The following is a 230,686-nucleotide window of genomic DNA, read 5'->3' as shown; positions in this document are numbered from 1 at the left end:
ATACAGACTCACTGATGAAGAGAACTTCAAAAAGGCCCTTGCCCGACAAGAGATTAAGCTCCAAAACTGCTCTAATTTTTGGGGTAGTACTTGGTGTTTTATCACTTTTGATTTTGTATTTTTTTGTAAATCGAATTACTACACTACTCGCAGGAATTGCTTTAGTACTCTATGTTTGGGTTTATACTCCATTAAAGTATAAATCTCCTATTGCACTATTTATAGGTGCAGTTCCGGGTGCATTTCCTCCACTCTTAGGTTGGACATCTGCAACCGGAAAGGTTAGTGAACCCGGACTTGTCCTATTTCTAATTTTATTTTTATGGCAGATTCCACATTTTCTTGCAATTGCACTTATCAGAAAAGATGAATATCAGTTTGCAGGTATAAAAGCTCTACCGACTATAAAAAAAGAATCTATCATAAAATCTCAAATCTTTATTTATTCTATTATAATGATTCCGGTTAGTCTTCTACTTTTGTATTTTAGAGTATCAGGTCTATTTTATGGGGTAGTGAGCTTCGCTGTCGGGGTATGGTTTAGCAAAGAAGCCTACTCGGGAATGCAAACCAAAGACGGGGACTTTTCCAAAGTGAAAAAAGTGTATTATGGGTCTTTAATTTATCTTCCGGTAATTATTTTTGCTCTAATTCTCGATATTACTCTATTTCATTAGAGCTAATTTAATTTGTCTTTGATTAATATCTCTAAACCCGGTTTTTCGATTTTATAGATAAAGTAGTATTTCCCTTCGAGTCTGCTCGACTCTTTCGTGATTTTTCCTGATTCTTCCACAATGGACTTAATTTCATTTCTACCTTGACTGCTCAAAGGTTGTCTTGTGTTGGATATTAACAAATTGATAGATTTTCTTTTGGCTATGTCCAAGGCTTCTCTTTTTGCTTCTTGAAGGGAATCGCTAAGCGAAAATACCACAACTTGAAAAACCGATTGTGTTACAAATCCTTCCTTAGGGCTAATAAATTCTTCAAGTTCTTCTTTTTTCGTCGTATCCAAATTTTGGTTTGTAGAGTCTGAATTACTTTTTTCTTTCTTAACAGAATCTTCTTTTTTTGGTGTGTTGCAATTTAAGATTAGAATTAGGAATAGCAAGGTTAGTTGTTTCATATTTTTGTTTCACTCTCTTCAATAAATTTATTTGTTTTTTCGATTTTTTCGTATAATCCGTCTTCGATAATCCTATAAACAAAGGTACATTTTTCGGGTTTAGAATAATCTTCTCTATACAAAAACATAGATTCTAAAAATGGATAAAATTCTCCACGTGTAAGCTGGTAGTTTTTAGGGTTATAGAGAGATGTATTGGATTCTTTGGAAATCTCTTCTTCTGCCTGTACTTCATTTTTCTTCTCGGTGGATTCTTCAATATTTTTATCCTTTGTTTTTGCTTTCTCTTTTACAGAAGCAAATGGATTATTCTTAATTTTTTTTAAAATGTAATTCTCTTTTAAATACTCTATTGTTATCTGTTCTTTTTTTCTGTCAGCTTCTTTTTTACAAAACTTCCTAAGCTCATTTATTGGAAGTTCATCCTTAGTCATATCTACACTGACCACAACCTGAAAAAAATTTTTAGAAATAAATCCAGTGTATTCTGTGTTTAGTAACAATTTAAGCCGAAAGCATGGATCGGCAGGTTTGCAATAAAAGATACCAGTCTTCTGAAAATACGAGTAGCATTAGTATCCGATAAGGCAGAAATTTTGTGGAATAAGAGTCAAGCATTTTCATTTAACCCGAAAAGACTAAATTTACTTTAAAAATATAAAATTGCAATCTTTTTTATCTTCTATAATACGATTTTTAAAAAAAATGCTTTCCTACTCTCTATGTATTTATTATACTAAGAATAAACTATTGTAATAAGGAAAAAATATGGCAGATAAAGCAATTTTGAAAATTGGAGATAAGGAATTTGAACTTCCCATAATTGAAGGAACGGAAAAAGAAAGAGCTATTGATATTACAAAACTTAGGGCACAATCGGGGTATGTTACCTTGGATAGCGGATACTTAAATACCGGGGCGTGCACAAGTGCGGTTACATTTCTTGACGGAGAGCTTGGAATATTAAGATACAGAGGAATTCCAATAGAGCAACTTGCCGAGAAGTCAACTTTTACAGAGGTAGCTTATTTACTCATTTACGGTAAATTACCGAATTCAAGCGAGCTAAAAGAATGGAATCATTCTTTATGCAAGCATACACTGATCCACGAAGACTTAAAAAGACTGTTCAACGGTTTTCCAAAAGACGGTCACCCGATGGCTATCATGTCTTGCATGATTGCAAGTCTTTCTACTTACTACCAAGATTCCTATGATCCTGAAAACCCGGCTCATAGAGAAATCTCGATCAGAAGACTACTCGCAAAATTTCCAACAATTGCAGCATTCGCATACAAAAAATCAATCGGTCAACCTGCAGTTCATCCGAATAATTCTTTGGATTACTGCGGTAATTTTTTAAACATGATGTTTAGTGTTCCGGCTGAAGAATATAAAATTGACTCAGAAATTATTAAAGCCTTAAACCTACTGTTGATTTTACACGCCGACCACGAGCAAAATTGTTCCACTTCCACAGTAAGACTTGTAGGATCCAGTCTTGCAAATATCTACGCTGCAATTTCATCGGGGATTTGTGCACTTTGGGGACCAAGACACGGTGGAGCCAACCAAGAAGTATTGGAAATGCTTGAAGATATTAAAAGAAACGGTTGGTCTGTAAAAACCGTAGTTGAAAAAGCAAAAGATAAAAATTCTACTTTTAGACTTAGCGGTTTTGGACACAGGGTTTATAAAAACTTTGACCCAAGAGCAAAGATAATCAAGAAAGCTTGTGATAACGTACTCGCAAAACTTGGAATCAAAGACCCGCTACTTGATATTGCAAAAGAATTGGAAGAGGCTGCACTAAAAGACGAGTACTTCGTTGCAAGAAAGCTCTATCCGAATGTTGACTTCTACAGCGGGATCATTTACCGTGCACTCGGAATTCCTACAGATATGTTTACGGTTATGTTTGGAATGGGAAGACTTCCAGGCTGGATTGCTCAATGGAAAGAAATGATTGAGTCACCGGATTTAAAAATTGGAAGACCAAGACAAATCTATACAGGACCTACAGAAATTTCTTATGACGAGGCAAAGAAAAAAGCATAAGTAGGAAGCTGTCTTTCGAATCTCTCTGCAAACAAAGTAGAGAGATTTTTTTAAGTTGTTGATTTAGGGGTTTGGATATATTGAAAGCGAACGAAACCAGAGTAGATAAATTCTTAGCGACTAACGAAACAACTTTTGCCATTCCTGTTTATCAAAGAAATTACGATTGGACTTTGACACAGTGCAAACAGTTACTTCACGACATTTTAGAAACTGGCAAAAATGAAAAAACCAATGCTCACTTTATTGGTAGTATAGTTTATGTTCACAATGACATTTATACTGCATCAGGCTTAACGGAATTAACCATAATTGACGGACAACAAAGACTTACAACGATTACATTAATCTATATCGCACTTTATAGACTTGCACAGCAATTGGACAACCAAATGTTGGTAAATCGAATTCAGAAAACGTATTTAATTAAAGAATTTGCAACCGAAGAAGAAAAGCTAAAATTAAAACCGACCGAAAATAACAAAGAAGCACTTCGCCATATTCTCAATTCAACGGACGGAGAAGAATTTAAAGGTTACTCTAAAATCATTGAAAACTTTGATTATTTCAGGTCAGTAATAAATAAGGAAAACTTTGAAATTATCCAACGTGGACTTTCAAAACTAATTTTTGTTGATATTGCACTTGACAGACAAAAAGATAATCCACAAAGAATTTTTGAATGTTTGAATTCAACTGGACTTGAATTATCGCAAGCCGACCTTATTAGAAATTATATTTTGATGGGATTATCAAGAACAAATCAAGATAAAATTTACAAAAGCTATTGGGAAGTAATCGAGAAAAACGCAAAGGACGAAACCTTAAATAAAACAAGAGTTTCTGAATTTATTAGAGATTATTTAACACTTAAAAACAAGGAAATTCCAAATAAAGGAGATGTTTATTTAAAATTCAAAGAAAAATATCCTACTTCTACCATTGACGAATTGGAGCTTGTTCTTACAGAATTAAAGTCATTGGTTAAATATTACAACAAACTAACTAATCCTAAAAATGAACCCGACAAACTTATCCGCACGCAACTTGAATACATCAACAGATTAGAAATAAATGTTGCATTTCCATTTTTAATGAAGGTCTATGAAGATTTTTCAAACGATATAATTGATAAAGGAACTTCCATTTCAGTTTTATCAACTGTTCAATCATTTACATTCAGACGTTTCATTTTAGGCTTACCGACAAATGCACTCAATAAAATCTTTATGGGCTTATACGACAAAGTTGAGCCAAACAATTATTTGTTTTCAATTCAAAAATCTTTATTGCAAAGGTCAGGCGCTCAGCGTTTTCCAAGAAATACAGAAACCATAAACGCACTAAAAGAAAAAGACGTTTACAATATCAAACCCAAAAATAGAACCTATTTATTAGAACGACTTGAAAATTTTCAAAATAACGAACCAGTAGTTATTGAAGGAAATTCTGACATAACAATTGAACATATTTTTCCTCAAAATCCTGACCCAAAATGGAAAATTGAATTAGGTGCAGACGAATACAATTTGATAAAAGAAAACTACCTAAACACAATTGGCAATCTTACTTTATCAGGCAACAACGGCAAATTAAGTAACAAGCCTTTCCTTGACAAGAAAGTAATGAACATTGACGGTAAAGAGCAAGGCTATACTTTCAGCAGACTTTGGCTAAACAGAGATTTGAAAGAAAAAACGAAGTGGGATAAGTCTGAAATTGAAAAGAGAGCTAATACAATTTCGGAACGTTTTATTAAAATTTGGGAAATTCCTGAAATTGACATTGAACTCGAAGCAACGAATGACGAAATAAACATTTTTGATGCAGAAGACCCAACATTCAAAAAGTTAGAGTATGCTATATTCTTCAATCAAAAAATTGATGTTACCCAAGTATCAAAACTTTATATTGAAGTATTTAAGCAACTATTTGACTTGCAACCAGAAACCTTTTTTACATCAGAAATTGGGGACCGACTTAGCTTGACAAAAACACCTGAAGCAAGCGGACTTAGACAAGCTGTTCCAATTAGTGATACATATTTTATTGAAACCAACTTTGACAATATGGGCAAATTCGACAGAATAAAACAAGCCTTGACAATTTTTGGATTTGAAGACGAATTATCAATTAAATACTCAGAATAGAGAGTAAGGGAGGCAGGCCTCCCGATGGCAAGCCCCGAAACTTTCGTCCTACAAAGCTCCCTCCCTCAATAGGAAAAACCCCATACTCAATAGTTAGTCAAGCAATATTGAAAAAAAATAAAACATACCAAAAAAATACTTAATTTTGATTGACTAAAATCCGTATAGTAAATATATGATGGTTATGGAGAATGTTTATGCTTAAGAGACTTGTTGTGAAAGACTTTGCTTTAATAGAGAATTTAGATTTGAACTTAACGGATGGACTAACTGCAATAACCGGAGAAACAGGCTCCGGTAAATCGCTTGTTTTAGATTCTTTGGCTTCGGTTCTTGGTGGTAGGTGCAATACAATGAATATACGCACAGGCGCAAAGAAGTACCAAATAGAGGCTATTTTTGATATTTCAAATAAACCGGAAGCGAAAGATTGGTTGAAAGAAAAGGGGTTTGATTCCGAAAATGGTGAAGTAATTTTAAGAAAGGAATTGCACTCAGACGGAAAAGCCAGAATTCAGATTGGTGGAAGTTTGGCTCCACTCCAACATTTAAGAGAATTTGGGCAAATCCTCGCCGAAGTTCACAGGCAAAACGATCAACTGTTTTTATTGGATAAATCAAAACAACTCGGAATTCTTGATAATTTTGCCAATTTGGTAAATTTAAAAAAATGCGTAAAAGAAAATTTTCACACTTACAAAGCAATTAAAAAAAGATTAGATGAGTTGTCCAAAAATGAAGAGGAAGAGAAAAAAAGAATTGATCTTTTGAAATTTCAAATTGAAGAAATTGACAATGCAAAATTAAAAGAAGGTGAAGAAGAAAATCTCCAGAGAGAAGAATCTCTACTCATCTTTGGAGAAAAGGCATCTGAAAATTATAATACAATAACGTATTTATTGGAAGATTCTGAAGAGTCTATTTTTCGTTCTTTTTCCAAAGTCATTTCTTCTGCAGAGAAAATTTCTTCTATTCATCCTGATTTTAATGGAAAGAAGGAAGAGCTAATTGAAATTTTCACAAGACTAAAAGAAATCTATATGGAAATTTCAGACGAGAAAGATGAGGTTTTTTTCTCTGAAGATAGATTAGAATCTATACAAAATCGCCTTTCCGAAATAGGAAAATTAAAAAAGAAATACGGTAAATCAATTCCTGAAATTCTTGAATATAGAAAAAGAATCCTCTCTGATTTAGAAAATTCTCTAACTAGAGAAGAAAGTATTTCATCATTAAATGCAGAGTTGATGAATTCGTGTGGAGTTTTATCTTCACAATCAGTTAAATTATCTCAACTTCGAAGGGAGGCAATCGCAAACTTTGAACATGAATTTCAAAAAGAATTATCAGAAATTGGGATGAAAGATGCCAAACTTCAAATTGTACTAAGGTGGGAACTAAGTCCTGAAGGAGAAATTGCAGAAGGAGGAAAAAGATACATTGTAACTGAAGAAGGATTGGATCAGATCGAATTCTACTTTAGTGCAAATCAAGGAGAAAAGCCGAGACCTCTCAGAAAAATTGCTTCAGGCGGAGAGATGTCAAGAGTCATGCTTTCGCTAAAAGTGATATTAGAAAAAGACAATTCTAATAAACTTCTAATTTTTGACGAGATCGATTCAGGGCTTGGAGGAGAAACGGCTTCAATAGTTGCAGAAAAATTAAAGAAAATTTCGGAGGAAAATCAAGTGGTGCTAATTACACATTTACAACAAATTGCTGCAGTCGGTATAGACCATTGGAAAGTAGAAAAAGAAGTTCAGAATGGAAGAACATTCACTAAGGTGACTGCTTTACCAAATTCTAAGCGAATAGAAGAGCTTGCCAAAATGATCTCAGGCGAAAATATCACTAAAGGTGCTATGGAACACGCAAAAGAGCTATTAAAAAAGAAAGCAGTATGATGGATATGAGAACTGATTTGAGTTCAATTCTTATAAAACATATAAGACTTTGGACTCAAATTATTCTTTTTTTTGCTTGATTAGGTAATAATAAACCGACCTCGAAAAATAAAACATATTTTGAAATCAATTTTTTGTTAAATTTGAATACAGCTTTATTCCCAAAACTTAAAAAAAATCTTGTTTAGAGTTATTGCAACTGTGAAACCAAGTCAAAATTCTTGTAAAATTTATCTGGTTTTGTTTAATCGACTAAAATATGTATTTTTTTCTTTTCTTGTTCTTCTTATTAAGATTTTTTCAATTTTCAGATTCGATTTTTGCAGACTCGACTTTCACAGAAATTGAACCATTTTGGCAAAATGATTATCAAACAGCTATAAATTCAATTCGAGAAAAAAATTATAAGCTCTCTGTTCTAATCCTGAATGAACTTTCTAAAAATCCTGAAACCTCACCCGGAAAAGAGGGAATCTATTATCATCTTGGGATTTCATACTATGGTCTCGGAAAATTTACAGAAGCCATAAATTCATTTGATGTAGTAATTCAAAAAAATTCAGGTTCTACTTTTTTTGCAAGATCTACTTATTGGGTCGGGAAAACCCATAAGGCAAAAAAAGATTACGACCAAGCTCTAAAATATCTAACCGAATTTATAGAAAAATTTCCTAAAGATGAGTATTCTGTAAATGGTTATGAATTGATTGCTGACATTTATTTTGAGAAAGGTCAAGAGGAAGACGAGATTGCTACCTATTTAGAGGCTATCGAAAAAAATCCAAATCACCCAAGGATTCCATTTTTGCATATTCGATACGGGAGGCGACTTTTTGAAAAATCAAAATTCAAATCTTCAATTAAGGTTTTCAAAGACATTATTCTAAATTCAAAAATGAAGTCTTATGAAATTGCAGATTTGACTTCTGATTCAGAAATTTTTATCGGTAGAAATTTACTTGGCCTTGGGGAAATCAAAAATGCAGAAAAACAGTTTACTGGCATTTATCAAAATTACCCCAAAGACAGAGAAAAATCTAGCGCCTTGTATTTCTTGGGAGAAACTTTTTTACTGATAAAAAATGATAAATTGGCTTTTCAGTATTGGGGTGAACTTAGACAAAAATTTCCTAAAACAGAGTGGGCGATAGAATCATACCTAAGTGAAAGCAAGTCTTATAAGAAACAAAACAGAGTGAAAGATGCAATTGTAGTATTAGAGAATTATATTGATAAAAATCCAAGCTCCACTCGGTGGGAAGATTTTCAGATTGAATTAGGTTTTTTATACAAACAAAATGGGAACTTGCAGTCTGCCATCAATAGATTTGAAAATGTATTGCAGTCCAATAACATTAAACAAATCTCCTTTGCGCTTTTTTCTCTTGCCGAACTTGAAGAATCTTCTCTAAATTTTTCAAAATCAATTCAATACTATGAAAAAATTTTAAATAACTACAGTGATTCAGAATACGTGTCTTATGCGTTATACGGAATAGCTAAAATTAAACATAAAAATAAAGACTTTGATGCTTGTATTCAAACGATTGATTCTCTTATGGAGAAATTTCCGGATTTTGTAAATAAAGAATATGCTCTACTCTTAAAAGGAGACTCTCTCTCAGTGACAGGAAAGCACTCGGAAGCACTCATCGTCTATAACAATTTAAAAAATTCAAAAGAAAGAGAAATTCGTTTTCAATCAGAAATGGGAATCGGGTGGGTATATTCTGATAAAAAAATGTATGCAAGAGCAGAAGGAATTTTTCAAAAAATTTTACAAAAAGAAAAAAGCAAAGATAAATATTTTTCTGAGGCAAACCACGCACTCGGGTTGATGCGATTCAATTTAAAACTTTATTCAAAAGCAAAGGAAAATTTTAAGTCCATACTTTACGAGTCCACAACCGATCCAAACGAGTCATTTAAAAAAGATGCACTATATAGATTAGCGTTAATCGAATTTAGAACAGAAAAATTTCCGGAGAGCCTTGCACTTCTCAAAAAAGCATTGATTTCCGGATCAACCAATATGGGTGAAATTTTGTATTACAAGGGATTAACTGAAAAAAGAATGAATATGTTAAGTGACTCTATTTCCAGTTTTTCTGAATCCATAAAAATTACAAAAAATACTCAAAAAAACTTTTACGCAAGCTCTTTATTTCAAAGAGGCATGGCGTATTTATCCCTTGGAAGAAATGAAGAAGGAGTCGCAGACTTAAAAGAATCCGCAGAGCTTCAAGAAGGTGCATCCGATGATTCTCAATTTGAAATTGGTAAGTACTATTTAAAAACTGATTTTAAAAAAGCAAGCTCGGAGTTTGAAATTTTAAAAGAGAAATTTCCGAATAGCCCATTTGTTTTGGAATCTCTTTATCTGATAGCAGATACATACCGGTCTCAAAATAACTACGACGAGGCAGAAAAAATCTATAAAACAATTGAAAGCGATTTCGAAAGTTCAAAAAAATCCGACTCTGCATTACTATTGCTTGCAGACGGATACTTCCGAAAAGAAGAATATAAAAGTTCAAGAGAAGCATGTGTGAAATATCTAAAATCCTATTCGGACTACGATGGGGCAAATGATTGTCTTTTTAGAATTTCGGATATAATAGAAAAAGAGGAATCTGTTGAAAAAAAAATTGAATTTTTAAAGAAGAACAAATCTCAATTTTACGAGAATAGAAAATTTGAATACTTAATTAAATTATCAGAAAGCCTTATTTCTAATAAGAGTATGAAAGAAGCAATTTCTCTATTGAAATTAATTCCGGATAAGGATAAGTTTGCTTACAAAAAACACTTTCTACTTGGGAAAATTTTAGATAAGGAAGAAAATTATAATGGTGCAACTCCACATTTTCAATTCGTAGATAATCACAACGACGGTGAACTTGCGGTGAAAAGTTTATTGCGTTTAGGAAGGTTCGATCTAATTAAAAAAAATTATGAATCCGCAGTCAAAAGGTATTCAAAGGTAATCTATCAATATTCATCTTACAAAGAAGAATACGCTGAAAGTATTTTTTTCCTTATAGTAGCTTACGATAGATTGGGCTTAAAAGACGAGGCAGAAAAATACAAAACTAAGCTAAAACTTGAAACCGAAAAAACTAAATTTTTTGACATGGTTCTTCCTTCTTCAGATGAGCCTATTCCTTATTGGGAATAAATTTCTTGAATAAGGCATTTAGAGTTTTTTATATTTTCTATTTTCTGATTTTCAATTATATAATTAACTCTACAGAAATTTTTCCTATAGAAAATGAAATCAGAGAAAAAGATATTTTATTAGACGACAACCCATTATACAATACTCAAAAAAAGAATTCAGAAGAATCTCTAAAGCTTCAAGAGGAATATGAAGACACTGAATTTTCAATCCCAGAAAGAGAAATTTCTTTAAAAAAACGAAACCTGACTCCTGAAGATACCAACAAAACTATAGAAAGGTTTGAATCTAAAGAGAAGGCATCAATGAAAAAATTTAGAGAGAATTCTTTTTCTATTTATGGAGGCTATGGAAATTTTATTGGAGGAAATATTTTATTCAGCAAAATCTTAAACCATGGATCAAAAGCCGATGATTTCCGATTTAGTTTATTTTCTCTAAAGGCAAAAGACGAATCTTACGACTTCTTTGAAAGTAGAGGAAAATACATTTTAGATTCAAAGAAAACCAAAAATCAATACGAGCTAAAAGGTTTTACCTATTTCTCCGAAAATTTTAAATTATCGTACAACGTCACCCGCCAAAATTCTATACTATATTTGCAAGATAACCCGATATTCCAAAAACAAAAAAAGAATTTGAATCGTGCAGAGTTCTTGATCGATTATATTCAAAGCGATAAACTGATTCATAAAATAAAATCCGATTTGTATGAATTCAAACTGGATGATGATTCCAGATTTATTTCACCATCAAATACCAATACAGATAAAAAGTCTGAATTCAAAAAACGTTCCCTTGGTTACGAAGCCGGATACGATTTGAACAATAATTGGAAAATCTGTACTACACTTTCCTCGTCTGTTTACTCAGGAAAAAACACCCAACTCTATAAAAGTTTTAACAGCTCTGACCTTCCTGAAAAAAAAGAAGGGAGATTCCAAGGTGGGTTTTCCAAAAAAGAAAGCGGGAGCTTACTTCGCGGGTTTATTTTTAAATCATTTTGGAATTTTCATTTTTTACAAAACGATAAAAACTTTTACGGAGGAGAAATAAATCTTGGATATAGATTGAAAGACTATCTTATATCCTTAAACTACGAAAAATCAGGGCAATTAGTAAATTTTTTAGAAACCTATATACAAAACGACCTTTCCGATTTGAATTTACAACTAAGAAGAACGGAAATTCAAAAAGCCTATACATCTCTAAAGTATGAGATTCCTAATCTGCGTTTTCATTTGAAAGCAGGAAATGCTTTTGAATACGGAAAATATTTCTTTTATCAAACCAAAGAATTTTTGTACCGACCGGAACAAAAAGATATCGGCTATGATTTTTTTAGTTTAGAGTTAAATTTACCGATTGGTGAAAATTTTCAAATTGGAGCAGAAGGCAGTTGCAGAAATTATGATAGAGACGATCTGCCTTATTTGCCGAAAATTGTACAAACCGCTTATGTAAGGTTGAATTATTCTAAACTTTCGCTTGAACTAAAAGGGCAATATATGTCGAATATGAACACGAATAAAATTGGAAAAAAAATTTCCGATCAAAGACGTTTAGATTTTCTTTTTTACTATGCGATTTTTGGAAAATTAGATTTTAGGTTAGAAATTAGAAATATTGAGGATAGAGAGCTATTTTTTAGAGAAAATTTCTATTATCCCGGAAGACAAATTTTATTTGGCATGAGAATGAACTTATAAAAACTTACTTTATATTTTGAGGAAATAAAATGGTACCATTAGGAAAAACAAATTCGTTAATATCGGCAATTCCACCTGAAAGTATTCCGATTATAATTATATTAGTTTCGATTGTAGGGTTTACAATTATTATAGAAAGAATGGTGTACTTTTGGAGAATGAAACCAATAACTCAAGAGGACATGAGAAAATTCAAAGACCTTATGCGGGAAATGAAATGGGACGAAGCAAGAGACTACATCGGAAGTGTAAGCAATTCCCCTGCATCTTCCGTCTTGCAAGTTGGATTGGATTTTAAAAGAAGAGGCTCAAAGTATGTAGAAGATGAAATGGAAACTGAAGGGTATAGACAAATTCATCAGATGGAAAAATTTCTCACAGGTCTTGGAACTATTGCAACGATTGGACCTTTGCTTGGAGTCCTCGGAACCGTTGTAGGAATGATACGCTCATTTGGTGAAGGGGCCGGAACAAAAGGAGCAGAGGTTGGAATTAGTGAGGCATTAATTACAACTGCGATGGGATTATTTATTTCAATTCCTGCATATATTTTTTATAACTACCTAGTTCGTAAAAAAGAAGAGAGGTTGAACGAAATAGAAAATCTTTCCAATCAAGCCATTCAAATTTTTCGGGCTGATAAAAAATGAAATTTAGAAGAACCATGAAAACATTCGATAGGGTTGACCTGACTTCTCTAATCGACGTAGTTTCCTTTTTAGTAATTTATTTTTTAATTAATGCAACGATGGAGAAAGGAACTAAAATTAAAATCGAGCTTCCCCGATCCTCTTCGAGTGTTTCGCAAGAGAAAAATCCCGATGAATTGGTGATAACAGTAAATAAAGAAGGAAAAGTTTTTTTAGATAAAGATACTGACCCTGTACCTATTGATAAACTAACCGAAAAAATAACTACATTTTTGGGTCCTGAAAAAAATAGAGACCCAAAGAAAAATAGAGTAATCATCAGAGGAGATTCCGGAGCAAGCTATCAAGTAATCGTAAAAGTAATTGATCAGGTAAACGCTGCCGGTGTAATAAAGTTCAATCTTGCAATGGTAAAGGGAAATTCTTCAGATAAATAAAATTTGGATATAAGACTAAAATTTGCATTTTCTCTAAGTCTATCTTTTCATTTGATCTTAGTTGGCTATTCTCTTTTTTTTGCTAAAGCTATAGATAACGAAACAATCTTTATAGAAATTACAAAAAACAGAGAGATTCATTCAATCACAAATGAACAAACTTTGCAAAACAACGAGCTTAAAAAGACAAAGAATACGAAAGACACTAAAATTTCAAAAAAGCAATCCAAAAAAAATCGAGATACGAATAATTTACTGTCTGGTTTTAAAACATCTTCAACTAAAAATAAAACGGTTGATAGAGAAGAAGAGCTTACAGAGGGTAGAAGCATAAAGTATAAGGAATCAGGAAAAAATCCTAAAAATGAATTTTTATCCAAAAAAATTGAAGTTGAAAAAGAAAGAAAAATCGTATTCGATGAAGAAAAAAAAAATCCTTTATGGAAGCATGGAAAGCCCAAAAGAGAAATCCTTTTCGACCCACCTCTCCACTTTCCTTCATCAGTCAAAAATATTGGAGTGTCGGCTATCGTAAAGATAAGAGCAAAAGTTGATCCAAGCGGAAAAGTTTTTGGTGTTGAATTTATCCAAAGGAGTGGGTTTTCACTATTGGATATTAGTGTATCAAAACAAATTAGATCCATGAGATTTGAAAAAGATGAAAAAAACGAAAATTCCGAGTTTTTTAGAGAATATATTTTTAGATTAAAAGGAAACACTGATTAAAATAGTAGCTTTTCAATTCAGAGTCTATTTGAAAGATTGTTGTAAAAGTTTAAAATAAGGAAACTTAGCTATATATTGTGGGTTTTAGAATAATTTAAGGGTTTTATTTATCAATTTGAAAATTCGTAAATCTTATCAAGCAGTCATATCGAGTATTCTCGTACTATTCATACTCTCTTATTCTACTGTCACTGATCTATTGTCAAAAAGAACAGATTATATAGGGAAACAAATTACGGATATTGTATTTCGTGGTAATAAAAATACTCTACCTGAGGATATTTATGCAAAAATTGAAATGCGTAAAGGAATGCCTCTCACTGAAAAACTTTTAAATAAAGATTTATCTTCTCTATTCTCAACCGGGTATTTCTACAATATAGACATTCAAGGGGAAATTACCTCAAATGGGGTGAAAGTTATATTTGAGCTAAACGAAAGGCCTCGTGTAGAAGAAATTGAATTCATCGGAGCCGATGAAGTATTTCCTTCCGACCTTAGAGATAAAATGCCCTTAAAAGAAAATGAAGTAGTGTCTCCAGAAAAAATCAATACTGCAAAAGAAATGATTTTAAAGAAATATCGTGATGAAGGATTTTTTCACGCTTATGTAAAATTTGAAATCGGAAAGTTAAACCCAAAAACAAATCTCGTCAAAATCAAATTCATCATAGACGAAGGCGATGAAATTCCTGTATCGAAAATAAATATTATGGGTACGAAAAATATTGATTCAGCCGAGTTGCAAGGTATTTTAGAATTAAAAGAAGCCGGCTTTATTGAAAGTGGAAATTTTAAAGAAACTACTTACGAAACAGATAAGCAAAAAATTGTAGCCTACTTAAAATCTAAAGGGTATCTTGATGCAGAACTTATTAATGAAGGAACGAACTGGGAAATCCACTGGGAGAATCCAAGAATAAAAAATAAAAGGGTAATCATTGTAAATTTTAAAATCAATGAAGGAGATTTATACTTTTTTAACGGATATAGCACAGCACACGATTTAAGTGTAGAGCCAAACGGACAACCTATGTTTTTGAATAAAGAAAACAACCCTGCCGGAACTCTTAAAGAAAATTTCAAGCCTGTATTTGAAGTAAAATATTTAGAAGGGTTGTATGAATTTACAAATGATGATGTTGGAGAAATTTTTGATGAAGGAAAGTTCGTTAGAGATAGAGCTATGATAAACGAGCTTTACAGCGGCAAAGGGTATCTATTTGCTCAAGTTGCGCCGAAAAGAAGGTATTTGAATTTATCGGATGAAGACTTGAAGCAATACGAAAACTGCTCTTCTCGAAGAAGTCCTGCTGATGTAAAAGAATGTGAGGAAGACGCAGAAATTTTAAATATAAAAAAATTAAGAAAACTATTAACTGAAGACCCCGAGTCAAAAGGAAAAAAATTCGTACACGTTGATTTTTTAATTCGAGAAAATAATTTAGCTTATGTTGAAAATATTATCATTAAGGGAAACAAAAAGACTCTTGAAAAAGTAATCCGAAGAGAGTTGTTATTTAAAACGGGAGATCTTTTTAATTCACAGTTAGTAAACAGATCTAGAGAAAGAATTTTTAATCTTGGCTATTTCAAAGAAGTCAATTTTAATATGAGACCTGGCTCTGATGAAACTAAAATGAACTTGATTGTAGAAGTTGTAGAGCAACCTACTGGAACTATTTCCATGGGTGGAGGGTATGGAACAATTACCGGTTTTTCAATTTTTACAGAACTAGGAGAAAATAATTTAAACGGAACAGGACAAAAAGTTTCTGGTCGTTTGGAATTTGGGCCTTTACGAAAAATGTTTCAGCTTACATGGACTGAGCCTTGGATTTTTGATAAACCTTGGTCATTGACTATGAGCCTATTTTATACATCTCAGGTTTTAAATGTTGGGGCTGCGGCGATCACAGAAAACAACAATCAATCCATAAAAGAAAGCGCATCCTTTGAGAGATCAAGAGTAGGGGTTTCGGCGGGAATTGGTCACAGGTTTTTTATAAACTGGAGCCATTTTCATAGATACTCTCCCAGTTTTTTTATTTCTTCTAGACCAACTTCCTTGGTATCGGATCAAGTTCTGGCAGAGGTAAGCCACGGATGGCAATTCCGGTCTCAGTTAACCAATGGGATTTCCTTTGACAATCGAGACAATATTTTTAACTCTACATCGGGTACTTCCTTTGTTTTTTCTGTTGACAATGTAGGACAATACTTAGGCGGTCAAAGTCACTTCGATCAAATTCGACCTATGTTTGAGTTTTTTCACACTTGGTTTGATTACACCCTATTCGGATTGATTCGGAGTAATGCTTTACGAAGGTGGAGAGTAGTTCAAGAATTTCGCACATCCAGTGTTTTTACTTATGAAAGAGTACCTGTCTATCACAAGCAAGACAAGCAAACAAACCCATACATTCAAATCATGGATTTGAATTATTTAGGAGGCTATGAATCCTTGCGAGGCTGGAGGTTTGACGATAGATTCTATCCTACAGAATGGAGAAATGGTTCTGCCTCCAGAGTCTTGTTTGGCTCAGAGCTTAGATTCCCAATTGAGCCGAGCCTACTTTGGTTTGTAGTTTTCTTTGATGCAGGAGCTATGTATGAGGAAATCAATCGTTCGGTGGGTGAAAGAGCAAAATCATTTAAAGACTTTGACGGATTAGTGAGACAACAAAGGGCACTTGCAAACCCGCTTATAAATCCAGAAGCTGCAATGAATTTATATTTATACGAGCATTTTGATTCTTCAGGCAAGAAAACTCCGGAAAGCCCTTTTAGAACAGAAGATCCGGGTAGGTTGGTTTTGTCTGTAAATAATATTGCACTCGACAGATTTCGGTTTTCTTGGGGGTTCGGTCTTAGAATTCAAATTCCGGTTCTTCCGTTGCGATTGTATTTTGCTCAAAAACTGCGATACACTGGTGGAGACGGTGGTGGATGGAATGGACACCCATTCACTACTTACGAGGCAGACAAAGGTTTCAAATTTGTATTCGGGATTGGAGATTTCAGATTTTGATATGAACTTGGATTTTAGTCATTTAAATGAAGCCCAAATAAAAGCAGTAAAAAAAATCCATGGTCCACTTTTAATCCTTGCGGGTGCCGGATCGGGCAAGACTAGGGTGATTACCCACAGAATTGCAAATTTGATTACAAATGAAAATATCTCTCCTTACTCGATTTGTGCAATGACTTTCACAAACAAAGCTGCAAATGAGATGAAAGAAAGAGTGATTTCTCTTCTTCCAAAATTTTCCGGAGAAATCATGGTTAGAACATTTCACTCTCTTTGTTTATTTATTCTAAGATCCAATTGGGATAGGCTTGGGTTTAGTTCTAATTTTACTGTTTATGATTCCTCGTTACAAGAGTCTTTGATTACTGAGGTAGTGAAGAGTTTGAAATTAGATAGTAAAGAATTCAAGTCAAATTCTATCTCGACTATCATCAATAGAGCAAAAGACGAAATGTTGACTCCATCGAATTGGTTTAATACGTTAGACGAAAGCTTAATTGGAAGATACTATGAAAATGTATTAAAAATTTTTGAAAGATATGAATCATATAAAGAAAAACAAAACGCACTCGATTTTGGAGATTTGATTTTTAAAACTGTTCAAATATTTGATAACGATAAAGAACTTTTAGCCAGATACAACCTTCGCTGGAAGTATATCATGGTAGATGAATTCCAAGATACCAACCATGCGCAATATCTTTTATCAAAACAGCTTGCGGGAGATTTAAAAAACCTTTGCGTTGTCGGAGATGACGATCAATCCATCTATTCTTGGAGGGGTGCCGATGTAAGAAATATTTTAGAATTTGAAAAAGATTTCCCAGATACATTTATAGTTAAGTTAGAAGAAAATTACAGATCTTCAGGAAATATAATACGTGCGGCATCAAATCTAATCTCATACAATTCCGTCAGAACAGAAAAAACTATTTTCACAAACAACCCGGACGGAGACAAAATCAGTTTAAATGTATTTGAAAGCGAGTTTGATGAAGCCCACGGTATAATTAAAAAAATCAAAGAGCTTTACAAAAATACAAGTTCCTATTCTGATTTTGCAGTTTTTTATAGAACAAATTCTCAAAGTAGATACATTGAAGAGGCACTTAGATCCCATGGTATTCCTTATAAAATATTCGGAGGCTTTCGCTTTTTTGATAGAGCTGAAATAAAAGATGTTATCGCTTACTTAAATGTGATAGTCAACCCTTTGGACTCAACCTCGTTACTTAGAATTATCAATTCTCCACCAAGAGGAATCGGAGATACCTCACTTGAAAAATTAAAGGATGTTTCAAGAATTAAAGGAATCTCTCTTTTTGAAGTATTGAACAAAGAAAATTTGGATTTAAAAAAGGGAACACTTTCCAAAGTAAAAGAATTCTACCTTATGATGCTCGATTTAATAGAAAAAAATAATAAAAAAATCCTTCCTTCTTCTATTCTAAACGATCTGATAATTAGGGCTGGTTTTAAAGAATATTTCCAAAAAGATGACAGCTTAGAATCTTTGAATAGATTAGAAAACTTACAAGAATTCGTAAACTCTCTTTTAGATTACGAAGATGAAAACGAAAATGCAACTTTAGATGAATACCTAAATTCTATTAGCCTACTTACGAGTGAAGAAGAAAAAAGCGATCTTTCAGATTATGTGACATTAATGACCATGCACAATTCAAAAGGCTTAGAATACGAAATTGTTTTTATTGCCGGATTAGAAGAAGGGACTTTTCCTCATTTTATGGTGATAGACGGGAAAGGGGATTTAGAAGAAGAAAGAAGGCTTTGTTATGTTGCAATCACTCGTGCAAGAAAAAAACTTTTTTTAACTCACGTTACAAGAAAAAGAAAATTTGGATCAGGAATGTATGAAACAAGGGAGCCATCCAGATTTTTAAATGAAATCCCTAAAGAATTGATTCAAGAAAACACTGACAACTCTTTTTCCTATAGAAGAACCCCATTGCATCCTCCCCTAAGTTCAGATAGTATCCCTTTAGTGCAGATGGATAAAAGCAAATCCACCATGAATGACAAATCTGACATTTATATCGGTCAAAAAGTAATACATAAAGATTACGGCAAAGGAGATATACTTTCCTTAACTGGCGCAGGAGATAACAGAAAAGCCAAAATTCGATTTGGAAATATTGATAAGAATTTTTTACTTGCCTATACTAAGTTAGATTTTCTTTGATTTAAAAAAATATTAAGATAGACAGTAATATTCGTTTTTGTCATGCCGATAGTATGTATAGGGGGATATATGAAATATATAATTTTCATCTCATTTGCGATTTTTGTTGGATTTCAATTTTCTGTATTGGCAGAAAAAGCACCGGGCACTATGGATGAGTTTACCAAAGTCGAAGAATACTACAGAAATCCCCCTGCCTCAGATGAGCAGAAGAAGAAAACTCTAGAAAAAAATCTTATGTCTGCAATTAAAATTTCTTTAATCAAGAAATACATAGATCATGAATCTATCTTGAAAGATTTAAGCTCATCTACTATCGGATACGAAATGGCTCCGGGCACTTTCAACTGCTACGTAAAATACAAACAATTCTATATATTTTTAATGTATGCTACAGATCCTTCATTATATTTGCAAACTCCGATTGAAGAAAGATTTTACATAAAACCGGAAAATGCAAATTTGAATACGAGTAGTGATCCAAATCACCAAAACGAAACTAAGACAAAAACGGAACAAAAACCAGCAGAGACTGAATCTAAAAAATAATATATTTTCGTGATTCAACTTTCTGAAATTTATCCTATTATTGATATTGTACTTCAAGCAGGAAAAAGAGTTCACGAAATATTTCATTCCAATTTTACTGTCCAGATGAAAAAGGCTGATGACCCTCTTACGAACGCAGACATCGAAGCGAATTCAATTATTGTTCAAGGGATAAATAAATATTTTCCAGACGACGGGATTTTTTCAGAAGAAATATTTGATAACTCAAATAGAATTCAAAACAATAAAGTCTGGATCATTGACCCGATAGATGGAACCAGAGAATTTGTAGCAAAGAGAAATGAGTTCTGTATCAGTGTAGGTCTATCTGTAAACCATATTGCAGAATTTGGAATTATTTTGAATCCAGCCACAAAAGAGCTATTTATGGGTATAGTAGGGCAGGGAGTTTTCTATACAATTGTAGGAGAAGAATTTTCTATTCAAAAATCTTCTATTCGTTTTCAACAAAACTTAAAAAAGTATTCCGATAAAAAAGAATTGGTTGTTTCTCGATCTGAATATGAATCTAAGCTATTTTCTAAAAATGATTTCTGGGAAAAGGATTATACATTAAAACCGATTGGTTCAATAGCTTACAAACTCGCTTTAGTCGCCACTGGCATTTATTCTTTCACGATTTCACTTCGTCCAAAAAATGAATGGGATATTTGCGCGGGTGTTGCTTTAATCGAAGCCAACGGTTTAATTGCAATTGAATTGACTACAAAAGAAAATTTTACATTCAATAGAATGGATTCCAAAAGATACGGAATTTTAGCTGGAGAAAAAAATGAGGTTTTTCATCTGCTAAATTCTCATATAGAAGAGATTCAAGAACATTCTAAAATTCGATGAAGAATAAAAAAAGTAGAGTATATAAAATAGGTGTAGATGCCCGACCTCTATCTACTGGAATTTCCGGTGTTGGAAGGGTGATTGCAGAAACAATTCGATTCTTTCCAGAAAAAGAAAGTTTTGAGTTTTATCTTTTCACTCATAGAACCATCCACCAATCTCATATTTCTTTACTCGAACTTAAAAATGTGAAAGTGATTCAGTCCACCGGAATTTTTGCTTGGAAAGGAGGAATTTATTTTAACCTCTATCTTCCACTATTAGTCAGAAAAATTGGCTTGGATTTATTTTGGGGTTCACAACAAGTTATATGTCCATTTTTACCTAAGGCACTTCCTGTAGTGCTCACCTTTTACGATCTGGTCTCCTATTTTTTTCCGAACACTATGCGAAAAATTGCTGCAATCCAGCAAAGACTGTTTCAAAAACTTTCTGTAAAAAGAGCAAATTTTATAATTTCGATTTCAAAACAAACTAACGACGACATGATTCAATTGTTTCATTTTGACAAGGATAAAACAAGAGTTGCCTATCCGGGGATTGACCCAAACTCAATTAAATATTTTCAATCTTTTCCGGTTTCAAAAAGAATTTTAAATATTCCATCTTCATATTTTCTTACTGTATCCACAATCGAGCCTAGAAAAAATTATCCTTTTTTACTCAAAGTGTATGAAGAATATTCAAAACAATACAAAGGTAAAAATAAATTATCTTGGGTAATTGCAGGAAAAATCGGCTGGGAATCAGAAGATTTCTTAGTTCAGTTTCAAGAAAGATTACAATCTGATTCTTCATTAATATTTATTGAATCACCAGACGACCACGAATTGCAGCACCTGTACCACCGAGCCTCACTTTTTTTGTTTGCTTCCTTGTATGAAGGATTTGGAATTCCATTAGTAGAAGCCTTGCTCCATAAAAAATTTTCTATTGTTTCCGATATTCCAACTTTTAGAGAAATTGGTGGAAAAGAAATTTTGTATTTACCGCTTACCGACCCTTCCCTTTGGGCAAAAAAAATCATCCAATACCAAAATAAACCGAATAGAGTCAAATTTGATCCTAAAAAATTCAGCTGGAAGAGGTCTTCAGAAATTACCAAAGAAGTATTTGACAGAGTTCTAAGCAGATGAGAAAATTGAAAACCCTTATTTTGGGTCTTGGAAGAATTTCCTATTTATTAGAAAAAGATACATATAGAACTCATCCCTGCACTCATTCAGGAGTGTTATACAGTAAATTTGGAAAACAAAGATTTGAACTAACAGGGATATACGATACTCAAACGGAAAAGATAAAAGATTTTTCTAAGTACTGGAAGATTCAAAGTAGAAAAATAATTTCTGATTTAAAAGAAATCCAAAACTCAATGTTCGATCTTTGCATAATTGCAAGCTCGTCAATAAGCCATTATGAAAATGCAATTTTTGCGATACAGAAAAACATTCAACACATACTCATAGAAAAACCGGTATGTTTAAATTTAGACGAATTAAAAAAAATTTATTCTTTGTCAAAAAAGAAAAATATCAATATTTGGGTAAATCACGAAAGAAGACACCACCCTGTTTATTCCAAAGTAAGAAAACTATATCTTGAAAATCAATTAGGGAAAATCAAAACTATCAAAGCAAGCGTTTTAACCAATTCAAACAACGACCCAACGAGTAGTTACATAGGCCATCTCTTGCACGATGGAACCCATGCAGTAGATTATATTCACTGGCTTATAGGAAGCCCTCAAAAAATAGAATCTAAGTATTGGGTGAGAAGTAAAAAATCGAATTACGCCGAAAGAATCATTGCTATGTTTCAATATCTGAATGGTGAGATTGTATTCTTAGAAGTCGGTGGAGGTAGAAAATATTTTCAGTTTGAAATTGATATAGAAACTACTTCCAATAGAATTGTGCTAAGTAACGACGGACATAGATTTTATGAAATAGGAAAGTCCACTCTTTATAAAAATTTTTATAGTTTATTTCCAGCAAAAAATCCAGTAAAGTCTCATTCCAATCCATGGATCATTTTATACGATGAAATTTATAAAAAAGCTACAGGGAAAATTGAAACAATTACAGGCTCTTTAAAAGACAATCTTGAAATTATGGAAATTCTTGAAACTATTCGTAAAAATGGAAAAAGACAAATTATAAATTTTTAGCCAAAAATTTGTATCAGGATTTTTTAAGTATGAATTAGTAGAAAAGATAAAAGTTTACAAAATTCAATCGTATTTTGTAGTGTAATAGACTTTCATATTATTGATATTAAACCATAGATAAAGGAAAACCATGAAATTATCAGAATATTTTGAAAAAAAATTCTTAGAAGTAGTGAAACCTTCTTACATCCTTTTTATACTGGTAGGTGTGATGATTGACCTATCTACGAAGTATTGGGTTATTCAAAATTATTCTGCTGAGGTAGTGTATCCGGTGTTGGGAGATTTTTTTTGGATGGCTCTTACTTTTAATACCGGGTTTGTATTCGGAATGTTTCAAGACAATTCTATTATTTCTTTAATATTCACTGCTATCGCTATTGTATTTTTAATAGGATATAGATGGAAAAATTATGATATAGGAAATCCATGGGGCTGGAATTTGGTTATGACTGGTGCCTTTGGTAACTTTATAGATAAATTTTTTGTAAAAATGCCGCCTGGTGGAGGAGTCAAAATTGGATTTACCGCTAAAAACCCAGGTGAATTTATCGGTGTTGTGGATTTCCTTAGTTTCGATTGGCCGGACTTTTTGCTTTTCAGACGTTGGCCAGCTTTCAATTATGCTGACTCTTGTGTCACAATAGGTCTTGTAATCTTAATATTTACTATGAATTCCACGCAAGATAAGAAGTCCCGTTGAATGAATCTATTATTTTCGGATATTTCTTTGCCGATATTTAAAGCATGGAAATACCTTATTGGAAAGCTATTCTAAAGAAGAAAGAAACTTTCAAGGAAGAAATCACCCGGTTTCTTTCTGATACCGCTTTATTTGAAAACCTGAGCAGACGAATTCTTAAAGAAGTAGCTTCATTAGTTCATATTAGAAATTACAAAGCTGGAGAAGAAATCTTTCGTCAAGGTGAGGTTGGCTCTGGACTCTATCTGATTCAAGAGGGCAGGGTATTGATTGCATCAAAAATGGAAGGTGTCAGTATGAATCTTGCTGATCTACCTAAGGGTGCATTTTTCGGAGAATTGTCACTTTTCACAGATGAAGTAAGAACGGCTACCGCAACTGCAACAGAAGACAGTATTCTAATCGGATTTTTTCAGCCCGATTTAAAAAAATTAATAGAACGCAAACCAAAAGTAGGGATAGAAATTGTAATGAGCATTGCCTCAGTGATAGCCCAAAGGTTGAGCAAAACAAATCAGGTTTTAGAAAAAGCGTATTTTAAAGGGAAAGTAAAACGTGACAGTGTTTAAATCTCTTCCGATTTCTGTAAGACTTGTAAAATATTCTTTCTATTTATTGATATCAGTGACTATTGTAGTCACAATATTTGGAATTCATACCCTTATATTTCCGATTGTATTTTCGGCTTTAGTTTTTTATTTATTTAATGCGTTAGTTGATTATGCAGAAGGAATCGGTATCCCGCGTATTGCGAGTATTTTAATAATATTTTTTATTTTAGGTGGTGGAGTTTCTTTACTGCTTTTTAAAATTCTACCCCCTTTGTATTCCAAGTTCTATCCTTTATTGACTGATTGGACAAATCTTCCAAACGAAAATAAATTTAAGTTTATGAATCTGAACATTGCTATAAAAATTAACGATAAAGATTTCAACTGGGCAGAAATTATTAAACCTGAAGTAATCCTTATTAAGTTAGTCGAGTATATAAAAACTGCACTCAACACTTTTATGAATTTTATTCCTAAACTAATTACCTACTTAATCATCACCCCAATCATTTCTTTTTTTCTTCTTCTGGAAGGAGATAAATTATATAAAAATCTTATTGTTGTTGTGCCCAATAGATTTTTTGAAATGACTTTAATGATTACGCATAAGATCAATGAACAAATCACAAGTTATTTAAAAAGTCTTGTAATACAAGGGGGGATAATGACTGTGATCGTTTCCATTGGATTCTATCTAATAGGAATGGAATACTTTTTAATTTTCGGAATATTTGTGGGCATAACAAATTCAATCCCATACATAGGACCTATTCTCGGAGCTGTCCTCCCTGCGATTTTTTCTATTTTAGATAACAATCCATCTACAGGCGTATCTGGAGTTTTGGGTGTAATTATTTTTGCACAGTTATTTGATAATATAATAGTTCAGCCTACAATAATTGCAAAATCAGTTTCACTTCATCCACTCATTATGATTTTTGGAGTGGTTGCGGGGGGTGAACTTTTTGGGCTGCCGGGGATGCTATTTTCTATTCCAATATTGTCTATTCTAAAAGTCAGTATTACGATACTCTACACTTCATTGAAAAATCATCAAATTATATAGTTAAATTATGTGAGGGATTTATGCACCAAGAACATATCGTTTTCATTCTTTTAATTATTACAATCATCTTGCTTATACTAAAACTTTTTATTCAATCAAAGAAATTACACAAACTTTCTTCCCAATTCGATGAAATCAAAAATCAAACTAAACTAAATGAAAAATCTGTAAAAACAGAAACTTATCTTTCTAGATTTCTTCCCAAAATTGAATACGAAGAAGTGAAAATTTCCTCAGAAGAAAGCCATCCTATAAATAAAAAAACTATTGAGTTAGACGTTGTAGATGACAAAAAGATTCAAGCAAATAACACAAAATCAATTCTTGAAAATTTATTGAATGCGGGTATAGAATGCAAACACGAGTGCGGAGGAAATGCAAGGTGTTCCACGTGTCGTATTATTGTATTAGAAGGAATTGAAAACTGTTTACCTCGAAATTTAGCTGAGACGGAGCTTGCCAAGAAGAAATCTTTCAGTGAAGAAATTCGATTGGCTTGTCAAACATATTCATCCGGAAATCTGAAATTAAGAAGATTAGTTTTAGATAAACAAGATATAGAGACTGCTGTAAATGAAGGAGTGGCGCATAACGCAATTCCCAAACGAGAAGAAAAACTAGCGATTCTTTTTTGTGATATTCGTTCTTTTACGAACTTTTCAGAAAAAAATTATCCTTATGATGTTATTCACATGCTAAACAGATATTTTAACGAGATAGGAAAGGAAATAGATGAGAATTCTGGATATATAGATAAGTATATGGGAGACGGAATCATGGTTTTGTTTGGATTGAATCCCAAAAAAGGAAACCCTTCAGTACATGCAATTCAAGCCGGGCTTGGTATTTTAAATTCTTTAGAAAACATAAATTCCTATCTAAGAAAAAACTTTCATATTGAATTTAAAATTGGAATAGGGATAGATTACGGAAATGTACTCATCGGTGAAATTGGCTATAAATTGAAAATGCAATTTACTGCAATCGGAGACACGGTCAACATGGCTTCAAGAATAGAAGGGATGACAAAAAAAACCCATTCCAACTTTTTAATTTCTGATTCAACTTACCAAAGCGTAAAAGATCTAGGGTTATTTGAATTTGGAAAAAAATTCAGAACAGAGATTAGAGGAAAATCCGGACTATACGTTTTACACGAAGTGCTTCAAAAATCAGGTAACTGAGCTTACAGATAGAGTTTTAATAATCTCTGCTTCATTTTCAAAAGGAGCCACCTTCCAGTTCAAACCGGTTTTGGTTGCAAATAAACTTCTACCGTCTAATCTTTTATCGTTGTGCGATCCTATACCAGAACATTTGACTATCTGTAAGTCATTTTCTTTGGATAATTTTGAATAGAAACTCATATCATCATCGTACCCTGAAAAATTTGAAATTGAATTAATATGAAATGCAATTGGAATTTTCTCATCTTTTAAAATTTTCATCACCTTTAATTGATTGTTTATATTCAAATCCTCTCCGGTAAAAAGAGAAAATCTTAAACCACTCAAAATATAAATCCCATCACTACTTCCTTGACTGAAATCTTTTTCGCTTGGATTATTTTGATCATACCAATCGATTAGATTGATGTTTTGTACAATAGGAGTGGAATAGTAATATTTTCCTTCCAGTTCACGGACTATGCTGCCACCCAAAATCACACCTTTATAGTATTCCGATATTTCCAATATCTTATCTAAGTAAGCATTCTTTCTTTTAGATTTGTCAGCTACTGACTTGTCCTCAGAATGAAAAGAGGGAAACAATTCAGGTAAAAGTAAAAAATCCGATTTTGCAGTTGCTAACTTTTGCTTTTGATCTTTTGTAATCTGGGTATGTATGTTTTTTTGAAAAACAGTAACTTTCAATATTGGCATTTCACTGTCAAACTTACAAAATTTGATAAAAAAACAATAAGAATTTATTTACTGTATGGAATCTAATTCATCGTTACTTCTTGTAGAATCTTCCGTATTCTCGGAAATCGAATCCATCGGAGAATCTAATGAATTTTCAGATTTGGATGGTATCGAGTCCTTTTGTTTGATTCCATAAGACTTTTCCATTTCTTCATCGGAAAGTTCCACAACTCCACCAAATAAATCACCTTCACTAATTCTTTGAAATAGAGCTGCAGAATAACAATAGGCTTCAATGATGCAATTTTTAACTTGTTTTTTATTGAGTCTCTTTTTAGACTCCATCGCATCAAAGGTTAGCGTAGCATCCATATTTCCTACAATTTCTTTCTTTCCCTTCATATCACTGATTAATACAATAAGACTATCCTTTGATTTTTCAAGAAATTCCTTTATTGAGTATCGCACAGAGCGAGATTGCATACTTTTTTTCTGTTCGATTGCAGTCGTTTTTTTAGAAGATTCAATATAATTCGAACCCGGGTTTTGCTTGTGTTTGGTAAGCTCTTTGCATACATCTAAATAGATTTTAAACTGCTCCATACAATTTCTAGTTAATTCGTAAATATCCAGTAATTTTTGCCTGAAATCAACTTTCGCCCCATTAATTTGGGTGGGCTTTAAATCTATTTTTTTAGTAGTCAAAACAAAGGAATATTCGTAATCAAATTCTTTAAAATACAAATAAGATAATAATGCTTTATCGTTATCAACTATTTCAGAATATTCTCCCTTTGGATCATGCTTTTTTCTCAATTGCTCCAGAGTGTACATTGCCATGAGCTTGTTACCGTGCATAAGCTCCTTACTTAGTGTCTGAGGGGCTTCTTCTTTTTTCTCGTCTTGAACAGTGTCCTCAATTTTTTCTTCAACAACTCCTCCCGCACTTTCAGGAATTCCTTCTCCAATTTGACGGACTCCCGGTTTTTCTTCTTGAACAATGCCGAGTAAATCTTCCAAATAAGAAGAATTTAAAGGAATATTTTTATTTTCATTCCTAAGAATCGCTAAGTACAGTTTGTCAAAAATTGGACCAAATAAAGTGTCGATTTCTTGATTCACTTTTTTCTTTTTGGTAGTATAAATAAGTGCAGGCTTCCCTTCAATTTTTTGAAGTGCTTCATAAGCTGCAATGACTGCCTTTCTGTAATTTGACTGAAACGGGTACATATAGTATAATTTTTTAAATATAGAATACAGTGGAGCTGACACTTTGGAAATTGGAATCGAAAGGTCGGTAGCTGCAAGGTAAGACTCAAAGAAATCTGTCAATTCGCTACTGTCATAAAGTTTATGACCTCTGGCGAGTAGCTCTACATAGAGAGGAGTGACCTTATCTAACTCTTTAGTAATTTTATTTCCGGTGTCGGGATTGCCGAAGATATCGTTACCCACCATGTTCAGCTCCATTAGAGCTTTCTTTCCATTCAAATTCATCTCAGACATAAATTGAGGCAGCAAATCCGATGAACCAAAGGAAGTCACCTTACTCATCCAACACTTGAATTTCACAATAAAACGATTTAAGAAATTCTCCATTTCTGCTTCTTGCAATTTTTGGAGTTCTTTTGGAGTTAATTTAATTTCTGCTTTTTCTTTTGACTTGGAATTTTTATCATCCGACTGAGACCTTTGACGATTGGGAGAAGTGCCCTGTCTTTGATTAGAGCTAATTTTAGAATTGTCCTGTTTTTCTGTTTGGGGCTTATCTTTTACAACTTTGCCGCCTGCAGTTTGAAATTTCTTAAACATTTCTGCTTTAGATTTATCATCCATTGAGCCTACGCCGATTGCTTTTTTTGTTCTGTCAAATTCACCCATAACTTATAGCTATTCCCGTTTCATCTCAAAATTCTTAACTACTATTCTATTATAAATTACCAGATGTAAATAATTTTTTTAATTTTCAATTCTTATTTTTATTATAAAAATTTGAGAAATTACTAATTTCAAATGAAAAAACTCATTTTAATTTTATAGAATTGTCATGCAATCATACATCTTCAATTAAGTAAGGTTTTGTGTATTCCCTCACAATGTCCACTACAAATCTTCCCCAGCTTTTCGGGTCTTCTTGGGTTATCGGTACTTGTCTTACTTTTGGAAAAAAACTTTGTGGTTTCAAAACGGAATGCGTAATTTCAATAGTTCTTAAATAATTATCTATCTTTTTCACTCTTACAAAATTGATAATTTCACTTTGAATCCTCTCTTTGGGGATGTACCCGATGATGATCAATTTAGGGAAAAGGGCTTTTTTTAAGTGGTTTATAAAATCTGTAAAACTATCCACCCTGTCAATAAACCCCTCATAAGCTCCGCCTCCGAGATTCATGATTTGAGTTACTAAATCCATGGACAAAGACACACCTTCCATAGATCCCATATCTGAGATAATTACAATTCCCTCGTCAGGTTGGAAAACTTTAAAAGAATGCTCTCCTTTAAAATGTCTTCTCAATAATTTTGCCACAGATATATCTATCTCGGATGCTTTTGGAATTATAACTTTTCCGGGAGCAAATGGATCATAAACATCTTCCCTTGTGATCAAATACCTTTTTTTCGCAGCGTGTTGGTTCATAACACGAAATGCTTTCACTTTTTCTTCAATCTCATCGAGTGTACACTGTCCGATTTTTAAGATATTTTCACGGGTTTTTTTACTTACGTCTGACTCTTCCATAATTCCTTTTTCTTTGAATGAAATCCTATTCTAAATTATGCTAAATTCCAAACAATAAATTTGTTTAAAAAAACTTAAAAAATTCATTGCAATAGTTTAAAATTAGATTATTGTATAAAAACATGAACCATATACTCATTCCCATAGGTTTTGCCGCTATTTCTATTTTTCTAATTAATTGCACTACAATTGAATTCATTCCTGATTCCGATTACGATACTATTTATGAGGGTTATGCAAAGCAAAGTTACAGAGAAACTGAAATTCATACTTCTAAACCTAAAAAACCTTTCAGAATTCTGGGGTCTATAGTAATCCGCAACTTTGAAGGAAATTTAAACCTAGAAAACGATAGAAACCGATTACAAAAAGAAATGTTCAACCTCAAAGTGGATGGCGTATGGCTTACATCTGGAAAAATACAAGAAGTTGACCCGATGATTATACGAACACAAAATAGGGAAGGCTTACCGGTTGCTTACTACGAATCGAATAAGGAAATGGCGAAGATTACAGGTCTTGTCTTTCGGTATAAAAATGGAAACAGGAAAAATTAGGAAATACGATAGCGAAATCACAGTTCGAGAGAACGACGATTGGTATTATAGAGGGGATCAAATTACACAAGAAAAGGTTCTAGATTTTTTTCGTAAAAATTTATTTGAAGACGAGAATGGTATTTTTATTCAAAATACTTATAAAAATCTAAAAGAAAACGGTTATATTACTGCTTTAGGATTTCCACTTCATATTACAAACTTTGTAAAGGATGAGGATGAACTTTTCTTGAGAGGAAATAATTCAGAATGTGTTCCTATAAAAGAATGGATTTTTTATTTTCGTCCAATAGATGAAAGAATTTTTGGAATCAGAAAAAACCAAAAGTTTTTAAAATACGGATTCAGTAGAGACTTTTTAAATTTTATTTCGAGTTATTTAAAGGAAATTGATGGTGAATACTATTTGCATCTGAACTCTACGAAAATACCCATCCTTCGATTTCAGGAAAATTTTTCAGTACAGTCACCTAAGTTTAATTAAATTTTTTCTTCGGATCGCTCTCGTAAAAACTGGCGAAACTCTTCTATCCCATCGGTAAAAAATACAGGTATATCTATTTCAGGATTGGAAGGTATAAACACAAGTGCTTCGTCAAAAAATACGATTTGATCCAGATCTTCCGAATCATAGTAGTAATTAGCGTTGTTTACTTTAAAGATGAACTTTTTTCCTTCTTCGCATAATAGCCCCGGACCGATTCTTTTGAAGTCTGCAAATAGGTTTTCGGGCAATTGCTTTTCCTTCAAATTTTTCCAATCAAAAGGAATCTTCTTGCCTTGATCCTGATAAAGTACACCTTCCAAATGAAATTCTATTTCCACTTTGGAATTTAGTTTCACCGACTCGGGCTTTTCTTCCAATACAACAATCGGAGAAGGCATCGATTTTGAAATATCCTGAAACGATGGAATCTCACTTGATGTTTTCATTTGAACTTCTGGAATGTTTCTCTCTTCCATTACCTTTTTCTCAATCAATGGATTTTTGGAATCCTTGTATTTTACGTTGAATAATCTGTCTTCCAGAACTTTTCCTTGTTTTTTTCTAACTGAGTTTTGAGCTTTTTCTGAAAATTGGTTGGATTTCTCACTGCCAAATGAAGCGTAAATAAAGCACAGCAACCCTAAAACAATCATTGTAATGGCGATTATAAGCATTCTATTTAAAATATCTGAACATTCTTACTTTCTCTATAGTTTTTTTTTAATCCAATTTGTTATTTATGAATAAGAAATGAGTGAACCATGTCGGTTTTACAAGTTTATTACTTTACAGAATACTTGGCAAAAAAACGATATATTTAGATAAATAGAAAGGTGTAAAATTGTGTTTCAAGAAGAGCCAACTACAATAAAAGAAAAGATTTTTAAGACAATCGGAGGGTTATTTTTATTTATTCTTGTGGCTATGCTTGCAATTACTTTTCTTCCGGGCGATGCAGAAAAGACCCTATTTCAAGCCTTATCCGGAGAAGGCTCACTTAACGTCGGGAAGATTGGCGGAGAGTCAATTCCATTTGATTATTTTCAAGCCGCAAGAAGAGAATGCTATTTTCGTTACAAGGAATATCTACCATCCATGGCAAATGACTCTTCTACCTTAGATTCTTGTGCATACCAATCTATTCGATCTATAAAAGTTGCAGGGATGATCGCAGATAGAGTAGGGTATTCAGTTTCTGTAAACGGAATCAAAGAAGAGCTATCCAAGCAAGCCAGAGACATTCACAAACAAAGTAACACCTCTGCCGGATATTCTCCTGATGAAGTAAAAAGCGCTGATGAAATATACAAAAGTCTAATGACGAGCATTCCCTTAAATTACAGACTCGATTCAGTCATCGCTTATAGCCTCTTTCCAAATTTTCTAAATTCAGAAATCAAAAAAACTGAAGATGAAGTTCAAAAAACTGAAGAAGCCATAAGTACGAAGATTAGTTTTCATATTCTTGCATTCAATGACGAAAATTTATTGAATGAAATAGATAAAAAGATTCAAATCCCGGAAGAAGAATTGAAAAAAGAGTACGAGAACGATCTGAAAAATGATAAACTCCCAAAAGACTCAAAAGGTAAGGTAGAAGATTACTCTACAAGAAAAGCTTTTTTAAAAAATAAGTTAAAGGTTGAGTTAAAACAAAAAAAATTAGCTGAGCTGAAATCAAATATTCAAAACATAAAAAATTCTTCTAAACAAAATACACTTACTGAAATTTCATCTATGACAGGATCTAAAATAGAAGAAATCCGAGGACTGCCCATTTCTTCTCTTGCTGGGTTCTCCACACCTTCAGGAAAACCTTTTAAGTTTGGTACAAGTTCTGCTTTTTTAAAAGACCTGACCCTCGGAGAAGGGAAAAAGAATCAAGTCGGTGGACCTTATAACGATTCAGGTCAAACAATTTATGTTGAATTTATAAGTACTGATATGGGTGATAAAAAAGAAAAGAAAGAAACCAAAAGAGACGACAACTCCTATCTTGTTTCTTTTTATTCAGAGATTATCCAAGTGATTAGCAATGCAAATCCAATATATCGAAAAATCGAAAAACAAAAAGATTAAACAAGATTGAGAGCTGAATTTGTAAATCCTTTTCTTGAAGCCGCCACTCTGGTTTACAGAGATGTTTTAGGCACAGAGCTTATCCGTGGAAAACTTAGAATTTTAGAGTCTCCAGCTCCTTCTCATGAATTGGCAATCATCGTTGGAGTGATAGGTCCGGCTAATGGTGAAGTAATTTATAGCTTGAATTTTGACACTGCATTCAAGATGGCAAAAAAATTAGTTCCTTCTTTAAAAGATGGTGAAGTCGAAAATGAGTACAAAGATATAATTGGAGAAATTGCCAATATGGTAACAGGAAATGCAATGAGTATATTCAACGCAACCGGACAATTCATAGACATTACAACTCCCAATATTGTAGAAACAAAGGACAATTCTGTTAAGTTTGGAAAGAAAACAACTCTGTCGGTCAATCTGTATTCAAAACTCGGCTCTTTAGAAGTTAATATTTCTCTTACTTAGGCAGAGCTGAGTCTTTTCAATCCATAGTTTAAAAATTTTTTAAAAAGTATCCTGAATTTTTTCGTTCGCTTCTTTGGAATAATCCGAATTCAGGAAGTTATCTTTTAGTTTCGTATTTATATATGCCGAAAAAAATCTTTTCGACTTTTCTATATCTTTTCCATTCCATGGTTTTTCGTATATTTTTCCACATAGATATAACGCATTTTTATAATATTCCGAATCCTTGTGATTTTTTATAATATCTGATAGAAAGTATAAAGATGTTTGGAAATCGGAAACTCTATAAAGTAAGTGGGATATTGACCAAAGACTTCTTTGTCTTATTTTTTCTGTTTTTGGTGATTCAGTGATAATAGTCATGTAAATCGAAACTGAATCTTCTTTTGAAGTTTCGCTATTATTATCTAAAGATCGCGCCAATTCAAAAAGAGCTTGAAATTTCTCATCAGGATTTTCTAAATTTTGTGCAAGATTTTTTGCTTCTTCAATTTTTTTTTCCAAAGCAAGGATGCGTATCTCCTCCAACTTCGATTTAAAAGAAAATTCTTTTTCTTTAGAAACGGAATCTTTAAATTCCAGCTTCGAGTTTTCTATTTTTCCTCTTTGCAATTGGATCGTTCCTCTCTCGTAAGAAGGCTCAGATTCATCTATTGAATTCTCTGAGCCTTTGGAAGACTTTTTCTTTAACTTTTTTAAGTTTGACTTTTCTTGTGTATTCGGGAGATTGGCACTCTTCTTCTCTTCTGATTTTTGAGGTGAAGGCTCTTTATTTGTATCATTATTTTTAGCTTGATTTATTTTGGCTTTTTCGTTTGCTTCGATTTTTTTTAATTCATTTTGAAAATCATCCGAAAGAATTTCATTTTTTTGGGATTCTTCTTTTTTTACTTCATTCACCAAATCTGGAAATGGAAGGGTAATTTCGTTTTCTTGTGAAAAAATTCTGCTATTTAGAATACAATTCAATAAAAAAGTTATAAAAATTATTTTATTCATTTTTTTCTTTTTATCAATTGCCTGTTCTTAGCTTTAATATCTTTGGGTGATTCATCATCAGGATTTCTTTTTCTTAAATAACCGCTATCTTCAACAGTATCTTCATTCCTTTTCAAATTTGATTTTTTAATTTCAGATTTAGGCATTCCTGTATCTTGCTTTTTTAAAAGTCTCCCTGTGTTTATAGTATTGGAATTTTTTATTAGGTCTTCAGATTGAGAAGGGGCTTCTTTATCTGGAGTTTTTCTACCCGGTATATTGTCTGAAGAATTGCGGATCGTATTCATTTCTTTTTCTTCAAGAATGGGTGGTGAATTGTAATTTCTCTGAATAGATCTTAAACTTTTTTCATTCTCAAGATTTTTATTTTCTTCTTTTAAAATTTCTCTTTTAGAATTATCTGGATTTTTCAAAGAATATTCGTATTGCATCGAGCTTTCATTTCTTGACTCAAGTAAAGCAGGATTCAAGTCGGGCATTCTTACGTCCCTTCTTTTTCGGTTGTATTCTCTTTGAATATCTTCATAAAATAAGGCTCTCGCATCATCCGCCAAAGATTGCCCTTCTTCCGGTGCATTTTCTTTACCAATACTCCATCCGTAGTATGCAGCAGCAATGAGTATAACAGCAAATATAGCGATCACAGCTTTAGTAATAATAGATGCAATATTCTCTGGAACTTTATTTGCTAATTCATCTAAAAATCCCAATATATTGCGAAAATTAATTTTTTTTAAATCCATTATACGATAGAAAAAACTTTATAAGAATATTTGCTATTCTAAAAGTCGGCATTTTTTAGAATTTTAAATAAAAAGAATTGTAAAAGAATCTAAGAATTTTAAAAGTGGAAGAGGGGGATTACTCTCCTGAAAGTTGTTCTTAGTATATAAAACGGGGGAAGAATTCTATGGACTGCAAACATTGCAATACTCTTTCTCTTGGTCTCTATCGTTGTGTAAGTCCAGAGACTTTAGAAAAAATTAATTCCCAGAAGAAGTTCTCATCTTTTAAAAAAGGAGACTATCTATTTACAGCAGGAGAGAGTGCAGATGGAATTTATATTTTACAGAGTGGAATTGTGAGAACTTTTAAGATTTCTGAAGTCGGTAGAGAGCAGACATTTAGCTTAAAAGAAGCAGGCTCATGGGTCGGATTAAGAGATTCTCTCGTAGGTTTAGAATACAACCATTCTGCAGTTTGTTTGGAAGATACATTGGCTTGTTTTTGGAAAAAAGACTTAATCAATGAAACACTAAAATCTGAAAGAGAATTCCAGATGGAGCTTTTGAATTTACTCGCACTGGAATGGAGAGACTCCGAAAATCAGATTTTTTCTCTAGGCACAAAACAAATACACAGCAAACTTGCAGAATTGCTCTTGTCTCTCCACAGCTCTTCAGGAAATTCACCTGAAATAGAATTGAAAATCACTCGTGAAATTATTGCATCTATTATAGGCACAACTACAGAATCAGTAATACGAGCCTTGTCTGACTTTAAGGCAAGAGACTGGATTGGTATTCAAAAGAATAAAATCATATTTAAAGATTATAAGCAATTATCTGAAATTGCTAACAACGAAGTTAAATAACCCGAAAAAGACAGATATTTTTATTATGACAAAAGAAGCCGGAGAAAATCAGATTCACGAATATATTGTATCGAATATTATCAGCTATACAGATATTTTTAAATCCTTGGGTGACGATAGGATCAACCAAATTGTGAAAAAGCCTCCAATTGTAAATTCTATGTTCCACTTTTTTGAGATTTTTATCAATGAAAGAATGAATAGCAGGATGAGACTAATGAATTCTTTTGATAAGCCGATCTTTATACCCGATATCACTAACCCGGATATAGTACCGGAAGGATTTGTACCTTTCAGAGATTATTATATTCTTACAAAAAACAGCAACTTCCTCGACAAATACAAATCCGAGATCTGTGTTCCCATAAAATACAAAAATATTGCTATGATTGGGTATGTCCACGCAATGCACTCTACAAGATTGGATTTTAATTCTTATAATACTTTTCGACTAATTTCTGCTTCCATATCAAAAGATATACACAATTCTGGAGCTTTTGAAGAATCAAGAGGAAATTATTTAATTACTGAACTTAGTACATCTGGAATTCAGTTCCTGCATCCGCCTACAAGACTTGCGAGTAAAATTTTCTCAATGGGGGGGACTATCATCTTTGATATTGTAGCAAAAAGCGGACTGAGAAAATCTGTTAGAGGAGTGATAAAGGGAATAAAACCAACTGATACAGATTATGCAATCAGTTGTGATTTTTCAATTCATACACATGAAGAATCCCAAGCCTTAGAAGATTTTCTTTCAAAATAAAATTTTCAATTAAGCCTTTAAAATTTTCTGAACACGAGGCACTCTGATCCTATACGAATTCGGGAAGCCAGAGCCTACTAACGGTCTTAGATAAAACTTAAAAGCATCCGTAACTCCATTTCCTTCGTAATTAATATATTCATCAGGCATGAGTCTTGTCTTGCCTGCTATATCCTTCAAAGACACTAACTCATAATCCACAGAATAAAAACCAGTTCTTTTTATTGCAACAGATCCATCTACGTTATGCCAGATCGCATACTGCGCGGCTTTTTCTCCAACCTCTCTTGCCTCTTGTTGATCCACATCGGATACAACACCAATAAAAGATCTTTGTAAATACCCAAGTGTGTCTGCTCTGACACGTTTGATTTTTAATTTTTCTCTGATATGCTTTGCAAGTAAATCTCCAAGCAAGCCTGTACCTGATAGCTGAATATTGCCATGGGCATCTTTTTCTATATCGCTGAGTAGTTTTGTAATAATCAACTTACCATTTTCATCACAAATTCCCTCTGAAATAGCAACGACACATCGTCCGTATTTTTCATAAACGTTTTTTACATCTAAGAGAAATTTATCTAAGCTAAATTTTCTTTCTGGAAGATATATCAAATGAGGACCATCGTCCAAATATTTTTGTGCTAATGCTGAAGATGCTGTTAAAAACCCGGACTGTCTTCCCATCACAACACCGATATATACACCCGATAAAGCCATGTTATCTAAATTAGCTCCAATAAAGGCTTGAGCGACAAATCTTGCAGCAGAACCATAACCCGGGGTATGATCATTCAAAACAAGATCGTTATCAATAGTTTTTGGAATATGGATTGCCCGAAATTCATAGTTAGCATTTTTTGCTTCTTCGTTTACAATTCTAAGTGTTTCTGATGAATCATTACCACCAATATAAAAAAAATACCTTACATCATGGGCTTTCATTACATTGAACATTTCTTTGCAATATTTTTCATCGGGCTTTTCTCTGGTAGAAAACAAAGCAGAAGAAGGGGTGGTCGCTACCTGTTCCAAGTTATGGGTGGTTTCTTGAGTTAAATCAACAAAGTCCTCGTTTAAAATTCCTGTAACTCCATTGACAGCTCCATAAACTCTAGTGACTTGCGAAAATTTTCTTGATTCTAACACTGCACCAACTAAAGACTGATTGATTACTGCAGTTGGACCTCCTCCTTGAGCTATTACTACCTTTCCTTCTAATTTCATTTTTAACCCTCTTTTGATTCAATATTTTAAAATTCTTACATTTACACTACGATTGTATTTTTACGGTAATATTTTTATACAGAAAAATACAATTTTCATTAAAAGAAAGAGGCTCTCTCAGAAAAATCTAAAAATTTATTTTTTTCACTATTTCCAAAGTTTACTTTCAGAATATTTCTAAATTCCAAAAGAAATTTATTTAGAAATTGAAAAACCAGTAATACCAAACATTAATGTAGAACTCGCGAAGGATACCCATCTCCCCTAATCCGATGGCGGTTGGATGAAAGCTTTTTTACAGTGTAAGGCCGGGTTGGAGGGAATAATTTGATAATACTTTTCTAAAATATTATAAGGTTGACATTGTCACCCGCATTAATTATAGTCTAATAATTGGAAAAAAGAGTTAATCATTACCCTTTGAATAAAATTAAGAATTTGATTCTTGAAGACTAATATTGTATTGCAAGGTCTGCCATTTAAACAGCGATGAAAGATTTTTCTTTTCTGGAAGCAGATATATTAAGGGAAGTCCTTTCTTTGAGCAACAATAATTTTTACAAGTCGATGACTTCTCATTTGGATCACACTCTTTGGTAAGACGTTTACAAAAAAACAGATAAAAGGGGCAAAGCAAATATAAAAGTTCAGATAACAAACGATAGTTCAGTAGTAATATCTTTTAAAAATGAGGTCGAATTATGAAAGAGAAAAAATGGATTGATTGTCCTTCATGCGGGGCAAAGGGTAGTATGGTTTTTAAATCAAACCTGTCTGAAAATTATTATATAAAGGATTATGGAAATTTAAAGATCATCAGACTTGAAGGTCACTTTTGTAAAACTTGCAAGAATGGAATTTACAATTTCAAGTCACAAAATATGATTAATTCGATGGTCGCTGAGTTTAAGGCGAAAAAAAATGCAAATTCTGTAGTAGCCGCAGACCTAGTAAGTGTAGATCAAATGGCAAAGAAATTGAAAATTACTCGTCAGTCTATTCATAAGATGATGAACAAAGGGAAAATTAAATATGTTTTTGTCGGAGATATTCGCTTGCCTTTAAAAAATCAGGATTTGGTGAGGAGGGAAGAGGTTCATCGAGCTTGATAGGCTACAAGCTGTGGCTTCGGGGAGAATCGAACTCCCGACACAAGGATTTTCAGTCCTCTGCTCTACCAACTGAGCTACAAAGCCTTAGCAATGCCAGATTAAAAATACCTAGTTATAAGTCAATCTTTTAGGTAGAACCATTTCCAATCGTAAAAATGAAAAAATTTTTAGTACAAATTTCCAAAACTTTGCAATAAATGAGAGGTGATTTTTTATAATAAAAAAAATTCATTTCAGTCTAACAAAAAAAACGATATTTATTTGTTTTGGGAAACAATTTGAACTTCCCATAATGTATATTATGTCGCTACGATTTTGCAGTATTTTGTCGCATATCGCAGAACACAAATATAATTATGGGAAGACTTGATTAACCGGCTTTTCTTCCGGCGACTTGCAATTTTGCGTTTCTGTAAAACTCAAGTTTTTCATTCACAGCAGTTCTTACAAATTCTGACAAATTTGGTTTTAACCCAGTGGCATTTTTTACAATCGTGATTATTTCTTCAATTTCATCCTTCTTAAATGCTACGGAGCTTCTAATAGGTGTAGTCGCCTTCATATACGAATATCCTCCAATTTCAGGATTGCAGTCACTATTTTCAATCAAATTATTTTTAGCTACATCAACCAGCATTACCACGATTTTGACCATGCCTTTTTTTGTGTCAAGTAAATAATATGTTTATTATGTTTTTTTTTTTTTGTCTTAAATTATATAAATCAACCGACTCTATTCATACACAAAAAAGTGACTTTCGCCCCCTCCGTTCCCAGCATTTCGTAGCAACAATCACATTATGGGAAGACTTGATTAACCGGCTTTCTTTCCGGCGACACTGTTCTTGTAGTTACTGTTAAAGAAGTTCAATGCAATTTCAACAGCTTCTATTTTGCTTGGGATTTTTTCGTCCACTTTTGAAATTATTACACGAGCTTTTTCAATTAGCTCCCGCGGAATTTCGACTTTATTTGTCGCCTTCATATACGATTTGACCTCCGAAATAGGATTGCGTTCACTCAAATTATTTTTAGCTACATCAACCAGCATTACCACACTTTTGACCATGCCTAATTTTGTGTCAAGTAAATAATTTACTTTTAGTGAATTATTTCATTTCAGCAATGAGAAAACAAAAAAAATTGCCAGGTCACTCAGAATATCAAATGACAATTTTTCTAAATTAATAGAATGCACTCTCTCTGATGATGAGTATTATAAATTACTCGAAGAAAAAAAGTATGAACTGCTAACCAAACGGTATTTTAGGAATTGTAGGAATTTTCTCCAATACCATAGGGATTATTTTCCAGAGAAACATACCGATTGCAGAAAGACCTGCAATGATTGCAATATTTCGAAGGGTCTCATATTTTCCGGCAAGTTCGGCATATTCTTCTATACGTTTTTTGTTTATAGATATTTCCTCATCTTTTTTCTGGAGTTTATTTTCTAAATCTTTCTGGTATTCAGATTTGCCTTTTATATTGGATTCGCATTCATTTAGCTTGTCTTGGATCCAGCCTGACAATGCCCTACCCTGTTGCGATGAATTGAGTTCAGGCGAGCTTTTCACTGCATTCTTAACTGGTTGAATATCAATAGCACTCGTGTTTTTGTGAGGAATCGTAGTGCAAGAAAAAGCCGTAAGCATCACGGCTAAGATGGTCGTTGTTTTTATTTTTAGGAGGATCAATAAAAAATCATTGCTGTATAAATTCTTCAAAATCATTATAAATCTTCCTCGTGAATTGAACTGCGTTTATTTCCTCGAAACGCACTAACGAAATTGGTAGCATACGGAAGAAATTCTTTTAAGGTTGGAAGCAAAGCAAGAAATAGTCCTGCTGAAAAGTACAGAGCATTGGACGTAATTTGCCTACCGTTATTAAAATCATAGACGATGATCGTCTTAACATAGAGACCAGCAACCGAAATCAGTAGTCCGATAAATCGCCAAATATTCGATGGTCTGAAAAAACTTCTTTTGACCGCATTTTCAATTATTTTTTTTGCAATATCAGGTCTTTTCTCGATTATAATCTGTGCAGTTATATCACTAAGTTTCATTTTTTTCTCTTGCATCCATTCTCTTCAATTTCTGAAACTCTATTATTTAAAGATTTTATTTTTCTGGAAAAATCTTCAAATCTTGTTTTAATTATTATGATTTCAGAGTCTAAATTCTTTGATACTGATTCGATTGTTTTTCTGAAATTTCTTAATTCTTCCGTAGTATTTTCTACAAGAATAGATAATTTATCTACTTGCGCTTTTAGCGCAAAAAAAATAGTTACCGCACCGGTAATAATTGAAATGATTGAAATAAAATTACCTACTTCCATTAATAACCTCTTTAATGTTCTTCCACTCAATAATATTCTCTACAAAATATTTAGGGCAATTTTTACCAGTAATATCATAATGTCGAAAAAGATTTTCAGTCGTTAAATTGAATTTGCTTAAAAGTTCTTGAGTCAATAAAACAGCATTTACAAGTGTTGCGTTGTTAATATATCCGTCATCTCTATCGTGACAAAGCTCAATTCCGATTGTGTAATAATTCGGGCTAATGTTTCCGAATGATTTTGCAATTTCAGTATATTTATTTTTCGGAGCTCCTACATGGTAAGCGACCTCGTCCGTTGGTATGATCTCGATAATTTCTTTTTCGTCAATCGCATAGTGTGCAGAAGCATATCTTGATTTATATTCTGTTTGTTTTTTCAAATTATTGAAATAATCTCGAATGTTTTTTGCACTCGCTTTCGGACAAGCTGTATAATGCCAAATAATAGCTTTTACTTTTACGAGTTTTTCCCCTGGACGAGAAAAAGGATTTTTTTCTATATGGTCAACGATAAGATTCATTTTTATTTTCCCTTTATTCTCTTTATTGAAATAGAATCATTGTCTTCTTTTTTTCTCTGGTCTTCGTCTGATTCATAGCGCCTGATTGTTCTTAATAATTCCTCAATCAATAGCTTTACAGATTCAGATGTATCCGAATTTTCTTCTAAAATCTGAATAGATTTTTCATATAAGTAAACAAAGCTCATTTTCTTTCCTTGCATGTACAAACAGGTTTTCTGTCAATGTCCCATCCGAAATTGGAAAATTCCTTTCCTTCATTTTCGCACATTTTATAACAACTGCCGAGTCCAACGTCTATTGTAAACGTAATGCAGGCAAATCCAAATAGTGCGACCACGAAAATCCAACCAAGATTTGTGATTATTCTAATCACAGTTAATGGGCTCCCTGTATCTTTCCGGAACAATTTGGTTTTGCAAAAGCTTAATCACTCTATATTCTTCTTTGGACCTAGTTTCAAGTTTTTGTAACCGCCTATCTCGGTCCCTGATTTTCACTGGTAAATCCTTATGGTCCGAATAGATTATTCCTGCACCGAAGATCAGAATAATCAATACCCCTACAGATGAAAACCATACCCCGATAGTTACACCTATTTTTGTTTTTTCGTTTATCTCGTTTGGCATTTTCCACCCACTTTATATGTATCCTTATTTTTTCGCATTGTTATGGAGTTATACCCGCAATATCTGATATTGAATTTTTTGAATACACGAGAGCCTCTTTTTCATATCGGAAAAGCTTAATAGGTTTCACAAAAGCTCGCATCGCATTCAATAATGACTGTGCCATTGTAGCATCTAAAGAAAATCCTTCACGAAATTTCGTAAGCCATGTAATAGGAAATTCCCCAATCGAAATTGCTTCTTCAAGCATTCTGCGAGTATCACCATCGCATTTGAAAATTTTTCCTTCAAACGTGCAACCAGCAGAAATATCTGCATCGTGCTTTGCGACAATCTCACTGATTTTTTTTGCCCGAACTTCTTCGATTGTGATTTTACCAAGATCAAAAAGCTGGCTGTCTGAAAGCGGAATGAAAACTCCGCTTGAATTAATTTTCAAACTTCCGTTTGCATTTGTCTGATAAGGAAAAAATTCACCTGTGAAAATTTGTAATCCTTCGGCTCGTGCCTGCATTTCATAAATAGAAAATTCGGCTTCATTCGACGTATGAAATTTTAATCCAGTTTCATTAAAACAATAAATCGTTTTCATGGTGTGTATGTTCCCCCTGCGATATAAATATATGTTCCTAATTGATTTGAGCGTACTGATTTCCCGACTTGCGGAGTTCCATGAGCGCCATCATCGACGAAATCAGTTACTATAAACCCAGGGCTTGAATTTGATTGATTTGTTCCGACAAAGTAAGAGAATGGTCCGCCGAGATTATCAGCTGCGCGATCTGCAAGAGAGACATTAAATCCTTGAAATTGAAACGGCAATAGAATTCCAGATTGGTATGCACTCGCAAGAGTCGTTTCCGGTTTTAGTTTTCGAATTTGCGCTGTCGTGCTTGCATTTGCGTCTGATGTCCGTATCCGGTGAGGATAAATTTTGATTGTTCCTGGTGCGCTTGTGTCGCTTGTCGAATCGTAATCTATTGTAATCGTTCGATTGATTGCATCAAAATCTATAATACGATAGTCGCTACCGCTAAACGAACAAACTAAATTCAGACTCGTCCAGTTTGCAGATAAAATCGAATCACCAAAATCAATAGAATCGTGATAGCGAACCATCCAATTCAATAGCTCGATAAGTGGATCGTTTACGTCTGTATTTTTTGAACCTGATGTATCAAGTTGAATGGTCGTCGGATTTCCGGGAGTGAATCCTTAATATTCTATTGCGTCTGACGTACCGAAAAAAAGAGTCTGGCTTCTTAGTTCAGGCACCAGAGATGTCCAGTTTGCTTGAAGCAAATTTACAGTTTTTGAGTCTGCTGGATGAAGACGCGATATACACAGATTCGGGAAATTTACACTTGGAGGGCAGAGTGATGGGTGTTTTGGGTGAGGAAAAAACTCTCCAACCACTTTCCCGATCGGTAAATCTTCAATCAATGCAACCGTTCCTGATTTAGCTTTTGGGAAAAAAATTGTATCCATTGCAGTTTTTGTTACCTCAATGATATTTCCAAATGCCGCGTCTTTTTTAAACCGCAACCATTCAATCCTACCAGCAGTGACCGAAGGATAAGCGGCTGATGTGTCGTATTTTTCGAAAACTTTTACGTTGTAAGACTTTCGTTGAGTTGCGTTTGCCTGGTATTTATTACCTGCGGAAACATCGAAAAATTGTAACGAAGCCGAGTCTGAGTCTATTTGTTCAAGTTCGATTTCTATAATTCCCCAATATCCGGCAGGGGTCGGTGTTATCGCAAGCGGTTCAATGCTATAAATATTATTATTGAGAATTAAAGAAGCTCTTCTCGTATTTATGACAGAACTCGTAAAACTCAAAACAGTACCGCCCAACAATACCTTATCCGTTACAGAAGCGTCAAATAAATCTCGAATTGCCATTACAATTGATTCAGGAAAACTTATAATATCATCCTCTAATCCATAAATGCTTCCAATCGTTTTTGAATTCAATCTCTGATTTGCGTTATATTTTACACGCTTCTGAGTCGAAGCGGAAGTCATTGTTATTGTCTGCGTTCCCTGTGACATTTTACTCTCCTAAGAAATCCTTATCCAAATAATCCAAATCTAAGTATAAATTGTCTGCGAGAGTGGTATCCGTAATTACCCCTGCAAATACTGCAACACCAGCCGCTTTCAGTTCTGCAATTGTTCTCATCAAAATCGGGTTAATATCGTCCGATGAGTTGAAAATAATATAAAGAGCATTCGTCGGATATGTCATTACTGCGCCTGCAATTTTTGTTTTCATAACTGGAACGTCAAAGAAGCAAGCATCCAAAAAACATCCAAGATCGATTGCTTCTTTGACGACCACATTCCCTGATGGCGGAAGTAGTGAACGGATAATCGAAATTGTGCCTATCACGCTAAGAATTTTAGAAAATATTTTTGCTCTGTATTCTGTATCTGGCAATTCGGTATCATTAGGGATCCCAACAAACTCTCCCCAGTCACGGAGTAAAAATCCAGACGCTTTTGTTAGCGGGAATTCATCGACAATTCTCTGAACGAGTCTATTATGCCACTCGACTGAGTTGTGAATTGCGCCTTTATTGATGTCATTGATATTTTTGATTTCTGTTTTTTCGGTTGAGTCTGTATCAAAAACAATTCCTTTGAAATTTTCTCCAAACCGACCGAATAGACTTAGGTAATCGAAGATCATGGTCTTGGAATCCTCGCAATCAGGCTACATGTTATCGTGCCTCCTCCAGTTCCTCCGATTTTTGGGACACTCCCATCAGGAACGGAAATATCGGAAACTAATCCAACAAGCCGGATTCTTAAAAAATCAGGATGAGCGCTGATCCCTGCACTTTTCACTAAATCCAATAAAACGTCTCCGCCATTAGGTTGACGGTTGACATATTTTGTAATTGCAATACTTGCGAGTGCTTCAATTTGCGGATCGGTTAATAATGACGAGTCGAGAACATCAAGTTCGTAGTTGATATTGATTGCCTGGACTGCGATAGTGCTGACATACAATCTTGTCCCGCCAGCCCTATATCCAAGTTCGTCTGTTCCGAGAACACCGGAAATTCTGTCCTCAACTGCCTGGAGAATTGCGGGAGAAACAACAGCTGTACCATCGGAAACGTAAATATTGATCCATCCGGTTTCAGGATCACCTGTATATGGATTGATGTTTTCTGTGACGTAGGAATCTACAACCCCTGCAACTGTTTTTACGCCTGACCGAATCCCAGACATAGTTGAACGAGCCAGATTGTTGATAAAATCTTTCCAACGTGCTTGTCTGGATTGCTCTGATTCAATCTCCGTTCCTCCGGAAATTTCAAACGGATTAAAAATTCTCTCAAATGTTAGCTCTTCTCCGGTTTCAGAAAAAATGTCCCCGTTGCCATTATCAGTATCAATTGCAAGAGCGTCTAAATTGTAATCTGTCCCTACATCGCCTGCAACAACGTCTATATCAACAAACGTATCTCCGGTATTGAGTGTGGTTGCCGCTATTGTGTGATATGTCAGACCGAAAAGTGAAATTGTTAAAATCGGAATTGAGATGTTGGAAATATGACCAGTGTTTTGGTAGCGAATGAATCCGGACGCTTTCAGTCCAGGGAGTAAATCAAAACCGAACGACTCATAGCAATTAAAATTTCTTGCATATTGGTATCCCGCAAAAAATTCAGCAGAACTTCTCGCTAAAGCAAAAGCGATTGCTTCAATTAAAGTGCGAATTCTTGACCCTGGTTTCCAGTTTGTCAGGCGAATTTTGCGACCGACAATAAATCCGACCATTGCTGATAAATAGCCAAGAAAACTTTTTGGTGTATATGGAGAAGCCGCCACGAGTAAAGGACGAAAATCAGACTCAATATATGATTGCAAGGATTTTTTTTGTGCTTGAATAATAAAGCAAATCGTCAATCTGTCCAATACCACTATGGGATCAATGGCAGATGCAGTAACACGGGCAACAGGTGGATATGCCCCTACTGGAATATACTCCTTAGAATTTTTAACTAGGTCGAGCTTCTATTCAATTTCGGTCGGAGAATATTTTTTCCTTCTCGGACTCGAACGAATGGATCAATCCTACAATTACAAAATTTCTGTAAAACCAACCTACGGCGGGACTGCAATTGTAGATAATGGAAATAGTACGTCAGACATCAATTTGTCTGGTCAGTTCTGGGGGCATTATACCGGAGCGCCCGTTAGAAAACCGATGGGCGGCTTACTTGGAATTGCCGGAGCCGCGCTTGGAGAGCTGGAAAAGATAAATCCATTCAAAAAATCAGGATTTTTGGATTTTCTTGACCTCGTGTATCTTATGCAGGAAATCAGAGACGAAGATAAAGTTTTTTCCCGTGTGCCTGGATTTTCATTTTTTTACCCTACTGCTTTTGATATATTTTCTGAATCCATTATGCTTGGAATTTCTTCAGGAGGCTTTAATTTTGAAGATATTCAAATGGTCTTCCACGACTACGACCGTGACGCGCATTGGGAAGTAGTATTCGCTACTAAAGGTGGATTCAAAATATCCCAATCAAAAGATGACCCGTTTACCTATCTTTTTTCTTTGAGTTTAATTGGCGTAAAAGACGTTTCAACAATTGCTCCTTTTCGCAGAGCACCTCTCCCTGACCCAAAATCAATTATCAGAAATGTTCTTACAGTGGTGAATGACTTGTTTTCCGATCTTTCAGAGCCGTTAAAATACCTTTCAAGTGTTGCAGACCTCTACAAAGATATTGCCAGTTTAGCCGAAAGTCTGAAAAAAGATTTACGGGTATTTGAACCGACAAACAAGGAGAATATCAGAGCATTACAGAAAGCAGGCGGTCCAATAAGAAAAAAATGCAATCAGTTTCAGGAGCTTGTTACACAGTTGTTTTTCGCAGGTCAGACTACCCCGTCGTTAGCCGGAATCGATCAGCCGTCCACTCCGCTTACAACGTCGTCGTCCCCAGCAGAAATTGCGGCAGGGGATAAGGGAGTTCCTGAAAGCCTTACCGACAATGTCCTTACAGATCCAACCGGTGCAGGAAATGAAATCGAAACTGATATAGCATTAGACCAGACGATGCAAGATGTTGTCATTTTACAAATGGAAATCGAAAACCTAAACGCCGCGTTAATACTACTCGAAAATAGTAACCTTTCCCAAAATTTCACTTATCAGGAATTAAAACCTGGCATGACGCTGGAAAACATTGCGATAAAATATTATGGTTCCGTTGGCGGAATTACACAGCTAATTCAGGACAATGGAAAATTATTTGTCGGGAAAAAATTAGAGGAGCTTTACGGACAGAAAATTAGAATCCCGTCCAAAAAATCCTATAATATGGTAGATACCGGAGTAATTACAGAGCAACGAATTTTGAATGAATCAGATTCTTTGAAAGTGCAGGAAACTCTTGAATCATGGTATTTCGGGGAGGACTTGGCACTTACAGATGCAACGAGAGATATAGAGGTTAAGAATGGAGATATTGGGACAACGGTAGGATTGGACTGCCTTGTTGATAATACTCTGGATAAAATGCGAATCATGCCAGGGCAGATTCCTGCACATCCAGACATCGGAGCAATGGAAAAGCCAGGGTCAGTTCCTGACAATTTTCTTAATCTTGTCATTCCAAAGAAAATTCTTCAAAATATAGAATCCGACCTTGGCGTACAAACGGCAAGCATTACATCTATTTCGGTTGATGCCGACAAAATAGAATACACTGTACAGATTACTCCAATCGGGGGATTCAAGACGTTTAAACTTCGACGTGTTAGAGGTATTCAGGATTGAATGATGTTTACGCTACAAAAACGAAATTTGAGGTAATTGCGTTTCCGTTTTATCCGGTAAATTTTCAGAATGTAAGCAAAAGATTAAACATGCCTGAAGTTGAGGCAACAACATCAACAATCAAAATTCCTGTTGAATTCATAGATTCTCTTTCCTATTCGGACAATTTGGAAAGCAGTTCATTTTCGGTTAATATCGTAGATGGTGGAATGAAATATATTGATACTTTTTCCGGAAAAATTCGTTTGCGGGAAATTTTAATTGAAGGGACAATTATTTTAATTACTGAAAGAGGACAAAAAAAATTTGCAGGGAGAATAAACTCTGTATCCGATTCCGGAAACGTCGAGGGCGATGAAAATTACAAAATTTCAGGTGGGGGGCTTGAAACTGCAATCAGCGAGCAAACAATTTTTATTGATTTTTCTGATGATACAAAATCAACTCTTGAGAAAACCCCTGCGGTTGCGTCCAATTTTGCAGGTAAAATTAAAGCAGTAATTAAGGAGATCGCAAAGGTAGTTAAGAATGCAAAAGACCCTACTCTTCTTTTGGAAAGTTTATGCGAAGCCGCAATCAATCAATTATTATCTAATGGTAGCTATGGAGGATATCCATTCAAAAATCTATTATCATATTCAAAGACACTTTCTAAAGATGTATATACAAATAATTTTATACATACGTTACAGTTTTTAAATCTTCCTCAATTCGGGAATACAATTTCATTTTGGAACATGATGCACTCTGTAGCAAAACCGCCTCTCTATGAATTATTTGTACATTATGATGAATCATCGTCTATGTATATCAACATCAATAATTCAATCGAAAAAGCACCAGAAAATTTTAGCGAATCCGATAGCAATATCTCTGATCCGATAGGGACACTTGTTTTTAGAAAAACTCCATTAGCTGAAATAAGCAGTGATCTGGAATTGGATGGATTTTCAAATAAAATTCCAGTAAACATAATCAATTCATTTTCATTATCTTCTTCGACTAATGACATTTTCTCCGGCGTTCATGTGGGGCTTGGGATACTTGATAATATGTCCTCGCTAATCATTAATCCGGTAACCTATAATCCGGAACTTCTTGGACGTTTTGGACAGAGGATTTTTCAAATTACCCTCGACGGAGTAGGTTTTCCAAAAGATGCAACAAGTGACGGAGACCAGGCTCCATTGAAAGACAAAATCACGACAATTCAGAATCTAATCTATGATGTTTTCGGGAAAGGAGATAGAATTGTTTCCGGTACATTAAACGCAACATATTGGAGAGGTGTTTGCAAAGGGCAATATATTCAAATCGTGCCGCTTTCCGAATTTGATTCTTTGCCAAAAAGATTAAGGCGATATGACCCGCATTTTTATGTAACTGGGGTTAGCGTTACCTGGTCGCCTGATAGTGGAATGGCTGACATGTTGTTGTCTGTTAAATGGGGCAGGAAATCCGATAGAAGCGAAGAGTCAGGATTGTGACAATTAATACGTGCTTTTTGTCACTGATTTTGTCAGTCAAATTCCAAAGTTGAATACCAGTCTTCAAGTTCTTCGTTTGAGGACTTACTGTTTCTAAACGCATTGTTTGTGAACTCGCAACCACAATAAACATGAACCGGAGCACATAGCCAAAAGTCTTCCGGAGACCTGCCTATATTATTTTTCCCTGCCCAAACTGCAATCTTGACCCCGTTCGGATCATTGATAACAGTGTCCCCTCCTCCATAATATGGAGACTCCTCAAATTCTTTTTCATCTTCAAAAACTCTTATTATTGTCCCCCAATGAGCGGAGCAAAATTCACAGGAAACCCGTTTTTTAGATTTCAAAAATTCGTGAGTGTGAATTTCAGGTTCATCTTTATAGAAATCGAGGAAGCTCAAAAGTGCTTTACCACTTCGGAGAGAATTTTCGAAAGATTATTTTTTGAGGTCGTAAGGTCCGAATTGAGAGACGTGAATGTAGCTGAATTGACAGGAACGCTGGACGGATTTCCTGGGGAAGAGCATGTCACTGTTATTAACTTTATCGCATCGTTCATTGCTTTTAAGGTATCAATCAGTGTTTCCAACTGTGATTTCAGAGTTTGCCCTTGAACGCACTTTTCGAGAGAATTTACGGTTGGAGCATTATTCACATCAATTTGAAATCTTACGGCTTTTGTTTTGTCGATGTGTTTTAAAACTCCCTGATCTGCCCAAATAGTTTTGTGACCCGACTCATGCCCTACTGATATTTCAGCCGGGTCATAATCATTATTCGATTCAAGATTTTTCTTGGTTTTGTTGTTACCCGGGAACGGATAGACTTTTGTGACAATCGGATTGTCTCGTCTGTTTTGCAAAAACTCCACGAGAACAAATTGCCCTACCACAAACCCATGCTTGAAACCGGACTGAAATCCTTTGCTACCATAATAAGGACCCGGAAGCCTTACTTTTTCTAAAATCTGTCCTGTATGGAGTTTCACATCTGCACGGTATTTTATTTTCGGATAGAGTTTCCAAATCTGACCTGGTTCTGCCCCATTCAAAGCCGACGGCATTGAAGGGTTGGAACTACCCCACTGGACTTTTTGCACTGGTCTGAATGATTTGAATAAATCGGACACGAGATTGGACTAAATTAACAGAATTGAATAAATTTCAAGAGTTAATTTTACAAGATTAAAAATAGTATTCCATCGAATTTAAACTTTTTTTGCTTGAAATATTGTGGAAATTTTCTGGAAATAACTTGGAAATGAAATTTTTAAAAAGCGATAAATCCATAATAAAAACGCATATTTTCTGGAAATAACAGGGAAATAAACCTTGACCTTTACTTACGACAAGTCGAATAGTTATATAGATGACAATACAATACAAGGCACTTATCCGTGACTTAAATTATTTGATAAATCTTCGGGCTGTTACGGCAACTAAGTTAACTGACCCTCATGGATATTTGCTTAAAATAAATCTTCAATGGCCGATGGAAATCACTGAGACAGAATTTTTTAAACGAATAAAAAATATCCCAAAAGGAAAAGTGCACGGATTTTTGTCCGCATAATTTTCAGTCCAGATAAAGTCCCAAACTGGTTCGTAAAATACGTTTTAGATTAACTCCCGCAGGAAATAGTATTTGTACTTTTTAAGCCTTTTTTTGAATCTATCAAAGTAAAAGGACTCCGATACTATGAATATGAGAATAAACAGATATACATTAAATCAGATTGAAAAACTTCGTTATAGGTCTGAAACCAAAGTACTTGAACTTGATTTAAAAAACGAGCTCCCGTTTTTCGAGTTTAAAACAAATGCCCCTCCTTCACTTGAAGGCGAAAGACATCCGGTTCATGTACTAAATAATTTCAGGGAAGCACTTCTAAAAGTCCAGCAACTTGAAGACTATAATATAAAGATTGAAATAGACTTTAACGAATCTGATTGATTTACCTCTACTCCAAAAAACAGTTAGATTTCTCATACGGTTAGCTTATCTGCAATCAAAACATTTTTCTTGACAAGATATTCATATTGCTAATATATGTATATTGTATGTATGAAATTCAATTTGAGTGGGATGAAAAGAAAAACCAAGCAAATATAAGAAAACATAGAGTGTCATTTGAGGAAGCTAAAACAATTTTCTATGACGAAAATGCAAGAATTATTGACGATCCGGATCATTCTGTTAAGGAAGAGAGATTTATAATCTTAGGTAGAAGTTACAAATTTCAATTATTAACTGTATGCCATTGCTACAAATTGTCAGATGAAACAATCAGGATAATATCCGCAAGAAAAGCTACAAAGCAAGAGATTAAAGAATATGAGGAGTTATTATGAGAAAAGAATATAGTTTCGTTCATTCAAGAAAAAATCCATACACGAAAAAATTAAAGAAGCCAATAACTATACGATTGGATTTGGAAACTATTGAGTATTTCAAGAACTTGACAAAAGAGACTGGAATCCCATATCAGAACCTAATTAATCTGTATCTATCAGAATGTGCTGTTAAGCACAAGAAACTGGATTTTGTTTGGAAGTGATATATTTCAAAGTCTTTTGGCTCAGTTGTTAAGTAGTTCTTTACAACTGAATTTAGAAAAATTTATTCCTTGTACTTTTTTATATATTTTGCATTGTATTAACATGAATCAACCGTTATATGCAATGTTTGGCAACACATCATCAAGAGAGCCTCGCCATCCTTGGCTCGGCGATATTAAAAGAATTGACGGTATGCAGAGTAGTTAGAAATAATACATAAGCAGTTTTTAGAGGATATTATGAAAAAGGTCAAATTGACTATTCAAAAATTAAAAGAAGAAGCTAAACGTTTTTCTCAGATAGAATCGCAATATGATGAACCATCTTTGTTCGGCGTAACTGATGGAAAAGCCGTAGGTACATACTTAGAACACAAATTTCAAAAGTATTTGCATGAGAATTATGATTACGTTGAAGGATCTTCTGCAAAAGGCATGGATTTTCCTGGTCTTTTTGTTGATATAAAAGTTACGAGTATCAAACAACCCCAATCATCTTGCCCTTTTAAATCTGCGAGACAAAAAATTTATGGCCTTGGTTATTCTTTATTGGTCTTTGTTTATGATAAGCAAGACAATGAAGAAAATCATACAGGAAGATTAAATATACTTCACACAATCTATGTGGATGATTCTAGAACTGGTGATTTTCAAACTACCTCTGGCTTAATTGCTATAATTGAGAATCAGGGAAATATTGATGATATCAAAGCCTTCTTTGAAGAACGTTTATTACCTGTCGATGAAATCCAAGCTCAAGAGCTTGCTGAAGAAGTATTGAAAAATCATCCGCAATTGGGTTATCTTACAATATCAAATGCATTACAATGGAGACTTCAATATTCCAGAGTTATTGATGTTGCTGGCACAATATCAGGAATTCATAGGGTATCATAATGTCAAAAAAAATAGAATTTGGTGACTTTCAAACCCCAGATATTTTTGCTAATGATGTTGTGAATTTGATTGGAAAACTAATTGATAAACCATCATTGGTAATTGAACCTACATCAGGGGTTGGCAGTTTTATCAATGCCGCGTTCAATCTTTGGGGGGATCAAGTCCAGTATCGTGGATATGAGATTAATGATGAATATTATAAGTCAGCATGCTCAAGATTTGAAAAAAATGAATCAATATTAGTCTGTAAAACAGACTTTTTCAATACTGATTGGGAAACAATTATTAAGTCAGAAAAAAATGCTTTAGTTTTAGGTAATCCCCCTTGGGTTACAAACGCAAAGTTAGGAAGTTTGAATAGTAATAATCTACCCAAAAAAAATAATTTTCAAAAACATCGTGGCTTTGATGCAAAAACTGGAAAAGCAAACTTTGACATTGCAGAATGGATGATTATTAAATTAGTTCAGTCGATGAATTATGGCAATTCCCTTGCAATGCTATGCAAAACTTCCACAGCTAGAAAAGCATTAATGCACTTTTGGAAGAATAAAATTGGTGTTCAAAATGCAAAAATTTACACAATCAATTCAAAAGAAATATTTAATGTTAGCGTTGATGCCTGTTTATTGTTTCTGACAAAAAATGAATCTTCAAGTAATACGGCTGAAGTGTATGATGATATTTATCAAAAGGAATATTCATCTAAATTCGGAATTTTGAACAATGAATTGATTTCTAATTTGGATAATTATATAAAATATAAAAACCTAGATGGTTTTTCCAACTGTAAATGGCGGTCTGGAGTAAAACATGATGCTGCTCAAGTAATGGAGTTAAGTATTGTTGATAATAAACTGATTAATGGGTTTGGCGAATTTGTAGATATTGAAGATGATTGCGTTTATCCTTTGTTAAAGTCGTCTGATCTTGGAAATGGCCGCATTATTCCAAGAAAGTTTGTAATTATAACACAGAAAAATGTAGGAGAAGATACAAGCTCAATTAAAGAGTTGTACCCTAAAACATGGAACTATTTAGAAAAGCATTCAAATGTATTAGATAATCGGGGCAGTTCCATATATAATAATCGATATAGATTTTCAATGTTTGGAGTTGGGGACTATAGTTTTTCTGATTATAAAATCGCGATATCTGGATTATATAAGAATATTAATTTTATAGCTATTCCACCATTCAACAATAAACCCGTAATGGTCGATGATACGTGTTATTTTATTCCATGTAGAACTAGTGATGAAGCTGCATTGCTAGAGATGATTTTAAATTCTTATGAGTCTAAAGAATTTCTAAATTCATTAATATTTTTTGATTCTAAAAGACCAATCACTGTAGATATCCTAAAACGTATAAGTTTGAGTGAGTTGTCACGAATAAAAAATAAATACAATAAGCTTCACAGTTTTCTTTCAAATCCATACGAGAACAGCAAAGACGATCAAGCTTTGTTAGTATTTGACAAGAAAAAGAAATATAAAGTTGGTTAGTAGTCTTACCCAAAGTACGTCCTTGTACTTTGGGCTTTCTGTATTTATGCCAAACACTGCATATAACGTAGCTGTTGAATAATAGTAAAATTTACATCAATAAAGGCTGCCTTTAAAGATTTTTACAAATTTTTAGATTTCGATTTCACCTAACGCACTTTTTTAAATCTGATGATTGCTCTTTTACCCTATCATTAGTTTCAAGGTCTCAAAGTAGATTAAATTTCCCTTTAGTCACTATCTTTTCAATGTTGTGAACCATGCACCACAAAAGCCACTGAATATTGACCTTTGCTTTTGTCCGCAAGCTGAAATAATCCAGCCCCTTGTTAAACCGTATATTTCCGAATACCGGCTCGATTATACTCATCCGCTTCGAATAAATTTTCCTGCCCTCTTTTGAATCTATTTTTTCACGCATCTTTTCTGTTTCCGGAACATTTACCCCATCATAAATATTAAGTTCGCGTCTATCCTGATTTTCTGAAATACAATTCGATTTCAATGGACATGCAGAACAGGATGCTTTTTTTGTGCCGTAACGACGTCCGTAGCTGTGACCATTTGTAAATCCTCCCCAACGATTTAGTGACTCTCCATTCGGACAAATGTATTCGTCCTTTTCCGAAACATATGTAAAATCCTTTTCGATATATCTCTTGTATTCTCTCGGATTTTTTTCTTCGCGATGTCTGTCACGGGTTTTAAATTTGGGATCTCTTTTCCTGGCATTCTGATCCGGAATATATGCGTCGATTTTTTTCTCTGCAAGATATTCAAGATTCGACTCCTTGAAATAGCCGTTATCTGCAAGAATTTTTGTATCACTTATTTTTCTGTTCATTTGATTGATTATTTTTTCTGCTCCTTCAATCATTGGCTTTAAGAGATCATATTCCTGACCCTCGCCGAATGCTTCAGCCTCTACGATTATCTGATTTTCAGAATCAGCTACAGCTACTCCATTGTAACCCTGAATAACTCCGTGTGATGTTTTCATTTTAGATGAATCATTGTCCGTTATGTTACTTTGCTTTTCATGATTTCGCTTACCCATTTTCTTTTCATTATTTGCAAGAAAATCTGTGATCTTCTCCATTTTCTTGTCCAATTTATCAATCCGCTTGAAATTATTTTCATCTGGATCAGAGTTTTTGTGTTCTTCCATGATCTCCCTGATTTTTGCTTTTATTTTACTTTTCTTGCTCTCAAGCTCTGAAATTGTTCCGCTCCATTCCTTTGATGCGTTAGACGAAATCTTACATCCGTCAATTGCAAGAGTTCCGGATTTGATTAGTCCAAGCTCAAAACAAATCAGAACTACCTGCTCAAATATGTCTTTGACTTCTTTATCCATCGAGGAAACAAAATTTGCAATTGTAGAATGATCCGGTTTTTCATTTTCTGCCAGTGCCATAAACGTGAGATTTTTGTTACAGGCAATTTCAATTTCTCTAGACGAAGTAATTCCTTTGTAATAAGCAAATAAAATAATTTTTAGTAGAATCTTGGGGTTGTATGCCTTTCTGCCGATCACGTCATTATGGTATTTCAAAATTAATTTACTTAAATCGATTTTATCTTTTTCGAAAAGAACTGAAAGTGTATGTTCAAAACTTCCTTCAATGATCTGATCTTTTAGATTTACTGCAAGGATTAGTCCCTGTGAAGGTTCTGTATTCTTGAATTTTCCCATTTTTTGATACCCCTTTTTTACTTATGAAATAGTATGTGTTAAATGGGTACTATTTTTCGACAGCCAGAACAGCGGCGGTGCGCTGCGCCGGAATACCGGCTTGGCCTTCGGCACATTTTCTTTTCGCGCCTGCTTCGCTTTAATCGGCGCAAAAAGAAAACGTCGCACAGCCGCGGGTCGATAATAGCTATTGAAAACGGAGAAAAAATGGCAGGCTATCCAAGAAGATTTTTGCTTTATAAATTTATCAAAAGTGCATCAGCATCTCCAGACTATCAGTTATCAGATAAAAATATTGAATATTTTTTTAAAGAACTCGTAAGCCGTCCAATCAGAATACCTCACGGACGAAACGATTATATTATTTCTGAAGGTGATTTTTCCATTAGGGAAGATGGGAAAAATCGTTTTGTTTCCGGTAGGATTGGAAAAACAAAAGCAAAAATTACGGAACAAATTTATAATAATACAAGTAAGTCATTCGAAACGGTAGAAGTGACGGTCGATGGCGCAGAAGGAGCCTCATTTACTAATTTCTTATACTATTTTAACGAAAAAATTCTTTTCGTACAAGAGAACATTTCCTTAAATCATCAACAGCTACAAATTTTCTTCAATCACGGGATTGAAAAGGTTATTGGAAAAAACACTCTTGCGATTGAACCGATTTTTGAATCTGACATCGATTCCATAATCGAAAGTAAAAAGATAAAATCAGTCGAAATTAATCTTAGTAAGCCAAACCCAATTGACCCTGAAAACATATCTGCTATAAAAGCTATCTTTGAAAATTCCAAAGCAGAAAGAATAAAATTATCCCTACAGTCCGATGAATATGTGATAGAACCTGAATCTGATGAAACTATCCTGCATTCGATAAACCTTGCAATTGCCGGATACGGTAAATTCTCTATGAATTATATGGATGAATTTAAAAATGAAAGAATTTTCAATACTGAAAAAGATATTTTCATTATAACTTCTGACCCAATGGAAGATGACCTATTGACTGCAAGCAATTGGATCAGTGCAAATATTGAATCGATAAAAAGATCATTACTATAGTATTTTATGTGATTTTGCACTTACAAAAAAATAACAAGCCATTGGGAGGACTTTTAGAGAATTATTTTTCTTTTGGATACATAATTTATTTTCTAAATATTCATATTTCACGTTGACAGTAATTTTCTAAGTATTATTTTTTGGTCATTATGAAGCTAAAAACAATCCTGTTTATCACCATCGTGTCACTATCAAACACAACATATATATTCCCGCAAAATGCAAATCCTGATGAGCTAAATAACAATGCTCAGGAAAAAGCTACGCTCCCCCAGTCGCCTGACACACAACCACAGTCCCATGACACTCCTGCACAGCCCAAGCCAGAACCAGCCAAGCAGGTAAAGCCTGCACTCACGCCTGAAGAGCAAGAAAAAATTGCAGAGCAAAAGAAAGAGGCAGAAGAAAAGGCACGATTCGAGAAAGAACGCAAAGAAGCAATAGCAGTCTGGGAAAGTGACTCAAAGACAATCTCGGATATTATAGGGGAGCTAATTCCAATTTCTTACGAATCAAGAGATGAAACTGAAATTCAGAAAGATGAAAATAAAACAATAATCAAAAATAGACTCTCGAAAATAAATAAAAACAATGAAGGTAAGAATATTAACATCAAACGTGCGATTGTTGAAAACGTAGAAGAAATTAAAAAATTGTCCCAAGAAGGAGAAAAAAAAATTAAGCGATTGATTCGTGATCTTAAAAAAGATAAATCAAAATCTGCATATTTGGTCGGGTTAGATTATAATCAATATTATTATTCAGAACCTCGGTCTGCACTTAGAATGTATTTAGCATTTGCTCTGTGGGGTTGTAAGGATTGTGACGTAGGAACTGGGGAATATAAAGTCACTTTTAAAATTTTTATCCCTTTTGATGAATACAATAAAGGAATAAAATGGGGCGGGAAGATAAAAAAAGATGATCTCTATATCGATAATTATTGTGAAAAAAACCAGATAGGTGGTACATGTGACTTGATATATGCTGATTTAATTTATACAACAAATGATAAGTCAAAAGCAATAAAGTTTAAAAAGAAGTATGTATACGAAATCAATTCCAAAATTCGAAATATTAAGTCCGAGACTGTTATTGGGACACCTGCATTTACGTTCTATTTACAAGATTAAAATTACTCTATTTTTTTCTTTAACTCTTGAAATTCCTTTGATAGATTTTTTGCGAGATGCAATAATCCAATAGCAACATCTTGTTGCAATTGAAATGCTTGTTGAAAAGTTTTATCTGTGGCAGCCATTGTGTCAATCGCATTCTGTGTTGACCTATACGATTGCCCTGTTGTTCCCTCAACCTTATTTACAGCCGCATCAGTTCCAGTAGCTTGGCGATTAATTTGTTCGTTTACCTCCCATAGATTTTTTCCATTTACGACTCGTTCCTGAGCCTCGGTTGCAGTACTGATTCCCCACTGTTTTTCAAGTATCCCGCGAGTTTCCGGGTCAAGACCACCGAGGAGTTCTTTCATAAATCCCATGTTCTGTTTACTGGTAACGCCTTTTTCAGATTCTTTCATCGACTCAAGAATTCCTTTCCCGGAAGACAAATGCCCTGCCATTGCAATTGAATTCATGATATTACCAGACGTTTTAAATCCGGAATCCATAGCTCCATAAACTGAGCTAATACGGTTATCCCGAACACCTGTCATTTTGATACCAGCGAGTGTATTTGACACATCCGCGGCCGTTTGAATTCCCATGCCAGAATTGTAGGATTTTTCAGAAATTCCGGATACTGTTTGGAAGAATTCGGATTGTCGTAGACCCGTAAATCCGGAGTGAATGGCATCTGACATGATTTTTTTCATGTCGTTTTTTGACCCTCCAAATTGACCATATTTTTCGAGTTTTGCGAAAAGTTCAGCTCCGGCAGTTCCTCCAATTCCCTGTGAGAGACCGAATTGGATACCGAGTACATCTTTATTATTTTGTTTCAATTTGTACCTTTGCTTTTCGTCTTCTTTTCGCACGTCAAGATATTCTTTCCCTGTTTTTTCGTCTTTCCATTGATAAAGATCTCCCTTTTTGTAATGTGCCCCAGTGTCCTTCTCATATAAATTTGTTGTGTGGTCTCCACCTGATATTTTAGCTCTTGCAATACCTATTTTGGCCAACTCCGCATTGCTTACCAGACTCCCGCCACCATTTACATATTTTCCATATACATCCAACGTTGAATCTTGTCCTTGCATGGCCTGTTGATGCATACCTGCCATAGAAGATCCAGCAGCTAATGTTGCCCCCATAATAGCACCTATACCACCTAAAAATGAATTTGCTGAGAGAGATAGTTTTGATAATGGATTACCAATATCACTTGCATGTGATCCGGCTGGCGCATTCTGATTCTGATTCCCTCTAAGATTAACCCCTAAATCCATTGACCTTGGGATGTTTTGTAAAGTGCTACCTGATGGGAGGATCATACCAGCTTGGGCGTTCTCTCTTTGTTGTTTTGCCATAATTTTCTGGAATTCTGGTGATTTCCCCCCTATGCCAATTCCAGCAAAACCTCCGGCTCCTCCCCCTCCAAAACCGCCTCCCATCATTTTCTCGATTTTTACGTTTTTAAAAACTGCGCTACCAAAAACTAAATTCTGTCGTTGTTTTTTCGATAATCCTGATAGATCAAAACCCATAACTCCGCCTCCCTGATCGTCCCCTGCGGATTTCTTTTTAGATGTAAACCTGTCTTTTAATTTTTTGGCAGACTCGATCTTGCGATTGATTACGCCTGCAAATTCTCCTGATTTCAGTTCATCGGCATCTGACCTGATCTGGCTTCCCACTTCCTGCCCTTCTCTATTCCCTTCCTGAAATGAAGCCGTCTTTGATTTAGAGGACGACGATGAGCCTCTGGAACCTGAAGAAGATTTTTTCTTTTGATTTAGATTTGGCATGTCGAATGGGTTTTCTGATAATTTTTTTCTTAATTCATCGGATAAAAGTGCCATTACCCTATCTGCCATCATCTCTACGGATTTTTGTTCTGACATATTTCTACCCTCTCTCTGATTTTATTTGGTTTTCAAGTTGCTGGATATAATCAGCTTTTTTTGCATCAGCAATTTTTTTGCGAACATTCTCAAATCCGACAGCATCGCCTTTCCCGATAAATTCCATAGGATCGGCTTTCTTGGCTTTTTCAAGTTTGTGCGTAAGCTCGATGTAACTTTTGATGTCTTTAAAATCTTTAAAAAGAGAGTCTGCCAGAAAAATTCCATATTTCTCCTCCGGCTCGAAGTCACCTAAGTCATTGTATCCTTTCGGCAATATCCTGTACTCTCGCATGAGGTACAGGTTCATTAGAAGGCTTGGACTCTGGAGGAGCTTGTCTATCTCTTCCTCGGTCGTTATTTTTTTTTAGCGACTCTTTGTAAGTCGCATATTTTTTCTCAAACTCAAAATATATTCTCGCCACAAACTCTTCATCTTCAATATTCCAAAAGTTCACGCCTCTAAATTGTTCAGGTCTTTCAGTCATTACATAATTTAGCGTTTCTACTAAATTTGCGTAACCATACATTGAACCCTGAATAGACGCTACCGGAAGACCTTCAAGCCTCCGCGAAATATTTACTGAAATATTCATTTTATCTGACGGTCTTGGAAATTCTCCTGAAAATCTAAGACCGTCAACTACGATTGTGAATGCTCTTTCTAACCCAGGGAATAAAGACATTTCTAATTAAACGCCTCCATGTGTTGGACACGAACGATCTTGAAAGAGCAGTTCCTGCTTGATGGCTGAGTAGAAGATATATTGGTTTTCTGTGTGTTCAGTTTTGCAATTACTCTCATGATTCTTTTGCCGGTAGATTTTTCTCTGAACTCTACAAGATGTCCTTTTGTTGTAAGTATATTTTGCATGTCTGGTAGTTTTACTTTTCCGGGATCTTTTGAATCAGTGATGATCCACAACTTGCAAGAAAATGAACCTTCAAAAAACAGAGCTTTCACGTCTTTCGGATTAAAGTCTCCGATTGCTCGTATATCTGTTTGGTTGTAGTTCTCGTCGATGTCAACATCGTCCATATACGCAACTGCTTTGTCGTCAATATAAACTACTGCATTTGATCCTACAAGAATCGAAGTATCAGGGATTTGCCCAATTGAAATATCTTCCATTTAAGTCTCCTTACGCCTTACCCTGTAACGGTTTCAGGCTCAAAATATAAAAGATGAAATTGATCGGTAGAACCACGTTACCTTGCAGGTCTGTGAACGACCACGTATCGCCGTCTATCTGAATTCCGATTTCTTCCTTGAACGCCTTGATTCCAAGCTCGGCAGAACCCATCATAAACCCTTCTTCTACGAACGTTTGGAGTGAGCGTTCTACATACCCGATAACATCTGATACTTTCACGCCCTGGACAAGAGCCTGATCGTCAACCGGAGCGCGTCCGATGAACCTGCTATTAAAACCTTCCCGTAAACGTCTCACCATTGTAAGCGCAGTACCGACGGATTGTTTTTCATTCAGAACGATGTTGTCTTTGAGTTCGGTTGTAACCGATCTCTCGATTACCCACGCGCGATTACTTGGATTTTGCCTGAGTACCAACCCACCATCTCGGATACACTGGTCTCCTACAAGACCGTGAAGGTTTTCCATAGACCGCAGAATGTTTAACTGCTTCCAAGTCGGTGAATGCCTTGGGGAGTTTGAGGCTGAAATTGCGTTGTCGATTACAGACAGCATGAATCCCGGATAGGTTTTTTTATTTCCATCGAGACCGAAAAATTCAAATTTTTCTACTCCGTAAGTCATCCAGTAAACGCCCAGAGTTCTTGCCTCGGCACGTCTTTCGTCAACCGTTTGGACAAGATCGCCTCCACAGCCGGAAATGGTTTCCATTTGTCCGTCTGGTGAAATGTTGTCATACCCTGCCGTTTTCCATGAAATCTTGTCGGAAAGAGTTGATGTAAGAAGGTTTCTGTAAAGACCGGAAACTTTTTTGCTGAAAGTGATCGCGTCCTTTACATCCGTACCGCTTGGAGTTCCAGTTGCTCCGCCTGACGTTAAGAAGATTGTGTTTGTTGTGCCTGCAAGCGCCTTTCTCGTTGCCCCGACTGTAATTTCTGCAAGCCCGGAATTTTTTAAGAAGATTTCTTCTTCGTAAAGATTCGCATACAAAGTTGCGGCAGTTGTTTTCACTGAAATATTGTCCACAGCCTTGATATGGTCGAGATTCGCACATAAAAATTCCGGAGCGTCTATCAGGTTTGCAACATAGCCAAGTTTTGAATTGATAAAATCAACCGCTTCGCCAACTGAAGGGTAGTCGGCAAACAACACGTCAATGTTGGTAGTCCCGTCAGTAGGAACCGTTCCGGAAAGTGTTATGTTGATTTTTGTTGCGTCGATTGTGATTTTTGCAAACTGTCCGTCACCAGTGTAAGTAACATCGAGAATCTTTCTTTCGAGTTTTGGAGAGGTTTGAGACCCATCGGCATTTCCGATTTCGATTGTCTTTGCGGAAGCATTCTTTTTTATCCGGACTTTCTTTCCATTCGGGCCAGGGATCGGGTATGAAATCTTATGCGTTTCTCCAGTTTCTAAAGAAGGGAAATCAAAAAATGCTTTTGTATTTGGACAAACATTCAGAATTTTGAATAGTTGCGGACCGCCTGCAAAATCGTCCTCTCCTGAAGGAGAGTCGGCTAAATAAACTGCTTCAAGTAGCTCTCCTCCTCCGAGAACTTTTTTAGCGTCATCAAAGTTCGCAAAAACCATATATCTTTCGTCATCGGTAAGATTTGAGTCATTGCAATATACGCCATTTGTAGCTTTCCCGATAATTACAAGTGTGAATTCGTCAATGGAGACCCCTTGACTTACATTTGGAGCTTTGAATTTTCCTCTCGCTCCAGGACTAACATACGAACTACCTTCAAAAGATTTTCCTGTTACGCCCATTTATTTCTCCTTGACTCCGTAAAATTCCTGAAATGCTTTTTCGAAATCGTCTTCGTTTTTGAGTCCTAACCGCGATGTATTTTTTACGCAGAAATTTTTAAACGCCTGAGTCATGGAATATCGTTCGAGTTCAAGCTTCGTTGCGATGAATTTTTCCATCAAAGGGACTTTATCAGTTTGTGGAGTTTGTTCTTTTGGAATTAAAGGCTCGTCTTGAATGTTTTCTGTTTGTGAATTCTTTTTGTCACCGAATGCCATTTTTCACCGTCCGATTTCGATAGGTTTGGACGGAAAACATAAGCCCTAAAAAAAGCAATAAAATTTTTTATCATATTTACAGAAAAACCTTTAACCAACTATCATTGAATTATGATGGAAATAGTATTTGTACTTTTTATATTAAAAAAATAACCTATCTCTGAAACCTATCAGGAGACCGATGCTATGAATATGAAACTCAATAGATACAATTTGAAAGAAATCAAGAAACTTCGCTATACTCTAAAACAAGACGGCAAAATATTAGAATTGAATTTGGATAAACGGTTGGAAGTGCGGGATTTATATGATCCACCGTATCCGCCACCGGAATTTATCGGTCATACTCACCGACTCCTACATGAAATCAAAGCCCTCCAGGAAAGCAACCAGCTTGAAATCGAAATAGAATTTGAAGAAAAGTAATTTGCCTAAAATAATTGAAATTTCTTTATCACTCCTGCTAAAATCATCACAATGCTAAGGCTCATAAGGATGAAGATACTGAAAAGGTAACGCTTTTTACTCTTATACAATTCTTCGATTGATTTCTTAATCTCAAATGGCATGTGTTTACTGACTTTTCTCTCAATTGGGATTATTGAAATAAAAGAAAGCACCATTGTCGCAAATAAACTGATAAGAGTTGCAACATAGAGTGTGGCTGGGAATCCTTCAAGCTTATCGTTTATCGCAATAAGGATTGAAAACATGGCAATTGAAAATGTAAGCAGTTTTCCGAGACTATCATTCAGAATTTGAAGACTTTCTTTCGGAAACTGTAAAGCCCAATCGCAATAAAATTTCATTTCGGGTGTTGGCGGAGTAGATTCGTAGATTTTTTCTTTATTTTTCTTCATTGACCCTCTCTATAATTATTTCCGATCCACATTTCTTGCAAGTGACGGAAAATATTTGTAAATTACTTTCTTTTTTCGATTTCATAAATGGTTCTAATATTTCAAACTCACCATCTTCATATTCCCCGACAATCTCGCAATTCCAGCACTTTGCTTTATTAGATGAACTTAAAATATTCAAATCTTATCTGAATTCACTGAAAAACCCTTCAGCCCTGAAAGATTTGACTTTGACCTGTCCGAAAGAGACACGTCTGCTTTCCGGATCAATAACTCTTCAGAGAGCTTAAATAATCGCCTGATTTGGCGGACTTGCAGTTTGATTTCAAAACCGAAAGCCCCTCTTCCAATCTGAGGAGCTTCGATATTTAACTGTGGAGTTCCAACCATGCCAACAGTGACCTTAAATCTTCTATGCAAATCTGTTTTGATATAGGGAAATACTGCATCGACCGCTTTGTACAATTCCTGTGCTGTTTTTCTGCCGGAAGTACCACTTGGACCAGCCCAGCCAGAAATCATTACATTCGATAGAATATGACCAGTGAACGATTCAACCTGTTTAAATTCTTTTGATTCTAAGGCTTTTTTGAAAATATTGTAGGAAATATTCTCGTATTCGGAGTCTCTTTTGTTTTCCCTTTCCATGTAATATTGAATTTTGCTCTTAATCCTGGAATCAAATCCAAAGTAGTTAGTATTTCCTCCGATGTCGTCTGCCTGTTCGTCGCTTTCCCATTCAACTCCGATCTTCGGAAAAAAATTATCACTTTCAATGCTGACTTCTCCGGGATCTGTTTTTGAATCGTTACTGTGAGCGAAAGTATAAAGTGGATGCCCATAAGTTACAAGATTTTTTGTCTTGATTTTACGTTCTTCAAGTCCGGTCATCGGGATAAATTGATTGAGAGCGTCAATAATCCGAAATTCAGGATCGCATTGCCACATGGATAGAATTATTCCGTTTTTATAATCTAAATTTGAATCAGCCATTTTTTCTTTTCCCTTTTCTTTTATTCACATAATCCATAATATCCGCGTATAATGCCTCAGTTAGATTTTTCATTACATTTCTGTCATTCATTACTGCGTCAGCAACCCGTTGAAGTTTCTCCACAAATTTCTGAGGCTTGACCGCAGGGTAATGATTCCAGTTGGAGTCCGATGTAACTGTGATGAGTGTTTTTGTTTGGGAACTCGAACCGCCACGTTCGTGACTTTGACGGAAAATAACCGTGTTTTTTCCTCCGGTATATTTATCCCTCACCTTTACGGTTGAAGTTGCGTATTTATTTCTTTTAACAAACGTACCGTCTTCTTTTTCTTCCCTGTAAGTTCCAATTATTGAGAGAACCTTTCTTTCTACTTCTTGCGGGGCTGACATACCGCCGGAACTATTTTCTCTTGCAGAAAGCGGAACGATTATATACTTTTTCCCCCTTGCACTAATCCTCACTTTCCTCGACCGCATTAAATTGGCTACCATGTCATACGCAGGTCGTCCATCTTCGATGACCTTTTCATAGTCTCTATTCGATGTGGACTCATAATAAATCCTGAATCCAAACTTGTCTCTTTTTACTACAATCTGACCATTGACGAGGTACTGCTTACCCCACCACCCAAGACCGCCATCTTTGACCCTGACACCAGCTCGTTTCCCTGCCAAGAATTCCCACTGATTCTTAATTTTTATAGCTTCAGATAAAAACAGTGTCCAAAATCTGCGGAAATCATTCGGATTCGACTGGATTCTTGGTAAAATATCTGCAATGTTCATAGTTTATTTTCAAGTATGAAACTAAAATATTGATTGACATAATTTAGTTTTACGCGATAATCTAAATAAGAGGGAGATCGAAACGGTTTCGGACGTATAGTTTCGGGGGGAATGCAACTTCCCATCGTTACGCTTTCTCCTTCGTTAGGGTGAGATAGTGGAGCGTTATTGGACGTATAGTTCGGGGGGTGGTTTATCATCTGAACGTCACTATCCTTACCTTTTCTTTTGTATAATGTTTTTGGAATAAAATTATTATTTTTCTAAGTTCTTCTACATAAAAATATTGATTGACATATTCTGGATTCATATTACTTTCCTGTTAGCTGGGGGGAACGTCTTGGACGACTGAGCGGGGCTGTTCTAAAGAACATCATCGTATTCGCCCCCTGGTCTTATACATTGTTTTTACTGACAGAAGATTTTTCCCTGTCAAAACTTTCTCCACAATAATATATTGATTGTTGATTTTCTTTGTATAAATAAGTGCAGGTAAACCTGTTTTTTTATCAGATTCATCTAAAGTTATTGTATCAGGATGTGCAATGATTTCAGGAATTTTTTTAATATCATCTAATGTAACTGGGACATTCCCTCTTGGAATTTCTGTCTTTGCTCGACCGTGATCGTTTACAATCTTTCTAATTGTGTCATGATCTATTGAATGCCTAAATAATTCAATTTTGTCGTATGGGATTCCTATTCTGAATAAAATTTTAGATTCTTTTTGTGATATACCTTTAAAAATAAATCTTCCAAATCCGGTTTTTGAAGATAAAGCATCCTTTATAAACTGTTTAAAAGAAAATCTTTTATAAAATCTTTCCCATTTGCCATTTATCCATTTACGATATAAATATTTATGACCTGGTTTTTCTTCTCCATATCTTGCTTTCAGAAACTCACGAATAATGACAATTGCGTGCCGGGACTTAAACAATAATTCCGGTGTCATTGAGTCTGCCTGAATTTCCTGAAACTTTCTTTTTAAAGAATCCCTGAAAAGTGAGATTGAATTTAGAACTGCTGAAAGTTTTTCAAGCTCTGTTTCTAATGCAGACTCGCCCTTAGTTGCGATAATCGAAGCCGCGAGTTCTTTTGTTTTTTTCTCGTCAAGGTTTGTTATCGTGTCGCCCAGAAATTTCTGGATTGGATTTTGAATTTTCTTTAACAGGTTTTCGAATCCTGCCGTTGTCGCTTTGGCTACATCTTCGCCTCCGGAAAATTTCATTGCCTCTCTTTCAATTTCCGATCTACCTGACGAGTCCACATTGCCAAAAGAAAAAGTTTGTGATTTCAAGGTAGAAATATACAGACGTACTTGTGATGGAGTGATACCTTTTGATTTATTCTGGTTGTACCATTGAAAAGCTTTTCTCTGAATTGTGCCGTTTGGAGACCCATCTTCGTTCAATCCATTCTTTGCAATTACAATTGCCAATGACTCTGACAAAGAATCTCTTTTCTCCTTTGACCCGTCATTTGTTTCGTCCTTTTTCCGAATGTTATATTTTGCGTCTGACCTGAGTAATTCTTTCAATTCAGGGATAAGGTTGTTTAAAGCAATCGTCCCTTTTACATATTCCTGGGATTCTCCGGTTCTTTCTGATATTTCCTGGACTGTTTTTCCCTGGTCGATAAGCTGGGAATATGCCTTAGCGTCATCGAGACGCTCGACCTCACGTCGATTCTTATTCGACGAAACCTGAGCCAATAAACGATCTGCCTCCGAGTCGTATTTTTCTTCGACAACCGGGATAGGAGTATTTTCAGAAAGGTGCCCTTCTTGAATAAGTTGTTTTACCGCTTCAAATCTATGGTGTCCGTCAACTACACGATATTCTCCACTCTCATCTTTATCGACCTTTAGAGGCTCTGAAACATCGTACCCTTTCGCCAAAATAGATTGCTTTATTCCTGAGATTACTTTTTCGTTAAAATGCTTTTTATCAGTATATTGCTCTATTGTCTTAATTTGATTTGCAGGGATATTTTTTATTTTTTCGGAAAGGTTATTTTGCTTATTGTTTGATTCATTTTTTCCACGCTCTACATATTTGTCATGCGAAGCCTGACTATAAAAATACTTCCACCTGTCATTTGCCCACTCGCGTTTGTAATACTTCGCTCCGGACATTTGCTGTCCTTTGCGACCTTTCAAGAATTCCTGAATTACTTGAGAATGAGTCCATTCCATATAGAGAATGGACGGAAAGGATATTTTACTGTTTTGTCAAGAGTTTAAAATGTGTGAAGCTATTCGATTGGGATCATTTCAATCCCCTCGCGCTTTGATGGATCACAAATTTTTGGCTGGCTTTTTAAATTTTCATATTCTTTCAATTCTTCAGCATAGAATTTCCCGAAGTTTTCCTGTATCCTTCTCGTGATTTCTTCGGAAGTGGTAGCCTGTCTTGTTTTGATTTCTTTCTGAACATTTTCGCTCATATCAACCTTCCTTATTTACTCCATTTTATGTCATTCACATTCGCTTGTCCATCACTTTTCTTGTAAAGAATAGGAGGTATTTCATACGGTTTAATATTTGTAGAAACAACTATCGCTTCATCGCATTCGTGCGATACCGTCTTGAATGAATCCGGTATTTTCGGATATGCGTCTTTCATGTAGTTTTCTGGAATATATCGACCGGTTACCTCACTTCTTTCGATTGCTCTCGGCAGTGCCACTTCCAATGGACAATCAGCCATTACCAAATGTATTCTGTATCCTTGCTTTCTCAATTTGGCAATGTTGTTTAAGTAGGATTCTGGATTACTCCCAACAGCATCTATCACAAGATTTTTTCGGTCTTCCATTGCCTGTTCTCGAATGCTTTTTACAATGTAAGAACTTTCTTCGTGAGCCATTGCGGCGGCTTTCCTAATTCGATTTTTTACGCCTACACGATATTCAGGGAGCCTTTCCTTTATCTCGTCCGCATCCGCGAATACAAATTCCGTGCTATTAATCCCCATATTTTTCATAATCGAACTCTTACCTGAAGCAGGTCCGCCCATCAATAGAAGCGCAAAAGGTTGTTGATTTACGTTCACGGGCTCCACATGATCAAGACTTTTCCCTTTTATAAAATCATGTAACTTTTGTCTTTCCGGTTTAGGTTTCCCTCCTTTTTGTGGATCACCATCAAAATGTAATTCCCATGTCTCATTCGGTAGTCCATTCATAGAGTCTTCCCACATACCTGTCGGATTAGGCTTGAGTTCCGGCATTTTGTCCATTTTTACTTCTGCTTCAGCAATTTTCATCTTTGCTTTCAATTCTTTGGACTGAGATTTTTTTAATTCTCCGATAGCATCAATTACTCCAGTGGCTTGTTTATTAGGCAACTCACCATGTTTTAATGATTTCAAAGAATTGATTGCGTCTATTGCTATTTTCTGACCCGATTTAAAACCAGACGATGTATCTGAAAGCCCTTCTTTTTTTAAACCGCGCCCTTTTCGTAACAATTCTCCAATTTTATTTTGGAACTCTTTGAGCTTCTTATTTTTGTTTACAGAAAATTCTTTCCGCTCTTTATCTTTGCCAACTTTTCGTAAGGATTGAGGTAGAGATTTCTTTTTTAAATTGTATACCTTGGATTTTAATTCTCCAAGTTTTGAATCAAGATTCCATAGCTTATCGTAAGTTTTCTGTGGAAATCCTTTTGGTGTTTTCCCGAAATTTAATGTCCTTAGAGTATCGGCTAATCTTTTGATCTGAGATTCTTTTTTACTTCCATTGCCCGATTTTAGAGATTCGACGGCTTTTATTGCAGGGTTTGGATTTATAATATTCTGATTTGTTTTGACTTCTTTATGTTCTTTCCTCGCCTTGATTGAATCAATTGCCAATACTCGTTTTTTGTATTCTGGGAATTTATCTAGAAGCGATGGATATTCCCGCATGACTTTGACCGGGATTTTAGCATTGTTTTGCATTGCCTTCTCTACCGAAGCTCGATGTTCAGACCTGTCACCCCCTGTTTTTTTCGTATATTCTTCCAGATCGGCTTGGTGTGCGCCCTTTGTGTCGGATTCTCCGACCATTTGCCAAGCGCCCTCACGAACTTTTTTGTATTTATTCCCATCAGCCCAAGTTCTGATTTCTCCAACATTTCCTTTTTTCCCTTTTAAGAAAGGGATAGTCCCATCAGGTGAAATTTTTATCTCACGGTTTGATTTTGCAAATGCCAAATCTGCGGCTAAAAACAAAAATATGCTACCAGACGGTAACATAACTTTTAAATGCCCTTCCACTTTATCCAAAACTTTTGCCAAATGGCCCCGATTTACACGCCCGTCAATCGGTCTTTCAACTCTAACAATATCCCCAGGCTCAGCATTTTTAATGTCGAACATTTGAGCCCGTTTTTCGGGAGGAGTTTTTGCAATTCGTTCCCTGGCTTTCTTTTTTGCTTCTTCTTCAAATTCTTTCCATCGCCCTAATGCCTCTACTGCTTTTTTTTCATAGACGGCCTTTTGATCTATGTTTCCTGATTTCTCATCTTTTTTTTGTGTTGCCTGGGATGATGTATTTGAGCCGGAATTTTTTCCTTCAGATACGAGAACCCAACCAATTGCAGTTTTTCGATGTTTCGATCCATCAGACCATGTGTGAACCTCGCCTATTCCGGCAACCGACGATGATTTATGAAATAGTTCCTTTGCTTTTTTTGTAGTGTCGGATTTATTCAGCCAATCTTTGAATTGAGAAATTGTCATAGGGATTATTTCATCCAGCCCTTGCCATCCGGTATGATAGTTTTCAATGTATGCTTCTTCAGCGTCATTCTCTGAATTGTAGCCGATCATTGCTTTGTGTTCATCGAATCTTTCAGTTTCAGGATTGATTTGATTTACGACATAGACGATTTCGGATTTTGAATTAGGTCCGATAAAGCAATCAACATGGTCTCCATCACGACCAGTTGTACCTTTAATATATCCATAATGAGAGTGAAGTTTGCTTTTCCATTCCTTTCCGGTTTTATCTATTCCTGACCGAAATGATCCTTTAGGATTCTCAATTGTAATGTCTAACCCATGAATTTTTATGTGAGCTTTTTTGTAGTTCCCTGCTTCTTTTTGTCCCTGTGATGGTGTAAGATTTACGTCTAAGTGATTTATTTTTATCTTGGATTTCATCATTCTTGGGAGTTTTTTGAAAAAGTCTTTTAGCCTGATTTCAAGTTTGTTAAATTTCTCAGAGCCCCGTCTTTCCGTTGACATCCCGCCAGGCTTTTGTAATGCCCCTCCATTTGTAACGGTTGCTATATCTGTATTTCCTAAGTTTGCAGTCAGCATGTTCCAATCTCTTTTAGATAAATATAAAAAACCCCGGCTTTTACACCGGGGCATCCTCTATTTTCAGTTAATCTCAAGAAAATTCCTACGACAAGGTTGTCGGAAGGTTTTTGATGAGGTAGAATCTGAGTGGTTGAAGGACAGCAAGCCCGCCATACCATTCTACCATACCAGCAAGTTTTCTCTGATATACAGCGTTCGGAGTAAACTTGGTTTGTAGCATTGGCAATAACCTCAGCATGTGGTATGTCCTTTTTTGGTCAACCGCAGACCGAGAATTGAAATCGCCAACTACAGCTTCAGTGCATCCTGGAACCCATTCATTCAGGTCTTGGTATGCAGTTGTCGGAGTAGCAGATTTCAAAATTCTTTCAGTCAGATAAAACTTTCCGCTTCCAGGATAAGATTCTCTGAAAATTTGGAAATAGGTTGCGGCAGTTCCGGTTCCGGCAGGTGTTATTACAAGATTTATTGCCTTCCCTTTGCTCATAACGCCTGCAGTAATTACAGTTGTAGATTGAGCAGAACGTCCGGATTTATTGCAAGCCACAACGATATAGGACACTACCGCGTCCGCTCCGTTAGTATCTTTACAATCCTTGTCTCTCCATTTTGATCCTGAAATAGTTCCTCCGGTCACAGTCGCAGTAAGCGTTGGGGCATCCGGAGCATTTGGATTTGTCTTACCTGGTTGTTTTACATTATTTGCGTCCATGTAAGATGGGAGTTCCACCATGTGACGATTCATCCAAAGATCAGTTTTAAATTCCAATTTACCGTCTTTGAGAGGAGCCCCAATCAAATTAGGAATATTGTACCCAAGACTTGGGTTTGCCACGTTCATCACAAATTCTTTTGCGCCGATATAGTAGGCATCCAGTACGTTTTTAACGCCGTCATGTAACCATAACTCGTTGGCAAGACCAAATTTTGTCCTGATATTTACAACCAATTCTTTGAGTGAGCTGATTGCAGGAAAAGAACCTCCGGCATCATAAACCTGTCCATTAGAAACAAGTTCAGTTACAAATCCGTCAAATTCAAGTGGATTGATTGATTTGTTCCCATACCATGTCCCATATGCAAGGCTTCTCATAATTCTATTGATCGCGCCTTGAATCTGAATGGCTTCAGGATCATAATTCCCTGTATCAGAAACATTCAAAACTTTAGAAATTGCATAACCTTCCGCAAGAAATGAAACCGATTTTGCAATTCTTTTGATAATTACATCTTTGAATTCAGCATCATCAGATTCACCTACAAAAGAGAAGTCGCCGTTTCCACCCCAATCGAGAATTTGTCCATACACATTAAGAGTGGACTTTGTGTCTTTATTAAACATAGAATTCAAGAAATTGTACTCGTCCGAATCCTGTGCCAATAAGACCATAGTCTCATCCAAATTGTGCATAGAGAGTGCTTGACCGTTTTGTAATGCAGTTAAATCCGTAACTCCGGATGTATTTGCATTGAACGATTTTGCAAATTCTCTAACATCTTCCAAATTGCCGAATGTCGGAGCAATCGCCATAATCATTAGTGAGCCGTTTCCAAGCAGGAGACCTGCAAAAAAAAGCACGGCACTAATGATCCCCAGTGTTGTAAAAATTTTGTTTTTGTACCTCATTTGTTTCCTCCTTGAGACGATACATTTACCAAATACTTTTGTGCGTTTTCTGAAAGAACCCCGGAGCTTTCGTATCGTGTTACATCCGTTAGGTTTAGTTCTCTTGCTCGAACTCCTTGTCCAAGAATCGAAACAATCTCTGACCGACTTTTCTGAAAAGGAGTGATAGGAATATCGTCCGGTGTTTTTGCCGGAGTCTTTACATCGACTGGCTGACCGCTAAGTTTCGTTACCTGAGATTTCAAGAAATCAATCTCTCCTTTCAATGATGTAACTGATTCTCCAAGTTTTTTGTTTTCGATAATCAGAGCGGCAACCGCTTCATTTTGAGAGGCAACATCCTCCTTGTATGCAGTAACTGATTTCATAAATTTAGTCATTTCTTCTAACATCTCATGTTCTCCTTTGCTTTTTTTCATGTCTTCAGTTGGATTATCTTCCGTTTCCGGAGTTGGTGCTGGTTGGGTCTCGTCCTCTACTTTTGCAAGAGCGCTTGAGACAACATCCCAGATTTGAGCGCATTGCTCATCGGTTAAATTCTTGCTTGCACAAAATGCCTTGATCGACTCCTCAGTTACCTGAACTTCGTTTGATTCGAGTTTCTGCATGAGTTCGTCCAAAACAGTATCGTCGATGTCTGTTTGTGGTTTTTCGTCTGAAGGTGGGACCACTGGAGAAGTTTTATCAACCTTGTCCTCTGTCTTACTGTTTTCCGATTTGAAAAAATTTGTCATTTTATCCATTAAACCTTCTTTTTTATCTTTATCCATTGCTTTCGCCTCCATGTTCTATAATCATTTGTGTAGCCAGTCTTTTTGCATAATCCCGACCAAAACCATAATCACGGAAATGGTCATAATAAAATTCATAATCTAACGGTTGGTTTGGAAGAATTTTTTCCAATAGCTTGTTTGTAGCCCAGAGTTTGTATTCTAATGAGTTGATAATGAATTCAAAAATTCTCTGCTCTGCTTTCTCTGAAATATTCTCAATCGCGTTAACCGGAATTATCATAGAATCTGTTACTGGAACATCCGAATAATCTATATCAAATTCGTTTGCAATAGACGATTTCAACATTTTGATTTCAGTTTCATCGTTAATGGCTTCTCCGGCCGGGCAAATGGCAACGTGTGTAATTCTCGCACGGTCATAGGTTTTCTCACCATATTTTGCAACTGTTTCAGGTTTAGGTTTGTAAAAACCTCCGCCAGCGCTTGCCTCTAACCCCTCATAGCCAGCTTTAATCAATGGAACGTATGGAGAAATATAAGGGTTTTTGACATTCCATTTGCTCTCGCAATATAGATTTCCGGATTCTGTAAAGAATTTTCTCCCTGATGGGACTCCAATGATTGCCTCGTTACCGAGTTTTTCATTGTTTGCTTTTTCCTGAATTGATGACGACTTTTGAAATGGTAATAGGCGTGAGTAATGATTCCAATCAATGACTGCTTTTTTACTGGAATAATCCATGTCTGTTTTATTTAGCCATGCCTCTGATAAAACCATGTCGCCCTGCTCATCTCTCTTCGGAGTAGATACAAGCATAATTGTATTCAGGTAATCGCCATTTCGTTCAACCTCAACGATCGCCGAACTTTTGATAAATGGGATAAAATTAGGTTGCACTGATAGTCCTCCCAACTTTAATTTTTTTCGTTCCCTGGACTTTTATTTCAATTTGTGTTGGAGTAAATCCAAGAAGGTTTAACTCCTCTAATTCCATCCAAATTCCTGTGCCATTAAAACGGACCTGAATTTTTGCAGGGTCGCCTGAAGAAATTCCATTTACCGGATCAGCGTCAACATACGAACCTCGTATTAAAACTGCATTGATCCCTGTAAATTGAGATATATCGATTGCTACTGGCGTGACCTGTGTGTCTGAAACAGTATTGTCGATTATGAATCCGTCGTCCAACTCTCCATTTATGAACTGGTAGGAATGGACAGATTCAGGTAGAGGGATTTTTGCCCCGCTATCGAGAATTTTTTCTGTGAGAACTGAAACTCTTAGTTTATCAGACATTTCCCACTTCCATAAAATACCCACTCACCTCTAAAATTCCTGAAAATACTAAAATTTCTGCACTCCAGGGCGGATGAAGCAATGTATTTCCGCTTCCATTTCTGGTATATGATTCCCCTTTTGAATTAGTATAATTACACGACCAAGCACCTGAAGCTCGAACTTCCGTAATTAAGTAGAGCTTGTCTCTGTCATTCAGGACCAAAGCCCCACCAGAACCCTGAAGGGTGAAATTATTTTGAATTTCACCTCTCTCTTGGTCGTTTGGGTGGACAAATTTCATCTATTGAAGTACAGTTACTACTATTGTGTCAGTGGCCGCCCAGTCCGTACCGCCTGTATTATCCAACGTAAGCCGATTTCCGGAAATTGTTATAGTCCCATCCCATGCCTTAGCTACCCCCGGAGTTGCCGTTACAAAAACACGAACTTCTAATAACGTTGGGGTTGAATCAAAAAGAAAGTGCATATTTCCAAGTACTACCTCTTGAGCATTAGGGACACGTGCAATCGAATGTTCTGTTTTCTCGCCAGGATTTTTACCTCCAAAGCTGGTAGCTGAAGCAAAACCATTGTTTACTCCCGCAAGTGTTTCCGAACATGCTTTTGCATAAACGCCTGGAGTTTTCCATACAATTAAAATCTCATTTGCGGAAAGCCTGATTGCAGAAAATCCAAGACTTGTTAGCGAGTTGATTTTATCAACAATCACTGTTGACGCATTTGCAGGGGTATCATCTGCATGACCTGTTACTGCTATGTTTCCAGAAACTACTCCGTTGTTAGCCCTGTCATACTCGAAAACAGTGCCGTCAATGGTAACGGTTTCGGTATCGGCTACGTTTGACGCAAGCCTAAGAACGTTAATATCGCAAACTCCAAAGTCGTTTGTAATAAGCGTCATAGACAAACCATTCCAGAACCAGATTCTTTTTGTGTCTGTTTCATAAATAAAAAACGGGTCTTGCCCTGCTTTTAAACTAAGAGACTTTCTTTGGCTTGAAGTAATTTTTAAAGAATTCTTATCGAAATAACTTTGTGCAAACTGCACTGCGTTTTGTAGTGTTGCAAGAGGTGTATTCATTCACGTCTCCCTATAATCAGAAAAATCAGTTAAGGAAGGACGAACAACATCCTATCTATTTTATTGCAAGTTTTTTTTATTGACATAATATTTTTTTGTGCATTCTATCATAAAGAAGTGGAAATTTCGAATCCGTTACAGATAGAACCAATTGACAGCCATTTCAGCTATAATATTCCGCAAGTTGAATTTGTAATGATTCACGCAACAATAGACCGCTTGATTGAATTGTACCAATCCAATAAGATTATCATTACGCCAACTCAAATACGAACGCTGAGAAACATTAGACGAAAACCGACCTATCTGACAATTTCACACAAATCGTCTTTAGTTTCGATATTAAACGTAATCATATTAAGAAATCGTGGAAAGCGAAAGGGAGACCTATACAATGCGATGGCTTTCAAATCACAGGCAATCATTCCAAAGAGAAAAAAATCTCCAAGATAAAAAGAAATTTCTCAAAGCGTACAAAATGCTGGATACAGATTTCAAAAAAGCCGTAAAAATCTTAAATAAACTTGGCTGGACAGTCGAATGTTTTGATTTCGAAAATCATTAATGTAAATTTTCAATTAGGAGATTCTTTTTATTTCGCAAGCTCTTACTTTATTGATTCTTTTTTTAGTATCAAATTCTTCTTTAGTTGAAAAAGAAACATAAATCCCTTTTCTTATGTTTTTTTGATGGATTGTAGAATCCCGTCCAAAAAAGAAATAATCAGTGTTGTCTTGCTCGCACGTTATAAAGCCGTAACCGCCTTTTCTCCCTTGCTCTGCATTAAAATCATACGGGAAATATCTCTTTATCTTCCCTGTTAGAAAATCTTTACTCACTTTTTTCTCCTTTCATTTATTTTAGTAACTTTATTGGAATACACAAGGGTTTTGCAGGCATCAATTTCTCGTTCACTATTCAAAGCGAATATTGCACCAAGAAGATCATAATTTCTTTTGTAAAAAAACATTGCTACGCCATTGTACCAAGCTCCATATGAATAAACATTGATAATAGGTGGGTGATCCGATACTATATCTATTTTCAGAGAAGCAAATGATTGAATAAACTGAGAAATTGCAAAAAAAGGGGTATAGAAAAAAAATAACATTATTCCATACAAACAATACCCAACCCATTTGTTTTCAAACTCAATGAAATATAAAAAAATAACGAATCCGAAAAAAAGTAAAATCTTTAACAAAAACTGAATTGCAATTTTAGCCCCCATAAGCGTCAAATATGATGAAATTTTATTTCGATACCCACCCAGCCGGAAAAAAATCATCACCAATCTTTCGTGCCACCTACTCATGTTTTCATTGTAAGCGATTCTTATAGCGTTCAGTTTTTCAAAGTGGTTTTTTACAATAACCTCTCTTGCTCTTTTTTTCTGAAAATTTGTTGCCGAATATTTTTTTGTCATTTTTTCTCCTTTTATAGCATTGCCATTCTGATTGGATTGTACCGCGATATATGCTCTGCATACCATTGCTTCAATTTGTTTTCGAGTTCAAGTATTCTTGCTCCATACATGGCACTTGTAGCCGATTGAGTTGTAGAAATTGACTCCGATAATACGCCAACACCAATGGAGAACGATGCAACCCCAGCCGCTCTTCCATCACCGAACACAGACATGACTTTTACAGCAACAATCATCCCTATTACTTGCCTTAAATCAGCAGGCACACGGTCAGCGCAGTCATATCCTGCAATAAAATCTATGTAGTGAGTAGTTGGAAGTTTTGTTGCAGGATACCCACCAAAAACCCGATTCGACCTGATTGCTACATTTTTATTGTAGGAAAATCCAAGCCCTAAAGCTCCGACGTTTCTTAATTCAGATGTATCGTATTTGATTCTTACTCTACTTGTCATATCCATGACAACATTACTTGGCTCGCCGTTCTGATCCTGAGAAACCGGATTCACAAAATCCCAGTTGAGTAGCCTGTGCAATGGTCTGTGCCTGAGTTCAACATAAAAATTATTTCCCAAGTCCTGATTTTCATAATCGTGAGAATCATACCAAACTGCGTGAGGCTCAATATATCTTGGCAAATTCCCTTTTGGTCTGTAACGATAGACTTTCGGATAGATGTCATGTTGCAATTCTTGGGATAGTGCTTCTACTGTTTCATTTACCCATCCACGTAAATTTTCGTCAGTGATATAAGAACCGTCAACTGTGACAAGCCTACCATTCCCGTTCATCCATGAATACCGGATTTCATCAGGTGTTACGATTGATCCCCAACCGATTTCATTACCTGGCATTGGTAGAGACTGATCGCCTGGATTTCTGCCTACATACAGTCTTTCCAGTAGGTCTCGATTTGAAGACCTATCAGGATTATCGAATAGAAAGCCTTTTTTTATTTTAGCCATTTACTACCTGCTTAGATTTCAGAAAATTATAGATTGTAATTCTTGACCTGTTTAAAGAGTTCCATGATTTTTTCATTTCTCTAACTCCAAGCATATCCAGAACTTCGTTTACATGGTTCGTGACTATCTCATCAAGCGAATATTTTACTCTTTGAGCCTCTTTTTCTGCAAGTTCCTTTCTGAATTTTGCAATATACTCATCCTTCTTAGTTGTCTGCAATTCTCTTGACTCTTCGTGAAATTTATCAGCCTGTTTTTGAGATTTTTCTACAAATTTCTTTGCACTCTCAATTGAAGACAAAGATTTTCTTTCGAGTTGTTTCATCCGAATATCGAGTTTTACTTTTAATGCTGACATTTCTTTTTTGGTTTTGTCTATATTTCTTTTCTGCTCATCAAGAATTTCGTCATTACTATATCTTTGCCATGACCACGAAATATCTTTATCTGATTCTATATATTTATTATAGTCTTTTCTATATTCCTGATAATTTTCAGCTTCGATAAGATAATCTTTTAAATCTTCGTTTTTGCTATCTAAATCTTTTTCAACCTCTTCAATATCATCAAGAATCTCCTGGACTGCAAAAGCCTTTGACTGAGCTTCTTTTGCCTTGGCTCTGATTTTCCCACTTTCTTCCTGTAACACAAGTTTCGCTTTTCTTTCAGGGTCTTTTATGATTTCATATTTTAACTCATCAGGGTTTATATCAGATACGTCAATTGCAGATGATCCGGTATTTTTGAATATATCGTTAATCCGTGAAATTTTTTCCCCTTGCTTTTGGTAGAGTTTCGAGTCGATGGAGTCTTCCATAAGAGTATCTACCCACATAATATTTTTTAATTGGTTTCCGGGTCTGTGGTGTCGTCCTCGTTTTTGCACTTCAGTTGTTGGATTCCAATCAATCGAAGTATTGTAGGCAATCCCTGTGTATTTATTCAGAGAAACCCCCTCCTTGATTACATCCGTTCCCAAAATAATTTTACATTTTCCGTTAATACCATTAAAATCCTGAGTGATTTCAGTAAACCGTGACAACCCTTTTGCTTTCTTTGCAGGGTCTTTTGCAGGGGAAGTTTTAGTTTTAGTATCCATGATTTCAATTGCTTCGCTTGGGATTCCACTATTGACGAGATACTGCTTAACTTTCTGGATATAGTCTACTCCCTTGGGCATAAATATAATTTGTCCTGGAACTGGCTCGCCTGGTTTTAGATCCTGATGTTTTTTGTAGAGTTCTGCAATTGAGTTTGCCACAAATTTAATCTTTGGAGACCGCTCTACAAAATCAGAGTCGCCTAATTCGTTTAATCCCTTGAAATTTTTCCATACATCCGAATTCCCCTCTTTTACAAGCGCAGGTGAAATGTTCATCATTTGCTGAACGCCGATTGAAACGAGAGGAGCCGCGCCAGATGGCTTTCCGTCGGCACCTTTTGCGTCGTACATTTCTTCGAGTCTATTTCTCATTTTGGCTTGCTCTTCAGATAGTGGCAAAATGACCGCTTTCATTTTTAATTTTGGTCTTTCAACTCCATTATCATCACCCTGTTTAAAATCAAAATACTCTCTTATCAAGGACTGAAAAGCATGGCCGTTTTTGAAATTTCTTACGACCTGGCGTTGTTTAATCTCTCCGTTCCCTTCAATCGTATTTTCCCATGATGTTTCTACAAATGTAGCAATAAAGTCACGGATGTTATAAATACCCATATCCCTGAGTTTTTTTTTTGCTACGATTGAAAGTAGTGAATATACCTGCAAAGGATTATTCGTGAAAGGAGTAGCTGTTAATAATAGGACATTTCTATCCTGATTCGTTTTTAAAATATGCTGTGCCGCTAAATATAGTTTTATTCCCCTCGCCGATGGGCTACCTCCGGTAATTCCTCCAAATTCATTAGCTTTACCAACAGCTTCCTCTTCGTCCTTACTGAGTTTATCTTGACCTCCAAACTGGTCTTTAGTTTTAATATCCACAAAGATATTATTGAAATTGTGAGCCTCATCGACTGTAATCATGTCGAACCCAGACTCATCGAATTTCAGATTTTTTTCAGTTCCGATGATTCCGAGTCCTGTAAGGCTCTCTAATCCCTCCTTGTCCTTTGCAGTATCTCTTTTCCCTTTTTCCGAGTCTGGGTTTATAATCTGATCTTTTAGATCATTAGTTAATTCTCTAAATCTTTCGTCCGTAAAACCAAATCTTGAAAATGCGTCGTATGACATGATTGTGACAGTGCCGTCTTCAACTTGGAATTTTCCGTCACTACTGTTCAGACGTTCATTCAATTCTGGAGTTCCAACCATTTCTGATTTTACATTCGGGAAGCGTTCTTTAAATTCGAGACTCCATTTTTGCAAGACCGATGTAGGGACTACTATCAACGGTTTCTTGCATTTGCCTGTTTGTAAAGATGAAACATTTGCCATCATGCCAGTCCACGTTTTCCCAAGTCCTACTTCATGGGTAGCGCAACCAACTCCCTTTGTCATAAACTCACCGACATACTGCATTTGAATATCTCGTGGGTCCTGAGCTTTGCCTTTGTATTTCTTGTTCATCTCAGCAAGTGAAACAGGAATTCTTGTAGAATCCAATCGTGTTACTGAATTAAATTGATCGTTCCATTTTTCCTCGAGTTCTTTTTGGTCATCATCAGATAAGATTTCAGTTACGAATTGCCTGAAAAGTTTTTCAGCCTGAATTTTTCGTTCTTTTCGTCGTCTCTGATTTTCTTCAGCATCACGACCGGTCACCTTCTCCCCGTTCATGTACGCTTTAATATCCATAGCCCTGCAATCAGTTCCCTCGAAATATTCTCTCGGAAGACCTCCTTCGTAACGAGAAAATTTCACCCCAAAGCCATAATTATTATAAATTGGCTTTCCAATTACATATTCCAGAAATTTGTCTTTCAGCGATTGTCTGTCAGAAAAATTCATGGATTGAACAAATGGCTCCAATGGGGACAATACAAGTTTCGATACATCAATTTTTTTAGGCATTGCGGATTCTAATGCTTTTTTCTGCCTGTTGTATTGTTCTTCGCCGTATTTTTCAACTATTGAATCCTTAGATTTTTCAAGTGCAAATAGTTTGTCTTTTATGTTCCCTGATTGAAACGCATAGAGAGGCACAAAATCGAACTCACCATCACGATTTTCAATCAATGCCATTTTTTCCTTGTCGAATGGAAGATTTCTTATTATTCCGGTAGGGTCAATATTCCTAACAATTTCAATGTCTTTAGAATCGAAAGATTTGTTGAATTTTTCGTTGAATTCTTTCTGAGTGTATAGGTCTTCTGATGGGTTTTGATGAAATTCAGAAAGTTTTTTTTCTAATCGTGTAATTGCGGAAATTGCACTTTTCTCATAAAATTCCGCATTTTTTATCCATCCTTTAACCGTCATATTAGATTTTTTTTCAGAAACTTCTGTAAGCAATTGTTTAAATTTATTTATAGTTTCTTGTATTTTGTCTTTATTTTTAAGATCAAAACTTTCTGCTGATAATTTATTTATGTTTTCTTGAATATGAAGTGCAGGGCTTCTTTCCCCAGAAAAAATAACACTTATTGGGTTTGTATTTTTCTTGGCATTCTGATTCCCTTTGAGACCTTCTGAAATTGCGTCCTTAGTTTCCTGAGTTATAGGAGGTTTTGGAGCCGGAAGGGGTAACGATGAGAAATCTTCTACATCTCCGTTTATAAATGTTTCCTCTCTGCCAAATCGGTTGATTCGTTTTTCTTCCTTACCAATTACATGCTCAGGGTTTTCTTCAAAATACCGTCCGCTAAAAGCAAGCTTACTGTCCTTGTCAGTAGAAGAGTTTTTTCTTAGGACGATAACGTCCGTACCAATTTGAGTATTTCCGAAAGAACCCTCTGGCAATCTGTAAGCTTCCAACAGTTCGGCTTTTCCGAACACTTCTTTTTTCCATGCCTCTTCGCCTGAATTCAAAAAACTGGATGGGACGACATAAGATAAAATCCCACCTTCTTCAAGAGTATCAAGACCGCGAGAAATGAAATAATGTTCGTATCGTTTGAAGCCTTTTCCTTCGACTGCTTTATATTTTCCGGTCATTGTTCCATAGGGAGGGTTCCCGACTACAAGACCGTACTTCTTACCTGCATATTTTTTCCCGACTGACCGATTGCGTTTATCAATGAACATTGTCTCGAACGCATTATCAGAAACATTCGCCTCTGGGTGTAAAATTCTGGCTATTTGATATGCAGTGTTGTCATCGGGATTGTATTCCAGCATGTCCCATTTGTAATTTGTACCTTCCGCAAATCTTCCGATTCCCGCACTTGGCTCAAGCGCCTCTGCCCCTGGATTGACATATCTCGAAACTATTTCCTGCATTTTTGATATGACTTTTTTGGGTGTGAAAAACTGGTATAGCATCCCGCGTGTTGCGTCCATATCCGCATTGGTAGCCTGCCCGCCTGCCCCTTCATACTGTCTGAGAATTGATTTTTGGTCGTCTGTTATTCTGGATGGAGGGGTTGAAGCGAGAATTTCCTTGCATTTTTTATTGATTTCAGCCTGTTTTTTCTGAGACCATTTTTGTTTTACTTCACCGACTGCATTTATAGCCGCGTCCGCAATTTTTTCAGGAACAGATCGTTCATCTTTTTTGGCGTTTTGATTGCCAATCATGGATTCTGACAAATCTAATTCGCTTGGAACTATATTATTTGTGTTGACAAAATTCCACCATTGGTATAATTTCTTCTTTAGGGGAGAAAGCTTCCGGTCTCGGTCATCCGGGGTAGCGCTCCCCTCTTCTATTTTATCAGATTCAATAAAATCATTGTCATAAAAATAATTTCCATTATTATTCTCACGAATTATCAGACGTACATATTCTAATTTTCCATTTATTTCTACTTTCACTCCATAGTTATGAAATGCTTTGACATTATTCTTATTTTTTTCACTTAACTCGCTCCACAAATATATACCTTTTTCAATCAGATCAGGAAGCTGTGGAATAAGGCTCAAACCTCTCTTATCAGCACTGTGATGAAACATTTCCTTGAATCCCCTCATTGAGAAATGAATCACTTTCCCATCTTTTGTTACGGGGAGCCGATCTTTAATCTTTTCAAATTCTTTTCTTGTTACCTCTCGCCTATCTTTGTCGCTCAAACCATCTTTAATCCATTCAGTATTGATTATGGTAGGCTCTTGACTAAGTAATTCTTTTTTCTTTGACTCCTTATCCTCTGCTGTTTGGATTTTGTATTTTTTTTCGTTTTTCTTTACTCGTCCGTTGCTTCGAACATGTGACTCAAGTCCGATTCCAGTATCCCCGTGAACGACATTAGATTCTGAAGTGTCACTGGTTTTTTCTCCAGTTGACATAGATGTTCTAACTGATGTGTCAACCATTCCTGGCTGTATTCCTTGAGTGTCGGGAAGTCGCTCTCCTGTATCTCCTTGTATAGTTTGTCCGATAATTCCTTGTCCATTTGGTGTCTCCTTCTTTCCGTAAAGATTATAAAGTTTTCTGAATATTGAAGTTTTATACCCGCTTTCAGGTTTTGTTTCAACCTTTGCGACAACTGAAGCGGGTGAAATCCCTGTCTCATTTTTAACCGAGTTTATTTTTTCAGCAACATCTTTTATGGTCTTTTCTGAATTAAATTTAGCGTCGTATTTTTCCTTAAACTCAAAATATTTGGTGAAATGCTTAGTCCATTCCGGTAGCGTAATCCCGTCTTTCTTAATTTCATACTTTGAATACTCTTTTGAAGCGACTTTTTTTGTTTCATCTTTAGAAATTTTAAAAAAGTCTGCCAGTTTATCAAATATAGAAAAAGATTTTTTTTCAGGATGGTCTCTCTGATACTCTTCTTTAGTGTACTAGTATTTCCACTTGTCATTTCTCCATTCACGTTTATAATATTTTGATCCTGGTTTCTGGTCTCCTTGCGACTTTTATAAATTCCTGAATTATTTCTTGCGTGCCTTCCATTTCCTACTCCCAATAAGAATCATAACCAACTGAAAACAGTAAAGTTTCCGGTGTCGTTGCAGTTCCTTTGATAACTTTTGCTACAATCGCAATAAATTGTGAGGGATATACGACTATTGGAGTATCGAATTTAATATAAATTCGATCTCTTGCAGATTCTCCATCTACTGCACCGATAGGTAAATGCAGAAAACCTAATGGTATTTTTCTTGGAGCTTTTGTTGTACCTGTGGCAAAAGAAGCTGATTCAACCGTTGCAAGAGATACCGCAGTATGACCAACTGCCAATGCTATTGCAAACGTGAATGGAGTCGTTGCAACTTGCACAACCTGATTTACTAAATCGATCCGGACACCTCTTACATGTAAATTCCGTCCTGTGATGTTCAGCGTTGGAACTGGATTTTGGAACGACTGAATAATCAAATCAGTTCCACTTGTAGCCATTGCATTAGCCTTGAATAATCCACCAAGACCAGAACCAAGTGCGGCTGTCGTATTAGTTGCAGTCGCCGCTGTTGGTTCGGCAGTATTGGACCACTGAGCGTTTTGTCCTTGAGTCTGACCATTCTGCCCTTGATAGCCGGACAACCCTTTTCCTGATTGCATTGCCGGATACGATTTATTGTTTTGCAGATCTGCTAATGTTATTTGAATGTTTCCCATTTTCATCGAGGATGGAGTCCCTGAAACAACTCCAGTGTTAATCGACTGTGCAGAGAAATGGAGCGAACCGGAAATGAAAGGCTGTGAATTTTCGTCATTATCTATCGTTGAGCGTGCCATAATCGACACCTGAATGCCGGACGTATCCATGATTCCGCTTTGACCAGTGATAACAACTGAACCATTATCTGTTGGAGTCGCTCCGAAGTCGATAATTGCAATACCTGACTTGGAAGACGAACCTACCCAGTTACTATTCAGTATGCCACCGATAAGTTTGTATTCAACCCCTTCTGATTGAACGAAAACAGACATTCCTTCCCTTCGCCTGTCCGATGAAATTAAATCCCGTTCTGTAATATCCAAAACTTCACGATACCCTCCAAGCCCGTATTTACTATCGTGCGTAGGGTAGCTGTCCGTAGGACTCGCAGGGATTATTGGTGCGATTACTTTTGGCATTTGGAAATATTCCTAAATGTTCTGAAATGAAATATTCTTAAAATGTCAAACAAATAATTCATGTCAATCGAATTACCCAACCGCCTGCCGATGTTTGGTAGGTTGAACGGTAACATCTGTAATTTTCAATGACACTGAACTCATTAAGAATAGGGATCTGAATAAACCCATTAAAATCAGAAAAAAGTTCAAAATTGTTTAACAGATCAAAAATTCCCGTTATCGGGCTGAATGAACTTGGGACACAAATCCATAGGTAATTTAGACCAGGGCTTACTCCAAAAAAATAATCACCGGATGTAGTTTCACGATTATCAGAATTTTGTAAACCTACTATTTCAATGTCTGTGATAGTAGCTCCTGCATACCCCCAATAAATTTTTTTAGTATTTACGGCAGGTTGAATAACAATTTTTGATTTTTCAAAATCAGACGAATTCAAAACACTTTCAAACAATGTCCCAATATCAATAGTAGTTTGTGATAGCCTTAAAACCCATTTTCTTGGCTGGTTCTTTTTTGATAATGCAGAAATTGTTGTTTCCGGTATTACTACAAATTTAGGGTTATAGCCATAAACGACCGTTAGATTATCTGGGATGTCGTCTGATTCGATTTTAATGAATCTGTAATTTAGAATTGAATATTCCGTATCGTCGAAACTTCGCTCCAATGAATTTACAGAATAAATTTCTCTTAGAGGCGTATATTTCACAGGGAAAAGCCCGTCTTTGTTCCTTCTTACAATCTCTGTTTCGTTTGCAATTGAAAGTGTCGAAATTAAAATATCGCCTTTTGATAGGTTAATATTTGAGCCTACTACTGCGTCTAAATCGCCTGCCTGAATATCAAAATTCTTGTCGGCAAGCCTTTTATCTCTTGAGTTAATTGAACGATACCCAACCTTAATTGGAGAATAAGTTAAAACTGAAACATTAAACCTTCTCCCTTTCTCTGAAATCGTAGGGAGTATGACATTTTTGTAATCTGTATAGCAATCTTTCAATTCGATAAACATACCGTTTGACTCTTTTCGCCAAACAGACAAAACTTTTACAATAATGTCAGGATAAATGCCTAAGTCTAAATATTTCCCATCAGACTGTAATTGAATTTCTCTGAAGTCAAGCAGTTGCATTGCTTTCACTTCATAATCACAGTCAACCTGCATGTAATCCTCGAATTCAGGATTTGGTCGTATTTCTATTGTATTTCCGCTAAATTTAAGAACTTCCAACGGGATGTTCCCTCCGAAATCCTCATTCCTGAAAACTACAAGCGACCTGATTTTTGATATAGGACCGAAGCGGGTATATAGAAGACCGCCATCCATGTCTTGGTTTTGTAACGTTTCGAGTGGCAACCGTCGTGTTTTATCTATCCTGTAAATTGTCTGCCTTTCGCCTGCCAATGACATCCGATCTTCTCTGGTGACATCTGGATTTGGCAAAGCTCGAAGCCATATAAACGACTCACCCTGTCTTTCAATTAAATCATCCGGGGGATTAGGATTGAATACCGACGGACCCGGCGATACCTCAAATGGGTTAGACCCGCCTGTTAGGTATCGTTTAGCCATCTAAATTTGCTCCCAAACAAAACAGATTATCTTCTCTACAATAATTCATACACTCAAGGTAGTTATTTGAATAAAATAAAACCAATCTATCTACTAAACGAATGACTTGAAATTCAATGCACTGTTCACTCAATTCATATTTTCCAATTTTAAAAATAATTCTGTTATATGTAATACATCGTATATTAACTATTGTTTTATCATTTGGAATCATTATATGCCTCTCGCTCCGCGACGAAAAATCATGTATTCAATCCCTGACTCTTTCGCGGCTAATATAGCCCCAGCATTAAACGCCATCGCCGATTCTGTAAACGCAAATCGCTTGAAGTTCCTGTTAAGCCTCATTGTCAGCAAATCTGATTCTCGCCCGTTTAATACCTGTAAATACTCATCCTCTGTCATTTTTCCGGATTCTACAAGCGAATAAAGGTCTGGAAATGCCATTTCTGACTGCAATTCTTCGATTGATTTACCTGTCTTAACCGCATCCGTAACCATCGCCCCCCACAGGGCTTTTAAATATTGGTAGGGTTTTCCGCCTCTTTTCGGCTGTCCGTTTTCGTAAATTATATTTCCGTTTTCATCTCTCTCATAAACTGCTATCCATTCAGCAGAATGATTTTTTGAATAATTTTCTGCAAAATGTTGAATCCGGTCACTGTCTAATTTATATTCAATTGCCTCTTTGTCGTCAAGACCGACACCAAGTTTATATTTAAAAGCCCTGTCAAAATCTTCAATACCCATAGAGTCAACTGTTTCTACCGGGAGTTTTAGTTTTCCGGAAAGATAGCCGGACAAATATCCCAGAAATGTTCCGGTTTCCCCAATCTCATTAAAGACTGGGTTCCAGTCTTGCTCGACGTATTTAAAAAGCCAATCGTCAAATTCATCAGATATTGGAATAATTTCATCTGTGTGGATTTCTCCACCTCCAGAATTTCCTATTTTAAGCTCAACCTTTGGTCTATTTTCAGGTCTTGGATTTTTCCTGAAAATATTTTGAATAAACTCTGGGAGATGTTTTTTCCCCCAACTAAAAATCCCTTTTCGCATATACAGATTAGAAGCACGGATACTGATTTTATCTGGTCCAAGCGCTTGATATTCTATCCATTTCAGCCTATCTGCAATCAATAGCTGGAATTGTCGTCCAGCCCTTGATTTTAAAAATGGGCTTTCTTTATTTCCCCAGGGATTTAAGATAGTCATCCGTTGCCTGTGCCATTTGGGAGAGTTTTGTTTCCACAGCCGTTCCAATAGTCTTATAGATTGACTCAATCATACCACAATACTCATTGAATTTAGCTTGATGAACCAATTTAGCAACTTCATCTGAAAGTTCAGAAACAATCGTTGCCCCGTCTTCAATCCCTGAAGATGCCCTATCGAGAATAGCGCTCATTGCCCCTGACACCCGGACATTCAACGGTCTGTATTGAGCGTCCATAATCCCTGTAATCAAAGAGAAAAGTTCCTGTTTCTCGATATTTTTGAGCGCATCAATTGAACTTTGCACAAAGTCTCGTCCGTCATTTGTCCTTACAGATTTATTCTCGTTTGATGGAGCTTCTTCTTCTTTTGATTCTTTTTTAGTCTTCTTTTTTCCTGTTTCTTCTTGAAGAGCATTCAGAATATCGTTTGTTTCCTCGTCAGAAAAATCTTTATCACGACAATAGGCCTCTACATCTCTTAAATTTTCAATTTCACCTGATTCGAGTTTTTCTTTGATCGCTGATAGTTCTTGCCCTATTCCTATTTTTTCAGTTTCCATAAATTTTTCTCCTTTTAGTTATTTTTATGTTCTGCAATTGCTCTTGATGCTACTGATTGTTCCGGGTCTGGATGAACGGATTCAGTCTCGTTCTCACCCCCAATAAAATCCTCGTCTCCCCATGGGAGTTCTTGCTCTTCTGATTCATTCTGTGGAGTCGGTGGAATATCCTGCCCTGGCATACCATTTTGCGGATCACTGGTAAAAATTTTGGCTATTTCCTGTGACGCATATTGATTCCCAATAAGTAGTCCGATTTTAGAATATTTTTTAGCTTCTTCTTCATTGATAATTCCGTCCTTGAGCGCCTTTTCAGCCTGATCTTTCATTGTCGGCATATCGTTTTCTTTTAAAATAGAATCTAAATTTCTATACGTCCTGAAATGCTTTTCATGTAGGTCTGCTTTTTTGGACTCATCATTTGTTTTGACCCCAATAAAACTTAGTTTTTCAAGAGTCTCCATATCAGGGTCGTATATTTCATTCAGGCAGTCCTCGTGGAAGCTCATCATAGAACCGTGCATTCTATCACGCGAAAAATGCTGGCGACCGTCCATCGAAGCCTCTGAAAGTGCATTTGACTGAGTTAGTTTAAGACCTATTTGAGCCGGGTCCATACCGTGTCGGGCTATAATCAAAGAAGCTGTCATTTGGAGAAGTTTGTCAAACGCGAAATCATCCTCAATATCGAGATTATGAACCTGCATATCACCGACTCCAAACATCATTGGAAGCCTAAAATTAGGTCTTGCCCCGTAAAATTGATTCTCCCATTGCAATTCCAATCTTTCCTGGTCTGTTTTGGTAATTTGATTCTTTGTTGTTATAATTGCTCGTGGCGGATTTCTATGATTAAATCTGTCTGCATTCCACTTAATGGAGTTTACCATTGCCATAATTTCAGTAATACATGACTCAATCGGAGAATATCCGAAACCCCTCATGCGGACATCCGATAGGTTATTCTTGTGGCGATAGATGATTCGCCCGGCTTCAAATACCTCTGTTACCTGATTTTGAATCATCTGAACGTGAGTAATTTTCAAATCGCCGCGGAACCCTTTCCGTGGATCAACTCTATAAATAGAACCCGGATCAAGATACCGTATGTCGCACAGTTTTCCAGACCTATTATAAGTTCTTAGATAGGCAACCGCGTCGATTGCCAACGAGTCCCTTGTTGCCATTTCAAGAACTTCGCCCATACGATCTCGCTCTCTCCAATCGCTTACGGTTTTATCGCCCATTATCAGAAATATTCCGGCAAGTTCTTCAAAATACTTGATCTGTTCTGGTGTTGGTCTCTGGTCTTTAAGTTTTAGTTTTATTCCAAATCCAGGGTCTTCCTGGTATTTCGCATACATCGAGCAATCATCTGAAACAATCTGGTGGATTGCTCCTATCAATGATGACGAGTATGAAATGCCCCTCAAATCGTCGGTTGTAATCCTGAAAATCGGTCGTAACTGAACCCCCATGTTATACATAATGAGAGATTCATCATTATAGAGAGGATGTTTTCTGTCCTTGGCAGAATTCAAAATCTCAAACATTCGATTGTTTATATCAATTGCTTGTGAGACTGCTTGCCGTGCTGGATCATAAAAAGCTGATTTCCTGAAGACTTCGACCGGCATTTTAGCCGGGTCATCTGCATTGACTGGAGTTGCCTTCCCAGAGACTATTTTTTCTCTATATTCCTTAGGAATTCTATTTAAACGGTTTTTCTCATAATTATTACCGCGTGGTCTCCCAGCTTTCCCATTTGCCATGAGAAAAGGACTGAATTAATACCTGAGAATTTAATGCAAGCCATTTATAAAACTATTTGCAAAAGATTTGCAAATGTATACTTAAACTGTAACATTCTTCTCTTATTATTTCCAATAAATTATTCATATAAAATCCTATATATGTAGTTTGCTAAAAACCTCTCCTTTTTAATTTTGCACGATTGAGTTGATCTAGTGATTTACTCACAATGTTGATCTCTTCGCTTTGTCCACTATCTGGATTCAATCCAGCCGAATAAACAATTTCTTTTTGTTCTGTGGCGAGAAACTGAATAGTAGAACCAACATTATCCTTGATTGCCCTAACTGACATTTCCAGTGCGTCTGGTCCGTCTTTCTTCAAGAATGGGAAAGCTTCAAGCTGGCTTTTTAGAATATGAGAATCAGATCTGATTTTAAGCTGGCCTGACGCAATCATCGATTGTAACTGAGATTCTATACGCTTAATCTTGTCCCCAGAATTGGCAATTCCTATTATCGGGACAAGAATTCTATCATTCGGCTTTAATCCGTCAGTATTGTTTTTGTTCAGGCAAAGTTCATTCCATTCTTCAACTTTTTCTTTGAAATTATCAATAAAATAGTCCTGCCCGCCATTTGATTCTATTACACATACTGTCCATGGGAAAACTCGCAAAGCTGAAATAAGGTCCCGCATAATCTGATCTTGTCTTCGTCTCTGAATATCTGAATACAATTCGAGGAATTGACCTTTGGGATTAAGGCCAACCCCCTCAAAAGCAGAGAAGTCAGAACGCTCGGTTTTACCTTGCGAAAGATCGACCGCCAGTGCAAGAATCCAACCGTCAAAAGAAACTGGTCTTTCAAAATCCCATGTCTGGATGAGACCTTTAAATTTCTGTCCGACCTCAGGCAATGGTTCGTTCTGCCGTTCCTGCGCGAACGTAACAGGGTCGTCATCCCTTTCAATCAAAAGAGAAGCAAGAGGTGCACCGGCCTCCCAGGTTGAATATTCCTTTCCTGTTGAAGGATCAAATTCAATCGCTTTGTGCTTCTTTTTAATCCATGACTTGTATCTTTCTGAGTTAAAAACATACTCCCCAACGCAATTCGGAGCAATTGTAGTATATGAAAGAATTACATCAATGCCCCAAACATTACCTAATTTGAGTGCTGCACGCTCCAACCAACGGTATTTACGAGTCATTGTAGACTCTGAGGCAACGTCTTTTTCCTCGTCTGGGTCATCCAAAAGAAGTGCGTCTGGCCGTATATGTTTATACCTTTTCCCGCGGATTGCATTCCCCCAGCCTTTTGCAATGCAACGAAATCCACCATTGAAAACAAGATCATAGTCAGACCATGAAACATTTTGACCCTTAATATCCTTCTTGGGCAACAGTTCAGGATAATCGTTTTTGAGATTCTGATTATCTTCGATTTCTTCTTGGATTTTCTGTAGAAATTCCTTTGCCTGTGAAAGCGTAGAAGAGATCAATATTGGGAATTTCCACGTACCGGTAAGCATAAGCCAGATTGCTCCACAGAGTGTTAAAATCGTCGATTTACCGAACCCGCGAGACATCGCTACTGATGCCCTGATAGGATTTCTGTTTTTCGTCCCATCTTTGTTTTTCTTGGCTCTATATGACTGGATCAAATGGATCAATTCCATTTGTTGTGTACCGAATTCTGTCGAGAAATAGTTTGGAAAATAGTGCTTACAAAAAAACAAAAATGAACCACGCTTACCAACTGCCCGTCTTCTACAGATATTCTTTTCCCTGTTTTCTACTTTGCTTTGCTTCTCATTTAATCTGTTTATGACATTTTGGGTAGCAATCTGTAAAAGTGCCGGATCGACGGACTCAAAAGGAGTCCCTTTTAAAATATTCTTTAAATTGACTCGACTCATTTAGTTTTTCCTTCCATTCCTTCTACCAGCAAGTTTTTCCAAATGCCTCTAAGCATTTGAACTTCTGATTCAGAAAATTTAAGTTGTTTAATTAAAAGTTCATTGTCAACGATGTCAAGCACTTCTTCGATTTTACGTTGGCGAATGAGTGAATCAATTTTTTTGAAATCAATTTTGTTAGTACCTAGAAGCTGAAAAGGTATTTCTTCAATCTTTGATGGCTCAAATGTCAATACACCGCCTCCATAACTTCTTCCCAATATTTCTGAGAAAGCAAAAGTTAGAGAGTTGAGATAGGAAAGTGCAATGTTTTCAGGTTTAACTTTTGTTTTAAAACGAACTCTGTGAATCGTATCTGTTGTAGATGCGTTAGTCTTGTTCAAGATAAGTTTTGGGTAATCTCCAACCTGCCTTAAAACAAAAGCATCAGGAGACCACATGGAAGGCGTGATATACCAATTTTTACGAATTCTACATTTGTATCCAGTATTAAAGCCCATTTCCTCACCGTAAGCAATGTATTCACGACAAACTTTAGGAAGTAAAGAATATTCCTTGTTTTCGGGTAAAAAAAGATGAGCTGGACAGTTGTCATCTGAATTAATTTCAAAATCTTCTTCAGAAAAAACAATGCCTTTAAAGTGATTTGACTTACTAACAACTTTCGTTGTATGTCCTTTTAGTTTCAATTTTGAAACAAGTTCTTTGCTCAGCATAAAGAATTCATTTCGTCCAGTTACAATTCCAACATCAACTTCCATTATGTCAGAACATGGTTTTATTCTTGCATCGTTTTTTATTTTTCTGAGAAGTTGGATTTCGGTTTCATCGTAAAGAACTGTGTTCAATTCATCATTTGTGATTCCAAAACCTTCTCTTCGATAAGAGATTCTAAGCCGGCAAGGATTTTTTCTCGGGATTTTTCTTCTTTTGCTTTCGTATCATCTGACATTATGTAACTTGAATTCTTTAGATAGCTGGTAATCTGTGCCACTTCTTTTGCATCAAACACCCCTTTACGTCGTTTCATGTATTGTATCCAATCCATTAAAAGATCATACATATCGAATGCAATGGAATCAGAATTTAATCGCATGATTTCCATTCGTCTTCTTGCTTCGGACAAATACGCTTCTTGAAATTTGATAGCAACAGCCTCTTTGAGGTATAACCAATTCTGAATCGTCGAAACAGGTATTTTGAGTGCGCTCCCAGTCTGGGCCAGCGTGAATCCATCCAACAGCATACATATTGTTTTATACTGTTCAGGCGTAATGGATTTGAACGGGACTTCTATCAGCTCATTCGGATCATAAAGGTGTGCGAATTTAGATACGAATCCCTTTGCGTTCTTTTTAACTGCCTTTTTGTTTACAGTACCTGTCCGTTTTCGTCCGTTTTTAACCTGCTTTCTTTTAACTGCCATATACCTAAAGCCAGTAACTATGGCAGTATTATGTCAAGCTATTTATGATATTACGATGATACTCATTTAAGTAACTCTTCAATCCCAGCTATTTTTTTCAAGCCTTGAAATTCCGGTCGTTTTGATTTGAGGTAATTTCTGAGATAGGCTTTGTATCCACCTTTCCCGAATTCTCTCGAATACTCCGCTATCTCTTGCTCTATCTTGTGAACATCCTTTTTTAAATCGGCCTCAAGTTTGGTTATTTCTTTCCGTACTTTCTCAACTCTTTGAGTTTTAGTTTTATGTAGCTGAAGGATGGATAGAAGTAACCTGTTCAGATTGTCGATTTTCTCTTCCGGTGGTTCTTTGTAAGTCATTTCATCTGCGTGCAGTCTTCGAAGATGCGTAACCGTTTTATTGATTACTGAATTTGTCCAGAAAGGCAACAAGCGTTCCAATTCAGCAATTACACCAGTTCCCTTAGCAACCCCCTTTTCAGCAGATAAAAGGCGCTTTAGTGGTAACAAAGTTTTCAGAATCTCAATACGGTCGGCAAAAGAATAACCTCGTCCTTGGTCGTTGTCCCCGAATATTGCCTCCCTGAGAGCTTCCTGTGTATCCTCTACCATCTGAAGACAAGGGATTTTGTAGTTAAATGGTAATTTCCCCCGTTTTATGTTTTTCAGGACAGCCTCGAATCTACGTCGGCCTCTGAGAATCTGGTATTTTCCATTTACTTTTTCTTTTGTGATTAAAAGCGGACTGGATTCCCATATACCGGATTTAGCGATAGACTCTTCAAATTTTATTTGTTCTTCTCTAAGCTTTTCGCGGCGTTTTGAATCCAGCTCATCTTCATTCTCTATTCTTTTCCGATTCCACGGGTGAGGCTCAAGGTCTTCCGGTTTGATTTTAAGTAAAGTTTCATTTATTTTCATAGCCTCATTTTAATGAATGGAAAAATTGTGAAGTATTTTATTGATTTTTTTATTTGGGACATAAAGAGATGATTATAGTACATTGTACTAAAAAACTATCTGCTTTTGGAATTAACCGCGCAAATCCTTGAATACTTTCTTAGTTAAAGCAGGATTGCGTTCAGTTATAATATGTGCTTGTAAGCAAGATAATACTACCTCATTGAAATCAGACAATTCTTCAACCGTTCTGTAATGACGACACTTTTTACGATGGCTGAATGTAAGCCCCATGAGCTGTGTGCAGTTGGCAAACATTACTCGATCAGTACGGCAAACCTCGCAATAGAATATTCCTTTTTTGCTGAATGTATTCTTCAAGATTGCGTTTGCGATAATGTTCATTTCGGTTCTGGAAGGCTTGAGATTTTGTTTCAGTTTTGCACCGTTTTTCATCTATATTTCTCGCTGAATCGGATCGCATTTTTCCGAAAACCGTTTGAAAATTCAAGAATACCTTTTCTTTGTAGCTTTTGAATTCTTTTATGCGCCGATTTCCTGTTAATATTAAAATGTCTGGCTATCTCAGGGCAATTACAGTTTGGATTGATTCGGACAAAAGCAATAATATCTTCATCCTTTATCGATATAGACGGTCTCGGCATTATTGTACCGCCTCTCTTTTATTATCCAAAAACAATGAAAATTTTTCTACTATTCTTTTTTCTGCGATTCTACTATACTCATAAATTATTTCACTTCCAATATAGTTCCTGTTTAGCTTTTTCGCTACGATTGCAGTGGTACCAACTCCAATGAATGGGTCATAAATCAAATTGCCTTCTTCTGAAAATCCCTTGATAAGTTCGCCAGCCAATCTTTCAGGAAATACAGCACTATGTTCATCAACAACTTTTTTTCCCTTGCCTATTCTTAAAATGTTATTCATCTCGCCTCTGCTAAATCTTGCGTTCTGAATTGCTCTACCTGCTTTATTATCATCTTCAATGATTAAAATTATTTCATAACAGTTATTCAAAACCTTTTCGTGCATTGCAGGTTGTCCACTTCCTTTATCCCATATTATAATGTCTTTTATATCCCGATTGAAGTCGCCAATAATTTTGAAAAATGCTTCTTTGCTCCCAGTTACTATTTGAAAGTTATAACAAACAATCTTTGCAACCCTAATCAATTCACGCAAAACTTTGCTATGAAATGAATAGAAGTCATCAATAGGCAGGTCATCGCCAAAGTATTTGTATTTCTTACTGAAATGTTCTCCTTTTTCGCGTGTGGAATATTTCCCGTTCCTTATTCGTGTTCGCATATTGTAAGGCGGTGAAGTAATTACTAAGTCCACAAACTTATCAGGCATCCTACCCAAAGTAAGAAGGCAATCTTCATTATATATTTTATTTAATTCAATCAACTTAAAAAATACTCCAATGGTTCGAATTATTGGCTGGTATATAACCCAGCTTTTTTAGCTTGTTCTTTGATTTCTTCTGTTAAAGCAGTCCCGCAAGCCCTCAATTTCTTACATTCTGAAAATGGACAAAAGGTTCTATCTCGATAACACATCATTACCTTATCCCTCCCATTTTTTTCCAATGTGCTGGTATCGATCTGCAGTTCCAGCGATACGGGATTCTAATTTTATGATTCCCTATAATCTTGGATTGGTAACACTTGCAATCTTTATCGACTGTCTCCCGCCCTGTTTTCGGGTCTTGAATTATGATTGAAAAACATTCAAAATTCTTTCTATCAAGATATTCTAGGTCGTAAATTCCACTCTCAACATTATTTTTTTGAATAGTCAACGAAGATAGTTTATCACTAAATATTTGGTTCTGTCTTATATCCTCTAATTGCATAACTACAAACGAAAAAAAGATAAACTGAAAGAGTGCTATGATGTAAGCAGGGTTCATGTTTTTTCCTCTCGCTTTAAATTATTCCATAATAAAAATGCAACATTCGTAAGTATGTGTGAAAGATGACTTAAGCCTGTTTTTCAATATAGAATAATTTCAGGCTTTTCCAGTCTGGAATTATTAGTTCTAATTCATCAAGATTTTTCATAATTTACTCATCTCCACGACTTCAATATTGATTATTTTGTGAATTCCCATAGCGATCTGTAGGAATCGAATTTGCTTGTCATTCTTATACGCAATTCCTTGCAATGAATCTAATACGATTTTAACCCATGAGTCGATATCAAAACCTTTCCAACCGCAAGTTAAATATACAGCACACTCTTCCGTGATCGGTTTACCGCGATACTGGTTTCTGAAAACCATACTCATTGCAGTTTTTGTATTCCTATATTCGTTTGATGTTATAAGTTTTCTGTGTTGCCCAGGAACTGTTCTTCTATTTACGCTCACGGGTTTTATTATTGTTGAAAAAATCATATTGATCTGTTTCCATCAATTTTTTCGTATACTTGATTGAAATTCTCAAGGCTCATGTATCCAACCAATTGACCATTTCCAATAACCCTAATCGCTCGCTCTGAACTCTGAATAACATCAGAATAAAAAAATATTTTTCCAGTTGGCTTATGTCTGCATTGGTTCATTTGAATTCCACCTATTCCTTTTGCAAAATATTCCTGTGATAATTTTTTAGAAACTTTTGTGTCATTAACTTTAATTCTCATATTCGCAATCAATCTACATCAATATATAAACTCAGTCCAGTGAATAATTTTTTATTATCAATAAAAACGCTAAATGAAAATTCTCCATGTTTTATTTTTATTGTCTGCGTTCCAGTGCAAAATTTTTCTAAAAACTGTTTATAGTTTTTTGTTCTTACACCGGTAGCAAAATGGATTTTATTCCCAACATGCCATCGATTGTGAACATCTTCACGAATAGTATGAATTTTTGTACCATCAAGTATTGGCCGTATAAATTGTTGTTTGAATCCAAGTATCATAAGTCTTTATAGTATTTTAAAACGATATATGCTCGTGTATTTCCTTTTAGCCGATAATAACCCACGAAGTTTTTTTATCTTCATTCAATCGATCATTGAGCCATGATTTAATTCTACTCATCGCCTCAATACGCCAAGCTCCACCATCTCCATCAAACAGACCAAATCTTATTCCATTAGATCCTTTCTGAATTCTGAAAATAAACTCAGATGAAACTTGTTCAATTTCCGCAAATGACCTTCTCGGAGTAAGCTTGATAGGATTCTTAATTGAGTCTTTCTGTTTTCGCACCAGTCCTGTCTTAATTACGACATCCTGAGAAACACCGTCGTCTGAAACAGTTGTCTCATTTACATCAGATATTGAATTTATTAAAGACAGTAACGATATGCAGGATTGATCCATTACGAACTGAGATTGTAGTGCAACTATGAAATCTTCGTATTCGTAATAGCCACCAAATTTGAAGAAGATTATCCATTTTTAACCTCTTTTATTTTTTTTTCTTCAGGAAACATGTCCTGCTCGGAAAAATTATTTTCAAGAGCAATAACTTTCTTTCCCTTCAAGACCGGGTAAATGACTCCTCCAATCCCTTTATTTGAAGCAATTTTCGATTTGCATTCGACCAGGGTCTGAACATACTGAACTCTTCCATCTTTGCAAACTGGCTTGAGTTTAACCTTTAAATGCAATTCTCTCACGGAGTCCCGTGACACATTCTCATCGAGTATATTGTCCATAACCCGATCCCATTCAAGCGCAAAAAGTTCAATAGCAGCACCATTATGCAAGTCTGCTAAATTAACCTCTTTATAGTTTTCATTTTCCATTTTCTTCTCCTTTTTTATACTACTAATGCTAATTTTTTCTCAACAAGATTTCTAATTCTGGACTTTTATAATTGTCTTTGAATTTATCGTAAGAAATTACCGGACAATCTTTCATGCGTGCAAGTATAAGTTTTACAAACTGAACTGTATGAGATTTTAATTCTGATTTATCTCGTATAACTCTAGCACAGTGCATCATTATCCATTTTTCAGGATAAACCAGAAAATTAATAGGTTGGCAATCGCAAGGTTTCATACACAAAAATTTTCCTTCTTTGCAATGGTATGGCTTTGTATATATAATTGATGGATCAGCCATTGACTAAAGACTCCTCTTGGCAGTAACGTAATTCGAAATTACGCCAACACATTTCTATTTCCTCCTCCTTAGAAATAGGAGAAGCTTTACTATGTTCTTTTATATGTTCTTTTAATGTTCTTTTGGTTTGCACTCCTACAGGAAAACCATGTTTTGCCTCCATAGAAGGAAAACTACTGTTTGCCTTGACCCCAAAAATAGGAAAACTACTCTTTGCCTCCCTGGGAGGAAAACTATCTTTTGGCTTTGTTTCGGTCTTGAATAGAAGATTCTCAGGGCATTCGATAACGCGGTATTCGTTTGCACGACCGAAACCTCCCTTACGGATAAGAATTATCCAACCCTCATCCCTTAGAGCTTTGATGACCTTTGAAATATAACCCGTAGAATAGCGATACAAACGCACAGGAACGCCGTTTACGAGCTTGTAGTATGCTAACCTCTCCCTGATTGCCGAAAGACTCGGAAAACAGCTTTCCTGGTCTCCCTGGAAAGAGCTAATCACTGTATATATCCTGAGTTGCGCGTCTGACAAAAATGCGTTCGCTTGTAAATATGTTTTCCCGTAAATTTTATTCATTGTATTTCCTTTTTAATTTTATTTCTATTTCCGTAACATTTTTCATGCAGCTCTATCCTTCTGTTGAATTGAATACAAAATCAAATCATGCAAATAAATTCCTGCTCTTTGAAGATTTTAAAAATTTCCATCTGCCTGAAAAATTTTACAACCATGATGGATAATAATAATTTTTGCACCGATAAATAATTGAATCTCATTTTTTTGGTACCACGGAGAATCCTTATTAACCGTGAATCCGTATTTTAGAACGATCTCAATTTCCTTTTCTTCAAAAGTCATTTTGTCCCCCTTTTAGGTAATATGTCGCATTGAAATATAAAAAAATTTATTCTCTTAATTCAAAAAATTTTTTAACAAATTTGATTGTTTCGAAGTCAGCTATAAGTTTATAATATTTTTCCATAAACCCGCCTTTTAAAAAAACCGAATATTTCTATCTGGAAATACATCTTACTTTTCTAAAGAACTTGAATACTCATAAGGTACCCCAAGTTTTTTGTTTATCGCATCAATTTTCTTTTCAAGAGCTTTTATACTTTTATAGCTCTTGTTATTAATTGAAGTGATTTCCTTTTTCAACTTTTCTTTTTGCTTCTGAAACTCTTTTTCATTTTTCACCGACATACTTTTCTCCTTAAAAAATCCTCTCCTGCCTCATTCACTTTTAACAGTTGAATTCGGGTCAGCGGTCACAATCAATACGTGATTGCCCTGAGAGACAGCAAGAGTATTGCTTATTTTGCGTTCTTTCTGAAAGTCCCTTGAATTTCTTCTGATATTGCCAGACCCGGAAAAGATTTTATTCCCATTGCCTCTACCCACTTTTTTATAGTAGAAATTTCGTAAGAAATAAAGTTCATCGAAGCCCTTTTCTCTAAAATTTCTTTTAGGAAAATTTCTTCATTGCTAACAGTTACGATAATCTTTTTTTTCTGACTGACTGATCCGGTAGCTCCCCGTGTGATTTTATCTATCTCTGATTCTGCGATCTGAACAGGGACAGACAATGTATCAAGCTGCTCTTTGAGTTCTTCTGCTTTTTCTTCTTTCCCGTTCAATTCTGCCTTCTCGATTTTCTCTTCGAGTTTTTTCCTTTCTGCTTCTTCTCTGATCCTTCGCTCTTCATCCAGACGCTTCTGTTCTGCAATCCGTTTGTTTTCGACCTCAGTAAGATATACCGAAATTTTCTTCTTAACAATTGACTCTGCTTCTTTGATTGGCTCAAGCATTTCATTTTCTTTTGCTACAATCCCTTTCCATGCTTTATGTGCATTGGATTTCATTCCAGACCAAAATCCGACAACCTTTTCAGTCTGTCTCTTGCATTCTAAAACGAATTCAGAGGCTTCTTTTAATGTGTCCTCTGAATTGACTACAATTGACTCGACTGTCTGTGTAGTGAGTTCTATTTCTTGTGATAACTCTACTTCCTGGTCCACTACAATCCCTGCTTCTTCTTTCGTTACTGCGCTCATTTTATTCTCCTTTTATACTGATTTTAAATATTTTACCAATTGTCTCTCTGAGTGCCAACTATGCACAAGGCTGATAAACATAGGTTCTGCCTGTGCATCATATACAAAGTGAGTTCTAAAATCACAATCTTCTTTATTGATTACGAGAATCAGATGATTTTTTGTTTTTTTGATAACTTTGTTTTTTGCAGCCAAATATCCGTAAGCGGAACATTGCAAAGCATGAATTTTCCTGCTATGAAACGTTCTCTTAATGTCCACAATCGCATCCTCAAAGACTAAATCCGGTGTTCCTGCAAATTTAGGGTTATCCGATCCTATCTGCGTTTCATGCAATACTAATTTGCCAAACATCCTCTTAGCCTCATCCAGAAATTTCAAATATGGCTCAATTATAGTTTCATCTTGAACAGTTTTTGTTGTATTCCAAACGTTAATACAATCATGGATATATATTCCTTCTTGGCGTGCGAATTCTATATCCTCTTCGGACACAAAATCTGATTTTTTGAACGGGAGCAGTTGTGTCACCGATGGCACTACCTTCCCATCAATTTTGTATTCGTGTTCTTGTGCATTGTATTCAAGATTCACGTCAATCCCCCTTCCTGGTAACTACCCAAACATAAGAGTTAGTTTCCGGATTGTGAATTTTTTTCGGGTAACAATTTGGAGGTAGCGAGGCTTTTTTTTGCTCGATAGATATCTTCCAGTATTCTTTTGGAATTTCCTCACCCTCAGATAAATTCAAATGCGAGAATTTGTTGGTCTCTACTTTTTCTTCAACCATCTCCTCTTCAATAAATTCATTTTGTCCAGCTACTTGTCCATGTTCTTCCGTTTTTTCGCTCTCCAAAAGTTTTATCTGATGCGCGGCTTGCACTTCTCTTTCCATCGTTCCGGGTAACTCAGAATTGTCGTATGGGATCCCACCTAATTCGTCCGAAAAGCATAATCTAAACCCTTGAGCGGTCGCAACTTTTTTCAACATGGTTATTGGTTTTTCTGACCATATTTTATTAGGGCGAAGCTTTTTCGAATCCTTGTCAATCACAGTCTGAACATACTCGGAATATTCGACTTCATGCACGAATGGAAATTTTCTGTCTTTCCGGTGTATCGTAATAATCGCCTTCAGATCATTTCCCTGGACTGATCCTGTAGTTGTGACATTCCAACCATCGAGTTGTCCTGTACGTTCGGCACGCTTGATGTAAACCTCATACCCTATTATTATTGAGGTTTTTTTCCATTCTCCCTGTCCGTACGAAGTGCAATAGATTTCTCGTTTGAACGGATTTAGATTAAAATCCATTGCAATTTGCAGAAAATTTTCTCGTTCTTCTTTGGTTAGGTTACTTGCGACTCCTGCAATTTTTAGATAGTTTTCTAATTTAGTAGGAGTTACAATTTCTTCTTTTACTGTTAATTCATTCATGCGACTCTCTCCAAGTTTTTCTTATTTTTTAAAAGCAATTTCAGACTCTCATTCTCTTTAATGAGATTTGAGACTTTCTCCTGCAACATTTCAACTGCACTGATCAGCTCTGCTTGAGAACGGGTTAATACTTCCAGTGCTTCATCTCTATCCGTAAGAATATCATCTCTTACGTAAATCTGATCCAGATGGCATAGGTTTTTCCACCATAAGTCTTTGATTTTTTTCCGACTGCCATAATACCATGCCCGCAAGAAATCTGTTTTTTCAGACTTTCCGAATAGCTTTTTCAATTCTTTGTCCTGGCTCATAGCGATTTCCCCGATTGCCTGTTCTATAACTCGTTCCTGAAAGTTTTGCGACATAATTCCCTCCTTGTCACCTACATCGGTAATCTACCTCAGTAGTAATTTTTTACTTGACTTTTACAGAGAGCTGAAGATCTTCGGAGGGTGTTGAGTCTTCCGAAAGGATTTCAGCACCGGATGTTCGCGCATCCGGTTTTCTCTTATTTACTAATGTAGAACATTGTTAAACATTAATCAACCTTTTTTCACATTTTTTTCCCATTCGATAATTTTTTTTACAATTGATGTCAAAGTTTCCGGAGTCGTGTTTCTGTACTGATTTATTAAATGCGTTATATATCCACGCGACTTACCAATTCTTCTTGCAGTTTCTGCACCTCCGTTTTTTTCCACATATTCTTTAATATAATTGTAGAGAGTATCACGACCAGCTTCACCTTTTTTCGCACAGTCCTCAATCCCTTTAATGATCTTATTTAATTCGTCCATTTCCTTCCCTAAACTGCTATCTTAACTTTTTCAATTACAATCATATACTCCATTATACTAAAACCAGTTTGTTCATTACCATGTGCTCAAATGGAACGCTTTCCATTTCTAAATCCTTCAAATCCATCTTTTCGGATGCCGATTCAATAGTAAGGGCAAGAATTTTTCCAGACTCTGACTTTTCAGCAAAGACATCTGAACCGTCAAATATTTCTACAGTCTCAGCTCTCTTCGATATATCCGATAGTTCCAAATATAATGTGTCGGTTTCCTTATAATATTTTATTTTCATTTTCCCTCCGCAAGTTTCCTTGTCATATTTCTGTCAAAAAAAGCATTATGAATCTCCCCTTTACTTTCTATAATAACTCTCATAAGCTTCTTTTCTTCCTTTATCATTCCCCAAATGGCTCTCCTGTTCTTATCCTGATATTCTTCTTTTACACAATTGAGTAATGCTTCCTGTATATTCTCAACTGTAGCTTCTGGATGGTTTCTCCTTACCTGCTCCAGAAAATATCTTGTAAACTTCAATTCCATAACACAATGTCACCATTACGGTGAAACCTGTAAAGCGATTTTTATTTTTTTTCATCCTTTTTTAAAATTTTTTCTACTATTTGCACGAGATGTTTTTCGCTAACTTTTTTTTTCCCAGCTAAATACCCCGACAAGCTTGTTCTACTTATACCTAATAACTCTGCACTCTTTGTCTGCCCGTTTCTTGCCACAAACTCACCAATGAAATCTATCATAGCCTGTTTCCTTGCAGGCGAATTCTCCTCGCAGGTTTTTGATTCTTTCAGGACTTTTTGAATATCGTTTTTCATACTTTTATCTTTTGTTTTAATCCACTTTTCTGCAAAGATTTATTTTCGCTTTTGTTCTTTAATTTCATTTTTTTCACGCTCTCATCGCTTCCAACTCACGGACAAATTCTACCCGTGGGTTTATATATTAGGGTATTAATCCGTTTACCCCCCTTCCATTCATACCCTAAATACTCACATACGTCTTTTGCTACAAACCATACTTCACCGTTTTCCTCGAAAGTCCTAATCTTCGAGTTTTCATATTGAAATATTTTTAATTCTTTCATTTCATCTCACTCTTCTTGGAATCCAAATCCTTATCCATTTGATTTAAAGTTTTCACTTCGTTGAGTTTTGTTTCTTGCATCGCTGTATATTCAAAATAAATGATAACTATACAAAAACTGATCAAGACTATCAGATACAAAATCACGTTGAATCGAATTCTTCGTTCTTCTGACTTGAGATAAATTTCCATATTCTCTTCGAGGATTGTTTTACTCATTTTGCATCCCTCCATATCATATAATCCACGCAAAAAACTTTCTTCTCATGGCTGAACAGGACTTTCCCGATAGGATTCAATACGTGATATTTCCCGTCGAAAAATTTAATCCGGTTCTGCAACTTACGCTCAATCAATCGAGGTAGCGATTTTTCTTTTGGCAGAGCATACGCCATGATTATATACCAATCTCTCCACTTACAATTCCAAGAATCAAATCATCGCTAAAACTTTTGATTTTCTCTTCATTTGCTTTTTTGAACTTTTGCAAGACTATCTTTTCAAAACGCAACCTTGTTTTTTCCGGTAGTTTTTCTGGAGTCTTTTTCTTCATAATCCCAACCTCGCAAGTGGTGATTTATTGCAAATATTGCTTACTGAATTGATTACTGGTTGTAGCCTCTGGAATATTTTCACAAGACAAGGATTGCAGAAATTTTTCTGATAAGTCTGAACTACCAGTTTCCCGCAATTCTGGCATGTCTCCAATCGCACGGGTTCAGCAGTATAAATACCAGTTTGTTCTTCCAAATGCTCCCTGAATGTCTGTCCTAAGTCCATGCGATTTCCATTTTTTATTTTTATGCTCTTAACTTTTCAAGCTCTCTTACAAAGTTTTCATTTTTATAATAAATTCTTTTCATGTCTGGTACTGTTTTTTCTATACAATTCATTACGCCAGAAAAATCATTAGGGCTATCATCAAGAATGTTCAACATTGTAAGATTTTCTTCGATAAGCATTCCGATTTGTTCCCGTTCGGTTAAAAGTTCCCGGCCTGTCTTTGCTTTTGGATTCCTTGATTCTTTTAATTGTGTTGGGGTTAATCCGGTTACAATCTGTGTTTGACGACGGGTAACATCCCGATATTGTTCTGGATTATTTAGCCCAGATCGGTGAAATAAGGAAATGTTCTTTTTCCGGGATTCTTTCAGTTTTGTATTTTCTTTCGCTGTTGAAAATTCTTTTAAACGATAGAATTCTTTTTCTACTTTTAAGAAATATTGCCTGACTTCCCTGCCTTTTTCAGTTTCCGCAAGCATACAGAATTCTTTAAAACAATCTTTTGTTAGATAGATAGTTTCTTTCTTTTTCCCATATTTTTTAGAGCTATCCTCTTTGATGTGGATAGTGAAATCATTGGTCGAAATGAAGCTTTTTATTAATGTCCTCTTAGCACTATCCTTTCTGGAATATCCTGCCCATTTCCAGGCTTTGTCAAAATCTACCGGGTATTTATCTTCCGATTGAATGATAGATTTGAATTGTAATTCAAGGTTCATGCTGATTCACCTCCATAAATTAAATATGATCCATCACTCATAAGTGCAGATTTTACTTTCAAAAATTCATATGGTAGTCCAGCTTCTTTCATTTTCCCATCACTTATCTCCTCGGAGATTTCTCATGGGCTTGGACGAAATAATTAAGTCCCTGTTTGTGTTAACACCATAAAGACAATTTGTCATATTTTTTTGCCTTTTAAAAGAAACTCTTCATCCATCTGTTTTTGTAAAATGTCCCTAACAACAGTTGAAATAGGAGCATAGCCGGAATTATTCGCTTTCTCTTCTCGGTTGAAATTTTAATCTGTAACTGACAATCGAAGTCATGCTTTCTTTTTTTAATTTCTGATCTCATTTCCCTACCATCCTGTCCAGTACCGATTCTGGCTTCTTAGTTGGAAGCTCTGAGCAATCTATACCGATTGATTCAAGAGCCTTAATACTCTCCCGATGGTTCCGCCTGCCTGCGATAGTATCGATGAATGGAGTATAGCTAATACCTTTAGCTTTGCAGAACTCTGTATAATCAGAGAATCCGGCATCGAAAATTGCTCGCTTTACTTCCTTTTTATTCAGAGACATAACGCTCCTGACGGAAGTTTTTTGCTTCCTATTGAAAAAGCGTGCAATAAAATTGAATTCCATGATGTTGTATTTAAACCTCTATTTTTACAATAACACAGAACCGATAATTTGTCAACACAAAAATGTGTCATTATGAAAGAAAGACTAAAAAATTTAATAAATCTTTTAGGAATAACACAAAAAGAATTTTCTGAACGTATTGGATTTTCTTCAAATATTCTAACAGAAATTTTAAGTGGAAGAACAAAGACAGTCTCTAAGAAAGTCATTAAATCCATCTTAGCAACCTTTCCTGTTCGTGAAGAATGGCTTCTTACAGGAGAAGGAGATCCTCTGAAAAGTGAATCCGAAAAAGAAAAACTACTGGATGAATCTTTTTTGCTCTTACCAGAATATGCAGAAATCCGGAATATAGTTGCAAGAATTCCTAAACAAGAAATACCAAAAGTTGTAGAACTTCTGAAAATATTCCTAACAAAGTAATCCCTGAATATTAACTGGACTTTATTCCAGTTATACCTTCCTTGTCCGTTTCCTGAAGTAACACCACCTCTTCCTTTCCAAACTGCACTAATTTTATAAAGGAGGAAGGAAAAGATGGATAAAAAAACGAGCCAGAGAGTAGCCCGCATTGCCAGCGCGCAACTTAGAAGCCCAAAAAGTCGTATCGTTTTCACTTGGCGGGCTTCAATGTCCGCTCTTTTTTTATACAGTAAATCGAAATGGAAAAAGTACAAGTAATTTTTATTTATAAAGGAGTTCATTTTTCATTTCGAGGGTGTAGGAAATTTTGTGTAAAATCCTTTTCCGTTTAAATTTCCATTCTCCCTTCAAAATTTATTGCAAACTGATTAATCGCAGCACCCCAATCCCGGATAGGCATGGTCCATTTTTTTGATGCATTCTGCAGAGCCAGATACAACAGTTTTTTTGCCGCATCATCATTGGGAAATGAAGCCCGGTTTTTGATCACTTTTCGAAGCGTCATATTCAAAGACTCGATTGCATTGGTTGTGTAAATTACTTTTCTGATTTCTGCCGGATAGGCAAGAAAAGGAATTATCTCATTCCATCTGTTTTCCCAGGATTTTGAAATCATCGGATATTTTGAATCCCATTTTTTAGAAAATTCCTGAAGTTTTAATTTTGCTTCCTCAACGTTCACTGCACGATAGATTTTTTTCAAGTCAGATGAAAGCTCTTTTCGATTTTTAAAGGAAACATACTTCAGAGAATTTCTGACCATATGAACGATACAAAGCTGAACTTCGGCATTTGGATAAATAGTTTTAATCGCTTCCGGAAAACCGGTAAGTCCATCAACACAGGCAATCAATATATCCTGCAACCCACGGTTTTTTAGTTCAGTCAGGATTTGGAGCCAGAACTTGGATCCTTCATTTTCTTCAATCCAGAAGCCCAAAACCTCTTTTAAACCGTTCATATTGACGCCGATAGCCATATGAACAGCCTTGTTTTTGACCTGACCATCGTCTCTAATTTTGACCCTCAATGCATCAAGATAAATAATCGGATAGATTGAATCAATAGGTCTGGTCTGCCATTTTACTACTTCTTCGATTACACCATCTGTTACTGTGGAGATCAGATCAGGAGAAACTTCAACCTGATAGATTTCCTGAAGATGAGCCTGGATGTCGCGTGTCGTCATTCCTCGCGCATACATAGAAATTATTTTATCATCAAATCCATTCCAATGGGTCTGGTTTTTCTTGATTATCTTCGGTTCAAATTCGGAATTCCGGTCTCTGGGAACGTCGATTTCCAGGTTTCCAAAATCGCCCTTGATAGTCTTTTTCGAAAAACCATTGCGGGAATTGCCGGCACCATTTTGCCGAGAATGTTTTTCATAACCCAATTCATGGGTCAGTTCCTGCCGCATAGCCTTCTCGACTATAGCTTTGGTTAATTCTTTCAGAAGACCATTTTCACCGATCAATTCTTCAGGATTTTTGTATTCCTTGATCAACTCTTCAAGGAGCTCGTCTTTTCTGGATTTTGTTTTTGCCATATTCTTTACCCTCTTTTATTTTCGGAGTAAAAGATATTTACACAAAATTAATTACACCTTCTTCATTTCCATCCTCTATTTCTTTTATATGCTCGGTGATTTTGATTTTGTGCATCCTCGATGTCTTAACTGATTTGCGAATGGATTTTTTTGCGTCTTCAAGGCATAAGGACATTTCTTTGATACCATCCATGCACTGCTTGAGCAGTTTTGCACCTATATCCATTTCGACCTGTTCCATGTGTGCCTGATAATCCGTGCCTTCGAATTTTCGTACATTGAATGATTTCATCAAACCCGAAAAATGGGATATGCTTGAATTTATTTGATTGCATTGTTCTACGATTCGTAAAAAATCACTTTCTATTTGAGCCGATAACTGGAATGTTATCCAATGCACTTCCGGGGTTACTTCTTCTTTTACTACTGGTATTCTATTATTGATATATTCGATCTTTTTTGATTCCATGCTTTATTATCGTAATATGAGAACCAGATTTCAATACATCCTTTACAGAATTTATGCAAGGAACATATTGGCTAAAAAAGTGACTACCCATTATGTATATTATGTCTCATTTACTTTTAGAGTGAAAATCTTTTAATAGCTTGAATTTTTATTCTATTCGATATTTTCATTAATTATGGTTTCTGGGTTTTTGAGGAAGATGGGTCACAAAAATACAAACCCTGTATCATACTATTTGAAATACGTCAACTATGAAGAAGTTGGAGAACAATCCAAAAACTCATTTTTTTCAAATTTGAAATTTGCTGAAAACGAGTTGCTTCTCAACCAGTTCATCGGAAAAAAAATTATTTTAAAATTTACAAATGAGATTCGTTGTATTGAATGCGGACGGCAAACTCCTAAAAGTTACAATCAAGGAAATTGCTATCTATGTTTTATGAGATTAGCCAAAAATGATCTGTGTATTGTAAAGCCAGAGACTTGCCATTTTCATCTTGGCACTTGTAGAGAGCCTGAATGGGGAAAAATCAATTGCTTCAAAAAGCATAAAGTCTATCTTGCAAATACGAGCGGTCTAAAAGTAGGAATCACGAAAGAAGAGCCTATAACAAACAGGTGGATTGATCAAGGGGCAATGTTTGGAATAGAATTTTTAGAAGTTGCGTCTCGCATGGATGCTGGAATTATTGAAAAAGAGATTTCTAAATTTATATCCGATAAAACTTCTTGGCAAAAAATGATTTCCACAAATAGTGAAAATTTAGACCTTTCTGAAAATAAACAGAAAATTTACTCTACAATAAATAAATTTCTGAAAAACATAGAGCACCGTATTTTGAATACTCCTGAAATAATCATCAACTACCCAATTCTAAAATACCCTACTAAAAAAATTTCATGGAAACCTCAAAAATTAAAACCTATCGAAGATACGTTAGTCGGAATCAAAGGACAATATCTTTTATTTGAAAATGGAGTTTTCAATATCCGATCCAATTCAGGAAACCAGTTCTATCTTGAAAGTTAGAGTTACTGAAATTTTTTATTCGATCTCGGGAGAAGGAATATCATCCGGTATCCCTACTGTGTTTGTTCGATTTTCTGGTTGCTCTTTAAGATGTGGAAAGACTCAAAATAAAAAACTCTGGTGTGATACAAAATATTCTCTTAGTCCAAAAAGCGGGAAACTTTTTACAATAGACGAGATAATTCAAGTAATCACCTCTCTCACGCATTGCCCAAAACAAATTATTTTTACGGGTGGGGAGCCTCTCGAAAATGATAAGAAAGAATTTTGTGTAGAACTTACAAAAAAGATTTCCAAAATGAGACATAATAAAAAACATGCAATCATCCGGTTAGAAACAAACGGAAAAGAAAGTATCCGAGGTTTGAGGGGCATGGTTTTTTCTATGGATTACAAATTGCCGGGATCGGGAATGGAAAAATTTATGAACTTGGACAATCTTTTGGTTATCAATGAAAGAAAAAATCCATTCGATGAATTAAAATTTATCGTTCGAGATAAAAGAGATTTTGCAAGAAGCGTTGAAGTGATACAAAAAAATTCAGTTACAACAAATATAATTTATTCACCTGTTTCAGGTGAATGTTCGCCACAAGACTTGGCTCATTGGGTCAAGTCCTCCTGCATTCCAAATTCAAGACTTTCTCTTCAATTACACAAAATTATTTGGGGAAGCCAAAAAGGGGTTTAGCCTTGTCTGTTTCTCTCCAGTTAGATCTGGATTTTGCTTACCAAGAAAATGAAACTCGCTCAGGGCAATTTGCTTATATTGCATCTGCACCGGAAAAAGGGATTGGAAGAGTTTTAGAATTTCACGAAAATACTGTTCGACTGTATTTTCCTTATTTAGACTCTGAAGAATTTTTCAAATCTAACGAAGTTCAATTTTTTGACTATTATCCGAGTGCGTTATGCGAAACAGAAAATTTTGAGAATGAGATGAAAATGTCTCTTCTTGCAAGCAAATTAAAACTTGCTTTTGCTTACAATAAACTTTCTTCTCTTTCAAATTCAAGGACGAGACTTCTTCCCCATCAAATTGAATCTACTACAATAGTTGCTAATAGTTTTTCTCCGAGATTTATTTTAGCTGATGAGGTAGGATTAGGAAAGACCATAGAAGCCGGACTCATTATAAAAGAATTGGTATTTAGGAAAGGATACAAAAAAATACTCATCGTAACTCCTTCTCCACTTTGCTATCAGTGGAAAGAAGAAATGAAAAGTAAGTTCAATGAAGACTTTGAAATCATAAGAAGAAAAAATTTTTTAACCGAAGGAAAGGACAATTGGCAAAACTTTAATAAAATAATCACTTCTATAGACTTTATCAAAAACCCAAAATACTCCGAAGACATTCTCAAAAAAAAATGGGAAATTGTAGTATTCGATGAAGCCCACAGGCTAAGAAGGGATTATTCCAAAATTACAAGAGCCTATATTTTTGCAGAAAAGATTTCTAAGAAGTGCGAATGCCTGCTTTTATTGAGCGCAACACCATTTCGTGGAAAACTCGAAGAACTGTATTACCTACTACATTTGGTTGATCCGAATATTTTAGGAACATTTCAGTCGTTTACGAATGATTATGTGTTAGGAGCAAAATCAGACTTAAAAGATAAAATTAGTAAAGTTCTGCTCAGACGACGAAAAATCGAAGTTGGGGGATTTACAAAAAGACACGCCAAGACAGTAAGAATAGAATTGAGTGATGAGGAAAGAATTTTTTATGATGAAACAACCAATTATGTAAAAAGAGAATACAACATTGCGATGAATTCACAAAATCGAGCAACAGGATTTGTAATGATCGTATTTCAAAAACTATTAGATTCATCTGTCCATGCACTCCTGAACGCACTTACAAAAAGAAAATTTTTAATAGAGTCAAAATTCCACAACAGTCTAAGACAACACAGTATAGATTTTCAAGATTGGGATTTTGATGAAACAGAAAACGTAGAGGAATTAATCGACTCCTTGGAAGATTCTATTCCGGTAGACTTTCAAAATATCCGAAGAGAATTATTTACACTAAACAGACTAATCCATATCGGAAGGTCTATTTCTGAAGACAGAAAAGTAATTAAACTAAAGGAAACTATCGTTAAATTAAAAAAAGAAGGCCACCATAAATTTATTATTTTCACCCAGTTTAGAAGTACTCAAGAGTTTCTTGCTGAATCTTTAAGCGACTTTGATACGATTCTATTTCACGGCTCTCTAAGTTCAGAAGAAAAAGAGAAGGCAATCTATACATTCAAATCGAGTTCCGAAATATTAATATCAACAGAAGCGGGTGGCGAGGGGAGAAACCTTCAATTTGCAAATATACTGTTTAATTATGATCTGCCTTGGAGCCCTCTTAAAATTGAACAACGAATCGGAAGAATCCATAGATTTGGTCAAAAAACCGATGTTTACATATTTAACTTCGCAAGTAAAGATACAGTTGCAGAAAGAATTCTTGATGTTCTATCGAATAAGATACGATTGTTTGAAGAGTCTATTGGAGAATCAGATGCACTACTCGGAACAATAGAAGATGAGTTAGACTTTCAATCTAACTTCATGCAATTCATTACCGGAAGAAAAACTTCAAAAGAGATGGAAGAAGAATTAGACAACAGAATTCAAACAGCAAAAAAGGGTTTTAAAAAACTCAATGAATTATTGACTCCGAAAGTTTTGGATTTTAACTTACAAGACTACTACAGCCATACAATAGACGATAGATCAGTAAACAATTCTCACCTTGAACTGTTTATGAATCTATTTTTACAATACTTTCCTGAAAAAATTTCCGGATCACTACAATTGAAAGAAAAAGGAGTTTACTTTCTTAACTACAACAATAAAAAATCTCTATCTACTTTCGATTCTGAAATTGCACTTCAAAATGAGAGAATGGATTTTTTAGCGTTTGGTCACCCACTTGTAGAGAGTTGCATAGACTCAATCTTGAAATCAAAATATGGATATAAAAATATCTGTATTCGAGGAATCGACAGTTACACAAAAAAAATCATATTTATATATTTCGTGAAGTATTCTTTTTCTATGACACGTACAGAAATGTATTATATCGAATTTAATATAAAAAACCAAGAAATAAAAATCCTTCAAGATATTCCAGAAATTTTTCAAAATACAAAAATACATGAACCGATTCGTATAGAGCCAAAAAAAATCAATATTGAAAAGCATTTTCTGCAAACCCGGAATTTCCTGGAAAGCATTGCAGAAAATAGAAAGCAGGAATTAGAAGAAGAAACAATTAGCATATTTAAAAAAGAAGAATACAAATTAGAAATCAGTTTCAAAAGGCAACTTCGTCAATTAGAAGAAAAACTAATGAGACAAGAAGCAAATTTCAAATGGGAGCCTAAGCCTGAAAAAAAATCTTCTATAAACAGAACGAAAAATGAAATCATACGCTTGCATGAAAATTTTGAAAAAGAAAAAAGAAAGATTCGAGGTGGGAAGACAATTTCCTACAAAATAGATTTATTTCAAGTGTATATAGCTAATTGAAAGACTATTCACTACGATTCTTGTTGACTAACCGGTCTCGAATTAAAAAAAAAGGAACTTCTATCAAAGAATAAGAAAGCAGAGAAATAAATAGTGTCAGAAAGAATCCTTTCATAGAATGGCTAAACACATACCAATACAGATTGTCCATTCCCTTTGCCGAATTTATAGTTTTACCGAATATGGCTCCGAAAACTAAAATATGCCATATATACATAGAGTAGCTTAGTTTTGCCAAAGGAACCCAGATTCTTAGATTTAAGAATTTTGACCAATTGGATACAGTCGTTAAAGAAAAATATACAATTAAATAAAAGCCAATATGAAGTGTATTGAGATAAAATACTTTTGAGAAAATATTATCCCCATAGCTTAGAGTATGGATTAAAAATAGAAGTAGAAATGAGCTTGGTAAAATTATATTTCTGTAAGGAATTACTTTTTTATTATCTTCTATAAATATAGAATATGTTTCAAAAAGAATGATCCCAACGATTATAGAATCAAATCTTGTGAATATGGATTTTGCAAAGAATAGATTTGAACTTTGAATAATCTGAAAATATAGAATTAACCGAATGAGCATTGGTAAAAAATAAGCAAATAAAAGTAAATATATCCTTTTTGTTCTATCGAATCGAAGTAGAAATATTGCCAAAAAAGGAAAAATTAAGTAAAATTGCTCTTCTACAGATAAAGACCAAGTATGTGGGTGAAAAGATTCAAAAAAATCAGAAAGGTATAAAAAATCGAACCGAATAATATTTGTATTTTCTCTGATTAAGTAGGCTAAAATAGAATCAGAAACGCTAAGAGGGGACTTTTTCTCAATTGCAAATACGGTGAGCCTTGCAACAAAAAATGTTATCGTCAAAAAGAAGTAGTATATCGGAAAAATCCGAAACCCTCTTTTTGTGTAAAATCTTTTGAAATCAATTTCCCTCGAAGCTGAATACTCAGTGTATAAAATTTTATAGATTAAAAATCCGCTAAGCAAGAAAAAAAGATCTACACCCGATACCAAATTCTCCATAAAATGACCCAAATAGCTATTTTTTAAACTATCAGAAAAAATTACTACCCCTACAACCCATATATGGCATAGAATAATAATTAACATAGAAATTGCTCTAATCCCGTTCAATTGCTGAATTTCTTTTGAGTCCCGATAAAACAGTAATTTCCAGTAATCCGAATAGGTTTTTTCCATAAGATAAAATTCCTTATTTCTTTCTTTATAAACCTTAATTCTGTTGACATTTTTTATTGCAATTCAAACAATGCTTACAGTTTAAATTTTTATGAAAAGCACTCTAATAAAAAGTTTTTCTTTAAAATCTACAAATATAAATACTCAAGTTAAATATTTATTTACAATCGGTGAAAAAATCACTTTAAGGGTATTTACAGGAAAGTAATGAAGCTAAATTGGATGATTCAAAGCCTCTACATCAAATTGATTGCTTTTGTAGTTGTATCCACACTGATTTTTTTTAGCATTGCATCATTTGAAAAGACTTCTTACCATAACGATATTCATATCATAAATTCTAAAAACCATACCTTGGTTTTGTCTGACTCATTCGCTACCCTCCAATCATGTTTTTCCTTTAGCGAGAGAAATTACTTTGTATCTATAAATTTTTACCAAGATGAAAAACTCACATTTTCAATCTTGACTGATACGGTTCAATTCCTTATCACTGAAACCCAATCTGAATTTTCTTTCCTTTTACAAAATCGATTTATTAGCATCCCCCCTCCCCTCTTTACCTGATTCAGTTTTTATAAACTGGTATAAATTTTATACCTTTAAAAACCTATTGGGGGTGGTGTATATTTTTAGTAGAGTCTTAAAACAAAAATACAATTTAAAAATATGGAGACTTAGAGTTTTCATGTATTTGGTATTTGTATTATCTTTTCGTAGTTTTGCTGTAGAAGTTTCACCTCCTTTGGACAAAGAAGTCAAAAAAGAAGAATCTGAAACTACATTACTCGCTAAACTCTCTCTATCAAAAGCAGAAAAATTATTTGTTAAGAATAATTTATTGCTACTTTCCGCAAAATTCCAAATCGATGCAAAAAAAGCTGCGATCTTGCAAGCAGGACTTTATGCAAATCCAAGCATTGGAATCGACCAAGGTATTTTCCGAGACGGAACGGATAGATATTTTGATACCACAAGATCTGGACAGACTGCAATTCAAGTTCAACAATTATTTTTACTTGGTGGAAAGATTGATAAAAGAATAAAAGTAGCAGAAATAAACAAAGCAATTTCCGAAGAGATGTTCTACGATTTACTTAGGGCGCTAAAGCTACAACTTAGAACAAGCTTTTTTCAACTGTACTACCTAAAGCAAGCAATTGGTTTTTATGATGAAAGTATTGTAGCCTTGCAGAAAACTGTCAGTCTTGCGGATAAGTCTTACAACAACCGTGCAATCCTTTTATCGGAGTTGCTAAGATTGAAGGCACTGGTATTTTTTCTTTCCAACGAAAGAACTGAACTCATGGTTCAATGCAAAGAAAAAGAAGCCAATCTAAGAGTCTTGCTAAATAGCAGAGATTTGGATAATTTAGAAATATCTCCAATTATAGAGTCTAACGTTTTAGACAATATTCCTTTAGATGGACTAAAAGTTTCCAATTTAATTGACATCGCATTTGAAAACAGACCCGATCTCAAAATTGCAATTCAAAGCGTAAAATTGGAAGAAGCCAACATTCAATTGCAAAATGCAAATGCGATTCCAGACATTGCTTTTGGTCCATACTACAATAGGCAAGGGACTGCATATCCAAATTACTGGGGTATGACTGCACAAGTGACAGTTCCCATCTTTGACAGAAATCAAGGAAATATTCAAGCAGCAGAAAAAGCACTCCTCGCCAAAAGAGCAGAATTACAGAACACCCGAATTCAAGTAGAGCACGATATTTCCATCATCTATTCCAAAGCGATTGAAAAAAATACATTGTACAATACCTTTAAAGACAAATTCACCGAAGACTACAAAAAACTTTCTATCCAGATGATTAAAAACTATGAGAAAAGATATTTAACAATTATAGAATTTGCAGATTTTTTTGAAACGTATAGAACAAGTATTTTACAAATGATCAAACTTCAAACCGACCGTGTAGAAGCAATTGAAGGACTCAATTATTCAGTCGGAAAAAATATCTTGAATATTCAAAGCACAATGGAGTGAACCATGAATACATCTATGAAAAATAATTCAAAGCAAAAGTGGGTCTTTATTTTGGGTGGCTTGTTGTTAGTAATTATTGCAACTTATTTTCTTTGTCACAAAAAGGCGAGAAAAAATACTCCCAATTCATTAACAAGACCCCAAGTGACAGACAACGGTCAAAAGATTTCTTTTCTTCCGGGGAGCAATGGACTTCAACAAATTGAAGTTTCTAAATTTGACAAGACTTCAGAATTTATATCTGTAGGTGCACCAGGAAGAATTATTGCGAGTGTATCCTCGTCTCTTGGTGGAAGAGGAAAAATTATTCTATTTGAATCTCCAGAAATAAATACTCTTTATGCAAATTACCAACAAAGTAGAAATGCACTGAATCGGTCATCCAAGAATTTAACAAGAATTAAAGATATGTATGCCAACCAAGTAGCTACAATGAAAGATATGATTGAAGCTGAAACCGATTACGGTAATGCAAGAGCTGAATTTTCCGAGACAGAGGGAAAACTAAGAGCGCTTGGTTTTAATCCTGTTGAACTAGGCTCGGTAAAAACGAATACGATTATTTTAATTTCAGATATACCTGAGAGTGATCTGATAAATGTATCCAACGGCAAGGAAGTCAAGATTACTTTTACATCATTTCCAAATGAAGTTTTCAAAGGGAGGTCTGATGCGATAGGCGATAACGTCGATCCTCTGACAAGAACCGTTAAGGTTAGAGTTTCTATGGCGAACAAAAATAATCAATTCAAACCTGGAATGTATGCACACATAGAATTTAGCGAAAAAGGAAAATCGAATGCGGTAATTCCTTACACTTCCATAGTAACCGTTGAGGGAAATACCTATGTGTTTGTTCAAACAGAGCCGGGGGTGTTCATTAGAAGAAAAATACTTTTGGGTGATTCTGGAATAGATAAGGTAGGAGTAATAGAAGGATTGCGTATCGGAGAAGACGTTGTGACAAAAGGTGCAATCCTACTCAAAGGGCTTAGTTTCGGTTTCTAAAAATGAAATTTTTAATTTTAAATATATTAAATTACTGCCTACCTTCACTTCTAATACTATTTTTTTCTTTGAACCCTGTTTTATCTCAAGAGGAAAGACAGAATAATGAAAAAGAATATATTGAAAACAATAAAAAAATTGTTGAAGAGTTGAAGATAAAGAAAAGTGACGAAAAAAATACCAACATCAACTCAAAAGAAGAAGTAAGACAAGCTGTAGAAGAAAGTGTGAAGTTTCCAAGGCCTACACCTGAAAATTTTCTAACCATCGGGGCTTCAATCGGTAACCCGGCGAGTCTCAATTTCAATTTAAGTTATATGTTTAGAAGTGTAATTTTAAGAGGCTCGGGTATGATTTACAATAGGCATTGGAACGGTGGACAAGTCGATATAGGATTTGCATTTCATAAGACCCCCGTAGTCATTCAAAGTTTTTCTATTGTGGCAGGAGACTTCAACGTAAGTCCATTCAACCCTACACCTGCCCAAGGTGGTCAACCAAACTATGAATTAAATTATTACCCGGGTTATAACCACAACCCGATCACCCTTCAAGACTATTTTATCAGAGATAAGGTAAGGTCTATAAATCCAGAGCTTGCAGCGTATTTAGAATATCAATACAACCAAGGGAAAAAAGCGTATCTTCACCAAAGTTATATCGGCATAACCTATGATGTTCGTCTTGGTGGATTTTTTCTTCAATTAGGAATCGGAACAGGGAGAGGTGACTACCGTAACCCACAACTACTTTTCCAGCTTGGGTACATGTTTGATTTTGGAAGGAATAAACAATGATCATTCGTTTTATCGGTTTTGCAATTAAATATAGAATCGTAACTTTAGTTTTTGCTTTATCTATCTTCGTTCTTGGTACTTGGGCTTGGATTGACATTAGAAAAGAAGCGTATTCAGATATTGCAGATACCCAAGTCAGAATGGTAGCAAAATTTCCGGGGAGGGCTGCTACAGAAGTGGAAGAAAGAGTTACACTCCCTATTGAAAGGACGTTAAACGCTATCCCAAGAGTATTAATCAGAAGATCAAGAACTATCAATGGACTTGTAGTATTCCAATTTGTATTTGAAGATGGGACAGATGATTATTTTGCGAGAACAAGATTACTCGAAAAAGTAAAAGAGGCAGATATACCTCCGGAAGTAGAGCCTCAACTCGCACCGATGAGTTCACCCGTTGGAGAAATTTTTCGTTACGTAGTGGAGTCAACCGAGAACCATACTCCTATGGAAATTCGTACTATTCAAGATTGGGTTATCATGCCGAGGATGTTGCAAATTCAAGGAATTGCAGATGTAGTAACTTTTGGAGGATTACCCAAACAATACCACGTAATCACTACACCAGAAAAACTCATTCGTCATAAGTTGACAATTAGCGACGTAATTGATGCAATTCAAAGAAACAATCTAAACACCGGTGGAAATATTTTATGGCAAGGAGACCAAGGTTTTCCTATTCGCTCACTCGGTGCAATTCGAGAAATTTCTGATATTCAAAATATTGTTCTAAAACAAGAAAATGGCGTACCTATCTTTATTAAAAATATTGGCTCAGTAGAAATCAATCATCCTATTCCGAGTGGTGTACTCGGATACACTTTTCAAAATGACGAGATTGGAAAAACAGACGTTGATTCATCTGTTCAGGGACTTGTGGCAATGAGAAGGTGGGGTGATACAAATGAAATGGGAGAAAGAATTCGTGCCAAGGTAAAAGAAATTAACGAGAACTATCTACCCAAAGGAATACAAATGAAAACTTCTTACGATAGAAGTGATCTTGTAAACTACACCCTTCGCACTATTGGTATGACTCTTTTTGAAGGAATTTCTATTGTAACCCTTGTTTTAGTTTTTTTTATCGGTAGCGTAAGAGCTTCTTTGGTAGTCGTTGCTACGATTCCATTTTCCATGCTTTTTGCGTTTATCCTAATGCAATTTTCAGGAATACCTGCAAGTCTTTTATCACTCGGTGCAATTGATTTCGGGATAATAGTAGATGGTGCCGTTATCATGGTAGAAAATATTATGAGAAGATATAGAGACGCAACTCGTGATGAAAAAAATATGGGAATTAATTTTTTCACTACTAATGCAGCCTCCGAGGTTGGACAAGAAATTTTCTTTTCTATCGCTATTATTATTTTGGCATACCTTCCTATTTTTAGTTTTGAAAGAATCGAAGGAAGATTATTCAAACCTATGGCGTTTACGATTTCTTATGCAATCCTTGGAGCCATGATCTTTGCACTCACTGCAATTCCTGTACTAATGACTATTCTTTACAGAAAATATTTTGAGGACGCAAACCCCGGTCCTATTGAATGGCATAATCATTTTTACGACTGGGTAGAAAAAAAATACAAAAGATTGATTTCCTATTTAATTCTCAAATCCAAAAAAACAGTATTAGTCGCGATGCTTATAGTCGGTTTAGTGATTACTATTGGTATTTTTAAACTTGGGTCAGAGTTTTTACCGGAGCTTGACGAAGGTGGATTTACAATTAGAGCTTTCTTTCCTGTTGGAATTTCTCTACAAGGCGCAAAACAATACCCCCAAAAAATGAGAGATGTAATCTCAAAAAACGAGCAAGTGAATGTCATTTTAACCCAATTAGGTAGAAACGATGACGGAACAGACCCACTCCCTGCAAATCGTTTAGAAATTTTTATTGGTTTAAAAGATTACAAAGAGTGGAATGAAAAAATCACCAAGCAACAATTACTGATAAGACTTCGAGATGATTTAGAAACCACATTCCCCGGAGTTCGATTTAGTTTTTCTCAACCGATTATGGACAATTTGTCTGAAGCAATTATGGGAACGATTGCCGATCTGGGGGTATTTGTAATCGGGAACGATTTGAATATTATGAGAGATATTTCCGAAGAAGTGCTGAAGCTGATTGCAAGCATGGAAGGCGCAAGTGAATTTGGAATAGAACAAGAAGCAGATTCTCCTCAACTCAATATTAAAATCAATCGAGAGGCAATTGCAAGATACGGTATCAATGTAAGTGAAATTCAACAAGTGATTGAATCTGCAATAGGAATGTCAAGAATTAGCACATTATACGAAGGGCCTTGGAGATTTGGAATTGTAGTTAGATATTCTAACGATTACCGATCTACAATCAGATCAGTAAAAAACATCCCAATTATTTCTTCAAAAGGAGAAAGAATCCCACTTTCTAACCTTGCTCAAATCGATTTAGTTGATGGACCTACCATGATATTTAGACAGCAGGGTCGAAGAAATATCACGGTTAGAACAAATATTCGTGGCAGAGACCAAGGAGGATTTGTAGCCGAGCTTAGGAAAAAAGTTGAAAAAACCATAAAACTACCAGAAGGGTATAGAATTGAATATGGTGGGCAGTATGAAAATCTTGCACGGGTTGGGAAAAGGTTAGTAATGGTCATTCCGATTACTATTCTGATTATTTTTAGCGTTCTATTTTTACTCTACAGAAATCTAAGCTATGTCGCCGTGGCTCTTTCTTGTATCCCACTTTCTTTAATCGGAGGAATTGCAGGTTTACTTCTCAGAGGGTATTACTTCAATGTATCTGCAGGTGTAGGCTTTATTTCTCTGTTTGGGATTGCGACTATGGCGGGTGTTCTATACGTATCTCGAACAAACCAGATTTTACGAGACCACAAAGATATTTCTATTGAAGAGGCTGCCGAAAAAGCTGCTATAATCCAACTTCGACCTATGCTAATGACGATTCTTTTGGCACTACTCGGTTTAATACCCGCAACCTTGGCTTCTGGAGTAGGCTCTGATGTCCAAAGACCTCTTGCAACTGTGATTGTAGGCGGTCTAACATCGGCAATGATTTTGGTTTTAACAGTTTTGCCTTCTTTGTATTTACTTATAGTGAAAAAGTCGATTTCTTCAGAACAGACTTACGCAACAGAAACGTATTCTTATGTAGATAGGATAGGGATTGAGGAAGAAGAGGCAGGTGATAAAAAAGACTCAAAAAATTCTGCAAAACAAAGACGAAAGAAAAAGAAATAACGCTATTTTTGTATTTCACTTTACAGTTTTAAGGGAAGATTCAAAATGCTGGTGAAAGAAGAGAAACAATGGCTGTTTTTAGGGTAAATTTATACAATACTTTTGAAAATGCACTCAAAAGGCGTGCGTTCTCAGCTCCAAGCAAAACCAATAGAGAATACAATGATTTTAGTGATTTATCTCATTGGTCCGAGCTTGAGAAAATTAAAAAAGGAAACCTACTTCTATTGTGTCGTGGGATTTACCAGATTTGGTCTATTGCCTTTGCTACTGATGATTGTCGTATTACCAACGTGGATGCGTTCAGAGAAGAAATGCGTTACGAAAGAAATGGATTTCGCTATGTCAATTTTAAAGTTTACAAAGAATTAGTTCAACCAATTGATGGAAAGATTTACTTTGATAAACTATTTGAAAAAGAAAATCCTTTTATAGAGCCTCACCTTTGCATGCAATTGAATCCTATAACAAATAGATTAGGAACTTTTAATAAAGCCATTAATCACTTACTGGAAATCGTACAACAATGAGCGTTTATAGAATTAATTTATTTAACACTTTTGAAAATATTATTTCAAGAGGAGCTTTTTCTGTTCCAAGCTCTTCTCACCCTGTTTTTGAAAAACATGAAGAACCCAGTTGGAAAACTGTTGAGGATATCAAGAAAGGAAATATTATTTTTCTGTGTAGAGGAGTTCGTCAAATATGGGGAATTGCAATCGCATCAGATGATTGCAGAATTACAGACATAGACTCCTATAAAGAAATAATGAAATACGAAGACAATGGTTATCGTTTTGTATCTATTGATATTTATAGAGAATTTCAAGCTCCGATAGACGGAACAATTTTTTTTAAAGATATATTAGAAAATAACCCGTTCGAGGAAAATATATTTTGTTCAAAACTAATCTACTCTCAAGAAAATGAATCAGAATTTAATGAAGCTATAAATAAGCTACTCTCAACCCACTGATATATTTTCTACGTTTACTCATAAGTCAAAGAAACCTACAGGCAACCAAACAAAGATTCCAAGTATTCCAAATATTTCTGAACACCTTCGCTTTCTTCTTCCGGTGCCCAACTTGCAAAAAGTTTATCTTCACTTGGGTTGTAGGGGCCGGATTTCCCTTCAAAACAGACACAATAATCTGATAAACAAATTGCCGAATGCCATACGTTAGGCGAAACATCAATACCATAAATAGGTCCCTCCGAAGAAACCAAGTATTTTTCGGTAATTTTTCCAGAGTCATCAAATAAGAAAAATCCAAAATTCCCTTTAAGCGAAATAAACGTCTCCGGCTTCGGCGGTTTTGAATGCTTATGAGGGCGAATATAAGTCCCCCGAATCAGTACATTCAAAAATCTTTGATAGACTTCACTCAAATCATGGAAATTGTAATTGGCTCTTTTCCTTTTTGAAGTTTTTGCCTTTTCGATTGTTTCTTGAAACAAATCTAAAGATATAATTTTTTTATTTTGCATGAGATCCTTAAAAATACTACTCGGATAGTTTATTCTACTAAACTTTGAAGTTTTTTTGTTATTTTTTGCAGAACTTGTGAAATTGCCTTGTTCTCATTTTCATTTTTTATTCGAGACAGAATATTTTGAAACCCATCTTCCACTTCATCTACCTTAGGCATTCTCTCAAAAGAATTCAAAATATGGGGCCATGCAGACTTTACCAAGTTCAATATTTGTGGGGGCAATTGTTTAAACTCCATAATACACTCATCTTGGATTATTTTAGTTTGTTTAAATATTTCAATTCTTCTCTTTAAGTTATTTAAAGAATCTTCTGTTAAATTTGTCTTGTCCGAAATATTCCGAAACACATTTCCCCAGTTGACACTTTCTCCTTTCAATTCTCTTGCAGTATAATTTCTTATTGAAACAAAAGACCTTTCAATTTCAGAGCTTTGGCTCAACCAGTGATTGTAACCTTCTGTATCTTTAGCGGCTTGATAAGACTGAATTATTTTTAATAAATTGGAATATTCTTTGAATAAAAAATCATCTATAGGATCTTTTATTTTTTCAGGAACTTGAGATAATAAAAAATCCAAGTCAACAACCTCATTTGCGCTGTTTTCTGGAAGTGATTGAGTTGACCCGTCTTCAAATTGCAAATCTTCGATAATTTCTAATTCTTCCTTTTCTTGCTTTTTATCTGCTTTGGTGGGAAGAGGAATATCTGCCGTACTGATAAAATTGTTTGGATTTTGAGCTTCTAATTTTATTCCTTGCAGTTCGTTTCCATACAATTCAATTATTTCTTTTAAAATTGATTTTTCTGGCTCTCTTACAATCACTTCCACTTCTTTTTTAGTCGTTATCTTTTCCGAAGAAGACTCTTCAGCCGAGTAACTCTGAGACTCGATACGATTGCCTGTAGTAAGATCAACAAGAACAACCCTACCCTCTTCCTTAACAAACTGAATATTTTTTAATAATTTCTCCCCAAATAAACTATTCAATTCTTCTAAGATACTGTTGAAGTTTTTCTTGTTGCCTTGTTCGGTTGATAATTTCTCAATCTCTTGACTTTTTAATTTTGCTTGAACCTTATTTAATATTTCTAAAAAATTATTGTTTAAATACTCCTGAAGGTTAGCTTGATTCATTTCCAGAAAACCCGCAAAGTTTTTGATGTTTTCAAAAAAATGGTCAGACTTTTTTATATTAGAAAGCATAAAAGATTTTATTCTTTGAGAAAGAGAATCTGATTCTGCTTTTGGTAGTTTCTTTCTTTCTATCAGTTGGCTAAAAATTTGTACGTGTGCATGGTAGTAGGATAAAAACTCACCGTAAGGAGTAAATACATACTCCCCGTGAGCGTTTTTTTCCAGTACTTTTTTTGATGAATCCGACATTTGGAAATATTTTTAAATTCAGGGGTTTTCTATCAAGTAAAAACTAATCTATTTTACAAGATTCAAAATTCTAAATTTGTAAAAAGATGCAAGTTTAGTTTACCTAAATGCTCTAACATTCTTCTCTTATACAATATCGAATGAATGTATTGCAAGTCGCTTCTTCAGTGTATCTAACTAAATCATAGTCTAATCTAGTGGAACGAAAAAAATTAGAGCTGTCGAGCCTTTCTCTGATTTCTTTTTTTATATGTCCCCTTGCTTCGCTTCGCCTATTGTAAACAGAGGGCACTGTCATCTCATTTTTATAAGACAATAGTCCGTTTCTATAAATAGAAACTGTAATCTGGATTTTGTATTTCTTTTGGTTGGCTATTTTAGGTTGAATTTGTTCGATTTCTGAATTCATTTTAAATACGCTTGTATTTAATTTATCGACCTGCAACATAGCCAATCTTTATAAAGGATCTCTATAATTTTTATAAATGCTGCACATGTAAAAAAACCTTTCATGGAAATAACTATACTTAAAATACTTGGGGAAATCACAATTTACTATCGAAAAAATAATTCATTTTTTAAGTTTTTATAGGAGTGTCACGAATAAAAATATTTTTTTTCGACTAATTTTTTAATAAATTAGAAAATGAGTTGGCTATATCAGAAGATTGCATAAAGTAGGTCCCGATTAGTACATATCGAGTGTATTTTTTAATGCCCAGGTAGTCTTCCTTTCCGTTAATCCCAGACTCGGCAACTTTTAAAACTGAATTAGGGAGTAATTCTGTTAATTCTTGAATCAGACCCTTATGGATTTGCAAAGTATCTAAATCTCTGGTATTTATTCCGATTATTTTTGCACCGGAATTCAAGGCTATTTCTGCTTCATTTTTATTGTGTATTTCCACTAAAACTTCAAGTCCTAGTGTTTCTGCATAACCAAGAAGTTCTTTCAATCTATTTGAATCTAAAATTCTAACTATTAAAAGAATTGCACTTGCCCCATAAAATATTGCTTCCCTGATTTGTTTTTCATCTATAATAAAATCTTTGCGTAAAACAGGGATCGAAACTGAATCTGATACATTTTTTAAATCTTGTAAAGATCCTTGAAAAAAAAGTGAATCTGTTAGAACAGATACAGCCGATGCTCCACTCTTTTCATAAATTTTTGCAATTTCAGTTGGGTTGTAGCTATTTACAATCACACCCTTAGATGGGCTTGCTTTTTTACATTCTGCAATGATTCCTGATTTTTGGAAAAGAGAATCTGAAAATGAATATTTTACAACAGGCAGGTTATCGTAATTTGGAATACTTTGGATTTCATTCCTTTTTGTATCAATAATTTTTTGAAGAATCGAAGATATACGGTTAACCCAAAATTAAAATGCAGCAAGCGCCGCCTCTTCAGATTCAAAAATATCGAATAGAGAAGTTAGTTCAATCACATCAAAAATTCTCTTTACAGAGGGTTTTATATTACAAATTTTCAACATCCCTCCCTCAGTATTTAATTTCCTGAGTATAGAAATACAAGCTCGAAATCCTGAAGAGGACATGTATTCCACTCCATCCATATTCAAGAGTACTTTCTTATGTCCCCCCTCATCTATTAGGCTAAGAAGACCTTCCTCAACTTCATTGGCTACCGATACGTCTAAACGACCTTCTAAAAAGACAATTAATTTATCACCTGCAATTTTATGGTTTAACAAAATCTAAAACCTCTACAATTAAACTTGTATCCTTCACTTATCCTAAATAAGCGGTTTTTGTCAATTAGAACTTTAGAAATGAGCAATTATTCTTATAAAGCTATTCAATATTTTTTTCAAAATTGCAAAAAAAAGTTCTATTTTAATTAGTTGACCATGAATGCTTTAGGCTACTCATTGAAATTATAGACTATCATGCAGAAAAAACAATATATTGTAACAGACAATACAAATTTAGAGTCTGACCTAAATCTGTATGGTAAGAAAATTCAAGCCGAGATAGTCCCCTTATCCTCTTTAAATCGAATCTGTCAAGAAAATGACGATAATTTTGTACTTTTAGTATTTTATATTGAAAAGGAGTGTTTAGAAAAAGAGCATACTTCTATTCGGGAGACTCTAAAACTCCATCCTTTGGTGATGTCAAGATTTGTGATTTCTGCCGAGATGAACTATGAAGTTACAAAAAACTATTTAGAACTCGATCTATTTCATTCTATTGTCCCAAAAGAAGCTCCAGTTTTTTTCTTGGTGAAAAATCTCATAAATGCCTTCACCCATTTACAGATGGTTACAGAAAAATTTGATATGCAGCACAGAATTAACACCAGCTCAAATGAAATTTCAAAATTAACTCGAATCGGGATCAGCCTGTCTAATGAAAAAGATTTTACCAAGTTACTTAGAGATATTCTTTACAGCGCAAGGGAAATTTCATTGGCTGATTCAGGCTCATTGTACCTTGTTGAAAAAGACGAAAATGGAGATCCTCAAAATCTAAGATTTAAAATATCAGCTCTTGAGTTGGACAGTGGAGAATTCATTCTTCCGATTAATAAACAAAGTATCGCCGGCTATGTTGCAGCAACAGGAAAGACCCTGAATATCCCTGATGTTTACAAACTCACAGGAGAAGCAGAATACAAATTCAATCGTATTTTTGATTCTGTGAAAAGCTATCACTCCAAAAGTATGCTTGTTGTCCCGATGAAAAATTATTGGGATGAAATTGTTGGTGTAATTCAACTGATAAATAAAAAAAAGAATTTCAACAAGAAACTAACTTTAGAAGAGATGAAGGGAAATAGTGTTCTTGCGTTTGACAGATATTCAGAAGAGCTGGTGATGAGTGTCGCCGGTCAAGCAGCCGTAGCAATTCAAAATAACAACTTGATAAAAGACATAGAAACTCTATTTGAAGGATTTGTCACTGCATCTGTAAGCGCAATTGAAGCACGAGATCCGACTACAAGTGGTCATTCTTTTCGAGTTGCCAATCTTACAACTGCATTAGCTGAAACTGTAGATAGAATAGACGATGGCGTTTTTTCTGAGATAAAATTTACCAAGGCGCAGATGAAAGAAATACGTTATGCGTCATTATTGCACGATTTTGGAAAAGTTGGAGTTAGAGAAAAAGTATTAGTAAAAGCCAAAAAATTAGAAGAGTATGAATTAGAGCTAATTAAATGGAGATTTTATTATCTTCAAAAAGATTTAGAAGTCAGATTTGAACAAAAAAAAATAGATTATCTAAAAAGACAAGGAACAGAAGGCTACAAAGAATACGAGTATGTGGTCAACATGGAATACAAAATGGAGACCAGAAAACTAAACGAAATGCTTGAAGTGATTATTTCGTCTAATGAGCCGACTATTTTAGAGCAATCGAACTCTCAAAGATTAGAAGAACTCTCCAGAATGAAATTCAAATTTATAAATGACGATGAGATTCCTGTAATCACACCTGCTGAATACAATTTCTTAACTATCAGAAAAGGCTCACTTGACTTTGAAGAAAGAAAAGAAATTGAATCCCACGTAGAGCACACTTTTCAATTCTTGAGTAAGATTCCTTGGACAGGAGACTTAAAAATGATTCCGTCTATCGCCCATGCTCATCATGAAAAACTAAATGGAACCGGATATCCGAGAGGATTGTATGCGGATGAGATTCCAGTACAATCTAAAATGATGACGATTGCAGATATTTACGATGCACTTACAGATAAAGACAGACCCTATAAAAAAGCTGTGCCTATCGACAGGGCTTTAGATATTCTTCGCATGGAAGTAAAAGATAACCATGTTGATTCTGATTTATTAAAAATTTTTATAGAAGCCAAGATTTATGAAAAAGTAAATAAATCATTAGCTTAGGTCTATTCTACGATTTACCAAATCTTTAAAATGGTTTCCCCTTTCTTCAAAATTTTTATATTGATCAAAACTTGCACAGGCGGGAGAAAATAGGAGATATTTTGAATTCATTTTTTCGGAAATTTCAAAGCTATTATCCACTACTTCCTTTAAGTTTTCTTTTACTATCAGGTTTACCCCAAGAATATCCCGAAGCGGTTTTTCCCAACTACTCACTGCCTCTCCGTAAAGAAATACAACCACATTTTTTGTTTGTAAAACCTCCAGCATGGGGGATAGTTCTTCTTTTTTCGGAATCCCGCCCAAGATCAAAATAAATGGAGTTTTTTTATCAAAACCTTTCAAGCCGGCAAGCATGCTATGAAGATTAGTTGACTTGGAATCGTTGATAATTTCTAACTTACCGATTTTTTTTACATATTCAAATCTGTGGGTTAAGCCCTGAAAAGTTTTGATTTGCTTTTGGATATTTGTAGGATGAGAACCAATACTTTCTGCAAGTAAAATTGCACAAGCAAGATTGCTAAGGTTGTGTCTTCCCTTCAAAACAAAATTTTTTGTAGAATAGGTAAATTTCTTTGTACGAATACTATTCTCTTGTTCTAAAATTAGAGCATCGGTTAGGAGTTCTTCACCAAAACTTTTTTGAACAAAGTTGTAATTTTTAATTGGAATTTTTTTTCTAAATTCATCACTTGTTATGTATATTTTCTTTGGGTTATCAAAATCCAAAATTTTTAACTTTGCTTGTAAGTAGTTGTCCATAGTCCCGTGTCTTTCTAAATGATCCGGCGCAAGATTTAAAATCGTACAGGCGACAAAATCAATCGGCATAGAATCTTCTAATTGGTAGCTGGAAAGTTCTAAAACTGCAAAATCCAATTTCTCTTCACAAAATACAGTGAATGGAACTCCTAAATTCCCTCCAGCTTTTGAATTGGGAAAATCTTCTTTTATCAAATGCCATACAAGACTCGTTGTAGTTGATTTACCGTCGGTGCCTGTAACACCAATAATTTTACCTGTAAAAAAAATACACCCTATGTCAATTTCAGAAAAAACAGGAACGTTGTTTTCTCTCGCTGCAATTAAAATTTTATGACTCGGATGAATCCCCGGACTTTTTACGATGATTGATTCTTCAAATTCCATAAAATTAATTTCGTCCGACAAATATCCATCAAATGGATCGCCCTCTATTTTTTTCTTGTCTATTAAATAGATTTTTTTTCCGTATTTTTTTAAAAGATTGGCAGCAGAAATACCGGAGCTTCCACCACCGAATATATACGCCTTGGAGAAAGTTTGTAAAAATTCATCCTGTCGAATATGCAAATTTCAGAATACCATTTTCCCAATAATTTTCTCTTCTGAAATCAGACCAAGCTCTCTGGAATCCAAACATTCATCTCTATTATCGGAAAGTAAAAAGAAATTTCTGTCTTTTACAAACACTTCTTCGATATTGTCTCTACCGGAAAAAGATTTTGGAAACATTGTGCGTTTATCGGTAAATTGAATTCCTTTTTTTTCTTCATCAATCAAGTTCATGTTTCTGAAAAGTTTTTTATTAGAAATATATATCCTATCACCAGATTTTCCTGCAATTCTGGAAAGAAAGGTATAAGTTTCATTCAGTGGATTTTTTGATAATACGACATCACCTATTTTAAGATTCCCGTGGTTGAAAAATGGAGTAATGAACACATACTGACCTTTTTTGATCGAAGGCTCCATTACACGATCTGAAATCTTGATAGGGTATAGTAAGTAATTTCTAAACAACAAAGAAATGATAAACCCCAAAATACAAGACAGAAAAATACGAATCGCTACTTTTCTGTAAAATTTCTTTTTATCTCTGGCAGAAGTATTTTCTCGTTTAATGTAATATTTTGAATTATTCTTTAACATGGATATTTCAATCTAATCAAATTTTAAAATACACTAAATATTTAAAAGAAGATTTTTTTTTTATTGAAGTAAAAGTTGTTCTTGAATTCATTTAAGAATAGATTTTTATGAATAAATTAAATATAAACTGCCAAACTAACAAAGATAAATCTATTTGAAACTTTAAATAGAAGGAGAATTTATTGAATCAATCAAGGCTTCTGAAGAATATTGCTGAAACCATTGTCCTTATAATTGGATACACAGCTGCTGCCAAAATTGGTTTTTTCTTAGCTTTTTTCAATTCTCAAGTTTCTCCAATTTGGCCTCCTGAAGGTGTAGGGCTTACCGCTTTCTTACTTCGCAAGAATAAAGCCTTTCCGGGGATTTTCTTAGGAGCATTTATTGCTAACTATTTAAACAATCCACACATCCCAACTGCACTCATCATCGGAGTTGGGAACACACTTGGAGCCTTTCTGAATTCATTCTTGTTTTTAAAAATTACAAATTCAGAAAACCCACTAAACAATTCAAAAGACCTTTTTAAATTTTTACTTTTTTGTACAATCCCGGGTTCTACTTTAAGTGCATTCAGTGGAGTTAGCTCACTTCTTGTGTGGGGTTTTGTTGCACCTGAAACTTATTGGAACGTCTGGATTACTTGGTTTTCAGGAGAAATGCAAGGCTTTATAGTTGTAGCTCCATTTCTAATGTCCCTACTATCTATAGAGTTCTCTAAAATTCGTTTTAAAATTTTCCTTGAAGCGATAGGAATTTTTTTACTTGTTTTGATTGCTGCGAGAATTGCATTCCACTCTTTGAAGTATCCCATCTCTTTTCTTCCCTTTCCATTTTTAATTTATGCAACTTTTCGGTTTAAAAAAATTGGAGCTACAACTTCCATTGTCTTACTCTCCGGAATTGCAGTTTACAGAACGATTAAAGGAATGGGTCCATTTGCAATTTATGCAAATGATTCACTGTCTTTAAATGATTCATTAATTTTTCTAAATACATTCATTGCGGCGATTACTCTTATGACCTATTTGATTTCCACTGTACTTACAGAAAGAGAAAGAGCACAAAACAACGCACTAGAAAATTTCACTATGCTTGAAAAGTTAAAGGACGCAGTAAACTACGAGCTTGAAAGAAAAGTATATGAAAGAACTCAGATTATAGAAAGGCAAAAAGAAGAGCTGGAAAGACAAATCGAAATGGCTCAATCCATCCAATTATCCCTTCTGCCAAAAAATATACCGATTCTACCGGAAGTAAAAATTGCTTATAAATATCAGCCAATGATGAAAATCGGTGGAGATTTTTTTGACATTAAATATACTCCGAGTAAGAATTCTTTAGGGCTTTTTATCTGTGATGTGTCGGGTCACGGAGTACCTGCTGCATTTATTGCCTCTATGGTAAAAATGTCTTTAAGTAATTGGTATGAAAATACAGCAAAGGTTACAGAGGCAATGGATTGCATTTATGAAAATCTACAGGATAAGTTAGGTGCAAACTTTATAACTGCGAGTATTTTAGATCTGAATTTAACCACAGGTGAAATGAAGTTGGCAAGAGCCGGCCACCTACCGTTTATCGTTATCAAATCCAACGGCTCTGTTAAAACCTTGCTGCCCAAGGGAAGAATTATTCTATCTTTCCTAAACCCTGAATGCGAAGAGATGACTGACTATTTAGAAAAGGGTGATTTACTCATCCTATTTACGGATGGAATCACTGAAATAAGAAGCCCCGAAACAGGAAAAATGTTTTCGGAAGAGCGTTTCATGACAATTTTATCGGAGCAAAGAAATGAAGATATATCTGTTTTGTGCGATTCTATTTTTGAAATAGTCACTCAGTTTTCCGGTGGTTTAGAAATATTAGAAGATGATTTGACTTTATTAATTCTTAAATTTTAATTGTATATAATTTGAATAGATTATTTTTATCGAAAAACAACCATTAAGGAAAATCAAAATTCAACCGAAACTATTATTAGGATAAAGAAATGCAGAGATTTATCATTATTATTTTAATACCTTTCATTCATTTTTCTATATACTCCAATCAAAACCAAAAAAAATCAGAGTTAGTATTTCCTGACGAAAAACCTATCGAGGGATATTGGGGTGAAGCTGAATCATTAGAAACCTCTAAAGATTTAAAAATTATAGAGGATATTAGCGAAGAAGCATCTACTAAAAAGATAGAAAATGCTCGTAAAATGTTCAACCTTTCTCTATCTATTTTTAAATCTTCAGAAATTCAAATTCAAAATAAAAAATCAGAATACGAAAAAGAAGTAAATTTAGAAGATAAATATACATGGCAAAAAAAAGCAAGAGAGAACAATCGAGAAAAAGAACTTCGTAAAATTACCATAGACGCAAGACAAAATTCAATAATCCCCTTAGTCAAGGGTATGAATTATCTAGACAAAATTGAAAATCCTATTGTGAAGAAATCTCCGATCTATATAGATTTAAAAGCCAGCCTATTCAGAGAATACATCAAGCACCAGTTTGCTCTAAAAAGTTATAATCTTGCAGTTGATATGTTGGACAGGTACATTGAATTATCCGATAAATATGAAGCAGAGGCAGAACCTCATAAAATTCTTGCAGCTTGTTTAGAAAAGCAAGAAATCCAAGCTAGTAAATACAAAAAAGATGCTCTTGCTTTTTCAATACGGTCAAAAAAAAATCACCACTTAATGCGATACACTGAATTAGCCTTTGGAAAAGGCTCTAACCAATACAACAAACTTGCAGAAAAAGTAAGTCGAGAATAACTTCAAGCCAAAATACTATTTTGGTGGTGGAGGAGGTGGAATACTCGGATTGGCTGGAAACTCGTTTCCTGTTCCTAAGGGAAGATTCAACTTTGGCTGTTCCATAGTTCCTTGAATAGGTACACAAAAATCCGGGTTTCCTTTGCTAAAAACCTGCAACATATCAGATAAGTCTGGACGCTCAGCTGAAAAATTGGCACTGAGCTTAGGACATATTTCCAGATCAATTCTGGAGTTCCCCAAATTCCCAGTATATTCTATTTTTCCTTTAAATGAAAGCCTGCCAATTGAAGTATCCAAAATTCCTTTTTCGATCTGAAACCTTCCATTTTTTAGTTTTAAAATGATAGAAATATTTTTAATAGTAGTGTCTTTTAATTCACCAATCATTGGCAATATAGGTATTTTTACCAACATTCCATTGGTTGCCTGAATCGCTATATTTCCATTCAACTGACTCATCTCATCCCCAAGACCATTCAACTTCCCTTCCAATAGAATGCTTTTTATGTTTAGTGAAATTTCTTTCTTATCAAATTTAATAGAGTTTGCCTGAATGCTGCCTGAAAAAGATCCATAAATGGCTAAATTATAAAAACTAGAATTAATCTCAATTTCCTCAGATTTTAGTCCCAAACCATCAGGAGTCTGGATAGTCAAGGAATCTATGACCTTACTTCCAAAAATAGGAATTTTTAATTTTTTAAAATCAATGTAATACCCTTTTTGAGAGCTGACTTTGGAAATACTACTTCTTATAAATTCTTCTAAAGGAAAAAGCAATATAAAAAATATAAGAAAAGTTATAATCCCGCCAAAAATCAGAAGAATCTTTTGCTTTAAAGTTAGAGTAGTAACTGAATACTCATCTTCATCAAATTCGTCGTCTTCAATAGGAGGGGCTTCCTCGTTTTCCACATCTATAGAATTTGCAATTTCTTCTTGGATTTCTTCTTCTAACTTAGGCATTCTTCTTTCCTAATTTACTGTACGATGATAACTTTAAATTCACATCATAAATTTCTTTACCAGCAAATGGTTTACGAAAATTGATATAGTCAACCTTACTATTAATTTGCTTATTCACTTCAATATCATAAATTAATTTAATAACATCATTTAACGGAACAGAACGCAGACTAATATCAATAGTAATTTTGTTGTACTGTTTGAGTATAACTGTATTAGAATCTCTCATAGTAGATACTTTATCTTTTAGAGAATACCGAATCAAAATCTGATCTAACTTGGAATAAATTTGGCTTACATCCTCTTCAGGTCCTGATTTTAAAGATTTATAAAAGTGATAGTCTTTGATTAATTTATCAAGTTGAACTGAACTACCTCTCGATTCAACAATCTTTTCAGAAAGGTCGCTCCGAAATTCTGCTAATTTCCGAATTACGCTAAAAAATAATACTACAATTACTAATATAACTCCACCGATTACAAATAACTTTTCTCTTTCGTCTAATTTATTCAGCATTGCTATCCGACTTATTATTATTGTTTTTTTCTGATGAATTCACAACTTCAAGTTTTATTTTAAAACTTACTTTTAGCTTACTTACACCTTGAATCAACCTTTTATTCAAAACTTCAATATTTTTAAATTTTTTAGATTTCTCCAAAGAAGATTGAATCGTGCCAAGCTCGCTGAATTCATCGACTCTTCCGTAAATCTGCACTTCATTTCCGTCAAAAGTAAATTGATCCAAAGCAAAATTAAAGCTATCTTTAGAAGGAAAATTATTCGTTAAGTCAACTAAAATATCTAAAATACTGTCTTGGCTTAAAAACAACCGTACAATTTCTGAATTTTTTTGCTCTTTTTTTACTTCTCGAACCGCAAAATCCATTACATCGGTATCGGAAGGAGCCTCCATCCCAAATCCAGACTGAAACTTTTGAGCAAGTAGCTCATTACTTGCTTTAATTTTTCTTTTGTCTATGATAATCCCTACAAAAAATACTGTTATCAAAATAAAAAATGATATTCCGAGAAGTGCGAGATGAGTTTTGAAGTAACTCAGTTTTAATGAACTTTTATTTATGGTCTGTACATATTTTGTATTTAAGAAATCCATCTTCTCTGATTTTTTTAGAAGATAGTGGTATCCGGTTCCAAGACAAGTTGTGTAACTTTCCTCTTTCAACTCTAAAAAATCATATTTTTTTACACTAATTCCAATTTTGTCCGATAGGAATTTTTCTGTACCTGGGAGCAAAGACCCGCCTCCAGACAAATAAATCACTTCCGGTTTCTCGGAATCAAATAGAGCAAAAATACTTCTAGCCACTTCTTCTGCAACCTCGTCTAATGAAGAGTGTAATATTTGTAGTAATTGTTTAAAATTTTGATTTGTGAGTTTAAACTTTTTTAAAAAAGCTTGTTTCAAGTCTTCATCAATTTCATTTATATTAAACGTGATAGAAGTTTTTAATTCTTCGGCATCGTGTAGCTCTATTTTTAATAAGTCAGATATTTTTTGAGTAATGTATTCTCCACCCGCAGCAAAAAATCTTGAGTGGGTTAGCTTACCATCCGAGATAGAATTGAATATAGTTATTTTCCCACCTATATCAACCTGACCAACTTTTTCAGAATGAATGGCTCCCCCTTGGTGTTTTGTAATTACAGAACTCAACACAAAAGAATCTATAGACATAGATTTTAGCTGTGTTTCAGTTCTAAGAAATGGAGTAATTGCTTTTTGTAATTCAGAATGGTGGGCGCTAAATGTTATTACATTAGAATTTTCATCTTCTATTTTCCAGATATTGCCCAATACTTCCATAGTTTCAACAGGAAATGGAATTTGATTTTCTACCTCAAAAGGAATAATTTCTCGAACTGCCTTCTCTGTGCCAAGCGGAACTACAAGATCCCTAATAAACAATTTTTCAATAGGTAGATTAATCAAAAAATTTGTTTCTTCAGGAAAAAAACTCTGAATGAATCGAACAATATTGTATTCATACTCATCCCCTTCACTTTCTTCCAATCGGACAATTTTTAGAGTCTCATTCCGTAAAATAGTTACCCCACCTAAAAATTGTTTATACAAAATACCTTTTATAAAAGTAGTACCGTAGTCTATGGCTAAGTATTGATCAAAAAACACGAATGACTAATCCTCTGAATAAAATAACATCTGATCATTTGCCAGATCAAACAAACAAGTGATTCTTCGAGTCACTTTATTGTTTATGATTCCTACTCCAACTATTTTATAAATATCGCCCTTAGTTTTTATCCGTCCGCCGGAAACGTCTGTCCCCTCCCCGGCTAACTCTTTGTACAGGGTAAACCCACCAGAAGTTTTAACCTGAAACTCCGGTAGAGGCTCTAAGTCTTTTATTTCCTTGATATACCCGCCTTTCTCCAATTTCAACTTTAAAAGTCTCATAGACGCTTGTCTTGTCATAAAATCGGATAGGGACATAAGTATATGATAGGGCGCTCCATTTATATTAATCCTTTCATCCGAGGTGTCCTTGAATGGAAGATAGGCAGTGACATTATTTGCCAATATAAAGTCTTTATCTGTCAAGAGAACTTTTTCTTCTTCGGTTTGAAAAGAAGTAGATTTATTTGTATCGTAACCCGCAGGCTTGAGCGATTCGTACACATTTTTTCTTGTAAAACCTTTCACTGATAGCAATTCTGATAAAGAATACATAGGTGCATTTTTTATTTTACGTGGTGGTTTTAAGCCGGAGTAATAATAAATTTCGGCTCCACCTCCCATTTCTTGGGAATTTTCATCTATCCAATCAATAATCGGAAAAATCATTTCTTTTTTTAGTCCAAGCTGCTCAAAAAGCCTTGTAGTCATTTCTTGAGTTCTTGCGTTTGGCTGATTATCATACATTTTAATAAGCGAATTTAAATTTATTTTTCCGTCTTCGGGAGATAATTTATAATAAATTACGCCACCTCCAAGAGGAATAGGTGGAGGGTCTAAAGCAATCCCGGATTGATACAGAACTTCTTCCGGGATTTTTTTTAAAGCACTGAGTCCTCCTGAAATCCAGCCTCTGACAATCTTTCGATAAAGCCCTCGGATTCAGATTTAGCCATTTTGAATTCTGTCATCCTGTCACTTGCAAATTTATTTGAAGTCAAAAAAGAGGCTGTACCTATACCCATCACGAGCATAATAACCATCGCACCTTTTCTATTCTTATTTGAAATATATGCCCGGGTACGCAAGTGTTTCAAACCTCAATTCTTGTCTTACGACTTTTACAATCAATTCCAGACGGATTAGCTTTGGAACTTTCTGTAATTCTTTGGAATCCCAATCGTCCTGCCATTTATCTCCTCTAAGAGAATACTTTATCTGAAAACTTTTCACATAATCTAAAAGTATGTGTTCTACTCCACCCTTGTCTGGATTGATGTCAACCATTTCATCTTCTCTTCTAATTAAATAATAGTAGTCTGATTCATTTGGCATTTTCCTAAGAAAAAAAGATACTTCTCTGACTGAAGGAGTGCCGGTTTCTTCTGAGTTTGGATGGTTTGCTGCAAAGGTGACTCGATCTTTTCTGTTGTTTGGTCCACCTTCTCCCTTTGCAAAAAAAATCAATCTCCTCTGACCTGAAAGAAAAAAAGTTTGAGAAAATGTAGATCGTAAATTTTCGAGTGCGTAAAATACGTCTTTTCTTTGTGCCCCGCCTTTCATCTCTGAGCCTTGTGAAATTTTTAGTGCTGCGTAATATGCCCCGAATACTCCAGTAAACAATACTCCTAAAATCATGACTACGACCGCAAGCTCAATTAAATTCACACCTCTTCTTAATTTTAGAGTAGTATTCATTTTAGAATTTTGATGCCTTGAAAGTTTCTGCAGTATAGGATTCTTCACCGTAACCGGAGGGATAAATAATTTTCACCTTAATATGAAAAACTTTTATAATTCCCCCGGTTTCTAATCCTTGGGACTTCCCTCTTTTTTTCATTAGGCTATTCATCTTGTCTTCACTGCCAAGTAAATCAGAAGGTCTCCCTTTTGAATCTTTATTATTTTTTTCTCCCTTTGCAAGTTTTAGCAAGTCTAGCTCTTCTTCCTTGATCTCAGTTTCAAATTTATACCCTCTATAACCCGGAATCTCTCCTTTAGAAGAATCGGTTTCTAATCTTACAGCAGAGTCGATTTGTGCCATTTTGATTTTTGCTAATTGTACCGCATTGGTGAAATCAGATGCTTTTTTTTGCATAGTAATTCCATTGCTTATTAGTGAATACGACCAGACCATGGCAGAACCTGCAATAGCAAGTGCAATTGCAACTTCGATTAACGAAAATCCTCTGCGTAATTTATAACTCTTCAGCAAAACCTTCTTCCTTTCCCATATCGGATTGAGTTCCGGCACCTGTGGTCCTGTTTACTTCCCCATCTTTTAATACAATCTTCCCTCTATATTTATAGACTAAAATAGTTTTTCTTATTTTTGTTTCATCTCCGATATGAATATTGTAATCGCCTGCAGTTCCGTTATGGGTAAATGGTATCCTTAATTTACCTGACTCGTATTTCATCCCTCTTAAATCAGTAATGTCTACAATTGAACTGTAGGAGGGTAATTTTCCTGATTCTAAAATCTTTTTTTCTTCTACTCCCTCTTCCTTTCTATTCAATTTATAAGCTGTGTATTTATCTTCTTCAATATCTATTTCCAAGATAACAGTCTGATTATTTAAAATAGCTGTCTCGTAACAAAACTGAATTGCAGATTTTAACTTTTCAGAAGTATCTGCAACAGACGGACGAATCAAGTTGGCAAGGCTCGAAATAACCATAGACATCAAAAGTCCAATAATGGAAATCACAACCGCTAATTCAACGAGCGTAAGACCTTTGCGGTATCTCATTTCAATAAAAATTGCTTTTTATTTTTTAAACAAAAAGCAATTTATGGGATTTATTTTTTGCGGAATGCCTGCGGGTATGTATTTTCATCCCTAATATTAAAATCAGCGTCCTTCCCTTCACCACCATCTTTTTTGTCCTTCCCTAAGGTAACGATCATATAATCATCGCTATTCGGATCTTTTTTCAACTGATATGGTGTGCCCCAAGGATCCAAGATTGCATTTTTTTTATTTAGAATTGGTCTCCAGTCCTCTGGTACATCTCCGGTAGTAGGTTTTTCCACTAATGCAGAAAGTCCTTGCTCCTCGCTTGGATACTTCCCATATTTTTCTGCATACCTTTCGAGTTGCATTGCAAGCTCATTTGCATCTTTCCTGAGTTTCAATGAGGCAGTATCATCCTTCAATTCGCCAGGATTTATATTTAGAGCAACCAAAGTAATGATCGAGCCCATAATCAATACAACAACCGCAAGCTCAACTAAAGTTAAACCCTTTCTAAATCTACGGTTTACTTTTTTAAAAATATTCTTTTTCATTTTTCCCTCTTTTGTTATATTATAGATTCTGTATTTCTTTTGTCAATTTGTACATTGGAGTCATAATCGCTGCCATAATAGTAAAAATAAGTCCACCCATCACCACGATCATAATTGGCTCAAGACTTTGTGTCATTGATTTGACTGCATTATTGACCTCTTCGTCAAAAATATCTGCCAGTTTATTCATCATTTCAGGAACTTTATCGGAAATTTCACCGGCTGAAATCATTCCTATGACCATTGGAGATAAAATCTTGGAATCAAAAAATGAATCCGATAATTTCCCCCCTTCTTTAATTTTTTCTATTGCAGTTGCAATCTCAGTCTGAAAAATATGGTTGTTTACAATTCTGGACACTATTTGAAGAGAAGTAATTAAAGGAACTCTATTGGTAAGTAAAACTCCCAAGTTTCTTGTGAAGCTACTTATCAATACTTTTTGGAATAGTGTTCCAAAAATAGGAATTTTTAAAACAAAAACATCCCACTTTTTCTTCCCTTTTTCAGAATTTTTAAAACGAATAAATGAATATATAGAGCCACCGAACCCCAAAATTAAAAGCCACCAATAATTGATAATCAAATTGGATAAACCAATTACAATCCTTGTAATCAATGGAAGTTTTGCATCAAACTGAGCAAATAATTCCTGAATCTGAGGAATAACAACTGCAAGTAAAAATACAGCTACAAAAAGAGATAGGGCTCCCATAATCATAGGATAAATCATTGCTACCTGTACTTTCGATTTTAATTCTGTGGCAGCCTCTTCTAAATCTGCTAAACGATTTAGAGTAGTTTCGTACTCACCTGTTTTTTCTCCCACTGATACCAAAGACGGGTATTGAGAAGGAAAAATATCCGGGTGTTTTTCCATTGCACCTGAAAGCGAACTGCCCTCCGTAATTGCCCCCCGAATTTCAATAATCACTTTTTTAAAAAATTCATTTTCAATTTGGTCAATAATATTTCCAAGAGATTTATCAAGTGGAATTCCTGCTCCGAGTAAAGTACCTAATTGACGAGCAAATAATCCTACTTCTTTTCTTGGAATTCTGTAGAGTAATTTAGATAAAAAAGGAAACAACTCTCTGTCTTTCTTTTCTTTGTCCTCTGTTATGGTTCTAACATAGAGGCCTTTGGCTTTTAATTTATTTCTTGCTCCTTGTAGATTACTCGCATCAACGATTCCTTTTTCTTCTTTTCCTTTTTTACTAAATGCGACGTAAGTATATAGCGGCATATCAACATACCCTTAGAACTTCATCAGGAGTTGTAACTCCTTCTATGATTTTAAATTTCCCGTATTCCCGCAAAGGAATCATTCCGGTTTTCAAAGCCACTTCATTAATCTTATTCGCATCTGCACCGGATAAAATTGTTGATTTAACATCGTTGTTCATTACTAGCAACTCGTAAATCCCGCTTCTTCCCTTAAACCCTGTTCCCATACATGCAGAACACCCTTCACCGTGATAGAGTACACCATCTTTCAATTCTTTTGAAGAAATCCCAATCGAATCTAATACTTTAGACGAAGGTTTGTAGGCTTTCTTACACTGCTTGCAAATAACTCGAACTAACCTTTGAGCGATGAACCCAAGAACAGTAGAAGTAATCAGATAGGTCTCTATACCCATGTCCACTAATCTTGTAACGGCAGAGGCTGCGTCATTTGTATGAAGTGTAGAAAATACTAAATGGCCTGTAAGAGACGCTTGAATTGCGATCCTTGCAGTTTCTTCGTCTCGAATCTCTCCTACCATTACAATATCCGGATCTTGACGAAGGATTGCTCTTAAACCTGTAGCAAAAGTCAGACCAATCTTTTCCTGCATCTGCATCTGGCTAATCCCGTCGATCTGGTATTCCACAGGGTCTTCACAAGTAATGATATTTCTTTCAACCGTATTCAATTCTGAAAGTGCGGAATAGAGTGTAGTAGATTTACCAGAGCCTGTTGGTCCAGTTACTAAAATAATTCCATGGGGTTGGTAAATTAATTTCTTAAAATTGTCCATGATGATTTTGTTGAAGCCCATTGTGTCAAGAGAGTATTTCTGATCAGTTTTATTCAAGAGCCTCATCACAACTCTCTCACCGTATTGACAAGGTATAGTAGAAACCCGGATATCTACATCTTTTCCGGCGAGGCGAATTTTAATTCTACCATCTTGGGGCAGCCTATTTTCAGCGATATTTAGATTGGACATGATCTTGATTCTAGAGATGATCCCGGCTTGATATGATTTAGGAGGAGACAATACCTTGTGTAAAATTCCATCCACCCTATAACGTACTACTACAGATTTCTCGTAAGGCTCAATATGTATATCAGATGCTCTTTCTGTTACGGCTTGAGACAAAATCACGTTCACCATCTTAATGATAGGCGCTTCATTGGAGAGGTCTAAAGATTCATTTTCAAAACTTTCTGCAAGGCTACCGAGTTCACCTTCTACCATCTCGTCCATCAACTCTTTTGCATCCGAAGAGGATGTATCAAAATGTTGATGAATCACTCTCATGATTTCCGGCTCAGGAGTTAGAACAAATTCTACAGTATATCCTTTTAAAAATATACGAATATCGTCCATCGGATGAAGGTCGGTTGGGTCACTGATTGCAATTTTTATCCTTGTACCTTCTAACAAAAAAGGCACAATTTTACTTTTCTGAATTAATTTTAAAGGGATATTTCTATAAACTTCTTCAAAATTTTTAAAATCCAATTTATCAAGGAAGTCCATACCATGAAGTTTCGCAAGAGACTTCATAATGTCAATTTCTCCGGCAAGACCTTTCTTTTGAATGATTTGGCTTAGAGGTAAATTATTTTTCTTCTGTACTTTGAGAGTTTCCGCTAAATCTTTCTCTGTAATAATCCCGTCTTCAACGAGAACTTCACCGAGTGTTTTTCTCATCTGAGTTTCCTGTCTCTTTCCTCTTCCAATCTTTCCTGTTCTTCCTTTTTCTCGCCCGTGATCCGATCTGATTTTAATCTGGAATCAAGAATATGCGGAGTAAGAAAAACCATTAGATTTGTTCTTTTCAATTGAGTTGTAGTTCTCCTGAAAAAATTTCCAAGAATAGGTATATCTCCAAGCAAAGGGATCTTGGTAATTTTCTTCTGTTTGTCGTTTGAAATAAGTCCACCGATTACGATTGTTTGAGTATTTTCGACTGTAATTGTAGTCTTCACATCTCTTTTATTAAAAATCGGGTTGCCGCCTTGGGTAGGGAGCCCTGCAATATTTTTAATTTCTTGAAATAGATCCAATGTGATCTTATCGTTTTTATTTATATGAGGTGTGAATTTTAACTTAATTCCTGTAGGACGGTATTCATAATTATCGACAGTAACTGCGTTGTCCCCACCGAGACCTGCATTTCTACTCTGAGTTCTGACCGGCACGTCCTGACCCACGTTTATCTCTGCCTCTTGGTTGTCTATGGTCAATACTTGCGGTGCCGAGAGTACATTAAAATTTTCATTTGTAGAATTTGCATTCAAGATACCAATGATTTGCTCTCCACCTCTTCTTAAAAATCCAAGAGAGAAACCAGTCAAAGTATTTACGTTTGTAGGTTGACCCTTACTATTTAAAATCCCACCCTGTGCGGCAAGACCTGAGTTAAACTGACTGTATGCCTGCTTTTGGTATCTCCAATCTATACCAAAGTCATTCAAATCGTTGGATGTCAATTCTACGATCAACACTTCAAGTAGAACCTGCTTTCTTGGCATATCTAAAATTTTTATGATTCTTTTTATCTCATTCCATTCTGAATTGGTCGCTGTTACAATAATTGAATTGGAATCCTTGTGAGCAACTGCTTTCATCTTTTCTACTTTTGCCTGTGGAGCCGGTGTGCCAGGGGGCTTGGTAGGGTCTGTTACCTGTGGAGCTTCAACAGTTGGATTGTCTAACTTAACCAAGATAGAAGCTAATTTTTCTGCTTCGTTGTATTCCAAGGTATAAATATGAATGTCCCCTGCGGTAGCAGTAAGCCCAGGCCCCTCTATTCTTTGGTCGATTTTAATTATCATCTTAAGAAGTTTATTAATATCTGTGGATGAGCCGGATAGGACTACGGTGTTCGATGTTCTATATACGATTACATCCGTATCAGGAGAAGTTACTCTTTTTAATAATGGCTCAAGCTCTGCAGCATTCGTATTTAATATAGGTACAATTTGAGTAATGATTTTATTAGAATACGCTTCCTCCGATGGGATCAATTCTCTTCCGACTCGAACTGTAGGAGATTTTGCAAGAGCGTCTTTGATTCTAACTACTTTAATCAAGTCATTTTCTTCAATTAGTGCAAAGCCCTGAACTTCCAGAACTGATTTCATAAAAGAGTAAGCATCTTTTACATTTACTTTCTTTTGGGATATGATCGTAATTTTTTTTCCTTTGATTGTATCATCCACTAAAATATTTTTCTTAATAATGGCGCTCATGCCTTTTAGAAAATCTTTGATTTCAGTGTTTCTCCAATCAGCAGTAAAACTAATAGATCCGTCTTTAGATTTAGAAAGTTTTCCTGCATTCGGATTTGTTTTTTCTTCCGACTCTTTAGAATTCACCGACTCTGTTCCGGGATCTTGAGAAAATATATCAAAACTTAAAATTCCAAATATAAGTATAATATAAAAGATTTGATTCAAGGTGTTTGTTTTTTTCATATCTGCCAAATTTTAATTTCTAATAATAAACTCATAAGTAATAATTTTTCCACTTCTTTCAATATCTACCGTAATTTTTTGTGCACTTTTAATATTATTCCACATCTCAAGCATTTTACCGGTATCATTTAAAGGCATTCCGTTTACCCTTTTTACTATATCACCACTTCTTGCCCCTAAGGAATAAAAAATATGATTACTTGATACTTGGTATAATTTGTATCCGTCAATTTTCCCTGAAACTAAATTAGGTCCAAATTTTGCATCTTTATAAATCAGTGCTGGATCTTTTAATTTTGCATTAACGTCTTCTCTTGAAAGAATTTTCTTTACAGTTCCAGTAGAAGCTAATTCATCCTTAGGAGTAGATTCAGCCTTCCCTGTTACCCTTTGACGAGCTACTTGAATAGTTTCACCAATTTCAACTTTTAAATTCAAGCCATTTTTTTCTAAAACTACAAAATGTTGACCTATAGAATGAATTTTATACCCTTGGATTTTTCCTCCAATCGGATACTCTTCACTTTCATCCTTCCCCTTCTCTAAGATTGTTACTCTGGCAAATGAAGGATGACCACTAATTGTCCCTGTAACAAGCATTTCATCAGAGTTAGAATCTTCAGCTTCACCCGGAGCACCTGTAGAAAACTTGGAATCGGATGCCGAAATAATCTGACCACGAATTAAATTCCCTTGGACTACGTCTTCATAGACACTCAAGGATTTCATAGCTTCACCTTGGCTTACTGTAATATTATTCTCTGATTGCAGTGCTACCTGTTGACCCGGATTCAAAAAAACAATAACGATAGATCGAATTAAATACGCCAATGAATAAGTAAAGAATAATACTATAGGTAACAACACAAGAAAATTGTTTTTCTGTAGCCTTAGAAGAATAAAATTCATTTCAACCTGTACATTGAAATTTCATGGTTTGTGTGTCATGTATTTTTTTATTTCATTTTAGAAAAGAATCATAGTTTTGCTACAGAATTTGTGACTTTTGATGTATAGATTTCTACTTTTTTCAATGCCTTTTCGGGATTCATGTATCTTCCGTTAAGAGTTACTTCAAAATGTAGGTGGGATCCTGTGGCTGTTCCAGTTCTTCCTACCCGTGCAATTACTTTTCCCATTTTTACTTTATCTCCAACTTTGGCAAAAATATCTGCACAGTGAGCATAGGCTGTTCTATAGCCATTTTTGTGGCGAATGATTATAATATTTCCATAGCCGCCATTTCTTCCGGTGAATTCCACAACTCCGTCTGCCGAGGCAATGACCGGTGAGCCTATCTCAACCGCTAAATCTAACCCGGTATGGTAATTTTTTTTGTAGTCATTGAATGGATCTCTTCGACCACCAAATCGGGAAGAAATCCTTGGGTTTTGCACAGGCAAGGCAAATACTTTTACTTTGGTAACTCTGGAATAAGAGCCCGTCGGAACAACAATCGGGATTTTCAACAACTGTCCTTTCTTTAATTTAGTTGATTTTAAACGATTGGTTTTTTGTATTTTTTTGGTGGAAACTCGAAATTTTTTAGCGACCCCATCCAATGTCTCGTTATCGCCTACCTTATATTTTTCGATCCCTGCTTTAGTATTTCTTACAATTTTTGTAGATAGAATATTGGAAACTCGGATAGAATTGGGAAGTCTCTGGTATCCGTATTGACTTTTTTCTGAGTTTTCAGACGAATTATCTGAATTATTTTCTTCAAATGAAAACATTTCTTTAATCTTGGATTCCTCTGAGTCAAAAAATGAGGAATTTTCTTTTTCCGTGTATTCACTGATCTCTGTATCTATTTGCCCGGTAGAATCAGGAAAAAGTTTTGAAACTAAGAAAAATATAAATATTATATAAAAAATTCGCTGCATATAATTCTATCATCGGATTTGTGAATTGTGAATCTTAAATCGCTTGAATACAAAAAAAACAAGGAAAATCAAAATTATCTATGTCTCCTTTTTTTAGGATTGTAGGCAACCAATTTTTCTCCAATTATTGAGTCCAACTCTTCTCTTGTAATAAATCGCTTTTTGTATTCATCGTTTACAATATAAATAATTAGTTTTCCGATTACGTGCTCTCTATCTTCATCGCTCGGATAACATTTTATTTTTAAAATAGTTGGGGTAGATTCGACCCAGATTTTAACAGATGCACCTTTCTTTATTACTTCATCGTTACCGATATAGATATTTTCTTTTAAATAATATGTCTTATCGCTATAGTATTCATTCAACTGAACCAATTCTTCTCTTTTAACAAGATGGGTTGCGCAAGAATAAAAAAAAAGCGCAAAAACGGATATTAAAACAAGAAATGCAATAACTGTATTTTTATTTTTCAATAAAATACTCCAAATACTCAAAAATATTTCTAAAACTAATTTAGATAATTGACACTGAAATTTTTTTTCGGAAAGTCATTTATTCTACAATTATGTGATTTTTTTTTAACAAAGAAGTAAATCAATACATATTTTTTAAAAAAAGTAAATCAAATGCGTAAATTTTGATATTTTTTATTTTTTTTAATCCATTTTTTTTACCTTCTTAAATAAGGAAGTGAAAGATGAATTCTAAAATGGCATATCTATTCAGCTCGAGCCTTGACGGACTAATTGCAAAGATTGTACAAGTAGAAATTAATATTAAAAGAGGAATTCCAAGGTTTAGCGTAGTTGGTTTGGCGGCAGCAAGCATAAAAGAAGCAACTGATCGAGTAAGAATTGCGATCGAAAACAGTGGATTTGAATTTCCACTTCAAAATATTTTAGTGAACCTATCTCCGGCAGGTGCAAAAAAAGACGGTAGCTGGTTTGATCTTCCAATTGCACTTGGAATTTTAAAATCAAGCGGACAAATAGAAAGCAATTTTCCATACAACGAATTCTTGATCTTAGGGGAATTGGGATTGGATGGCAGCGTACGTCCATTAAAAGGAATCACAAACATTTTATTGTCTCTAAAACATACTCAATTTACATCCGTAATTGTCCCGGAAGAAAATAAATTAGAAGCCTCTTTAATAAATTTTCTGAATGTTTACACTATATCCCATCTTTCTGAAATCAATGAGATATTAAGTTATGAAAAAATAAAAGAGCCACACCAAAAAAGAAAAACCCACACTATGTTTCCCAAGGGCAATATCCATGTTTATAATGACCAAATTCTGGCACTTCGAGCCATTGAGATTAGTCTCGCCGGGCACCACCATCTACTTATGATCGGCTCTCCAGGTAGCGGAAAAAGTATGCTCGCAAAACTCGCAAAACTTATTTCCCCTCCACTTTCCGATTCAGAATTCTTGGATGTATTAAGAATTAAATCATCCAATGAGCACATCATAAATGAAAACTTTTTAAATATCAGAAGACCATTTCGTTCCCCTCATCACACTGCATCCGATATATCCATCGTAGGTGGTGGGAGAGATTTAAAGATGGGAGAAGTCACCTTAGCCCACAGGGGAATACTTTTCTTAGATGAATTAGGTGAGTTCAAACCCCATGTTATCCAATCATTGAGAGAGCCAATGGAAGAAGGAAAAATTACTATTTCGAGAGTCAACGGACACCTGACCTACCCTTCTTCATTTATATTTGTTGGAGCAACCAACCCTTGCCCATGTGGTTACTACCTATCCAACCAAACTGAATGCATCTGCTCTAAACAAAAGATTAGAAATTATTTCAGTAAATTTTCAGGACCATTTTTAGACAGAATTGATTTAGAAATAGAACTATATCTTACAAGTGACAGAAGAACAACAAATATTGACTTAGAAGAAATTTCTACAAGAATTCAGAAGGTAAGAAAAATCCAAGAAATCAGATTTGCGAAATCTCATACAGAATTTAACGGAAGAGTAAAATCAGAAGAAATAGACAGGTTATTCAACTTCGATGAAAAATCTAAAAAGCTGATAAACAGTATAAACCAGAATCCATCGAGAAGTTTACGAAAATTGAGTGCCTTAAAAAAAACAGCAAGAACTATTGCAGATATTCTGAACAGTGAAAAAGTACAAGAAGAGCATTTGTATGAAGCAATGGTTTATCAAAGTTTTGCCAAATATTTTTCTTATCTGAATGAAAAGATAGCGTAAAAATTATTTTGATAAAAAATGAGATAATTCCATTGCAATTTTATTGATTGCAAAATCCATATAGGTAGGATCATCCAAGCGTTTCTTGTATAAATCAAATTTCTTTTTTTCTGAATTTGAAACGCCTTGTTTTCTAAGTATAATTGGGTCAGGACCAAACTTGTCCATCTCCGCAAGATTACCAACAACTTTATATCTTTTCATAGTTACTTCCCTGTAACAAAATGTTTGTTCATTCCATCCGTGGAATGTTAATAGACAATTCTTTCTTTCTTTAGTCTTCTTTAAGAATCGGACACTACATTCCAATCCTTTATAAAACAAATATAGAATATCAAAAAAGATTTGAATAAAATTGAATCTCTTTATTTTCCCCAATACTAATAAGAGAGAATGAGACTAAATGAGATCGAAACGAAACGTTTTCTGCCAAAAATCTCTCTGCAGTTCTTTGCATCTTTAAAATTTTTGATTTGTGAAAAGTTTCTAAAGGAGAAATAAATTTACTTTTCCAAAATTTTACTTCTATAAAAAAAATTGTCTCACCTTTTTCGGAAATTATGTCAATCTCCCCCGAACTCTTTCGGAAATTTTTATATAAAATTTTATGCCCTTCAGTCAGTAAGAATTCTTCGGAGATTTTTTCGCCGGTCTTCCCTTTTTGATAGCGATAGTCTCCCTCTATTAATTCCATTTTATAGATTCGGAGTTTCTATAGCCTTAGTAATATAAATATTTGTGTCGTTTAACAGATTGAGAAATTGCATATCTTTTAAAAACGCACCTGAAGCGTCTTGCATTAGTTTTAAAGAAGGTCTCAACGGTTTTGCAGTATTTGAGTCGATCACCATAGCTGTTCTCCCATCAGACAATTCAACAGAAGAACCGATCGGATACATAGAAATTTTATTCAAGAAAATTCGAACAATTTTTAAATCAAATTTATTCATATCTATACTAATCATTGATTTAATTGCTTCATAAGGAAGTATCCTGCCTCTGTATGGTCTGGGATGAATCCTTGCGGCGAAGTTGTCAGCAATAGTATGAATCCTAGCAAATTCTTCTATATTTGTGCCGCTTAGTTTTTGGGGATACCCTGATCCATCAAAATTTTCATGGTGTTGCAATGCAGTCAACGCAAGATTGTTTTTAATCTTCACCTGTTGAGTAAGAATTTGATAACCGAGGACTGTGTGTTTTCTAACTGTTTTCACTTCATCTTCAGACAAGGAAGAATTTTTTTCAGATATGTAAGAAGGAATTTTAGCCATTCCGATATCTGCAAATAGCGAAGAGATTCCAAGCTCTACTAACTTAGGCTTCGAGTATTCCAAGTAAGTTCCGATCAATATAGAAAATAGACTAGACTGCAATACCTGATTGTATAAAAAATATCCACTGGTAGATACGGTTAAGATATTGAACGCAACATGAGGATTGGCTCGAATGTAATCAACCAACTTTTCAGAAACCTCCCGAATAGAATTAATTTCTATAATCTTGTCTTCAGCTATTTGCCTGTAAATGTATTGAATCGTTTCAAACGATTCTCGATAAAGAGTATGAAAATGAGTTTTACTTTTTACAATTTGTTCATATAGAATTTTTAGAGTATTGATCTCTTCAGTTTTTTCAGTTCCCTTATTCAAAATTGCTAATTCGGGAGACGACACTATAGGAGCTTTGGACTCTCCGACTTCACCTGCTGTAGAAACCTCAGTGATTCCGAATTTTTTCAGTCTTTCTAAATCATTTTCAGAAATCGGTACATTCGCATTTACAAAAACAATATCTTTATCTAAATAGACAGGTTTTGTAAAAAATTGACCAGGTTTAATTTCAGAAACTTTAATTACCTTCATCTTAATATTACAATCGTAACTCTTTATCAATAAATCAAGATTATTTTTATCTCAAATTTTCTCTTTCTAACTCTATAATAAATCGAAAAATGGCACTGACTGCTTTGTACAAATTTTCAGGGATTTCTTTATCTATCGGTAAATAGGAAAGTGTTTCAGCTAAATTTTTGTCCTTTACGACAGGGATTTGATTTTTCTTTGCAATAGTTAGAATTTTTTCTCCTAAAATTCCCTCACCACTCGCTACAACCACCGGTGCTTGATTTTCTTCAGGTAAAAATCTCATCGCAACACTTTTCATTACTGCCTCACTTATCAATGGCGCACCTGCAAAAAATTTTCTTGGGGGGATACGCTTAAAACCCAAGGAAAATAATCATTACATACTTCTTGTGCAATTTCAATATAAAAAAAATTTTATACAATCCACTCTGTATTTTCATTTTCAGACAACTGAAGCTCCGAAAACGAGAAGGAAAAATTTTTACACGGTACACCATTCGTATTTAAAAAATCATAAACTTGCTCTCTTTTAATGTATGCTAAATGGTATGTCTTTTCCTCAGAAAAAAAAGATTGTATAGTGAGATCATCCATATCCTCTTTTTCCCAACTAAGTAAAAATACAATTCTGCCTAAATTAGACGAAAAAAACTGAAAATAAAAAGATTTTTTCTCATTTTTTTGTCCTAAATAACCTTCAGCTCTTGAATCTTCAAACTTCCATTCAAACCATGGAGTGTCATCTTTCCATTCTATTTCTGGAAAAAAAGTTTGTAAAATTTTTAAGAAATTTGACTCATCGAATTCTTTTGTATTCAATGAATACGGCTCTAATATTTCATTTAATGTTCTAAGCGAATGTATAGAGTTTTTTGTAAACCCAGTTTGTTCTGTATTTTTTTCTTCATAAGATCTTTCAATAATTTCAAGATGAAGTCCTTTTTCTGTTCTAACTGTTTTCAGGTGTAAAAATTCGTTTAAATGCAATAGATTTTCGCTTTTTACCTCCACAGTTTTTCCTTTATAAAACAATAAATAATTGCCTGTATCCTTGGAAAACCCTACTACTTTCCCAAAAATAAAATTCTCAAAAAGTATTTCATTGGATGGTGTTTTTATTTGTATTCCGGTTGAACCTCGCCCGGACTGGATTGGAAGAATTCGCAGTTCCATAGTATTAAAATTTTTTTATTATAAAACTTTTTCTATGAATTTTTGAATAGCCAAATTCTTGGATTTTTTGTAAATGAGTAGACGTGCCATAACCCTTGTGCTTTTCAAATTCGTATTCGGGGTATTTTTTTGAGATTGAATTCATAAACCGGTCTCGTTTCACTTTTGCGATTATTGAAGCTGCTGCAATCGAAGCAATTCTTGAATCCCCTTTAATGAAAGAATGATATCGAAAAGAATTCTCCACACCTTCATACTTAGTGAATTTGTAATTGCCGTCTATTAAAAAGAGAGAATTTCTTAACCCACTTTTTTTGTACAATTTTTGAATTCCATAAAATATCGAATACGACATTCCGTGTTTATCTATGAAGTTGTTACTGATAAATTGGTGAACGATCTTTTCTGCATTCAATGAAATTTCATGAAAAAGAGAATCTCTTTTTTTTTCAGAAAGTTTTTTTGAATCATTCAGATCGACTAAAATTTTTCTTTCAAAAATTAAATTTAATGCTTCTTTAGAAAATTGTACTAAGGCAATAGATAGTGGACCAGCTAAGGGGCCTCTACCCGCCTCGTCTATTCCACAAACAGGATGCAGATGAATATTTTGATATTCTTCCTGTTCAAAAAAAAAACTTTGTTTATGCTGTAGTCGCTTTTGAATTTTCGATAGCTTCTTTTTGTTTTTTCTTTTCAGCTTGAACGATTGCCTGCCCACCCTTCTTTTCTCGTATTCTAGCCGATTTACCAAACTTATTTCTTAAATAAAATAGCTTAGCTCTTCTTACTCTCCCTTTTCTAACCAATTCGATCTTGGCTATTTTTGGAGAATATAAAGGGAAAATTCTCTCTACACCAATATCATAAGAAATTCTTCTTACAGTAAAAGACTTTGTATTTTCTTTATTTGTAATAGAAATTACAGTGCCTTCGTACAATTGAACCCTTTCTTTTCCTGACTCAACAATTTTATAATGTACTTTTACTGTATCTCCTACTTCAAAGTTTAATCTTGAAGAGATGATATCCGAAGAAACTGCTTTAGATAATAACTGATTCATTGTGTAACCCTTTAAAAAATCACAGCCTAGGCTGGATTCTGTTTCTTTCCTTCCATTTACTAATCTCGGCGTGATTCCCACTAAGTAACACTTCCGGAACTATCCAACCATTGTAATCAGATGGCTTGGTATATTGAGGATACTCCAACAAATTAATTTCGTTGTGAGATTCTTCCGAAAGACTCGCCTGCCCTCCACCCATAAAACCAGGTAAAAGTCGAACAATAGCATCACTCACACAAAGTGAGGCTAAATCACCCGATGAAATTACATAGTTTCCAATGCTTAGTTCCTTGTCAATAAGAAACTGGTTTACTCTATAATCAATACCCTCATAATACCCCGAAATTAAAGTTATATTTTTTTTAGATTCAGAAAAGTTTCTTGCATGAGCTTGGCTAAAAGGCTCTCCACTTGGAGTCATAAGGCAAACAGCCCCCTTCTCTTCGCCTAAAAATTCTAAGGCTCTATGGATTGGCTCGACCTTTAAAAGCATCCCTGCTCCACCTCCATAAACAGTATCATCTACTCTTCCGAATTTATCTGTGGAAAATTTCCTCAAATCTAAAATTTGAATTTCAAATATTTTATTTTCTACGGCTTTTTTGGGTAAGCCATATTGAAAATAGGATTCTATTCTTTTAGGAAAAAGAGTGATAAAGTTAATCTTCAACCCAGTCTCCCCAATTGACAATTTCAATAGTTGAATTTTCTATGTTAATATTTTTGACAAACCGATCTAAAAATGGAATCAAAACTTCAATTTTTCCATCGGTAAATATAAGAATAGGGTGCGCCGGATTATCCAATACCTCTCGAATTTGAAAATGAAACAAGTCATAACCTTCTGATACAGGTTTTAACCCAAGTAGTTGAAAAATATAAAACTCGTCTTTATTATTTAGTGGAGTAACCTTAGACTTTTCAATGTATAAAATTTTGGACTTCATTTTTTCTGCGATCTCAATCGAATGGATTGGATCCAATAACAATATGTATGAATTTTTATTTTTTCGTAAATTTAAAAGAGTGTAGGAGTGTAAAGAAGAGAAATTATCTTTTTCTCCGATTTTTAGATTATACGGGAGTTGTAAATACTCTAAAATATCTCCGGAGCTTTCTACTTTTAGGTGACCTTTTAAGCCAAAAACTCCAGAGATTCTTCCAATTGAAATAAATTCATCTTTGATACTATTTTGTTTTGAACAAAATGATTGCTTAGTCAATGATTTCTAGAACGTAATTTTTTCCTTCTTTTGCAGAGGATGCACTTAAGAGTGTCCTAAGGGACTTTGCAATTCTACCATTTTTTCCGATTACTTTCCCTATATCTTCAGGAGCAACACGCAGTTCGATAATATTTTCTTCTTCTCCTTGAATTTCGTTTATATTGACCGATTCAGGTTTATCTACAAGAAAAGATACGATATATCGAATTAGCCCTTCTGAATTCATACTATTTACCGTTAGAAAGAATTCCGGCTTTTTTTAAAATAGTGCGTACTGTTTCGGTTGGTTGCGCGCCTTTTTTTAGCCAACTTTGAATAGATTCATTTTTCAACACAGTTTGATCTTTTTTTGCAGCCGGGTGGTATTGCCCTAAAATTTCTAAAAATTTCCCGTCTCTTGGGGAACGAATATCCGCAGCTACTATTCTGTAGTGAGGATCGTTTTTTGCACCTGTTCTTTGAAGTCTGATTTTTACCAATTTATAATCCTTATATCAATTTCTATATATTAAATTACTACGATTTTTTTTGATTTTCTATTGTCAAGTTTTTTAATTCCTTAACATTTTCGTTTGAGTTCTTCCCATTGAAAACAGCCGATCCAGCTACTGCAATTTCAGCTCCAAGAGAAGAAATTTTCTGGATATTTTTGGGATTAATCCCTCCATCTACTTCTAATTGAATAGGATAGTTACCAATTATTTTTTTGGCTTTCTGGATTTTTTCATACCCGTTTTGAATAAAACTTTGACCATAGAACCCGGGCTCGACTGTCATAATAAGAATTAAGTCAATGTACGGCAAAAATGGCTCTAACAACTCTACAGGAGTTCCGGGGTTTATAGAAATACCTGCTTTTATATTTTTAGAACGAATTTCACTTGCAAGCCTTACTCCAAAATGAGTAGTCTCTATATGGAATGTAATAATCTCCGGATTTAAGTCAAAATATTTCGGAACATGAAATTCCGGATTTTTTACCATTAAATGTATGTCCAATGGTATATTTGTCAAATCAGAGACTTCCTTGCAAATCGCTTCCCCAAAGCTAATCTGGGGTACAAAATTCCCATCCATTACATCTAAATGAATAAAATCAATTAGCTTTGGATCCAAAGAAGGAAGAATTTCTCTAAGACCAGTAATTTTTGAAGCTAATATCGAAGGAGATATTTTCATAAATCACTTTCAAAAGAATAGGATTTTTCTTTATCACCATCCTTTGCATAGATCGTCAACTTAGAGTTTCCGTTTCTGTAATAAACTAGTTTCAGTTCTTCATTTTTTGCGTAAAATGCCAAGGGCAAAATTTCTTCTTCTTTTTTTCCTTTTTGATCTTCAGCTACTTCTACCACTTTGTATTCGTTTGGAGCATCTATTTTATAGGAAATAGATTCATACCCACTTTCGATTCTTTGCGAAACAGGGAAAAAAAATACTTTTAGATTATAGCGGTTGTCCTTTTTTTCAATAGACTCCACAAGCCCACTTTCTGATTTAGATTTAGTTGAAACTATATCTGAAATCTTCCATGAAAGATTTTTCCTTTTTAATTTTTCTGTAGCAAAAGATACTGGTTTTCCTTGAAGTGATTTGAAATTGTCAACAGGATTTTTATATCCTTTTGGCTCGGTAACAAGTAAATATATTTTTTCTCTTGTTGTAGTTTCTTTTCCGGGTTTTGGAATCTGATCAATGACTGTTTCAGGAAACTGTCCTTCTTTTGCCTCTATGTACGTGATTTCTCCCAAAGGAATAGAGACATAGGTTTCCCCAGACAACACTTTTTCTAAATTAGCTCGTGCATTGGACAGACTCTGCCCTCTTAAATCAGGGATAGTCACCCTATCAACACCAATGTTTACTACCAAGGTAATCTTACTTCCTCTTTCGGTTGACTTGCCAGGAGTGATAGATTGGGATAAAATGCTACCGTCGTTTTTATCCAAAAATCTTTTGTTTTGAATGTGAACCTTAAAACCAAGTCGAACTAACTCGTTGTGAACTTCTATATAATTTTTTCCAATTAGGTCAGGCATGATTATTTTTGATGGATTTTTTGTTCTAAGTAGAATTACTAAAAATGCTCCAAAGAAAAAAATAACGAGTCCAGTAAATAGAAACAAAATATAGCCCGTAATTGGCATTACCTTTAATTTTTGCAAAAATTCCTTCAAGTCAATCGCTCTCCCTCTTTAATTCTATATCCGTTTATAAATTCCAAAGCCGTCATTTGATTTTTATTTTCAGGCTGCAAAAGAAGTATTTCTACTCCACCACCATCTCCACATTTTGCAACCAGTGTCTTCTTGTCCACAAGTAAGATTTCCCCGGTTTCACCAGAGATACCCCCCCAATTTGCTTCAGTGATTAGCCTCGACTCTAAAATATTCAATCTTTTGTCCCGAAAATTGCAATACGCAGTATGATAGGGATAAAACGCCCGAATTTTATTAAAAACCTCTGTAGCCGAAGTTTGAAAATTCAACTTTCTATCTTGAGACAAAATTTTTCTACAATGAGATGACTGTAAATGATCCTGTGGGGTTGCAGGAAATTTTTTACCATTATAGCTTTTTAGTAAATTTAGAATTTCCCGAGTCCCACCCTGAGTGAGTTTATTCAGTAAGGTTTCTGCATTATCATTTTCAAGAATTTCGATTTGTTTTTGGGTGATGATGTCTCCAGAATCCAATTCTTCGGTAATGTATTGAATCGAAACCCCGGTATATTTGTCTCCTGAAAGAATGGCAGACTCAATAGGGGATGCACCTCTATATTTTGGTAGAAGGCTAGTATGCAAATTGATCGTTCCACAGATAGGATGAGAAAAGATTTTTTCTGGAATTATTGATCCATAGGCAAATACGATATTCAGGTCTGTTAAAACTGAATTTATGGAAGAAATTGCAGATTCTTCTTTAATAGAAGGAAATTGGAAAACAGGAATTCCATGCTTTAGAGCAAATTCTTTTACAGGTGGAGGAGTTATGATTTTTTTTCTTCCGATAGGTTTGTCCATATTTGTAACTACAAATAAAATTTCGTGCCCTTCACTAAAAAGTGCTTCTAAGAGTTGTACGGAATAGAAAGGTGTTCCAAAATATCCAATCTTCATTATAACAAATCCATTGGGTCAAAATCTATTTCCAAATACACACTTTTATGAAATTTCAAGGGTTTTATTTTTTCACGAATAAAATTTTTTAAGATTGTGAGATTCAATGTTTTTAATACAATATGGTTTCTGTAATTAGAATCAATTTTATAAAAAGGACATTCCGCAGGTCCAAGAACTATAATTTTTTGATTTGTGTTTTTTAAAAGAAACAAATCTATTTCTTTTTTAATTTCTTCTATCGAAAACTTTGATTTTTCTTCCAATTTAGATCGTACAACAAACCTTACTAACCTACAATAAGGAGGGTAGTAGGCATCTTTTCTAAATTGAATTTCAAATTGAAAAAATTTTTCGTAGTTTTGATCTTTTGCCAACTGGATCACCGGGTGATCTGTATTGGTGGTTTCAATGATAACCTCGCCCTTAAGATCAGCTCTCCCGGCTCTTCCCGCAACTTGAGTCAAAAGTGAATATACTCTTTCGTTAGATCGAAAGTCAGGAACTCCAAGACCGGTATTTGCATTAATCACTCCAACCAAAGTTACCATGGACGCATCCAATCCCTTGGCGATCATCTGAGTACCTGTCAATATATTAATCTTTCCTTCGAGTAGTTTACCGATCACTTCAAAAAAAATTTCTTTTTTCGTTGCGCTATCTTGATCCAACCTTTCTACTACAGCATTTTTAAATTTTTCGAGAAGATACTCTTCTAATTTTTGTGTCCCTGAGCCAATATATTCTAAATCGTTTGAATATTTTTTTTCGATAGAGCTAATGCTTTCTTTGTAGCCACATAAATGGCAAATCGCTTTCCCTCGACTATGAAAACATAGGTGAGTTGTGCAATTCGGGCACTCAAGAAATTTCTTTTCTTCTCTTAAATAGATCAGAGGACTATGACCTCTTCTATTCAGTAACAATATCACCTGCTCCTTTTTAGATAGCCTATCTTTGATAGCGTGCAAGAGTTCGTCTCCGAGTAGTTCGGAGTTGTCTTTTTTATGGTGTATGATTATTTTTGGCAGTAAACTTGTTTTAGCTCTTTTCGTTAATTTGTGTAAATGAATTTTTCCGACTTTTGCTTGATAGAAAACTTCTATAGATGGAGTTGCACTTCCGAGTATCAAGCTCGCCTGGTTTATCCTACACCTCTGCAATGCAATTTGCCTTGTATGGTATCTTGGTGTAGAGTGTTCTTTATAAGAATGATCGTGCTCTTCATCGATAATAATGAGACCTAAATTTTTTACAGGAGCGAATATGGCACTTCTTGTTCCTACGGCTATTCTTTTTTTCCCGTCAAGCAAAGATATATAAGAAGAAAATCTCTCGGATACTTTTAGTGTAGAGTGAAGAATCGCTACTTGATTTTTGAAAACATTTTCTAATCTTGCAAGGGTTTGTACAGTGAGGCTAATTTCCGGGACTAAAAATATTACACTTTTATCTGAGTTGGTCAATACCTCTTTGATTAAATGTATATACACTTCTGTTTTACCGCTACCTGTAATACCGTACAATAAATGAATAGACTCACTTCCTAATTTAGACTGAATCTCCTGAAAAGCCTTGCTTTGTTCAGAATTCAAATCCAAAAGTTTTTCATTTGCTATCGAAGAAATAAAATCTATTGATTTATTTTTTCTACCCGATGGGATCATCTTATACAACCCTTCTCCAAGTGTAGATAAATAAGTCTCACTCATCCATTTCGCAAGTTCAATCTGCTCTTTGTTTACAACAGCTCTTTTATCAACTTGCCGTATAATTTCTTTGGTAGGATGATTTGGCATGATGCGATGAATATCAATTACAATCCCCTCATTTTTTCTACCCCTCAGTGGGATTTCCACTCTCATTCCAATCTGCAAATTTTTCATATTGTCTGGGATCTCATAAGTGAGAGTCTCTTCTTCAAAAGAAACATTCAATGCAACTTCTGCGTAGCGAATCAATATCTATAAACCGGTATAAGTCTTGAACTGCGTAAGTTGTTCATAAAGTTTTTGAAACAATTGTTCCTCTTCATTTTGAAGGGTTTTATAATCGTCTGACTCTATCTGAATTTTTTTTTTCTTTTCTTGTATTTGTAAAATTGCCTCAGGAGAGCGAATTACAATTTGAGGAATTTTTTTCCCATTGTATGAATATTCCTCAATATGGCCTTCTATTTTTTTTGCTTTTTCAATTCCCATAGATAAGACTGCCGAACTTCCAAGCATAATTACACCGACGATTTCATCCTCCTCCAAAGTCTCCTTAACTTGAGACTTGCAGTTTTCTGCTCTTCTTAACCAATCCGAATTATTAGAGCTATCAGGAAGAAAATTGCAACCAAGATACTCCTGATAAAAAAATTCTAAGTAGGAGAAGCCAAAGGTTTTTTGAATCAATTTTTCAAAAATAGTCTCTGCCTCTTTTGTACGAAAGACTTGGTACTTGGATTTTTTTACGAATAGTTTACGCCCTTTTTTTGTCTCACCCGTATAATGCAGCACTAAAATCTTTTTTCTACCATTCCTTTTAAATGTGCGTATTCCAGATAGTCTATCGATACAAAGCCTGCACAAAAAATTTCTTTCTTCTTTAGAGATTTGTTCTTTAAACAAAATTCCACTTGGAGACTTAATCACATCGGCTTGTTTGGGTTTTTTTGGATATACAAATGCAATACTCTCAGGATCTTTCTCTTCTCTTTTTCTTAATATCGAAAAGGTATGATTCTCAATTAAAAAATTTACATCTTTCAATAGGGTGATAAATTTTAGTCGAATATTTTCGTTCATTCTGTAAGATTCTCTATCAGAATATTCAAAGATTTAATTTTTCTGTACAGATGGGTTCTTTCTATTCCTAAAATTTTTGATGTTCTACCGACATTTCCTTCATTCAACTGCAATGTTTTCACTATATATTGCTTTTCAAATTCTTCTTTCGCCTTACGAAGCTCTCCTTGCTCAAAAATTTCAGCAGCTCTTTTAAATCCGATCAATGCTTCCTTCGCATCTTTTGCAGTGATTGTATTACCAATTGTCATAATGCAAAGTCTCTCAATCACATTTTTTAATTCGCGAATATTACCTGGCCAAAAATGATTCATTAAAATACTCACAGCGTCCGATTCGATTTTTTTTGGAGGGAGATTACTTTCTTCAAAATTCCTTTTTAAAAAATGATCCAAGAGTAAAGGAATGTCTGATTTTCTTTCTCGTAGCGGTGGAATAATAATAGGGACAACATTCAATCTATAATACAAATCTTCTCTGAATTTTCCTTCTTTGATTGCATCCTCTACTGCAATATTTGTAGCAGCGATAATTCTAACGTCAACTTCTATAGTCTCGGTTCCGCCTATCCTCTCAAATCTCTGCTCTTGCAAAACACGAAGAACTTTTGCTTGAGTGGACAAACTCATATCGCATATCTCATCAAGAAAAAGAGTGCCTCCATTCGCCTGCTCAAATTTGCCCATTTTCCTTTCACCGGCTCCTGTGAATGAACCTTTCTCAAATCCAAACAACTCTGACTCAATCAAGTCTTCTGGAATTGCTGCACAATTAATTTCTATATACGGATTGTCCTTTCTCTTGGAGTTTAAAACAATGGATCGAGCAACCAATTCCTTTCCAGTCCCATTTTCTCCATAAATAAATACTCGTGCGTTAGTTGCTGCGGCTTGAGATATTGCAAATTTTACTCTTTGTATCGAATAGGATTCACCTATAAGCTGGTCGTAATCTAATTTCACTTCAGGCAATTCAGGGGAGTCTTCTCTCGATAGAGCAAAACGAATCGTATGCAAAACTTTCTCGATAGAAAGGGGCTTTTCTAAAAAGTCTATCGCTCCTTTTTTCGTTGCATTCACTGCAAGCTCTATCGTTCCATGACCGGATATCATTACGACCGGCATTAACGGATAGATTTTTTTACACTCGTCCAAAATCTCCAAACCATCTTCTTTTCCAAGCCACACATCCAACAATACTAAAGAAGGTCTCTCTTTGGACAATTTTTTCAATAACGCCTTCCCCGTCCCAAAATCTTCAACTTCATAATTCTCGTCTTGAAGAATATCCTTCAATGACCTGCGAATCTCCAACTCATCATCCACGATAAAAATTTTCATCTTGCATTTCCACTAACAGGCAATTCAATCCTAAAAGAACAGCCTCCTAAATTTGAATCACTGATTTGAATCCTACCATGATGGTCAAATACAACCTTCTCCACAATTGTAAGTCCGATTCCGCTTCCGTGACTGTCTTTTGTTGAAAAATAAGGCTCAAATATTTTTTCTCTAAGATCTGGTGTAAGTCCGGGCCCACTATCCTCAATAGTCAATAAAACAATTTTTGTTCCGATTTTTCTCTCTAACTTAGTTGTGATTCGAATCTTTCCCTCTAAGTTATTTTTATTTTCAACAACTTCATTTTGAATAGCTTCAATTGCATTTTTTATTAAATTATTTATTACACCTAAAAATAGTCTTTTATCTAAATATACTTCCGGCAAAATTTTTGAAAGTTTTAACTCAAACTGGACAGTTGTTGATTCCTTAAACAAAGAAACTGCTTCTTCAACTAATGGGTTTAAATTTTGGTTTATTAGAATAGGGTTCGGCATTCTGGCGAATTCGGAAAATTCTTTTACTAAATGCTCCAAGACTCGAACTTGTCCGATAATTGTTTCTGTGCCTGTTCGTATCACTTCTTCAAAATTTTCTTTATTTGGATTGTCCAGTCGCTTTCTAATTCTTTCTGCAGACAACTGAATCGGTGTGAGTGGATTTTTTATTTCGTGTGCCATTCTCTGAGCTGCTTCTTTCCATGCTGCAATTCTTTGTGTGTGCATTAACTCTTCGTTTTTAGATTTTAAATTCAATATCATATCATTAAAAGAATTAATCAAAATTCCCATTTCTCCTTCTGCTTTCAAATCAATTTTTACATCACTCACCCCTTGCGATACGAGTTGAGTGGCGTTTGATAATTGCACAACCGGTCTGGAAATTTGTCTTGCAAGAATAAATGACAAAATTACAGAAATAGCAAACATACCTATTGAAAATATGGCAAGCCCTAATCTTAAAACAAAAGGAACTTTTTCTTTCCAAAGATTGATAGAATTGTATGCGTTTTCTGTTTTTATAATATTATAAATATTTCTTTCATTATCTTTGTGGATTCTTTTACCAAGGATGATAGCTTGAAATGAATTCAGCTCCACTTTCAATAAAATATACGACAGATCTCTTTTGTATAAATTGAAACTTAAAAAATCCTCCCCGGTATGCTTTACAAAACCCTCTTTAGGAATCTGCCCGCTCAAACTGAAACTTTCAGAGATAAATTTTCCTCCTTGCAGTACGGAAATATAATAAGTTTCGGTATCTAAAAGTTTTAATTCTATGGCTTTTGAAAAAATAGATTTCAAATCATTGTTTTTATGTTTTAATGTTGCCGAAATTAATTTTGCCTTTTCTAATAAGTCCAACCGATCCGATGTCTCAATCAACTGGATATTGAATCTGGCAGATTTTAAGGCATCGGAAATGTCTATACGATAAAAACTTTCTACAATTTTTCCAACCACATTGGATGATAAAAGAAATATTGGAATAGAAGGCAGCAAAGATACAAAAACAAAGGCTAAAGTCAATCTATAACGAAAGGAACTTTTTGCTTTTCCTGTTTCTTTGATTCTCTTGTTTCTATAGATATAGGAAGCAAGCATAGAAAAAGAAAAAACAGGCACGATAAAGTAAAAATAGGTGAAGGTACGATCCACTGCATCCGTATCCGGTATATCTTTCAACACTACAAACTCGGCAGCAATAATAGAGATGAATATACTTAATAAAAGAATAAATAGATCTTTTAAATAGTACATTAACTCATTAGAAATAGGTTTTCTAATTTGAAAAAATTTCATTATTTACTCGCACACATTGAATTTTTCTTTTGCACTAAAATCGTTACAATTTTTAAACAAAGCATTTACTCCGAAAAATCACTTTGAATGAGTTTATTTAAAGCCTCGATTGCTTCCTCTTCTTTTTCACCTGTTGCACAAATCTCAAACTCAGCACCAGGGTATAATGCAAGCATCATTAATCCCATTATACTTTTCCCGTTTACTTCAACACCTTCCTTTATTACAAAAATCTCACAAGGAAATTTGCTCGCCAACTTCACAAACATAGAGGCAGGTCTTGCGTGTAGCCCATGACCACTATCAGGAATTGATGTTTTGATTTTTTTCAATTTGATTCTTTTCTCTTTCTATAGTACCAACAAGTTTTTTGTTAAATTCTTGAGCACCAAAGGTACCCATTTTTTTCAATCGTTGATTCATGGAAGCCGTTTCTACAATAATTGGAATATTTCTACCGGGCTTGATTGGAATTTTTAAAAAAGGGATATTCACTCCCAAGATTTCTTCTGTCTGCTCTGTGAGTCCACTTCTTTCATAATCTAACTCTGGATTCCATTCTTCTAAATTTATTATAAGCTCGATGAGTTTACTTTCTCTTACTGAGCCTACACCAAAAATATCTTTTATATTGATAATTCCAAGTCCCCTTATTTCCATGTGGTGTCTTAGTAAATCGGAGCATGTTCCGATTAGAAAACTTTCAGAAACCCTTCGTATCTCAACCATGTCATCTGCAACGAGCCTATGTCCTCTTTCGATGAGTTCGAGTGCAGTTTCGCTTTTCCCTACTCCACTTTTTCCGAAAAGCAAGATTCCGATCCCGAATACTTCGATTAAAACTCCATGCCTCATAGTTCTCGGTGCAAGACTTCTGTCAAGTATCTGAGAAATTAAAGTTATGAATTTGGAAGTAGAATGGTTAGAGGTGAAAATCGGAACATTTTTAGATTTTGCCATTTGTACAAAATATTTATGTGGCGGGTTGCTGTGAGTAAAAATAATACAAACCAAGCTATAAGCAAAAAACTGCTCGGCTATTTCCTGCACTTTCTCATCCGAAAGAGAATGAAGATACGCCCACTCTCCTTTTCCAAAAATTTGAATTCGGTCATAAGCAAAGTGATCAAAAAAACCGGTCAGAGACAACCCTGGGCGATTAATTTCTGAATTTAAAATTTGTTTTCCTAACCCCTCTTCTCCTTCCAACAAACTCAAATCTAATTCTTTATGGTCATTCCATATAGACTCAACACTAATTCCTTGAATTGACATGGATGCTAACGTCCCTCATTTTTTTTTCTTCTATTGGATGGAAGAATTTTTAAAATTTTTCTATATTTTGCAACTGTTCTTCTTGCGATACCAATTCCTTTGCTGTTCATAATTTCTACAATTTCTTGGTCCGACAAAGGGTTCATCTGCGATTCTTCTTTTACTAAGTTTTTGATTATATCGTGGATTTTTTTGGAAGATTCCATTTGTCCTTCAGTTGACTTAACACTTGAAGAAAAAAACCACTTCAACTCAAACACTCCCCAATTAGTTTGAACATACTTGTTCGTTGTCACTCTGGAAATTGTAGATTCGTGCATAGATAATTTTTCTGCGATATCTTTTAAAGTAAGTGGTTTTAGAAAACGAATTCCACCTTTAAAAAATTCTATCTGAAAATCCAAAATAGAATTTATCACTTTGAATAATGTCTGCCTTCTTTGGTTTATGGATCGAATCAACCACTGTGCTGCATTTATTTTTACGTTAATATATTCCTTGTCTGTCAAGAGAGTATGGCTATTTACTATTTTTTTGTAGCTGTCATTCACTTTTAATTTTGGTAACCACTCATCATTCAATTGTATTACAAATTCACCGTCAATTTCTTGGATGATAATATCTGGGACAATATACTCAATTTTTTTACTTGAGTATTTCGTCGCCGGGTAAGGCTCTAATTTTTTAATAATCTTTGAAAGTTCTTCAACCTCTTTTTCTGTAATTTTTAAATTTCGACTTATTTTTTTATAATCAAACTTTTCAAGGTCTTCAAAATTTTCGATTATCAATTTATGAAGAAAAAAGTCTTCTGGATATAAAATTTTTGCTTGAATTCGGATTGTGTCTTTTATATCTTTTGCACCTAATCCAACCGGCTCCATCTCTTGAATTTGTTCCAATACTTTTTGAATGATGGATTTTTTTAGATTTAGCTCGTTACTTATTTCTTCTACAGAAGCAGAAATAAACCCTCTATCATCAATCATCGAAATCAATATTTCTCCCACTTCGGTTTCTTCATCAGTCAAATTTAAAATATGAAGTTGGAACAATAGATGATTTGCAAGAGTTTCTCCTACAGGAGAAGACTCGATCATTTTTTGATTTCTATCTGAAGCTTCGCTATCCACATAACTTGGTTTATCAATAGAATACACATCCTGCCAAGAAGTGTCTGTACTTTTGATGGAAGAATTTTTCTCAATCAATCTTTCTTCACTTATCGAATACAATTCAGGGGTCTTTTGCTTTTCAAAATTATTATCTTCTTCGAGCATTGGATTTTCCATTAATTCAGATTGAATTTTTTCCAACAACTCGACTGTGGACAATTGAAGTAACTCAATAGACTGCCTCAAATCTTGAGTAATAACTAACTTCTGAGTTTGCTTCTGGACAATACGTTGGCTAAGTCCCATATTTACAGTGTAAAATCCTCTCCAAGGTATATTCTTCTGGTTTCAGGGTCATTGATCAAGTCCATTGCAGTTCCAGAAATTAAAATTTTCCCACTATACATGATATAAGCTCTATCAGTAATTTTCAAAGTTTCCCTGACATTATGGTCTGTAATTAAAATTCCAAGCCCTCTATCTTTTAAACTCTTAATTACATTCTGAATATCTTTTACTGCAATAGGATCTACACCAGCAAAAGGTTCGTCCAATAAAATAAAATCTGGCTTGGTAGCAAGAGCTCTTGCGATTTCACATCTTCTTCTTTCTCCACCCGACAAGGTATATCCTTTTTGATTGGCAACTCTCATAATCTGAAGTTCAACAAGTAGCTCGTCTCTTCTTTGTATAATTTCTTTTCTTGGAATTTTCAAAGTTTCAAGCACTGCTTCAATATTTTCCGCAACGGTTAGTTTTCTAAAAATAGATGCTTCCTGCGCCAAATATCCGATCCCTCTTCTTGCGCGAATATACATTGGAGCGTTTGTAATATCGTCTCCATCTATAAATACATGACCCTCGTCCGGTCTCACGAACCCGACCGACATGTAAAAGGAAGTTGTTTTCCCTGCTCCATTTGGACCGAGTAACCCAACGATTTCTCCTTTGCTTATTTGAAAACTGACCCCATCTACAACTTTTCTCTTGTTGTAAATTTTTACTAAATTTTCCATGCGAAAAGTTTTACGGGGAGAATTCACGAAATTTTTCCTTTCCTGGTGCTGTGTTCACAACTTCACTTATATACACTTTGTTCTCATTTGGATATACAACAATTTTTCCACACTGAATAGTTTTTCCGCCTCTTGTTAGTGTTGGATTTCCTTCTAAATAAATTTTTTCTTCTTCTTCAAAATAAGTAGCAAACTCGCCTTTTGAAATTGAATCCTCTGTAGTTATAGTAACCTCTCCCCTCGCCACAATTTCTTTCTTGTCCGAAAATTTTTCGATTTCTACTGCTGTAAGTGTTGAATTCACGTCTTGAGTTTCTTTGCTTAAAAATTCGATCTTAGCGTCTTCTGTAACATGAGCGTAATCTGAGGGCTTATCGTATTCCAATAAATTTCCCGACAACCGAACATTATTTTCAAAGTCTGTCATAGTGACCCCATCTCTTGCTTCTACTTTTTCGTTGTCCTTGCCAAAGGCTTTAATATAGGCAGCTTGAAATTCATTATCTGGTCGAATGAATTTTGCATTTCCAAACATCCCAGTATATCGTTCTAAATCACTTCCAGAATGACTGATAATTTTATCTCCGATAAAAATACTGGTAACTTTTACAGTTGCATCTTCTTCTTCAGAATTTTCAGTAGATGAGTTTTTTGTGTCCTTACTACTTGTTGAATTGTTCTCTACATTTTCTTCTTTGTCTTCCTTGGGCTTTTTTTTCTTTTTTTCCATAGAGGACTGAACTATCATCGCTTCATTTTCTAAAACAATATCTTTTTTTTCTGAATCATAATACATTTTTGTAGCAGACATAAATTTATTTTTTCCGAATATATAAGGATAGTCATCCATTACGACCCTATCTTCTTTTTCATACATCACGGCAGATTCGCCTAAGATGGTATATTCTTTATTTTCTAAAATTACACCTTTTTCCATAGCACTTCTAGAATCAGCTAAATACCTTCGTATATAAGGAGAGGTGACCTTGGTAACTTCTTTATTTTTTCCACGAGTTAGAATTTGAGGGCGTTCATCCAAAGTCACTATTTCCCCGTACTTATCATACACACCCTTTCCTGCATACAGCACGGACTTACTCTCCGTATCTTCTACCTTTACCCCTCCTTTTAAAAAACCATGAACCGCATCTTCTCCAATTATTTCTATGGACAATGAAGATAATTTTACTTTATCGTGTAAAATCCATGCCCCTCCTTTTAAACTATAAGTGGTAACCTTGATTCCGTTTTCTTCTTTTTCCTCTTGAGTAAGCTCACTCCCGCCCCATGAAGTAGGGATGGTTTTCTTTTTCGTTTTTTCTATATTTTGAATGAATGACTCATTTTTTTTTCGAGGGTTGATTTCCAAAGGAGACTTGAGTATGGGAGGGCGAATAGAGCCTTGTATAGATATTGATACCCAAACAATATGTAGAAATAATTTATTTATTTTTTTCAAGAGGATTGCCTTCTTTAGAAATCGCAGTAGGTTTTAATATCGTTACTTTGTTTAAATTCTTATCTGCACGTAAACCAATACCTCGAATTGTTGTCCCTCTTGAATTTACGATGACAGACTTATCAGAAACTAGTGTCTGCTCGTCTATATCGTACAACAGCTCTTCTGCTTCGAGTCTTTTGTGATCGACTGTATTTAGAACAATATTTCCGTTTACGTTTAGTTTCTTTGTCGTGTGATTAACTTCTCCCCTATCCCCTTTCAAACTGGATTCAAATTTTCCATCCTTAAACTGATCAAATACCAACGAATAAAATACAGTTCGATTTTCATCAAAAAATATGAATGACTCTTCAGCAGTCAATTTAGAAATCTTAACTCCATCTTTATCAAAAGAATCTCGAGTAAAATTTCTTAATGAAATAGTAGAGCCGGATTCTCTCTCACTTTCGATTTTTATTCCTTTGTCTTTTTTGCATAAAGAAAAGACCAAAGAAAAAAACAGGAGACTTGTAGCTTGAAGTATTTTTTTGTTCATTTCTTAGAAATTTGTTTCCTTAAATTTCTCAATAACTCAACAATCAATGAAATTTATTTTTCCGAATTTGCACCAATATATGTTTTTACAAGTTTGTCTAACTCTGCCATTCTCTTTAAAAGGCTTTTTGTTTCAGATAAAAAAAACTGGGTAGTCGAGTCACTCTTTGCTTTAGGTGGATCCGGATGCACTTCCATAAAAATCCCTTCTACTCCACAAGAAACAGCAGCACTCAATAGATCGGGTATAAATTCCCTTTGTCCTCCTGTGATATTTCCTGCACCTCCGGGAAGTTGTGCGGAATGGGTAGCATCAAAAATAAAAGGAATATCCATGCTATGTAAAATAGGGATTGATCTAATGTCAAAGACTAAATTATTATAACCAAAACTTGTACCTCTTTCTGTGATTAGGTATTTTTCAGAATTGCATTCTTTGATCTTATCAACTATATGCCTGCAATCTGCCGGAGCCATAAACTGCCCTTTTTTTACATTCACCCACTTGCCTGTTTTTGCGGCCTCAGCCACTAAATCAGTTTGACGAGAAAGAAAAGCAGGAATTTGGTAAATATCAAGCACATCTTTCAATGGAGAAATTTGAGAGGTTTCGTGAATATCTGTCAAGACAGGAACATTGTATTTAGATTTAATAAACTCTAAATTTTTAACACCTTCTATGATTCCGGGTCCTCTGTAAGAATGCACCGAAGAACGATTGGCTTTATCAAAACTACTTTTAAAAATATAAAATATTCCAAGCTCTCCACAAATCTGAACCATTTCTCCACAAACCCTGTCGATAAGATCCTTCGATTCCATCACACAAGGCCCGGCTATTAGAAAAAATGGATTCTTCTCCCCAAATTTCGTATTTAAAAAGTTTCTTTCTTTAACTGTAGTTGCCATATTATTTTAGAATTTTCTCCGCAGCTCTTATAAATCCCGCAAACAACGGATGAGGAGCAAATGGTTTCGATTGGAACTCCGGGTGGTATTGGACCCCTATAAACCAAGGGTGATCCGGGACTTCAATAATTTCAATCAATTTCTCATCCGGGGAATGACCGGAAAAAACTAACCCGGATTTTTCAAACTCTTCCTTGTACTTCAAAGTAAATTCAAAACGATGCCTGTGTCTTTCGGAAATATTTTCTGTTTTATATTCACTATACGCAAGAGTATTTTTTTTGATAATGCAAGGATAAGCACCAAGTCTCATAGTTCCTCCCATCCTCTCAATATCCATCTGCTCTTCTATTAAAGAAATTACAGGATAATCCGTTCTGGAATTAAACTCTGTAGAATTTGCATCCTTGTAGCCCATCACATTTCGAGCGAATTCTATTACAGCACACTGCATACCGAGACAAATTCCCAGAAACGGGATATTTTTAATCCTTGCAAATTGGATTGCAGAAATTTTACCTTCGATTCCCCTATCTCCAAAACCACCCGGTACTAAAATCCCATGAGCATTTTTTAAGACTTCTTTTACATTAGACTTATCCAATTCTTCAGGATTTACCTTTAGAAACTCAATCGTAGAATCGTTTGCAATTCCACCGTGGGATAAGGATTCGTATATAGACCGATAGGCATCTTGTAAACTAATATATTTACCGACCACAGCTATTGTAACCTTCTTTTTAGCGAGGTTGATTTTTTTTGAAATTTTATCCCACTCCGAGAAATTGAGTTTACCAATCTCCATTCCAAAAGTTTTTAAAACTACCTCATCCAATTTTTCATTTTTGTACATTTGAGGGATTTCATAAATTGAAGAATTAATATCTACTGCCGAAATCACATTTTCTTCTTTTACGTTACAAAAAAGAGAAATTTTAGATCGCATTTCTTTACTCAAAGGATTTGCAATCCTGCAAATTAAAATATCCGGCTGAATCCCAAGTTGAAGTAGTTCTTTCACGGAGTGTTGAGTAGGCTTTGTTTTTGCTTCACCAGCTACGGTAATAGTTGGAACTAAAGTCAGGTGAATAAACAACACCTGAGACGAACCGTGCTCATATTTCATCTGTCGAATCGCTTCTAAAAATGGAATAGACTCAATATCCCCAACAGTCCCACCAATTTCTACAATCACAAAATCTGCTTTTGTATCTGAAGATAGGGAATACACTCTATTTCTGATTTCATTTGTAATATGAGGTACAACTTGAACTGTTCGGCCTAAATAGTCTCCTTTTCTTTCTCTCTCGATTACTGTAAAATAAATTTGCCCGGTGCTTACAGAATTTTTTCTGGTTACTTTGGAATGGGTAAATCTTTCGTAATACCCAAGGTCTAAGTCTGTTTCAGCTCCATCATCAGTGACATAGACCTCGCCATGTTGATATGGACTCATTGTTCCGGGGTCAATATTTATATATGGATCCATTTTTTGGAGTGAGACAGTATACCCTCTCCCTTCCAAAAGACCACCCAAAGCCGCAACTGTAACTCCCTTACCAAGCGAAGAGCAAACACCACCTGTAATAAAAATGTATTTTGATTTAACCAAAAATTTTCTCTTTTGTTCTTTATCTATTTTTTTAGAAAATGACAAGCTATTTAAAAGTCAAGTCAATGGTTGTATGTTTTTTTTGACAAAAATAAATTTATACTCAATTATAGAATTCATTCCGATATAAAAACTGTGTCTGAAACTGCAAAACCCAACATATCAATTTATAAACCTTGGGGTAACGGCAATGTCTATTCTTATAATTCACTTTTCTTTTCAGAAATACAAGAAAATGAAACTTGGAACTTAGGCAACCTGACTTCCTACTCGCCTACTTTTTTTTCCTTTTTGTTTATGAGGGCATTTTTGCTTCTCAAGATATACGGGAAAAACACAAGAATTGATTCTTTGCCCCAAAATATAAAAAACTTTATTGCAAAAAATTGTAAAAATACAAATATCCCCGGAATACAATTTTCCGAATTTATACCAAGACTCGTTTCAAAAAAAAATCCAAGTTTTTTTAAGGTATATTTTTTTAAAAATAGCTTTTTTTATTACCAAAAATTAAATCAATCTATTTTTCTTGCAGGTGGGTCTTTAGCAAAGAAGTCTCCTTCAAATAAAAATTTTGAAAATATTTACCACTCTATCCTAAAAAAGAAAAATTCAGGGAATTTATTTTTTCTACAAAATAACTTTTCTATTTTTACTGAATTTTTAAATAAAAAACCGACTAAAAATCTATTCTTCCAAAACCTAGAAAAAAAAATTGATACAGATTTTCTTTTTTGGACCTCAGAAATTCACCGATCTGATTGACAACATGGTTGAATTCTAAATATCTGAATACAAGGGTTCTAATGAAAGTTTTAAAAAAAGATATTGCTTACCTACACAGAATAAGTGAGGATTCTTTTTTCTGTGCGATGCTTCTAAAGCACTCAAAATACATCAATCTTCTAAATAATTTTAATGGAATTTTTTTTTCACAGGGAATGTATGTATCAAATCAATAGAGAAAAATTTTTAAAATGCAAAGAACAGTTTAAAGAAAAAAAAATTATAGTCATAGGCGATATTATTCTGGATGAATATTTACTGGGAAGTGTTTCCAGAATTTCTCCCGAAGCTCCCGTGCCAATAGTACTCGTAGAAAAAGAAAATATTACCTTAGGCGGTTCAGGGAATGTAGTAAAAAATCTTACCTCAATTGGAGTATCTTCGATTGTGTTTGCAAGAGTAGGAAACGACGAAAAAGCAAATACAATAGAGAATCTTTTACTGAAAGAAAATGTAAATACAAAGGATCTGTTTTTATTAAAATCGGAAAACATCCCTACCACCATTAAAACAAGAGTAATCGCTACTCATCAACAAGTGTGCAGAGTAGATCGAGAAAAAACAAACCCAATCACAAAATCAGAAGAGTTGAGAGTTCTAAATCATTTTCAGAAAAAAATACAAGAATGCGATGGGGTGATTATTTCTGATTATGATAAAGGTTTTCTAACTATTAGCTTGATTCAACAAATCATTAAAATTTGTTTGGAAAATAAAAAGTTTTGCTCTGTGGATCCGCAAGTCAGACATTTTTTTCAATACGAACAGGTTTCAATTCTTACTCCAAATCACCACGAAGCAGGAAGAGCCTTAGAAAGAACAATTTTCACAGACGAAGAAATTGAAACAGGAGCAAAAGAATTAACAAAAAAACTAAATTCTGAATCTATTATGATTACTCGGGGAGAAAAAGGTATGACAATTTATTCCCGTAAAGAAGAAAAAATATTTCATATCCCTACTGTGGCCAAAGAGGTATTTGATGTAACAGGCGCAGGAGATACAGTAATATCGGTTTATACTGCATTTATTGTAACAGGTCTAAGTCAATTAGAGTCAGCTATAGCGGCTAACGCATCCGCAGGAATTGTGGTTGGAAAATTAGGTTCTTCTACTACCAATTTTTCAGAGATTCAAAACTCACTTGAAAACATGAATCTATTAACATGAAAACTCTTTCACAAATCCATAAAAAAATTATTTCTTTTTCAGATATTCAGAAAATTAAAAATTCACAAAAAAAATCCTCTATAGTTTTCACCAATGGATGTTTTGATATTCTACACTTGGGTCATTTGAATTATTTATCAAAAGCCAAAGACTTGGGAGATGTACTGTGGGTCGGGTTGAATTCAGATTCTTCCGTAAAGAAATTAAAAGGGAAATCAAGACCCATAAATTCCGAAGAAGATAGAGCCTTACTCCTTGCCTCCTTATTTTTTATAAACTATGTTACCATTTTTTCTGAAGACACGCCCATTCGATTGATCACTGAATTAAAGCCAAACATTCACGTAAAGGGTGGAGACTATATAGCGAAAAATCTACCTGAGTATGAAACTATTCAATCTTATGGAGGGACAATTACTATTCTGCCTTTTGTAAAAGGAAAATCTACTACAAATATTATCGAAAAAATAAGAACATAAGTAAAAAATTAATAGCTTTGCACTTTATTTTCTAATTTCTCTTTTTAGCTTATTTTTGACTTCTTCCCTGTTGGATTTATTTTTTAAAATTATATTATAATAAATAAGATATTTTGTAACTACAGGGATATTACCCTTCTTGTGTTCAAGATTCCACCTTGTTGCGTCATTTTGGATAATCTTAGCTATATCGTTGATACGAGGAACTCTTGTATGAAAGTTAAAATTTTCTAACTTCCCGGTTTCTCCATTTAACTTTACGAGTACAATCCCATCGTCCACAAAATCAATTAAGTTAAACTTTTTCAATTCATCACAAATCAACTGGTCTCCACCAAGATCGGGTTTTCTCATTACATTTTCTGTTCCTCTGATTTGCCTCAATTGGTATGAATCGCTCGATATGATTACTCTAAAATATTCCTGTGTATCGCTTGATTCTTTTGAAAAAAATTTTGGCTCACCAGAATTATTTTCTACAACCTCACCTTTCTCATCTAAAATTTTTTCTGAATCACCGGCAGGATTTTTTAATTTTGTATAGGTTATTGAATCTACGCTTCGGTTATCCGAGGCACATTGATTGAGTATAAATACAGTCAAAAGAATTAAGAAAAATGATTTCAAATTGATACCTCGCTCAATCATTATTTTTTCATATTTTTAAAGTCAAGTATCTTTATTAAAGAAAATTAATCAATAAAGAAGCAAGCCCTAAAAAGCAAAAGAACCCGAATATATCTGTGCTTGTTGTTACAAAAATCGAAGAAGCAATTGCTGGATCTATTTTTGAGATTTTTAAAATTATTGGTATAATAGAACCAAAGATTCCGGCAATAACTAAATTGATGAACATGGCAAAACCAATTACAATAGATAAAACCAAATTATTTTTAATGATAAATGTAAAAACTCCGGAAACAACTCCAATAAAAATTCCGTTTAAAATTCCGATGATTAATTCTTTTCGGATTGCTAAAAACCAATTTTTGCTCGTTAAATCCCCAGTAGCAATATGCCTGACGACTATTGTAATCGCTTGAGTGCCGGCATTCCCACCCATCCCGGCAACAATAGGCATTAGAGATGCGAGTACTACAATTTTCTGGATCGTATCTTCAAACATAGACACTACAGAAGATGCAACAATCGCAGTGACTAAGTTCAAATTCAGCCAAGTAAGTCTTCTTTTTAAAGATACAAAAATAGAAGTAGAAAGTCTTTCGTCTTCACTCACCCCACCCAGTCGCAAAATATCCTTAGACGCTTCTTCTTGCATAATGTCCAAAATATCATCTACTGTAATTCTACCGAGGATAACACCATTGTCGTCAACTACGGCAGCAGATACATAATCGTATTTACGGAAAAACTTGGCAACCTCTTGCTTGTCAGAATCGAAATGAATGGATTTGATATTGTCTTTCATTATTTTAGAAATCTTAGTGGTAGGAGAAGACAGAAAAAGATCTTTGAGTTTTACAAACCCTTTCAACACTCCTTTTTCATCAGTCACATAAATTAAATAAATATTGTCTGATTCTCGAGATGCTTTTCTTAAATTGATGATCCCTTTCCTGACGTTTTCATCTTCTTTCACAACTGCAAAATCAGAAGTCATAAGTCTTCCGGCACTATTCTCTTCAAAGTTCATCTGATTTCTGATTTTAGAAGAATCTTCCTTGTCCAAGGAATTCAAAATCGCTTCAGCTTTTTCAGGACTAATTTCATCGAAAAGAGAAGTGGCATCGTCCGACTCCATATTTTCAACTATAGGGGAAATTTCTTTCAAATTCAGGCTGTTTACAAAAACCATCTGGATTTCTTCGTTCAATTCTACCAGCACATTCGTTCTTTGCTCTGTGTTGCACAAACGAAATAGATAAATTGCATCTTCAGAATCTAAATGAGAGATAGCGTCAGCAATATCTGCCGGGTGAGAGACTTCTATGAATTTTAATAATTTCCCGTCTTCTTTTGCTTGAATTTGATCTTTTAGTTTTTCGATCCACTCTGACCCGTGCTCGCTAAAACTTACAATTTTAGAATTCAGACCGGTCTCATCAATATTTTCTTCTTTCATTTTCCAAACTCAAATCGTCCTAACATAATTCAAAGAATCATTCTTCCAAACCTGCACTCCACAGTATTTGTCTCCTTCCGGGCAAAAAGGTTTCACCCCTCCCTGCATTCGAATCCAACATGGTGCTCTTAACCATTTTGCAATATCCGGGTTTACCTTACTTAGATCTTCTACCTCTTCTACCGATGCCTGAAAAATTTCTTCTTGTGCATTGTAGCATAATCTTGTCTTCCATTTATGATAAAGCATTAGTAAATTCCCAGTCTCATAAAAACGTATAGGAAAAGCGTTTGGCAAAAGATAGGAGATCGTCTCTGAATCAGTCGTGGCCTCTGCAAATATTTTTATCTTTTTAAAAATCTCTATCATAGTACTTTCATAAAAATCTAATAGTTCCGGGTACTTTTTAACGATAAAAGGAATGATATAATCCGGCTCACCTGAAAACTGTGAAAGTAAAACTGGTCTTGACCCCGGAACCATCCTGTGTCTTTGATCCTGACTATCCGCAGTGTGCGATATTTTTTTCTTAAACGTGTAAGATAGCTGAAGCATTGCTCTGGAGATAGGACTCATTGTAGTTTCGTTTAATGTGGAAGTTAAACCTCTGTTTAAGGAAGGATCCAAAAGCATCCGAATAGCATCCTCGTCGCTCAACGATGATTTTGTAGAAGAAAGAACAGATCGCAGGGCATCCGTAAGTAATTTTTCTCCATTGGGGTAATAGCCGACTAACTTGGAATACCTTCCATTCAAATCAGAATCGTATTCTTTTATAAAATCTTTTGCATTGGAAAAATTTTTAGCAAGTGATGTTCCAAATACTTTTTCAAAATATAAGTACTCTTGGGTTTCTTCCAATGGAATCGGATCGTCCATTTCTTTTATAAATAGAGGATCGATCTCACCAACTAAATCGATCATTTTCTGAACTACCCTTGACTGCTCTTTGGGAACATTGTAAGAATTCATCAACCGATGATATCTGTGAAGAGTAATCCCGCTAATGGAATGGTACATATAAGTAAAAGTAGCTAAGGGCAAAAAGTATCTCGCAACTTCAATAGCTTTTTTCTTGATTGGAATCTGCCATTTTTCCGGGTAATCTGCCCTTGCTTTGAAAATAGAAAAATATTCTTTTTCAATTACAGGCTTTAGCATTTCAGAAAATTGAAAATAACTTTGAGTGCTAAACCTAACGCTTTCTAAGAATAGTTTTTTTTCTTTTTCATTTAAATGTGGTGGAAGATAGTAATTTTCATCTTTTACTTCTACATACCTTTGGCTAACCTGCTCTGAATTGTAAAATGGATGAGAATGCAAAAACGCCCAAACAAATTGTCTTGAAACTTTATCAATAGAATAAATAAACTGAGGGTGCTGCCGTGTAGTCAGGTGCCCTGCTTTTTTTGTTGACTTGGCTACCCTATCTCTAATTTCAATAGACTTTTCGGTTTTTACCATATCTTCAGGGTACAGTATTCCTTTTGAAGAATAGCAAGTTCTTGCCGATGCAATAGAAAGATTGAATGGCTCTTTAGTGTAATCAATAAGTTTTATGATTGGCTCGTTGTCTAAATTTGTTTCCATATAAAAACTTTTCTCTATTTATTTTTTCTTTTTTTCATTTTTAAAAATACATAAAAGCTGACAACAAGAGTAGCAACAAGAACTATTATGGAAATTTGCGCTTGGTGCATGATTTCTAATAATTTCTCGTAATTACTTGCACTGTAAAATCCGAGATAAACCCAAACAGGCACACTAATCGCTGCTGCAAGAAAGTCAGTAGTAAAAAATAACACTGGATGAACTTTCTTGGTAATCCCGGCAGTCATAAAAATAGGCATCCTTAGTCCAGGAGTAAACCTGCCTACAAAGATTACAAATTTACCGTATTTCTCAAACTGGATTTTTACTTCTTCAAATCTTTTTGGGGTGAGTATCTTGGAGACTAATTTTATTTTCAAAACTTTCTCTCCATAAAATCTACCTAAAAAAAATACAAACCCATCTCCGATTAAAACCCCGGCCATCCCTACAGCAAACATAACGTGCTCGTTTGTATTGCCAAGGGCGCTAATCACTCCTCCAGCAACAAGTGAAATATCTTCAGGAACAGGAAGACCCAATCCGCATAAGATCAAAACAAGAAAAACTGAAATATATCCATAGGTTGCAAAAAAATCAATTAAAATTTGTAAAAAATCCATTACCCCTGCTTTAAAAACATATTTTACCTTGCCAAAATATGTTTTTTCTATATAAGGAAAAGAGGCAAGTATTTAAAGCCAAATTTTGAGAAAGAGCAAATTGCTTTACAACTTAGACCATTATTGAGACACTATTAAAACATGAATCTTGCTTACAATCTGTCTCCATTTTATTATAAAAGAAAAAAAACCAAATCAGTAAAAGTCGGAAATATAGAAATCGGAGGAACAAACCCGATACGAATCCAATCTATGACTACCTCCGACACACAGGATACTGTAAATTCTGTAAAACAAATTTTAGACTTAGAAAACGCAGGTTGTGAAATAGTCAGACTCACTGTTCCCTCTATGGCAGATGCTCTAAACTTGCCCAATATACGAATCGAATTAAAAAAGCACAAATCCAAAGTCCCCTTGGTCGCCGATATTCATTTCACTCCAAGCGTTGCATTAAAAGTAGTAGAATTTGTTGAAAAAATCAGAATTAATCCGGGTAATTTTGCGGATAAAAAAAAAATTGCAAGCATAGAATATTCCGATAAAGATTACGAATTAGAATTAGAAAGAATTTTTGAAATCTTTAGACCTCTTTTAGTCAGGTGCAAGGAACTTGGAGTAGCTTTAAGAATAGGCACTAACCACGGGTCTTTGTCAGATCGAATCATGAATAGATTTGGAGACACTCCAAAAGGAATGGTAGAAAGTGCCATCGAATTTATCAAAATGGCTGAAACGGAAAATTATAGAGATATAGTAGTTTCTATGAAATCTTCCAACCCACAGGTAATGGTTCAAGCGTACAGATTACTTGCATCTCGTTTTGATGAGTTGAAGATGGATTATCCTTTGCACCTCGGGGTGACTGAAGCCGGAGACGGAAAAGACGGTAGGATTAAATCTGCAATAGGAATCGGCTCTCTACTAAACGATGGACTCGGAGATACAATTCGTGTTTCTCTTACTGAAGACGCTGTTAATGAAATCCCTGTAGCAAAAAAAATTATTCAATACTCAACTATAGAAACCTCGGTGCCTTCTACTAAAAAATATTTTGAATTTAGAAACCCTTTTCAGTATTCCAGATTTCATAGCAACTTAGTATGTTCTAAAAATTTTAAAATTGGAGAAAACACTCCCGTAAAAATTGAAACTATTTTAGACACAGGACTAAATAATCAAGCACTACAAGATACGATTCAAAGTTTTCTTCAGAAAAAAGACAAAACGATCATCCCAGATATATTTCATTTTTTAGCGAACTCTAAAGAAAAACTCACTTTTTATTCCAATCTAAAAAATACGAATTTTCCTGAACTTCCTTTTTCTGTTGAACTTACAGACAAGATTAAATTTAAAGAATTAGAATTTCTAAACGAGTTACAAAATTTTGATAAATTAATTATAGACATCTTTGATTTTCCCAAAGAATCATTTACCGAAATAATCGACCTTATTCAGAATCTTACGAAAAAGGAAAAAATTCTTGAGCTTAGAATAAAGCCGGAAAATTTTAATGAGTTAGAAAATTTATTGGAAAATAGTGAATTTCAAAAATTGAAAAATCTACTCTTTTCAGTAAAAACGAAAAATATAATTTTTGATTATCGTAAGTTAGGATATATTCTGCAAAATACAGCCTACCCTTTTGCACTGTTTTCAGATTCAGACAATATAAAAAATGCGTTATACGAAAGCTCAATTGGTCTCGGAGGGCTGCTGATTGACGGAATCGGAGATTTGGTTAGAATTTCAATCGAAGGTGAAAACATTAACGAATCTTTAGAGCTTACAAAAGACATACTTCAGGCAGTTCGACTCAGAATTTCAAAAACAGAGTTTATCTCCTGCCCGTCCTGTGGCAGGACTTTGTTCAACCTACAAGAGACCACAAAAAGAATCAAAAAAAGAACAGAGCATTTAAAAGGCGTAAAAATTGCAATCATGGGCTGCATAGTAAACGGGCCAGGGGAAATGGCTGACGCAGACTTTGGATATGTAGGTGCAGGACCCGGAAAAGTACACTTGTATAAGGGAAAAGAAATTATAGAGAAATCTATTCCTTTTGAGATTGCAGATCAAAAGTTAGTTGACCTGATAAAAGATTCAGGTATGTGGAAAGATCCTTGACAGAATTTTTCTTAGTAATTACAATACTTGGTTGTTTTTCTTTTTTCGCAAAATTCTTTTCTATTATTGAAAGATTTCAAATCCCGATTTCTCTTATCAGCTCAAGTTTTGTATTAATTCTTTTTACTTTGTTTGACGATTTAAAATCTAGTACAATATTTTCAACATGGAAATCGTGGCCGTCCGAACTTATAGCAATTATTTTTGCATCCCTTTTCTTGGAGAAATCTGAAAATTCAAGCCAGTCCACTTTTAACGAAATTGTAAATGAAGGAATCTTAGTTTGGCTTTCTGTTCTTGGGCAAACCATAATAGCAATCTCTCTAACCCTATTTGTGTTTCAAAAATTTTATGAGATACCTATGTCTTTTGCTATAATCTTAGAAACAGGATTTGCAGGTGGACACGGAACTGCATTTGCAATGAAAGAAATCTTAGAAAAAAATGGCTTGAAAGGTGGATTGGAATTTGGACTGTTCAGCGCAACTGCCGGAATGATACTCGGTATCGTTGGTGGAATTTTTATAATCATAAAAGAAGGCAAAAAAATTAGAGAAAATTCTATCGTAAGCGAAAAGTTTTCTATTTCATACTTCTCATTAATATTTTCCGGCACACTGATTTTTATAGCCTATTTCATTGGAAAATTACTACAAGCAACTTTCCAGTCTTACTCAACTCCTATACCCGTTCTTCCACTTTTTGTATATGCACTTTTCGGAAGTATTCTTTTAAAATTTCTGTTAAAAATTTCTAAACAAGAATACCTATTAGACAACTCTTCCAATTCATTAATTGCATCTATTGTAATGGAAATTTTAATTTTTACTGGAATATCCACGATGAACTTGCAAATCATCTTGAAATTTTTAATTCCACTGCTCATCCTGTTTGGTTTTGGTTTTCTATGGAATTTATTTTGCCATTTTGTATTAAGTAAAAAACTAATTCACAATAATTACAGGTTTGAATTGAGTCTAATCAATTTCGGAATGCTGAATGGAACTACTGCGACCGGACTTATGCTCTGGAAAATGACCGACCCATCCATGAAAAGTAAAGCTGGAAAGATCTATGCAGCAGCGTCTCCATTTTCAGCTCCTCTTATAGGAGGTGGAATTCTAACCCTATCCTATCCGTTTCTATTAACAAATTTTAATCCAAACCTAATCTTATTTATATTGATATCAGTCTGGTTTAGTTTATTTTTCTTTGGAAAGCACCTACTAAAGAAAATTCAAAAATTTTAATATACGCCAGAGGCTTATGAAAATCGCCTAACGTTTAATATTGTATATACAACAAAATTTTTCTTTAACAAATTTCCATCGACACATCCTATTCCAAAACGATAGAATGCAATCTTTCTAAAAAATCTTCTTTTTCGGAATGGTAAACTTCGATTCCTCCCTCTTCCTCAACCAACACTAAACTATCTGCATCGATTTCTTTTTGAATGTACTTTTTTAATCTATTTTTTGTAGCTTCATCTGTTGGGTTATTTGCGTAGTCTCGTATCAGAAACTCAACCGCATCTGATTCTTGACAATCAGGATAATAAATTAGCAAATCGTAGTTTTCATGAAAATGATCGTTCTCCTTAAAAACCGTATCGCAAAAATAAAAATGTTCATCCTTGCCAAGATTCAAAAAAAACTTTTTCAAATCATTGGGATTGTCTGTCCCAGAACTATAAAAACTTTGCAATTTTCCTTGTTTAATTTCTCCTTCGTAATCAAGGGTATATCTAATAAAAAAACCACTTTGAGGATTTTCCTCAATCGTAAGCTCGGTAAGGTCTTCTAAAAGTTTGTTCTTATAAATTTCTTGAAATTCATTATAAATAGAAATCGGTTGAATAGTCATAAATTTTTCTCCTTAGCTTTTTATTACAGAAAATAAAATATATGCAAATCAAATTTTATAATTATATACTAAATTGAAAATATTTTTTAAACTATTTCATAAATTCACCAATTTTGTATTTTTTGACTAACTAAAAAACTCCTACATTTAGAACACACCTTACATTTTTTTAATTTGACTTTGAATACACCCATCTACTTTCTCAAAATCTTCCGGGGCATCTGCAAGAACCATTAAAATATCTTTTGCTTCAATAATTGTAGAGCCACCCGGCCGTATATATTCTCCACCTCTTTTAATCATAATAATAAAAACTGATTTCGGAAAATCCAAATCTACAATTTTTTTCCCTACAGCACAGAAATCCGACAATATTTCAAATTCCTGCAAGGTTGATTTCGGTAAATCCAAAATAAGTCGGTCTGTTTCGGTAGAATTTTTTATTTTTTCAGGTAGCGATACGTGTAGCCATTTAGCTATAATTGAGATTGTTGTTCCTTGAATTAGAACCGAAGTCACTGAAATAAAAAATACTATATTAAAAATTGTATAGGCTTTGTCTATTCCTGCCAAGAGTGGGTATGTAGCAAATACGATTGGAACTGCACCTCTTAACCCCACCCAAGAAATATAGAGCCTTCTCTTTATCTCCATCTTAAACATAAAAAGACTTAGTAGTACACTTACAGGTCTTGCAACGACTATTAAAAAAATTGAGATGAGTAAACCGATACCGATAAAAGGAAGAATTTGTGAAGGAAAAACGAGTAGTCCAAGAGTCAAAAAAAGTACAATCTGCATTAGCCAAGCCAAGCCGTCATACATCTTAAGAATTGTATTTTTATGAATTAATTCCTGATTCCCCAAATACACCGCACAAATATAAATTGCTAAAAAACCGTTACCGCCTAATGAGTCAGTAATTGAAAATGTGACAAACATGAGCGCAATTACTAATACAGGATACAGCCCCTCAAAATCCAACTGAATAGAATTGATAATGAATTTACTAAGCCTCCCAAATCCGAAACCAAAGATTCCTCCAAGAATCATTTGTTTTAAAAAAAGAGGAATTACGGATACGATACTCTGATCCTGATTTGTGACTAAGGTTAAAAACACAATTGTCAAAACATAAGCCATTGGGTCGTTACTCCCACTTTCTAACTCTAAAGTTGGGCGAAGATTATCTTTTAACGCTAGGTTTCTTGAACGCAAAATTGAAAATACTGCGGCTGCATCCGTTGAAGAAACAATGGAGCCCAAAAGCATACTCTCATAAAATGTAAAATCTGTTATATACCATACAAACCCTCCAAGTGTCAACGCAGTGAGTAAAACTCCCAACGTAGATAAAACAATCCCTTCCCTGAGAATGGGTTTTACTGATGTCCAGTTTGTATCGAGCCCTCCCGAAAATAAAATAAAATTTAGAGAAACTACTCCTACGAATTGAGCGATTTTAGGATCATCAAACCGAATACCACCTATTCCGTCTGAGCCTGCAAGCATCCCTATTGCTAAAAATAAAAGTAGAGTCGGTACTCCAAATTTGTAAGAAGTTTTACCAACAACTATGCTTATAAAAAGTAGCACAGAGCCTACTATTAGTATATTTTCAATTGTTAAATTCATATTGTGTTTATTTTTCAAAATTTCATATTGCACTTTTTTTTTCTACAATATATTACCAATGAGAAAAATAAATTATGATGTTATTTCAAAAACTAAACTAGGTCTTTCTACGGATCGCTAGTGATGCTTCCCGAAACCTGTGAATATACTTGCTTGAAGATTCATTTTTATTTAGAAACCGTTAAAAAAAACTTGCATTATTTATAAGGTGTTTAAAATTTTTGACTATGCGAAAATCTATAATTTCAATTGTATTTGTCATTGCATCTGCTTTTGGAATTTTTTCTCAAGAAAAGCCAAATAAAACAAACGAAAAAACAATTTGCTTATCTAACTTTTCTAACTTTGAATCGAATTCCAACTTAGAAATTGTAAAACTCATAGATTCAATAATAACTAAGTCTTTTTCTGAAAAAAATTTTATAATTAAAAAGGTAAATGAAAACTCAATACAGTCAAAATTGCATTTCTCACTAAAAAATAATTGTTACTTTTTCATTGATGGGTATTATAAAAAACTCAATAATTCAGAAAACCTCCAATTGTACAGCCAAATTTATAATCCTGAAACTTCTCTAATGATTGATGCATTCAATATTGCCGATGAGTACACAGAATTAGGCAAGTTAAAATTGGATCCTGAAGAATCAAAAGAATCCGATGAATTGCGCGTTCGTAACCTTGCAAAAAGGCTTAGAATTGTATTACTGAATAACTCTAAAAAAATAGAAAGAAGAGAAAATATTGATGAGTATGTACTTTCATCAAAAATCAGTGAAAATAATAAATTCCCTATTTCATCAGGAAAGGAAGCCGAAGAGGAAGCCGCGAAACAAGTTTTCAATCTTTTGCAAAATCAAGTAACCACTTCATCAACAAAAACCCAAAAAAGAACAAACGAGGCACCTAACGTTATTTCAGTTATCTCTGACAAAGAAATCATAGATTACGGTAGAAATAGCATTAACGATATTTTATACCAGCTTCCCGGATTCTCTCCTTCTCAAATCAATGAGAGAAGAACGGTATCAGCAAGAGGTATGCACGAGGGTTGGAATAATAACCATATTTTAATACTTCAAGATGGAGTTCAATTTAACGAAAACTTTTATGGCTCTGCGCTCACTTGGGAGTTAACTCCACTAAATATGGTAAAGTCTGTTGAAGTGATTCGAGGTCCAGGGTCTGCGCTTTATGGGTCAAATGCAATGTATGGGGTTGTTTCTCTAAATACCTATTCAGGAAAAGACCTGAATGGTGAAGTCAGGCTTCGTGCCAGAATGGGCGATCATGGCACTAGAATCTACGATATAGTTACGGGCAATACTACAAATTTAATCTCATATATTGTTAGCATGAATTCTTACGATACAACGGGAAACAGTATAAAAGGTTACGATAATTCCGGTAGAGTTGATGATTTAGGTTTCTTGCAAAAATTTCCCTACAAAGACGAAAGAAATAACTATTCCCTTCTATTAAAATTAGAAGGGGAAGGAGATTTAAAAGGATTTTCTTTACAATACAATCGCCAATACTGGAAATACGGTACGTTTAACGGCTGGTTGCAGAATACCCCGGATTTCAAAGATCAAATGTCTGAAAATAGAGACATTGCAGTTCTAAAATACTCGAAAAATATCACAGATAAACTTTCTCATGAATACGTAATAAAATATTCACCTGGAGAATGGAAGTTCAATGCAAGGCTATACCCAAGCGACCCAAATAATTATCCTTCGGGGGTTACGGAAAACTTAAACACGAGATTAGACAATTATTTTGGGAGAGGGCAAGTCACCTACCATTTTGATAATAAAGGTTCAATAGTAGCGGGTGTAGAGGCAAATCAAATAAGCTACCGTGGAGACAAGGAGCATAGCTCGAATGTAGACATGAATTTACTCGGAACAGGCGAGCCTTTCTCTGGAAATATAGTCAGACCTTTAGAGCCGTATATGGATTGGATAACAGACCGTCCGATTAAAAAGATTGCAACATTTGGGCAGTTCAGCTCAGGGAAGATATTTGAAAAAAGATTAGAAATAACTTTAGGAACTCGATATGACGAATCATCCATGCACTTTAGAGGAATTGATATGCCGTACAATGGATTACTCGGCTATCCGACCTACAATTATACAGATCCGGTTACAGGTCTTGAAACTTCAAATATTGTTCCAAGTCGATTTTTAGCTCCTCCATTCGTTACCAACGAAAAAAAAGTTTACCGGAAAACAAGCCCAAGAATTGGTTTAGTCTTTTTTGCAACAGACAGACTTACCTTTAAACTGCTTGCAGGGCGAGCTTTTAGAGAGCCTTCACCTGGAGAACTTTTTGGAGTAAATACCTATGTCGGAGGCTCAAATAACCCAAGAAAAATCAGCCCTGAAATTATAAAAACTTATGAAGGTGCACTTGACTGGTATGCAAATAAATATATCAATCTAAGACTCAATGCTTTTGCTACCAGAACCGAAAACATGATAGACTATAGCGATACTTCCAACACGATTATAAACGCTTACACACTCGGAACAAAAGGTCTTGAATCAGAATTATTATTTACATACAAAAATGTTTCAGCCTTTGCAAACTATTCTAAATTTACCCGATACTTAGATCACAATCTAAAAGCGAGTGAATCAAAACATCAAAGCGAGATAACAGGCTCCCCTGCAAGTTTAGCTAATTTTGGAATCACAGGCAGTTTCAAGATATTTTCGGGAAGTATTAGTGTTCAAAGACAAGGTGTTGTGACAAGAAAAAGAAGTGACCTTGGAAGTATAGAGCCGATAACCGGTACGCTAACAGAAAATACCTACTCAGACCCTTATAGATATCCGGTTTATCGACCAATTCGTGTAGAGGCTTGGACAAACGTAAACTTAAGATTTGAAGTAAAACTTATGGAAAATTTACGATTAGGTGTTTTTGCATCTAACGCGTTGAATAGACCCCAGTACTTAACCCAAACAGGAAACTTTCCAACCGATTATTTAAGAGAAACAAGAAGAGTACTTATAGACCTGAGGGCTAATTTCTGATGATTGCATTCGTATTGAAATTTATTTTATCTTGTAAAGAGCACCCAATAACGAACTTGTTTACTACCTGTGTTCTTTTTGCTATTCTATTCAACTTCTCCGATTTATATTCAGAAGATGAGAAGCCCACAAACAAAATAGCTTGCCTTTCAGAATTTACAAATTTTGAATCTACTGAAAATAAAAAACTTTCAGAACAGATCTATTCTAAAATCTCTGAAGTGCTGAACTCAAAAAAAATGCAAATCAAAAAAATAATAGAAACGAAAATAGAAGATAAAATTTCCTCTACAAAAAAAGAAAATTGTCATTTCTTAGTAGATGGGTTTTATAAAAAATTAGAAAACGAAAATCTTCAACTATACTCTCAAATTTATAATCCTGAAACCGGTTTAATGATAGATGCCTTTAATATTACCGATGAAATTTCAGAGTCCATAGGAATCAAGTTAGATTCTACAGAATCCAAAGAATTAGATTCTACAAGAATACTAAATTTCTCAAAGCGACTGAATATTCTTCTATTAAATAATTGGAAAAGACAAGAGAAAAGAGAAAGCATAAACGAATTTGTATTATTTTCAAAAATCAGCCGGAATAAAAAATTCCCGATTTCTTCGGGAAAAGAAGCCGAAGAAGAAGCAGCAAAACAAGTGTTTTCTTTTTTGCAAAGCCAGGTCACATTCTCTTCTACTAAGACGGAAAAAAAAGCAAGCGAAGCGCCCAATATTATATCCGTAATAACAGAAGAAGAAATTCGTAACTACGGAAGAGTTAGCCTTAACGATATTTTGTATCAACTCCCGGGTTTCGCTCCTTCGCAAGACTATGACAGAAGAACTGTCACAGGGCGTGGAATTTTTGAAGGCTGGAACAACAACCATATTTTAACTTTGATGGATGGAGTCCAATTTAATGATAATCTATACGGTACTGCCTATACTTGGGAGATCACTCCCTTGAATATGATTAAGTCTATAGAAGTTATCAGAGGCCCCGGTTCTGCGCTCTATGGCTCAAATGCTACAAATGGAGTTGTTTCTATAAACACTTTTTCAGGATCTGATTTGAAAGGGGGGATTAAAACCCGCATACGTTCGGGTGATGCAGGAACACAAATTTATGATGTTCTTACGGGAAACACTGGTAAAATTTTTTCATATATAGCGAGTTACAACATATATAAAACCAAAGGAAATAACTATATGGATACGGACAGCTCAGGAAGATTAGATGCTTTCGGATTTCCACAAAAATTTCCGGTTAAAGACGAAAGAAACTCAAGTTACTTATTTACAAAATTAGAAGGTGAAGGAGTTCTAAAAGGTTTATCTATCCAATTCCATAAAAGCTACTGGAGCTATGAATCAGGGCATGGTTGGCTGTGGAGAATCCCTGACTCGAAAGAAAATATGTCCGAGTCTCGCCAAATTGCTACAATCAAGTATTCTAAAAATATAACGGATAAATTGATTCAAGAATACGTTATGCGATATCAAGAAAGAGGGATTGATTGGAACACAAGGTATGCAGAAAATGGTGCCTATGAAAACTTTTACCCGGGAGGAGTATCTGAATATTTAAAAACAAGTGCAAAAGATATATTTTTACGAGGTCAATTGACCTATCTTTTTGGAAACGGAGGAAGTTTATTAAGTGGGGTGGAAGGGACGAACTTTCGCTATAACGGTGACAAGGAACACTACAGCAATATCAATCTTAGTGATTCGGTCAATGGTTATCCACCTTATGACGATAACTCATTTCAAAAACAGGGTCCTTGGTTTGAGTGGATAAAAAAGAAACCTGTAAACAAAGGTGCAGCATTTGCACAAGTTGTTTCCGGAAAAATACTTTACAATAAACTTGAACTTACGGCAGGTGTGCGTTATGACGAAACAGTTGTAAAATTTAGAGGGATTGACCAAAGATATTCGAGCGATACAGGAATTTATATAGAAAAACCTTACGACCAATTTGTTGGTCCTCCACTTATCACAAATGACAAAAGAATTTTTAGAAGAACAAGCCCAAGACTCGGTGCAGTTTTTTTTATTACGAAAAACTTAAATTTAAAGCTAATAAGCGGTAGAGCTTTTAGAGAGCCGGCCATGACAGAGCTTTTTGGGGCAAATACTTTTTCGCTTGCGTCTAACCCAAGAAAATTAAAACCGGAAGTAATTCAAACGAATGAAATCGGAATAGACTACTTTCTAAATAGGTACATTAACTTACGAGGAAACTATTTTCGTACAAGGTTTGAAAATCAAATTGCCTATAGCTTACAAAACAATAACCTTAGTTCCAATATTTATACCCTAGTCACTCACGGTCTTGAAACTGAATTAATTTTTTCTTATAAATATTTTTCTGGCTTTGCAAATATGACATACATAGAAAGACTAAACGAATTTATTCAAGACAATACAATTTCAGCCAATAAAGATCACCTAACTTGGGCTCCTTCCCACAGACTCAATCTTGGATTTAGTGGAAATTTTCCTAAGTTCAACTTTTCCCTTTCTTTTGAAAGACAAGGTTTAGTGTATAGAAAGACAAGCGATATGGGATCTGTCGATCCATTGACAGGATTTGGTCCCTTGGACACGAATACGGGAGAGCCTATTTCATATCAAAACACTTACCCACAATATCGACCTAAAGATGTACCGCCTTGGGTAAATCTAAATACCAGATTTGTATATAAGATACATGAAAATGTCCACCTCGGTGTATTTGTGTCTAATGCTTTAAATAGTTGCCAAACTCTTATAAAGAATAACTATTATCCATTTGACTACCAAAGAGATTCGAGAAGAATCATGTTCGATTTCTCAGCCAATTTTTAAACTTACAAATTTATCCCTTTTTAGTATTTTTTATGTATGTTTTGTAAATTTTTATTTTTTTTTTGCACTCTTTTTTACCTTATATTGTATGAATTGGATTTTAAAAATAGTTGATTTTCTATTTCCTGTGAGTTGTACAGAATGCGGACAAGTTGATATCCTTTCTAAAAAGATCGGCATTTGCAGAAAATGTATCCCGAAACAAGTTCCTATTCCCGACAACCTTTGCGAAATTTGTGCAACCCCACTACTTGAAAATTCTTGTGGGTATTGTGAATCAAGGAATGTTTTTTTTGATAAACTTTTCTTTATAAATCCAACGGGGGTATTTGAAAAAAAAATTCTAAATAAGATAAAGTTTGGAAATGAGATGATCTTATCTAATTATTTCAGGTTAGGTATCGGAAGAATTTTAAAAAAAATACAATTTAATGAGTTTAATTATTTAACATTAATTCCCTCTCATAAAAACACATTGCGAAAAAGGCCGATTTCTCAATCGTTTTCAATTTTAAAAATATTAGAGAAAAGAAGTAAATTTTGCTTAAAAAACGACCTTTTACTAAAGAAAAATTCGGCTGATCTTCAATCGAAAAAATCCTATAGAGAAAGATTCTTGTACGCTAAAAAAGCGTATTCAATAGAAAAAAAATTTATTCACAATCTTAGAGGGAATGCAATCTTAATAGACGATATTTTTACTACCGGGGCTTCCGTAAATGAATGCTCTAAGATATTAAAAGAGAATGGGGTTGAAAAAGTTTACTTAATTGTGTTTGTAAAAAGTATTTCTAACGATTTTTTTACTTGATTTTTTACCCGTTTTAGTTACAGACTGCAATATAATAAATATGATACTCTCTACAAATCCAAACTATTCTATCTTTAAATTAAGCGGATCTATTTTAGAGTCTAACATCAAGGAGATAGATTCGAGTCTTGATGCACTGTTTGCTAAGTCACAAAAAAATATCATAGTCGATTTGACCGATGTGAATCATATATGCTCTATGGGGCTTGGAATTCTTGTTGCTTACAAAAAGAAATTCAACGAATCCTCAGGAGACATAAAACTCATAATTTACGACGACGATTTGTTAGAGCTTTTTGAAATTACAATGTTGGATAAAATTTTTAATATATACAAAGATTTGGAATCTGCAGAAAGAACCTATAAAACTTGAACTCACTTTCGATTGCTGTAGCAACAAACAATCCTCATAAGATCGAAGAAATAAAACATTACTTTTCAAATTCAAAAATCGAATTATTGACTCCAAAAAATTTAGGGATAATTTTTGAAGTCGAGGAAAATGGAAATAGCTTTAAAGAAAATGCCTTAATCAAATCTGAAAAATTATTCAAAGCAACCAAATTCCCTTCTATAGCAGATGATTCTGGAATTTGTGTTGACTGCCTTGACGGGGAACCGGGAATTTATTCTGCCAGATACGGAGAACCGAATTTTACTGATAAGGATAGAACTCTTTACCTCCTTTCAAAAGTTCAAAATTATACAAATAGACTTGCACACTATGAATGCGTGATTAGCCTTTCAACAAAACTCGGAAATACTTTTTTTGAAGGGAGATGCTATGGAGAAATTGCTTTCGATTATGATGAAACAGGAAACGGTTTCGGGTATGATCCAATATTTTTTTATCCTCCCTTACAGAAACGATTTTCTCAAATTACAAGAGAAGTAAAATCAAAAATATCGCACAGGGGAATTGCACTTCAAAAGTTAAATGAGTATATACAAGAAAATTTTTGACACTCACAACATTCTAAAACAAATTTTCTTCTTCGTCAATCTCTTTCTTTGCATTTTCTTTTACGACTTTGCCTTCTTTATTTTTCGCTAAAAATTCAATTCTTCCTTCCGCTGTTTTTAATCTCTCCAGACAAATTTTCTTGAGCGTCATTCCTTTTTCATAAGCCACAATGGATTCTTCTAAACTAAGCTGTCCCCGCTCTAACTTTTCAGCAATTTCTTCCAATTCAGCCAATGCTTCTTCAAATGTAATTTGTTTATCCTGAGTTTTTGTCATTTATTTTCTTCACCTCGACTTGAATAATACCTTCATGTAAAATTACTTCTAACTCGTCTCCAACAAGTATTTTTTTTGTTGAAGACACTACTTCTTTTTTAAGAGTTCTTGTTACAGAGTATCCTCGGCTTAATGTAGAAAGTGGAGAAAAATTTTCTATTCTTTCGGCAACTACATTGAATACACCGACAAATTTTGTTAATCCTGTTTGAATAAAAAAATCAATAGATTCAAATTTTTGAAGCTCTGATTTTTTGTGAGATAAATAATTTTTCCCAAGTAAATAGATTCTATTTAAAACTTCATCGGCTCTTTGATAACGCTCTATTAAAATTGATTTTGGCTCTTGAAATATTCTTTTATTGGTAAAAGAAATAATCTTTTCTTGCAATAGATTGATTTTGGAATTCAAAGCATGTAAAAATCTTCTCTCCATATCTTCAATATAGTTATCTACCTCTGATATATCTGGAATTGCGAGTTTTGCTGCTGCTGTTGGAGTCGGTGCAGCAATATCAGCACTAAGATCAGACAACACTCGATCTACTTCGTGCCCAACCGCAGAAATGATAGGAACTACAGAATTGTAAAAAGCCATTACTACAATTTCATCATGAAAAGCAATTAAGTCCTCAAAACTCCCCCCTCCTCTACCGGCAATAATTACATCAACCTGCCATTCAGGATTATTCAACTCAAGAATTGCCCTTGCAATAGAGTTTGGGGCATCAACACCCTGAACAAGGCAAGGTGCAATAAGTATATTGATATTCGGAAATCTTTCTTTGGCTATTTTTATAATATCGTGTAATGCAGCCCCAGTTTGGGAAGTAGCGATACCTAATGTCTTTGGAAATTTTGGAATAGGTTTCTTATGGGCAGGGTTAAAAATTCCCATCTTGTCTAATTTATTTTTAAGATTTTCGATCTTTTGTAGTATTTCTCCCTGACCAATTTCTTCAACCTTTGTCACATTAAAGTTATAATATCCACCGGCTTCGTAAACCGTGATCCCGCCATTTACTTGGATTTCCATTCCATTCTGCAATTTTTTTCCTTTATAACGATTGCTGTTAAAAGACAAAAAAATACATTTTAAGATACTATTATCATCTTTCAAAGAAAAATATATATGCCCGGAAGAAGAAAAAGAAAGATTTGAAACCTCACCACGGATCCAAATATTTTTTAAAATATCTTCTTCAGTTAAAATAGTCTTGACAATTTTTGTAATTTCTGAAACTAAAAAAACTTTATTTTTACTTTTTGTATCTTCCAAAATTATTATTGATTCTCTAAAAATTTCAGCTCGCCATTTCTATACATTTTCCAAAAATCCCAAAGAATCACAAGAAAGGTAATCGTAAGTGGCCCTATCACGAGTCCCATAATTCCAAACTCTTTTATTCCACCGATCAAAGATAAAAATAATAAAAATGAGTGTAGGTTTAATTTTTTGTCTAACATTTTTGGCTTTATAAAATTTTCTAAAATCAAATAAGAGGCAAGCGATGTAACCATTAAAACAATGGCAACGACCCAATCATTTTCTATGAAGCCAATGTATAGACCCGCAGGAAGCCAAACAACCATTGTACCAATGATTGGAATTAAAGAAAAAATTGCGGCTATACTCGCATAAAAAAAAGGACTTGGGATTCCTGCAAACATGAGAGCAAATCCGATCACAACACCTTGTAAAAACGAGATAAAAATATTTCCGCTAATCACAGCCTTCACTGCCTCAGTTGCACGCAGTCCAATTTTTTCCTCGATCTCTTTAGAAAAAGGCAGATTCGACAAAAAAAACATTTCTATCTTGTGCCCGTCCTTGTAAAAAAAGAATAGCAGCAAGAGGGAGAAAAACACGTTCATAATTATCCCAGTAGGTAATTCTATACTACCTATGATAAAAGTCGAGGCATTGCTTAATATTCCATAAAGACTATCGATATTTAAAATATCACCATAGGAGCCGACAATTTCTCTGTAAGTCTCCGGAAGCTGTACCCAGAAAAACTCACTATCTGAAAAATAATCTGTAAGAATCGGAAAATTCAAAAGAGTAGATACAATCCTATCTTCGCTCAAAGACAATTTGATTAATGTCAAAAGATCCATCGCTTCAGAAATCAAAGTACGTATAATAAAAATTACCGGTACAATAAAAACAACCGAAACAAGACAAATCATAACCCAAGGAGACAATCCAACCAAGATTTTCGGAAAAGAATTTTTAATTTTATTGTAAGCATCTCTTGTAGCAATATACAAAATACACGAAATAAATGTTGCCCAAAAATAAGTACGAAAAACAAAAAACATAAAAATGCAAGTAGCTATAAATAAAGAGCCAATAATAATAGCCAGTGCAAGCACTTTCCCTTTCATTTTATCTGAGTTCAAAATAACATTGCCTTCTTCAAAAATATTTTTATACTTCTATACTCTTTTTCATCCGTCAACAAAATAGTGACCATTCTTCTTGCAGGACCTTCCGCTAAATATACTGATTTTTTATCTTGTATATCTTTTTGTAAAATTTTCCACTCTAAATTTTTCAATACCAATTCATAAAATAGATTCAGTGCTACCAAGTCAAAAGAGTGGCTAAATATAAGAACAGACTCTATACTGTCTCCAAAAGAGCCTCTAAACTCCGTGGAATACAACAACTTTCCACCTTCAGGAATAAATTCCTGTTGAATCGCTTTTGGTCTTTTTTCGGGATTTTCACGAATAGTAAGTTTCTCGTAATGCCAGATTTTTTCCTTCTCTTCAGGAAATATAGGAAATGCGTAAAAGATAAAAATACTTAGAGCTACCAGAGATTTTCTCAAAATTTGATTTTTAATTTTCATCGATGTAAATTGAAATCCTTCATCCTTTATTTTTTTATACCTCGTATATTGAAAGCGCTTTATATGATTTTGTTACATTGCCCTCAATAAGTGTAATAATTTCTGTTTGAACATTCTCATGGATATTAAAAATTAAGTGATCGGAAACCTCTCTGCAAATATACAACCCTCTACCGTGAGAGTCAGATAGCCCCAAAGGCAACCCGGTTTCTTCATTTACACTAATATGACGATCCAATCTTCTTAAAATTTCTTCCTTGGGCAAGGAGCCAAAATGATCTTTCACAACTAAAATAAATGTTTCTTTGTAACTGCCGTATCCGATCTCAAAAAAATCGTTCTCAGACAATTGTATTTTCTTTAAAGGAACAATCAAATCTCTAGAAGGCAATTCGTACTGATACTTGGAATTTCCTTGGCTATCTCTCGGTGCACGTATCATTGCATTGGATGTCAACTCTTCCAGAACTTGCTGGATAACCATCGGCGCACCCTTGTTCTGTAAAAATTTTCCAATCTTGTTGCAAATAGTACTTCTTTCTTTATCAGATGTAATAGTCTTGAAAATTACTCCATTTTTTGGAGAAGGCTCAAATCCAGATTTCGATTTTTGATTCACCAAAATAAAATCTTCCGGAAAGTATTTCTCTACACCAAAAATATTCTTAGTCAATAACTTTTTGACCATAATTAAAATCAAACGAATATCTAAAAAAGAATATTTAGGAATAATATTCCATACCCCGTGTTCATGGGCAAACCGAATATAGTCATTGATGTTGTAGGCTGTCATCAGAGCATACAGTGTTTCCGGGTAGTGTGCTTTGATGATATGAATTAGGTCTAGACCAGATTTACCGGGCATCCGAATATCTGTAATCACCAAATCAATTTTTTCCGATTCAAGAATGCCGACTGCCACATCAAAGTTCTCGGCAGAAAAGACCTCGTATTCCCTTGATAATAGATCGACAATCGCCTCTCGAATTGACTGAATGTCTTCTACTATTAGTAATTTTTTTAGACTTTCCTCGGTCATGCAAAATCAATCCCTGCTGGTAAAGATATAAAAAAGCGAGTTTTCTTGTCAAAAGATTTTACACTGATACTTCCATCGTGTTCTTGCACAATTGAATAGCATATAGACAAACCAAGCCCAGTTCCACCCCCGTATTTATTGGTAGTAAAAAATGGATCAAATATTTTATCGAGTATTTCGGGAGAGATCCCTCCTGCATCGTCTTCTACAAAAATATGGTACCATTTTTTTGTTTTCCTAACTTCAACTTTTATGGTGCCTTTCTTGTAATCAAAAGCCTGAATAGAATTTCTAAATAAATTTAAAAATAGTCGCTCTATTTTCACCGGGTTAAAATAAAAAAATAGTCCCGAGTCACATTCAACCTGCCACCGGATTTCTTTGGACAAAACTGGATACAATCTCTCTACTGTTTCTTTTGCAGAATAAATGGACTCACCTATATTGGAATAGGTCTTGGTTATCTTGCCGGGTTTTGCAAAACTCAAAATATCCGAAACGATTATTGAGGCTCTAGATAAATCTTTTTGGATCATATCAAGTCTTTTTCTAAAAAAATTCAAATCGTTACTTTCTAAATTATTGATTAGATTTTGAACTGTGAGACCGATCCCTGTCAATGGATTGTTCAATTCATGGGCTACACCGGAAACCAGCACTCCTATAGAAGCCAAGTTTCTCATCCTCAGCGTTTCTTCGTCTTTCTCTTTGATTCCGGTTATATTACTGATTTTTTCGACTACTGCATAAATCTTGTTGTTCTTTATAAGAGGGAAAAACGACAAAAATAGAGTTTCTGTCTTTTTATTCAGTTTAAAAAATATTTCTCTTTCAATTGTTTTTTCTATATTTTTATTCTCAAATACATCGTCAAACTCCGTCAATGATACATCGTGTTTTACAAACGGACAATAAGGGCAAACATCGTCCCTTCTATATAAAATTTGGTAACATTTATCCTCTGGTTTAGAATTCTCTTTTGCAAATTCTAATGCTGAAAGATTGGCCCTTTTGATAGTAAATTTTGGGTCTATTAAAACTAAAGGCTCAGTAATTCCGTTTAAAATTAATTCTAATTCTGCTATATTTTCTGAATCGCTAAAATGATTCTCTTCCGAGAAATCTGAGTTATAGGATTGCATTGGACTTCCAAAAAAAAAGTATTCCTTTTAAAAAACTGAGTCCTATCCCACCAATATTAGTATTCTACTCTTGGTGTCACTTTGGTAAAGGATTAGAATTTGCCGGGTTTTTTGGTGACTCTTCAGGAGTAGCCGATTTAGGCAGTTCTTTTGATTCAACAGGAGGTACTAATGTCGGATCAGAAGTTATGGTAGTCTCAGGTAATATAGACTCTTGCTTTTTTGCAAATAAAAAAGAAAGCAAGAAAGCCAATAAAATAAATGCAATTGCAGAGTAGCGAGTTATTTTAGTTAAAACATCTCCACCAGAAGCCCCAAAGGTTGTCTGACTTGCTCCTCCACCTAAGAGTCCGCCCCCTCCACCTTTTCCGGCTTGCATTAGAACCATAAAAATCAAAAATAGTGAAGTTATAATAAAAAGAGTTAGTACTGTGCCTACAAGAAATCCCATAATTTACCAAAAATAATAATTAACTACTTACGTCAATTTGAAAAGAGTCCAAGAAATGAATCTACCTTTTGACTTGCTCCACCTACGAGTCCACCATCAATATTGGGTTTTTCGAGAAGGGCTTTTACATTATCCGGTTTAACAGACCCACCGTATAAAATAGAAATAGAATCTGCCTGACTTTGACCAAAAATCTCAGAAATCTGTTTTCTTATATAATCATGCGCTTCTTCAGCTTGCTCGGGGGATGCCACCTTTCCTGTACCGATTGCCCAAACTGGCTCATAAGCTAAGATTAATTTCACCGAATCAGAGGGAGAAATATTTTTTAACCCTTCAACAATTTGTGATTTTAGTATTTCAAAAGTTTTTCCGCTTTCTCTTTCTTCTAAAGTTTCTCCAATGCAATAAATAGGCGTAATTCCCTCTTTTAAGCAAAATAAAAGTTTCATATTTAGAAATTCGTTGGATTCTTTTAAAAATTGTCTTCTCTCAGAATGACCAATAAGAGCGTATTTGATTCCAAAATCTTTAATTTGATCAGTGGAAATTTCTCCTGTAAATGCAGAAAGATTCGATGGATAAATATTTTGGACTCCAACCTCCACACCAGAACCGGAAAGTGTTTCAGTTACTTTAGGAATATGGATTGAGCTTGGAAAAACAATTGCTCTTTCAAAATATTTTTTCACGGAAAAACCTTCCTTAATTCCTTTAGAAAGAGTTTCAACTTCTTTCCGGTTTAAATTCATCTTCCAATTTCCGGCAATAATTTTTGTGCGCATATCAATTATTTCTCCATAGTATTTTTTAAAATTGCTGCAACTCCGGGTAGGGTTTTTCCTTCCATAAATTCTAAAGACGCTCCACCACCTGTAGAAATATGGGTAATTTTATCTTCTACCCCTGCCTTATGAATCGCTGAAATAGAATCCCCTCCACCAACTACAGAATTTGCATTGGACTTGGCTACTGCCTTAGCAATCGAAATTGTACCATTTGCAAACTTGTCCATTTCAAAAACGCCCATAGGTCCATTCCAGAAAATTGTACCTGCATTTTTGATAATTTTCTCAAAATTAGTAATCGTGTTTGGGCCAATATCCATTCCCATCCAACCATCCAAGATTCCCATTTTATCTACAGTTTTCGATTTTGCTTTTTCAGAAAAACTGTCGCCAATTACGTGATCGACAGGCAATTGAATATCAACACCCTCTACTCCTGCCTTGTCTATAATTTGGTAGGCTTGAACTTCAAAATCTTTTTCTACTAATGAAGCCCCCACAGGAACAGCCCTGGATTTTAAAAAAGTATAAGCCATACCACCACCGATAAGAATAGCATCTACCTTCCCAATCAAATGATTCAGTATTTTAATTTTTGAAGAAACTTTTGCTCCACCAATAATTGCCACAAACGGTCTTTCCGGTTTTGTAAATAGTCCGGTCAAAAACACAATCTCCTTGTACATAAGAGTACCTGCATAAGCTGGCAGAAAATGGGTAATCCCTTCGGTAGATGCGTGCGCCCTGTGTGCTGTTCCAAAAGCATCGTTTACGTAAATATCTGCCAATTCTGAAAGCTGCTTGGAAAATTGAGGAGAATTTTCTTCTTCTTCCTTAGAAAATCTCAAATTTTCTAACATTAGGACTTCACCGTCTTTCAGTCCATTAGTCAAGTTTACAACATCGTCTCCGACAAGTTTTTCGGAAAAAGCTACGCTTTTTTTCAAAATACTTTGAAAAGTATCACAAACCGGTTTCATGGAATATTTGGGGTCAACCTTCCCATCGGGTCTCCCGAGATGGCTCGCTACGATGAGTCTTGCTCCCTTGCTCAACAAAATCTCAATCGTTGGCATAGTCTTTTCTATTCTGGTTGAATCGCTTACCTTCCCATCTTTCATGGGTACATTAAAATCAACCCTTAGAAAAACTCTTTTCCCTTTTACATCAATATTTTCAATACGGGGAAGATTCATTGATTATCCTTTCTTTACCATATATTTAATAAGGTCTACCACTCTTGTAGAATACCCCATTTCATTATCATACCAACTGACTAACTTAAAAAATTTAGAATTCAATTCGATACAGGCTTCTGCATCAAAAATTGAAGAAAAAGGAGAGCTGGTGAAATCATTGGAAACAACCATATCCTCCGTATATCCTAGGATCCCTTTCATTTTGCTGCTTTCCGACGCTTCTTTCATTTTTTTCTTTATATCTGCAAGAGAAGTTTCCTTAGTAGTTCTTACGGTCAGATCCACAACACTAACATCCGGTGTAGGAACTCTAAAAGACATTCCTGTTAGCTTTCCGGCTACCTCAGGAATACAAAGCCCAACTGCTTTAGCGGCTCCTGTAGATGAAGGAATAATATTTTGAGCTGCACCTCTTCCGCCTCTAAAATCTTTTTTAGAAGGGCCATCTACAGTTGGCTGAGTTGCAGTCATAGCGTGGATTGTAGTCATAAGGCCTTCTTCTACACCAAAATTATCTAAAATTACTTTAACAATCGGTGCAAGACAATTTGTAGTACAAGATGCGTTAGACACTATGTTATCCACAGAAGGGTTGTATTTTTCTTCATTCACACCTAAAACAAAAGTAGGAATATCCTTATCTTTTGCAGGAGCTGAAATAATTACTTTTTTTGCGCCGGCTTTTAAATGTTTGGATGCACCTTCTCTGTCTGTAAATCTTCCTGTAGATTCGATCACATAGTCAACACCCATTTCTTTCCAGGGTAATTTCTCTGGTTCTTTTTCTGCAAGGCATCGGATTTTTTTTCCATTTATAATAATATGATCTGCATCATGAGATACAGTTCCTTGAAAGGTACCATGGGTAGAATCGTACTTGAACAAATACGCTAAATTGTCCGGTGGAACAAGATCGTTGATTGCAACAAATTCCAAATCAGGATCCATAACCCCTGTTCTTAGCACCAACCTTCCAATTCTTCCAAATCCATTTATTGCAACTTTTGTCATTCTGATTCTCCTTATTTACTGTAATACTTTTTACGTCTTCTATTGAATACAATCAAAACACCTATAGTGTTCGTTAAGACTCAATATTTTTCAAAGGACAAAGAAAGTCAAAAAGAAAAATACATGGAATTAGAAATCACGAAAATACTTATAAGAAAATAGGAATTTATATGTAAAAAAATGGTAAAATAAGAGATAAAAATGAGCATTTTTTTTTTATTGTAAATATATGGAAAAAAGTGAAGTATCTCTAAAAGACGCTATAGAGCATGGAATTACAGAAGAAGAATTTAATAAGATTATAGATATATTAAAGAGGATTCCTAACTCAACAGAACTCGGTATATTTTCCGGTATGTGGAGTGAGCATTGCTCTTATAAAAATTCTATTCTTCAACTAAAGACACTACCAAACGAATCGGATCTATTAGTTGCAAAACCGGGAGAAGAAAATGCAGGTGCGCTCTCTATTGGGGATGGACTCGCTGTAGTTTTTAAAATTGAAAGCCATAATCATCCGACTGCAATTGAGCCTTACCAAGGTGCAGCGACAGGTGTGGGTGGGATCATGAGAGATATTTTCACAATGGGGGCAAGGCCATTTATTTCTCTAAACTCACTTAGGTTTGGTTTTCCTACAGACAAAAAGAATAAACATTTATTATCCCAATCAGTAAAAGGAATAGGAGATTACGGGAATTCACTTGGCATTGCAGTTGGAGGTGGAGAATTATTCTTTGACTCATCTTTTTCAAAAAATCCTCTTGTCAACGCTATGTCAGTAGGGATTGCAAGAATTGACAAAATGGCAAAAGCGACCACAGGAGGAGAAATCGGGAATTCTGTTTTTATAGTGGGTGCTTCTACCGGTCGAGACGGAATTCACGGGGCTTCATTTGCTTCTAAAGACTTAACAAAAGAATCAGAAGAAAAAAGATCCGCCGTGCAAGTGGGGGATCCATTCATGGAAAAATTGTTATTGGAGGCAAGTCTTGAAGCAATCGAGAAAGATTTACTCGTAGGAATTCAAGACATGGGGGCCGCTGGAATTTCTTGCTCTACATCTGAAATGTCTGCAAAAGGCAACTCAGGGATGGAGATAGATTTGGATAAGGTTCCCTATAGAGAGACAGGGATGAATGCTTATGAAGCCATGCTATCCGAAAGCCAAGAAAGAATGCTTGTAGTCCCAAAAAAAGGGAAAGAAAGAGAGCTTATCGAAATTTTTCATAAATGGGATTTGAATGTAGTACAAATTGGTTTTGTAACTGATGATAAATTTCTAAGAGTAAAAAAAGACGGAATAATCAAAGCCGAAATCCCAGCAGAAAGTTTAGTTCTTGGTGGAGGTGCCCCAAGATACAAAAGAGAAACAAAAAGACCTGCCTATTTAGATGAAAAATCTAAACTTGCTTTAAGTAAAATTCAAGATATTCAAAAGGAAGAAATCGAAAAAACTACATTAAAAATTTTAACTTCCTTAAATATATGTTCACGAAAACCCCTATTTGAACAATACGATACTGAAGTCGGTCTTGGAAAAGTTATACCTCCAGGGTTTGACGGTGGGTTGTATAAAGTTCCCGGAACAGAAAAAGGAATTGCAGTTTCAACAGACTGCAACTCCAGATACACCTATCTAAACCCTTACCTTGGAGCCATCCATGCGGTATGCGAAAGCGCACGGAATGTAGTAGTAACAGGTGCAAGTCCAATCGGAATTACAAATAATTTGAATTTTGGGAATCCGTATATTCCTGAAAACTATTACATGTTCACCGAATGTATCAGAGGAATGGGTGATGCCTGTAGATTTCTAAAGCTGCCGGTAACAGGAGGAAATGTTTCATTTTACAATGAATCTCCCGATGGGCCTGTACTTCCAACACCTACAATTGGAATGGTAGGACTGATTTCAAATGTAAAAGACCATTTAAAATCTTACTTTTTAGAGTCAGGTTTAAAAATTGCACTTATCGGAAAATTTAAACCAACACTCGGCGGATCAGAATACCTCCACACATTTTTTCATAAAATCGAAGGAGCTATTCCCGAAATCAATTTAGAAGATGAGTTAAACCTGCAAAATCTAATTTTAGAACTAAACAATAGTAAGCTCATCAATTCTGCAAAAGATCTTTCTCTCGGCGGATTACTAATTTCTCTATTAAAAAAATCTTTTCCGAAAAATTTAGGATTAGAATTGGATTTCTCTGAATTTTTGAATTCTTTCAGATTGGATGAGGCTCTATTTGGAGAGTCAGCATCATCTGCAATTATTTCTTATCATTCTAAAAATGAAAGTCAAATTCAGTCCATTACAGAAAAGCACAAATTGGATTGGAAACACATAGGAGTTGTTACCCAAAAGGAAGAAATTGCAATTCCAAATTTCAACCTAAAAATGGATTTACAAGCTCTAAAAAAAGTTTACGAAAACTCTCTTGAGTTTGTGTTTTAAGAAGCACTGGCTTTATTGCAAAAAATAGTTCTTAATAATTTTTGTAAGAAGTATCGACATTTTATTGTAAGCAAATTAAGAATGAAGATTTTTAGTGATATGGATAAACTCTTCCACCTCTTTTTTACTTCCGACTACCAATGTGGATCTTTGATGAAGGCTTGTAGGCTCAATATCTAAAACTCTATCTCCATCTACTGTAACAGCCATTCCCCCAGCCTCTTCTGCAATAAACGCAATCGGATTGACTTCATATAATAATCTGAGTTTTCCTAGAGGGTATTTCTTGGAGTGTATATCATCTGGGTATAAAAATACTCCACCTTTCAAAAGATTTCTATGAAAATCAGCAACAAGTGATCCGATATACCTAAGAGTTTTAGGATTGTTGGAATTCTCAAGGCTCTTAATGGAACGAATATAATTTTTTATTTTATCCGACCAATAATTATAATTTCCTTCATTGATTGAATAAATATTCCCATTCTCCGGCATTTTTAAATTAGGGTGAGAAAGCAAAAATTCTCCACAAGATGGGTCTAACGTAAACCCAACCACTCCATTACCAAACGTCAAAACCATCATAGTGGACGAGCCGTAAAGGATGTAGCCGGCACACCTCTGGAGGGCTCCCTTTTGCAATAAATCGTCTTCCGTTCCTGGAGTTCCTGAGGGGGACTTTCTTACGTGAATAGAAAAAATCGTGCCAATAGATACGTTACTGTCTATATTGGACGATCCGTCCAATGGGTCATAAGCAAAAGTATATTTACCAATTGAATACCCTTCAGGTATTTTTATAATGGATTCTTGCTCCTCACTTGCCAACACACAAAGGTGACCGCATACTCTCATGGCATTGGTAAAAATTGAGTCTGCATACTCATCCAATTTCATGACTGCTTCTCCTTGAACATTTGTATCTCCAGTAGTCCCAAGGATATATTCCAATAGTCCTGCCTTTCTGACTTCTCTTGAAACAATTTTTGCCGCATAGACTAAATGGCTCATAAGTGCAGTAAAGTCTCCTTTGGCGTGAGGCAATTTTAACTGCTCTTCGATGAGGTATTGAGACAAACTCATCATATCATTTGGGTGCTTAGAAATCAAAACAGGAATCCACCTTTTTTAGAAATTTAATACTAATGAAAAGATAAATTTTGACCTTTAAGATTCAAGTAAAATACTGCTTCAAGAGATAATATTCACAAATCAGACTACCGATAATAAGAATAATGAAATACTCATTGACTACAGACCACTTGAAGGATTCTTATAATCTGAAAAAAAAATTCCAAAATTTTTCGGAAAGAGAAAATTTGGTCCATAGTCTTTCCCTAATTCAGTTTACAAACGATGCCTATAGATCCTATTTTCAAAAAAATCTAATCTATTTCTTTTTTACTTCCAATTGCATATATGGTTGTATCTATGAAAACAAAAAACAAATATTTGAATTTGGAGAAAATTCAAAATTCTCCAATCTCATAAACAAAAATCTTGATAAAGAAGAACATTTATCTATTCATAAAATTTCTGATAAAGATATATTTTTAAAACAATTGAACGCCAATTCCTTTGGTGAAAAAAATATCAACCTATTCTACTCTACCTCTTCATTAAAAGAATCAAAAGTTGAGATTTTCTTTATCGAAGACAAAGGCTTCAAACTGAATATAGAATCGGTTGAGATGATCCATTCCTTAATCAATAGATACTACCTTTGCCTTCCGGGTAAAATTGATAAGCAGTATAGAAATTTTTTTGGAGAATTTGAAAATTTATTTTTATCACAAATCAATTCGTATTCTTACGAAAAAAAAACTGGAGTCATTGCCAATTTTTACATTCAAGATTTAGGTCCCTACTTTACAGCAATGGGAGAATACAGATCTGGTGAAATTTTAGAAGAAGTCAGGCTTATTATTTTAAGCTATTTAAAAAAAGGAGATTTACTGTATCGGTTAAGTCACCAATCCTTTTTGACATATTCCTACGAATGTGATATAGAGTCGATGAAGCATAGATTTGACGATGTGTATTTTCAAATTAAAAATCTAATCGTGGATTATGAAATATATTTCTATCCGGTAACAAAGCCCATACATTCAACGAAAGAATTTTGGCAAAAAATTTTTCCACAAGGATTGATTTAAAAAAAAATTCTCCATATACCTTGCAAGGATATCCAATTCCAGATTTACATACACTCCCTTCTCCCAAAATTTTGCGTTTGTTTTGTTTATCGTTTCTGGAATTAAAAGAATTTCAAAAGTATTTTTTTTCTTATTTACAACAGTTAGAGAAATCCCATCTACGCAAATACTTCCTCTTTCTACAATATATTTAGCAAATTCTTTTGAAAGTTGAATCCATAAACTTTTCACTTTGCCATTATCTTTCCATTTAGAATCAAAAATTTTTCCGACTGTATCGACATGCCCCTGAACAATATGTCCACCCATTCGAGAAGTGGGGAGAAGCGCCCTTTCTAAATTCACTATAGATTTTTTTTCCAATAAGCCCATTGTGGTGATTTCTAAAGTTTTAAACGATGAATAAAAAGTAAAAGTTTTATCTCTCTTAGAAAAATTTACTATTGTGTGACAAACTCCATTCACAGAGACAGAGTCTCCTCTGTACAAATCTCGTAAATCTAAACCTGTTTTAACTAAGAAATCAATTCCACTTTCGTTCTTAGATTTTTCTATAACTTCACCTACTCCTTCTATGATTCCGGTAAACATCCAAACACCTCCCAAGTATCTCTTCCAATCTCTGCTCGAAAATTTCTACATGTATTTTGGTAATTCAACTCGGGCAGGATTCCTTTCTTTAAAGAAACTGAATTCCCCGTAATTTTTAGGATCGAATCGTAACGAGATAAATTTTTTGTGAACGCCCTATACAACAAATTCCCACCCTCTACAATAAGAGTATTTAATTCTAATTTTTTCAAGGAATCAAATATTTTCGAAGGAATTTCTTCTTCAGAGATTGGAAAGATTTCATGGAGAGTCAACTTTTTCAGATTTATAATCGTTTTTTCGGATATGCAATTTATATTTTTCCTTCGACTATCCAACAGGAAAAAAATTGCTTTTTTAGATTTATGCTTTTCATTAATTTCAAATTGCTTGATAAGAAAATCTTCCGACACTTCTTCTTCTCGGCTTAAAACAAAAATCCGAAAGGGTTGATAATCTTCACTATTTTCAGAATGAAACGAGATTACAGAATCATCCCCCGAAATAGAAAAAAGATTTGAAAAAAACAAATTTTCATTTTGAGTAACTTTGTAATTATTTTCTCGGCTTTTAATTTTACGAAAATCTAATAAAGGCTTATCCATAGAAATAGTTTTTGGACCGACTATAATTCCATCAAATTTGGCTCTTAACAGTTGGCTCATATTATCGGACTCTGGAGAGGAAATTCTAACAGACTCATCTTGAGACCCAAAAAATCCTTCCTTGGTTTCGACGATTTTTACCAAAACTGCCGGTCGTCCAAAATGAATTCTGGATAAAAATCCATTTAAATAGGCTTTTGCAATTTTTTGTATTTCATCTGATTTAGATATATCAATTTTTTCATCTGAATATTTTTTTTCAAAACTACTATCCACGACAAGCGGGTTTGGGTCTTTCAATCCATAAAATACAGATTCTGGTCTTTTTTTTAAAATTGTATCTGCACAAGGAGGAGTTTTACCTGTATGAGTACAGGGTTCGAGGGTGACAAATACGTTATGCGACACACCTGTTTTTGTAAAATTATTATAGGCAGAAATTTCAGCGTGATCGAAGCCTGTTTTTTGAGTATGCCCTTTGGATAGTATATTCCCTTCTAAATCAGAAAGAACACACCCTACGGGTGGGTTGGGGGAAGAATAACCCATAGCCAAAAAAGATTGCTTAACAAGCTCTTCCTCAATCTCATGGGTTATATTATAAATATTTTTCAAACTCTCTTAGAGTCTGGCTCTTTTAGAAGCTATAGTGTCGTAAATCTCAACTAAAGGAGATGCAATAAAAATAGATGAATAGGTTCCTATAATAATCCCAAAAGTCAACACATAAGCAAAATCATAAAGTTCAACAGCCCCACCAAATATGAGTGCAACTACTGAAATCAAAGTAGATACAGTAGTGTTGATTGTCCTGCTTAAAGTTTGATTGATAGAAATATTGATTAAAGAAGAAATGGATTCTTTTAATTTACCGTGGGCATTTTCTCTAATCCTGTCAAAGATTACAATCGTATCATTGATAGAATATCCAAGCAGTGTCAATAATGCAGCAATAATCGGAATACTTGGCTTGATTTGAAAAAATCCAATCATTGCAATAGTAAACAAAAGATCATGCACCAAAGCAACTGAAGCGGCTAAGGCAAATTTGAACTGAAATCGAAAACTCAAATACACAGTTATTATCCCGAGAGTAGAAAGTAACAAAGTAATCCCTGTAGAAGTTAGTTCTCCACCTACAATTGCACCTACTTGATCTGCACTTAAAACATCGTCGTCTGTTAATTTAAAATCTCTTTTTAATAAAATAATCAATTCATCTATAGAAGTAAGTTTCTTATTTGCACCCGTATCTTTTATTTCAGCCTTAGTCGGAGGAATTATGGACTTCTTCTCTTTCTCCTTGGAGGTTTTTGATAAATCGGGTTGTGAAACGAATCCTAAGTTCAATTCTTTTATTTTTGGAATAGCCCCAAGTCCAACATCAATCTGAAAATTATTTCTATCCTTATCTAATAAAATAATTACAGCCTCAATGTCCTTGTCTTGAAAATACTTTTCAAGATTGGATCTGGTTATAGATTTTTCAAAAGTGATGACTGTTCTAAGCCCTCCATTAAAATCTAATGAATGCGCAAATCCTTTATGTACCAGAAAAGTATATGCAAATCCAAAAATAATACATACTATGGATAACGAAATAGAAACAAATTTTATTTTAGAAAAATTAATCATTTTTTCCCTCCAACATTTTAAACCCGATACTTAGTTTTTTAACTCCAATCTTATTCACTAATATATCAAGGAGTAACCTACTCAAAAGTAAAGATGTAAACATGGAAGTAATAATCCCCCAACAAAGTGTTATGGCAAATCCTTTAATCGGCCCGTTTCCCAATCGAATCATTAGAATACCAGAAATAAGTGTAGTGATATTACTATCAAATATTGTCCAAAAAGCATTTTCAAACCCATGAGTCACTGCAATAGAAATAGGTTTACCTGCACGAATTTCACCTTTAATTCTCTCATAAATAATTACGTTTGCATCTACCGCCATACCTACAGTCAATATGACTCCGGCAAAACCCGGCAGAGTCAGAGTAAAGTCCATAAGAGTCAGTAGCCCGACCATAATGATAACATTGGCAAGTAAAGCAATATCTGCTACAATACCTACGAGCTTGTAGTAAAAAAGCATATAAATCATAACGAGTAAAAATCCGATAACTACAGATTTTAGCCCCACTTCGATAGATTCAATACCGAGTGTTGGGCCTATAAACCTCATCTCTAAAACAGATAATGGAATAGGTAGTGCGCCTTCACTGATTACATTGGATAATTGTATTGCATCTTCTTGGTTAAAACTACCAGAAATTTCAGCGTGCCCTCCTGCAATCGGCTCGTTTATAGTAGGATTGGAAATTACTTTATCACCCCACACGATGGCTAAATTTCTGCCCTTATTTTTTGAGGTTATATCAAAAAACTTTTCAGCCCCCATAGCCGTAAGAGAAAAGGATACAGTCCAGCCATAATTATTAGAATTAAAAGAAGGTCTTGCATTTGTTAAATCATTTCCACTTAAGGCAATTGCTCTTTCTAAAACTACAAACCTTCTGGGAATTAGAGGGGAATTGGGTTTACTTCCTCTTGCCCAGTATGTATATAGCTTGTATTTGTCTTTTGGAATCTTGTAACGAGCTTCCATTTTTTCAAGAAAGTCATCTATCGAATTTTTTCCTTGTCTGGAATTTACAAGATTTTGCAGTTGAATAATCTCTGTATCTTCTCGTTTCCCTTTATTGACCAATTCTTGCTCATTCCTTTCGATCGCTGCTTCAAAACTATTTTCAGTCCTTGGCTCTTCGAGTCTATATTCAACAGTTTCTGTATTCTGTAAAATTTCTAAAATTTGAGAAGAGTTTGCAACTCCCGGCAAAGATACTTCAATCGAATCTTGATCTTTTTGAATTCTCACCTGAGGTTCAGTTAAATTCTGAGTAGTCAGCCTATTGTCTATAATCAGTTTTGCTTTTTCAAGCTCTATTAGTTTTCTGGAATCATTCAGCGTAAAATATTCATTAATTTCATTAAGACGATTTTTTGCTTTTTTCTTTTCATCTTCTGTTTTGGAAGGAGTATTAATTGTAGTTTCTAACTCTGAAATTTCCTTGGAATAAATATCCCTTAGCTTTTCCGCATAACTTTCAAAATCTCCTTTCATCACGACACGCATCCCACCCTGTAAATCTAAACCGAGTTTTATAGTCATGAGCTTTCCACCCCTCAGAAAATTTTCGATTTCTGTGGGTCGAAGACGATTTTTAGATTCTAAAAATAATTTTGAATTCTCCTGAGAAATTTGGTTGATCTTTGCCGATGTTATAAATCGCCCTCGAACAATGATCAAATTGTTAGATGGTAAATTTTGCAAGGTTGGCTCTACGGAGATAGAAAGACTTCCATTGTTATTGTAGTCCTTCTTCCACTTTTCTCCAAAATTTTGCAGATACTTTTCTTTTGTTTCTTTGGAAAGAGAATGGAACTCTGGATTAATAAAAAGTTCAAGCTCTCTTTCTGCAAAATTCGGATACAATACAATACCGGATGCGATAAGTATTACGATAGGTAAAATAATCCACGCTGTTGATTTCAAAACTTACTCCTAAATATAATTATTATTTTTTTCGGAAATTACTGATAGTTCTCGGAGAGCCTCTTGGAGAACTCCCACCTGCTTTACTCTTCCCGACTTTGATTCTATAAATAATAAATGCAATAATAAAACCAAAAATGATTAGCACCTTTTTATAATCAGAAAAAGATCCAAAGAATTTCTCTAATAAGGATTTGGTCTCTATAGGTTTCGGTTCAGTAACAGAAATAGTTGTTTTATTTTCTGAGTTAAAAGAGAAATCAGTCGATTTCTTTTCTGTATTAGTTGAAAGATTTTCAGGTTTCCGGTCTATTCCTTCAATTCGATCTGATTTCACTTCCAACTCTTCGTTGATCCAATCGCCCTCACTGTATTTTTGAGGTGAAACAGAACTATTGTTTTCAGATTTTTCTAAAGTATTTTCTATCTTTTTTTTATTGATTGAATTTTTGGTCTTACTTATAGATTTCTTTTTTTTTCTTTTTCGTTTTGGTTGAGGACTATTTTTCGGATTCTCTTTTTTGGTAACCTTCTTTGGCTTTTCTTCACTGACTTTATCTAAAAAATCATCTTCTCCTTCCTGTGAATACAGATAAGAAGAAAACAAAAGAATAAAACAAATAAGAAAAGAAAATATCCGAATCATCACTCTATTTCTTTTTAATCACAGAAGAAGCAGCAAACAAAACATTTGTATCTTGGGCAATATTCAAAACCACAGTTTCGTTATTGTCTTTGAACTCTACAATTTTACCGTAAATCCCGGAGGTTGTTAATACCGAGTCCCCTTTTTTTAGATTAGCAATCATTTCTTTTTTCTTTTTTTCTTCTTTTCTTTGAGGACGTATCACCAAAAAATACATGATAATAAACATCACCGGAATCAAAATTAACGTTGAAAATATTGATTTGTTAGGGTCTGCGCCACTGTCTTGTGCAAGTATTGCCCCTATCTGAAAAAAGTACTCATTGTTTAGCATAAAAAAAGCCTCCTTTAGGCTTATAAATTGATTAGTTTTTCTACCCGTTTAAAATTCTACTAAAATATTCATTGATCTTGCCACACTCTATCTCAGACAAAGCCCTTTCAAATCCTTCTGGAATAGATTTTACTATTTCCATAAGATAAAGTGATACGCCTGCGTTCAAAGCAACAGCATAGCTACCAGTGTTGATCTTTCCCAAAAGAATTTCTTTGACCATTTTAACCGATTTTTCTCTCGAATCAGTGAAAATTTCTTCTTCTTTTAGATTTTTCAACTTCAACACTGATGGGTGAAATATTTCTTTTGATAAATCATTTCCATTAGAGTGATAATATAGTGTAGGATGAAATACTGAAAATTCATCAAATCCGTCTTCAGAGTGGCATACTATGGATTTTTTCAACTCCAACTGAATTAAAACCTTACTTATAATTTCAAGGTATTCTTTTGAATAGACTCCAACAATCTGGTAAGGTGCAGAAAATGGATTGCACAGAGGACCGATCAAGTTAAAAAATGTCCTAAACCCTAACTCTTTTCTCACATTGGCAGCAAACTTCATTGCAGGGTGCCAAAATGGTGCAAACAAAAATACAAAACCAAACCGCAAAAAATTTTCTTCGACCTCTTCGTGAGTTTTGTCCATTTTATAGCCTAACTCAATCAACAAATCACTGGATCCGCAAACAGAAGAAACAGAGCGATTGCCGTGCTTTGCAACCTTCACTCCCATAGATGCAAGGGTAAGTGCTGCCAATGTAGATATATTTATCGAATTTTTACCATCTCCACCCGTTCCGCAAGTATCTAAAAAATCAAAATCAAACTTCCTTTTTGGCTTAATCGCAGCGTCTCTCATTGCCCTAGCAAAGCCAAAAAGCTCGTCTGAAACCTCTCCCTTGAACTTCATGGCTGTAAGAAAAGATGACAGAAGAATTTCCGAGAAATCTCCTTTCATTACAAGAGATAAAAAATCATACGCCTCATTTTTTGTAAGATTTTCTTTATCTACAACCTTAAAAAGGATTTCTTTAGAGTTCATTTTTTTCTAAACAATACCTGTAGTAAATTTTGCAATTTTAATAACTCTAAATTTGTGACTAAATATCTTAACCCGGACAAAACTGTGATAAAAGTAGTAAATAACATTGCATAATACGGGACAAATGTAGCTATTTGAAAAATACACTGAGAAATAGATAATTGAATACCAGAACTTAAAGTATTGTATAGATTAAAAAAATTATCGTTCGCAATCTCAAAAACCGTAAGCCCGCTTGCCCTTCCATTTTCAAAAATTAAGTTTATCGCATTTCTTTCTCGAATAGATAGCAACATAAAGAAAATGAGAAGCAGTAAAATTGCGGTCATCTGAAAAGTAGTTTTTACTTTTCCCATCATGGTAGTTCGTAGAGATTTATTTAAACGAATTGCCAAAAACCTAAGCGTAGTAATCAGCATATCTCTAAAAATAATCAGTAATACCATCCACAACTCAATCTGCTCGTCTAATAGAATAAAAGTGATGAAGCTACCGATCACTAAAATCTTATCCGCTAGGGGGTCTAAGAATTTTCCAAACTCAGTTTCTTGATTCCACTTTCTTGCGAGATACCCATCGATAAGGTCAGTTAGAGAAGCGAGAACGAAAAATAAAAATGCAGTCACTCTATAAACTAAACCGTCTTGAAATAGAAAATATATAAAAAAAGGTACAATCAAAACGCGAACAACTGTCAGAATATTCGGAAAGTTCAATTCTTTTTCAAACTTCATTGTATCCAAGTACCTTCCATATCGTATTCGGAAAATGAATCAATTCGAACCTTTCCAATTTGCCCCAATTTTAAATCTTTCTTATCTACAAAAACTATTTCGTCTATTTCTGGTGCGTCTTGAAATCTTCTTACCAAAAAGTTTTCATCTTCTTTTTCTGACACAATCGCATCAAATATCTTGCCAATTCTTTCTTGGTGAATTTTTTTTAATATCTCCAAATGAAAATCTCTTACAAGATTGACTCTGTGACTCACTTCTTTCCCGGAGATATTTCTTGGTAGATTGTACGCAGGTGTATCTTCTTCAGGAGAGAAACTAAATAATGCTAATTTTTCAGGTTTGACTTCTTCTATAAATTTTAAAACCAGATCAACGTCTTCTGTGGTCTCACCCGGAAAGCCGAGTATTATAGATGTGCGAATTTCCAATCCTGATTTTTGTCTCGCTTTTAAAAAAAGATTTTTGTAAAATGAATAGCTTCCAGTACGATTCATTGATTTTAAAATTTTATCAGATACGTGTTGAATAGGAGATTCAAAGTAAGGTGCAATTTTTTCGTTTTGTATTACCAAATCTAAAAGTTTTTCGGTCTTCTTATCAGGGTATAAATACAGTAGTCTAAGAAGTTTCAGCTTGTCCAAATCCGTAATTTTTTGAATCGTATCCATCAAAATTTCAGTATTTTTCCCATAGAATACCGAATCCTGAGAAACCAAGCAAAGCTCTATGGCTCCCTTATTCAGCATTTTCTTGCAATCTTCCAAAATTTCAAAAAGAGAAACTTCTCTAAAACTACCTCTCAATTTTGGAATGATACAAAAACTACACCCTCTATTGCAGCCATCAGAAATTTTTATAAATGCATGGGGGGTTTGTGCATCACTTTCACTCTCTCGAATAAATAATTCATCCTCAAATCTTGTGAATACCTTTAGGTCTTTAGAAAACTTTTCTTTTAGTAATAGACCTGCTTTGTCGTATTGCCCTGTACCAAAAACATAATCGACTTCGGGAATTTCTTTTTTAATTTCATCCGGGTATCGCTCTGCAAAACAACCAACCACTACTAATTTTTGATCCTTTTCTTTTTTTTTGATTTCTCCTGCTTCCAAAATAGTTTCTATAGTTTCCTTAGTTGCCCCTTTAATGAAAGTACAACTATTGATCAAATGAAAATTGCTATTTTCAGGATTATCCGCAGGGAAGAATCCTTCTCGGATTAGAGACTCTCTCATACTTCTTGAGTCGGCAGTATTTTTAGGACATCCTAATGTAGTGATATAAAAAGATTTTTTATTATCAGAAAACTTTGGCTTGGAAATAGAAATTTTTCTATTCTTCAAACTTTTCACTATTCACCAAGCTCTTTTATAGTGTATTGAGTACTATCATAAAGGCTCGGTGCTTTATAATACACTTTTTTTACGAGTTTACCGGGTTTTCCCAATCTTACCTTATCTTTCCCATTTTGTACCATCTCAACTGCCCCACCGTCTCCGACTTTTATTTCCAACCTGTCCTTGGCTTCCAATTGTCTAACTTCCCCCGCAGCTACAAGCCCTCTCTCTCCCATTTGCCCGTCTAAAATATATTCTAAATAGCTGGATTTTAAAAAATACAGTGCAACTTGTATAGGAACATCTCCTACCGGTTTTTTTACGGTACCTGCTTTTTCTTCACTCAAGGTGATTAGCAATTTAGCGGACTTACCGGTAATGGCTTGGGTCAAGATTCGAATATCTCTTCGCAAAGTTGACAACTCAGGAATACTGTTTGTTAAAACTGTTTCATCTCCAACTTTCGTTTCAAAGGAATAGATTTTTCTATCGGAGGCAATATTAAAACCTATCACAGCTTTATTTTGAGAAGGGTCAGAATTTTCTTTGGCGCTTTTAATAAATATATTGCATTGCTGATTGCTTACGCTAAAACTGACTCCTCTTTCAGAAGTTAATATAAACGGCACACTCGTATTTTCCGGGACTGACTGAGAAACAAATGTTAAATCTCTCGGCAACTCAGTTTTTTCTTTTGATACCTCGCTTGAGTGCTCGTCTTCAAAACTGGAATCGTTTCCTTCAAATGCTTTAAAAATTAAATAAACTGAAAATAGTACAGCAAGAGTTCCAAGAACGGTAATTGCTCTAAACTTATCAAAGCTGCCAAACCCTGCAATTGTTGGCTTAGTCAACTCTTCTAAAGGCACCTGAGATTCTTCGATTTTTTCTCCCTTGTACAAATTGATTAAAGCACCTGTGTCTGTTTTTAAATAATCGGAATAGTTTCTTAAAAAACCCAAGGCAAAGGTTTCTCCGGGGAACTGCGCGTAATCTTCATTTTCAAGTGCTAAAATAAACTTAACAGAAATTTTTGTTTCTTTAGCCACATCTCTAACTGCTAGTTTTTTTGCTTCTCTTGCTTCTTTTAAAATCTGCCCTACTCTTTTTCTATCCATTACTAATTCTCGCTTACAAGTGGGTTATTTACAATTTTTGCATTTCCGCTAATATGATAGTTAAATATTCCGTCCTCAATGTCCGTATCCAATTGAATGGACGCGAACTCCAAAGTAGATTCTTTTCCTCTTCCGTCTATAGCCACTGCTTTTTTAATCAAGTAAGTCTCTGAATCAACGAATAAAATCATTTGTTCATAACCTCCTATTTTTTCTCTTTGCTCTAAAGCCAAAACAAAGTACGACTTTCCGTCTTTCGGAGAAATCTGTGGCTGGTTGATTGAATCAAATTTATAATGGTACTTTCTAAATAATCTATTCAACCCCTCAACCGAACCAGTTTGAAAAATAGGTCCGGAAGAGTTGCTCTTTTTAAGCTCAAGATCTTGTTTTCCAACAGCACCGATTCTTTTAATATAAATCCATAAAGTTTTCCCGTCGGATACAATAGCATCACCTTCTGGCTCTTTAAAATCGTATCGAATTTTTCCAGGTGCTTTATAAAAGCAAGTTCCTCTGTGCAGAGTTGTTTTCTTATTATTCACTGTAGTAATCCGAAACTCCGCAGAATAACTTTTCATGTTTGCAAATTTTTTCTTAATCTTTTTTACGACTTCAGATGGGGAGTTCCAGTTATGAGGCTGAGAGAAAACCGGAAAAAAACTAAAAAAAATACTAAAAATAATACAAATCTTTACTAAAAAAGAAAAAAATTTTGTTGTCATACCCTTATTTACTCTTCCGAAATTACTGAATTTTAAACGATTTTGTGAAATACTTATACTTTGTCACTTTTTTTAATTTCTCTTTCTAATTCAATTTGAATATATTTTTCATTAGAAAAAAATCAAGATTTTAGAATTTCTCTCTGCTTCGAGCCAATCTGTGGACCTACATAACCCTTTTCTTCCATTAGCTCCATGAGCCTAGCGGCTTTATTGTATCCGATTCTCATTCTTCTTTGCAAATAGCTGGCACTTGCTTTTCTGTCAAGCCTTACGATTTCCCAAGCTTCTTCAAATAACCCTTCATCTTCTTCTGCAAGCTCTTCTAAAACAGCCTCTTCATCAAGGCTAATATCAACATAAGAAGGATTTCCGAATTTTCTGCATTCCTCCACAATTTTTTCTACTTCATCTTCTGAAACATAAGGAGCTTGAATTCTCTGTAGATCGGCAGATGTAGGAGACTTATACAGCATGTCGCCCTTTCCAAGAAGAGTGTCTGCACCATTGTAATCTAGGATGATTTTAGAGTCAGTCTTTTGAGCTACATGAAATGCAATTCTTGCCGGGCAATTTGCCTTGATTAGTCCTGTAATCACATCCACTGAAGGTCTTTGAGTTGCCATGACTAAATGGATTCCGACCGCTCTGGATTTTTGAGTGATTCTAACTATATAGTCTTCCAATTCTTTTCCTGAGACCATCATCAAATCGCTCAACTCGTCAATAAAAATAATAATATAAGGCATTTTTTTATACTTAGATTTGTATTGAGGAAGCTCTACTTTTTCATTATAACTTTTCAGATCTCTACACCTCAAGTTGGAAACATTAAAATATCTTGCTTCCATTTCTTGAACAGCCCAAAATAAGGCTTTTGTAGCTTTTCTTGGATCTGTGACCACCGGCATAAGCAAGTGAGGCACATCTTCATAAGGCGCAAATTCTACAATCTTAGGGTCAATCATTAAAAATCGAATCTCTTCGGGAGACTTGGAAAATAAGAGTGAGGATATCATCGAATTCATCGCAACCGATTTTCCTGAACCTGTAGTTCCGGCTACGAGTAAATGGGGCATCTTGTTTAAATCGATTAATACATTCTTGCCAGATATGTCTTTTCCTAGCGGGATAGTCAATTCTTTTGAAGTTTTCAAAGAAGTTGATTCACGAATCATGTCTCCAAGTAAAATATCTTCTCTGTGTTTATTTGGGACTTCTATCCCTATGGTGGATTTACCAGGGATGGGGGCCACGATTCGAATGCTTTTTACTGCAAGATACAACTTAAGCTCATCGGAGAGGGAAGTAATTCTTCCAAGTTTTACTCCAGGAGGTGGGGTTAATTCGTATCTAGTAATTATTGGCCCTTTTTCCCAGGAGACTACTTTTGAATCATAACCATACTCTTTGATAATTTCTTCAATTTTTTTAGCAACAAATTCAGCTTCCATCTTAAATAGAGGGTCTTTACCGGAATTTTGATTGGTTGACAGCAATTCTCTCGATATATTATAAAAACTTTTTTTCAGTTTTACTTCGGGAACTGTAGTATTTTGTGCCGGAAATAAAGACAAATTTTCTTCTTCATTCAACAAGGAAGATTTTTTATTTTTTTTATAAGCCCCATCCATCGTAGAATCATCAATCCAAGTCGATTCAGGAATATCCTCCGGATTTTCATTTTCTTGAATTTGCTTGATTTCCGGTAAGTCCTCTATAAGGTCGAGTTTGTTCAGCTCTCTCGATTCTGGAATTTCAGTGAATTGGTTTTTTTCTAATTCGCCAAATCCTTCATCGATAAAATCTATAGGCTCACAAAACTCGCTATCTTTTATAGTAAATTTTGTCGGAATATCTGTCAGCTTTTCGATCAAATCTGAGGAAGATCTTTGAAACTTAAAAACCATTTTATCCTCAAAAAATCCGTCGAATATTGTTCCGGTAGAATAGCTTTTCTCATTTTTAGATAATTCTAACTTTTCTAAAACTAATTCAAAATCTTTTTTACTAACTTGGATAGGTTCTACTTCGTTTACTTTTTTACTAATTTGAAGCCAAGGGAGTAACTCATATCTTTTTTTGGAAGTACAAATTTCTTCTTTCGAGATTTCTGATTTTATATTTTTTGCTAATACAAACTTTAGGTGAAAAATCTTTTTAAAAATAGAAAAATTCTTTTTCAACAACAACATTGGAGACTCTCTGAATAAATAGAGAAACGAATATAAAAACAATAAAGAATTGGAAATAATTTTCCCTGTTCTGCCAAATATATATTCTAATACAACTGAAAGTTTTTCCCCAAAAAAACCTCCAGAGGCTTTTATACTTTCAGAATTCCCTTCGATAGAATTCAAAAAAATAGAAATGGATAGAATCAAAATTGGTATTACAAAAATTCGAGAAACAATCTCTGTTTCTTTTTTGTGAAATTTTAAATAGGCAAATAATAAAAAAAATAATCCTGGGATATAAGACGCTTTTCCAAATAAGAAAAACATCCCATAAGAAAAATAAAAACCAACCCTTCCGAAAATATTAAAATCTATTCCTTTTTCCGTTTCATCAAATGACAGTAGAGAAAATACGGTAAAAATTCCGAAAAATAAAAGCAAATACGGCAAGAATTGCTTATTGATCGAAAATAAAAACAGTGGATTTTCCTTTGACTCTTCTTTTAACTTCCCCATAGAATAATTATCGAAGAATAAGGCGAAAAACTATGGAATTTTTTAAACTCCTGTAGAGCCAAATCCTCCAGTACCCCGATTGGACGACAAATCTAACTCTTGAACAATGTCCCAAGAAATATTGTAGGTCTTTCGGATAACACCTTGTGCGATTCTCATACCGTGCTGGATTTCAAAATCTTTTTCACTCAAATTCAACATTGGAACAAAAATTTCTCCTCTATAGTCTGAGTCTATAGTACCAGGCGAATTTGGAATTATGACTAAAAATTTAGTAGAAATTCCAGACCTGGGTCTGATCTCTAAATCATACCCAACTGGTATTTCCATGGAAACCCCTGAAGGAACTAACCCTAATTTTCCAGGAGGGATAATTATCGGGTATTCTTTACAATACGCATGAAGATCATACCCCGCCGAAAATTCAGTTTGTTTTTTGGGAATACAGGAATCCTCATGGAGCTTTCTAATTTTTACTGAAATATTATATTTCATAAAGATGTTGAAATTTTTTTACTTACCTTGGAATTCAAATTTCCGACAAGAGATAAATGTAGTTTTTCAATAGAAAAAATTTCTCGAATCATAAGGTTTACTTCATCTAATTTTACCGAATGGATTTTATGAACTCTATCTTCAAAGCTATAAAATTCTGAAAAGTACAATTCCTGCAAAGCAATATTCACCATTCTGCTTTCTGAAACCTCAAACCCTATTGCTAGTGAGCCAATCATATTGGATTTTGCGTCCTCCAATTCTTTTGAAGTAATTCCATTTTTTATTACGCCTTGAATTTCTTGAATTATATAATCCAAACAATTTACAAATTTTTCGTGTGAAGTTGCGCAGCTTATATTGAACACTCCCGTATCTCTGTATGTGTTCATGTGGCTACTGATACTGTAGCAAAGTCCATGGTCTTCTCGAATCTTCTGAAATAATCTGGAAGACATGCCCCCACCAAAAATAATCGAAAAAAGACTGTACGTTGCATAAGTCTCCATATTTTTAGGAAAACCCTCAGCCCCAATCACAAAATTTATCTGCTCAACTTCTTTTCGATCTTTAATAAATACACCAAAAGACTTATCTATTTTAGGGAAAGTATGATTTTGAACCATAGAGCCTGAATATTTTGAAAAATACCTCATAGATAAATCTTCGATTTCAGAAAAAGAAAAATCCCCCGAAACAGAAAGAATCATATTTTCAGGTCGAAAATTTTCCTTATAAAATTTTCTCAAACTATCTGAAGATGCGGATAATACTGACTTTTCAGTACCACTAATATTTTTTCCAAGACTTGAATCAGGGAAAATATTGTTATAAAAAAAGTCATAAACAAACTCACTTGGAGAATCTTCATAGCTCTTCATTTCTTCTAAAATTACCTGTGACTCGTTTTGAATATCTGCTTCATTTAAAAGAGGATGAAAAACCATATCACTCAAAAACTCAAAACCTAACTCTACTCGGTCCTTGATCAAAATTGTATAAAAATATGTATATTCCCGCGAAGTAGCCGCATTTAGAATCCCCCCCACTCTTTCTATATCTTGAGCTTGCTCTTTGGCTGTTCTTTTCTCTGTGCCTTTAAATAGCATGTGCTCTAAAAAATGAGAATAGCCTCTCTCCAAATCAGTCTCGTGTCTGGATCCTGTCTTTAACCATAACCCAATAGAAACACTTACGCTATTAGGTGCTCTCTGGAACACTAAGGTTAAACCGTTTGGTAATTTTTTTTTATTAAAATCTTCTATTTTAATTCCCCTGTTAAATAATGTTTAGGATAAATATTGTTAGATAAATTTTATAACGAATTTTAGAAAAGTATTTCCTTAAAAGTGATTCCTAACACAAAACTAAGTCGAATAAATCATTAGAACTGCATTCTAAAAAGTATTCTATTCTGCATCCTTTTTAGATAAATCAATTTTTCCTTGTCGATCGATCCCCAACACTTTCACGCGAATTTTATCGCCTTCTTTCACAATATCTCTAACTGAATTCACTCTTTTTGAATCTAATTTTGAGATATGACAAAGCCCTTCTTTTCCAGGCAAAATTTCCACAAATGCACCAAAGTCCATTATCTTTTTTACAGTGCCCTCGTAAACCTTACCTACTTCAACATCTGCAAACATACCTTCTATAATTTCTATAGCTTTTTGTGATGAATCAAAATCTGTACTGGAAATGGTCACCTTACCATCGTCTTCAATATTTATATCTGCTTTAGTCTGCTCTATAATTGCTCGAATATTTTTTCCACCAGGACCGATAAGCTCACCGATTCGATCTTTTGGAATCATTCTGACTGTAATTCTTGGCGCAGTTTTTGATAAATCTTTTGCAACAGCAGAAATTACTTTATTCATTTCGTCTAAAATATGATTTCTACCTTCTTCTGCTTGAGTAATCACCTTAGCTAGAACATCCAAACCAAGTCCCCTGACTTTCAAGTCCATCTGTAACGCAGTGACTCCCTTAGAAGTACCTGCAAGTTTAAAATCCATATCTCCAAAATGGTCTTCTAACCCCGCAATATCACTAAGAATTGCAAACTTTCCATCTTCCCTTGTGATGATTCCCATAGCGACACCAGCAACTGCATCTTTAATAGGAACACCACCTGCCATAAGTGCCAGTGATCCACTACAAACAGATGCCATCGAACTAGAGCCATTGGACTCAAGGATTTCTGATACAACTCGAATGACATAAGGAAATTCTGTAAATGTAGGAAGAACTTTTTTCAAAGCCCTTTCTGCTAAATTTCCATGCCCGATCTCTCTTCTTCCGGGGCCTGCCATCCTTTTAACTTCTCCGACAGAAAACGCTGGAAAGTTATAGTGTAGCATGAAATTTTTCTCTTTTTGCCCTTCTAAATTTTCGTATCTTTGATTACTTGAAATTGTACCAAGAGTAACTATTCCAAGAGATTGAGTCTGTCCCCTTGTAAACACGCTGGAGCCATGAGGGCCCGGCAAGACGTTAATTTCACATGTAATAGGACGAATCTCGCCCAGTGCTCTTCCATCTGCCCGCACACTTTCATTAAAAATTAAATCTCTCACAATTTCAGACTCAAACTCATGCAGAAGATTTTTGATTTCTTTTAACTTTTCTGCATACTCAGGAATCGCTTTAAAATGCTCTAAAGTGTCTTGATTGATTTGGTTGATTTCTGTTGTTCTTTTTATCTTGTCTTTATTTTTATTTGCCACTGAAAGTTTTTCAAAAGCAAAACTTTTCACAGTTTGGATTAGAGCCTCATTTTTTTGCTTTAGCTTCACTTCACTTTTTTGAACATTCAAAGGTTTAATAAAATTTTCTTGAAAAGAAACAAATTCTTTAATATATTTATGAGCAAATTCCAAGGCTGAGATCAAGTCTGAATTCGATAATTCACTCGCCTCTCCTTCTATCATTAAAATAGAATCAGATGTACCTGCAACTATCATGTCCAATTCAGAATTTTGAATTTCTTCGTTGGTAGGATTTACTATTAGCTCACCATTCACTTTTCCGATTCTTACACCACCCAAGGGACCATGAAAAGGAATATTAGAAACAGAAAGTGCTGCACTTGCGGCGTTCAGTGCATGACCTGATACAGAGATGTTTTTATCTGCGCTTAATACTTGGACAATCAATTGCACTTCACATAGATACCCTTCTGGGAACATAGGTCGAATAGGTCTGTCAATAATTCTGGAAATTAAAATTTCGTGCTCTGAGGGTTTTGCCTCTCTTTTAATATATCCTCCGGGGATTCTGCCGACTGAGTATAACTTCTCTACGTATTCACAAGTGAGTGGAAAAAAGTCTTGCCCTTCTTTTGCATCCGTTGTAGCACAAACTGTAGCTAATAAAACTAAATTTCCAGTTCTATATACAACGCTACCATTTGCTTGTTTTGCCCAATTTCCGGTCTCAATGCTTATATTGTCCCTGCCAATATTCAGGGAAAGGGTATGCGCCATTTCAGTTCAACCGTTACTTACGTATGCCTAATTTCTTGACTAATTCTCTATATCTTTCTAAGTTTTTATTTTTTAAATATTCGAGCATTTTTTTTCTCTGGCTAACGAGTTTTAAAAGTCCTCTCTTGGAAAGGTGATCCTTTTTATTTTTAGAAAAGTGCTCATTCAATTCTTTAATTCTGCTATCAATGATAGCAATTTGCACTTCAGGGGAGCCGGTGTCTTTATCGTGAATTCTGTTTTCTTTGACTAGTGTTTCTTTCTTTTCTTTAGTGATCATTCTTATATTATTTCCCTTTAAACCATATTTTAAAACTACCCTTTATAGGAAAAGTTCTTTTTTTCTAAAATAAATCTAATTTTAATATAGAACAGTCTGTAATAAAAAAACGCTCTTCAAGTCTATACACAAATAACATAAAGGACTACAATTTACGGGTGTTGGTAAAATCGTCATGGACATTGAATAATGAAGCCTTCCAATTGAATTATACACACACAAATACTTTATTGTATTTATAGGGTAGATGGCTTTTCTTTCCCGAAAAATCGCACCATGCAACAATTTCTTGTTTTTCATTTTTCAATAAAAATCCGTATTTAGAAGTATTTGGATCCAAAATATTAATATAACCGCCGTGGGACACTAAAGTCTCTTCTTTTTTATCAATCAAGACAGAGGCAATATCGATTATCTCTTCAATTTTTTTCACAGAATATTTCCCTTCTTTGATTGATTCGAGTAAATTAGACTCGCTCAAATCTGTATTTCCAATGCCTGTTCGGATGAGTTTACTTATAAACATAGGTAAACCGGTATTTTCAAATAGATCCATAATTAATTTACGAATGTACGTTCCTGAGCTTACGGTTAAACTCATGGAGAACCCTTTTGCGGATAAATTGGAATAGAAAAAATTACTTATTGAGATTTCTCTGGATATAGATTCAAACTCAACTCCCTTCCTAAATAACTCTGCCTGTCTTACCCCGTTTATTTTTAACGCAGATATTTTTGGTGGAGTTTGTTTTTTTATATCCTGTATTTTGTCTATTTCACGAATAATATTTTCTAAATGGAATTGATAGTAAGAGTGTATTTTTTCAAAGTCCCACTCTTCTAAAATTTTACCGTCAATATCTCCTGAATCTGTAGCCTTCCCAAATTCGATCTCTGCAGAATATTTTTTTTCCATTTCTAAAAAGATCGAAGAAAAGTGCGTACAATCTCCAAAAGGCAAAATCAATAAACCCTCTGCAAACTTATCCAAAGTACCTGTATGACCAATTTTTTTTTTGATTAACTTCTTCACTTCTAAGACAACACTCGAAGAAGTCATATTTTTTGGTTTATTTACCAATAAAAAACCGGATTCAAAATTCATTCCGTCTTTTGGCTTAGCTCATCAATCAGTTGATTGACCTGAAATCCTTTTATATAGGCTTCGTCCCATACAAAGCTAATTTTTGGAGTTATTCTGAGTCCGAGTTCCTTTCCGACTATAGATTGAATATAGCCACTTGCACTTTTCAACCCTTTCATAAAATTCGCAATTTCATTTTCAGGAATATACGACGTAACCCACACTTTTACGTGAGACATATCTTCACTCAAGTCAGCTCTGTGAACACTGACAAGTCCAATTCTATGGTCTTTTACTTTCCCAGAGACAATCAATTTAGAAATTGTCTTGACGATTTCAGATTCAATTTTGAGTTTTCTTTGAGAATTCAATTGAATTGATTACAATTTTCTGGCAATAGTAGTAACTTCATAGACTTCAATTTCATCTCCAACTACAAAGTCATTGTAGCCATCAAAAAGAATTCCACACTCAAATCCGGTTAGTACTTCATTTACATCGTCTTTCACCCTCTTCAAGGATTTTAATTTTCCGTCAAATACGATCACTCCGTCATGAATCACCCTAACAGAAGAAGACTTGTTAATTTTTCCGGATTTCACCATGCATCCTGCAATATTTCCAATCTTAGATATTTTAAAATTATCTCGAATTTCTAAGTTTCCGATAACGGTCTCAATCTTTTCCGGCTCCAACATTCCTTCCATGGCTGCACGGATTTCGTTTACTATATCATAAATTATACTATAGTATTTAATCTGGACTTTCTCTTTTTCTGCAAGAGACAAGGTTCTTGGATTGGCTCTGACATGAAAACCTACAATGATTGCGTTTGAAGCCGATGCAAGCATTACATCTGTATCAATGATAGCACCTGTGCCGGCATGAATTACATTCAGTTTAATATCTGCTGTGGTTAATTTTTCTAATGCTTCTTTAATCGCTTCTGCTGTTCCTCTAACGTCTGCTTTTAGAATAATTTTTAACTCTTTTAGCCCACCCTGCTGGATAATTTCATTCATATTGTCGAGGGTTACTTTGACCGTATTTCCTGCTTGACCGATCCTCTGGTATTCTTGTCTATGTTGAGAAATATTTCTTGCTTCTTTTTCATCTCCAAGCACATCAAACGGGTCTCCGGCTTCAGGAACTCCTTCTAATCCGGTAACAAGCACAGGATAGGAAGGGGGAGCTTCTTCGATTATATGTCCAAGATCATCGTACATTGCTCTGACCCTGCCGGAATAAACACCTGCTACAAACGGATAACCTGTCCTGAGAGTTCCATTTTGTATAAGTACAGTAGCTACAGCTCCCCTACCCGGGTCTAATTTTGCTTCGATGACCGTTCCCTTTCCACGCCTTTTCGGATTTGCTTTTAACTCCATTACTTCAGCTTGAATCAGTATCATCTCCAATAGCTTGTCTATTCCAATATTTTCTCTGGCAGACACCTTGCAAGTAATGGTAGATCCTCCCCATTCTTCAGGTTGAAGTTCTAAATTTGCCAATTCTTGCATAACTTTTTCAGGGTTAGCTGCAGGAAGGTCTATCTTATTAATTGCTACTATAATCGGTACATTGGCAGCTTTTGCGTGGTTTATGGCTTCGATAGTTTGTGGCTTCACTCCATCGTCAGCAGCTACAACAAGTACGACTATATCTGTAATAGACGCACCTCTTGCTCTCATGGATGTAAAAGCTTCGTGACCGGGAGTATCAAGAAATGAAATAGTTCCTCTCGGAATCGTAACTTGATAAGCACCGATATGCTGTGTAATCCCACCGGATTCAGTATCAATAACCGAAGTTTTTCGAATTGTGTCTAATAGCTTTGTCTTTCCGTGATCTACGTGACCCATGATCGTGACTACTGGAGGTCTGGTAATGTAATCTTCAGGGTTGTCTATGTCTTCAGGCACAACTGTTTCCTCGTATAGAGAAACAATTTTTACCTTACAATCGTATTCATCAGCAAGTAAAGTCGCCGTATCGCTATCAATAATATTATTGATTGTAACCATCATTCCGAGTTTCATTAGCTTGGCTATAACATCACCCGGTTTTAAATTCATCTTCTTAGCTAATTCTCCGACTTGGATATTCTCCATAATGGAAATTTCTTTAGGTACAGTTGTACCTGAAACAGGTGGAAGATTTTGCTTTTTACGCATCTGTTGGAAAAATTTAGCATTTTCTTTAACACCCTTGTCGTTCTTTTCTCTAGATTTTTCAGATTGATGAGAGACTGTACGTTTTCTATTCGATTGCCCTTCAGGAACAATTTCTATTTTAGTGTCCGTGCCACTAAACTCGCTTTTTCCGGCATCTCCACCACTTCCCTGTTTCCCTTTGTATCCTCCACCACCCGGAGTAAAATTGCCTTTTCCTCTATTGCTAAAAGAATGACTTCCACCACTCCCCTGTCTTTGCTGGTATCCACCACCGGGTCTTCCACCACCCGCTCCACCATTGGGTCGATTTCCTGATGTATTTCTCTGGTAGTTTCCACTCCCTTGAGATTGCCCCCCACTACGAAATTTATAATTACCGCTGCCTGTAGCACCTTGTGGACTCGACCCGCCGTACTGCCTTGGCTCTCTGTGCTCTTTTTGAAATCCACCTTGAGTAGGTTTCACAGGACGAGAAATTATAGGATTTTTATCTTCTCGTCTTACAGGATAAGCCAATTTTGAATGAGAATGAATATTGGATTCTTTTTTTGGAGACTCTTGATCTGATTTTTCTATATCTGTTGGTTTAGAATATTCAGGAGAACGACTTTCTACAGTTGTATTTTTAGATTCTGGGCTAATCAAAGATTGCTTTTTATTTTCCTCTTTTACTAAATCATCTAAATTTTTCTTTTTAGATGCGTTTTGACTTGAAGAAACAGGTGAAGATTGCGGCTTTTTCTTAATTACAAGCTTCTTTTTAGAAGGATTATTTGCACCTTGCAAATTTTTTCCTATAGAGGATTTATCTGTGTTTTTTTCCATATTTTCCTATAATTTTCTGAAATTACTCAACCCATTCAACAGATTCAGACAATAGTCTTGATATATGCTCTGCTGTAGTTTGACCAACTCCTGGAATTTTTGCAAGAGACTCCGTATCCATTTCAATAAGTGTTTCTACGTCTTTGATTCCACCAAGGGTTAAAAGACCAATCACTCTGGACGTTAATCCGGGAATATCCTCAAGTGGGGTGCCTTTTTCTTCCTTAGTTTCAGCACTAAATAGTTTATCTAATTTTTCTCTCGCTTCAGGAGATGTCATATCTTCATTGAACTGAGAAATTGACTTTATATCGATCTTGTATTGGGTTAATTGAGATGCGAGCTTAACATTGGACCCGCTTGTGCCGATTGCCAATGAAAGTGAATCGTCTGAAACAATTACAAGTGCTTCACTCCCTTCATTATCCACCCTCACTTCCAAAGGTTTTGCAGGAGAAATTGCATTTGTAATAAATTCGATTGGATCGTCTGAATACTGGACAATGTCAATTCTTTCGTTTCCTAATTCTCTTACGATAGATTGAATCCGAACCCCTTTCATCCCTACGCAAGCACCAACTGGATCAATATCATTTCTTGAAGCCGCAACAACTATTTTTGTTCTAATGGAAGGAATTCTTGCAATATCTACAATTGTAACAATCCCATCGTAAATTTCAGGAATTTCCATCTCAAACAATTTTTTAACAAAATCAGCAGAGGCTCTGGATAGAGTAATAAAAGGGCCAGGTTCTTTTGACTTTTCTCTTTTCAACTCTACCTTAGATATAATCGCTTTCATTCTATCTCCGGTATGATATTTTTCTCCGGGGTTTTGCTCTTTTTTAGGCATAATCCCTTCTATCTTACCGAGGTCGATACTCATCACGTCTTTATTTTTCCATCTTTGGAAATAACCGTGGGTCAATTCTCCTTCTTTAGCTTTGTATTCATTGTAAAGAATTTCCCTTTCCATTTCTTTTAGTTTTTGAAAAACCATCTGTCTTGCGTGACTAGAAATAATTCTGGAAAAATCTATAGGTTTCTCTTTTTGTAAAACTTTACTTCCATATTCAACCGAATCATCAATCTTCTTAGCGTCTTCTATTGATATTTCCAACGGACCGGATGGATTCTCTGTAACAGTTTTGTTTATCAAAATAACTACTTCGTTTGAATCAGAAAGAAACTCAACCGAAATATCCGTATCTTCATCAGTCGGCTCCAAAAGATTCAACTTCTTCCTGTAAGCTGCAACAAGTGAATCCTTTATTACGTTCATCACTGATTCTCTGGTCAATCCCTTATCTGCCGAAAACTGTTGAATTGCCTCGAATAAATTCCCTTCTACTTTTGTATTTCTGGCTGCCATAACTATATATTCAGAGCTAAATTCCCTTTTTGTATTTTTGAAATCTCAATTTTTAGTAAATTGACTTCCTTTGTCTTTTTATTATTCTTTTTCACTTCTTTTAAAATCACAAACTCACCTTCTATTTCTTGGATAATAAAAATACCTTCGATTATTTTATTATCTTCGGTATAATAAAATATCCTTGCCTTTTGCCCTATAAATCTTTTCAATTCAAGAGGCAAACGAATCGCCCTTTCTGCCCCGGCAGAGCCGACTTGTAGAGTAAAATCAAACTCTTCTCCAAGTTGTTCCAGCTCTTTTGAAACAAAACGCGATATTTTTTCGCATTCACTGATTGTTACAGATCCTGTAGGATGCTGCAAATTATCGAGGACAATTTCAATGAGTGAGTGGTTTCTTCCAGTTTGAACTTTTAATTCAAATACCTCAAGAGGATACACAATGCAGTTTTGAACAATTTCCTTTATCTTTAACTCTAAAGAAGATAGCAAAAAAGCAATTAACCTCCGCCAATCTCACGACAATTTCTTGAAATAGCCCTAAATTTTAGGGCAAACAAGCATAAAAATAACATACCATAAAACTTAGTTGCCATGTAAAGCAAAAAAATCTTAAGACTCTAATTATGAAAGTTTTTCAAAAATTAACCATAGTTGTATTGTATTCTCTATTTCTTGGAAATTGTATTCGTTTTAAAGTAGAAAACTATAAACCGGATCTTATTTCAAAAATAAAAATTGGAGAGGGTCTTCAATTTATAGAAGGAAGTATGGTGAATAATGTAATTACGAATATTCCGGTTACAATTCCAGTGTTTTCTAGAAGAATATTTGTTACAGATTTTAAAAACTCAATGATCAAAGTATTTGATTTTGGAGGTCAGTTAGACTATGCAATCGGAAACCAACCAGTAAAAACACAAATCAAAACAAAAATCCTTCCAAACAAATTTGGAGGACTGGGATTTATATTACCGGCAGAAAAAGACGAAATCTATGTTCAAAATAGAATCAGTGCAAAAGACCAACTCCCAAAAAAAACTATAAAAGAAACTCCTTACACAAAGTACAGCGGAAATTTTGAAGTTACAGAAGACGGCAACATCCCTTCGTATATTTTTAAATTAAACAACAAGGGTGCAACTGAATACATGATTGGAGTTTCAGGATTGAATTCAGAGCCTTTTCGTTATATAGAAAAAATTTATGCCTTTGACGACGGGAATTTATATGCCTATCATAAAGTAGCTGAAGAAATGCGATTAAGCCACTACGTAAACGGAGAATTGAATTCTACTTTAAAAGAAGGAGGACTGAGTATATTTTCTGGTGAAGATTCAAAAAAATATAAGATAAAAATAGAAAATATGATTCCACACGGTGAAGATAAATACGCTTTAGTGAGTGCCTCCTATTTTAATAAAAATGATTATAGATTTCAATTTAGAAGAATCTATAAATACTATTATAAAAATGAAAAACCAGAAACCCTTTTAACAGAAATACAAGACCCCTCAGAAATGTTGTTTGCTCTAAAAAAGAATGGAGAATTTTATATTTGGGAAACCGAGGATAACGGAAACTCTGTTAAATTGCAAGTACACAACAAGGAAGGAAATCACGTAAATAATATACGTCTTTCATATACTCCTCCCAGAGGTCAATGGAGAGAAACCTACACAGATCAAGACGACAACATCTATTCGATCCGAATTAGAAATGGATTCTTGGAAATCTACCAGTGGAAATAAATTTCAAAAAATACAGGCGACCGATTTTTTCAAACGAAGAATCCAAAAATATAGATGATTTTACAATTACTGAATTTGGAATCTCCGGTACTTCTCTTATGGGATTTGCTGCGATTTCTGTTTTTCAAAAATATTTCAAGCTATTTCAAAATAAAACTACAGTCCTACTGTGCGGCAGAGGAAACAATGGAGGAGATGGGTTAAGCCTTGCCTATTTTTTAAATTCTTGTGGAGAAGAAGTTCGAGTGTTCTTAAAACATGGAGACCATTCAAGTGAAACAAACTTTTATAAAAATCTTCTAATTCGGTCAGAGGTAAATTTAAGCCCATTGTCGGAATTTGAAACTACAGATTTTTCCGAAAATCAAAATATTGTTTTTGTAGATTGCCTCCTTGGCATTGGGTTTTCCCCTCCCTTGTCTAAGGAATATGAAAATATTATCAAAAAAGTAAATTCGATAAAAAAGAAATCTGCAAAAATACCAATCATCTCTATAGATACTATTTCCGGTTACTCGCCTACAAGCAGGAAGGGTGTATATGTTTTTTCAGATATACTTTGTGAAATCGGAACTAGAAAAATTGATTCCTTATTTTTTGATGGGAGGCTACAAAAAACATTTCACGAGATTGGATTTCCAAAACAAATTTTCAAGAACACCGACGAGTCAACAACTGAATTCAAGAAAATTCCTTTTAAAAAGATAAGAAAATATCTAAAAAGGAAAAACACTTCCAATAAATATTCCAATGGTTCTGCATCTATCATCGGCGGGTCGGAAGGAATGAGCGGCTCTGTAATTCTATCGCAACGCGCGTTTCACACAGTTGGTGGAGGAATTTCAAAAGTGTATTCAAATTCAGAACTTACAATCTCAGAAATCATATCCAAAGATGAATCTATGATGGCAAAAAGTCTGAAAGATTTTCAGGAAGACGTTTTTTTTCAAAAGTCGAAAGTAGTACTCATTGGCCCGGGGTTGAATAAAAATGATTTCCCTGTTGATATAGAGAGCATTATCCAAAAGGAAAAATTTTATATTTTCGATGCGGGTGCTCTTGACTTAATAAAAGGAAAAAAATTGTTTCAGAATATAATACTAACCCCGCACACCGGAGAATTTTCCAGATTGACAGGAAATACCTATACGAATTTTTTTGAGGCTTACGAAGATTTGAAGATATATTCTAAAACACACAGAGTGAATA

Annotated in this window: 234 protein-coding genes, 1 tRNA gene and 3 pseudogenes (2 of these 238 cut by a window edge); 67 read left to right on the top strand and 171 right to left on the bottom strand. The window is 34.8% G+C overall.

Annotated features, from left to right (window positions below):
- A protein-coding gene (cyoE, locus tag HS129_05350) for a protoheme IX farnesyltransferase (GenBank protein MBE7411481.1) crosses the window boundary here: on the top strand, nucleotides 1-677 show its 3' portion. The gene continues 235 nt to the left of window position 1, outside the view; the window shows 677 of its 912 coding nt (coding positions 236-912); the start codon falls outside the window, past its left edge; its stop codon occupies nucleotides 675-677.
- Between the two features lie 2 nt (nucleotides 678-679).
- On the opposite strand, the gene HS129_05345 is transcribed toward cyoE, so the two are convergent.
- Nucleotides 680-1,129: a hypothetical protein gene (locus HS129_05345; protein MBE7411480.1), complete on the bottom strand. Its 450-nt coding sequence runs from the start codon at nucleotides 1,127-1,129 to the stop codon at nucleotides 680-682.
- Entirely contained in the window at nucleotides 1,126-1,632 is a 507-nt protein-coding gene (locus tag HS129_05340; protein ID MBE7411479.1) for a hypothetical protein, read from the bottom strand. Before HS129_05340 ends, HS129_05345 begins: the two co-directional genes overlap by 4 nt.
- Before the next feature lie 265 nt (nucleotides 1,633-1,897).
- Between HS129_05340 and HS129_05335 the strand changes: the two genes are divergently transcribed.
- The 18 genes from HS129_05335 to HS129_05250 all read left to right on the top strand — a co-directional run bounded on the left by HS129_05335 (nucleotide 1,898) and on the right by HS129_05250 (nucleotide 26,253).
- On the top strand, nucleotides 1,898-3,187 hold the full coding sequence (locus HS129_05335) for a citrate synthase (protein ID MBE7411478.1): 1,290 nt from the start codon (nucleotides 1,898-1,900) through the stop codon (nucleotides 3,185-3,187).
- An 80-nt stretch (nucleotides 3,188-3,267) separates the two neighbouring features.
- Nucleotides 3,268-5,337 carry a DUF262 domain-containing protein gene (locus tag HS129_05330; protein MBE7411477.1) on the top strand — a complete coding sequence of 690 codons (2,070 nt, stop codon included), beginning with the start codon at nucleotides 3,268-3,270 and terminating at the stop codon, nucleotides 5,335-5,337.
- 197 nt (nucleotides 5,338-5,534) lie between these two features.
- Nucleotides 5,535-7,241, top strand: a complete 1,707-nt coding sequence (gene recN, locus HS129_05325) for a DNA repair protein RecN (protein MBE7411476.1) — start codon at nucleotides 5,535-5,537, stop codon at nucleotides 7,239-7,241.
- Between the two features lie 277 nt (nucleotides 7,242-7,518).
- On the top strand, nucleotides 7,519-10,419 hold the full coding sequence (locus tag HS129_05320; GenBank protein MBE7411475.1) for a tetratricopeptide repeat protein: 2,901 nt from the start codon (nucleotides 7,519-7,521) through the stop codon (nucleotides 10,417-10,419).
- 5 nt (nucleotides 10,420-10,424) lie between these two features.
- Nucleotides 10,425-12,128, top strand: a complete 1,704-nt coding sequence (locus tag HS129_05315) for a hypothetical protein (GenBank protein ID MBE7411474.1) — start codon at nucleotides 10,425-10,427, stop codon at nucleotides 12,126-12,128.
- Nucleotides 12,129-12,157: 29 nt separating this feature from the next.
- Complete coding sequence (locus tag HS129_05310; protein MBE7411473.1) at nucleotides 12,158-12,778, top strand: MotA/TolQ/ExbB proton channel family protein; 621 nt, start codon at nucleotides 12,158-12,160, stop codon at nucleotides 12,776-12,778.
- Nucleotides 12,775-13,215, top strand: coding sequence for a biopolymer transporter ExbD (locus HS129_05305; GenBank protein MBE7411472.1), 441 nt, complete (start codon nucleotides 12,775-12,777; stop codon nucleotides 13,213-13,215). Before HS129_05310 ends, HS129_05305 begins: the two co-directional genes overlap by 4 nt.
- A 3-nt stretch (nucleotides 13,216-13,218) precedes the next feature.
- Nucleotides 13,219-13,941 (top strand): energy transducer TonB, encoded by a 723-nt coding sequence (locus HS129_05300; GenBank protein MBE7411471.1) that lies wholly within the window; start codon nucleotides 13,219-13,221, stop codon nucleotides 13,939-13,941.
- 115 nt (nucleotides 13,942-14,056) lie between these two features.
- Nucleotides 14,057-16,972 carry a BamA/TamA family outer membrane protein gene (locus tag HS129_05295; GenBank protein ID MBE7411470.1) on the top strand — a complete coding sequence of 972 codons (2,916 nt, stop codon included), beginning with the start codon at nucleotides 14,057-14,059 and terminating at the stop codon, nucleotides 16,970-16,972.
- A gap of 1 nt (nucleotide 16,973) precedes the next feature.
- Entirely contained in the window at nucleotides 16,974-19,175 is a 2,202-nt protein-coding gene (locus HS129_05290; GenBank protein ID MBE7411469.1) for a UvrD-helicase domain-containing protein, read from the top strand.
- A gap of 69 nt (nucleotides 19,176-19,244) precedes the next feature.
- On the top strand, nucleotides 19,245-19,724 hold the full coding sequence (locus tag HS129_05285; GenBank protein ID MBE7411468.1) for a hypothetical protein: 480 nt from the start codon (nucleotides 19,245-19,247) through the stop codon (nucleotides 19,722-19,724).
- A gap of 9 nt (nucleotides 19,725-19,733) precedes the next feature.
- Nucleotides 19,734-20,582 (top strand): 3'(2'),5'-bisphosphate nucleotidase CysQ, encoded by an 849-nt coding sequence (locus tag HS129_05280; GenBank protein MBE7411467.1) that lies wholly within the window; start codon nucleotides 19,734-19,736, stop codon nucleotides 20,580-20,582.
- The gene (locus tag HS129_05275; protein ID MBE7411466.1) at nucleotides 20,579-21,718 is read left to right on the top strand and encodes a glycosyltransferase family 4 protein; all 1,140 of its coding nucleotides are present in this window, start codon (nucleotides 20,579-20,581) and stop codon (nucleotides 21,716-21,718) included. The genes HS129_05280 and HS129_05275 overlap by 4 nt, the downstream gene beginning before the upstream one ends.
- A 5-nt stretch (nucleotides 21,719-21,723) precedes the next feature.
- Nucleotides 21,724-22,749, top strand: coding sequence for a Gfo/Idh/MocA family oxidoreductase (locus tag HS129_05270; GenBank protein MBE7411465.1), 1,026 nt, complete (start codon nucleotides 21,724-21,726; stop codon nucleotides 22,747-22,749).
- A gap of 130 nt (nucleotides 22,750-22,879) precedes the next feature.
- Nucleotides 22,880-23,452: a lipoprotein signal peptidase gene (locus tag HS129_05265; protein ID MBE7411464.1), complete on the top strand. Its 573-nt coding sequence runs from the start codon at nucleotides 22,880-22,882 to the stop codon at nucleotides 23,450-23,452.
- 44 nt (nucleotides 23,453-23,496) lie between these two features.
- Nucleotides 23,497-24,021: a cyclic nucleotide-binding domain-containing protein gene (locus HS129_05260; protein MBE7411463.1), complete on the top strand. Its 525-nt coding sequence runs from the start codon at nucleotides 23,497-23,499 to the stop codon at nucleotides 24,019-24,021.
- The gene (locus HS129_05255; protein ID MBE7411462.1) at nucleotides 24,014-25,069 is read left to right on the top strand and encodes an AI-2E family transporter; all 1,056 of its coding nucleotides are present in this window, start codon (nucleotides 24,014-24,016) and stop codon (nucleotides 25,067-25,069) included. Before HS129_05260 ends, HS129_05255 begins: the two co-directional genes overlap by 8 nt.
- A 20-nt stretch (nucleotides 25,070-25,089) precedes the next feature.
- Complete coding sequence (locus tag HS129_05250; protein ID MBE7411461.1) at nucleotides 25,090-26,253, top strand: adenylate/guanylate cyclase domain-containing protein; 1,164 nt, start codon at nucleotides 25,090-25,092, stop codon at nucleotides 26,251-26,253.
- Here the strand turns inward: HS129_05250 and HS129_05245 are convergent.
- The 3 genes from HS129_05245 to HS129_05235 form a co-directional block, all read right to left on the bottom strand.
- Nucleotides 26,242-26,952 (bottom strand): amidohydrolase, encoded by a 711-nt coding sequence (locus HS129_05245; protein MBE7411460.1) that lies wholly within the window; start codon nucleotides 26,950-26,952, stop codon nucleotides 26,242-26,244. The two genes, HS129_05250 and HS129_05245, sit on opposite strands and share 12 nt — an antisense overlap.
- Nucleotides 26,953-27,000: 48 nt before the next feature.
- Nucleotides 27,001-28,815: a hypothetical protein gene (locus HS129_05240; GenBank protein MBE7411459.1), complete on the bottom strand. Its 1,815-nt coding sequence runs from the start codon at nucleotides 28,813-28,815 to the stop codon at nucleotides 27,001-27,003.
- Nucleotides 28,816-28,987: 172 nt separating this feature from the next.
- Nucleotides 28,988-29,680: a hypothetical protein gene (locus tag HS129_05235; protein MBE7411458.1), complete on the bottom strand. Its 693-nt coding sequence runs from the start codon at nucleotides 29,678-29,680 to the stop codon at nucleotides 28,988-28,990.
- A 122-nt stretch (nucleotides 29,681-29,802) separates the two neighbouring features.
- On the opposite strand from HS129_05235, the gene HS129_05230 reads away from it, so the two are divergent.
- Both HS129_05230 and HS129_05225 read left to right on the top strand, forming a co-directional pair.
- A complete protein-coding gene (locus tag HS129_05230; GenBank protein MBE7411457.1) occupies nucleotides 29,803-30,237 on the top strand; it encodes a hypothetical protein in 435 nt (144 codons plus the stop codon).
- Entirely contained in the window at nucleotides 30,218-30,721 is a 504-nt protein-coding gene (locus tag HS129_05225; protein ID MBE7411456.1) for a hypothetical protein, read from the top strand. Before HS129_05230 ends, HS129_05225 begins: the two co-directional genes overlap by 20 nt.
- Here the strand turns inward: HS129_05225 and HS129_05220 are convergent.
- Complete coding sequence (locus tag HS129_05220; protein MBE7411455.1) at nucleotides 30,718-31,398, bottom strand: hypothetical protein; 681 nt, start codon at nucleotides 31,396-31,398, stop codon at nucleotides 30,718-30,720. The two genes, HS129_05225 and HS129_05220, sit on opposite strands and share 4 nt — an antisense overlap.
- Nucleotides 31,399-31,567: 169 nt before the next feature.
- Between HS129_05220 and HS129_05215 the strand changes: the two genes are divergently transcribed.
- Together HS129_05215 and HS129_05210 are read left to right on the top strand one after the other, a co-directional pair.
- The gene (locus HS129_05215) at nucleotides 31,568-32,803 is read left to right on the top strand and encodes a hypothetical protein (GenBank protein MBE7411454.1); all 1,236 of its coding nucleotides are present in this window, start codon (nucleotides 31,568-31,570) and stop codon (nucleotides 32,801-32,803) included.
- 6 nt (nucleotides 32,804-32,809) lie between these two features.
- Nucleotides 32,810-33,268, top strand: a complete 459-nt coding sequence (locus HS129_05210; protein MBE7411453.1) for a chemotaxis protein CheX — start codon at nucleotides 32,810-32,812, stop codon at nucleotides 33,266-33,268.
- 39 nt (nucleotides 33,269-33,307) lie between these two features.
- Here the strand turns inward: HS129_05210 and HS129_05205 are convergent, their stop codons facing one another.
- Together HS129_05205 and HS129_05200 are read right to left on the bottom strand one after the other, a co-directional pair.
- Complete coding sequence (locus HS129_05205; protein ID MBE7411452.1) at nucleotides 33,308-34,267, bottom strand: hypothetical protein; 960 nt, start codon at nucleotides 34,265-34,267, stop codon at nucleotides 33,308-33,310.
- On the bottom strand, nucleotides 34,264-35,010 hold the full coding sequence (locus tag HS129_05200) for a hypothetical protein (GenBank protein ID MBE7411451.1): 747 nt from the start codon (nucleotides 35,008-35,010) through the stop codon (nucleotides 34,264-34,266). The genes HS129_05205 and HS129_05200 overlap by 4 nt, the downstream gene beginning before the upstream one ends.
- Before the next feature lie 167 nt (nucleotides 35,011-35,177).
- Between HS129_05200 and HS129_05195 the strand changes: the two genes are divergently transcribed.
- Both HS129_05195 and HS129_05190 read left to right on the top strand, forming a co-directional pair.
- The gene (locus HS129_05195; protein MBE7411450.1) at nucleotides 35,178-35,861 is read left to right on the top strand and encodes a Crp/Fnr family transcriptional regulator; all 684 of its coding nucleotides are present in this window, start codon (nucleotides 35,178-35,180) and stop codon (nucleotides 35,859-35,861) included.
- Nucleotides 35,862-35,886: 25 nt separating this feature from the next.
- Nucleotides 35,887-36,627, top strand: a complete 741-nt coding sequence (locus HS129_05190) for a hypothetical protein (protein MBE7411449.1) — start codon at nucleotides 35,887-35,889, stop codon at nucleotides 36,625-36,627.
- A 9-nt stretch (nucleotides 36,628-36,636) separates the two neighbouring features.
- Here the strand turns inward: HS129_05190 and HS129_05185 are convergent, their stop codons facing one another.
- Entirely contained in the window at nucleotides 36,637-37,854 is a 1,218-nt protein-coding gene (locus HS129_05185) for a 6-phosphofructokinase (GenBank protein MBE7411448.1), read from the bottom strand.
- Nucleotides 37,855-38,247: 393 nt separating this feature from the next.
- Between HS129_05185 and HS129_05180 the strand changes: the two are divergent.
- Together HS129_05180 and HS129_05175 are read left to right on the top strand one after the other, a co-directional pair.
- Nucleotides 38,248-38,559: pseudogene (locus HS129_05180) on the top strand (type II toxin-antitoxin system MqsR family toxin).
- The gene (locus HS129_05175; protein MBE7411447.1) at nucleotides 38,556-38,963 is read left to right on the top strand and encodes a type II toxin-antitoxin system MqsA family antitoxin; all 408 of its coding nucleotides are present in this window, start codon (nucleotides 38,556-38,558) and stop codon (nucleotides 38,961-38,963) included. The pseudogene HS129_05180 and the gene HS129_05175 overlap by 4 nt, the downstream one beginning before the upstream one ends.
- 14 nt (nucleotides 38,964-38,977) lie before the next feature.
- Here the strand turns inward: HS129_05175 and HS129_05170 are convergent.
- From HS129_05170 to HS129_05100, 15 genes are all read right to left on the bottom strand, one after another.
- Nucleotides 38,978-39,050 (bottom strand) — tRNA-Phe (locus HS129_05170).
- 286 nt (nucleotides 39,051-39,336) lie between these two features.
- On the bottom strand, nucleotides 39,337-39,621 hold the full coding sequence (locus HS129_05165; protein MBE7411446.1) for a hypothetical protein: 285 nt from the start codon (nucleotides 39,619-39,621) through the stop codon (nucleotides 39,337-39,339).
- Nucleotides 39,622-39,780: 159 nt separating this feature from the next.
- Nucleotides 39,781-40,035, bottom strand: coding sequence for a hypothetical protein (locus tag HS129_05160; GenBank protein ID MBE7411445.1), 255 nt, complete (start codon nucleotides 40,033-40,035; stop codon nucleotides 39,781-39,783).
- Nucleotides 40,036-40,216: 181 nt separating this feature from the next.
- Nucleotides 40,217-40,699, bottom strand: coding sequence for a hypothetical protein (locus HS129_05155; protein MBE7411444.1), 483 nt, complete (start codon nucleotides 40,697-40,699; stop codon nucleotides 40,217-40,219).
- Complete coding sequence (locus tag HS129_05150) at nucleotides 40,699-41,037, bottom strand: hypothetical protein (GenBank protein ID MBE7411443.1); 339 nt, start codon at nucleotides 41,035-41,037, stop codon at nucleotides 40,699-40,701. The genes HS129_05155 and HS129_05150 overlap by 1 nt, the downstream gene beginning before the upstream one ends.
- On the bottom strand, nucleotides 41,034-41,312 hold the full coding sequence (locus tag HS129_05145; GenBank protein MBE7411442.1) for a hypothetical protein: 279 nt from the start codon (nucleotides 41,310-41,312) through the stop codon (nucleotides 41,034-41,036). The genes HS129_05150 and HS129_05145 overlap by 4 nt, the downstream gene beginning before the upstream one ends.
- Nucleotides 41,299-41,838 carry an N-acetylmuramoyl-L-alanine amidase gene (locus tag HS129_05140; protein ID MBE7411441.1) on the bottom strand — a complete coding sequence of 180 codons (540 nt, stop codon included), beginning with the start codon at nucleotides 41,836-41,838 and terminating at the stop codon, nucleotides 41,299-41,301. Before HS129_05140 ends, HS129_05145 begins: the two co-directional genes overlap by 14 nt.
- A gap of 2 nt (nucleotides 41,839-41,840) precedes the next feature.
- On the bottom strand, nucleotides 41,841-42,026 hold the full coding sequence (locus HS129_05135; GenBank protein ID MBE7411440.1) for a hypothetical protein: 186 nt from the start codon (nucleotides 42,024-42,026) through the stop codon (nucleotides 41,841-41,843).
- On the bottom strand, nucleotides 42,023-42,214 hold the full coding sequence (locus HS129_05130) for a hypothetical protein (GenBank protein MBE7411439.1): 192 nt from the start codon (nucleotides 42,212-42,214) through the stop codon (nucleotides 42,023-42,025). The genes HS129_05135 and HS129_05130 overlap by 4 nt, the downstream gene beginning before the upstream one ends.
- Nucleotides 42,207-42,467 carry a hypothetical protein gene (locus tag HS129_05125; GenBank protein MBE7411438.1) on the bottom strand — a complete coding sequence of 87 codons (261 nt, stop codon included), beginning with the start codon at nucleotides 42,465-42,467 and terminating at the stop codon, nucleotides 42,207-42,209. The genes HS129_05130 and HS129_05125 overlap by 8 nt, the downstream gene beginning before the upstream one ends.
- Before the next feature lie 40 nt (nucleotides 42,468-42,507).
- Entirely contained in the window at nucleotides 42,508-43,059 is a 552-nt protein-coding gene (locus HS129_05120) for a hypothetical protein (protein MBE7411437.1), read from the bottom strand.
- On the bottom strand, nucleotides 43,056-43,586 hold the full coding sequence (locus HS129_05115) for a hypothetical protein (protein ID MBE7411436.1): 531 nt from the start codon (nucleotides 43,584-43,586) through the stop codon (nucleotides 43,056-43,058). The genes HS129_05120 and HS129_05115 overlap by 4 nt, the downstream gene beginning before the upstream one ends.
- A gap of 96 nt (nucleotides 43,587-43,682) precedes the next feature.
- Entirely contained in the window at nucleotides 43,683-44,522 is an 840-nt protein-coding gene (locus tag HS129_05110) for a hypothetical protein (protein MBE7411435.1), read from the bottom strand.
- 1 nt (nucleotide 44,523) lies between these two features.
- Nucleotides 44,524-45,162 carry a hypothetical protein gene (locus tag HS129_05105; protein ID MBE7411434.1) on the bottom strand — a complete coding sequence of 213 codons (639 nt, stop codon included), beginning with the start codon at nucleotides 45,160-45,162 and terminating at the stop codon, nucleotides 44,524-44,526.
- Nucleotides 45,159-46,262 (bottom strand): baseplate J/gp47 family protein, encoded by a 1,104-nt coding sequence (locus HS129_05100; GenBank protein ID MBE7411433.1) that lies wholly within the window; start codon nucleotides 46,260-46,262, stop codon nucleotides 45,159-45,161. Before HS129_05100 ends, HS129_05105 begins: the two co-directional genes overlap by 4 nt.
- Nucleotides 46,263-46,407: 145 nt before the next feature.
- On the opposite strand from HS129_05100, the gene HS129_05095 reads away from it, so the two are divergent.
- On the top strand, nucleotides 46,408-48,276 hold the full coding sequence (locus tag HS129_05095; GenBank protein MBE7411432.1) for a hypothetical protein: 1,869 nt from the start codon (nucleotides 46,408-46,410) through the stop codon (nucleotides 48,274-48,276).
- Nucleotides 48,273-49,763, top strand: coding sequence for a hypothetical protein (locus HS129_05090; protein MBE7411431.1), 1,491 nt, complete (start codon nucleotides 48,273-48,275; stop codon nucleotides 49,761-49,763). The genes HS129_05095 and HS129_05090 overlap by 4 nt, the downstream gene beginning before the upstream one ends.
- 32 nt (nucleotides 49,764-49,795) lie before the next feature.
- On the opposite strand, the gene HS129_05085 is transcribed toward HS129_05090, so the two are convergent.
- Nucleotides 49,796-50,167 carry a hypothetical protein gene (locus HS129_05085; GenBank protein ID MBE7411430.1) on the bottom strand — a complete coding sequence of 124 codons (372 nt, stop codon included), beginning with the start codon at nucleotides 50,165-50,167 and terminating at the stop codon, nucleotides 49,796-49,798.
- The gene (locus tag HS129_05080; protein ID MBE7411429.1) at nucleotides 50,164-50,829 is read right to left on the bottom strand and encodes a hypothetical protein; all 666 of its coding nucleotides are present in this window, start codon (nucleotides 50,827-50,829) and stop codon (nucleotides 50,164-50,166) included. The genes HS129_05085 and HS129_05080 overlap by 4 nt, the downstream gene beginning before the upstream one ends.
- A gap of 635 nt (nucleotides 50,830-51,464) precedes the next feature.
- On the opposite strand from HS129_05080, the gene HS129_05075 reads away from it, so the two are divergent.
- The 5 genes from HS129_05075 to HS129_05055 all read left to right on the top strand — a co-directional run bounded on the left by HS129_05075 (nucleotide 51,465) and on the right by HS129_05055 (nucleotide 54,731).
- Complete coding sequence (locus tag HS129_05075) at nucleotides 51,465-51,719, top strand: hypothetical protein (GenBank protein MBE7411428.1); 255 nt, start codon at nucleotides 51,465-51,467, stop codon at nucleotides 51,717-51,719.
- A gap of 107 nt (nucleotides 51,720-51,826) precedes the next feature.
- Complete coding sequence (locus HS129_05070; protein ID MBE7411427.1) at nucleotides 51,827-52,117, top strand: BrnT family toxin; 291 nt, start codon at nucleotides 51,827-51,829, stop codon at nucleotides 52,115-52,117.
- Nucleotides 52,114-52,323 (top strand): BrnA antitoxin family protein, encoded by a 210-nt coding sequence (locus tag HS129_05065; GenBank protein ID MBE7411426.1) that lies wholly within the window; start codon nucleotides 52,114-52,116, stop codon nucleotides 52,321-52,323. Before HS129_05070 ends, HS129_05065 begins: the two co-directional genes overlap by 4 nt.
- A gap of 240 nt (nucleotides 52,324-52,563) precedes the next feature.
- A complete protein-coding gene (locus HS129_05060) occupies nucleotides 52,564-53,220 on the top strand; it encodes a restriction endonuclease (protein ID MBE7411425.1) in 657 nt (218 codons plus the stop codon).
- A complete protein-coding gene (locus HS129_05055; protein ID MBE7411424.1) occupies nucleotides 53,220-54,731 on the top strand; it encodes an SAM-dependent DNA methyltransferase in 1,512 nt (503 codons plus the stop codon). Before HS129_05060 ends, HS129_05055 begins: the two co-directional genes overlap by 1 nt.
- Nucleotides 54,732-54,939: 208 nt before the next feature.
- On the opposite strand, the gene HS129_05050 is transcribed toward HS129_05055, so the two are convergent.
- Nucleotides 54,940-56,427 (bottom strand): IS1182 family transposase, encoded by a 1,488-nt coding sequence (locus HS129_05050; protein MBE7411423.1) that lies wholly within the window; start codon nucleotides 56,425-56,427, stop codon nucleotides 54,940-54,942.
- Between the two features lie 42 nt (nucleotides 56,428-56,469).
- Between HS129_05050 and HS129_05045 the strand changes: the two genes are divergently transcribed.
- Both HS129_05045 and HS129_05040 read left to right on the top strand, forming a co-directional pair.
- Entirely contained in the window at nucleotides 56,470-57,492 is a 1,023-nt protein-coding gene (locus tag HS129_05045; GenBank protein ID MBE7411422.1) for a hypothetical protein, read from the top strand.
- A gap of 149 nt (nucleotides 57,493-57,641) precedes the next feature.
- Complete coding sequence (locus HS129_05040; protein ID MBE7411421.1) at nucleotides 57,642-58,625, top strand: hypothetical protein; 984 nt, start codon at nucleotides 57,642-57,644, stop codon at nucleotides 58,623-58,625.
- Nucleotides 58,626-58,627: 2 nt separating this feature from the next.
- On the opposite strand, the gene HS129_05035 is transcribed toward HS129_05040, so the two are convergent.
- From HS129_05035 to HS129_05010, 6 genes are read right to left on the bottom strand one after another with little or no spacing between them, the layout of a single operon-like run.
- Nucleotides 58,628-60,511 (bottom strand): hypothetical protein, encoded by a 1,884-nt coding sequence (locus HS129_05035; GenBank protein ID MBE7411420.1) that lies wholly within the window; start codon nucleotides 60,509-60,511, stop codon nucleotides 58,628-58,630.
- A 4-nt stretch (nucleotides 60,512-60,515) separates the two neighbouring features.
- A complete protein-coding gene (locus tag HS129_05030; GenBank protein MBE7411419.1) occupies nucleotides 60,516-60,788 on the bottom strand; it encodes a hypothetical protein in 273 nt (90 codons plus the stop codon).
- A complete protein-coding gene (locus tag HS129_05025) occupies nucleotides 60,769-61,197 on the bottom strand; it encodes a hypothetical protein (protein MBE7411418.1) in 429 nt (142 codons plus the stop codon). The genes HS129_05030 and HS129_05025 overlap by 20 nt, the downstream gene beginning before the upstream one ends.
- 2 nt (nucleotides 61,198-61,199) lie before the next feature.
- A complete protein-coding gene (locus HS129_05020; GenBank protein MBE7411417.1) occupies nucleotides 61,200-61,643 on the bottom strand; it encodes a hypothetical protein in 444 nt (147 codons plus the stop codon).
- Nucleotides 61,644-61,653: 10 nt separating this feature from the next.
- Nucleotides 61,654-63,438: a hypothetical protein gene (locus tag HS129_05015; GenBank protein MBE7411416.1), complete on the bottom strand. Its 1,785-nt coding sequence runs from the start codon at nucleotides 63,436-63,438 to the stop codon at nucleotides 61,654-61,656.
- Nucleotides 63,439-63,696, bottom strand: coding sequence for a hypothetical protein (locus HS129_05010; protein ID MBE7411415.1), 258 nt, complete (start codon nucleotides 63,694-63,696; stop codon nucleotides 63,439-63,441).
- Nucleotides 63,697-63,882: 186 nt separating this feature from the next.
- Between HS129_05010 and HS129_05005 the strand changes: the two genes are divergently transcribed.
- Nucleotides 63,883-64,122 (top strand): hypothetical protein, encoded by a 240-nt coding sequence (locus tag HS129_05005; protein MBE7411414.1) that lies wholly within the window; start codon nucleotides 63,883-63,885, stop codon nucleotides 64,120-64,122.
- Nucleotides 64,123-64,127: 5 nt separating this feature from the next.
- Here HS129_05005 and HS129_05000 read toward each other — a convergent pair whose 3' ends face one another.
- The 13 genes from HS129_05000 to HS129_04940 form a co-directional block, all read right to left on the bottom strand.
- Nucleotides 64,128-64,556 (bottom strand): hypothetical protein, encoded by a 429-nt coding sequence (locus HS129_05000; protein MBE7411413.1) that lies wholly within the window; start codon nucleotides 64,554-64,556, stop codon nucleotides 64,128-64,130.
- 177 nt (nucleotides 64,557-64,733) lie between these two features.
- On the bottom strand, nucleotides 64,734-65,549 hold the full coding sequence (locus tag HS129_04995) for a hypothetical protein (protein ID MBE7411412.1): 816 nt from the start codon (nucleotides 65,547-65,549) through the stop codon (nucleotides 64,734-64,736).
- Complete coding sequence (locus tag HS129_04990; protein ID MBE7411411.1) at nucleotides 65,542-66,336, bottom strand: hypothetical protein; 795 nt, start codon at nucleotides 66,334-66,336, stop codon at nucleotides 65,542-65,544. The genes HS129_04995 and HS129_04990 overlap by 8 nt, the downstream gene beginning before the upstream one ends.
- Nucleotides 66,333-66,536, bottom strand: a complete 204-nt coding sequence (locus HS129_04985) for a hypothetical protein (GenBank protein ID MBE7411410.1) — start codon at nucleotides 66,534-66,536, stop codon at nucleotides 66,333-66,335. Before HS129_04985 ends, HS129_04990 begins: the two co-directional genes overlap by 4 nt.
- A gap of 173 nt (nucleotides 66,537-66,709) precedes the next feature.
- Nucleotides 66,710-68,473, bottom strand: coding sequence for a ParB N-terminal domain-containing protein (locus HS129_04980; GenBank protein MBE7411409.1), 1,764 nt, complete (start codon nucleotides 68,471-68,473; stop codon nucleotides 66,710-66,712).
- 119 nt (nucleotides 68,474-68,592) lie between these two features.
- On the bottom strand, nucleotides 68,593-68,784 hold the full coding sequence (locus HS129_04975) for a hypothetical protein (protein ID MBE7411408.1): 192 nt from the start codon (nucleotides 68,782-68,784) through the stop codon (nucleotides 68,593-68,595).
- Between the two features lie 11 nt (nucleotides 68,785-68,795).
- Nucleotides 68,796-71,645, bottom strand: coding sequence for a zeta toxin family protein (locus HS129_04970; protein MBE7411407.1), 2,850 nt, complete (start codon nucleotides 71,643-71,645; stop codon nucleotides 68,796-68,798).
- Between the two features lie 85 nt (nucleotides 71,646-71,730).
- Nucleotides 71,731-73,275 carry a hypothetical protein gene (locus HS129_04965; GenBank protein ID MBE7411406.1) on the bottom strand — a complete coding sequence of 515 codons (1,545 nt, stop codon included), beginning with the start codon at nucleotides 73,273-73,275 and terminating at the stop codon, nucleotides 71,731-71,733.
- Nucleotides 73,272-74,045, bottom strand: a complete 774-nt coding sequence (locus tag HS129_04960) for a hypothetical protein (GenBank protein MBE7411405.1) — start codon at nucleotides 74,043-74,045, stop codon at nucleotides 73,272-73,274. The genes HS129_04965 and HS129_04960 overlap by 4 nt, the downstream gene beginning before the upstream one ends.
- The gene (locus tag HS129_04955; protein MBE7411404.1) at nucleotides 74,038-74,907 is read right to left on the bottom strand and encodes a hypothetical protein; all 870 of its coding nucleotides are present in this window, start codon (nucleotides 74,905-74,907) and stop codon (nucleotides 74,038-74,040) included. Before HS129_04955 ends, HS129_04960 begins: the two co-directional genes overlap by 8 nt.
- Nucleotides 74,897-75,307, bottom strand: coding sequence for a hypothetical protein (locus tag HS129_04950; GenBank protein ID MBE7411403.1), 411 nt, complete (start codon nucleotides 75,305-75,307; stop codon nucleotides 74,897-74,899). Before HS129_04950 ends, HS129_04955 begins: the two co-directional genes overlap by 11 nt.
- On the bottom strand, nucleotides 75,300-75,590 hold the full coding sequence (locus HS129_04945) for a hypothetical protein (protein MBE7411402.1): 291 nt from the start codon (nucleotides 75,588-75,590) through the stop codon (nucleotides 75,300-75,302). The genes HS129_04950 and HS129_04945 overlap by 8 nt, the downstream gene beginning before the upstream one ends.
- On the bottom strand, nucleotides 75,591-76,391 hold the full coding sequence (locus tag HS129_04940) for a hypothetical protein (protein ID MBE7411401.1): 801 nt from the start codon (nucleotides 76,389-76,391) through the stop codon (nucleotides 75,591-75,593).
- 117 nt (nucleotides 76,392-76,508) lie between these two features.
- On the opposite strand from HS129_04940, the gene HS129_04935 reads away from it, so the two are divergent.
- Nucleotides 76,509-76,844, top strand: coding sequence for a hypothetical protein (locus tag HS129_04935; protein MBE7411400.1), 336 nt, complete (start codon nucleotides 76,509-76,511; stop codon nucleotides 76,842-76,844).
- Between the two features lie 125 nt (nucleotides 76,845-76,969).
- Here the strand turns inward: HS129_04935 and HS129_04930 are convergent, their stop codons facing one another.
- From HS129_04930 to HS129_04750, 37 genes and pseudogenes are all read right to left on the bottom strand, one after another.
- Nucleotides 76,970-77,230: a hypothetical protein gene (locus HS129_04930; GenBank protein MBE7411399.1), complete on the bottom strand. Its 261-nt coding sequence runs from the start codon at nucleotides 77,228-77,230 to the stop codon at nucleotides 76,970-76,972.
- The gene (locus HS129_04925; GenBank protein ID MBE7411398.1) at nucleotides 77,227-77,817 is read right to left on the bottom strand and encodes a hypothetical protein; all 591 of its coding nucleotides are present in this window, start codon (nucleotides 77,815-77,817) and stop codon (nucleotides 77,227-77,229) included. Before HS129_04925 ends, HS129_04930 begins: the two co-directional genes overlap by 4 nt.
- Nucleotides 77,818-77,828: 11 nt before the next feature.
- Nucleotides 77,829-78,782, bottom strand: coding sequence for a hypothetical protein (locus HS129_04920; GenBank protein MBE7411397.1), 954 nt, complete (start codon nucleotides 78,780-78,782; stop codon nucleotides 77,829-77,831).
- Nucleotides 78,775-84,195: a DEAD/DEAH box helicase family protein gene (locus HS129_04915; protein ID MBE7411396.1), complete on the bottom strand. Its 5,421-nt coding sequence runs from the start codon at nucleotides 84,193-84,195 to the stop codon at nucleotides 78,775-78,777. The genes HS129_04920 and HS129_04915 overlap by 8 nt, the downstream gene beginning before the upstream one ends.
- 589 nt (nucleotides 84,196-84,784) lie before the next feature.
- The gene (locus tag HS129_04910; protein MBE7411395.1) at nucleotides 84,785-85,909 is read right to left on the bottom strand and encodes a hypothetical protein; all 1,125 of its coding nucleotides are present in this window, start codon (nucleotides 85,907-85,909) and stop codon (nucleotides 84,785-84,787) included.
- Nucleotides 85,910-85,967: 58 nt separating this feature from the next.
- Nucleotides 85,968-87,488: a hypothetical protein gene (locus HS129_04905; protein ID MBE7411394.1), complete on the bottom strand. Its 1,521-nt coding sequence runs from the start codon at nucleotides 87,486-87,488 to the stop codon at nucleotides 85,968-85,970.
- 213 nt (nucleotides 87,489-87,701) lie between these two features.
- Nucleotides 87,702-88,613, bottom strand: coding sequence for a hypothetical protein (locus HS129_04900; GenBank protein MBE7411393.1), 912 nt, complete (start codon nucleotides 88,611-88,613; stop codon nucleotides 87,702-87,704).
- Between the two features lie 61 nt (nucleotides 88,614-88,674).
- The gene (locus tag HS129_04895) at nucleotides 88,675-89,265 is read right to left on the bottom strand and encodes a hypothetical protein (GenBank protein MBE7411392.1); all 591 of its coding nucleotides are present in this window, start codon (nucleotides 89,263-89,265) and stop codon (nucleotides 88,675-88,677) included.
- 14 nt (nucleotides 89,266-89,279) lie between these two features.
- Nucleotides 89,280-91,037, bottom strand: coding sequence for a phage portal protein (locus HS129_04890; protein ID MBE7411391.1), 1,758 nt, complete (start codon nucleotides 91,035-91,037; stop codon nucleotides 89,280-89,282).
- Nucleotides 91,038-91,188: 151 nt separating this feature from the next.
- Nucleotides 91,189-92,934 (bottom strand): hypothetical protein, encoded by a 1,746-nt coding sequence (locus tag HS129_04885; protein ID MBE7411390.1) that lies wholly within the window; start codon nucleotides 92,932-92,934, stop codon nucleotides 91,189-91,191.
- Nucleotides 92,931-93,778 (bottom strand): annotated as a pseudogene (locus HS129_04880) (class I SAM-dependent methyltransferase). The gene HS129_04885 and the pseudogene HS129_04880 overlap by 4 nt, the downstream one beginning before the upstream one ends.
- Nucleotides 93,779-94,360 carry a helix-turn-helix domain-containing protein gene (locus HS129_04875; GenBank protein MBE7411389.1) on the bottom strand — a complete coding sequence of 194 codons (582 nt, stop codon included), beginning with the start codon at nucleotides 94,358-94,360 and terminating at the stop codon, nucleotides 93,779-93,781.
- Nucleotides 94,361-94,422: 62 nt separating this feature from the next.
- Nucleotides 94,423-95,280, bottom strand: coding sequence for a hypothetical protein (locus HS129_04870; GenBank protein MBE7411388.1), 858 nt, complete (start codon nucleotides 95,278-95,280; stop codon nucleotides 94,423-94,425).
- Between the two features lie 111 nt (nucleotides 95,281-95,391).
- A complete protein-coding gene (locus tag HS129_04865; protein MBE7411387.1) occupies nucleotides 95,392-95,715 on the bottom strand; it encodes a hypothetical protein in 324 nt (107 codons plus the stop codon).
- On the bottom strand, nucleotides 95,712-95,924 hold the full coding sequence (locus HS129_04860) for a MarR family transcriptional regulator (protein ID MBE7411386.1): 213 nt from the start codon (nucleotides 95,922-95,924) through the stop codon (nucleotides 95,712-95,714). Before HS129_04860 ends, HS129_04865 begins: the two co-directional genes overlap by 4 nt.
- Nucleotides 95,924-96,691, bottom strand: a complete 768-nt coding sequence (locus tag HS129_04855) for a site-specific DNA-methyltransferase (GenBank protein MBE7411385.1) — start codon at nucleotides 96,689-96,691, stop codon at nucleotides 95,924-95,926. Before HS129_04855 ends, HS129_04860 begins: the two co-directional genes overlap by 1 nt.
- A 652-nt stretch (nucleotides 96,692-97,343) precedes the next feature.
- Entirely contained in the window at nucleotides 97,344-97,682 is a 339-nt protein-coding gene (locus tag HS129_04850; protein MBE7411384.1) for a RusA family crossover junction endodeoxyribonuclease, read from the bottom strand.
- Nucleotides 97,679-97,930, bottom strand: coding sequence for a hypothetical protein (locus HS129_04845; GenBank protein MBE7411383.1), 252 nt, complete (start codon nucleotides 97,928-97,930; stop codon nucleotides 97,679-97,681). The genes HS129_04850 and HS129_04845 overlap by 4 nt, the downstream gene beginning before the upstream one ends.
- A gap of 8 nt (nucleotides 97,931-97,938) precedes the next feature.
- Nucleotides 97,939-98,211: a hypothetical protein gene (locus HS129_04840; GenBank protein MBE7411382.1), complete on the bottom strand. Its 273-nt coding sequence runs from the start codon at nucleotides 98,209-98,211 to the stop codon at nucleotides 97,939-97,941.
- 46 nt (nucleotides 98,212-98,257) lie between these two features.
- The gene (locus HS129_04835) at nucleotides 98,258-98,617 is read right to left on the bottom strand and encodes a hypothetical protein (protein MBE7411381.1); all 360 of its coding nucleotides are present in this window, start codon (nucleotides 98,615-98,617) and stop codon (nucleotides 98,258-98,260) included.
- A gap of 68 nt (nucleotides 98,618-98,685) precedes the next feature.
- Nucleotides 98,686-99,045 (bottom strand): hypothetical protein, encoded by a 360-nt coding sequence (locus HS129_04830; protein ID MBE7411380.1) that lies wholly within the window; start codon nucleotides 99,043-99,045, stop codon nucleotides 98,686-98,688.
- 28 nt (nucleotides 99,046-99,073) lie between these two features.
- Entirely contained in the window at nucleotides 99,074-99,364 is a 291-nt protein-coding gene (locus HS129_04825) for a hypothetical protein (protein ID MBE7411379.1), read from the bottom strand.
- Nucleotides 99,357-99,944 carry a hypothetical protein gene (locus HS129_04820; protein ID MBE7411378.1) on the bottom strand — a complete coding sequence of 196 codons (588 nt, stop codon included), beginning with the start codon at nucleotides 99,942-99,944 and terminating at the stop codon, nucleotides 99,357-99,359. The genes HS129_04825 and HS129_04820 overlap by 8 nt, the downstream gene beginning before the upstream one ends.
- Nucleotides 99,945-100,061: 117 nt before the next feature.
- Nucleotides 100,062-100,226 (bottom strand): hypothetical protein, encoded by a 165-nt coding sequence (locus tag HS129_04815; protein MBE7411377.1) that lies wholly within the window; start codon nucleotides 100,224-100,226, stop codon nucleotides 100,062-100,064.
- A gap of 171 nt (nucleotides 100,227-100,397) precedes the next feature.
- Complete coding sequence (locus tag HS129_04810; protein ID MBE7411376.1) at nucleotides 100,398-100,571, bottom strand: hypothetical protein; 174 nt, start codon at nucleotides 100,569-100,571, stop codon at nucleotides 100,398-100,400.
- 110 nt (nucleotides 100,572-100,681) lie between these two features.
- The gene (locus HS129_04805; protein ID MBE7411375.1) at nucleotides 100,682-101,422 is read right to left on the bottom strand and encodes a hypothetical protein; all 741 of its coding nucleotides are present in this window, start codon (nucleotides 101,420-101,422) and stop codon (nucleotides 100,682-100,684) included.
- Between the two features lie 12 nt (nucleotides 101,423-101,434).
- Complete coding sequence (locus HS129_04800; protein MBE7411374.1) at nucleotides 101,435-102,016, bottom strand: hypothetical protein; 582 nt, start codon at nucleotides 102,014-102,016, stop codon at nucleotides 101,435-101,437.
- 1 nt (nucleotide 102,017) lies between these two features.
- Nucleotides 102,018-102,860, bottom strand: a complete 843-nt coding sequence (bet, locus tag HS129_04795; GenBank protein ID MBE7411373.1) for a phage recombination protein Bet — start codon at nucleotides 102,858-102,860, stop codon at nucleotides 102,018-102,020.
- Nucleotides 102,857-103,225 carry a hypothetical protein gene (locus HS129_04790; protein ID MBE7411372.1) on the bottom strand — a complete coding sequence of 123 codons (369 nt, stop codon included), beginning with the start codon at nucleotides 103,223-103,225 and terminating at the stop codon, nucleotides 102,857-102,859. The genes bet and HS129_04790 overlap by 4 nt, the downstream gene beginning before the upstream one ends.
- 177 nt (nucleotides 103,226-103,402) lie before the next feature.
- Nucleotides 103,403-103,657, bottom strand: coding sequence for a helix-turn-helix transcriptional regulator (locus HS129_04785; protein ID MBE7411371.1), 255 nt, complete (start codon nucleotides 103,655-103,657; stop codon nucleotides 103,403-103,405).
- 52 nt (nucleotides 103,658-103,709) lie between these two features.
- Nucleotides 103,710-103,949, bottom strand: coding sequence for a DUF2283 domain-containing protein (locus HS129_04780; GenBank protein MBE7411370.1), 240 nt, complete (start codon nucleotides 103,947-103,949; stop codon nucleotides 103,710-103,712).
- Nucleotides 103,946-104,197, bottom strand: coding sequence for a hypothetical protein (locus HS129_04775; protein MBE7411369.1), 252 nt, complete (start codon nucleotides 104,195-104,197; stop codon nucleotides 103,946-103,948). Before HS129_04775 ends, HS129_04780 begins: the two co-directional genes overlap by 4 nt.
- Before the next feature lie 41 nt (nucleotides 104,198-104,238).
- Nucleotides 104,239-104,487, bottom strand: coding sequence for a hypothetical protein (locus tag HS129_04770; GenBank protein ID MBE7411368.1), 249 nt, complete (start codon nucleotides 104,485-104,487; stop codon nucleotides 104,239-104,241).
- Between the two features lie 95 nt (nucleotides 104,488-104,582).
- Nucleotides 104,583-104,756 carry a hypothetical protein gene (locus HS129_04765; protein MBE7411367.1) on the bottom strand — a complete coding sequence of 58 codons (174 nt, stop codon included), beginning with the start codon at nucleotides 104,754-104,756 and terminating at the stop codon, nucleotides 104,583-104,585.
- Nucleotides 104,753-104,974: a hypothetical protein gene (locus tag HS129_04760; GenBank protein ID MBE7411366.1), complete on the bottom strand. Its 222-nt coding sequence runs from the start codon at nucleotides 104,972-104,974 to the stop codon at nucleotides 104,753-104,755. The genes HS129_04765 and HS129_04760 overlap by 4 nt, the downstream gene beginning before the upstream one ends.
- A 178-nt stretch (nucleotides 104,975-105,152) precedes the next feature.
- Nucleotides 105,153-105,308 carry a hypothetical protein gene (locus HS129_04755; protein MBE7411365.1) on the bottom strand — a complete coding sequence of 52 codons (156 nt, stop codon included), beginning with the start codon at nucleotides 105,306-105,308 and terminating at the stop codon, nucleotides 105,153-105,155.
- A gap of 247 nt (nucleotides 105,309-105,555) precedes the next feature.
- Nucleotides 105,556-106,257 (bottom strand): hypothetical protein, encoded by a 702-nt coding sequence (locus HS129_04750; protein ID MBE7411364.1) that lies wholly within the window; start codon nucleotides 106,255-106,257, stop codon nucleotides 105,556-105,558.
- Between the two features lie 720 nt (nucleotides 106,258-106,977).
- On the opposite strand from HS129_04750, the gene HS129_04745 reads away from it, so the two are divergent.
- Nucleotides 106,978-107,328, top strand: a complete 351-nt coding sequence (locus HS129_04745) for a helix-turn-helix transcriptional regulator (GenBank protein ID MBE7411363.1) — start codon at nucleotides 106,978-106,980, stop codon at nucleotides 107,326-107,328.
- Between the two features lie 328 nt (nucleotides 107,329-107,656).
- Here the strand turns inward: HS129_04745 and HS129_04740 are convergent, their stop codons facing one another.
- Both HS129_04740 and HS129_04735 read right to left on the bottom strand, forming a co-directional pair.
- Entirely contained in the window at nucleotides 107,657-108,877 is a 1,221-nt protein-coding gene (locus HS129_04740) for an IS256 family transposase (GenBank protein ID MBE7411362.1), read from the bottom strand.
- Between the two features lie 37 nt (nucleotides 108,878-108,914).
- A complete protein-coding gene (locus HS129_04735) occupies nucleotides 108,915-109,346 on the bottom strand; it encodes a hypothetical protein (protein ID MBE7411361.1) in 432 nt (143 codons plus the stop codon).
- Between the two features lie 175 nt (nucleotides 109,347-109,521).
- Here HS129_04735 and HS129_04730 point away from each other — a divergent pair, with 175 nt between their 5' ends.
- Genes HS129_04730 through HS129_04720 form a run of 3 tightly spaced genes read left to right on the top strand, consistent with a single transcriptional unit; the run spans nucleotide 109,522 to nucleotide 113,910 of the window.
- Nucleotides 109,522-110,376 carry a DUF2797 domain-containing protein gene (locus HS129_04730; GenBank protein ID MBE7411360.1) on the top strand — a complete coding sequence of 285 codons (855 nt, stop codon included), beginning with the start codon at nucleotides 109,522-109,524 and terminating at the stop codon, nucleotides 110,374-110,376.
- Nucleotides 110,321-111,067, top strand: a complete 747-nt coding sequence (locus HS129_04725) for a 4Fe-4S cluster-binding domain-containing protein (GenBank protein ID MBE7411359.1) — start codon at nucleotides 110,321-110,323, stop codon at nucleotides 111,065-111,067. The genes HS129_04730 and HS129_04725 overlap by 56 nt, the downstream gene beginning before the upstream one ends.
- 2 nt (nucleotides 111,068-111,069) lie before the next feature.
- A complete protein-coding gene (locus HS129_04720; GenBank protein ID MBE7411358.1) occupies nucleotides 111,070-113,910 on the top strand; it encodes a DEAD/DEAH box helicase family protein in 2,841 nt (946 codons plus the stop codon).
- A 4-nt stretch (nucleotides 113,911-113,914) separates the two neighbouring features.
- Here HS129_04720 and HS129_04715 read toward each other — a convergent pair whose 3' ends face one another.
- Complete coding sequence (locus tag HS129_04715; GenBank protein ID MBE7411357.1) at nucleotides 113,915-115,120, bottom strand: acyltransferase; 1,206 nt, start codon at nucleotides 115,118-115,120, stop codon at nucleotides 113,915-113,917.
- Between the two features lie 207 nt (nucleotides 115,121-115,327).
- Between HS129_04715 and HS129_04710 the strand changes: the two genes are divergently transcribed.
- The 7 genes from HS129_04710 (at nucleotide 115,328) to HS129_04680 (ending at nucleotide 123,160) form a co-directional block, all read left to right on the top strand.
- Nucleotides 115,328-115,687 carry a hypothetical protein gene (locus HS129_04710; GenBank protein ID MBE7411356.1) on the top strand — a complete coding sequence of 120 codons (360 nt, stop codon included), beginning with the start codon at nucleotides 115,328-115,330 and terminating at the stop codon, nucleotides 115,685-115,687.
- 121 nt (nucleotides 115,688-115,808) lie between these two features.
- Nucleotides 115,809-117,128 carry a TolC family protein gene (locus HS129_04705; protein ID MBE7411355.1) on the top strand — a complete coding sequence of 440 codons (1,320 nt, stop codon included), beginning with the start codon at nucleotides 115,809-115,811 and terminating at the stop codon, nucleotides 117,126-117,128.
- A 15-nt stretch (nucleotides 117,129-117,143) separates the two neighbouring features.
- Nucleotides 117,144-118,136, top strand: a complete 993-nt coding sequence (locus HS129_04700; protein MBE7411354.1) for an efflux RND transporter periplasmic adaptor subunit — start codon at nucleotides 117,144-117,146, stop codon at nucleotides 118,134-118,136.
- Between the two features lie 2 nt (nucleotides 118,137-118,138).
- Nucleotides 118,139-118,933: a hypothetical protein gene (locus tag HS129_04695; GenBank protein ID MBE7411353.1), complete on the top strand. Its 795-nt coding sequence runs from the start codon at nucleotides 118,139-118,141 to the stop codon at nucleotides 118,931-118,933.
- Nucleotides 118,930-122,184 (top strand): efflux RND transporter permease subunit, encoded by a 3,255-nt coding sequence (locus HS129_04690; protein MBE7411352.1) that lies wholly within the window; start codon nucleotides 118,930-118,932, stop codon nucleotides 122,182-122,184. Before HS129_04695 ends, HS129_04690 begins: the two co-directional genes overlap by 4 nt.
- A 68-nt stretch (nucleotides 122,185-122,252) precedes the next feature.
- Entirely contained in the window at nucleotides 122,253-122,714 is a 462-nt protein-coding gene (locus tag HS129_04685) for a hypothetical protein (GenBank protein MBE7411351.1), read from the top strand.
- The gene (locus HS129_04680; GenBank protein ID MBE7411350.1) at nucleotides 122,711-123,160 is read left to right on the top strand and encodes a hypothetical protein; all 450 of its coding nucleotides are present in this window, start codon (nucleotides 122,711-122,713) and stop codon (nucleotides 123,158-123,160) included. The genes HS129_04685 and HS129_04680 overlap by 4 nt, the downstream gene beginning before the upstream one ends.
- Nucleotides 123,161-123,195: 35 nt before the next feature.
- On the opposite strand, the gene HS129_04675 is transcribed toward HS129_04680, so the two are convergent.
- From HS129_04675 to HS129_04655, 5 genes are all read right to left on the bottom strand, one after another.
- A complete protein-coding gene (locus HS129_04675) occupies nucleotides 123,196-123,675 on the bottom strand; it encodes a WbuC family cupin fold metalloprotein (protein ID MBE7411349.1) in 480 nt (159 codons plus the stop codon).
- A gap of 29 nt (nucleotides 123,676-123,704) precedes the next feature.
- On the bottom strand, nucleotides 123,705-125,066 hold the full coding sequence (locus HS129_04670) for a hypothetical protein (GenBank protein MBE7411348.1): 1,362 nt from the start codon (nucleotides 125,064-125,066) through the stop codon (nucleotides 123,705-123,707).
- 112 nt (nucleotides 125,067-125,178) lie between these two features.
- A complete protein-coding gene (locus HS129_04665; GenBank protein ID MBE7411347.1) occupies nucleotides 125,179-125,475 on the bottom strand; it encodes a hypothetical protein in 297 nt (98 codons plus the stop codon).
- 214 nt (nucleotides 125,476-125,689) lie between these two features.
- Complete coding sequence (gene trpC, locus HS129_04660; GenBank protein MBE7411346.1) at nucleotides 125,690-126,436, bottom strand: indole-3-glycerol phosphate synthase TrpC; 747 nt, start codon at nucleotides 126,434-126,436, stop codon at nucleotides 125,690-125,692.
- Between the two features lie 15 nt (nucleotides 126,437-126,451).
- Nucleotides 126,452-126,784, bottom strand: a complete 333-nt coding sequence (locus HS129_04655) for an STAS domain-containing protein (protein ID MBE7411345.1) — start codon at nucleotides 126,782-126,784, stop codon at nucleotides 126,452-126,454.
- Between the two features lie 195 nt (nucleotides 126,785-126,979).
- Here HS129_04655 and HS129_04650 point away from each other — a divergent pair, with 195 nt between their 5' ends.
- Nucleotides 126,980-128,944 (top strand): GAF domain-containing protein, encoded by a 1,965-nt coding sequence (locus tag HS129_04650; protein ID MBE7411344.1) that lies wholly within the window; start codon nucleotides 126,980-126,982, stop codon nucleotides 128,942-128,944.
- Here HS129_04650 and murD read toward each other — a convergent pair.
- Together murD and lepB are read right to left on the bottom strand one after the other, a co-directional pair.
- Nucleotides 128,936-130,231: a UDP-N-acetylmuramoyl-L-alanine--D-glutamate ligase gene (gene murD / locus HS129_04645; GenBank protein ID MBE7411343.1), complete on the bottom strand. Its 1,296-nt coding sequence runs from the start codon at nucleotides 130,229-130,231 to the stop codon at nucleotides 128,936-128,938. The genes HS129_04650 and murD overlap by 9 nt on opposite strands.
- A gap of 51 nt (nucleotides 130,232-130,282) precedes the next feature.
- Nucleotides 130,283-130,858, bottom strand: a complete 576-nt coding sequence (lepB, locus tag HS129_04640; protein MBE7411342.1) for a signal peptidase I — start codon at nucleotides 130,856-130,858, stop codon at nucleotides 130,283-130,285.
- A 182-nt stretch (nucleotides 130,859-131,040) separates the two neighbouring features.
- Between lepB and HS129_04635 the strand changes: the two genes are divergently transcribed.
- Both HS129_04635 and HS129_04630 read left to right on the top strand, forming a co-directional pair.
- The gene (locus tag HS129_04635; protein ID MBE7411341.1) at nucleotides 131,041-132,765 is read left to right on the top strand and encodes a SpoIIE family protein phosphatase; all 1,725 of its coding nucleotides are present in this window, start codon (nucleotides 131,041-131,043) and stop codon (nucleotides 132,763-132,765) included.
- 89 nt (nucleotides 132,766-132,854) lie between these two features.
- Nucleotides 132,855-133,637, top strand: a complete 783-nt coding sequence (locus HS129_04630) for a hypothetical protein (GenBank protein MBE7411340.1) — start codon at nucleotides 132,855-132,857, stop codon at nucleotides 133,635-133,637.
- Nucleotides 133,638-133,652: 15 nt separating this feature from the next.
- On the opposite strand, the gene gspN is transcribed toward HS129_04630, so the two are convergent.
- The 14 genes and pseudogenes from gspN to HS129_04560 form a co-directional block, all read right to left on the bottom strand.
- Complete coding sequence (gene gspN / locus HS129_04625; protein ID MBE7411339.1) at nucleotides 133,653-134,606, bottom strand: type II secretion system protein GspN; 954 nt, start codon at nucleotides 134,604-134,606, stop codon at nucleotides 133,653-133,655.
- The gene (locus tag HS129_04620) at nucleotides 134,599-135,123 is read right to left on the bottom strand and encodes a hypothetical protein (GenBank protein ID MBE7411338.1); all 525 of its coding nucleotides are present in this window, start codon (nucleotides 135,121-135,123) and stop codon (nucleotides 134,599-134,601) included. The genes gspN and HS129_04620 overlap by 8 nt, the downstream gene beginning before the upstream one ends.
- On the bottom strand, nucleotides 135,113-136,762 hold the full coding sequence (gene pilM, locus HS129_04615) for a pilus assembly protein PilM (GenBank protein MBE7411337.1): 1,650 nt from the start codon (nucleotides 136,760-136,762) through the stop codon (nucleotides 135,113-135,115). The genes HS129_04620 and pilM overlap by 11 nt, the downstream gene beginning before the upstream one ends.
- Nucleotides 136,763-136,768: 6 nt before the next feature.
- A pseudogene (locus tag HS129_04610) lies at nucleotides 136,769-137,808 on the bottom strand (general secretion pathway protein GspK).
- A 16-nt stretch (nucleotides 137,809-137,824) separates the two neighbouring features.
- Nucleotides 137,825-138,463, bottom strand: coding sequence for a prepilin-type N-terminal cleavage/methylation domain-containing protein (locus HS129_04605; protein ID MBE7411336.1), 639 nt, complete (start codon nucleotides 138,461-138,463; stop codon nucleotides 137,825-137,827).
- Between the two features lies 1 nt (nucleotide 138,464).
- Nucleotides 138,465-139,001 (bottom strand): type II secretion system protein, encoded by a 537-nt coding sequence (locus HS129_04600; GenBank protein ID MBE7411335.1) that lies wholly within the window; start codon nucleotides 138,999-139,001, stop codon nucleotides 138,465-138,467.
- Nucleotides 138,964-139,518 (bottom strand): prepilin-type N-terminal cleavage/methylation domain-containing protein, encoded by a 555-nt coding sequence (locus tag HS129_04595; protein MBE7411334.1) that lies wholly within the window; start codon nucleotides 139,516-139,518, stop codon nucleotides 138,964-138,966. The genes HS129_04600 and HS129_04595 overlap by 38 nt, the downstream gene beginning before the upstream one ends.
- 50 nt (nucleotides 139,519-139,568) lie before the next feature.
- A complete protein-coding gene (gene gspG, locus HS129_04590) occupies nucleotides 139,569-140,057 on the bottom strand; it encodes a type II secretion system major pseudopilin GspG (protein ID MBE7411333.1) in 489 nt (162 codons plus the stop codon).
- A gap of 19 nt (nucleotides 140,058-140,076) precedes the next feature.
- Nucleotides 140,077-141,303 carry a type II secretion system F family protein gene (locus HS129_04585; GenBank protein MBE7411332.1) on the bottom strand — a complete coding sequence of 409 codons (1,227 nt, stop codon included), beginning with the start codon at nucleotides 141,301-141,303 and terminating at the stop codon, nucleotides 140,077-140,079.
- 1 nt (nucleotide 141,304) lies between these two features.
- Complete coding sequence (gene gspE / locus HS129_04580; protein ID MBE7411331.1) at nucleotides 141,305-142,984, bottom strand: type II secretion system ATPase GspE; 1,680 nt, start codon at nucleotides 142,982-142,984, stop codon at nucleotides 141,305-141,307.
- Nucleotides 142,981-144,753 (bottom strand): type II secretion system protein GspD, encoded by a 1,773-nt coding sequence (locus HS129_04575; protein MBE7411330.1) that lies wholly within the window; start codon nucleotides 144,751-144,753, stop codon nucleotides 142,981-142,983. Before HS129_04575 ends, gspE begins: the two co-directional genes overlap by 4 nt.
- A 12-nt stretch (nucleotides 144,754-144,765) precedes the next feature.
- Nucleotides 144,766-145,662: a general secretion pathway protein GspC gene (locus tag HS129_04570; protein ID MBE7411329.1), complete on the bottom strand. Its 897-nt coding sequence runs from the start codon at nucleotides 145,660-145,662 to the stop codon at nucleotides 144,766-144,768.
- Between the two features lie 68 nt (nucleotides 145,663-145,730).
- Nucleotides 145,731-146,639, bottom strand: coding sequence for a peptidoglycan DD-metalloendopeptidase family protein (locus HS129_04565; GenBank protein MBE7411328.1), 909 nt, complete (start codon nucleotides 146,637-146,639; stop codon nucleotides 145,731-145,733).
- Nucleotides 146,640-146,713: 74 nt separating this feature from the next.
- On the bottom strand, nucleotides 146,714-147,115 hold the full coding sequence (locus tag HS129_04560; protein MBE7411327.1) for a type II secretion system-associated lipoprotein: 402 nt from the start codon (nucleotides 147,113-147,115) through the stop codon (nucleotides 146,714-146,716).
- A 224-nt stretch (nucleotides 147,116-147,339) separates the two neighbouring features.
- On the opposite strand from HS129_04560, the gene HS129_04555 reads away from it, so the two are divergent.
- Nucleotides 147,340-148,878 (top strand): YifB family Mg chelatase-like AAA ATPase, encoded by a 1,539-nt coding sequence (locus tag HS129_04555; GenBank protein ID MBE7411326.1) that lies wholly within the window; start codon nucleotides 147,340-147,342, stop codon nucleotides 148,876-148,878.
- A 3-nt stretch (nucleotides 148,879-148,881) separates the two neighbouring features.
- On the opposite strand, the gene HS129_04550 is transcribed toward HS129_04555, so the two are convergent.
- The 26 genes from HS129_04550 to HS129_04425 all read right to left on the bottom strand — a co-directional run bounded on the left by HS129_04550 (nucleotide 148,882) and on the right by HS129_04425 (nucleotide 171,190).
- Nucleotides 148,882-149,082, bottom strand: coding sequence for a hypothetical protein (locus HS129_04550; protein MBE7411325.1), 201 nt, complete (start codon nucleotides 149,080-149,082; stop codon nucleotides 148,882-148,884).
- A 130-nt stretch (nucleotides 149,083-149,212) separates the two neighbouring features.
- Nucleotides 149,213-149,572: a YraN family protein gene (locus HS129_04545; GenBank protein ID MBE7411324.1), complete on the bottom strand. Its 360-nt coding sequence runs from the start codon at nucleotides 149,570-149,572 to the stop codon at nucleotides 149,213-149,215.
- A 1-nt stretch (nucleotide 149,573) separates the two neighbouring features.
- Nucleotides 149,574-150,743, bottom strand: a complete 1,170-nt coding sequence (locus HS129_04540) for an HD-GYP domain-containing protein (GenBank protein ID MBE7411323.1) — start codon at nucleotides 150,741-150,743, stop codon at nucleotides 149,574-149,576.
- Between the two features lie 46 nt (nucleotides 150,744-150,789).
- Nucleotides 150,790-151,044, bottom strand: coding sequence for an EscU/YscU/HrcU family type III secretion system export apparatus switch protein (locus HS129_04535; GenBank protein ID MBE7411322.1), 255 nt, complete (start codon nucleotides 151,042-151,044; stop codon nucleotides 150,790-150,792).
- 116 nt (nucleotides 151,045-151,160) lie between these two features.
- A complete protein-coding gene (locus HS129_04530; GenBank protein MBE7411321.1) occupies nucleotides 151,161-151,919 on the bottom strand; it encodes a hypothetical protein in 759 nt (252 codons plus the stop codon).
- A 4-nt stretch (nucleotides 151,920-151,923) separates the two neighbouring features.
- A complete protein-coding gene (locus HS129_04525) occupies nucleotides 151,924-152,586 on the bottom strand; it encodes a ribonuclease HII (GenBank protein ID MBE7411320.1) in 663 nt (220 codons plus the stop codon).
- Nucleotides 152,564-152,983, bottom strand: a complete 420-nt coding sequence (gene rplS, locus HS129_04520) for a 50S ribosomal protein L19 (protein MBE7411319.1) — start codon at nucleotides 152,981-152,983, stop codon at nucleotides 152,564-152,566. Before rplS ends, HS129_04525 begins: the two co-directional genes overlap by 23 nt.
- Nucleotides 152,984-153,002: 19 nt before the next feature.
- Complete coding sequence (trmD, locus tag HS129_04515; protein ID MBE7411318.1) at nucleotides 153,003-153,656, bottom strand: tRNA (guanosine(37)-N1)-methyltransferase TrmD; 654 nt, start codon at nucleotides 153,654-153,656, stop codon at nucleotides 153,003-153,005.
- Complete coding sequence (gene rimM, locus HS129_04510; GenBank protein MBE7411317.1) at nucleotides 153,646-154,209, bottom strand: 16S rRNA processing protein RimM; 564 nt, start codon at nucleotides 154,207-154,209, stop codon at nucleotides 153,646-153,648. Before rimM ends, trmD begins: the two co-directional genes overlap by 11 nt.
- Entirely contained in the window at nucleotides 154,202-154,438 is a 237-nt protein-coding gene (locus HS129_04505; GenBank protein ID MBE7411316.1) for a KH domain-containing protein, read from the bottom strand. The genes rimM and HS129_04505 overlap by 8 nt, the downstream gene beginning before the upstream one ends.
- A gap of 1 nt (nucleotide 154,439) precedes the next feature.
- Nucleotides 154,440-154,691, bottom strand: a complete 252-nt coding sequence (rpsP, locus tag HS129_04500; protein MBE7411315.1) for a 30S ribosomal protein S16 — start codon at nucleotides 154,689-154,691, stop codon at nucleotides 154,440-154,442.
- Nucleotides 154,692-154,728: 37 nt separating this feature from the next.
- Nucleotides 154,729-155,391: a ribulose-phosphate 3-epimerase gene (rpe, locus tag HS129_04495; GenBank protein MBE7411314.1), complete on the bottom strand. Its 663-nt coding sequence runs from the start codon at nucleotides 155,389-155,391 to the stop codon at nucleotides 154,729-154,731.
- On the bottom strand, nucleotides 155,388-156,377 hold the full coding sequence (locus HS129_04490; GenBank protein MBE7411313.1) for a PASTA domain-containing protein: 990 nt from the start codon (nucleotides 156,375-156,377) through the stop codon (nucleotides 155,388-155,390). Before HS129_04490 ends, rpe begins: the two co-directional genes overlap by 4 nt.
- Nucleotides 156,378-156,385: 8 nt before the next feature.
- Nucleotides 156,386-157,330 (bottom strand): methionyl-tRNA formyltransferase, encoded by a 945-nt coding sequence (locus HS129_04485; protein ID MBE7411312.1) that lies wholly within the window; start codon nucleotides 157,328-157,330, stop codon nucleotides 156,386-156,388.
- Nucleotides 157,330-159,291, bottom strand: a complete 1,962-nt coding sequence (gene priA / locus HS129_04480) for a primosomal protein N' (GenBank protein ID MBE7411311.1) — start codon at nucleotides 159,289-159,291, stop codon at nucleotides 157,330-157,332. Before priA ends, HS129_04485 begins: the two co-directional genes overlap by 1 nt.
- 3 nt (nucleotides 159,292-159,294) lie before the next feature.
- A complete protein-coding gene (locus HS129_04475) occupies nucleotides 159,295-160,122 on the bottom strand; it encodes a hypothetical protein (protein ID MBE7411310.1) in 828 nt (275 codons plus the stop codon).
- Nucleotides 160,119-161,462, bottom strand: a complete 1,344-nt coding sequence (locus HS129_04470; GenBank protein MBE7411309.1) for a sigma-54-dependent Fis family transcriptional regulator — start codon at nucleotides 161,460-161,462, stop codon at nucleotides 160,119-160,121. Before HS129_04470 ends, HS129_04475 begins: the two co-directional genes overlap by 4 nt.
- Nucleotides 161,459-163,267, bottom strand: coding sequence for a HAMP domain-containing protein (locus HS129_04465; protein ID MBE7411308.1), 1,809 nt, complete (start codon nucleotides 163,265-163,267; stop codon nucleotides 161,459-161,461). The genes HS129_04470 and HS129_04465 overlap by 4 nt, the downstream gene beginning before the upstream one ends.
- A 65-nt stretch (nucleotides 163,268-163,332) precedes the next feature.
- Nucleotides 163,333-163,599: an HPr family phosphocarrier protein gene (locus tag HS129_04460; GenBank protein MBE7411307.1), complete on the bottom strand. Its 267-nt coding sequence runs from the start codon at nucleotides 163,597-163,599 to the stop codon at nucleotides 163,333-163,335.
- The gene (locus HS129_04455) at nucleotides 163,571-164,542 is read right to left on the bottom strand and encodes an HPr kinase/phosphorylase (GenBank protein ID MBE7411306.1); all 972 of its coding nucleotides are present in this window, start codon (nucleotides 164,540-164,542) and stop codon (nucleotides 163,571-163,573) included. The genes HS129_04460 and HS129_04455 overlap by 29 nt, the downstream gene beginning before the upstream one ends.
- Before the next feature lie 5 nt (nucleotides 164,543-164,547).
- Nucleotides 164,548-165,963 carry an RNA polymerase factor sigma-54 gene (gene rpoN / locus HS129_04450; GenBank protein MBE7411305.1) on the bottom strand — a complete coding sequence of 472 codons (1,416 nt, stop codon included), beginning with the start codon at nucleotides 165,961-165,963 and terminating at the stop codon, nucleotides 164,548-164,550.
- Between the two features lie 2 nt (nucleotides 165,964-165,965).
- Entirely contained in the window at nucleotides 165,966-166,673 is a 708-nt protein-coding gene (gene lptB, locus HS129_04445) for an LPS export ABC transporter ATP-binding protein (GenBank protein MBE7411304.1), read from the bottom strand.
- A gap of 10 nt (nucleotides 166,674-166,683) precedes the next feature.
- Nucleotides 166,684-168,132: a hypothetical protein gene (locus tag HS129_04440; protein ID MBE7411303.1), complete on the bottom strand. Its 1,449-nt coding sequence runs from the start codon at nucleotides 168,130-168,132 to the stop codon at nucleotides 166,684-166,686.
- On the bottom strand, nucleotides 168,116-168,670 hold the full coding sequence (lptC, locus tag HS129_04435; GenBank protein ID MBE7411302.1) for an LPS export ABC transporter periplasmic protein LptC: 555 nt from the start codon (nucleotides 168,668-168,670) through the stop codon (nucleotides 168,116-168,118). The genes HS129_04440 and lptC overlap by 17 nt, the downstream gene beginning before the upstream one ends.
- Before the next feature lie 53 nt (nucleotides 168,671-168,723).
- Nucleotides 168,724-169,578, bottom strand: coding sequence for a 3-deoxy-8-phosphooctulonate synthase (gene kdsA / locus HS129_04430; protein ID MBE7411301.1), 855 nt, complete (start codon nucleotides 169,576-169,578; stop codon nucleotides 168,724-168,726).
- Between the two features lies 1 nt (nucleotide 169,579).
- Nucleotides 169,580-171,190, bottom strand: a complete 1,611-nt coding sequence (locus tag HS129_04425; GenBank protein MBE7411300.1) for a CTP synthase — start codon at nucleotides 171,188-171,190, stop codon at nucleotides 169,580-169,582.
- Between the two features lie 69 nt (nucleotides 171,191-171,259).
- Here HS129_04425 and HS129_04420 point away from each other — a divergent pair, with 69 nt between their 5' ends.
- The 3 genes from HS129_04420 to rfaE2 all read left to right on the top strand — a co-directional run bounded on the left by HS129_04420 (nucleotide 171,260) and on the right by rfaE2 (nucleotide 173,625).
- A complete protein-coding gene (locus HS129_04420; protein ID MBE7411299.1) occupies nucleotides 171,260-171,955 on the top strand; it encodes a hypothetical protein in 696 nt (231 codons plus the stop codon).
- A 180-nt stretch (nucleotides 171,956-172,135) separates the two neighbouring features.
- Nucleotides 172,136-173,146, top strand: a complete 1,011-nt coding sequence (rfaE1, locus tag HS129_04415) for a D-glycero-beta-D-manno-heptose-7-phosphate kinase (protein MBE7411298.1) — start codon at nucleotides 172,136-172,138, stop codon at nucleotides 173,144-173,146.
- On the top strand, nucleotides 173,143-173,625 hold the full coding sequence (gene rfaE2 / locus HS129_04410) for a D-glycero-beta-D-manno-heptose 1-phosphate adenylyltransferase (GenBank protein ID MBE7411297.1): 483 nt from the start codon (nucleotides 173,143-173,145) through the stop codon (nucleotides 173,623-173,625). Before rfaE1 ends, rfaE2 begins: the two co-directional genes overlap by 4 nt.
- Nucleotides 173,626-173,649: 24 nt before the next feature.
- Here the strand turns inward: rfaE2 and HS129_04405 are convergent, their stop codons facing one another.
- From HS129_04405 to HS129_04390, 4 genes are read right to left on the bottom strand one after another with little or no spacing between them, the layout of a single operon-like run.
- Complete coding sequence (locus HS129_04405; GenBank protein MBE7411296.1) at nucleotides 173,650-174,273, bottom strand: hypothetical protein; 624 nt, start codon at nucleotides 174,271-174,273, stop codon at nucleotides 173,650-173,652.
- Nucleotides 174,274-174,307: 34 nt separating this feature from the next.
- Nucleotides 174,308-175,693, bottom strand: coding sequence for a magnesium transporter (gene mgtE / locus HS129_04400; GenBank protein ID MBE7411295.1), 1,386 nt, complete (start codon nucleotides 175,691-175,693; stop codon nucleotides 174,308-174,310).
- Between the two features lie 24 nt (nucleotides 175,694-175,717).
- Complete coding sequence (locus tag HS129_04395) at nucleotides 175,718-177,298, bottom strand: FAD-dependent thymidylate synthase (protein ID MBE7411294.1); 1,581 nt, start codon at nucleotides 177,296-177,298, stop codon at nucleotides 175,718-175,720.
- Between the two features lie 14 nt (nucleotides 177,299-177,312).
- Entirely contained in the window at nucleotides 177,313-177,921 is a 609-nt protein-coding gene (locus HS129_04390; GenBank protein MBE7411293.1) for a DedA family protein, read from the bottom strand.
- 141 nt (nucleotides 177,922-178,062) lie between these two features.
- Between HS129_04390 and ispG the strand changes: the two genes are divergently transcribed.
- Entirely contained in the window at nucleotides 178,063-180,051 is a 1,989-nt protein-coding gene (gene ispG / locus HS129_04385) for a (E)-4-hydroxy-3-methylbut-2-enyl-diphosphate synthase (GenBank protein MBE7411292.1), read from the top strand.
- Nucleotides 180,048-181,301 carry a hypothetical protein gene (locus tag HS129_04380; protein ID MBE7411291.1) on the top strand — a complete coding sequence of 418 codons (1,254 nt, stop codon included), beginning with the start codon at nucleotides 180,048-180,050 and terminating at the stop codon, nucleotides 181,299-181,301. The genes ispG and HS129_04380 overlap by 4 nt, the downstream gene beginning before the upstream one ends.
- Before the next feature lie 88 nt (nucleotides 181,302-181,389).
- On the opposite strand, the gene HS129_04375 is transcribed toward HS129_04380, so the two are convergent.
- On the bottom strand, nucleotides 181,390-181,917 hold the full coding sequence (locus HS129_04375; GenBank protein ID MBE7411290.1) for a hypothetical protein: 528 nt from the start codon (nucleotides 181,915-181,917) through the stop codon (nucleotides 181,390-181,392).
- A gap of 159 nt (nucleotides 181,918-182,076) precedes the next feature.
- Nucleotides 182,077-183,552 carry a potassium/proton antiporter gene (locus HS129_04370; GenBank protein MBE7411289.1) on the bottom strand — a complete coding sequence of 492 codons (1,476 nt, stop codon included), beginning with the start codon at nucleotides 183,550-183,552 and terminating at the stop codon, nucleotides 182,077-182,079.
- 227 nt (nucleotides 183,553-183,779) lie between these two features.
- Here HS129_04370 and HS129_04365 point away from each other — a divergent pair, with 227 nt between their 5' ends.
- From HS129_04365 to rdgB, 5 genes are all read left to right on the top strand, one after another.
- A complete protein-coding gene (locus HS129_04365) occupies nucleotides 183,780-186,599 on the top strand; it encodes a TonB-dependent receptor (GenBank protein MBE7411288.1) in 2,820 nt (939 codons plus the stop codon).
- The gene (locus HS129_04360; GenBank protein ID MBE7411287.1) at nucleotides 186,599-189,448 is read left to right on the top strand and encodes a TonB-dependent receptor; all 2,850 of its coding nucleotides are present in this window, start codon (nucleotides 186,599-186,601) and stop codon (nucleotides 189,446-189,448) included. Before HS129_04365 ends, HS129_04360 begins: the two co-directional genes overlap by 1 nt.
- A gap of 88 nt (nucleotides 189,449-189,536) precedes the next feature.
- Nucleotides 189,537-190,259 (top strand): ComF family protein, encoded by a 723-nt coding sequence (locus HS129_04355; protein MBE7411286.1) that lies wholly within the window; start codon nucleotides 189,537-189,539, stop codon nucleotides 190,257-190,259.
- 40 nt (nucleotides 190,260-190,299) lie between these two features.
- Nucleotides 190,300-190,632, top strand: a complete 333-nt coding sequence (locus HS129_04350; GenBank protein MBE7411285.1) for an STAS domain-containing protein — start codon at nucleotides 190,300-190,302, stop codon at nucleotides 190,630-190,632.
- A complete protein-coding gene (gene rdgB, locus HS129_04345) occupies nucleotides 190,629-191,222 on the top strand; it encodes an RdgB/HAM1 family non-canonical purine NTP pyrophosphatase (protein ID MBE7411284.1) in 594 nt (197 codons plus the stop codon). Before HS129_04350 ends, rdgB begins: the two co-directional genes overlap by 4 nt.
- A gap of 13 nt (nucleotides 191,223-191,235) precedes the next feature.
- Here the strand turns inward: rdgB and HS129_04340 are convergent, their stop codons facing one another.
- From HS129_04340 to gap, 10 genes are all read right to left on the bottom strand, one after another.
- A complete protein-coding gene (locus HS129_04340) occupies nucleotides 191,236-191,499 on the bottom strand; it encodes an exodeoxyribonuclease VII small subunit (GenBank protein MBE7411283.1) in 264 nt (87 codons plus the stop codon).
- Complete coding sequence (locus HS129_04335; protein ID MBE7411282.1) at nucleotides 191,480-192,778, bottom strand: exodeoxyribonuclease VII large subunit; 1,299 nt, start codon at nucleotides 192,776-192,778, stop codon at nucleotides 191,480-191,482. The genes HS129_04340 and HS129_04335 overlap by 20 nt, the downstream gene beginning before the upstream one ends.
- A gap of 5 nt (nucleotides 192,779-192,783) precedes the next feature.
- Entirely contained in the window at nucleotides 192,784-193,890 is a 1,107-nt protein-coding gene (locus HS129_04330) for an AI-2E family transporter (GenBank protein MBE7411281.1), read from the bottom strand.
- Between the two features lie 11 nt (nucleotides 193,891-193,901).
- Nucleotides 193,902-194,339 carry a hypothetical protein gene (locus tag HS129_04325; protein MBE7411280.1) on the bottom strand — a complete coding sequence of 146 codons (438 nt, stop codon included), beginning with the start codon at nucleotides 194,337-194,339 and terminating at the stop codon, nucleotides 193,902-193,904.
- A 55-nt stretch (nucleotides 194,340-194,394) separates the two neighbouring features.
- Nucleotides 194,395-195,399: a response regulator gene (locus tag HS129_04320; protein ID MBE7411279.1), complete on the bottom strand. Its 1,005-nt coding sequence runs from the start codon at nucleotides 195,397-195,399 to the stop codon at nucleotides 194,395-194,397.
- Nucleotides 195,396-196,541 (bottom strand): HAMP domain-containing histidine kinase, encoded by a 1,146-nt coding sequence (locus HS129_04315; protein MBE7411278.1) that lies wholly within the window; start codon nucleotides 196,539-196,541, stop codon nucleotides 195,396-195,398. Before HS129_04315 ends, HS129_04320 begins: the two co-directional genes overlap by 4 nt.
- 76 nt (nucleotides 196,542-196,617) lie before the next feature.
- Nucleotides 196,618-196,992, bottom strand: coding sequence for a preprotein translocase subunit SecG (gene secG / locus HS129_04310; GenBank protein MBE7411277.1), 375 nt, complete (start codon nucleotides 196,990-196,992; stop codon nucleotides 196,618-196,620).
- A 32-nt stretch (nucleotides 196,993-197,024) separates the two neighbouring features.
- On the bottom strand, nucleotides 197,025-197,777 hold the full coding sequence (locus HS129_04305; GenBank protein ID MBE7411276.1) for a triose-phosphate isomerase: 753 nt from the start codon (nucleotides 197,775-197,777) through the stop codon (nucleotides 197,025-197,027).
- A 5-nt stretch (nucleotides 197,778-197,782) separates the two neighbouring features.
- On the bottom strand, nucleotides 197,783-198,976 hold the full coding sequence (locus HS129_04300; protein MBE7411275.1) for a phosphoglycerate kinase: 1,194 nt from the start codon (nucleotides 198,974-198,976) through the stop codon (nucleotides 197,783-197,785).
- 3 nt (nucleotides 198,977-198,979) lie between these two features.
- On the bottom strand, nucleotides 198,980-199,990 hold the full coding sequence (gene gap, locus HS129_04295; protein MBE7411274.1) for a type I glyceraldehyde-3-phosphate dehydrogenase: 1,011 nt from the start codon (nucleotides 199,988-199,990) through the stop codon (nucleotides 198,980-198,982).
- 229 nt (nucleotides 199,991-200,219) lie between these two features.
- On the opposite strand from gap, the gene purL reads away from it, so the two are divergent.
- Complete coding sequence (gene purL, locus HS129_04290) at nucleotides 200,220-202,451, top strand: phosphoribosylformylglycinamidine synthase subunit PurL (protein ID MBE7411273.1); 2,232 nt, start codon at nucleotides 200,220-200,222, stop codon at nucleotides 202,449-202,451.
- Between the two features lie 75 nt (nucleotides 202,452-202,526).
- Here purL and fbp read toward each other — a convergent pair whose 3' ends face one another.
- A complete protein-coding gene (gene fbp, locus HS129_04285) occupies nucleotides 202,527-203,534 on the bottom strand; it encodes a class 1 fructose-bisphosphatase (protein ID MBE7411272.1) in 1,008 nt (335 codons plus the stop codon).
- A gap of 152 nt (nucleotides 203,535-203,686) precedes the next feature.
- On the opposite strand from fbp, the gene HS129_04280 reads away from it, so the two are divergent.
- Nucleotides 203,687-204,607 (top strand): hypothetical protein, encoded by a 921-nt coding sequence (locus tag HS129_04280; GenBank protein MBE7411271.1) that lies wholly within the window; start codon nucleotides 203,687-203,689, stop codon nucleotides 204,605-204,607.
- On the opposite strand, the gene HS129_04275 is transcribed toward HS129_04280, so the two are convergent.
- From HS129_04275 to rimP, 21 genes are all read right to left on the bottom strand, one after another.
- Complete coding sequence (locus HS129_04275) at nucleotides 204,560-205,198, bottom strand: riboflavin synthase (GenBank protein MBE7411270.1); 639 nt, start codon at nucleotides 205,196-205,198, stop codon at nucleotides 204,560-204,562. The genes HS129_04280 and HS129_04275 overlap by 48 nt on opposite strands.
- On the bottom strand, nucleotides 205,180-206,418 hold the full coding sequence (locus HS129_04270; protein MBE7411269.1) for a bifunctional diaminohydroxyphosphoribosylaminopyrimidine deaminase/5-amino-6-(5-phosphoribosylamino)uracil reductase: 1,239 nt from the start codon (nucleotides 206,416-206,418) through the stop codon (nucleotides 205,180-205,182). The genes HS129_04275 and HS129_04270 overlap by 19 nt, the downstream gene beginning before the upstream one ends.
- Before the next feature lie 6 nt (nucleotides 206,419-206,424).
- Entirely contained in the window at nucleotides 206,425-207,438 is a 1,014-nt protein-coding gene (gene secF, locus HS129_04265; GenBank protein MBE7411268.1) for a protein translocase subunit SecF, read from the bottom strand.
- Nucleotides 207,431-209,365, bottom strand: a complete 1,935-nt coding sequence (gene secD, locus HS129_04260; protein ID MBE7411267.1) for a protein translocase subunit SecD — start codon at nucleotides 209,363-209,365, stop codon at nucleotides 207,431-207,433. The genes secF and secD overlap by 8 nt, the downstream gene beginning before the upstream one ends.
- A 22-nt stretch (nucleotides 209,366-209,387) precedes the next feature.
- On the bottom strand, nucleotides 209,388-210,011 hold the full coding sequence (locus HS129_04255; protein MBE7411266.1) for a hypothetical protein: 624 nt from the start codon (nucleotides 210,009-210,011) through the stop codon (nucleotides 209,388-209,390).
- Nucleotides 210,012-210,015: 4 nt separating this feature from the next.
- Nucleotides 210,016-210,345, bottom strand: a complete 330-nt coding sequence (gene yajC / locus HS129_04250; GenBank protein MBE7411265.1) for a preprotein translocase subunit YajC — start codon at nucleotides 210,343-210,345, stop codon at nucleotides 210,016-210,018.
- A gap of 40 nt (nucleotides 210,346-210,385) precedes the next feature.
- Nucleotides 210,386-211,393 (bottom strand): anthranilate phosphoribosyltransferase, encoded by a 1,008-nt coding sequence (gene trpD / locus HS129_04245; protein MBE7411264.1) that lies wholly within the window; start codon nucleotides 211,391-211,393, stop codon nucleotides 210,386-210,388.
- Nucleotides 211,390-212,127: a CDP-diacylglycerol--glycerol-3-phosphate 3-phosphatidyltransferase gene (pgsA, locus tag HS129_04240; protein MBE7411263.1), complete on the bottom strand. Its 738-nt coding sequence runs from the start codon at nucleotides 212,125-212,127 to the stop codon at nucleotides 211,390-211,392. The genes trpD and pgsA overlap by 4 nt, the downstream gene beginning before the upstream one ends.
- Complete coding sequence (locus tag HS129_04235) at nucleotides 212,124-213,452, bottom strand: MiaB/RimO family radical SAM methylthiotransferase (GenBank protein MBE7411262.1); 1,329 nt, start codon at nucleotides 213,450-213,452, stop codon at nucleotides 212,124-212,126. The genes pgsA and HS129_04235 overlap by 4 nt, the downstream gene beginning before the upstream one ends.
- A 29-nt stretch (nucleotides 213,453-213,481) precedes the next feature.
- Nucleotides 213,482-214,585, bottom strand: coding sequence for a helix-turn-helix domain-containing protein (locus HS129_04230; protein MBE7411261.1), 1,104 nt, complete (start codon nucleotides 214,583-214,585; stop codon nucleotides 213,482-213,484).
- A gap of 2 nt (nucleotides 214,586-214,587) precedes the next feature.
- The gene (locus HS129_04225) at nucleotides 214,588-215,310 is read right to left on the bottom strand and encodes an outer membrane lipoprotein carrier protein LolA (GenBank protein ID MBE7411260.1); all 723 of its coding nucleotides are present in this window, start codon (nucleotides 215,308-215,310) and stop codon (nucleotides 214,588-214,590) included.
- Between the two features lie 122 nt (nucleotides 215,311-215,432).
- On the bottom strand, nucleotides 215,433-218,003 hold the full coding sequence (locus HS129_04220; GenBank protein ID MBE7411259.1) for a DNA translocase FtsK 4TM domain-containing protein: 2,571 nt from the start codon (nucleotides 218,001-218,003) through the stop codon (nucleotides 215,433-215,435).
- Nucleotides 218,004-218,045: 42 nt separating this feature from the next.
- Entirely contained in the window at nucleotides 218,046-218,486 is a 441-nt protein-coding gene (gene dut / locus HS129_04215) for a dUTP diphosphatase (GenBank protein MBE7411258.1), read from the bottom strand.
- Between the two features lie 8 nt (nucleotides 218,487-218,494).
- Nucleotides 218,495-219,769, bottom strand: coding sequence for an insulinase family protein (locus HS129_04210; protein ID MBE7411257.1), 1,275 nt, complete (start codon nucleotides 219,767-219,769; stop codon nucleotides 218,495-218,497).
- Nucleotides 219,770-219,907: 138 nt separating this feature from the next.
- A complete protein-coding gene (gene pnp / locus HS129_04205) occupies nucleotides 219,908-221,989 on the bottom strand; it encodes a polyribonucleotide nucleotidyltransferase (protein MBE7411256.1) in 2,082 nt (693 codons plus the stop codon).
- A 13-nt stretch (nucleotides 221,990-222,002) separates the two neighbouring features.
- Nucleotides 222,003-222,269, bottom strand: coding sequence for a 30S ribosomal protein S15 (rpsO, locus tag HS129_04200; GenBank protein ID MBE7411255.1), 267 nt, complete (start codon nucleotides 222,267-222,269; stop codon nucleotides 222,003-222,005).
- A 208-nt stretch (nucleotides 222,270-222,477) separates the two neighbouring features.
- The gene (gene truB / locus HS129_04195; GenBank protein MBE7411254.1) at nucleotides 222,478-223,374 is read right to left on the bottom strand and encodes a tRNA pseudouridine(55) synthase TruB; all 897 of its coding nucleotides are present in this window, start codon (nucleotides 223,372-223,374) and stop codon (nucleotides 222,478-222,480) included.
- Nucleotides 223,371-223,724, bottom strand: coding sequence for a 30S ribosome-binding factor RbfA (gene rbfA, locus HS129_04190; protein MBE7411253.1), 354 nt, complete (start codon nucleotides 223,722-223,724; stop codon nucleotides 223,371-223,373). The genes truB and rbfA overlap by 4 nt, the downstream gene beginning before the upstream one ends.
- Before the next feature lie 9 nt (nucleotides 223,725-223,733).
- Nucleotides 223,734-226,352, bottom strand: coding sequence for a translation initiation factor IF-2 (gene infB, locus HS129_04185; GenBank protein ID MBE7411252.1), 2,619 nt, complete (start codon nucleotides 226,350-226,352; stop codon nucleotides 223,734-223,736).
- A gap of 22 nt (nucleotides 226,353-226,374) precedes the next feature.
- On the bottom strand, nucleotides 226,375-227,724 hold the full coding sequence (gene nusA / locus HS129_04180; protein ID MBE7411251.1) for a transcription termination/antitermination protein NusA: 1,350 nt from the start codon (nucleotides 227,722-227,724) through the stop codon (nucleotides 226,375-226,377).
- Between the two features lie 2 nt (nucleotides 227,725-227,726).
- A complete protein-coding gene (gene rimP / locus HS129_04175; protein MBE7411250.1) occupies nucleotides 227,727-228,218 on the bottom strand; it encodes a ribosome maturation factor RimP in 492 nt (163 codons plus the stop codon).
- A 134-nt stretch (nucleotides 228,219-228,352) separates the two neighbouring features.
- Here rimP and HS129_04170 point away from each other — a divergent pair, with 134 nt between their 5' ends.
- Both HS129_04170 and HS129_04165 read left to right on the top strand, forming a co-directional pair.
- On the top strand, nucleotides 228,353-229,477 hold the full coding sequence (locus tag HS129_04170; protein MBE7411249.1) for a hypothetical protein: 1,125 nt from the start codon (nucleotides 228,353-228,355) through the stop codon (nucleotides 229,475-229,477).
- Nucleotides 229,468-230,686, top strand: the 5' portion of a protein-coding gene (locus tag HS129_04165) for a bifunctional ADP-dependent NAD(P)H-hydrate dehydratase/NAD(P)H-hydrate epimerase (protein ID MBE7411248.1). The gene runs 266 nt beyond the window's last position; the window shows 1,219 of its 1,485 coding nt (coding positions 1-1,219); it begins with the start codon at nucleotides 229,468-229,470; its stop codon lies beyond the right edge, outside the window. Before HS129_04170 ends, HS129_04165 begins: the two co-directional genes overlap by 10 nt.

It is taken from the genome of Leptospiraceae bacterium (assembly GCA_015075105.1).
Taxonomy (GTDB): Bacteria; Spirochaetota; Leptospiria; order Leptospirales; family Leptospiraceae; genus JABWCC01.
Note: the sequence above shows the minus strand (reverse complement) of the source record. Positions and strands in the feature narration are given on the sequence as shown.

Excerpts from the sequence above, each read along its gene's own strand:
- HS129_04620 (MBE7411338.1), bottom strand. The coding sequence starts at position 135,123 with ATGCTGAATAAATTAGACGAAAGAGAAAAGTTATTTGTAATCGGTGGA.
- HS129_04840 (MBE7411382.1), bottom strand. The coding sequence starts at position 98,211 with ATGATACTTGGATTCAAACAACAATTTATACGGCCAATACTTGATGGT.
- HS129_05105 (MBE7411434.1), bottom strand. The coding sequence starts at position 45,162 with ATGATCTTCGATTACCTAAGTCTATTCGGTCGGTTTGGAGAAAATTTC.
- HS129_04535 (MBE7411322.1), bottom strand. The coding sequence starts at position 151,044 with ATGAAAAGTGTTGCGATGAGATTTTTACCTGAAGAAAATCAAGCACCG.
- HS129_04865 (MBE7411387.1), bottom strand. The coding sequence starts at position 95,715 with ATGAAAAACGGTGCAAAACTGAAACAAAATCTCAAGCCTTCCAGAACC.
- HS129_05035 (MBE7411420.1), bottom strand. The coding sequence starts at position 60,511 with ATGTCAGAACAAAAATCCGTAGAGATGATGGCAGATAGGGTAATGGCA.
- HS129_05125 (MBE7411438.1), bottom strand. The coding sequence starts at position 42,467 with ATGCCAAACGAGATAAACGAAAAAACAAAAATAGGTGTAACTATCGGG.
- HS129_04225 (MBE7411260.1), bottom strand. The coding sequence starts at position 215,310 with ATGACAACAAAATTTTTTTCTTTTTTAGTAAAGATTTGTATTATTTTT.
- HS129_04455 (MBE7411306.1), bottom strand. The coding sequence starts at position 164,542 with ATGTCAATTCAAGGAATTAGTGTTGAGTCTATATGGAATGACCATAAA.
- HS129_04910 (MBE7411395.1), bottom strand. The coding sequence starts at position 85,909 with ATGCCAAAAGTAATCGCACCAATAATCCCTGCGAGTCCTACGGACAGC.
- HS129_04940 (MBE7411401.1), bottom strand. The coding sequence starts at position 76,391 with ATGAATACACCTCTTGCAACACTACAAAACGCAGTGCAGTTTGCACAA.
- secG (MBE7411277.1), bottom strand. The coding sequence starts at position 196,992 with ATGGGATTTCTTGTAGGCACAGTACTAACTCTTTTTATTATAACTTCA.
- HS129_04730 (MBE7411360.1), top strand. The coding sequence starts at position 109,522 with ATGGTTTCTGGGTTTTTGAGGAAGATGGGTCACAAAAATACAAACCCT.
- truB (MBE7411254.1), bottom strand. The coding sequence starts at position 223,374 with ATGAATTTTGAATCCGGTTTTTTATTGGTAAATAAACCAAAAAATATG.
- HS129_04470 (MBE7411309.1), bottom strand. The coding sequence starts at position 161,462 with ATGAAAATTTTTATCGTGGATGATGAGTTGGAGATTCGCAGGTCATTG.
- HS129_04770 (MBE7411368.1), bottom strand. The coding sequence starts at position 104,487 with ATGAAAAACGATATTCAAAAAGTCCTGAAAGAATCAAAAACCTGCGAG.
- HS129_04565 (MBE7411328.1), bottom strand. The coding sequence starts at position 146,639 with ATGCAGCGAATTTTTTATATAATATTTATATTTTTCTTAGTTTCAAAA.
- HS129_04755 (MBE7411365.1), bottom strand. The coding sequence starts at position 105,308 with ATGAAGAAAAAGACTCCAGAAAAACTACCGGAAAAAACAAGGTTGCGT.
- HS129_04605 (MBE7411336.1), bottom strand. The coding sequence starts at position 138,463 with ATGAATACTACTCTAAAATTAAGAAGAGGTGTGAATTTAATTGAGCTT.
- HS129_04475 (MBE7411310.1), bottom strand. The coding sequence starts at position 160,122 with ATGAACGAAAATATTCGACTAAAATTTATCACCCTATTGAAAGATGTA.
- HS129_05235 (MBE7411458.1), bottom strand. The coding sequence starts at position 29,680 with ATGGAAGAGTCAGACGTAAGTAAAAAAACCCGTGAAAATATCTTAAAA.
- HS129_04885 (MBE7411390.1), bottom strand. The coding sequence starts at position 92,934 with ATGAGTCGAGTCAATTTAAAGAATATTTTAAAAGGGACTCCTTTTGAG.
- HS129_05160 (MBE7411445.1), bottom strand. The coding sequence starts at position 40,035 with ATGGTCAAAAGTGTGGTAATGCTGGTTGATGTAGCTAAAAATAATTTG.
- HS129_04665 (MBE7411347.1), bottom strand. The coding sequence starts at position 125,475 with ATGAATTCAGAAATCGAACAAATTCAACCTAAAATAGCCAACCAAAAG.
- HS129_04765 (MBE7411367.1), bottom strand. The coding sequence starts at position 104,756 with ATGAAAGAATTAAAAATATTTCAATATGAAAACTCGAAGATTAGGACT.
- HS129_05285 (MBE7411468.1), top strand. The coding sequence starts at position 19,245 with ATGAAATATATAATTTTCATCTCATTTGCGATTTTTGTTGGATTTCAA.
- HS129_05075 (MBE7411428.1), top strand. The coding sequence starts at position 51,465 with ATGAATATGAGAATAAACAGATATACATTAAATCAGATTGAAAAACTT.
- HS129_04320 (MBE7411279.1), bottom strand. The coding sequence starts at position 195,399 with ATGACCGAGGAAAGTCTAAAAAAATTACTAATAGTAGAAGACATTCAG.
- HS129_05260 (MBE7411463.1), top strand. The coding sequence starts at position 23,497 with ATGGAAATACCTTATTGGAAAGCTATTCTAAAGAAGAAAGAAACTTTC.
- HS129_04980 (MBE7411409.1), bottom strand. The coding sequence starts at position 68,473 with ATGTCCGGAGCGAAGTATTACAAACGCGAGTGGGCAAATGACAGGTGG.
- HS129_05080 (MBE7411429.1), bottom strand. The coding sequence starts at position 50,829 with ATGCCGTCGGCTTTGAATGGGGCAGAACCAGGTCAGATTTGGAAACTC.
- HS129_04745 (MBE7411363.1), top strand. The coding sequence starts at position 106,978 with ATGAAAGAAAGACTAAAAAATTTAATAAATCTTTTAGGAATAACACAA.
- HS129_05040 (MBE7411421.1), top strand. The coding sequence starts at position 57,642 with ATGAAGCTAAAAACAATCCTGTTTATCACCATCGTGTCACTATCAAAC.
- HS129_05025 (MBE7411418.1), bottom strand. The coding sequence starts at position 61,197 with ATGTCTTTATTCCCTGGGTTAGAAAGAGCATTCACAATCGTAGTTGAC.
- purL (MBE7411273.1), top strand. The coding sequence starts at position 200,220 with ATGGAAAAAAGTGAAGTATCTCTAAAAGACGCTATAGAGCATGGAATT.
- secF (MBE7411268.1), bottom strand. The coding sequence starts at position 207,438 with ATGATTAATTTTTCTAAAATAAAATTTGTTTCTATTTCGTTATCCATA.
- pnp (MBE7411256.1), bottom strand. The coding sequence starts at position 221,989 with ATGGCGCATACCCTTTCCCTGAATATTGGCAGGGACAATATAAGCATT.
- HS129_04395 (MBE7411294.1), bottom strand. The coding sequence starts at position 177,298 with ATGGAAACAAATTTAGACAACGAGCCAATCATAAAACTTATTGATTAC.
- HS129_04670 (MBE7411348.1), bottom strand. The coding sequence starts at position 125,066 with ATGTCGGATTCATCAAAAAAAGTACTGGAAAAAAACGCTCACGGGGAG.
- HS129_04995 (MBE7411412.1), bottom strand. The coding sequence starts at position 65,549 with ATGGCTGATTCAAATTTAGATTATAAAAACGGAATAATTCTATCCATG.
- HS129_04350 (MBE7411285.1), top strand. The coding sequence starts at position 190,300 with ATGATACTCTCTACAAATCCAAACTATTCTATCTTTAAATTAAGCGGA.
- HS129_05190 (MBE7411449.1), top strand. The coding sequence starts at position 35,887 with ATGACAAAAGAAGCCGGAGAAAATCAGATTCACGAATATATTGTATCG.
- rpsO (MBE7411255.1), bottom strand. The coding sequence starts at position 222,269 with ATGATCACTAAAGAAAAGAAAGAAACACTAGTCAAAGAAAACAGAATT.
- HS129_04505 (MBE7411316.1), bottom strand. The coding sequence starts at position 154,438 with ATGAATTCAGAAGGGCTAATTCGATATATCGTATCTTTTCTTGTAGAT.
- HS129_04815 (MBE7411377.1), bottom strand. The coding sequence starts at position 100,226 with ATGACTTTTGAAGAAAAGGAAATTGAGATCGTTCTAAAATACGGATTC.
- HS129_04255 (MBE7411266.1), bottom strand. The coding sequence starts at position 210,011 with ATGATTCGGATATTTTCTTTTCTTATTTGTTTTATTCTTTTGTTTTCT.
- HS129_04170 (MBE7411249.1), top strand. The coding sequence starts at position 228,353 with ATGAAAGTTTTTCAAAAATTAACCATAGTTGTATTGTATTCTCTATTT.
- HS129_04280 (MBE7411271.1), top strand. The coding sequence starts at position 203,687 with ATGAAATACTCATTGACTACAGACCACTTGAAGGATTCTTATAATCTG.
- HS129_04875 (MBE7411389.1), bottom strand. The coding sequence starts at position 94,360 with ATGGCAGTTAAAAGAAAGCAGGTTAAAAACGGACGAAAACGGACAGGT.
- HS129_05115 (MBE7411436.1), bottom strand. The coding sequence starts at position 43,586 with ATGGTTCGCTATCACGATTCTATTGATTTTGGTGATTCGATTTTATCT.
- HS129_04785 (MBE7411371.1), bottom strand. The coding sequence starts at position 103,657 with ATGGACGAATTAAATAAGATCATTAAAGGGATTGAGGACTGTGCGAAA.
- HS129_04775 (MBE7411369.1), bottom strand. The coding sequence starts at position 104,197 with ATGGAATTGAAGTTTACAAGATATTTTCTGGAGCAGGTAAGGAGAAAC.
- HS129_04570 (MBE7411329.1), bottom strand. The coding sequence starts at position 145,662 with ATGAATTTTATTCTTCTAAGGCTACAGAAAAACAATTTTCTTGTGTTG.
- HS129_04390 (MBE7411293.1), bottom strand. The coding sequence starts at position 177,921 with ATGGATTTTTTACAAATTTTAATTGATTTTTTTGCAACCTATGGATAT.
- HS129_05310 (MBE7411473.1), top strand. The coding sequence starts at position 12,158 with ATGGTACCATTAGGAAAAACAAATTCGTTAATATCGGCAATTCCACCT.
- HS129_05275 (MBE7411466.1), top strand. The coding sequence starts at position 20,579 with ATGAAGAATAAAAAAAGTAGAGTATATAAAATAGGTGTAGATGCCCGA.
- HS129_04365 (MBE7411288.1), top strand. The coding sequence starts at position 183,780 with ATGCGAAAATCTATAATTTCAATTGTATTTGTCATTGCATCTGCTTTT.
- HS129_05000 (MBE7411413.1), bottom strand. The coding sequence starts at position 64,556 with ATGAAGAAAAATAAAGAAAAAATCTACGAATCTACTCCGCCAACACCC.
- HS129_05055 (MBE7411424.1), top strand. The coding sequence starts at position 53,220 with ATGTCAAAAAAAATAGAATTTGGTGACTTTCAAACCCCAGATATTTTT.
- HS129_04705 (MBE7411355.1), top strand. The coding sequence starts at position 115,809 with ATGTATTTGGTATTTGTATTATCTTTTCGTAGTTTTGCTGTAGAAGTT.
- HS129_04575 (MBE7411330.1), bottom strand. The coding sequence starts at position 144,753 with ATGAAAAAAACAAACACCTTGAATCAAATCTTTTATATTATACTTATA.
- HS129_05145 (MBE7411442.1), bottom strand. The coding sequence starts at position 41,312 with ATGGAAGTAGGTAATTTTATTTCAATCATTTCAATTATTACCGGTGCG.
- HS129_04950 (MBE7411403.1), bottom strand. The coding sequence starts at position 75,307 with ATGTCTGATAAACTAAGAGTTTCAGTTCTCACAGAAAAAATTCTCGAT.
- HS129_04630 (MBE7411340.1), top strand. The coding sequence starts at position 132,855 with ATGCAGAGATTTATCATTATTATTTTAATACCTTTCATTCATTTTTCT.
- HS129_04725 (MBE7411359.1), top strand. The coding sequence starts at position 110,321 with ATGGAGTTTTCAATATCCGATCCAATTCAGGAAACCAGTTCTATCTTG.
- HS129_04550 (MBE7411325.1), bottom strand. The coding sequence starts at position 149,082 with ATGAAAAGATATAAAGTTGTTGGTAATCTTGCGGAGATGGACAAGTTT.
- HS129_04680 (MBE7411350.1), top strand. The coding sequence starts at position 122,711 with ATGAGCGTTTATAGAATTAATTTATTTAACACTTTTGAAAATATTATT.
- HS129_04375 (MBE7411290.1), bottom strand. The coding sequence starts at position 181,917 with ATGACTATTCAACCGATTTCTATTTATAATGAATTTCAAGAAATTTAT.
- HS129_04945 (MBE7411402.1), bottom strand. The coding sequence starts at position 75,590 with ATGAAATTTGTCCACCCAAACGACCAAGAGAGAGGTGAAATTCAAAAT.
- HS129_05240 (MBE7411459.1), bottom strand. The coding sequence starts at position 28,815 with ATGGGTGAATTTGACAGAACAAAAAAAGCAATCGGCGTAGGCTCAATG.
- gap (MBE7411274.1), bottom strand. The coding sequence starts at position 199,990 with ATGACAAAAGTTGCAATAAATGGATTTGGAAGAATTGGAAGGTTGGTG.
- HS129_05335 (MBE7411478.1), top strand. The coding sequence starts at position 1,898 with ATGGCAGATAAAGCAATTTTGAAAATTGGAGATAAGGAATTTGAACTT.
- HS129_04970 (MBE7411407.1), bottom strand. The coding sequence starts at position 71,645 with ATGCTGACTGCAAACTTAGGAAATACAGATATAGCAACCGTTACAAAT.
- HS129_04805 (MBE7411375.1), bottom strand. The coding sequence starts at position 101,422 with ATGAGCGCAGTAACGAAAGAAGAAGCAGGGATTGTAGTGGACCAGGAA.
- HS129_05195 (MBE7411450.1), top strand. The coding sequence starts at position 35,178 with ATGGACTGCAAACATTGCAATACTCTTTCTCTTGGTCTCTATCGTTGT.
- HS129_04850 (MBE7411384.1), bottom strand. The coding sequence starts at position 97,682 with ATGATTTTTTCAACAATAATAAAACCCGTGAGCGTAAATAGAAGAACA.
- HS129_04710 (MBE7411356.1), top strand. The coding sequence starts at position 115,328 with ATGAAGCTAAATTGGATGATTCAAAGCCTCTACATCAAATTGATTGCT.
- HS129_04895 (MBE7411392.1), bottom strand. The coding sequence starts at position 89,265 with ATGGAAACTGAAAAAATAGGAATAGGGCAAGAACTATCAGCGATCAAA.
- kdsA (MBE7411301.1), bottom strand. The coding sequence starts at position 169,578 with ATGGCAACTACAGTTAAAGAAAGAAACTTTTTAAATACGAAATTTGGG.
- HS129_04925 (MBE7411398.1), bottom strand. The coding sequence starts at position 77,817 with ATGACAAAAAAATATTCGGCAACAAATTTTCAGAAAAAAAGAGCAAGA.
- ispG (MBE7411292.1), top strand. The coding sequence starts at position 178,063 with ATGAATCTTGCTTACAATCTGTCTCCATTTTATTATAAAAGAAAAAAA.
- HS129_05010 (MBE7411415.1), bottom strand. The coding sequence starts at position 63,696 with ATGGCATTCGGTGACAAAAAGAATTCACAAACAGAAAACATTCAAGAC.
- HS129_05230 (MBE7411457.1), top strand. The coding sequence starts at position 29,803 with ATGAACCATATACTCATTCCCATAGGTTTTGCCGCTATTTCTATTTTT.
- HS129_05110 (MBE7411435.1), bottom strand. The coding sequence starts at position 44,522 with ATGTCACAGGGAACGCAGACAATAACAATGACTTCCGCTTCGACTCAG.
- HS129_05185 (MBE7411448.1), bottom strand. The coding sequence starts at position 37,854 with ATGAAATTAGAAGGAAAGGTAGTAATAGCTCAAGGAGGAGGTCCAACT.
- HS129_04355 (MBE7411286.1), top strand. The coding sequence starts at position 189,537 with ATGAATTGGATTTTAAAAATAGTTGATTTTCTATTTCCTGTGAGTTGT.
- HS129_04835 (MBE7411381.1), bottom strand. The coding sequence starts at position 98,617 with ATGGATCAATCCTGCATATCGTTACTGTCTTTAATAAATTCAATATCT.
- HS129_04485 (MBE7411312.1), bottom strand. The coding sequence starts at position 157,330 with ATGAAGATTGGATATTTTGGAACACCTTTCTATTCCGTACAACTCTTA.
- HS129_05100 (MBE7411433.1), bottom strand. The coding sequence starts at position 46,262 with ATGGTCGGATTTATTGTCGGTCGCAAAATTCGCCTGACAAACTGGAAA.
- HS129_05225 (MBE7411456.1), top strand. The coding sequence starts at position 30,218 with ATGGAAACAGGAAAAATTAGGAAATACGATAGCGAAATCACAGTTCGA.
- HS129_04315 (MBE7411278.1), bottom strand. The coding sequence starts at position 196,541 with ATGCAATCCTATAACTCAGATTTCTCGGAAGAGAATCATTTTAGCGAT.
- HS129_05205 (MBE7411452.1), bottom strand. The coding sequence starts at position 34,267 with ATGAATAAAATAATTTTTATAACTTTTTTATTGAATTGTATTCTAAAT.
- HS129_04340 (MBE7411283.1), bottom strand. The coding sequence starts at position 191,499 with ATGACAAAAACTCAGGATAAACAAATTACATTTGAAGAAGCATTGGCT.
- HS129_04965 (MBE7411406.1), bottom strand. The coding sequence starts at position 73,275 with ATGAGGTACAAAAACAAAATTTTTACAACACTGGGGATCATTAGTGCC.
- HS129_05200 (MBE7411451.1), bottom strand. The coding sequence starts at position 35,010 with ATGGATTTAAAAAAAATTAATTTTCGCAATATATTGGGATTTTTAGAT.
- rplS (MBE7411319.1), bottom strand. The coding sequence starts at position 152,983 with ATGAATCAGTTATTATCTAAAGCAGTTTCTTCGGATATCATCTCTTCA.
- HS129_04585 (MBE7411332.1), bottom strand. The coding sequence starts at position 141,303 with ATGCCGCTATATACTTACGTCGCATTTAGTAAAAAAGGAAAAGAAGAA.
- HS129_04760 (MBE7411366.1), bottom strand. The coding sequence starts at position 104,974 with ATGAGTAAAACAATCCTCGAAGAGAATATGGAAATTTATCTCAAGTCA.
- HS129_04695 (MBE7411353.1), top strand. The coding sequence starts at position 118,139 with ATGAAATTTTTAATTTTAAATATATTAAATTACTGCCTACCTTCACTT.
- HS129_05245 (MBE7411460.1), bottom strand. The coding sequence starts at position 26,952 with ATGCCAATATTGAAAGTTACTGTTTTTCAAAAAAACATACATACCCAG.
- HS129_05290 (MBE7411469.1), top strand. The coding sequence starts at position 16,974 with ATGAACTTGGATTTTAGTCATTTAAATGAAGCCCAAATAAAAGCAGTA.
- lptB (MBE7411304.1), bottom strand. The coding sequence starts at position 166,673 with ATGGAAAATTTAGTAAAAATTTACAACAAGAGAAAAGTTGTAGATGGG.
- HS129_05120 (MBE7411437.1), bottom strand. The coding sequence starts at position 43,059 with ATGAAAACGATTTATTGTTTTAATGAAACTGGATTAAAATTTCATACG.
- lptC (MBE7411302.1), bottom strand. The coding sequence starts at position 168,670 with ATGAACAAAAAAATACTTCAAGCTACAAGTCTCCTGTTTTTTTCTTTG.
- HS129_04915 (MBE7411396.1), bottom strand. The coding sequence starts at position 84,195 with ATGGTTGACACATCAGTTAGAACATCTATGTCAACTGGAGAAAAAACC.
- HS129_04740 (MBE7411362.1), bottom strand. The coding sequence starts at position 108,877 with ATGGCAAAAACAAAATCCAGAAAAGACGAGCTCCTTGAAGAGTTGATC.
- gspE (MBE7411331.1), bottom strand. The coding sequence starts at position 142,984 with ATGAGAAAAACACTCGGTGAAGTTCTCGTTGAAGACGGGATTATTACA.
- HS129_04750 (MBE7411364.1), bottom strand. The coding sequence starts at position 106,257 with ATGAACCTTGAATTACAATTCAAATCTATCATTCAATCGGAAGATAAA.
- HS129_05265 (MBE7411464.1), top strand. The coding sequence starts at position 22,880 with ATGAAATTATCAGAATATTTTGAAAAAAAATTCTTAGAAGTAGTGAAA.
- HS129_04650 (MBE7411344.1), top strand. The coding sequence starts at position 126,980 with ATGCAGAAAAAACAATATATTGTAACAGACAATACAAATTTAGAGTCT.
- HS129_04595 (MBE7411334.1), bottom strand. The coding sequence starts at position 139,518 with ATGAGATACCGCAAAGGTCTTACGCTCGTTGAATTAGCGGTTGTGATT.
- HS129_04685 (MBE7411351.1), top strand. The coding sequence starts at position 122,253 with ATGGCTGTTTTTAGGGTAAATTTATACAATACTTTTGAAAATGCACTC.
- HS129_04555 (MBE7411326.1), top strand. The coding sequence starts at position 147,340 with ATGAATTCTAAAATGGCATATCTATTCAGCTCGAGCCTTGACGGACTA.
- HS129_05250 (MBE7411461.1), top strand. The coding sequence starts at position 25,090 with ATGCACCAAGAACATATCGTTTTCATTCTTTTAATTATTACAATCATC.
- rfaE1 (MBE7411298.1), top strand. The coding sequence starts at position 172,136 with ATGTATCAAATCAATAGAGAAAAATTTTTAAAATGCAAAGAACAGTTT.
- HS129_04545 (MBE7411324.1), bottom strand. The coding sequence starts at position 149,572 with ATGGAATTAATAGAGGGAGACTATCGCTATCAAAAAGGGAAGACCGGC.
- HS129_04300 (MBE7411275.1), bottom strand. The coding sequence starts at position 198,976 with ATGAATCTTCCCCGTATTGAAAATATTGATGTAAAAGGGAAAAGAGTT.
- HS129_04825 (MBE7411379.1), bottom strand. The coding sequence starts at position 99,364 with ATGGCTGATCCATCAATTATATATACAAAGCCATACCATTGCAAAGAA.
- HS129_04860 (MBE7411386.1), bottom strand. The coding sequence starts at position 95,924 with ATGCCGAGACCGTCTATATCGATAAAGGATGAAGATATTATTGCTTTT.
- HS129_04305 (MBE7411276.1), bottom strand. The coding sequence starts at position 197,777 with ATGCGCACAAAAATTATTGCCGGAAATTGGAAGATGAATTTAAACCGG.
- rpoN (MBE7411305.1), bottom strand. The coding sequence starts at position 165,963 with ATGGGACTTAGCCAACGTATTGTCCAGAAGCAAACTCAGAAGTTAGTT.
- HS129_04810 (MBE7411376.1), bottom strand. The coding sequence starts at position 100,571 with ATGTCGGTGAAAAATGAAAAAGAGTTTCAGAAGCAAAAAGAAAAGTTG.
- HS129_05020 (MBE7411417.1), bottom strand. The coding sequence starts at position 61,643 with ATGGAAGATATTTCAATTGGGCAAATCCCTGATACTTCGATTCTTGTA.
- HS129_04715 (MBE7411357.1), bottom strand. The coding sequence starts at position 115,120 with ATGGAAAAAACCTATTCGGATTACTGGAAATTACTGTTTTATCGGGAC.
- HS129_04780 (MBE7411370.1), bottom strand. The coding sequence starts at position 103,949 with ATGAAAATAAAATATTATAAGGAAACCGACACATTATATTTGGAACTA.
- HS129_04360 (MBE7411287.1), top strand. The coding sequence starts at position 186,599 with ATGATTGCATTCGTATTGAAATTTATTTTATCTTGTAAAGAGCACCCA.
- HS129_05045 (MBE7411422.1), top strand. The coding sequence starts at position 56,470 with ATGGGTACTATTTTTCGACAGCCAGAACAGCGGCGGTGCGCTGCGCCG.
- rpe (MBE7411314.1), bottom strand. The coding sequence starts at position 155,391 with ATGAAAATATCTCCTTCGATATTAGCTTCAAAAATTACTGGTCTTAGA.
- gspG (MBE7411333.1), bottom strand. The coding sequence starts at position 140,057 with ATGAAAAAGAATATTTTTAAAAAAGTAAACCGTAGATTTAGAAAGGGT.
- infB (MBE7411252.1), bottom strand. The coding sequence starts at position 226,352 with ATGGAAAAAAACACAGATAAATCCTCTATAGGAAAAAATTTGCAAGGT.
- HS129_04700 (MBE7411354.1), top strand. The coding sequence starts at position 117,144 with ATGAAAAATAATTCAAAGCAAAAGTGGGTCTTTATTTTGGGTGGCTTG.
- gspN (MBE7411339.1), bottom strand. The coding sequence starts at position 134,606 with ATGCCTAAGTTAGAAGAAGAAATCCAAGAAGAAATTGCAAATTCTATA.
- HS129_05305 (MBE7411472.1), top strand. The coding sequence starts at position 12,775 with ATGAAATTTAGAAGAACCATGAAAACATTCGATAGGGTTGACCTGACT.
- nusA (MBE7411251.1), bottom strand. The coding sequence starts at position 227,724 with ATGGCAGCCAGAAATACAAAAGTAGAAGGGAATTTATTCGAGGCAATT.
- HS129_05165 (MBE7411446.1), bottom strand. The coding sequence starts at position 39,621 with ATGGTCAAAATCGTGGTAATGCTGGTTGATGTAGCTAAAAATAATTTG.
- HS129_04735 (MBE7411361.1), bottom strand. The coding sequence starts at position 109,346 with ATGGAATCAAAAAAGATCGAATATATCAATAATAGAATACCAGTAGTA.
- HS129_05345 (MBE7411480.1), bottom strand. The coding sequence starts at position 1,129 with ATGAAACAACTAACCTTGCTATTCCTAATTCTAATCTTAAATTGCAAC.
- HS129_04990 (MBE7411411.1), bottom strand. The coding sequence starts at position 66,336 with ATGAACATTGCAGATATTTTACCAAGAATCCAGTCGAATCCGAATGAT.
- HS129_04870 (MBE7411388.1), bottom strand. The coding sequence starts at position 95,280 with ATGAAAATAAATGAAACTTTACTTAAAATCAAACCGGAAGACCTTGAG.
- HS129_05065 (MBE7411426.1), top strand. The coding sequence starts at position 52,114 with ATGAGAAAAGAATATAGTTTCGTTCATTCAAGAAAAAATCCATACACG.
- HS129_04230 (MBE7411261.1), bottom strand. The coding sequence starts at position 214,585 with ATGGATAGAAAAAGAGTAGGGCAGATTTTAAAAGAAGCAAGAGAAGCA.
- HS129_04675 (MBE7411349.1), bottom strand. The coding sequence starts at position 123,675 with ATGCAAAATAAAAAAATTATATCTTTAGATTTGTTTCAAGAAACAATC.
- HS129_04275 (MBE7411270.1), bottom strand. The coding sequence starts at position 205,198 with ATGTTTACCGGAATCATAGAAGGAGTAGGTGAAGTTATAGAAAAATCT.
- HS129_04985 (MBE7411410.1), bottom strand. The coding sequence starts at position 66,536 with ATGATAAACCACCCCCCGAACTATACGTCCAATAACGCTCCACTATCT.
- HS129_05050 (MBE7411423.1), bottom strand. The coding sequence starts at position 56,427 with ATGGGAAAATTCAAGAATACAGAACCTTCACAGGGACTAATCCTTGCA.
- HS129_04690 (MBE7411352.1), top strand. The coding sequence starts at position 118,930 with ATGATCATTCGTTTTATCGGTTTTGCAATTAAATATAGAATCGTAACT.
- recN (MBE7411476.1), top strand. The coding sequence starts at position 5,535 with ATGCTTAAGAGACTTGTTGTGAAAGACTTTGCTTTAATAGAGAATTTA.
- HS129_05150 (MBE7411443.1), bottom strand. The coding sequence starts at position 41,037 with ATGAAACTTAGTGATATAACTGCACAGATTATAATCGAGAAAAGACCT.
- HS129_05220 (MBE7411455.1), bottom strand. The coding sequence starts at position 31,398 with ATGCTTATAATCGCCATTACAATGATTGTTTTAGGGTTGCTGTGCTTT.
- HS129_04465 (MBE7411308.1), bottom strand. The coding sequence starts at position 163,267 with ATGAAATTTTTTCAAATTAGAAAACCTATTTCTAATGAGTTAATGTAC.
- HS129_04530 (MBE7411321.1), bottom strand. The coding sequence starts at position 151,919 with ATGGAACTGCGAATTCTTCCAATCCAGTCCGGGCGAGGTTCAACCGGA.
- HS129_05015 (MBE7411416.1), bottom strand. The coding sequence starts at position 63,438 with ATGGGCGTAACAGGAAAATCTTTTGAAGGTAGTTCGTATGTTAGTCCT.
- HS129_04920 (MBE7411397.1), bottom strand. The coding sequence starts at position 78,782 with ATGGCTAAAATAAAAAAAGGCTTTCTATTCGATAATCCTGATAGGTCT.
- HS129_05070 (MBE7411427.1), top strand. The coding sequence starts at position 51,827 with ATGTATGAAATTCAATTTGAGTGGGATGAAAAGAAAAACCAAGCAAAT.
- HS129_04830 (MBE7411380.1), bottom strand. The coding sequence starts at position 99,045 with ATGGAAAATGAAAACTATAAAGAGGTTAATTTAGCAGACTTGCATAAT.
- HS129_04540 (MBE7411323.1), bottom strand. The coding sequence starts at position 150,743 with ATGAAGGTAATTAAAGTTTCTGAAATTAAACCTGGTCAATTTTTTACA.
- HS129_04820 (MBE7411378.1), bottom strand. The coding sequence starts at position 99,944 with ATGAATAAAATTTACGGGAAAACATATTTACAAGCGAACGCATTTTTG.
- HS129_05005 (MBE7411414.1), top strand. The coding sequence starts at position 63,883 with ATGAATATGAAACTCAATAGATACAATTTGAAAGAAATCAAGAAACTT.
- HS129_04330 (MBE7411281.1), bottom strand. The coding sequence starts at position 193,890 with ATGAAAGGGAAAGTGCTTGCACTGGCTATTATTATTGGCTCTTTATTT.
- trpD (MBE7411264.1), bottom strand. The coding sequence starts at position 211,393 with ATGAACTCTAAAGAAATCCTTTTTAAGGTTGTAGATAAAGAAAATCTT.
- bet (MBE7411373.1), bottom strand. The coding sequence starts at position 102,860 with ATGAATGAATTAACAGTAAAAGAAGAAATTGTAACTCCTACTAAATTA.
- HS129_05155 (MBE7411444.1), bottom strand. The coding sequence starts at position 40,699 with ATGATTTTGAAGAATTTATACAGCAATGATTTTTTATTGATCCTCCTA.
- HS129_05140 (MBE7411441.1), bottom strand. The coding sequence starts at position 41,838 with ATGAATCTTATCGTTGACCATATAGAAAAAAATCCTTTTTCTCGTCCA.
- HS129_04220 (MBE7411259.1), bottom strand. The coding sequence starts at position 218,003 with ATGGGGAAGTTAAAAGAAGAGTCAAAGGAAAATCCACTGTTTTTATTT.
- HS129_04790 (MBE7411372.1), bottom strand. The coding sequence starts at position 103,225 with ATGTCGCAAAACTTTCAGGAACGAGTTATAGAACAGGCAATCGGGGAA.
- HS129_04405 (MBE7411296.1), bottom strand. The coding sequence starts at position 174,273 with ATGATTGAGCGAGGTATCAATTTGAAATCATTTTTCTTAATTCTTTTG.
- HS129_04890 (MBE7411391.1), bottom strand. The coding sequence starts at position 91,037 with ATGGCAAATGGGAAAGCTGGGAGACCACGCGGTAATAATTATGAGAAA.
- HS129_04975 (MBE7411408.1), bottom strand. The coding sequence starts at position 68,784 with ATGAGCGAAAATGTTCAGAAAGAAATCAAAACAAGACAGGCTACCACT.
- HS129_04845 (MBE7411383.1), bottom strand. The coding sequence starts at position 97,930 with ATGAGAATTAAAGTTAATGACACAAAAGTTTCTAAAAAATTATCACAG.
- pgsA (MBE7411263.1), bottom strand. The coding sequence starts at position 212,127 with ATGAAGTTTGAAAAAGAATTGAACTTTCCGAATATTCTGACAGTTGTT.
- fbp (MBE7411272.1), bottom strand. The coding sequence starts at position 203,534 with ATGAGTTTGTCTCAATACCTCATCGAAGAGCAGTTAAAATTGCCTCAC.
- HS129_04370 (MBE7411289.1), bottom strand. The coding sequence starts at position 183,552 with ATGAATTTAACAATTGAAAATATACTAATAGTAGGCTCTGTGCTACTT.
- yajC (MBE7411265.1), bottom strand. The coding sequence starts at position 210,345 with ATGCTAAACAATGAGTACTTTTTTCAGATAGGGGCAATACTTGCACAA.
- HS129_05095 (MBE7411432.1), top strand. The coding sequence starts at position 46,408 with ATGGGATCAATGGCAGATGCAGTAACACGGGCAACAGGTGGATATGCC.
- lepB (MBE7411342.1), bottom strand. The coding sequence starts at position 130,858 with ATGTTAAAGAATAATTCAAAATATTACATTAAACGAGAAAATACTTCT.
- HS129_05175 (MBE7411447.1), top strand. The coding sequence starts at position 38,556 with ATGAAAGAGAAAAAATGGATTGATTGTCCTTCATGCGGGGCAAAGGGT.
- HS129_04905 (MBE7411394.1), bottom strand. The coding sequence starts at position 87,488 with ATGGCTAAACGATACCTAACAGGCGGGTCTAACCCATTTGAGGTATCG.
- HS129_05135 (MBE7411440.1), bottom strand. The coding sequence starts at position 42,026 with ATGAGCTTTGTTTACTTATATGAAAAATCTATTCAGATTTTAGAAGAA.
- HS129_04960 (MBE7411405.1), bottom strand. The coding sequence starts at position 74,045 with ATGGATAAAGATAAAAAAGAAGGTTTAATGGATAAAATGACAAATTTT.
- rfaE2 (MBE7411297.1), top strand. The coding sequence starts at position 173,143 with ATGAAAACTCTTTCACAAATCCATAAAAAAATTATTTCTTTTTCAGAT.
- HS129_05060 (MBE7411425.1), top strand. The coding sequence starts at position 52,564 with ATGAAAAAGGTCAAATTGACTATTCAAAAATTAAAAGAAGAAGCTAAA.